This is a genomic window from Actinoplanes teichomyceticus ATCC 31121 (assembly GCF_003711105.1).
In the GTDB taxonomy this organism is placed as follows: domain Bacteria; phylum Actinomycetota; class Actinomycetes; order Mycobacteriales; family Micromonosporaceae; genus Actinoplanes; species Actinoplanes teichomyceticus.
Map to the genome: position 1 here is coordinate 6,670,344 of NZ_CP023865.1, position 230,686 is coordinate 6,901,029.

General features: G+C 72.7%; 184 protein-coding genes, 6 tRNA genes, 5 pseudogenes and 1 riboswitch (2 of these 196 only partly in view). Of the genes and pseudogenes, 80 read left to right on the forward strand and 115 right to left on the reverse strand.

Annotated features, from left to right (window positions below):
- The 7 genes from ACTEI_RS29215 to ACTEI_RS37490 form a co-directional block, all read right to left on the reverse strand.
- Nucleotides 1-464, reverse strand: the beginning of a protein-coding gene (locus tag ACTEI_RS29215; protein WP_122980593.1) for a lipopolysaccharide biosynthesis protein. Its footprint begins 799 nt before the window's first position; the window shows 464 of its 1,263 coding nt (coding positions 1-464); the start codon lies at nucleotides 462-464; its stop codon lies off the left edge, out of view.
- Complete coding sequence (locus ACTEI_RS29220; RefSeq protein ID WP_122980594.1) at nucleotides 458-1,309, reverse strand: hypothetical protein; 852 nt, start codon at nucleotides 1,307-1,309, stop codon at nucleotides 458-460. Before ACTEI_RS29220 ends, ACTEI_RS29215 begins: the two co-directional genes overlap by 7 nt.
- Complete coding sequence (locus ACTEI_RS38710; RefSeq protein WP_239082075.1) at nucleotides 1,306-3,456, reverse strand: hypothetical protein; 2,151 nt, start codon at nucleotides 3,454-3,456, stop codon at nucleotides 1,306-1,308. The genes ACTEI_RS29220 and ACTEI_RS38710 overlap by 4 nt, the downstream gene beginning before the upstream one ends.
- Nucleotides 3,453-3,839, reverse strand: a complete 387-nt coding sequence (locus tag ACTEI_RS38715; RefSeq protein ID WP_244940652.1) for a glycosyltransferase — start codon at nucleotides 3,837-3,839, stop codon at nucleotides 3,453-3,455. The genes ACTEI_RS38710 and ACTEI_RS38715 overlap by 4 nt, the downstream gene beginning before the upstream one ends.
- The gene (locus ACTEI_RS29235; protein WP_244940653.1) at nucleotides 3,740-4,561 is read right to left on the reverse strand and encodes a glycosyltransferase family 4 protein; all 822 of its coding nucleotides are present in this window, start codon (nucleotides 4,559-4,561) and stop codon (nucleotides 3,740-3,742) included. The genes ACTEI_RS38715 and ACTEI_RS29235 overlap by 100 nt, the downstream gene beginning before the upstream one ends.
- A complete protein-coding gene (locus ACTEI_RS29240; RefSeq protein ID WP_122980595.1) occupies nucleotides 4,558-5,391 on the reverse strand; it encodes a glycosyltransferase family 2 protein in 834 nt (277 codons plus the stop codon). Before ACTEI_RS29240 ends, ACTEI_RS29235 begins: the two co-directional genes overlap by 4 nt.
- A gap of 133 nt (nucleotides 5,392-5,524) precedes the next feature.
- Nucleotides 5,525-5,959: a hypothetical protein gene (locus ACTEI_RS37490; protein WP_164466173.1), complete on the reverse strand. Its 435-nt coding sequence runs from the start codon at nucleotides 5,957-5,959 to the stop codon at nucleotides 5,525-5,527.
- Nucleotides 5,960-6,986: 1,027 nt separating this feature from the next.
- On the opposite strand from ACTEI_RS37490, the pseudogene ACTEI_RS38720 reads away from it, so the two are divergent.
- The 3 genes and pseudogenes from ACTEI_RS38720 to ACTEI_RS29260 form a co-directional block, all read left to right on the forward strand.
- Nucleotides 6,987-7,526, forward strand: a pseudogene (locus ACTEI_RS38720) (hypothetical protein); the annotation flags it as partial.
- 1,095 nt (nucleotides 7,527-8,621) lie between these two features.
- A complete protein-coding gene (locus ACTEI_RS29255) occupies nucleotides 8,622-9,464 on the forward strand; it encodes a siderophore-interacting protein (protein ID WP_122980598.1) in 843 nt (280 codons plus the stop codon).
- 123 nt (nucleotides 9,465-9,587) lie between these two features.
- Nucleotides 9,588-10,799 carry a CynX/NimT family MFS transporter gene (locus ACTEI_RS29260; RefSeq protein WP_164466312.1) on the forward strand — a complete coding sequence of 404 codons (1,212 nt, stop codon included), beginning with the start codon at nucleotides 9,588-9,590 and terminating at the stop codon, nucleotides 10,797-10,799.
- 7 nt (nucleotides 10,800-10,806) lie between these two features.
- Here ACTEI_RS29260 and ACTEI_RS29265 read toward each other — a convergent pair whose 3' ends face one another.
- Nucleotides 10,807-11,463: a 4'-phosphopantetheinyl transferase family protein gene (locus ACTEI_RS29265; protein ID WP_239082076.1), complete on the reverse strand. Its 657-nt coding sequence runs from the start codon at nucleotides 11,461-11,463 to the stop codon at nucleotides 10,807-10,809.
- A 367-nt stretch (nucleotides 11,464-11,830) separates the two neighbouring features.
- Here ACTEI_RS29265 and ACTEI_RS29270 point away from each other — a divergent pair, with 367 nt between their 5' ends.
- From ACTEI_RS29270 to ACTEI_RS29300, 7 genes are all read left to right on the forward strand, one after another.
- Complete coding sequence (locus ACTEI_RS29270; protein ID WP_122980599.1) at nucleotides 11,831-14,269, forward strand: glycogen/starch/alpha-glucan phosphorylase; 2,439 nt, start codon at nucleotides 11,831-11,833, stop codon at nucleotides 14,267-14,269.
- A 597-nt stretch (nucleotides 14,270-14,866) separates the two neighbouring features.
- Nucleotides 14,867-15,334: a hypothetical protein gene (locus tag ACTEI_RS29275; protein ID WP_122980600.1), complete on the forward strand. Its 468-nt coding sequence runs from the start codon at nucleotides 14,867-14,869 to the stop codon at nucleotides 15,332-15,334.
- A gap of 104 nt (nucleotides 15,335-15,438) precedes the next feature.
- Nucleotides 15,439-16,158, forward strand: coding sequence for an ATP-binding cassette domain-containing protein (locus ACTEI_RS29280; RefSeq protein ID WP_239082077.1), 720 nt, complete (start codon nucleotides 15,439-15,441; stop codon nucleotides 16,156-16,158).
- A complete protein-coding gene (locus tag ACTEI_RS29285; RefSeq protein ID WP_239082078.1) occupies nucleotides 16,148-17,368 on the forward strand; it encodes a hypothetical protein in 1,221 nt (406 codons plus the stop codon). The genes ACTEI_RS29280 and ACTEI_RS29285 overlap by 11 nt, the downstream gene beginning before the upstream one ends.
- Nucleotides 17,359-17,973: a hypothetical protein gene (locus tag ACTEI_RS29290; protein ID WP_239082079.1), complete on the forward strand. Its 615-nt coding sequence runs from the start codon at nucleotides 17,359-17,361 to the stop codon at nucleotides 17,971-17,973. Before ACTEI_RS29285 ends, ACTEI_RS29290 begins: the two co-directional genes overlap by 10 nt.
- 112 nt (nucleotides 17,974-18,085) lie before the next feature.
- Nucleotides 18,086-18,958, forward strand: coding sequence for an ABC transporter ATP-binding protein (locus ACTEI_RS29295; protein WP_122980602.1), 873 nt, complete (start codon nucleotides 18,086-18,088; stop codon nucleotides 18,956-18,958).
- Nucleotides 18,955-19,557, forward strand: coding sequence for a hypothetical protein (locus ACTEI_RS29300; RefSeq protein WP_122980603.1), 603 nt, complete (start codon nucleotides 18,955-18,957; stop codon nucleotides 19,555-19,557). The genes ACTEI_RS29295 and ACTEI_RS29300 overlap by 4 nt, the downstream gene beginning before the upstream one ends.
- Before the next feature lie 72 nt (nucleotides 19,558-19,629).
- On the opposite strand, the gene ACTEI_RS29305 is transcribed toward ACTEI_RS29300, so the two are convergent.
- Both ACTEI_RS29305 and ACTEI_RS29310 read right to left on the reverse strand, forming a co-directional pair.
- Nucleotides 19,630-20,598, reverse strand: coding sequence for an NAD-dependent epimerase/dehydratase family protein (locus ACTEI_RS29305; protein WP_122980604.1), 969 nt, complete (start codon nucleotides 20,596-20,598; stop codon nucleotides 19,630-19,632).
- Between the two features lie 68 nt (nucleotides 20,599-20,666).
- Nucleotides 20,667-21,926: a nucleotide sugar dehydrogenase gene (locus ACTEI_RS29310; protein WP_122980605.1), complete on the reverse strand. Its 1,260-nt coding sequence runs from the start codon at nucleotides 21,924-21,926 to the stop codon at nucleotides 20,667-20,669.
- Between the two features lie 315 nt (nucleotides 21,927-22,241).
- Between ACTEI_RS29310 and ACTEI_RS29315 the strand changes: the two genes are divergently transcribed.
- From ACTEI_RS29315 to ACTEI_RS29345, 7 genes are all read left to right on the forward strand, one after another.
- Nucleotides 22,242-22,919 carry an ElyC/SanA/YdcF family protein gene (locus ACTEI_RS29315; protein WP_164466174.1) on the forward strand — a complete coding sequence of 226 codons (678 nt, stop codon included), beginning with the start codon at nucleotides 22,242-22,244 and terminating at the stop codon, nucleotides 22,917-22,919.
- A gap of 249 nt (nucleotides 22,920-23,168) precedes the next feature.
- Nucleotides 23,169-24,743: an AMP-binding protein gene (locus tag ACTEI_RS29320; RefSeq protein ID WP_122980606.1), complete on the forward strand. Its 1,575-nt coding sequence runs from the start codon at nucleotides 23,169-23,171 to the stop codon at nucleotides 24,741-24,743.
- Nucleotides 24,724-25,002, forward strand: a complete 279-nt coding sequence (locus ACTEI_RS29325; protein ID WP_122980607.1) for a phosphopantetheine-binding protein — start codon at nucleotides 24,724-24,726, stop codon at nucleotides 25,000-25,002. The genes ACTEI_RS29320 and ACTEI_RS29325 overlap by 20 nt, the downstream gene beginning before the upstream one ends.
- Nucleotides 24,992-25,813, forward strand: coding sequence for a class I SAM-dependent methyltransferase (locus ACTEI_RS29330; RefSeq protein WP_122980608.1), 822 nt, complete (start codon nucleotides 24,992-24,994; stop codon nucleotides 25,811-25,813). Before ACTEI_RS29325 ends, ACTEI_RS29330 begins: the two co-directional genes overlap by 11 nt.
- Before the next feature lie 11 nt (nucleotides 25,814-25,824).
- A complete protein-coding gene (locus ACTEI_RS37495) occupies nucleotides 25,825-26,835 on the forward strand; it encodes a hypothetical protein (protein WP_164466175.1) in 1,011 nt (336 codons plus the stop codon).
- A 180-nt stretch (nucleotides 26,836-27,015) separates the two neighbouring features.
- Nucleotides 27,016-27,645 carry an ATP-binding cassette domain-containing protein gene (locus tag ACTEI_RS29340; protein WP_239082080.1) on the forward strand — a complete coding sequence of 210 codons (630 nt, stop codon included), beginning with the start codon at nucleotides 27,016-27,018 and terminating at the stop codon, nucleotides 27,643-27,645.
- Nucleotides 27,642-28,349, forward strand: a complete 708-nt coding sequence (locus tag ACTEI_RS29345) for an ABC transporter permease (RefSeq protein ID WP_122980610.1) — start codon at nucleotides 27,642-27,644, stop codon at nucleotides 28,347-28,349. Before ACTEI_RS29340 ends, ACTEI_RS29345 begins: the two co-directional genes overlap by 4 nt.
- 56 nt (nucleotides 28,350-28,405) lie before the next feature.
- Here ACTEI_RS29345 and ACTEI_RS29350 read toward each other — a convergent pair whose 3' ends face one another.
- From ACTEI_RS29350 to ACTEI_RS29415, 14 genes are read right to left on the reverse strand one after another with little or no spacing between them, the layout of a single operon-like run.
- On the reverse strand, nucleotides 28,406-29,494 hold the full coding sequence (locus ACTEI_RS29350; RefSeq protein WP_145830994.1) for a polyprenyl synthetase family protein: 1,089 nt from the start codon (nucleotides 29,492-29,494) through the stop codon (nucleotides 28,406-28,408).
- A 53-nt stretch (nucleotides 29,495-29,547) separates the two neighbouring features.
- Nucleotides 29,548-30,909 carry a glycosyltransferase family 2 protein gene (locus tag ACTEI_RS29355; RefSeq protein ID WP_122980612.1) on the reverse strand — a complete coding sequence of 454 codons (1,362 nt, stop codon included), beginning with the start codon at nucleotides 30,907-30,909 and terminating at the stop codon, nucleotides 29,548-29,550.
- Nucleotides 30,909-31,688 (reverse strand): glycosyltransferase family 2 protein, encoded by a 780-nt coding sequence (locus ACTEI_RS29360; RefSeq protein WP_203723533.1) that lies wholly within the window; start codon nucleotides 31,686-31,688, stop codon nucleotides 30,909-30,911. Before ACTEI_RS29360 ends, ACTEI_RS29355 begins: the two co-directional genes overlap by 1 nt.
- A complete protein-coding gene (asnB, locus tag ACTEI_RS29365; RefSeq protein ID WP_122980614.1) occupies nucleotides 31,676-33,595 on the reverse strand; it encodes an asparagine synthase (glutamine-hydrolyzing) in 1,920 nt (639 codons plus the stop codon). The genes ACTEI_RS29360 and asnB (ACTEI_RS29365) overlap by 13 nt, the downstream gene beginning before the upstream one ends.
- Nucleotides 33,595-34,470 carry a Moenomycin biosynthesis protein MoeN5 gene (locus ACTEI_RS29370; RefSeq protein ID WP_122980615.1) on the reverse strand — a complete coding sequence of 292 codons (876 nt, stop codon included), beginning with the start codon at nucleotides 34,468-34,470 and terminating at the stop codon, nucleotides 33,595-33,597. Before ACTEI_RS29370 ends, asnB (ACTEI_RS29365) begins: the two co-directional genes overlap by 1 nt.
- Complete coding sequence (locus ACTEI_RS29375) at nucleotides 34,467-36,056, reverse strand: carbamoyltransferase C-terminal domain-containing protein (RefSeq protein WP_122980616.1); 1,590 nt, start codon at nucleotides 36,054-36,056, stop codon at nucleotides 34,467-34,469. Before ACTEI_RS29375 ends, ACTEI_RS29370 begins: the two co-directional genes overlap by 4 nt.
- Nucleotides 36,053-37,231, reverse strand: coding sequence for a glycosyltransferase family 2 protein (locus ACTEI_RS29380; protein WP_122980617.1), 1,179 nt, complete (start codon nucleotides 37,229-37,231; stop codon nucleotides 36,053-36,055). Before ACTEI_RS29380 ends, ACTEI_RS29375 begins: the two co-directional genes overlap by 4 nt.
- Entirely contained in the window at nucleotides 37,218-38,405 is a 1,188-nt protein-coding gene (locus ACTEI_RS29385) for a hypothetical protein (RefSeq protein ID WP_203723534.1), read from the reverse strand. The genes ACTEI_RS29380 and ACTEI_RS29385 overlap by 14 nt, the downstream gene beginning before the upstream one ends.
- Nucleotides 38,395-39,912: a B12-binding domain-containing radical SAM protein gene (locus ACTEI_RS29390; protein WP_122980618.1), complete on the reverse strand. Its 1,518-nt coding sequence runs from the start codon at nucleotides 39,910-39,912 to the stop codon at nucleotides 38,395-38,397. The genes ACTEI_RS29385 and ACTEI_RS29390 overlap by 11 nt, the downstream gene beginning before the upstream one ends.
- Before the next feature lie 10 nt (nucleotides 39,913-39,922).
- A complete protein-coding gene (locus ACTEI_RS29395; protein WP_122982483.1) occupies nucleotides 39,923-40,729 on the reverse strand; it encodes a geranylgeranylglyceryl/heptaprenylglyceryl phosphate synthase in 807 nt (268 codons plus the stop codon).
- Between the two features lie 17 nt (nucleotides 40,730-40,746).
- On the reverse strand, nucleotides 40,747-41,787 hold the full coding sequence (locus tag ACTEI_RS29400) for a prenyltransferase/squalene oxidase repeat-containing protein (protein WP_122980619.1): 1,041 nt from the start codon (nucleotides 41,785-41,787) through the stop codon (nucleotides 40,747-40,749).
- Entirely contained in the window at nucleotides 41,784-43,034 is a 1,251-nt protein-coding gene (locus ACTEI_RS29405) for a glycosyltransferase family protein (RefSeq protein WP_122980620.1), read from the reverse strand. The genes ACTEI_RS29400 and ACTEI_RS29405 overlap by 4 nt, the downstream gene beginning before the upstream one ends.
- Nucleotides 43,031-44,959, reverse strand: a complete 1,929-nt coding sequence (gene asnB / locus ACTEI_RS29410; RefSeq protein ID WP_122980621.1) for an asparagine synthase (glutamine-hydrolyzing) — start codon at nucleotides 44,957-44,959, stop codon at nucleotides 43,031-43,033. The genes ACTEI_RS29405 and asnB (ACTEI_RS29410) overlap by 4 nt, the downstream gene beginning before the upstream one ends.
- 22 nt (nucleotides 44,960-44,981) lie before the next feature.
- On the reverse strand, nucleotides 44,982-45,896 hold the full coding sequence (locus tag ACTEI_RS29415) for an NAD-dependent epimerase/dehydratase family protein (protein ID WP_239082081.1): 915 nt from the start codon (nucleotides 45,894-45,896) through the stop codon (nucleotides 44,982-44,984).
- A gap of 718 nt (nucleotides 45,897-46,614) precedes the next feature.
- Here ACTEI_RS29415 and ACTEI_RS29420 point away from each other — a divergent pair.
- Complete coding sequence (locus tag ACTEI_RS29420) at nucleotides 46,615-48,273, forward strand: ABC transporter ATP-binding protein (RefSeq protein ID WP_164466176.1); 1,659 nt, start codon at nucleotides 46,615-46,617, stop codon at nucleotides 48,271-48,273.
- The gene (locus ACTEI_RS29425; protein WP_122980624.1) at nucleotides 48,270-50,015 is read left to right on the forward strand and encodes an ABC transporter ATP-binding protein; all 1,746 of its coding nucleotides are present in this window, start codon (nucleotides 48,270-48,272) and stop codon (nucleotides 50,013-50,015) included. Before ACTEI_RS29420 ends, ACTEI_RS29425 begins: the two co-directional genes overlap by 4 nt.
- Here ACTEI_RS29425 and ACTEI_RS29430 read toward each other — a convergent pair.
- Nucleotides 49,994-50,731 carry a polysaccharide deacetylase family protein gene (locus tag ACTEI_RS29430; RefSeq protein ID WP_122980625.1) on the reverse strand — a complete coding sequence of 246 codons (738 nt, stop codon included), beginning with the start codon at nucleotides 50,729-50,731 and terminating at the stop codon, nucleotides 49,994-49,996. The two genes, ACTEI_RS29425 and ACTEI_RS29430, sit on opposite strands and share 22 nt — an antisense overlap.
- Before the next feature lie 330 nt (nucleotides 50,732-51,061).
- Here ACTEI_RS29430 and ACTEI_RS29435 point away from each other — a divergent pair, with 330 nt between their 5' ends.
- From ACTEI_RS29435 to ACTEI_RS29455, 5 genes are all read left to right on the forward strand, one after another.
- A complete protein-coding gene (locus ACTEI_RS29435) occupies nucleotides 51,062-51,388 on the forward strand; it encodes a hypothetical protein (RefSeq protein ID WP_145830995.1) in 327 nt (108 codons plus the stop codon).
- A 255-nt stretch (nucleotides 51,389-51,643) separates the two neighbouring features.
- Nucleotides 51,644-52,207: a hypothetical protein gene (locus tag ACTEI_RS29440; protein ID WP_122980627.1), complete on the forward strand. Its 564-nt coding sequence runs from the start codon at nucleotides 51,644-51,646 to the stop codon at nucleotides 52,205-52,207.
- 62 nt (nucleotides 52,208-52,269) lie between these two features.
- A complete protein-coding gene (locus ACTEI_RS29445) occupies nucleotides 52,270-53,349 on the forward strand; it encodes an efflux RND transporter periplasmic adaptor subunit (protein WP_122980628.1) in 1,080 nt (359 codons plus the stop codon).
- The gene (locus tag ACTEI_RS29450) at nucleotides 53,340-53,936 is read left to right on the forward strand and encodes an ATP-binding cassette domain-containing protein (RefSeq protein ID WP_122980629.1); all 597 of its coding nucleotides are present in this window, start codon (nucleotides 53,340-53,342) and stop codon (nucleotides 53,934-53,936) included. Before ACTEI_RS29445 ends, ACTEI_RS29450 begins: the two co-directional genes overlap by 10 nt.
- Complete coding sequence (locus ACTEI_RS29455) at nucleotides 53,933-55,006, forward strand: hypothetical protein (RefSeq protein WP_145830996.1); 1,074 nt, start codon at nucleotides 53,933-53,935, stop codon at nucleotides 55,004-55,006. Before ACTEI_RS29450 ends, ACTEI_RS29455 begins: the two co-directional genes overlap by 4 nt.
- An 87-nt stretch (nucleotides 55,007-55,093) precedes the next feature.
- On the opposite strand, the gene ACTEI_RS29460 is transcribed toward ACTEI_RS29455, so the two are convergent.
- From ACTEI_RS29460 to ACTEI_RS29470, 3 genes are all read right to left on the reverse strand, one after another.
- On the reverse strand, nucleotides 55,094-55,960 hold the full coding sequence (locus ACTEI_RS29460) for a hypothetical protein (RefSeq protein WP_122980631.1): 867 nt from the start codon (nucleotides 55,958-55,960) through the stop codon (nucleotides 55,094-55,096).
- Entirely contained in the window at nucleotides 55,957-56,463 is a 507-nt protein-coding gene (locus ACTEI_RS29465; protein ID WP_122982484.1) for a SigE family RNA polymerase sigma factor, read from the reverse strand. The genes ACTEI_RS29460 and ACTEI_RS29465 overlap by 4 nt, the downstream gene beginning before the upstream one ends.
- A 448-nt stretch (nucleotides 56,464-56,911) precedes the next feature.
- Nucleotides 56,912-59,281, reverse strand: a complete 2,370-nt coding sequence (locus ACTEI_RS29470; protein ID WP_122980632.1) for an ATP-binding cassette domain-containing protein — start codon at nucleotides 59,279-59,281, stop codon at nucleotides 56,912-56,914.
- A gap of 247 nt (nucleotides 59,282-59,528) precedes the next feature.
- Between ACTEI_RS29470 and ACTEI_RS29475 the strand changes: the two genes are divergently transcribed.
- The 7 genes from ACTEI_RS29475 (at nucleotide 59,529) to ACTEI_RS29505 (ending at nucleotide 71,002) form a co-directional block, all read left to right on the forward strand.
- Nucleotides 59,529-61,199, forward strand: a complete 1,671-nt coding sequence (locus ACTEI_RS29475) for an Ig domain-containing protein (RefSeq protein WP_164466178.1) — start codon at nucleotides 59,529-59,531, stop codon at nucleotides 61,197-61,199.
- On the forward strand, nucleotides 61,196-61,834 hold the full coding sequence (locus ACTEI_RS37500) for a PulJ/GspJ family protein (protein WP_164466180.1): 639 nt from the start codon (nucleotides 61,196-61,198) through the stop codon (nucleotides 61,832-61,834). The genes ACTEI_RS29475 and ACTEI_RS37500 overlap by 4 nt, the downstream gene beginning before the upstream one ends.
- The gene (locus tag ACTEI_RS29485) at nucleotides 61,831-63,330 is read left to right on the forward strand and encodes a ricin-type beta-trefoil lectin domain protein (protein WP_122980634.1); all 1,500 of its coding nucleotides are present in this window, start codon (nucleotides 61,831-61,833) and stop codon (nucleotides 63,328-63,330) included. Before ACTEI_RS37500 ends, ACTEI_RS29485 begins: the two co-directional genes overlap by 4 nt.
- Before the next feature lie 43 nt (nucleotides 63,331-63,373).
- Nucleotides 63,374-64,540 (forward strand): acyl-CoA dehydrogenase family protein, encoded by a 1,167-nt coding sequence (locus ACTEI_RS29490; RefSeq protein ID WP_122980635.1) that lies wholly within the window; start codon nucleotides 63,374-63,376, stop codon nucleotides 64,538-64,540.
- Between the two features lie 118 nt (nucleotides 64,541-64,658).
- Entirely contained in the window at nucleotides 64,659-67,322 is a 2,664-nt protein-coding gene (locus ACTEI_RS29495; protein WP_122980636.1) for a helix-turn-helix transcriptional regulator, read from the forward strand.
- A 103-nt stretch (nucleotides 67,323-67,425) separates the two neighbouring features.
- Nucleotides 67,426-70,041, forward strand: coding sequence for a helix-turn-helix transcriptional regulator (locus ACTEI_RS29500; RefSeq protein ID WP_122980637.1), 2,616 nt, complete (start codon nucleotides 67,426-67,428; stop codon nucleotides 70,039-70,041).
- 4 nt (nucleotides 70,042-70,045) lie between these two features.
- Nucleotides 70,046-71,002, forward strand: a complete 957-nt coding sequence (locus ACTEI_RS29505; RefSeq protein ID WP_122980638.1) for an alpha/beta hydrolase — start codon at nucleotides 70,046-70,048, stop codon at nucleotides 71,000-71,002.
- Between the two features lie 27 nt (nucleotides 71,003-71,029).
- On the opposite strand, the gene ACTEI_RS29510 is transcribed toward ACTEI_RS29505, so the two are convergent.
- Nucleotides 71,030-71,947 carry a methyl-accepting chemotaxis protein gene (locus ACTEI_RS29510; protein ID WP_122980639.1) on the reverse strand — a complete coding sequence of 306 codons (918 nt, stop codon included), beginning with the start codon at nucleotides 71,945-71,947 and terminating at the stop codon, nucleotides 71,030-71,032.
- The gene (locus ACTEI_RS29515; protein WP_122980640.1) at nucleotides 71,944-72,495 is read right to left on the reverse strand and encodes a PAS domain-containing protein; all 552 of its coding nucleotides are present in this window, start codon (nucleotides 72,493-72,495) and stop codon (nucleotides 71,944-71,946) included. Before ACTEI_RS29515 ends, ACTEI_RS29510 begins: the two co-directional genes overlap by 4 nt.
- 172 nt (nucleotides 72,496-72,667) lie before the next feature.
- On the opposite strand from ACTEI_RS29515, the gene ACTEI_RS29520 reads away from it, so the two are divergent.
- On the forward strand, nucleotides 72,668-73,189 hold the full coding sequence (locus ACTEI_RS29520) for a GAF domain-containing protein (protein ID WP_122980641.1): 522 nt from the start codon (nucleotides 72,668-72,670) through the stop codon (nucleotides 73,187-73,189).
- A gap of 6 nt (nucleotides 73,190-73,195) precedes the next feature.
- On the opposite strand, the gene ACTEI_RS29525 is transcribed toward ACTEI_RS29520, so the two are convergent.
- The 3 genes from ACTEI_RS29525 to ACTEI_RS29535 are packed head-to-tail and all read right to left on the reverse strand — an operon-like array spanning nucleotide 73,196 to nucleotide 77,182.
- Nucleotides 73,196-74,065: a slipin family protein gene (locus ACTEI_RS29525; RefSeq protein WP_122982485.1), complete on the reverse strand. Its 870-nt coding sequence runs from the start codon at nucleotides 74,063-74,065 to the stop codon at nucleotides 73,196-73,198.
- 58 nt (nucleotides 74,066-74,123) lie between these two features.
- The gene (locus ACTEI_RS29530) at nucleotides 74,124-74,807 is read right to left on the reverse strand and encodes a hypothetical protein (protein WP_122980642.1); all 684 of its coding nucleotides are present in this window, start codon (nucleotides 74,805-74,807) and stop codon (nucleotides 74,124-74,126) included.
- A gap of 8 nt (nucleotides 74,808-74,815) precedes the next feature.
- Nucleotides 74,816-77,182: a nitric-oxide reductase large subunit gene (locus tag ACTEI_RS29535; RefSeq protein ID WP_203723535.1), complete on the reverse strand. Its 2,367-nt coding sequence runs from the start codon at nucleotides 77,180-77,182 to the stop codon at nucleotides 74,816-74,818.
- A gap of 226 nt (nucleotides 77,183-77,408) precedes the next feature.
- Here ACTEI_RS29535 and ACTEI_RS29540 point away from each other — a divergent pair, with 226 nt between their 5' ends.
- Nucleotides 77,409-79,736, forward strand: a complete 2,328-nt coding sequence (locus ACTEI_RS29540; RefSeq protein WP_122980644.1) for a putative bifunctional diguanylate cyclase/phosphodiesterase — start codon at nucleotides 77,409-77,411, stop codon at nucleotides 79,734-79,736.
- A gap of 154 nt (nucleotides 79,737-79,890) precedes the next feature.
- Here the strand turns inward: ACTEI_RS29540 and ACTEI_RS29545 are convergent, their stop codons facing one another.
- The 4 genes from ACTEI_RS29545 to ACTEI_RS29560 all read right to left on the reverse strand — a co-directional run bounded on the left by ACTEI_RS29545 (nucleotide 79,891) and on the right by ACTEI_RS29560 (nucleotide 83,604).
- Complete coding sequence (locus ACTEI_RS29545; protein ID WP_122980645.1) at nucleotides 79,891-81,228, reverse strand: helix-turn-helix domain-containing protein; 1,338 nt, start codon at nucleotides 81,226-81,228, stop codon at nucleotides 79,891-79,893.
- Complete coding sequence (locus tag ACTEI_RS29550) at nucleotides 81,225-81,473, reverse strand: hypothetical protein (protein WP_187645841.1); 249 nt, start codon at nucleotides 81,471-81,473, stop codon at nucleotides 81,225-81,227. The genes ACTEI_RS29545 and ACTEI_RS29550 overlap by 4 nt, the downstream gene beginning before the upstream one ends.
- A 254-nt stretch (nucleotides 81,474-81,727) precedes the next feature.
- Nucleotides 81,728-82,384, reverse strand: a complete 657-nt coding sequence (locus tag ACTEI_RS29555; RefSeq protein ID WP_122980646.1) for a response regulator transcription factor — start codon at nucleotides 82,382-82,384, stop codon at nucleotides 81,728-81,730.
- Complete coding sequence (locus ACTEI_RS29560; protein ID WP_122980647.1) at nucleotides 82,372-83,604, reverse strand: sensor histidine kinase; 1,233 nt, start codon at nucleotides 83,602-83,604, stop codon at nucleotides 82,372-82,374. The genes ACTEI_RS29555 and ACTEI_RS29560 overlap by 13 nt, the downstream gene beginning before the upstream one ends.
- Before the next feature lie 142 nt (nucleotides 83,605-83,746).
- Here ACTEI_RS29560 and ACTEI_RS29565 point away from each other — a divergent pair, with 142 nt between their 5' ends.
- Together ACTEI_RS29565 and ACTEI_RS29570 are read left to right on the forward strand one after the other, a co-directional pair.
- Entirely contained in the window at nucleotides 83,747-83,971 is a 225-nt protein-coding gene (locus ACTEI_RS29565) for a hypothetical protein (protein ID WP_122980648.1), read from the forward strand.
- A gap of 730 nt (nucleotides 83,972-84,701) precedes the next feature.
- Complete coding sequence (locus ACTEI_RS29570; RefSeq protein WP_122980649.1) at nucleotides 84,702-86,168, forward strand: GGDEF domain-containing protein; 1,467 nt, start codon at nucleotides 84,702-84,704, stop codon at nucleotides 86,166-86,168.
- An 895-nt stretch (nucleotides 86,169-87,063) separates the two neighbouring features.
- Here the strand turns inward: ACTEI_RS29570 and ACTEI_RS29575 are convergent.
- Both ACTEI_RS29575 and ACTEI_RS29580 read right to left on the reverse strand, forming a co-directional pair.
- Complete coding sequence (locus tag ACTEI_RS29575; protein WP_122980650.1) at nucleotides 87,064-88,644, reverse strand: methyl-accepting chemotaxis protein; 1,581 nt, start codon at nucleotides 88,642-88,644, stop codon at nucleotides 87,064-87,066.
- Nucleotides 88,645-89,064: 420 nt separating this feature from the next.
- The gene (locus ACTEI_RS29580) at nucleotides 89,065-90,492 is read right to left on the reverse strand and encodes an MFS transporter (RefSeq protein ID WP_122980651.1); all 1,428 of its coding nucleotides are present in this window, start codon (nucleotides 90,490-90,492) and stop codon (nucleotides 89,065-89,067) included.
- A 177-nt stretch (nucleotides 90,493-90,669) separates the two neighbouring features.
- Here ACTEI_RS29580 and ACTEI_RS29585 point away from each other — a divergent pair, with 177 nt between their 5' ends.
- Together ACTEI_RS29585 and ACTEI_RS39240 are read left to right on the forward strand one after the other, a co-directional pair.
- Nucleotides 90,670-90,954, forward strand: a complete 285-nt coding sequence (locus ACTEI_RS29585) for a metal-sensitive transcriptional regulator (protein ID WP_122980652.1) — start codon at nucleotides 90,670-90,672, stop codon at nucleotides 90,952-90,954.
- Between the two features lie 48 nt (nucleotides 90,955-91,002).
- Entirely contained in the window at nucleotides 91,003-91,278 is a 276-nt protein-coding gene (locus tag ACTEI_RS39240; protein ID WP_122980653.1) for a heavy-metal-associated domain-containing protein, read from the forward strand.
- 130 nt (nucleotides 91,279-91,408) lie between these two features.
- Here the strand turns inward: ACTEI_RS39240 and ACTEI_RS29595 are convergent, their stop codons facing one another.
- Nucleotides 91,409-92,122 (reverse strand): alpha/beta fold hydrolase, encoded by a 714-nt coding sequence (locus ACTEI_RS29595; RefSeq protein WP_164466182.1) that lies wholly within the window; start codon nucleotides 92,120-92,122, stop codon nucleotides 91,409-91,411.
- Nucleotides 92,123-92,357: 235 nt separating this feature from the next.
- On the reverse strand, nucleotides 92,358-92,738 hold the full coding sequence (locus tag ACTEI_RS29600; protein WP_122980655.1) for a hypothetical protein: 381 nt from the start codon (nucleotides 92,736-92,738) through the stop codon (nucleotides 92,358-92,360).
- A 120-nt stretch (nucleotides 92,739-92,858) separates the two neighbouring features.
- Here ACTEI_RS29600 and ACTEI_RS29605 point away from each other — a divergent pair, with 120 nt between their 5' ends.
- Complete coding sequence (locus ACTEI_RS29605) at nucleotides 92,859-93,158, forward strand: metal-sensitive transcriptional regulator (protein ID WP_122980656.1); 300 nt, start codon at nucleotides 92,859-92,861, stop codon at nucleotides 93,156-93,158.
- 73 nt (nucleotides 93,159-93,231) lie between these two features.
- On the opposite strand, the gene ACTEI_RS29610 is transcribed toward ACTEI_RS29605, so the two are convergent.
- Nucleotides 93,232-93,924 (reverse strand): flagellar M-ring protein FliF C-terminal domain-containing protein, encoded by a 693-nt coding sequence (locus ACTEI_RS29610; RefSeq protein ID WP_122980657.1) that lies wholly within the window; start codon nucleotides 93,922-93,924, stop codon nucleotides 93,232-93,234.
- Between the two features lie 561 nt (nucleotides 93,925-94,485).
- A riboswitch (cyclic di-AMP (ydaO/yuaA leader) is annotated at nucleotides 94,486-94,673 on the forward strand.
- Nucleotides 94,674-94,679: 6 nt separating this feature from the next.
- Between ACTEI_RS29610 and ACTEI_RS29615 the strand changes: the two genes are divergently transcribed.
- Complete coding sequence (locus ACTEI_RS29615) at nucleotides 94,680-95,264, forward strand: C40 family peptidase (RefSeq protein WP_187645842.1); 585 nt, start codon at nucleotides 94,680-94,682, stop codon at nucleotides 95,262-95,264.
- A 98-nt stretch (nucleotides 95,265-95,362) separates the two neighbouring features.
- On the opposite strand, the gene ACTEI_RS29620 is transcribed toward ACTEI_RS29615, so the two are convergent.
- The 5 genes from ACTEI_RS29620 to ACTEI_RS29645 all read right to left on the reverse strand — a co-directional run bounded on the left by ACTEI_RS29620 (nucleotide 95,363) and on the right by ACTEI_RS29645 (nucleotide 100,778).
- Nucleotides 95,363-97,627, reverse strand: a complete 2,265-nt coding sequence (locus tag ACTEI_RS29620) for a heavy metal translocating P-type ATPase (RefSeq protein WP_122980658.1) — start codon at nucleotides 97,625-97,627, stop codon at nucleotides 95,363-95,365.
- A gap of 12 nt (nucleotides 97,628-97,639) precedes the next feature.
- Nucleotides 97,640-98,611 (reverse strand): hypothetical protein, encoded by a 972-nt coding sequence (locus tag ACTEI_RS29625; RefSeq protein ID WP_122980659.1) that lies wholly within the window; start codon nucleotides 98,609-98,611, stop codon nucleotides 97,640-97,642.
- Between the two features lie 2 nt (nucleotides 98,612-98,613).
- Nucleotides 98,614-98,820 carry a heavy-metal-associated domain-containing protein gene (locus ACTEI_RS29630; RefSeq protein WP_122982487.1) on the reverse strand — a complete coding sequence of 69 codons (207 nt, stop codon included), beginning with the start codon at nucleotides 98,818-98,820 and terminating at the stop codon, nucleotides 98,614-98,616.
- Nucleotides 98,821-99,350: 530 nt separating this feature from the next.
- Nucleotides 99,351-99,956 (reverse strand): CueP family metal-binding protein, encoded by a 606-nt coding sequence (locus ACTEI_RS29635; RefSeq protein WP_187645843.1) that lies wholly within the window; start codon nucleotides 99,954-99,956, stop codon nucleotides 99,351-99,353.
- A gap of 498 nt (nucleotides 99,957-100,454) precedes the next feature.
- Nucleotides 100,455-100,778: a winged helix-turn-helix transcriptional regulator gene (locus tag ACTEI_RS29645; RefSeq protein ID WP_239082082.1), complete on the reverse strand. Its 324-nt coding sequence runs from the start codon at nucleotides 100,776-100,778 to the stop codon at nucleotides 100,455-100,457.
- 202 nt (nucleotides 100,779-100,980) lie between these two features.
- Here ACTEI_RS29645 and ACTEI_RS29650 point away from each other — a divergent pair, with 202 nt between their 5' ends.
- Nucleotides 100,981-101,835, forward strand: coding sequence for an SDR family oxidoreductase (locus ACTEI_RS29650; RefSeq protein ID WP_122980661.1), 855 nt, complete (start codon nucleotides 100,981-100,983; stop codon nucleotides 101,833-101,835).
- Between the two features lie 90 nt (nucleotides 101,836-101,925).
- On the opposite strand, the pseudogene ACTEI_RS29655 reads toward ACTEI_RS29650, so the two are convergent.
- Nucleotides 101,926-102,150: pseudogene (locus tag ACTEI_RS29655) on the reverse strand (transposase); the annotation flags it as partial.
- Between ACTEI_RS29655 and ACTEI_RS29660 the strand changes: the two are divergent.
- Nucleotides 102,092-102,304 (forward strand): hypothetical protein, encoded by a 213-nt coding sequence (locus tag ACTEI_RS29660; protein WP_145830750.1) that lies wholly within the window; start codon nucleotides 102,092-102,094, stop codon nucleotides 102,302-102,304. The pseudogene ACTEI_RS29655 and the gene ACTEI_RS29660 overlap by 59 nt on opposite strands.
- A 201-nt stretch (nucleotides 102,305-102,505) precedes the next feature.
- Here the strand turns inward: ACTEI_RS29660 and ACTEI_RS29665 are convergent.
- The 34 genes and pseudogenes from ACTEI_RS29665 to ACTEI_RS29825 form a co-directional block, all read right to left on the reverse strand.
- A tRNA-Val gene (locus ACTEI_RS29665) sits at nucleotides 102,506-102,580 on the reverse strand.
- A gap of 28 nt (nucleotides 102,581-102,608) precedes the next feature.
- A tRNA-Cys gene (locus ACTEI_RS29670) sits at nucleotides 102,609-102,679 on the reverse strand.
- A 41-nt stretch (nucleotides 102,680-102,720) separates the two neighbouring features.
- A tRNA-Gly gene (locus tag ACTEI_RS29675) sits at nucleotides 102,721-102,793 on the reverse strand.
- 429 nt (nucleotides 102,794-103,222) lie between these two features.
- Nucleotides 103,223-103,411 carry a hypothetical protein gene (locus ACTEI_RS29680; RefSeq protein ID WP_122982489.1) on the reverse strand — a complete coding sequence of 63 codons (189 nt, stop codon included), beginning with the start codon at nucleotides 103,409-103,411 and terminating at the stop codon, nucleotides 103,223-103,225.
- Between the two features lie 97 nt (nucleotides 103,412-103,508).
- On the reverse strand, nucleotides 103,509-104,702 hold the full coding sequence (locus tag ACTEI_RS29685) for a cytochrome P450 (RefSeq protein ID WP_122980663.1): 1,194 nt from the start codon (nucleotides 104,700-104,702) through the stop codon (nucleotides 103,509-103,511).
- Nucleotides 104,695-105,774 carry a VWA domain-containing protein gene (locus ACTEI_RS29690; RefSeq protein ID WP_122980664.1) on the reverse strand — a complete coding sequence of 360 codons (1,080 nt, stop codon included), beginning with the start codon at nucleotides 105,772-105,774 and terminating at the stop codon, nucleotides 104,695-104,697. Before ACTEI_RS29690 ends, ACTEI_RS29685 begins: the two co-directional genes overlap by 8 nt.
- Nucleotides 105,774-106,742 carry a vWA domain-containing protein gene (locus ACTEI_RS29695; protein WP_122980665.1) on the reverse strand — a complete coding sequence of 323 codons (969 nt, stop codon included), beginning with the start codon at nucleotides 106,740-106,742 and terminating at the stop codon, nucleotides 105,774-105,776. The genes ACTEI_RS29690 and ACTEI_RS29695 overlap by 1 nt, the downstream gene beginning before the upstream one ends.
- 100 nt (nucleotides 106,743-106,842) lie before the next feature.
- Nucleotides 106,843-107,754 (reverse strand): DUF58 domain-containing protein, encoded by a 912-nt coding sequence (locus ACTEI_RS29700; RefSeq protein WP_122980666.1) that lies wholly within the window; start codon nucleotides 107,752-107,754, stop codon nucleotides 106,843-106,845.
- Nucleotides 107,755-107,756: 2 nt separating this feature from the next.
- The gene (locus ACTEI_RS29705; RefSeq protein ID WP_122982490.1) at nucleotides 107,757-108,749 is read right to left on the reverse strand and encodes an AAA family ATPase; all 993 of its coding nucleotides are present in this window, start codon (nucleotides 108,747-108,749) and stop codon (nucleotides 107,757-107,759) included.
- 40 nt (nucleotides 108,750-108,789) lie between these two features.
- Nucleotides 108,790-109,656: a S1C family serine protease gene (locus tag ACTEI_RS29710; RefSeq protein ID WP_122980667.1), complete on the reverse strand. Its 867-nt coding sequence runs from the start codon at nucleotides 109,654-109,656 to the stop codon at nucleotides 108,790-108,792.
- Nucleotides 109,657-109,828: 172 nt separating this feature from the next.
- Nucleotides 109,829-111,082: a styrene monooxygenase/indole monooxygenase family protein gene (locus ACTEI_RS29715; protein ID WP_122980668.1), complete on the reverse strand. Its 1,254-nt coding sequence runs from the start codon at nucleotides 111,080-111,082 to the stop codon at nucleotides 109,829-109,831.
- Between the two features lie 21 nt (nucleotides 111,083-111,103).
- A complete protein-coding gene (locus ACTEI_RS29720; RefSeq protein ID WP_122982491.1) occupies nucleotides 111,104-111,691 on the reverse strand; it encodes a GTP-binding protein in 588 nt (195 codons plus the stop codon).
- A 100-nt stretch (nucleotides 111,692-111,791) separates the two neighbouring features.
- The gene (locus ACTEI_RS29725; protein WP_122980669.1) at nucleotides 111,792-112,142 is read right to left on the reverse strand and encodes a DUF742 domain-containing protein; all 351 of its coding nucleotides are present in this window, start codon (nucleotides 112,140-112,142) and stop codon (nucleotides 111,792-111,794) included.
- A gap of 13 nt (nucleotides 112,143-112,155) precedes the next feature.
- Complete coding sequence (locus ACTEI_RS29730; protein WP_122980670.1) at nucleotides 112,156-112,617, reverse strand: roadblock/LC7 domain-containing protein; 462 nt, start codon at nucleotides 112,615-112,617, stop codon at nucleotides 112,156-112,158.
- Nucleotides 112,614-113,738, reverse strand: coding sequence for a sensor histidine kinase (locus ACTEI_RS29735; RefSeq protein ID WP_122980671.1), 1,125 nt, complete (start codon nucleotides 113,736-113,738; stop codon nucleotides 112,614-112,616). Before ACTEI_RS29735 ends, ACTEI_RS29730 begins: the two co-directional genes overlap by 4 nt.
- A gap of 335 nt (nucleotides 113,739-114,073) precedes the next feature.
- Nucleotides 114,074-117,121, reverse strand: a complete 3,048-nt coding sequence (locus ACTEI_RS29740; RefSeq protein WP_122980672.1) for a glycoside hydrolase family 9 protein — start codon at nucleotides 117,119-117,121, stop codon at nucleotides 114,074-114,076.
- Between the two features lie 1,342 nt (nucleotides 117,122-118,463).
- Nucleotides 118,464-118,775: pseudogene (locus tag ACTEI_RS29745) on the reverse strand (IS5/IS1182 family transposase); the annotation flags it as partial.
- A 23-nt stretch (nucleotides 118,776-118,798) separates the two neighbouring features.
- On the reverse strand, nucleotides 118,799-119,809 hold the full coding sequence (locus ACTEI_RS29750; protein ID WP_122980673.1) for a sugar phosphate isomerase/epimerase family protein: 1,011 nt from the start codon (nucleotides 119,807-119,809) through the stop codon (nucleotides 118,799-118,801).
- Between the two features lie 286 nt (nucleotides 119,810-120,095).
- Nucleotides 120,096-122,198, reverse strand: coding sequence for a ThuA domain-containing protein (locus ACTEI_RS29755; protein WP_122982492.1), 2,103 nt, complete (start codon nucleotides 122,196-122,198; stop codon nucleotides 120,096-120,098).
- Nucleotides 122,199-122,271: 73 nt separating this feature from the next.
- On the reverse strand, nucleotides 122,272-125,100 hold the full coding sequence (locus ACTEI_RS29760) for a PQQ-dependent sugar dehydrogenase (RefSeq protein WP_122980674.1): 2,829 nt from the start codon (nucleotides 125,098-125,100) through the stop codon (nucleotides 122,272-122,274).
- A gap of 217 nt (nucleotides 125,101-125,317) precedes the next feature.
- Nucleotides 125,318-125,863: a polyprenyl synthetase family protein gene (locus tag ACTEI_RS29765; protein WP_239082083.1), complete on the reverse strand. Its 546-nt coding sequence runs from the start codon at nucleotides 125,861-125,863 to the stop codon at nucleotides 125,318-125,320.
- Nucleotides 125,864-126,103: 240 nt separating this feature from the next.
- The gene (locus ACTEI_RS29770; RefSeq protein WP_122980675.1) at nucleotides 126,104-127,489 is read right to left on the reverse strand and encodes an alkaline phosphatase family protein; all 1,386 of its coding nucleotides are present in this window, start codon (nucleotides 127,487-127,489) and stop codon (nucleotides 126,104-126,106) included.
- Nucleotides 127,486-128,649 carry a metabolite traffic protein EboE gene (gene eboE, locus ACTEI_RS29775; RefSeq protein WP_122980676.1) on the reverse strand — a complete coding sequence of 388 codons (1,164 nt, stop codon included), beginning with the start codon at nucleotides 128,647-128,649 and terminating at the stop codon, nucleotides 127,486-127,488. The genes ACTEI_RS29770 and eboE overlap by 4 nt, the downstream gene beginning before the upstream one ends.
- Nucleotides 128,649-129,500 carry a TatD family hydrolase gene (locus ACTEI_RS29780; protein WP_122980677.1) on the reverse strand — a complete coding sequence of 284 codons (852 nt, stop codon included), beginning with the start codon at nucleotides 129,498-129,500 and terminating at the stop codon, nucleotides 128,649-128,651. The genes eboE and ACTEI_RS29780 overlap by 1 nt, the downstream gene beginning before the upstream one ends.
- A complete protein-coding gene (locus ACTEI_RS29785; RefSeq protein ID WP_122980678.1) occupies nucleotides 129,470-130,108 on the reverse strand; it encodes an EboA domain-containing protein in 639 nt (212 codons plus the stop codon). Before ACTEI_RS29785 ends, ACTEI_RS29780 begins: the two co-directional genes overlap by 31 nt.
- A 55-nt stretch (nucleotides 130,109-130,163) precedes the next feature.
- Nucleotides 130,164-131,003, reverse strand: a complete 840-nt coding sequence (locus ACTEI_RS29790) for a sugar phosphate isomerase/epimerase family protein (protein WP_239082084.1) — start codon at nucleotides 131,001-131,003, stop codon at nucleotides 130,164-130,166.
- Nucleotides 131,000-131,365: a hypothetical protein gene (locus ACTEI_RS38735; RefSeq protein ID WP_239082093.1), complete on the reverse strand. Its 366-nt coding sequence runs from the start codon at nucleotides 131,363-131,365 to the stop codon at nucleotides 131,000-131,002. The genes ACTEI_RS29790 and ACTEI_RS38735 overlap by 4 nt, the downstream gene beginning before the upstream one ends.
- 137 nt (nucleotides 131,366-131,502) lie before the next feature.
- Nucleotides 131,503-131,877 (reverse strand): annotated as a pseudogene (locus tag ACTEI_RS38740) (UbiA family prenyltransferase); the annotation flags it as partial.
- Complete coding sequence (locus tag ACTEI_RS29800) at nucleotides 131,874-133,022, reverse strand: inositol-3-phosphate synthase (protein ID WP_122980679.1); 1,149 nt, start codon at nucleotides 133,020-133,022, stop codon at nucleotides 131,874-131,876. The pseudogene ACTEI_RS38740 and the gene ACTEI_RS29800, both read right to left, overlap by 4 nt.
- 452 nt (nucleotides 133,023-133,474) lie before the next feature.
- Nucleotides 133,475-134,662 (reverse strand): Gfo/Idh/MocA family protein, encoded by a 1,188-nt coding sequence (locus tag ACTEI_RS29805; protein ID WP_187645873.1) that lies wholly within the window; start codon nucleotides 134,660-134,662, stop codon nucleotides 133,475-133,477.
- Nucleotides 134,663-134,716: 54 nt separating this feature from the next.
- On the reverse strand, nucleotides 134,717-135,769 hold the full coding sequence (locus ACTEI_RS29810; protein WP_122980681.1) for a substrate-binding domain-containing protein: 1,053 nt from the start codon (nucleotides 135,767-135,769) through the stop codon (nucleotides 134,717-134,719).
- A 102-nt stretch (nucleotides 135,770-135,871) separates the two neighbouring features.
- Nucleotides 135,872-136,987: an ABC transporter permease gene (locus ACTEI_RS29815; RefSeq protein WP_122980682.1), complete on the reverse strand. Its 1,116-nt coding sequence runs from the start codon at nucleotides 136,985-136,987 to the stop codon at nucleotides 135,872-135,874.
- Entirely contained in the window at nucleotides 136,984-138,540 is a 1,557-nt protein-coding gene (locus tag ACTEI_RS29820) for a sugar ABC transporter ATP-binding protein (RefSeq protein WP_122980683.1), read from the reverse strand. Before ACTEI_RS29820 ends, ACTEI_RS29815 begins: the two co-directional genes overlap by 4 nt.
- Complete coding sequence (locus tag ACTEI_RS29825; protein WP_122980684.1) at nucleotides 138,537-139,712, reverse strand: ROK family transcriptional regulator; 1,176 nt, start codon at nucleotides 139,710-139,712, stop codon at nucleotides 138,537-138,539. Before ACTEI_RS29825 ends, ACTEI_RS29820 begins: the two co-directional genes overlap by 4 nt.
- A gap of 530 nt (nucleotides 139,713-140,242) precedes the next feature.
- Here ACTEI_RS29825 and ACTEI_RS29830 point away from each other — a divergent pair.
- Together ACTEI_RS29830 and ACTEI_RS39455 are read left to right on the forward strand one after the other, a co-directional pair.
- Nucleotides 140,243-142,624 (forward strand): ricin-type beta-trefoil lectin domain protein, encoded by a 2,382-nt coding sequence (locus tag ACTEI_RS29830; RefSeq protein WP_122980685.1) that lies wholly within the window; start codon nucleotides 140,243-140,245, stop codon nucleotides 142,622-142,624.
- A 55-nt stretch (nucleotides 142,625-142,679) separates the two neighbouring features.
- Nucleotides 142,680-142,812: pseudogene (locus ACTEI_RS39455) on the forward strand (IS982 family transposase); the annotation flags it as partial.
- Between the two features lie 178 nt (nucleotides 142,813-142,990).
- Here ACTEI_RS39455 and ACTEI_RS29835 read toward each other — a convergent pair.
- The 3 genes from ACTEI_RS29835 to ACTEI_RS29845 all read right to left on the reverse strand — a co-directional run bounded on the left by ACTEI_RS29835 (nucleotide 142,991) and on the right by ACTEI_RS29845 (nucleotide 143,275).
- Nucleotides 142,991-143,065 (reverse strand) — tRNA-Val (locus ACTEI_RS29835).
- A gap of 28 nt (nucleotides 143,066-143,093) precedes the next feature.
- Nucleotides 143,094-143,164, reverse strand: a tRNA-Cys gene (locus ACTEI_RS29840).
- 38 nt (nucleotides 143,165-143,202) lie between these two features.
- A tRNA-Gly gene (locus ACTEI_RS29845) sits at nucleotides 143,203-143,275 on the reverse strand.
- A gap of 165 nt (nucleotides 143,276-143,440) precedes the next feature.
- Between ACTEI_RS29845 and ACTEI_RS29850 the strand changes: the two genes are divergently transcribed.
- A complete protein-coding gene (locus tag ACTEI_RS29850; RefSeq protein ID WP_122982494.1) occupies nucleotides 143,441-144,619 on the forward strand; it encodes a GNAT family N-acetyltransferase in 1,179 nt (392 codons plus the stop codon).
- A gap of 236 nt (nucleotides 144,620-144,855) precedes the next feature.
- On the opposite strand, the gene ACTEI_RS29855 is transcribed toward ACTEI_RS29850, so the two are convergent.
- From ACTEI_RS29855 to ACTEI_RS29865, 3 genes are read right to left on the reverse strand one after another with little or no spacing between them, the layout of a single operon-like run.
- The gene (locus ACTEI_RS29855; RefSeq protein ID WP_122980686.1) at nucleotides 144,856-145,584 is read right to left on the reverse strand and encodes an FAD:protein FMN transferase; all 729 of its coding nucleotides are present in this window, start codon (nucleotides 145,582-145,584) and stop codon (nucleotides 144,856-144,858) included.
- Nucleotides 145,585-145,634: 50 nt separating this feature from the next.
- The gene (locus ACTEI_RS29860) at nucleotides 145,635-146,156 is read right to left on the reverse strand and encodes an FMN-binding protein (protein WP_122980687.1); all 522 of its coding nucleotides are present in this window, start codon (nucleotides 146,154-146,156) and stop codon (nucleotides 145,635-145,637) included.
- A gap of 32 nt (nucleotides 146,157-146,188) precedes the next feature.
- The gene (locus ACTEI_RS29865; protein WP_239082085.1) at nucleotides 146,189-148,024 is read right to left on the reverse strand and encodes a ferredoxin reductase family protein; all 1,836 of its coding nucleotides are present in this window, start codon (nucleotides 148,022-148,024) and stop codon (nucleotides 146,189-146,191) included.
- Between the two features lie 165 nt (nucleotides 148,025-148,189).
- Between ACTEI_RS29865 and cbiE the strand changes: the two genes are divergently transcribed.
- Genes cbiE through ACTEI_RS29890 form a run of 4 tightly spaced genes read left to right on the forward strand, consistent with a single transcriptional unit; the run spans nucleotide 148,190 to nucleotide 151,231 of the window.
- Complete coding sequence (cbiE, locus tag ACTEI_RS29875; RefSeq protein WP_122980688.1) at nucleotides 148,190-149,401, forward strand: precorrin-6y C5,15-methyltransferase (decarboxylating) subunit CbiE; 1,212 nt, start codon at nucleotides 148,190-148,192, stop codon at nucleotides 149,399-149,401.
- The gene (gene cobM, locus ACTEI_RS29880) at nucleotides 149,398-150,141 is read left to right on the forward strand and encodes a precorrin-4 C(11)-methyltransferase (protein WP_122980689.1); all 744 of its coding nucleotides are present in this window, start codon (nucleotides 149,398-149,400) and stop codon (nucleotides 150,139-150,141) included. Before cbiE ends, cobM begins: the two co-directional genes overlap by 4 nt.
- On the forward strand, nucleotides 150,138-150,866 hold the full coding sequence (locus ACTEI_RS29885) for a cobalt-precorrin-6A reductase (protein ID WP_122980690.1): 729 nt from the start codon (nucleotides 150,138-150,140) through the stop codon (nucleotides 150,864-150,866). The genes cobM and ACTEI_RS29885 overlap by 4 nt, the downstream gene beginning before the upstream one ends.
- Nucleotides 150,863-151,231, forward strand: a complete 369-nt coding sequence (locus ACTEI_RS29890) for a hypothetical protein (RefSeq protein ID WP_122982496.1) — start codon at nucleotides 150,863-150,865, stop codon at nucleotides 151,229-151,231. Before ACTEI_RS29885 ends, ACTEI_RS29890 begins: the two co-directional genes overlap by 4 nt.
- Nucleotides 151,232-151,270: 39 nt before the next feature.
- Here the strand turns inward: ACTEI_RS29890 and ACTEI_RS29895 are convergent, their stop codons facing one another.
- Nucleotides 151,271-152,221: a GlxA family transcriptional regulator gene (locus tag ACTEI_RS29895; RefSeq protein WP_122980691.1), complete on the reverse strand. Its 951-nt coding sequence runs from the start codon at nucleotides 152,219-152,221 to the stop codon at nucleotides 151,271-151,273.
- Nucleotides 152,222-152,313: 92 nt separating this feature from the next.
- Here ACTEI_RS29895 and ACTEI_RS39085 point away from each other — a divergent pair, with 92 nt between their 5' ends.
- Nucleotides 152,314-152,436 (forward strand): hypothetical protein, encoded by a 123-nt coding sequence (locus ACTEI_RS39085; protein WP_262384540.1) that lies wholly within the window; start codon nucleotides 152,314-152,316, stop codon nucleotides 152,434-152,436.
- Between the two features lie 163 nt (nucleotides 152,437-152,599).
- Here ACTEI_RS39085 and ACTEI_RS29900 read toward each other — a convergent pair whose 3' ends face one another.
- Both ACTEI_RS29900 and ACTEI_RS29905 read right to left on the reverse strand, forming a co-directional pair.
- On the reverse strand, nucleotides 152,600-154,333 hold the full coding sequence (locus ACTEI_RS29900) for an alpha/beta hydrolase (RefSeq protein ID WP_122980692.1): 1,734 nt from the start codon (nucleotides 154,331-154,333) through the stop codon (nucleotides 152,600-152,602).
- 122 nt (nucleotides 154,334-154,455) lie between these two features.
- Nucleotides 154,456-155,157, reverse strand: a complete 702-nt coding sequence (locus ACTEI_RS29905) for a SemiSWEET transporter (protein WP_122980693.1) — start codon at nucleotides 155,155-155,157, stop codon at nucleotides 154,456-154,458.
- Between the two features lie 160 nt (nucleotides 155,158-155,317).
- Here ACTEI_RS29905 and ACTEI_RS29910 point away from each other — a divergent pair, with 160 nt between their 5' ends.
- Nucleotides 155,318-156,493 (forward strand): hypothetical protein, encoded by a 1,176-nt coding sequence (locus ACTEI_RS29910; protein WP_122980694.1) that lies wholly within the window; start codon nucleotides 155,318-155,320, stop codon nucleotides 156,491-156,493.
- Between the two features lie 9 nt (nucleotides 156,494-156,502).
- Here the strand turns inward: ACTEI_RS29910 and ACTEI_RS29915 are convergent, their stop codons facing one another.
- The 10 genes from ACTEI_RS29915 to ACTEI_RS29960 all read right to left on the reverse strand — a co-directional run bounded on the left by ACTEI_RS29915 (nucleotide 156,503) and on the right by ACTEI_RS29960 (nucleotide 170,529).
- The gene (locus ACTEI_RS29915) at nucleotides 156,503-157,063 is read right to left on the reverse strand and encodes a GNAT family N-acetyltransferase (RefSeq protein ID WP_122980695.1); all 561 of its coding nucleotides are present in this window, start codon (nucleotides 157,061-157,063) and stop codon (nucleotides 156,503-156,505) included.
- Complete coding sequence (locus ACTEI_RS29920) at nucleotides 157,060-158,874, reverse strand: penicillin acylase family protein (RefSeq protein ID WP_122980696.1); 1,815 nt, start codon at nucleotides 158,872-158,874, stop codon at nucleotides 157,060-157,062. The genes ACTEI_RS29915 and ACTEI_RS29920 overlap by 4 nt, the downstream gene beginning before the upstream one ends.
- Nucleotides 158,871-161,078, reverse strand: coding sequence for a GNAT family N-acetyltransferase (locus ACTEI_RS29925; RefSeq protein WP_122980697.1), 2,208 nt, complete (start codon nucleotides 161,076-161,078; stop codon nucleotides 158,871-158,873). Before ACTEI_RS29925 ends, ACTEI_RS29920 begins: the two co-directional genes overlap by 4 nt.
- Nucleotides 161,075-162,361 (reverse strand): lysine N(6)-hydroxylase/L-ornithine N(5)-oxygenase family protein, encoded by a 1,287-nt coding sequence (locus tag ACTEI_RS29930; protein ID WP_122980698.1) that lies wholly within the window; start codon nucleotides 162,359-162,361, stop codon nucleotides 161,075-161,077. The genes ACTEI_RS29925 and ACTEI_RS29930 overlap by 4 nt, the downstream gene beginning before the upstream one ends.
- The gene (locus tag ACTEI_RS29935) at nucleotides 162,361-163,809 is read right to left on the reverse strand and encodes a pyridoxal phosphate-dependent decarboxylase family protein (RefSeq protein WP_122980699.1); all 1,449 of its coding nucleotides are present in this window, start codon (nucleotides 163,807-163,809) and stop codon (nucleotides 162,361-162,363) included. Before ACTEI_RS29935 ends, ACTEI_RS29930 begins: the two co-directional genes overlap by 1 nt.
- Before the next feature lie 231 nt (nucleotides 163,810-164,040).
- Nucleotides 164,041-165,678, reverse strand: a complete 1,638-nt coding sequence (locus ACTEI_RS29940; RefSeq protein WP_239082086.1) for a beta-1,3-glucanase family protein — start codon at nucleotides 165,676-165,678, stop codon at nucleotides 164,041-164,043.
- A gap of 229 nt (nucleotides 165,679-165,907) precedes the next feature.
- A complete protein-coding gene (gene arfA / locus ACTEI_RS29945; protein WP_122980701.1) occupies nucleotides 165,908-167,434 on the reverse strand; it encodes an arabinosylfuranosidase ArfA in 1,527 nt (508 codons plus the stop codon).
- 40 nt (nucleotides 167,435-167,474) lie between these two features.
- Nucleotides 167,475-168,320, reverse strand: coding sequence for a carbohydrate ABC transporter permease (locus ACTEI_RS29950; RefSeq protein WP_122980702.1), 846 nt, complete (start codon nucleotides 168,318-168,320; stop codon nucleotides 167,475-167,477).
- Nucleotides 168,317-169,264 (reverse strand): carbohydrate ABC transporter permease, encoded by a 948-nt coding sequence (locus tag ACTEI_RS29955; protein WP_122980703.1) that lies wholly within the window; start codon nucleotides 169,262-169,264, stop codon nucleotides 168,317-168,319. Before ACTEI_RS29955 ends, ACTEI_RS29950 begins: the two co-directional genes overlap by 4 nt.
- Nucleotides 169,264-170,529 carry an ABC transporter substrate-binding protein gene (locus tag ACTEI_RS29960; RefSeq protein ID WP_122980704.1) on the reverse strand — a complete coding sequence of 422 codons (1,266 nt, stop codon included), beginning with the start codon at nucleotides 170,527-170,529 and terminating at the stop codon, nucleotides 169,264-169,266. Before ACTEI_RS29960 ends, ACTEI_RS29955 begins: the two co-directional genes overlap by 1 nt.
- Before the next feature lie 392 nt (nucleotides 170,530-170,921).
- On the opposite strand from ACTEI_RS29960, the gene ACTEI_RS29965 reads away from it, so the two are divergent.
- A complete protein-coding gene (locus ACTEI_RS29965) occupies nucleotides 170,922-171,980 on the forward strand; it encodes a LacI family DNA-binding transcriptional regulator (RefSeq protein ID WP_122980705.1) in 1,059 nt (352 codons plus the stop codon).
- 285 nt (nucleotides 171,981-172,265) lie between these two features.
- On the opposite strand, the gene ligD is transcribed toward ACTEI_RS29965, so the two are convergent.
- The 3 genes from ligD to ACTEI_RS29980 are packed head-to-tail and all read right to left on the reverse strand — an operon-like array spanning nucleotide 172,266 to nucleotide 176,763.
- Nucleotides 172,266-173,222 (reverse strand): non-homologous end-joining DNA ligase, encoded by a 957-nt coding sequence (ligD, locus tag ACTEI_RS29970; RefSeq protein ID WP_122980706.1) that lies wholly within the window; start codon nucleotides 173,220-173,222, stop codon nucleotides 172,266-172,268.
- Nucleotides 173,223-173,231: 9 nt separating this feature from the next.
- Nucleotides 173,232-174,947: an acyl-CoA dehydrogenase gene (locus ACTEI_RS29975; RefSeq protein ID WP_122980707.1), complete on the reverse strand. Its 1,716-nt coding sequence runs from the start codon at nucleotides 174,945-174,947 to the stop codon at nucleotides 173,232-173,234.
- 19 nt (nucleotides 174,948-174,966) lie between these two features.
- Nucleotides 174,967-176,763, reverse strand: a complete 1,797-nt coding sequence (locus ACTEI_RS29980; RefSeq protein ID WP_122980708.1) for a sensor domain-containing diguanylate cyclase — start codon at nucleotides 176,761-176,763, stop codon at nucleotides 174,967-174,969.
- A gap of 180 nt (nucleotides 176,764-176,943) precedes the next feature.
- On the opposite strand from ACTEI_RS29980, the gene ACTEI_RS29985 reads away from it, so the two are divergent.
- Nucleotides 176,944-178,665, forward strand: coding sequence for an alpha/beta hydrolase (locus ACTEI_RS29985; protein WP_122980709.1), 1,722 nt, complete (start codon nucleotides 176,944-176,946; stop codon nucleotides 178,663-178,665).
- A gap of 392 nt (nucleotides 178,666-179,057) precedes the next feature.
- Here the strand turns inward: ACTEI_RS29985 and ACTEI_RS29990 are convergent, their stop codons facing one another.
- Nucleotides 179,058-179,618, reverse strand: coding sequence for an antibiotic biosynthesis monooxygenase (locus ACTEI_RS29990; RefSeq protein ID WP_122982497.1), 561 nt, complete (start codon nucleotides 179,616-179,618; stop codon nucleotides 179,058-179,060).
- A 95-nt stretch (nucleotides 179,619-179,713) separates the two neighbouring features.
- Between ACTEI_RS29990 and ACTEI_RS29995 the strand changes: the two genes are divergently transcribed.
- Nucleotides 179,714-180,757 carry a WD40/YVTN/BNR-like repeat-containing protein gene (locus ACTEI_RS29995; protein WP_122980710.1) on the forward strand — a complete coding sequence of 348 codons (1,044 nt, stop codon included), beginning with the start codon at nucleotides 179,714-179,716 and terminating at the stop codon, nucleotides 180,755-180,757.
- A 2,749-nt stretch (nucleotides 180,758-183,506) separates the two neighbouring features.
- Here ACTEI_RS29995 and ACTEI_RS30000 read toward each other — a convergent pair.
- Nucleotides 183,507-184,145, reverse strand: a complete 639-nt coding sequence (locus tag ACTEI_RS30000; protein ID WP_122980711.1) for a response regulator transcription factor — start codon at nucleotides 184,143-184,145, stop codon at nucleotides 183,507-183,509.
- A complete protein-coding gene (locus ACTEI_RS30005; RefSeq protein ID WP_122980712.1) occupies nucleotides 184,097-185,383 on the reverse strand; it encodes a sensor histidine kinase in 1,287 nt (428 codons plus the stop codon). Before ACTEI_RS30005 ends, ACTEI_RS30000 begins: the two co-directional genes overlap by 49 nt.
- Nucleotides 185,384-185,514: 131 nt before the next feature.
- Between ACTEI_RS30005 and ACTEI_RS30010 the strand changes: the two genes are divergently transcribed.
- The gene (locus tag ACTEI_RS30010) at nucleotides 185,515-186,519 is read left to right on the forward strand and encodes a fatty acid desaturase family protein (protein WP_122980713.1); all 1,005 of its coding nucleotides are present in this window, start codon (nucleotides 185,515-185,517) and stop codon (nucleotides 186,517-186,519) included.
- Between the two features lie 70 nt (nucleotides 186,520-186,589).
- Here the strand turns inward: ACTEI_RS30010 and ACTEI_RS30015 are convergent, their stop codons facing one another.
- Nucleotides 186,590-187,009 (reverse strand): hypothetical protein, encoded by a 420-nt coding sequence (locus ACTEI_RS30015; protein ID WP_122980714.1) that lies wholly within the window; start codon nucleotides 187,007-187,009, stop codon nucleotides 186,590-186,592.
- A gap of 409 nt (nucleotides 187,010-187,418) precedes the next feature.
- Here ACTEI_RS30015 and ACTEI_RS30020 point away from each other — a divergent pair, with 409 nt between their 5' ends.
- The 9 genes from ACTEI_RS30020 to ACTEI_RS30065 all read left to right on the forward strand — a co-directional run bounded on the left by ACTEI_RS30020 (nucleotide 187,419) and on the right by ACTEI_RS30065 (nucleotide 204,176).
- Entirely contained in the window at nucleotides 187,419-191,993 is a 4,575-nt protein-coding gene (locus tag ACTEI_RS30020) for a type I polyketide synthase (RefSeq protein WP_239082087.1), read from the forward strand.
- Nucleotides 191,994-192,009: 16 nt separating this feature from the next.
- The gene (locus tag ACTEI_RS30025; protein ID WP_122980716.1) at nucleotides 192,010-194,256 is read left to right on the forward strand and encodes an MMPL family transporter; all 2,247 of its coding nucleotides are present in this window, start codon (nucleotides 192,010-192,012) and stop codon (nucleotides 194,254-194,256) included.
- A 247-nt stretch (nucleotides 194,257-194,503) separates the two neighbouring features.
- Nucleotides 194,504-195,388 carry a CDP-alcohol phosphatidyltransferase family protein gene (locus tag ACTEI_RS30030; protein WP_122980717.1) on the forward strand — a complete coding sequence of 295 codons (885 nt, stop codon included), beginning with the start codon at nucleotides 194,504-194,506 and terminating at the stop codon, nucleotides 195,386-195,388.
- A gap of 74 nt (nucleotides 195,389-195,462) precedes the next feature.
- A complete protein-coding gene (locus tag ACTEI_RS30035; protein WP_122980718.1) occupies nucleotides 195,463-197,142 on the forward strand; it encodes an AMP-binding protein in 1,680 nt (559 codons plus the stop codon).
- A gap of 21 nt (nucleotides 197,143-197,163) precedes the next feature.
- Nucleotides 197,164-198,996, forward strand: coding sequence for a phospholipid carrier-dependent glycosyltransferase (locus ACTEI_RS38750; protein ID WP_244940654.1), 1,833 nt, complete (start codon nucleotides 197,164-197,166; stop codon nucleotides 198,994-198,996).
- Between the two features lie 44 nt (nucleotides 198,997-199,040).
- On the forward strand, nucleotides 199,041-200,672 hold the full coding sequence (locus ACTEI_RS30050) for an FAD-dependent oxidoreductase (protein WP_122980719.1): 1,632 nt from the start codon (nucleotides 199,041-199,043) through the stop codon (nucleotides 200,670-200,672).
- 204 nt (nucleotides 200,673-200,876) lie between these two features.
- Nucleotides 200,877-201,596 carry an SDR family oxidoreductase gene (locus tag ACTEI_RS30055; RefSeq protein ID WP_122980720.1) on the forward strand — a complete coding sequence of 240 codons (720 nt, stop codon included), beginning with the start codon at nucleotides 200,877-200,879 and terminating at the stop codon, nucleotides 201,594-201,596.
- 593 nt (nucleotides 201,597-202,189) lie between these two features.
- Nucleotides 202,190-202,537: a histone-like nucleoid-structuring protein Lsr2 gene (locus ACTEI_RS30060; protein WP_122980721.1), complete on the forward strand. Its 348-nt coding sequence runs from the start codon at nucleotides 202,190-202,192 to the stop codon at nucleotides 202,535-202,537.
- A gap of 559 nt (nucleotides 202,538-203,096) precedes the next feature.
- Entirely contained in the window at nucleotides 203,097-204,176 is a 1,080-nt protein-coding gene (locus ACTEI_RS30065) for an NAD-dependent epimerase/dehydratase family protein (protein ID WP_122980722.1), read from the forward strand.
- A 12-nt stretch (nucleotides 204,177-204,188) separates the two neighbouring features.
- Here ACTEI_RS30065 and ACTEI_RS30070 read toward each other — a convergent pair whose 3' ends face one another.
- Nucleotides 204,189-207,218 (reverse strand): EAL domain-containing protein, encoded by a 3,030-nt coding sequence (locus ACTEI_RS30070; RefSeq protein ID WP_122980723.1) that lies wholly within the window; start codon nucleotides 207,216-207,218, stop codon nucleotides 204,189-204,191.
- 83 nt (nucleotides 207,219-207,301) lie between these two features.
- Between ACTEI_RS30070 and ACTEI_RS30075 the strand changes: the two genes are divergently transcribed.
- Entirely contained in the window at nucleotides 207,302-207,928 is a 627-nt protein-coding gene (locus ACTEI_RS30075; protein WP_122980724.1) for a class I SAM-dependent methyltransferase, read from the forward strand.
- Nucleotides 207,929-207,952: 24 nt separating this feature from the next.
- Here ACTEI_RS30075 and ACTEI_RS30080 read toward each other — a convergent pair whose 3' ends face one another.
- The 3 genes from ACTEI_RS30080 to ACTEI_RS30090 form a co-directional block, all read right to left on the reverse strand.
- A complete protein-coding gene (locus tag ACTEI_RS30080) occupies nucleotides 207,953-208,747 on the reverse strand; it encodes an ROK family protein (protein WP_122982498.1) in 795 nt (264 codons plus the stop codon).
- A gap of 88 nt (nucleotides 208,748-208,835) precedes the next feature.
- Nucleotides 208,836-209,543, reverse strand: coding sequence for a dethiobiotin synthase (gene bioD / locus ACTEI_RS30085; RefSeq protein WP_122982499.1), 708 nt, complete (start codon nucleotides 209,541-209,543; stop codon nucleotides 208,836-208,838).
- A gap of 413 nt (nucleotides 209,544-209,956) precedes the next feature.
- Nucleotides 209,957-211,093 carry an 8-amino-7-oxononanoate synthase gene (locus ACTEI_RS30090; RefSeq protein WP_122980725.1) on the reverse strand — a complete coding sequence of 379 codons (1,137 nt, stop codon included), beginning with the start codon at nucleotides 211,091-211,093 and terminating at the stop codon, nucleotides 209,957-209,959.
- 85 nt (nucleotides 211,094-211,178) lie between these two features.
- On the opposite strand from ACTEI_RS30090, the gene bioB reads away from it, so the two are divergent.
- Both bioB and bsaP read left to right on the forward strand, forming a co-directional pair.
- Entirely contained in the window at nucleotides 211,179-212,174 is a 996-nt protein-coding gene (gene bioB / locus ACTEI_RS30095) for a biotin synthase BioB (RefSeq protein WP_122980726.1), read from the forward strand.
- Complete coding sequence (gene bsaP, locus ACTEI_RS39530) at nucleotides 212,174-212,350, forward strand: biotin synthase auxiliary protein BsaP (protein WP_443592671.1); 177 nt, start codon at nucleotides 212,174-212,176, stop codon at nucleotides 212,348-212,350. The genes bioB and bsaP overlap by 1 nt, the downstream gene beginning before the upstream one ends.
- Before the next feature lie 120 nt (nucleotides 212,351-212,470).
- On the opposite strand, the gene ACTEI_RS30100 is transcribed toward bsaP, so the two are convergent.
- Both ACTEI_RS30100 and ACTEI_RS30105 read right to left on the reverse strand, forming a co-directional pair.
- The gene (locus ACTEI_RS30100) at nucleotides 212,471-213,517 is read right to left on the reverse strand and encodes a GNAT family N-acetyltransferase (protein ID WP_122980727.1); all 1,047 of its coding nucleotides are present in this window, start codon (nucleotides 213,515-213,517) and stop codon (nucleotides 212,471-212,473) included.
- Nucleotides 213,518-213,604: 87 nt separating this feature from the next.
- On the reverse strand, nucleotides 213,605-214,315 hold the full coding sequence (locus tag ACTEI_RS30105; protein ID WP_122980728.1) for an ACT domain-containing protein: 711 nt from the start codon (nucleotides 214,313-214,315) through the stop codon (nucleotides 213,605-213,607).
- A 380-nt stretch (nucleotides 214,316-214,695) separates the two neighbouring features.
- Here ACTEI_RS30105 and ACTEI_RS30110 point away from each other — a divergent pair, with 380 nt between their 5' ends.
- From ACTEI_RS30110 to ACTEI_RS30175, 14 genes are all read left to right on the forward strand, one after another.
- Nucleotides 214,696-215,406, forward strand: coding sequence for a pyrimidine reductase family protein (locus ACTEI_RS30110; RefSeq protein ID WP_122980729.1), 711 nt, complete (start codon nucleotides 214,696-214,698; stop codon nucleotides 215,404-215,406).
- A 182-nt stretch (nucleotides 215,407-215,588) separates the two neighbouring features.
- The gene (locus ACTEI_RS30115; protein WP_122980730.1) at nucleotides 215,589-217,337 is read left to right on the forward strand and encodes an ATP-binding protein; all 1,749 of its coding nucleotides are present in this window, start codon (nucleotides 215,589-215,591) and stop codon (nucleotides 217,335-217,337) included.
- Between the two features lie 20 nt (nucleotides 217,338-217,357).
- Nucleotides 217,358-218,509: an exonuclease SbcCD subunit D gene (locus ACTEI_RS30120; RefSeq protein ID WP_122980731.1), complete on the forward strand. Its 1,152-nt coding sequence runs from the start codon at nucleotides 217,358-217,360 to the stop codon at nucleotides 218,507-218,509.
- Nucleotides 218,506-221,004, forward strand: a complete 2,499-nt coding sequence (locus ACTEI_RS30125) for an AAA family ATPase (RefSeq protein ID WP_122980732.1) — start codon at nucleotides 218,506-218,508, stop codon at nucleotides 221,002-221,004. The genes ACTEI_RS30120 and ACTEI_RS30125 overlap by 4 nt, the downstream gene beginning before the upstream one ends.
- 2 nt (nucleotides 221,005-221,006) lie before the next feature.
- Nucleotides 221,007-221,966: a hypothetical protein gene (locus ACTEI_RS30130; protein ID WP_122980733.1), complete on the forward strand. Its 960-nt coding sequence runs from the start codon at nucleotides 221,007-221,009 to the stop codon at nucleotides 221,964-221,966.
- Between the two features lie 830 nt (nucleotides 221,967-222,796).
- Nucleotides 222,797-223,474, forward strand: coding sequence for a sigma-70 family RNA polymerase sigma factor (locus tag ACTEI_RS30135; protein WP_122980734.1), 678 nt, complete (start codon nucleotides 222,797-222,799; stop codon nucleotides 223,472-223,474).
- A complete protein-coding gene (locus tag ACTEI_RS30140) occupies nucleotides 223,471-224,250 on the forward strand; it encodes an anti-sigma factor family protein (RefSeq protein ID WP_122980735.1) in 780 nt (259 codons plus the stop codon). Before ACTEI_RS30135 ends, ACTEI_RS30140 begins: the two co-directional genes overlap by 4 nt.
- A gap of 200 nt (nucleotides 224,251-224,450) precedes the next feature.
- The gene (locus tag ACTEI_RS30145; protein ID WP_122980736.1) at nucleotides 224,451-225,164 is read left to right on the forward strand and encodes a COG4315 family predicted lipoprotein; all 714 of its coding nucleotides are present in this window, start codon (nucleotides 224,451-224,453) and stop codon (nucleotides 225,162-225,164) included.
- Between the two features lie 35 nt (nucleotides 225,165-225,199).
- The gene (locus ACTEI_RS30150; protein ID WP_122980737.1) at nucleotides 225,200-225,970 is read left to right on the forward strand and encodes a DUF4142 domain-containing protein; all 771 of its coding nucleotides are present in this window, start codon (nucleotides 225,200-225,202) and stop codon (nucleotides 225,968-225,970) included.
- A gap of 44 nt (nucleotides 225,971-226,014) precedes the next feature.
- Complete coding sequence (locus ACTEI_RS37920; RefSeq protein WP_122980738.1) at nucleotides 226,015-227,319, forward strand: Pecanex-like protein 1; 1,305 nt, start codon at nucleotides 226,015-226,017, stop codon at nucleotides 227,317-227,319.
- 299 nt (nucleotides 227,320-227,618) lie between these two features.
- The gene (locus tag ACTEI_RS30160; RefSeq protein ID WP_122982500.1) at nucleotides 227,619-228,527 is read left to right on the forward strand and encodes a DNA-3-methyladenine glycosylase family protein; all 909 of its coding nucleotides are present in this window, start codon (nucleotides 227,619-227,621) and stop codon (nucleotides 228,525-228,527) included.
- Between the two features lie 84 nt (nucleotides 228,528-228,611).
- Nucleotides 228,612-229,178, forward strand: a complete 567-nt coding sequence (locus ACTEI_RS30165) for a GAF domain-containing protein (protein WP_122980739.1) — start codon at nucleotides 228,612-228,614, stop codon at nucleotides 229,176-229,178.
- A gap of 26 nt (nucleotides 229,179-229,204) precedes the next feature.
- The gene (locus ACTEI_RS30170) at nucleotides 229,205-229,408 is read left to right on the forward strand and encodes a hypothetical protein (protein WP_122980740.1); all 204 of its coding nucleotides are present in this window, start codon (nucleotides 229,205-229,207) and stop codon (nucleotides 229,406-229,408) included.
- A 129-nt stretch (nucleotides 229,409-229,537) separates the two neighbouring features.
- Nucleotides 229,538-230,425 carry a diacylglycerol/lipid kinase family protein gene (locus tag ACTEI_RS30175; protein WP_122980741.1) on the forward strand — a complete coding sequence of 296 codons (888 nt, stop codon included), beginning with the start codon at nucleotides 229,538-229,540 and terminating at the stop codon, nucleotides 230,423-230,425.
- Between the two features lie 131 nt (nucleotides 230,426-230,556).
- Here ACTEI_RS30175 and ACTEI_RS30180 read toward each other — a convergent pair whose 3' ends face one another.
- Nucleotides 230,557-230,686, reverse strand: partial view of an MBL fold metallo-hydrolase gene (locus tag ACTEI_RS30180; protein ID WP_122980742.1) — the 3' portion only. The gene runs 971 nt beyond the window's last position; 130 of the gene's 1,101 nt are visible here — the last part of the coding sequence; the start codon falls outside the window, past its right edge; it ends in the stop codon at nucleotides 230,557-230,559.

Consider the following 230,686-nt stretch of genomic DNA (forward strand, 5'->3'; position numbering starts at 1 on the left):
CCGTGGCCGGCCCGGTGCGCCACGTAGACGTTGTCGAGCAGGGTGGTCGCGGTGATCGCGGTCGCCGTGCAGATCAGGGCGGCCGCGCCGGCCGGGGCGGCCAGGAAGCCGAAGTTGGCCGCGGCCAGCGGGACCAGCAGCGCCCCGGCGGTGGCGGCCGCCGCGGTGACCGCGCAGCCGGCGGCCAGCCCGCCGCTGACGATCCGGGACCAGGCGTCCGGGGCGCTGCCCGGCAGCCGCTGGATGAACATGTGCCCGGCACCGAGGTTGGCGGCCATGCTGATCGCGGTGGCCGCCGAGATCAGCGCGGTGGCCGTGCCGATCTGCGGCGGCGGCACCGTGCGGGCGGCCAGCATCCAGTACAGGTAGCCGAAGCCGCCGTTGACCACCGTGGTCGCCATGATCAGCAGGCTGTTCCGGGCCAGCGAGTCGTGCAGCACCCGCCGGGTCGCGTGGATCAGCACGCGGTCCGCCCCCGGACCACCGCGGATCTGGCGTAGAAGACGGTGCCGGTGGGCCCGACGCTGATCCCGACGGCGCGCAGGCAACCGTCCGGGGGCAGGGCCGGGACGCGGACGATGAGCGCGTAGACCTGGTCCGGCAGCACGGTCACCCGGCGGTGGGCGACGACCGTGCCGGCCACCCGCAGGCGCAGCCAGTGGGTGGTGGCCGGCAGGCCGGAACTGGCCACCCGGATCGGGACGGTCGCGCCGCGGGCCGGAACGGCGAGCGGGTGGCTGAGCCCGGCCGCCCAGCCGTGCAGCGACACGGTGAGGTAGCCGGGCGGGGCCGGGCGCGGCGCGCGCTCGACGGCACGGACCGCGATCGTGCCGCCGGCCAGCGCCAGCAGGACCGGCAGCAGCACCGCGGCGGCGGTGCGGGCGCCGGCGGCCGGGTCCTCGACCGGCGACTCCGCCCAGCCGGCGCGCGGCACCCCGTCCGGGTCGCCGACGCACCCGTCGCGGCCGGTGAGGTGCAGCCGCAGCAGGCCGGCCGCGCCCAGCACGGCGGCCAGCACGGCGGCCGCGACGATCAGCGGCAGCGGCCTGACCCGGACGTCCAGCGCATGCAGCAGCAGGGCCAGCGCCGGCAGGGTGAGCAGCCCGGTCAGCACGGCCAGGCCGGCCCGCACGGCCGGGATGCCGGTCTCGGCGGGCCGGCCGGCGAGGGCGCGCAGCCACAGCTCGCCGATCGCGAGCAGGGCCAGCAGGCAGGCCGGCGCCAGCACCGGCCAGGGCAGGCCGGCGGCCGGCAGCAGGATCGCCAGGCCCGCGTACGCCACCACGAGCGGCCGCAGGATGTGTTTCATCGGGTCTCCTCCCGGACCGGCCGGCGGGGGCTGCCGTGGCGCACCGGCCGGCCGGAGCTCGGGCCGCGGGCGGTGTGGCCACGGCCTCCGGCGGCGGCCGGCTGGGCGGGGCCGCCGGTGCGCACCGACCGGCCCAGGCTGGTGAAGTCGAAGCGGTAGATCGCCAGGTGCGGGCCGTCGTAGATCTTGATCAGCCACGGCATGGTGTCGAACTTGGTGAGCTGGGCCCGGTCGAAGGCGGGCACCCCGTCGTGGCGCAGCGGCTCGTTGGTCTCGAAGTAGATGTTGATGTCCGGCACCTGCTCGGCCATCCGCCGGTCGACCACGAGGAACTGGAAGCGCCACGCGCGCAGCTGGCCCAGCAGGCCGGGCGGGATCGGCCGGCCCGGCCGGGCGCGGTACAGGTCGTACGCCGGGAAGCTGGCCGAGCCGGTGTTCGGCTGCTGCTCGCCGTAGGAGCCGAGGACCAGGCCGGAGTAGCGGTCGGCGACCAGGCGGATCCCGCGCCCCTGGGTGTCGCGCAGCCAGTGCGCGGCGGTGAGCAACTCCGGGGTGGCGGCCCGGGTGTCCGAGCCGTAGACCGGCGGGCCGGGGAACCGGTAGGACGGGTTCATCCCGGCCGCGTTGTTGCCGATCAGCATCAGCGCGCAGACGGCGAGCAGGCAGCCGCCGGTGAGGGCCGGGACCGCCCCGGCCACACGCGCGGTCACCGGCGGACCGGCGACGGCCGGCGGGAACCGCCCCGCCACCGGCCACTCCCGGCCGCTGTCCGGCCCGGCCGCGGCGAGCCGGAACGCCAGCCGCCGCGCCCGGTCCAGCAGCGCCACCACCACCGGCGCGACCGCGATCGCCAGGCCCAGGTAGCTGAACGCCCAGGAGCGGCGCGCGCCCTCGGCCCCGGCCGGGGTGAGGATCAGCAGGACGGCCGGGAAGTACAGCGCGCCGAGCAGCAGCATCGCGCTGGTGCCGGCCCGGGTGAGCGGCTCGTCGGTGTACCGGCGACGCCACCACAGCACGACCGCGGCGACCAGCGCGACCAGCGCGACGCCCGGGGCGGCGTACGCCGTGGTCTGCTCCCACCAGGGCAGCACCGATTTGCTGAACAGCTCCCGGCCGCCCTCCTCGCCGCCGGCCATCCCGCTGATCTGGTCCAGCGCGCGAGCGAGGTACGGGTCGAGGTAGTTGCCGGTGCGCGGGGCCACCACGCCCAGCCAGCCGGCCACGATCAGCGCGGTGCCCGAGGTGAGCGCCCAGGCCACCCGGGCCGGCGTGATCAGCTCGCGGGCGTGGACCGAGTGCGCCGTGCAGGCCAGCGCGAGCAGCCCGAGCGTCCCGGTCAGCCAGAGCGCGGTGAGGTGGTGGGTGGCGGTGATCGCGCCGGCCAGCAGCAGGGTGAGCGCGGCCCAGCCGAGCCGGGCCGGCACCGTGCCGGCCCGCAGCGCGCGCAGCGCCCCGGCCAGCGTCCAGACCAGGATGCCGATGCTCAGCGACTCGTAGCCGAACTGGGTGTCGAAGAACAGGAACGAACTGTTCAGGCTGTACCCGATGGCGGCCGCGGCGGCGACCCGGGGGTCCGGGCGCAGCTGCCCGGCGAGCACCGCCACGCCCACGGTGGCCAGCACGTGTGCCGTGGTCAGCACGATCAGCGCGGCCTTCCAGACGCTCAGGCCGGTGAGCGCGGCCAGGGCCGCGACGCAGGCGTGCAGGCCGGGGTAGTCGCCGATCACCCGGACGATCGGGTTCTGCTCGAAGAGGCGGCCGTCGAGCAGGATGCCGTGACTCTGGCCCCAGTGGGCGTACTCGTCGTGGTAGAGCGGGCCGCTCGGGTGGCGCAGCAGCTTCGGCAGGTAGGTGAACGCGCCGTAACCGATCAGCACGGCCAGCCGCAGCCGGGCGGAGGTGGACCGGCGTATCGCCCACCCGGCGGCCGGGAGGGTGAACAGCAGCATCCCGGCCCAGAACCAGCCGAACTGCCCACCCTCGCCCCACTCGGCGCGCCGGTAGGCGATCACGATGGCCGCGGCCCCGGCCGCCCCGGCCACGGTGAGAACGGCTGCGCACCAGGCGGCCTCGGTCCGGCCCGGCCGGGGGCCGCCGGGCCGCGGTGCGGTGAGTCCCGGCAGCGGCCGGGTGGTGGCCGCGCTCACCGGCCTCCCGCTCCCACGCCGGTGGGCGGCACCGGCATCCCGGTGACCGCCGAATACACCTCCCGGGTCGCCGCGACCACGTCGTCCCAGGTGGGCAGCGGCGCGGCGGTGGCCGACCGGCCGGCGGCCGCGGCGGCGCGCACCGCGGTCACCAGGGCGGCCTCGTCCTCCGGGTCGACCAGCCGCAGCCAGGCCGAACTGCCGGCCAGCGCGGCCAGCTCGCGGTGCGCCGGGATCGCCGAGGCGACGGTGGGGATGCCGGCGGCGAGGGCGTCCGCGACGGTCATCCCGAACGCCTCGTGCGCCGAGGCGGAGACCACCACCGCCGCCCGGGCCAGGCAGCCGGCGAGCGCGGCGTCGTCGACCCGGCCGTGGAAGACCACCCGGCCGGCACCCCGAGGCGGGCGGCGAGGTGCCGCAGCACGGGCCGGGCCGGGCCGTCGCCGACCACGTCCAGCCGGTACGCCGGGCCGAGCGCCGCCATCGCCCGGATCACCCGGTCCACCCGCTTGTAGTGCTCCAGCCGGCCGGAGCAGAGGATGCCGCGCACCCCACCCGGCCGGCCGGGCACCAGCGGGCGCGGGTCGGTCCCGTTCGGGATCACCACCACCCGGCCGGCCACCTCCGGGAAGTCCCGCAGGACCAGGTCACGTTCGGCGCCGGTGACGCAGACGACGCGGCCGGCCCGGTTCATGATCCGCCGCCCGAGCGGTCGGTAGATCGGGTGTAATATGGCTCGCATCCGGGTATGTCCGGTTCCGTGATAGTGCGGGGTGAAAACCAGCGGGGTACGGTGCCGGCCCAGCGTGGCGCCCAGCGACGCCAGCGCGTGATAGCTGTGCGCGTGCAGGACGTCGTACTCCTGGGCACTGTCCCGCAGCCACCGCCAGAGCGGCAGCGACACCCGGTAGTCGCGGGCCGCGACGGTCAGCGGGAACGCCCGGACCAGCACGCCGTCCACGGTGCGGGTGGACCGGTCGAGACGCTGGGTGAGCACCTCGACCTCGTCGCCGGTCGCGGCCAGCCCGGCGCAGAGACGCCGCACGTGCGTTTCCACCCCGCCGATGTCGGGGTGGTAGGCGTTCGAGACGACGCCGATCCTCATCGCGCCGCCCGCTCGGCGACCGGCCGGGACATGTCCCGGCGGCGGCGCGGCCACTCCCGGGCGATGGTGCGCAGCACCCGGATGCCGTCGGTCAACGCGTTCAGGTTGCTCACCCCGTGGATCCGGTTGTGCTCGAAGCTCGGCACCTCCTCGATGGCCAGCCGGGCACGGGCGGCCCGCAGGTTGAGCAGCGTCTCGATCTCGAAGCCGTCACCCCAGAGCCGCCCGTCGGCGCCCTCCGGCGCGGGCGAGGTGCTGTCCAGGCCGAACACGTCGAGGTGGCACGCCCAGAACGCGTTGTAGCCGTAGCAGAGGTCGCTGTAGGACGTACCGAAAAGGACGTTGACCAGGACGCTGAGAGCCTTGTTCCCGGCCCGGCGCAACCGGGTGATGTCGGCGCTGCCGCCGCCGGGCTGGAAGCGCGAGCCCTTGGCGAAGTCGGCGCCGGCGCGCAGCGCCTCGACGAAGCTGGGGATCTCCCCGGGGTCGGTCGACCCGTCGGCGTCGATCATCACGATGATGTCGCCGGTACACGCAGCGAACCCGCAGGCCAGGGCGTTGCCCTTGCCCCGGCGGTTCTGGGTGACCACCCGGATGTCCGGGCGCAGCCGCCGGGCGACCGCCACGGTGTCGTCGGTGGAGCCCCCGTCGACCAGGATCACCTCGTCCACCCGGGGCAGCCGGGCGAAGACGTGCGGCAGGTTCTGGGCCTCGTTGAGCGCCGGCACCACGACGCTGACGATCGGCTCGGGGTCGGGTCGGGCCGGCGGCTCGACGGCGGTCTGTTCGGTGCCGGTCTCGGCCTGGAGCACACGGTCGACCGTGGGCATGGTTGTCTCCGATCGGGCAGGGTGGAGGCGGCCTCGGCGGGCCGGGCGCATGGATGTGGACTGCGATGACGGGCGGCTGCGGCGCCGTCCCGGAGGGGGCGGCCGGCGCCGCGGGCGCGGCTCCGGCGGGTCGTCACGCCTGCGGCGCGCCGACCGTCCAGTCGTGGACGTGCTGGCGCGGGATGCGGTGACCGGTCACGCCGTGGCACCGGGCCCGGCGGGCCGGGATCGCGGGGCCACCCGTACCGGGCCGGGCGCGGCGCCGGCACGCCCGGGCCGGGATCGCGGGCGTGGCGGGCGGGCCGGGACGCTCGGCGAACCGGGCCGGCCCGCGTCCCTGCTGGCCGCGGGCGGGCACGGCGACCCGTGTCCCGGCGGCGGCCCGGGGGATGGCTCGAGCGACCATCCGGGTGATCGTCGCGGCGGCGGCGCGGGGGAACCGGGCGGCGCCGGCCTCGGTGATCGGCGCGGCGGCGCGGTCGAGCTCCCGGCCGTCCCCGATCGGGTGAGCGCCGGTCACCGTGGCGGAGGCGCCGGCCGGCGGCGCGGGGTCGGCGGTCGACGGCACGGCGGAGACCGGCGGGCCATTCCACGCCGGTCTCGGTTGGGACCTACGCACGACATGCTCCATTTCAGTCGATTTGCCCGACTTAGACCTGGCCTAAGGTAGGGCAGACTTGGGAGTCGTGTGAGCTAGTCGTCGTTATTTACCCAAGACGGTTATCCCGGGCTGGGCGTCACGGTCGCGCGGCGACCTCCGGAGGCAGGTGGCCACGGCGGTAGCGGCACCGGAAGCAGGGGCAACGGCCGGCGGCACCGCCTGGATCGGGTGACAACGGCCGGCGGCGCCACGTGGATCGGGTGACAACGGCCGGCGGCGCCACCGAGACCGGGTGGCAACGGCCGGCGGATCCGCCGGGGCGCCGCTCGCCGGGCCGGCGATCAAGTGACGGCCTCCGCCGCGCGGGTCTCCGTGGCAACCGTGCGGATTCCGGGCCCCACCGGCCCGGCGACCGAACCCGCCGCACGAATTCTCCGAATGCGTTCATCGATCTGCTCCGAAGCGCCCGGGTGGGCGATCGGCGATCTCGCAGGAATGCACGGCCTGCCCGGCGCGGGCCTGAACGCGATCATGACCGCTCGCCCCGAGGTGTGGCGTGACGTTTACTCTGCGCGTGGGCTGTGGTTGAGTTAGAGCAGGTCAGCAAAATTTGCAGCGATCCTGTTGAACTCCGGGCATCCTCCGTTCGGAGGATGCCGAGGGTTCACGAGGCGAGACATTTTTCTTCTTTAAGTTTCGGTCGCGAAAACCTTAAATGTCGTTCCGGAATTGATTTCTGTGAGCCCTGCTCCTAACGTCTGGGCGTCGGCGCCACACAATGGCGAACGCCACACCGGAGGGGCACGTCATGGGAAGCTCGGGTCACCGTCGAACCGGCCTCGCGGCCGTCGGGTCGGGCCGCACCCGGTTGCTGGCCGCCGGAGCCGTGGTCGTCGCCGTCGGCGGCGTCGTCGGCTTCACCCAGCTGTCGCACGCCGACGAGACCCCGTCCACCAAGGCCGCCGGCGAGAGCGGGGCCGGCAAGGTGGTGAACGGGCAGAAGATCCTCACCGACACCTGCATCGACAGCAACCTGACCGCCCACGACGGCTTCCAGAAGGGCGACCGCTGCGTCTCCACCGAGTTCGGCGAGGTCGCCTCGGCGGCGAACAACGCGGCGCTGCTGATCACCGAGGCCCCGGCGCGGGTTGCGCCGAACACGCCGTTCACGCTCAAGGTCAGCACCCGCAACCTGATCCGCGACCGGTTCCTGGCAGCCGGCCAGGGCGGTTACTACGTGGAGTCCAGCGTCCTGCAGAACGGCATCGTGCGCGGGCACTTCCACACCGCGTGCCGGATGCTGGCGTCCACCCGGGAGGCGCCGGACCCGGCGCCGGTGCCGGCGTTCTTCGTCGCCACCGAGGACCGCAAGGGCGGGCGGGCGCCGGACACGGTGACCATCCAGGTGCCGGGGCTGCCGGCGGAGGGCACCGCGCAGTGCGCGTCATGGGCCGGCGACGGTTCGCACCGGACGCCGATGATGGAGCGCGCCAACCAGACGCCCGCGATCGACGCCGTCCGGATCACGGTGAGCGCCGGCGGCGGCGACCAGGACGGCGGCGACCAGGACGGCGGGAACAACAACGGCGGGAACCAGGACGGCGGGAACAACAACGGCGGGAACCAGGACGGCGACACCGGCGGCGGTGATCAAGGCGGCAACCAGGGCGGCGACACCGGCGGCGGGAACCAGGGCGACAACACCGGCGGGGGGAACACCGGCGGGGACCAGGACAACGGCGGGAACCAGGACAACGGCGGGAACAACGCGGGCGGGGGCGCCACCGCCACCGCCACGCCCCGCGCGACGGTGAAGACCACCGTCGCCCCGAACCCGACGCGGACCACCGGCACCGGCACCGGCTCGGCCGCCGGCAACGACTCCGGCGACGAGACGGCCGCGCCCACGAGGACCACCACCCGGCCGGCGGCCAAGCCGACCCGCTCCAGCACGACCACCACGTCCGACGACTCCGGCGCCTCCGGCAACGCGGACACCTCGGACACGCGCTCCTCCGGTTCCGGGTCGTCCGCCTCGGACGACACCGAGGACACCGCTGCGGCCCCCACGAAGAAGGCGAAGCCGCAGGTCACCGACAGCGAGGCGGCGCCCGCCGCGGACTACGGGGTGGACGGTGGCGAGCCCGACCAGGCCGCTCCGGCCAGCACCTCCGGGGAGCAACTCGCCGAGCCGCCCGCCGGGAAGGACACCGAGGGCGGACCGCTCACCCTGCTGAGCGAGCACCCGGCGTGGTTCGGTGGCGGCGCGGTGCTGGCGCTGCTGGCCGTGATCGGCTTCGCGTTCGCCCGCTCCCGCCCGCGACGGTACTGAGAGCCGGCGGCGCCGAGCGTCCGTGGCGCTACCGAGGTCCGCGGCGGCACTGGGAGCCGTGGCGCTACCGAGGTCCGCGGCGGCGCCCAGCGTCCGCGGCTCGCTGGGAGCGGCGCCGCGCCGTACCGAAATTGATCACTGTGGTGGGGCCTGCCGGGACTTTTCGGCGGGCCCCACGTCCGTCTCGCCCCGGCGAGGGGTCGCCGCGAAGGTGACCAATGCGTACGCGGGCCGGTGGATCGGCCAGAATAAGGGTAGCCTTACCAACCGGACATCCCCCGGCAGTGAGGTGCAGACATGGCGAACAGACCGGCGCGGCCCGCCCACGAAGGCGTGGTCACGCGGGTGGAGCAGCTCACCGCGCACATGGTGCGGGTGGTGGTCGGTGGCGAGGCCATCGCCCGGATCGACGCGGACCGTTTCACCGACCACTACATCAAGGTGCTCTTCCCGCAGGCCGGCGTCGACTACCCGGAGCCGTTCGACATGGGCACGATCCGGGAGACCATGCCCCGCGACACCTGGCCGGTGGTGCGGACGTACACGGTGCGCAAGTGGCTGCCCGAGGTCCCGGAGATGTGGGTCGACTTCGTGGTGCACGGTGACGCGGGCGTCGCCGGGCCGTGGGCGGCGCGGGCGAAGCCGGGTGACGTGTTCCGGTTCATGGGTCCGGGCGGGGGATACTCCCCCAGTCCCGAGGCGGACTGGCATCTGCTGGCCGGGGACGAGAGCGCGCTTCCCGGGATCGGCGCCGCGCTGGCCGGGATGCCGCCGGGCGCGCCGGTGCGGGCGTTCATCGAGGTGGACGGCCCGGACGACGAGCAGAAGCTGGACGGTCCGGGCGACGCGGAGATCGTCTGGCTGCACCGGGGCTCCCGGCCGGTGGGCGAGGCGCTGGTCGAGGCGGTCCGCGGGATGCGGTTCCCGGCCGGCCGGGTGCACGCGTTCGTGCACGGTGAGGCCGGGTTCGTCCGCGACCTGCGCGGTCACCTGCGGCTGGAGCGCGGGCTCGGCACGGAGCAGCTGTCGATCTCCGGGTACTGGCGCCGCGGGATGAACGAGGACGGCTGGCAGTCCAGCAAGCGGGAGTGGAACGAGCGGGTCGAGCGGGAGCAGGAGGCCGCCGCCGCGACCGCCTGAGCGTCCGCGCCGGTAACGACCGAACGCCGGAGCGGGCATATGCCCGATCCGGCCTTCCCGCAGGCCGGGGCGATGGTGAGGCTCAGCACGCCGGATCGCGGATCGGACCCACGCGCGGCCATGATGGGTGCCGTGGCGGTACGCGAGGAACAGCTCGGGAAGCAAGCGGTCGAGGCGCGGCGGGGACGGGTCTTCACCCTTGTCGCGCTGGTGCTGGCGGCGGTCAATCTGCGGCTCGCGGTGACCAGTGTGGGACCGGTGCTGACCGAGATCCGCGACGGGCTCGGCATGAGCGGGACCGTGGCCGGGCTGCTCACCTCCGTACCGGTGGTGTGTTTCGCCTCGGTCGGCCTGCTGGCGCCGCGCCTGGCCCGCCGGTTCGGCGCCGGTCCGGTGATCGCCGGCGGTCTGGCGCTGCTCGCCGTCGGGCTTGCGGCCCGCCCCTTCGCGCCCGGCTCCGGCCTGTTCCTGCTGCTCAGCGCGGTGGCACTGGCCGGCATCGCGCTGGTCAACGTGCTACTGCCCTCGATCGTCAAGGATCACTTCCCGACCCAGGTCGGCACGATCACCGGGCTCTACACGGTGGCGCTGAACGTGGGCGCCACCACGGCGGCCGCGGCGACGGTCCCGCTGACCGGCGGGTTCGGCGACTGGCGGCTCGGGCTGGCCTGCTGGGCGCTCGCCGCGCTGGTCGCGCTGCCGCCGTGGTTGCTGATCGCCGGGGAGCGCACCGCCGCCCGCGCGGCGCAGGTCACCGGCGCGCCGCCGGTCCGGGTCGCCCGGCAGCCGATCGCCTGGGCGCTCGCGGTCTACTTCGGCATGCAGTCCACCTCGGCGTACGTGATCATCGGCTGGCTCCCGCAGATCTACCGGGACGCCGGGCTCTCCGCGGAGCTGGCCGGGGTGCTGTTCGCGACCACGTCGCTGCTCGGCGTGCCGCTGGGCATGGGGCTTTCCGCGCTCGCCGGCCGGGTCCGCTCGCAGAGCACGATCGCGGTGGGGCTCGGGCTCTTCGGGATCGCCGGTTATCTGGGCCTGTGGGTGGACCCGGCCACCACACCGTGGCTGTGGGCCGTCCTGCTCGGCATCGTCAACACGGCGTTTCCGCTCGTCCTGACCATGATCGCGCTGCGCGGGCGGACCCCGGCGACGGTGGTCGCGCTGTCCGCCTTCGCCCAGGGGGTTGGCTACCTGATCGCCATCCCGGGACCGATCCTGATCGGTGCGCTGCACGACGCCACCCACGGCTGGCGGGCTCCGCTCGCGGTCATGGTCGGCCTGATGGTCCCGCAGATCGTCGCCGGCTTCTTCGCCGGCCGCGACCGGCAGGTCTAGCGGCCCGTCACCGTCCGGCGGTGCCGGGCTGATCGACCCGCACGGCGGTCAGGATCAGTCCCCGGTCCACCAGGTGCCGGCCGTGCAGCCGGGTGAGCGGGCCGTCGACCGCCAGGTGGCCGGTGAACGTGCCGGCGTCCGGGTCGATGTCCAGCCGCGCGTGCTCGAAGCCCAGCCAGCGGCCGGTCAGCGGATACCACGCCTTGTAGATCGACTCCTTGGCGCTGAACAGCAGCCGGTCCCAGCACACGCCGGGGTGCGTCACGGCGAGCCGGGCCAGCAGGTCCCGGTCGGCCGGGGTGCTCACCGCGCCCAGCACCCGGGGCGGCAGCGGCGCGTGCGGCTCGGCGTCGATACCGATGCTCGCCACGTCACGGGTGTGCGCCACGGCGGCCGCCCGGAAGCCGGCGCAGTGCGTGATGCTGCCGGTGACCCCGGCCGGCCAGAGCGGCTCGCGGCGGGGTCCGCGGAGGATGGCGGCCGGGGCGTGGCCGAGCGCGACCAGGGCCGCACGGGCGCAGCGCCGGGCGGTCAGCACCTCCCGGCGGCGGCCCGGCGCGGCGGTCGCCACCAGCTGCTCCTCGCCCGGGAAGGACGCCTCGTCGGGCGCGTCGGCGTAGGCCTCGGCCGAGCGCACCGGGTACGGCAGCAACCGATTCAGCACGTGCGGGAGTCTCCCACCTCCCGTGGGCGGCGCGGGAGAGGGGACACCGGTCGGGGTCCGGTCGGGCCCTGCCCACCACTCCACCGCCCTGGCGTCCTGAGTGACCTGCGCCATACCGAACATCACCCGACGTCACCTTTGTCGTTATCTCGACAGCCACCGTGATCGACAGCAATCGTTGCCGAAGATTTCCACCGGCACGCCCGGCGCGCCGTCGTCGCTGGCAATCCGGGATCCGCCGGCTCCCGGGCACCGCCCGACCGGTGAGCGCGTCCGGCGACCGGCCGCGGCCGGCCCGGCACAAACGTCCTCGCGCGGAACGCCGAACGTCAGCCGCCGGAAACGTCGTAGCGGCAGAATGGGCCGTATGGATCTTCGCCAAGGCATCGGTCTGCGACGACTGGGCAGCACCGCGGACGATTTCCAACAGGATCTGCTCAGCAGCCTCTACTACCGCAAAGGGACCACGGTCGAGTCGGCCAGCGCACGGGACGCGTACGAGGCGCTCGCGCTGACCGTCCGCGACCGCCTGGCCGACCGGCGGGCCCGCACCGCGGCCGCGCAGTTCGCCCACAACCCTCGCTGGGTGTACTACCTGTCCGCGGAGTATCTGCTCGGCGCCCAACTCGAGCAGAACCTGCTCTACTCCGGCACGGGGGACCTGGCCGCCCAGGCGCTCAAGCCGCTCGGCCGCTCGCTGGAGGAGATCGAGGACCTGGACGTCGAGCCGGGCCTCGGCAACGGTGGCCTGGGCCGGCTCGCCGCCTGCCTGATCGACTCGATGGCCACCCGGGACATCCCCGCCGTCGGGTACGGCATCCGCTACGACTTCGGCATTTTCAAGCAGTCCCTGGAGGACGGCGGTCAGGCCGAACGCGCCGACGACTGGGCCTTCCACGGCAACCCGTGGGAGTTCCCGGCTCCCGACGACCGGCAGACCGTCGGCTTCTACGGCCACACCGAGCCGGTCCCCGGCTCCCCGGTCCGCAAACGCTGGGTGCCCGGGGAGACCGTCCTCGGCGAGCCCAGCCACATGCTGGTCCCCGGCTACAACACCGAGACGGTGAACATCGTCCGGCTGTGGCGGGCCCGGGGCAGCGAGGCCTCGTTCGACCTGAGCCGCTTCTCCGCCGGCCAGTACGCCGAGGCCGTCCAGGAGGCGGTCCGCGCGGAGAACATCAGCAAGGTGCTCTACCCGGACGACAGCACCGAGCTGGGCCGGGAGCTGCGGCTCAAGCAGCAGTACTTCCTCTGCTCCTGCTCGCTGCGCGACATCATCCGGCGGTTCCGGCTGCGCAACGAGAACTGGGACGACTTCGCCGACAAGACGATCATCCAGCTCAACGACACGCACCCGACGGTGGCCATCCCGGAGCTGATGCGGCTGCTGGTCGACGAGTACGAGCTGGACTGGGACCGCGCCTGGTCGATCACCCGGCGCACGTTCGCGTACACCTGTCACACCCTGCTGCCGGAGGCCCTGGAGACCTGGCCGGTGCACATGTTCGAGCGGCTGCTCCCCCGCCACCTGGAGATCATCTACTTGATCAACATGCACTTCCTGCGGGAGGTGGAGGCACACTTCCCGGGCGACGCCGACCGGATCAGGCGGATGTCGATCATCGGGGAGAACGGCGAGCGCCGGGTCCGGATGGCGCACCTGGCGGTGGTCGGCACCGAGGCCGTCAACGGCGTCGCCGAGCTGCACTCCAAACTGCTGCGCGAGACCGTGCTGCAGGATTTCGCCGACCTGTGGCCGGCCAAGTTCCAGAACGTCACCAACGGCATCTCGCCGCGCCGGTTCATCCGGCTGGCCAACCCGCGCCTGTCCGAGGTGATCAGCGACGGGCTCGGCGGCGACGGCTGGCTCAACGATTTGGACCGCCTCGCCGAGCTGGAGTCGCTCGCCGACGACCCGGCGTTCCGGGAGCGCTGGCGGTCGGTGAAGCGGGCGAACAAGGTGGATCTCGCGGCCGGCGACCCGGACTCGCTCACCGACGTGATGATCAAGCGGTTCCACGAGTACAAGCGGCAGCAGCTCAAGCTGCTCCACGTGATCACGATGTACCACCGGATCCGGGAGAACCCGAACGGCGACTGGATACCGCGGACCGTGCTGTTCGCCGGCAAGGCCGCCCCGGCCTATCACGCGGCCAAGCACATCATCCGGCTGATCAACGCGGTGGCGGCGACCATCGCGGCGGATCCGGTGGTGGCCCCGCACCTGAGGGTGGTCTTCGCGGAGAACTACAACGTGACCCTGGCCGAGCGGATCATCCCGGCCGCCGACCTGAGCGAGCAGATCTCGCTGGCCGGCAAGGAGGCCAGCGGCACCGGCAACATGAAGCTGGCGCTCAACGGCGCGCTCACCATCGGCACCCTCGACGGCGCGAACATCGAGATCCGGGCGCACGTCGGCGAGGAGAACTTCTTCCTGTTCGGGCTGGACGCGTTCCAGGCCGCCGAGGCGCGGATCAACGGGTACCACCCGCGGGAGCACTACGAGCGCGACGCCGAGCTCAGGGCCGCACTGGACGCGATCAACGCGGGCGCCTTCGGCGGCGTCGGGCGCGAGGTGGCCGAATCCCTGCTGGGCTGGGACGAATACCTGACCCTGGCCGACTACCGGTCGTACCTGGACTGCCAGGAGGAGGTCGAGCGGGCCTGGCGCGACCGGGACCGCTGGACCCGGATGTCGATCCTGAACACCGCGCGCTGCGGGTTCTTCTCGGCGGACCGCACGGTCGCCGACTACGCGGCCCGCATCTGGCGGGTCGCCCCGGTTCCGGTTCCCCGCGAGGACTGACCGCGGCCGGTCCGGGAGCCGGGCGCTCCCGGACCGGCGCCCGGCTTGCGGACCCTTCCCGGTACGCCCTCGTGGCCCCGTCCGCAGGCCGTCGGCCGAGCCCCCCGGCACACCCGCGCGGCGCCGGCCACTTACCGGACCGCGACGCGACGCCCGCGTCCGACCCCCACCGGGTGATGCCACCCGCCGCGCACGAGGCCCGGTGAGCGAGTCACCGGTCCCGCTCCCCGACCGGCGCCGAAGGGTCCGCCCCGAGACCGCGCTTCTCGACGTTCCGGCTGTTCAACGCGTCGGCCGGGGATCCTCGGGGGAGGCCTGTCACCGTTCGCGGCCAGCTTCACCCGCGTTCATCAACCATCCACCTTCGATGTGACCTATGTCACTCAAAATTCTACGTGTCCCACTTCACATCCTCATTACGACTGGTCAGCGGGGCTCATGCCGCTTCCATAGTGGATCAAGGCGGGAATGTCAACAGGGTTGAGACACAACGACGCCTGTGAAATCGTTCCGTCGTCGCCTGGTGCTGTATTCAACGAGGGGAAGGCCGATAGGCGACAGGCCGCTTCGCGCGCCTGGCCACCAATAGGAGGACCCATGAATTTCGCACTGAACGACCGACCCGACCGCAGCGAAAAGCGTGCCGGTTCCGGCATGCCGCGAATCGCCTCCCGCCTGGGGGTGGCCGCGGTCGCATTCACGGCGGTCCTCTCCGGGGGTGTTCCGGCGTTCGCCGAGGGTTCGTGGAGCAGCTACCTCAGCGGCGTCCGCAGCGGCTTCATCTCGCGCGAGTGGACGGACAACAACAGCGACAGCGTGGTCACCAAGACCACGCTCAGGGGCTGCTCGCGCGACGACGGCGCCAACTTCTCGCTGAAGGTGGACCTGCGCCGCAAGCGGTCGCTGTCGCCGGACGTGTCCTACGGGCAGAAGGACGTCTCGGCGTGCGCGGGCGGAACCGGCACCGGCACGTGGGGCGACCAGACCTCGGGCACCTACTTCCTGCAGTTCTGGCACTACGATTTCGGTACCGTTTCGGCAAGCAGCGTGGCGACGGTTTACTGACCGTTTCCTGATACGGAGACCGTGAATGACTGCAAAACCATTCACGGTCTCCGTGCATGAGTGCGGTACAGTCAGCGCAGCACTGGACTGCCAGACGTACAGAGGTGTTTTCCATCGCTACCACCGATAGTTTCGGCATTCGCGCCGACCGGATTTCCTTCCGTTATCCGCGGCGCGGGTCGCAGGACGTCATCAGTGGACTCACCGTCGCACTGGACCGGCGGCCCACCATCCTGATCGGGCCGAACGGCGCGGGTAAGTCGACGTTCATGCGCCTGCTCACCGGCCAGATCCGCCCGTCCGGTGGCACGGTCACCCGCGAAGCGCGGCTGGGCTGGAGCGCCCAGCACACCGTCGCCCTGCCCGGCTTCACCGTCGTCGAGCAGGTGCGGTACGCGAGCTGGCTGGCCGGCCTGAGCCGCGCCGAGGCGGTCACCGCGGCGGCCGCCGGGCTGTCCCGGACGAACCTGACCGAGCTCGCCGACCGGCCGGCCACCGAACTCAGCGGCGGCGAGCTGTCCCGGCTGGGCATCGCCTGCGCGCTGGCCAGCTCGCCGGACTACCTCGTGCTCGACGAGCCCACCGCGTCACTGGACCCGATCGCCCGGCGCTCGGTGACCGCGGTCCTCGAGGCGCTGGCGCAGCAGGGCACCGGCATCCTGGTCTCCTCGCACACCGCGACGGACGTCGGGTCGCCGTTCAGCCGGCTGCTCGTGCTCGACCGCGGCCGCCTGGAGTTCGACGGCTCGCTCGACGAGTTCTTCACCCGCCGGCACGCCAGCGGCGTGGTGGCCGACCTCGCGCAGGCGCTTCGTGGCCGCTGACCACGTCGCCCCGGTGCGCTTCCCCGGCCGGCGGGCCGACCGTTCCCTGCTGCGCACCCCGGCGGTCCTGCTGGCGGTGCCCGGCGCGGTGCTCGCCTACCTGTTCCTCTCCGGCAACCCCGGCCTGTCCGCCTACCCGCTGGCCCAGGGCTCCGCGGCCACCGGCGCGATGGCGGTGATCGGGCCGGTCCTCGCGCTGGCCGCGGCCTGGGAGACGTTCACCCTGCGGTCGCTCTGGGGCCGGATCACCATCCGCCGCTCGTGGCTGCGGGTGCTGGCCGAGCGCCTGCGGCCGGTGCTCGCCGCCGGCCTGCTGATGCAGGGCGCCTGCCACGTCTACGCGCAGGCCCAGTCGGCGAACCCCGGCTGGCCGGGCTGGCAGCTGGTCCTGCTGACGGTGCTCGGCGTGTTCGCCTGGACCGCCTTCGGCGCCGCCCTGGCACTGACCCTGGGCCGGCTGCTGGCGCTGACCGCCGCCCTGCTCGTGCCCTACCTGGCGCTGACCCTGCCGGCCGGCTGGGAGCCGCTGTGGCTGCGCCACCTCAACGGCAACCCGGTCGACTGCTGCTCGACCAGCCAGGTGCTCGACGGCCGGGTGGTGGCCGCCTCGGCCGCGCTGCTCGGCGCGATCCTGGTCCTCTCGCTGTGCGTGGTCCGGGTCCGGTTGGCGCCCAGCGGCAACCGGCCGGTGATCGCCGCGGCGGTCGCGGTGGCGGCGGTGGCCGCGGCCGGGTTCGGCATCGCGCCGGTGACCGCGCTCGGCGCCTCCCCCGCCGCGCCCCGCCCGGCCGGGTCGCTGGAGTGCCGGCGCGACATCTGCCTGTGGCCGGAGGACGCCGGCGCGTACGCCGCCAACGAGGCCGCCTGGACCGCGGTCCGTGCCGCCTGGGCCGACCTGCGGCTGCCGATCCCGCCGGACGCCCGGATCGGCCCGGTCGCCGCGGGCGGCCTGCTGCCCATCACCACCTCGGCCACCGACCCGACCAGCGCCGAGGTGGCGATGGCCCAGCTGCTGCCCCGCTCGCTGGCCAACTGCGTCACGGACTTCACCGACCCGGGACGCGACGACCGCCTGGACCGGCTGACCGTGCTGCTGCAACAGCGGCTCGACCTGCGCGGCGCCGGCCTGCCGCTGGTCACCGTCAGCGATCCGCAGCCGGTGCCCGCCGACGCCGAGCGGCTGTGGCGTGAGGCGGGTCGATGCCCGTGATCCGGCTCTTCCTGCGCGGGCACCACGCCGCCACCCTGGCCGGCGCGGCGTCGGCCCTGCTGCTCGTCGCGTGGTGGCTGGCCGGCACGGTGCTGCCGGTACCGCAGCTGCTGCAGGGCCGCAACAGCCCGATCGCCCTGGAGATGGCGCTGCCGGTGCTGTTCGCGCCGCTGTTCGCGTACGGGTTCGGCGGGGTGGTGCTCCGGGTCGAGCACGGCAGCCGCCGGAGCCTGCTCGTCCCGGACCTGGTGCTGTTCCTGCTCGCCTGCGCCCCGATCGCGATCGTGGCCGGGCTCGCCGCGCTGACCGGCGACGGCGACTTCGCCGCGGTGGTGGCGCGCAACGCCGCCGTCTGCGCCGGGGCGTCGCTGCTGCTGCTGACCTGGTTCGGGCAGAGCGCGGCGGTCACCGGGCCGATCCTGTACTTCTTCGTGGTCAGCCTGGTCGGGGGCAACCCGGACGGGTCCGCTCAGTGGTGGGCGCTGCTGCGGGCGCCGGGGACACCGCAGACCGCGGCAGCCGGTCTCGTGCTGCTGGCGGCCGGGCTGGTGGCGTACCACCGGCGGGCCCGAGCGGCGGCGGCGATGCGCGCCGCCGGGGACTGACCGGCGCCGGGACGGCACGGCGCGAGAGGCGACATGGAGGAAGTGACCCACCGGTGCGAATCCGCCGACCGACCCGGACATCTCCCGGTGTCCACCGCGATAATGCACATCGATGATCGAGACCCGGAATCTGACGAAGGCCTACGGCCGGGTGGACGCGATCCGTGACGTCACGTTCGCCTGCGCCCCGGGCCGGGTGACCGGCCTGCTCGGGCTCAACGGCGCCGGCAAGACGACCACGCTGCGGATCCTGCTCGGGTTGAGCCGGGCCACCGGCGGAGTTGCGTTGATCAACGGGGTGCCCTACCGCGAGCTGACGCATCCGCTGCGGCACGTGGGCGCGGTGCTGGAGCAGGGGCTGAGCAATCCCGGCCAGACCGGCTACCGGCATCTGGTCACCCAGGCGCTGCTGAGCGGCGCCTCCCGCAGCCGCGTGGACCAGCTCATCGAGGGCGTCGGGCTGGCCGCGGCGGCCGGCAAGCGCACCGGCGACTACTCACTCGGGATGCGCCAGCGGCTGGCGGTGGCGACCGCCCTGCTCGGCGATCCGCCGGTGCTGGTCCTCGACGAGCCGGCCAACGGCCTGGATCCCTCCGGCATGGCGTGGCTGCGGACGCTGCTGCGCCAGCACGCCGCCGCCGGGGGCACCGTGCTGATCTCCAGTCACCTGCTCACCGAGCTGCAACTGCTGATCGACGACGTGGTGATCATCGGGAACGGGCGGATCCGCCTGGCCGCGCCGCTCGCCGAGCTGTCCGGGGGCGCGCGGCTGCGGGTGCGCGGCGGCGATCACGCCCGGCTGTGGGACGGGTACGCACGACACGGCGCCCGGGTGACCACGGACGGGCGTGTCCTGTTCGTCTCCGGCCTGAGCCCCGAGGCGGCCGGCGAGATCGCCCTGCGCCTGCAGGTGCCGGTGTACGAACTGACGCCGGAGCGGCGTCAACTCGAAGAGATCTTCCTGAGCGTGGCGGGTGGCCGGTGATCGGTGTCCTGCGCAGCGAGATCCATCGCAGCCTGACGGTACGGTCGTCCTGGGCGTCGCTGACCGGCCTGGCCCTGCTGAGCGCCGCGGTCGGGCTGTTGAGCGAGGACTTCTGGTCGCTGTTCGCCTGTCTGGGCACGTTCGGCGCCGCGGTGCTGATCACCGCTCAGCACTATCAGCACCGCACCGCCGTGCTGGTGTTCCTCGGCGAGCCGAACCGGCTCCGGGTGCTGGTGGCGCAGTGCCTGGTGGCGGCCCTGTTCGGCGTCGTGCTCGCGGCGGCGAGCGGCGTCGTGGTGGCCCTGCAGGGCGAGACCCGCCAGTACTGGGCGACCCTGTCCGCGGTGCCGCTGACCGCGGTGTTCGGGGTGGCGAACGCGACCGTCGTGCGCCGCCCGCTCTGGCTGCTCGCCGGCTACGCGGGCTGGGTGCTGTTCGTCGAGGGCCTGCTCGGCAAGCTGGAGGGCCCGCTGCCCATCTCCGGCGCGCTGATGGCGACCTCCGGCGATCCCCGGGGGCTGCCCATCCTGCTCGCCTGGACGGTGCCCGCGCTGGCGGCGGCCGGCTGGGTCATCCGCCGCGACCTGGCCGGCGACTGAGACGCTGGCCGCCGGCCGGCCCGGTGCCGCCGACCGGTGGCGACCAGCCGGACCGGCGGCCCGCCGGCGTCATCACGCCGGCCGCGCCCGCCGCCTCAACTGGTGGTCGATGAGCGTCTTGATGATGTCGTCCAGCCGGTACCGCGGCCGGTACCCGATCAGCCGGGCGGCCAGGGACAGGTCCGGGATCCGCCGGCGCATGTCCTCGAAGCCGGGGTCGTAGGCCTCGTGGTAGGGCACGAACCGGATCTCGCTGGCCGAGCCGGTGATCTCGCGTACCCGGTGGGCGAGCCCCTCGATGGAGATCTCCTCGCGGCTGCCGATGTTGACCGCGCGACCGTACGCCTCGCTCGTGTCGAGCAGCCTGGTCATCGCCGGCACGGCGTCGTGCACGGAGCCGAAGCAGCGGCGCTGGCTGCCGTCGCCGTGCACGGTGATCGGCTCACCGGCGAGCGCCTGGGCGACGAATCGGGGCAGCACCATCCCGTACCGGCCGGTCTGCCGGGCACCGACGATGTTGAACAGTCGCAGGACGACGCACGGCACGCCGCTGGCCCGGCTGGTCTCGACGGCGACGAGCTCGTCGATCCCCTTGGCCGCGGCGTACGACCACCGGCTCTTCAGCGCCGACCCGAGGATGCGGTCGGAATCCTCGTGCAGGCCGTCCGCGTCGTTCTTGCCGTAGATCTCGCTGCTGGAGGCGACGGCGTACCGGACGCCGTGGCGGGCCGCCGCCTCGACGACGTTCTCGGTGCCGTGCAGGTTCACCCGCAGCGACTTCAGCGGCTCGGCCAGGATGGTGTGCACGCCGACCGCGGCGGCCAGGTGGAACACCATGCCGGCGCCGCGGACGCACTCGTCCACCAGCGCGCGGTCCAGGATCGAACCGTGCACGAACCGGACCGACGGCAGGTGTTCCAGGTTCGCCGGGGAGCCGGTCGAGAGGTCGTCGAGGACCACCACCTCGTGGCCGAGGGACACGAGATGATCGCAGAGATGCGAACCGATGAACCCGGCTCCGCCGGTTACCAGCGCCTTCACCAACAGTCTTCCCTCCGATGTCGTCGGCGCCGGGACGGCGCCGGCACTGCCGCCGGCCGCGGTGGCGGCTACAGCCGAATGACGTTGTCCTGCCGCTCGATCACCCCGCGCGTGTCGAGCACCAGCCGGGCCTCCCGGGCGATCATGTCCAGGTCGAAGGCCCGGTGATCCTGCAGGAGCACGACCAGGTCGGCGTCGCGCACCGCGGCTTGCAGGCACTGTTCGCCGGCGAGCAGGCGCTGGTCCACGGACCACTGCCGGACGAACGGGTCACCGAATCGGACCTCGGCCCCCAGCCGGTGCAGGGACCGCGCCAGCGGCAGAGCCGGGGTGCCCCGCGCGTCGGCGATGTCGGGCTTGTAGGTGACGCCGAGCAGCAGGATCCGCGCCCCGCTGACCGGCTTGCCGACCCCGTTGAGCGCGCGCTGGACGCGCGAGAGCACCCAGGCCGGCATCGCGTCGTTGATCTCCTGAGCCAGTTCGGCCATCCGGAACGGGTGCCCTAGCCGCCGCGCCGCGTGCACCAGGTAGGCCGGGTCCACCGGGATGCAGTGCCCGCCCACGCCCGGGCCGGGCAGGAACTTCTGGAAGCCGAACGGTTTGGTGGCGGCGGCGGCTATCGCGTCCCAGATGTCGACGCCCAGCTCCTCGCAGAACGTGGCCATCTCGTTGACCAGCGCGATGTTCACGGCCCGGTACGTGTTCTCGATCAGCTTGGCCATCTCGGCCTCGCGCAGCCCCCGGGTCGCCGCGACCTGCGGGATGAACTTGCCGTAGAAGGCGGTGGCGCGATCCCGGCACGCCGGGGTGAGCCCGCCGACCACCTTCGGGGTGTTGCCCAGGCCGTACACCTCGTTGCCGGGATCGATGCGCTCCGGCGAGTACGCGAGGTGGAAGTCCACCCCGGCGCGCAGTCCGGAGGTCTCCAGCAGGGGACGGATCACCGTCTCGGTGGTTCCCGGCCAGGTCGTCGACTCCAGGACGACCAGCGTGCCCGGTCGCAGGTGCCGCGCGACATCGGTGGTGGCCTGGACGACCGCGGTGAGGTCCGGCTGGTACGCCTCGCCCAGCGGGGTGGGCACACAGACCACGATGGTCTCGCAGCCGGCCAGTTCCGCCGGATCGCTGCCGGCCCGGAAACCCTCGGCGAGCATCTCCTCCAGCTCGCCGTCGGACAGGTCGTCGACATGCGACCGGCCGTCGTTGAGCGATGCCACCCGGCGCCGGTCGGAGTCCAGGCCCAGCACCTTGAGACCCCGGACCGTTGCCTCTCTGGCCAGCGGCATGCCCACGTACCCCAGGCCGACTACCGCGAGGTCATACGACACATGCCCTCCATGCAGGTTGCGTTCGAGCGAGCAAGCCTCTCCAGGCTCGGCGGCGCCAGCGCAGATCTGATCGAAGCGCCAAGGGATCGACAGGGACGAGTCTCCGGGTTGGACATCGACCGGACAAGATCCTATCCCGGATGACAGTCCGTCGCCGCCCCGTCACGATGCCGCCCGGCGGCCGCCGGGCGGGCCCACGCGGCGCGAGCTCCCCGCCGCGCGGGTGCTACGGTGTCGTGCTTTGTCGCAAACGTACGGAAAGTGCCGAGGGAACCGTGCCGCCACCGGGACGAACGAACGCGCAGGGGAGTCGGCATGCCGACCCCTAGGATCGTGCGCAGCGGCGCCTTCGCCGGGGTGGCGACCGCCGACCTGCTCGACCTCATGACCACCGTGGTCGCCATCCTCACCGTGCCGCCCGCGACCGGCCGGCACCTCGACGCCGTCGTCGTGCCGACCGGCCAGGGCGAGGAGGCACGGCTGCGCCACGCCATCGCCCTGTGGGAATCCGAGCCCGGCATCCGTTTTCTCCTGGTGCCGAACGGCAACCCGGCGGAGCGGACCTACGTCACGATCACGCTGGACTATCTGCGCTCCCTGGGCCTGCGCCGGCTCGACGGCGTGCACATCCAGCGGGCACCCGCGCCGAACACCGCGTTGCAGGCGGCATGGATCGCCGACGAGGTGGGCAAGCGGGACATCCGCAGTTGTGTGCTGACGGTGTCCCCGTACCACCTGCCCAGAGCGTTCCTCACCGTAATCAAGGCGCTCGCCGTCCGCAAGGTTCGTATTCCGGTAATCCCCGCCGCGGTTCCCGTTCCGCCGCACGCACGGGTGCCGGAGACCGGCGCGAACGCATATGACCTGCTGCCCGGAGAATTCCGGCGGATCCTCACATACGCCAATGACGGATGGATTGCAACCCCGGACGAGTCGCGGGAGTACCTCGCCTGGCTGTGGGCGAACCACCGGTCGCTGTTCACGCCGTCGTGAGCGGTCCGCGCCGGGGCACCCACAGCCCCGGTGAACAGCGCGGACGCCGCTGGCGGGACGGTCCGCCGGCCGACCGGAATCGGTCGCTCGCGAGAATCGGCCGACGGGCTTCGACCGGCGCGCTATTGTGCGGAAATCCACGTGCGGACCGGATACGTTTCGACTTCCGACTATACCGATCGGGGCCTTACGTACGCTCCGATGTGGAGTACCATGCGGTGTCATGCCCGACGTCCATGACCCGGCGCCATGACCTCATTGTTGAATCGCGTTCTCGCCAGCGCGCAGCGTTTCCCCGATCGACCGGCCATCCATGACGGTCAGCCGACGTCGTACCGGGGCCTGCTCACCCGGACCCGCCGGATCGCCGCGGCGCTGCCACCGGCCGGATCCGGACCGGCGCTGGGCGCGCTGCTGGTCCGCCGGGACGCGACGGGCTACGCGGCGCTGCTGGCGACGGCCTGGTCCGGACGCGCCTACGTGCCGCTGAACCCGGGATACCCGCTCCGGCGCACCATCGCGATGCTGCGGGCGTCCGGCGCCGACACCCTGATCGTCGACGGGGCCGCGGGCGCGGACCTCGACCGGCTTCTCGGCGCGCTGCCGGACCCGCTGACCGTGGTGCTGGTGGGCGCCGGGGAGCGGACCCCTGAGGCGGCACGGCACCGCGTGGTCCGGGTGGACCCGGACTCCGGCGACCTGACCCGCCGCGATCCCGCCGACCAGGCCGCCGGCCTGGCCTACCTGCTGTTCACCTCGGGCACGACCGGCACCCCCAGCGGGGTCCCGGTGCACGGCGCGAGCGTCTCGGCCTACCTGGACGCGGTGGCGGCCCGGCACGACCTCGGCCCGCACGACCGCGCCTCGCAGACCTTCGAGCTGACCTTCGACCTGAGCGTGCACGACATGTTCGCCACCTGGCAGGCCGGCGCCTGCCTGTACCCGCTCCCGCAACGGGCCCTGCTGCAGCCGCTCACCTTCATCCGGCGCCACGAGCTGTCCGCCTGGTTCAGCGTGCCGTCCGTCGCCGCGCGGGCCGACGCCCTGGGCGTCCTCGGCGCCGGTGTGCTGCCGTCGCTGCGGTGGAGCCTGTTCTGCGGCGAGCCGCTGACCCGCCGCCTGGCCACGGCGTGGCAGTCCGCGGCTCCGGCGGCCACGCTGGACAACCTCTACGGCCCGACCGAGGCGACCATCGCGATCACCGGCTTCCAGCCGGCCACCGACACCGGCGCCGCCCCGGACACCAACGGCGTGCTGCCGATCGGCCGGCCGTTCGCCGGCCAGCGGGCCGCCGTGATGGCCGGTGGCGAGCCCGTCCCGCCCGGCGCGGTCGGCGAGCTGTGGCTGTCCGGCTCGCAGGTCACCACGGGGTACTGGGCGGATCCGGAACGCACCGCCGCGCGCTTCGCCACCCGGCCGGACGGACACTGGTTCCGCACCGGCGACCTGGTCCGGCAGGACCCGTCCGGGTGCCTGCACTATCACGGCCGGACCGACGACCAACTCAAGATCAACGGCTTCCGCGTCGAGCTGCTCGAGGTCGATCACGTGCTGCGGACCGCCTGCGACGCACCGGACGCCCTGGTGGTCCCCTGGCCCGGCGCGGCCGCCCCGCAGTACCTGGTGGCCGTGGTGGCGCGCGGCGGCGACCGGAGCCCCAAGCAGATCATCGAGGCCTGCGCCGAGTCGCTGCCTTCCTACATGGTTCCGCGTCGCGTGACCGTGGTCGACGACATCCCTCGCAACCCGAACGGCAAGCTCGACCGCAAGGCGGCTGCCGCACTCCTGGAAGAGGAAGGCTCGCATGAAACCGTCTCCGGCTGACAGCCTCCTGGTGGACGCCCTGCACTGGGTGCAGCGGCATCGCGTCGACCGGGAGACCGCGGACACGCCGGTCACCGCCGACACCGACCTGCTCGCCCTCGGGGTCCTGGACTCGCTGGGTTTCGTGCAGCTGATGACCTTCCTGGCCGAGCGGTCCGGGCGGACCGTCGACCTACTCGACCTGGACCTCGACGACCTGGCCACGCTGACCACGCTGTGCCGGGTCTACGCCACCGCGGAGCCGGCCGATGCCCGCTGACCCGATCGTCGAGACCTACTCGCGCCGGGCGAGCGAGTACTCCGGCGCGGAGAACCAGGGCTCCTGCTGGGGACTGGCGACCCGGGAGCTGTGGGCTTCGCTGGACCCACGTCCCGGCGACCGGACGATCGCCGACGTCGGCTGCGGCGACGGCGCCGCGCTCCGCGAGATTCACGAGCGCGCGCCGGGGGCCCGGCTGCTCGGCGTGGAACCGGCCGAGGGACTACGGGCCATCGCCGCGGACCGGGTCCGGGGCGCCGGATCCGCCGAGATCGTCGACGGCCGGTTCGAGGACCTGCGCCTGCCGTCCGGCACCGTCGACTACCTCTACAGCCTCATGGCGTTCCACTGGGTCACCGACCCGGCGGCCGGCGCGGCCGAGATCGGCCGGGTGCTGGCCCCGGCCGGGCGGGCCGACCTCTTCTTCATCGGCCGCTACAGCGGCCGGGAGTTCATCAAGGCGACGACGCCGATCTTCCTGCGCCACTTCGGACCGGCCCGGGTGTTCGGGGCGGCCCAGCTGCGCTGCCAGCTCACCCGCGACGACGCCGAGGGCGTGTTCAGCTCCGCGATGCCGGACCGGCGGGTCACCGTCCGGGAGTGGTACGACACCCGGTACGACACGGTGGCCGGGCACCTGGCCTGGTGGGTGCGGATCGAGGGGCAACTGCTGGAGATCGGCGGACCGGCCCGCGAGCAGTGCGAGAGCGAGATCCGGGCCGCGCTCGGCGCGCTGGAGACCCCGGCCGGGGTTCCGTACACGCTGCACCTGCTGCACGTCCGGATCGAGCCGGGGACCGAGGCCCCTTGACGGTCCGGGTGGTGGCACACGAGGAGCGCTGGCGGCCCGCCGTACGGGCCTTCAACGCCCGGATGGCCGCCGCCGGCCACAGCGGCTTCTTCGAGAGTCCGACGCCGGACTGGCTGGCGCCGGCGCCCGGCTCCCCGACGTACCGCGAACTGTTCGTCGCGCTGGACGGGGAGCGGGCGCACGGCGGCTACGTGCTGCGCCACGAACGGGCGCTGATCGCCGGCGCCGAGCGGGACGTCGCCTCGGTGCAGGGGCCGTACTCCGAGGGCGCGGCCGACAGCCGGCACGCCCGGACCTCGTTCGCCCTGATCCAGGACATGATGCGCCGCCGCCCCCGGTTGTACGGCTGGGGGCTGGAGAACCGCCCGGACATGCGCGAGCTGTTCGGCATGTTCCGCTGGCGGTCGTGGGCCAGCCCGACCCTGGTCTGGTGGGGCGTCCCGGTGCTGCGCTCGCGGCATCGCCCACCGGCCGGTGTCCAGGTCACGGTGGAACCGGCCTTCGGTGACTGGGCCGACGATCTCTGGCGCGACGCCGCGCCCGCATACTCCTTCGTGACCGGACGGGACGCCGCGACGCTCCGGGCCGTCTACCCGCCGGGCGACGGGGACTTCCACCGCCTGGCGGTACGCCGCGACGGCGAGCTGATCGGCTGGGCGGTCACCGGGCTGCGCCGGTTCCGCCGCCACCCGCGGTTCCGGTCGCTGCGTGTCGGGGCGATCTGGGACGCCTTCGCCGCGCCGCGGCACGCCGGCACCGTGCTCGCCGCGGCGCACAGCCGGCTGGCCCGGGCCGGCGCCATGGTCGTGCTGGCCTCCTTCGCCGATCCGCGGTGGAGCGATCAGTTGCGGCGGGCCGGCTTCCGGCCGCGCGGCAGGGATCGCCACTTCCTGATGTCGCCGGCCCTCGTGGCGGAACTCGGCGAGGCCGGCGCCGAACGGGTCTTCCTCACCTTCGGCGATGCCGAGGGCCATCGGGGCACGCTGGGACAGGCACTCTTCGCTGTCGACCAGAATGTATAGAATGTTCCTTTCCTAGCCGCGCGTACGAGATCAACTGATTCTCCAGCCGTGCTCCGGACGGCTGAAACCCGCTGCACCGCAGCGAAGGGAGCCCTGAGCCAGCAGATGTGGACCAGTCAGCAACCAGGCGAAGCACCGGATCGACGCCCCCCGGGCACCGCATCGTGGGCGGGCGGGAACGTGGCAGCGCCCGCACCGCCCGTCCGGCTGCGCGCCACGGGCATCACCAAGAAGTTCGGCCGCCGCGAGGTGCTGTCCAACGTCAACTTCGAGGTGCGTGCCGGCGAGGTCGCGGCGGTGATCGGCTCCAACGGCGCCGGCAAGTCCACCTTCCTCAAGATCTGCGCCGGCCTGATCTCCCCCACCAGCGGCCGGGTCGAGGTGAACGGCTCCATCGGCTACTGCCCGCAGGCCGGCGGCACCTTCGACTTCCTGCGGCCGAGTGAGCACTTCGTCCTCTTCGGCCGCGGCGACGGGCTCAACCGCGACACCGCTCTGACCCGCGGGCGGGAGATGGCCGCCATGCTCGGCTGGGAGCCGGAACCCAAGGTCCAGGCGCGGCACCTCTCCGGCGGCACCCGGCAGAAGCTCAACGTCATCCTGTCCACCCTGGGCGGCCACGACATCCTGCTGCTCGACGAGCCCTACCAGGGCTTCGACCGCGGCACGTACACCGACTTCTGGGAGGTGATCTGGCGGCTGCGCGACACCGGGCGCACGATCGTCGTGATCACCCACATGCTCAACACCATGGACCGGGTCGACCAGGTCCTGGACCTGACCCCGACGGGAAGCGAGCGCAACCGATGACCAGCGTACTGACCGTGGCCGAGATGGTGCTGCGTGATCTGGCCCGGCGCCGGACCGTGCTCGGCCTGCTCTTCCTGCTCCCGCTCGGCTTCTACGCCGCCCGGCACGACCAGACCGGGCAGGCCATCCGGTTCGCCAGCCTGGGCCTGGGCTGGGGCGCCAGCACCGCCGGGCTGTTCTCCAGCAACTCCGCGAAGTCCGTCGAGCCCCGGCTCCGGCTGGTCGGCTACTCCTGGCCGGCGCTACTGGTCGGCCGGCTGGCCGCGCTGCTGCTGATCTCCTGGGTCATCGCCGGCGCGTACTTCCTGCTGATCTACTTCGACCAGGACATCCAGCGGCCCGGCGCGCTCGCGCTGATGCTGGCGCTCACCGCGCTGATCGCGGTTCCGCTGGGCATGCTGATCGGCGCCGTGGTGCCGCGCGACCTGGAGGGCACCCTGGTGCTCATCGCGTTCGTCGGCATCCAGATGGCCATCGACCCGGCCAAGGACTCGGCGAAGTACCTGCCGTTCTGGTCGTCCCGGGAGATCGGGACCTACATCGTCGACCCGGTCGGCGACGACTACCTGCAGCGGGGCCTGCAGCACGGCATCGGCGTGTCGGTCGGGCTGATCGTGCTCACCGCCGTGCTCACCGCGGTCCGGCTCCGCCGCCGCAAGCACGTGCACCTGGTACGCCAGCCGGCCGCCGCCGGGATGCGCTGACGGCGCCCGGGGACGAAGAGGAGGTGGGGCCCCAGCCTCCCCCACCTCCTTGGCCGTCAGCTGGTCCGGCTGCCGAGCAGGTGCGCCATCGCGATCAGCCCGCGCCGCGCCTCGCCGGGCAGGTCGCCGCCCGCCAGCGCCGCCACCGCCTCCTCGGTACGCTCGGCGATCACCTGTTCCACCTGGCGCAGGCTGCCGGTCTCCACGATCACCTGGCGCAGCGCGGCGACACTCTCGCCGTCCAGATCCGGGTTGCCGTACCAGCGATCGAGCACCTTCCGCTGGGCCGGCGACGCCGCCTCCCGGGTCATCGCGATCAGCACCGTGGACTTGCCGTCCCGCAGGTCCGTCGTCGCCGACTTGCCGGTCTCCGCGTCGTCGCCGAACGCCCCCAGGATGTCGTCACGCAGCTGGAACGCCACGCCCAGCGCCACCCCGTACCGGGACAGCACCTCCAGCGTGGACTCGTCGGCGCCGGCCAGCGCCGCGCCGATCTGCAACGGCCGCTCGACCGTGTAGCGGGCGCTCTTGAGCAGCAGGATCCGGTAGCACATGGCCGGGTCGGCGGCGGTGGCCGTGCCCCGGATGTCGAGGTACTGTCCCAGCAGCACCTCGGAGCGCATCTGCCGGAACAGCTCGACGGCCCGCCGCATCCGCTCCGGCGGCAGGTCGGCGCCGTGGAACAACTCGTCGGCCCAGGTCAGGCACAGATCCCCCCAGAGGATCGCGGCGCTGCGCCCGAAGTCGGCCGGCTGCCCCCGCCAGCCCAGCTCCTCGTGCCGCCGGGTCAGGCTCACGTGCAGGGTGGGCTGGCCGCGCCGGGTCTCGCTGTTGTCCATGACGTCGTCGTGGATCAGCGCGAAGGCGTGGAACATCTCCAGGGCGGCCGCCACCTGGACGATCCCGGGCGCATCCGGGCCGCCGCCGCTGCGCCAGCCCAGATGGCAGAACATCGGGCGGACCCGCTTGCCGGAACCGAACAGGAACGACTCCACCCGGCTCAGGCCGTACTGCCAGCCCTCCTCGTCGCACTTGCGGTGGACCTGCTCCAGGAACCGGACGACGACGTCGTCCACCCCGTGCCGGGCGACCTGGCGGCTGGTCTCCAACGGATCCGTGGCGATCGCCTCGTTCATGCTGGTCATCTCCACTCCCTCTGCTGTCGTTGTCGTGCCGCGGCCCGGGCGCCGTGCGGCGGTCAGAAGTAGGCCGTACGGTGGCGCACGCTGCCGGCCGCGAACCCGGCCAGCCGGGCCGCGTAGCGGATCCAGCGCCGTCGCGGGGTGCCCGGCCGGCCCACATCCGGCAGGTGCCGGACCATCCAGAACCAGCTGAAGAGCACCTCACGCCACGGCCTGCGCCGGTAGCCGGCGTTGCGGTAGGTCCGGTACAGCAGCGCACCGGTCAGCCCGTAGGCCCACTTCTGCCGGGCCACCCCGAGCAGCGTGGGCCGCAGGCGGTAACCCATCCGGGCGTGCGGGGCGTAGCCGAGCCGGTATCCGGCCAGCTGCACCCGCCAGGACAGTTCGACGTCCTCCCCGGCGCCGCCCGGGAAATGCTCGGCCCAACCCCCGACCGCGGCGAGCACCTCCCGCCGGACCGCGCAGTTGGCGCTGCGGGCGAACGACAGGGGCTCGCCCTGCGCCGGCAACGGCACCGGTTGCTCGTCCATGAAGGCCGGGCTCAGCGTGGAGCAGTCCAGCGCGCCACCGACCAGATCGGCGTCCGCGAGCGCGCCGACCATGGCCGAGATCCAGCCCGGGTCGGCGACGTCGTCGGCGTCGCAGAACAGCAGCAGATCACCGGCGGCCACCCGGACCCCGGCGTTGCGGGCCACGCCGGCGCTGCGCGCGGTGGGGGCGGAGATCGTACGCAGGGCCGGCAACCGCGGCCGCGCCTCCTCGGCCAGCGCCATGCTCCGATCGGCCGAGCCGTTGTCGACCACCACCAGCTCCCACCGCCCGGGGTAGTCCTGCCGCGCCAGGGCGGCCAGCTGCGCGCCGAGGGTGGCGGCCGCGTTGCGCACCGGGAGCACCACACTGACCACGGGCCGGTCCCCGCCGCTCGGCGGCGCCGCCGGGGCCGGGGCGCCGCGGCGGGTGACCAGCAGCCGGGCGATCCCGGCGGCCCGCGTGCCGGGGCGGATCCGGCCGTCCGCGGTCAGCGCCGTACGCCGCAGCGCGATCCCGGCCCGCGGACGGCCGGTGACCGCGCCGCTGCCCGGCGGGATCACCACGTCGCGGACGATGCCGTCGGCGCCCACGGTCAGCACGCCCCAGCGGACCGCGTCCGCGCCGGAGGCGGCGGCGTCGGCCACCCCGGCCAGCCAGGCCGGGCCCGGATGGTCCCGCTCGTCGAGGACGGCGACATAGTCGGCGCGCGCGGTGGCGACACCCCGTCCCGGTGCGACGACGACCACGTCCGCCGGGAGGTCGCCGCCCGGCTCGGCGGACTCCACGATGACCCGGGCCGGTGCGCACGTCTGGTCCCGCAGGCGCCGCACCACCGCCCGCCAGTCCCCCCGGGCGGCGACGACCACGTCCACGCGGATCGCGCCCATCAGACCGGCTCGAGGTCGAAGGTCACGTCGTTGGCCGGCGCCACCAGCAGGTCGAGCAGCTCGGCCCGGCTGCGGGCGCGTTTGCGCCGCTCCTCCATGGCGACCATCCGGGCCAGGTACGCCTGCCGGGCCGGCGAGCCGAACCCGGTCTCCGGCGCGGACGTCAGCGACTGCGGCCAGACCCGGTAGCGGTACAGCGTGCGGCGGGTGTTGCGGATCCGGTACAGGCGGGCCAGCCGCAGGTGGAAGTCGGTGTCCGCACCGAACTCCGCGGTGCCGTCGAAGCCGCCCAGCCGCTCGAACACCGAGCGGCGCACCACCGTGGTGGGGTGCAGCGCGACCGTGGACCGGCCCAGCCGCATCCACAGGTTGCCGTACCGCGGGAAGCGGCGTACGCCCTGCGGCCGTCCCTGCGCGTCGATCTGCACGTAACCGCACCCCACCAGGTCGGCGCGGCCCCGTTCGAGCATCGCCACCTGCACGGCGAACCGCTCCGGCTCGCTCTCGTCGTCGGCGTCCTGGAACCCGATGTAGCGGCTGGTCACCATGGGCAGCACGGCGTTCTTGAGCCGGAGATGGCCGACGTTGCGGGAGGCCCGCAGCACGGTCAGCCGCGGGTCGCCGCGGAACGGTGCCAGGGCGGCCAGCCAGTCGTCCTCGGGCGAACAGTCGTCCAGCACGATCAGGCGCAGCTCCCGGAGCGACTGACCGAGCACCGACCGGACCGCCGAGGGCAGGTAGGTGGAGCAGCGATAGTGCGGAAGGATCACGGTGAGCACCGCTGACCTCCAAGGTCGGTTCCGGGTACGGACAGCGCCGGCGGGCGGTCGGCGAACCGGCGATACCACGACTCCAGCTGCACCATGGCCCAGATCCGGCGGCCGTGGCGCTGGCCGTCGTCGAGTTCGGCGAGGAGCCGGCGCACCTGCTGCGGGCGGAAGACGCCACGCTGCCGCGCGGTCCGGTCGGTGAGCAGGTCCCAGGCCAGCGGGCGCAGCCGCCCGCGCAGCCAGTCGTCCATCGGCACCCCGAAGCCGGCTTTCGGCCGGTCGATCAGCTCGGCCGGCAGCCAGTCCCGCATGGCGTGTTTGAGCAGGCGTTTCCCGCTGCCCCCGGCGACCTTGTAGCCGGCCGGCAGCCTGGCCGCCCAGGCCATCAGGTCCTGGTCGAGGAAGGGCGAGCGGGCCTCCACGCCGTGCGCCATCGTGGCCAGGTCCATCTTCGGCAGCAGGTCACCGGCCAGGTAGGTGCGCTGGTCCACGGTCAGCATCCGGTCGATCAGCGACTGCCCGGCGGCCTGTGCCCACGCCTCGCGCAGGTGCCGCACCGGGTCCGCGGCGCCCACCAGGCGCGCGAACTCCGCGGTGTAGAGGCGGGCCAGCCGGGCCGGTTCGAAGACCGACATCAGCGCCGCGTACCGGTCGGCCGGGGGCCGGCCGGCCAGCTCCAGCAGTCGCCCGGCGCGCCGCAGCCGGGCCCCGCCCGCCGACCGTGCCAGCGCGCCGCCCAGCCGCACCGCCAGGGCCCCGGCCGGTCCGGGCAGCGTGACACGTGAGCCGCCGACCATCGCGCCGTAGCGGTCGTAGCCGCCGAAGCACTCGTCGCCGCCGTCGCCGTTGAGCACCACGGTCACGTGCCGCGCGGCCATCCGGGCCAGGTAGAAGGTGGCGATCGCGGAGGAGTCGGCGAACGGCTCGTCGAACTGCCGGCCCAGGTCGTCGAGCAGGTCCACGACGTCCGGGCCGAGCACCCACTCGTGATGGTCGGCGCCGTAGTGCCGGGCCGCCGCCCGGGCGAAGCGCCGCTCGTCGGTGGCGGCGTCCTCGAAGCCGATGGTGAACGTGGGCACCGGCCCGGCGTGCTGGCGGGCCACGGCCGCCAGCACCGCGGAGGAGTCCAGGCCACCGGAGAGCAGCACCCCGATCGGCCGCTCCCCGATCAGCCGGAGCCGGGTGGCCTCGGTCAGGCGCTCGCGCAGCTCGGCGGCCGCCTCGTCGAAGCCGGCCACGGCGACCGGGGCGAGCGGCGGGGTGTGGTAGCGGTGGCCGCGGATCGCGCCGGCCTGCCAGCTGAGCACGGTGCCCGGCTCCACCCGGCGTACGTCTCGCCAGATGCTGCCCGGCCCCGGGACGTAGGCGCAGGTGAGGAACCCGTCGACCGCCGCCGGGTCGACCGCGCGCGGGAACCGCGGATCGGCCAGGAAGGCCTTGAGCTCGGAAGCGAACTGCACACCACCGGCTGCCGGCCGCCAGAACAGCGGCTTCTTCCCGACCCGGTCGCGGCCGAGCAGCAGCCGCCGGGCCGGCGCGTCCCAGATCGCGAAGGCGAACATCCCGTGCAGGTGCCGCACGAGATCGTCACCGTGCTCCTCGTACAGGTGCACCAGGCACTCGCTGTCGCTGCCGCTGGCCAGCCGGTGACCGCGGGCCAGGAGATCCGCCCGGAGGCGTCCGTGGTTGTAGATCTCCCCGTTGAGCACCGCGACGACCGTGCCGTCCTCGCTGAAGACCGGCTGTGCGCCACCCGCGACGTCGACGATCGCCAGCCGGCGCATTCCCAGCGCGATCCCGGCGCCCACGTGCCGGCCCTCGCCGTCCGGCCCGCGGTGTGCCAGCGCCGCCAGCATCGCCGCCACCACCTCCGGGTCCGGGTCGTCCGGGGTGGCCCAGCCCGCTATGCCACACATCAGTGGTGTCCACCGGCGGGCGGCGGCCTGTCGTCGGGCAGTGCCAGCAGCACCGGCAGGCCGCGCTCCAGCACGTCGTCCGCGTACCGGTCGATGATCGGGCGCAGGTCGTGGGCGCACCAGACGTCCGCGGGCGGGGTAGCCCGCCGGCGCGCCTCCTCGAGCAGCCCGCGCAGCTCCGCCTCGGTGACCCGGCCGGTACGCAGCAGATGTCCGAGATTGCCGGTCCGCTCGCCGTGCCGCTCGTAGTCACGCAGGTCGTCGGCGATCGTGACGATCATGCCGAAGCCCCAGCCGAAGTCGGTCGCCGCGGCGCAGGCCTGCGGCCGGCGGCCGGCCAGCGCCGCGAGCGTGCCGTACAGGCTGAGGAAGCAGCCGCCGTAGGTCTCCGCGTGCGCGCGCCAGGAGGCCAGGTCGACGGCCGGCACCTGTTTGGTGCGCAGCTGGCCCAGGCCCACCGTGACGAAGTTGTCCTCGACGGTCCGCAGCACCGCGCGCGGGTCGTCGGCGCGGCCCGCCAGCCGCGACACCGCGCGCTGCTCCAGCAGCAGACACAGCGCCAGCTCGAACCGGTCGAAGCCGCTGTCGTCGTCGAGCAGGTCGTCGAACAGCTTCATCGCCGCGATGTGCATGGCGATCTCGCCGGCCACCTCCCGCCGCAGCCGCTCCTCCGGCAGCCACATCGTGAGCAGGCACGCGGCGCGCAGATAGAGCCGCAGATCACCGACGTAGCGCACCAGCTCGGGCGAGGCCCGGAACTCTTCCATGGTGTCCATCAGCAGGCCGCTGACGTACCGGTGGGCGTCGTCGAGCTCGGCGGCCAGGTCCCGCGGCACGCCGTCGGGGACCAGGTACGCCGCCGGGGCGCTGCTCATCGCACACCGGCCCGGTACGCCATCACGTCACCGGCGACGAACAGGTCCACGTCCTGGCCGCCGAAGTCGTCGATCATGTCCCGGCTGGACTGCGCGATGGCGCGCCCCGGGCCGTTCAGCGACGTGTTGATCAACGCGGCGGTGCCGGTGAGCTGCTCGAACTCGCCCAGCAGGTCGAAGAGCCGAGGGTGCGCCGCACGGGTGAGCGTCTGCAACCGGCTGGTGCCGTCGACGTGCCGTGCCTGCGCGAACAGTCCCTCCCGGACGTCGTAGTTGAACAGCATGTACGGCGACACCGGCTGGCCGGGGAACAGCTCGGCGAACCGGTCCTCGCGGATCACCGCGCCCAGCGGCCGGAACCACTCCCGGCGTTTCAACTCCTCGCTGAGGCGCTTGCGCATCCCCTCGGCGCTCGGGTCGCCGAGCAGCGACCGGTGGCCCAGCGCCCGTGGGCCGACCTCGGCCGCCCCCTCCAGGAAGGCCACCACGCCGCCGCCGGCCAGCACCTGGGCGGCGGCGCCGCCGTCGTAGGCGACCGGGCGCAGCCCCGCGGAGGTCAGCGCCGCGGCCGAGTCGCCGGCCGCCTCGGCGCGGCCGTTGACGTACACGTCGAACGGCTCCACCCGCTGCCCGAGCACGTAGTGCATCGCGTAGACGCCGGCGCCGATGGAGTGCCCGCTGTCGCCGCACGCCGGTGGGATCGCGATGTCCCGGCCCAGCCGCGAGCGCAGCTCCGCGTTGGCGACGATGTTCAGCGCGCACCCGCCGCCGAGCGCCACGTCCACCCCGGCCGGTACCCCGGTGTGGCGCGCGAGCAGCTGGTAGACCTGCTCGGTGAACAGCGTCTGGAACGTCGCGATCGCGTCGGCCATGGTCTGGAAGTCCCGGGCGAACTGCGGCCGCCCGCTCAGGTCGTCGTACGTCGCCTCGGCCGCGGCCGGGTCGGCCATCACGTCCGGGCGGACCCCGAGCAGCAGGTCCCGCACGTCGGCCCGGGGCTGGCCGTATCCACCCAGCGCCATCACCTTGCCGGCCACGCTGGGGCTCTTGCCGAACCCGAACAGGTAGCCCAGCGCGCTCCAGCCGAATCCGTTGCCGTACCAGGGCAGCGGGTCCTTCTCCAGCCACCGCAGCATGCCCTGCTCGATGCGGAACAGCGAGCTGCGGGTGATCTGGCCGCGTCCCTCGTTGACCAGCACGACGCAGCCCTCGCTGTGCCCGGCGTAGTGCGCGGCCAGCGCGGCGTGCGACACCTCGTGGGTGACGATCACGCAGTCGACCGGGCGGCCGAGCAGGGTGGAGGTGGTCCGGTGGTGCAGGGCGCCGGAGTTGATCGCCGCCAGCGCGGCGTCCAGGTCCGGCAGGCCCAGCAGCGCGTGCGAGAACGGCGTGCTCACCGCGATCAGGTCGACCTCGTCCGGGTTGACCGGCGCGGCCCGCAGCACGTGCTGCAGGGCGTCGTCGACGCGGCCGTCGTGCTTGACGCGGCTGAGCCGTTCCGCCTCGATCGAGAAGCGCAGGACCCCGTCCTCGAAGTACGAGACTCCGGCGTCGTGGCCGAGCGAGTGCAGGGAGAGAACCTTCATGCGGACGCCTCCGTCAGGGGGTGTGGCCCGGATCGGTCTGGCGAGCCGGGAGCGACGTACTCGGCCCAGCGCACTTCCCGCAGCGGCCGTCGGACGAGCCCGCGCAGGTAGAGTTCCGCGGCCGTGCGGGCGAACCAGCCGAAGTAGACCCAGGTGATCGCCGACTTCGCCACGCCGTGCGACCGCCCGGCCGAGGCGTCGAAGCCGGTGAGCGGCCACATGCCGGGGAACAGGATGTCGCGGAAGTAGTACCGGGCCACCGGATAGGACCAGTCGGCCAGGTAGATGACGTGGTTGAGCAGCAGCCGGCGGATCCGCCGGCCGGACTGGCCGGCCGGACCGGCCACCTCGTAGTGGCACCGCGCGTCCGGGACCAGGCGCAGCCGGTGCAGGGGGTCGGCGGCGTCCGGGTCGAGCAGCCGGAAGCAGACGTAGCCGTCGTCGCACACGTACCGGTCCGGGATGCCGCCGCTGACCACCGGCAGCTCCACCAGCAGGCAGCAGCCGTGCGGGTAGTTCGTGGCGGTGGCGGTGATCGCCTTCAGCCGGTGCAGCAGGCGCGACGTGGCGTACGGCCGCGCGTGCGGCACCTTGGTGGCGCCCACCGCGCCCCGGCAGCCGTGGCCGGCGAAGTCCCGGACCAGGTTCGCCAGGCAGCCCGGCTCCAGCCGGATGTCGTCGTCGAGCCAGCCGACCGCGGTCAGCCCCTGCGCCTCGGCGACCGCGATCCCGGCGTTGAGCGTGCTCACCTTGCCGGGGCCGGGCAGCGACAACCCGACGAAGTGCACCGCGCTCTGCTGCCCGGCCACCCCGGCCAGCAGCCGCAGCCGGGCGACCGCCTCGTCCCGGTCCTCGCGCCGCATCCACTGCATGCCGACCAGGACGGTGATCCGGGCGCCCGGGACGGCCTCGGCCGCCTCGGCGAGCTGCGCCAGCAACTCGCGCAGCCACGCCTGATGCCGGCTCGCCGAGTACCGGCGCAGGTGGGTCGGGAGCACGAAGGCGAGGCTCGGGACCCCGGCGGGCGGCTGGGGCGGCCAGGTGGCGAGCCGGGCGGCGACCGAGCCGTCGGCGTGCACGTACTCGACCGGGCGGCGCCAGGCGGTGCCCGGCTGGTAGCCACGGGAGATCCAGCGGCGCAGGTGGCGCAGCGGCGCCGGCTCACGCGGCGTCATCGCGTCCTCCGGTCGTGGAGTCCAGCGCCGTGCGGAAGTCGCCGTCGGCGCCCCAGGTGACGCCGCGGACCGGGTGGCCGGCGAGACCGCGCACGGCCAGCGAGGCGGCCACGGCGCCGAACCAGGTGAAGTGGACCGCCTTGATCGACCAGCGCACGAGCCCGCGGGCGGGTCCCCGGCGGCCGTCCCACGGGGCCAGCGGCCACAGCCCGTAGAACAGGTACTGCTGGAAGTAGCGCCGGGCGGTCCGGGACGGGTAGTCGGCCATCGACACCACGTGGCTGTACATCGAGCGGCGCAGCCGGACCAGCGTGTCCGAGGCGCGCCCGATGCGGCAGAAGCCGCAGCGGGCCTCGGGCACCACCTCGAAGTCGGCCGCCGCGCCGTCCGGCGCCCGGGTGAGCAGCTCGAAGACCACGAACCCGTCGTCGGTGAGCCGGCGCGGCGAGATGCCCCCGGCCACGACGTCGGCGGCCACCAGCATGCAGCCGGCTGCCGGGTAGGCGTACGGCGGCATGGTGTGCTCGGAGACGGTGTCCATCATCCGGGCCGACGGGGTGGTGCTGATCTGCGCGGTCTCGCAGGCGCCCACCGCGCCGGTGCCGCCCCGTTCGAGGAAGCGGGTGACGAGCCGCTGCAGGCAGTCCGGGGCCAGCTCGACGTCGTCGTCGACCCACAGCCAGCCGGTGTAGCGCAGCGCCGCGGTGACGCGCAGCACCGCGTTGGTGGTGAGCAGTTTGCCCCGCCCGGCCAGCGCCGCGCCCACCACGACCAGCCCGGCGGGCACCCGCAGGTGGCCCAGTACAGCCGTGACCCGTTCGATCGCCGCGGCGTCCCCGCCGTCGGCCTGGATGCCGATCCACACCGTGACCGGCAGCCCGGGGTGCGCTTCGCGGACCGGGACCAGCCGGTCGAGCACGTGCTGCACGGCCTGCACCTGCTCGGGCACGCCGCAGCGGGCCACGTAGGTGGGCAGCAGGACGCCCAGGCCGCCCCGCGGCAGCGCGTCCAGATGCGCCTCCGGTGGCGAGTCCGGCGCGATCGTGGTCACCGTGGCGCCGTGCACCACGGTGACCGTCGCGGGCGCCGGGTGGGCCGCGGTGTAGCCGCGGGCCACCAGGCGCTGCACCGCGGTACGCCGGTGCCGGCGGCCGGCGTCGACCTCAGAAGTCACGGTCGGTGTTGTTGTTGGACTTGGCGAGGCTGATCACGCCGGAGGCGGTGTTGCGCCACTGCCCGGTCGTGACCGCGTGGCCGAGCAGCGGCTTGGCCATCTGCCAGCGCAGGAAGAACGACCGGTACGCGTACCGCGCCCGCGCCTCCGCGTCCGGGACCAGGTGGTTGAGGCGCTCGGAGAACTCGCCGCGGACGAACCGGTCCCAGTAGTCGGCCGGGATGGCGCCGGCCTCCACGCACTCGGTGTGCAGCGGCGTGCCGGGCAGCGGGGTGGCCGTGTAGAAGCTGGCGTAGTCCAGCGGCAGCCGGCAGGCGAGGTCCACGGTGGCCTGCAACTGCTGGCGGGTCTCCCCGAGCCATCCGACGATGAAGTAGCCGAACCCCTTGATCCCGGCCTCGAAGGCGGAGGTGACCGCCTTCTCGATCTTCCCGACGTTGCTCTCCTTGTTCATCCGCTGCAGGATCTCGCTGTCGCCGTGCTCGATCCCGAAGCGCAGCCGCTTGCACCCGGCGCCGGCCATCGCGTTCAGCAGTTTGTCCGGGACCAGGTCGACCCGGGTCGGCGCCTCCCAGCGGACCTTGAGCCCGGTCGACCGGATCAGCTCGCAGATCTCGTAGACCCGGCCGCGGTGCAGGGTGAACACGTCGTCGTAGAACATGATCTCGCGGGTGCCGTAGCGGTCGCGCAGGAGCGTCATCTCCCCCACCACGTCCTCCGGGCTGCGGTACATCGACTTCTTGTCCACCGCCTGCTTGAAGCAGAAGCTGCACTTGAACGGGCAGCCCCGGCTGGAGATCATGGTGGCGAACGGGCGGGGCGCCATGATCGAGTAGTAGCGGTCCATCGGCAGGCCCTCGCGTTCCGGCCAGCCGACGTCCTCCAGGTTCACCATCGGGGCCGCGCCGCCGTCGAAGGTGCGGGAGACCAGCCCGCGGATGCCGTCCGGGTCCTCGCCCTGCTCCAGCGCCTCGGCGAGATCGACCATGATGGTGATGCCCTCGCCGACCCCGACGTAGTCGATGGAGTCGTGGTAGAGGTTCTCCGCGGCGTACACCTCGGTGTGCGGGCCGCCGAGGATCACCTTGGCGCCGGTGCTCTTGGCCGCCGCGGCCGCCTCCAGCGCGCCGGGCAGGCCGGGGGTCGTGGTGCTCACGCCGACCAGGTCCGGCTGGAAGTCGGCGAGCAGCTTGCGCAGCCCCTCACCGTCCAGGCCCAGGGCCGGGGTGTCCACCTGGATGACGTTGTGGAAGCCGGCGCTCTTGAGCGCGGTGTGGATGTAGCCGAGCCCCAGGTGCGGCAGCACGCCCGCCCGGCGCTGGATCTGGCTGATCTGCCGGGTGTTCAGGCAGAGATCGTGGTGGCGGACCAGCGCGATGCGCAGATTGCGCTTACGCCAGCGGGGCGTTCGGGCGCGATCCGGGCCGGCCGCAGTCGCACCCGTACCCGTGCCGCAGGAGGCGCCGGTCGCCTTCGGGTTGTTCAGGACCACGAGTTGTTTGGGCATGCCAATCCGATCAGGTGAGGGAGAGAGCACGGCGCTGGAGCTGGCCGGCCGAGCAGAGACGGTCGAGCGCCGCCCGCCAGTCCGGGGTTTCGAGTGCGCCGGCGAAGATCACGTAGTCGGCGCCGGCTTGCAGATAGGCGTCCACCTGCTCCGGGGTACGGACGCCACCGCTGGCGAACAGCAGCTGCTCCGGCGCCAGCACCTCGCGGAAGAGCTCACAGGTCCGGGTGGTCACCTGCTCGTTGCGCGAGTAGAGGTACACCATGTCGAAGCCGAACTGCCGGGCACGTTGCGCGTACGCCAGCACCGACTGCTCGTCCTGGGCGACCGGCCGGGTGCCCATCCGGGCGTACGACCGGTCGTCCCGGCCGAAGGTGAGCGCCGCGGACAGCAGCGGCTGCGGCGCCGGTGGCACGCCGTTGCCCAGCGCGTACGTCTCCAGCAGGCTCTTCCACACGTAGTAGGGGTCGTCGGAGCCGAGCAGCGCGGGCAGCATCATGCTCTCCGCCTCCGGCACCACCGGGAAGCCGCGCCCGGGGATCGGCGGGAAGTGCAGGATCGTCGGGATGTCGGTCGCCGCGCGCACCGCGTTGAGGTACGCCGGCATGTGCGTCTCGAAGTCCTCGTAGTCGGTGCTGGCCAGCAGCAGGGCGGGCATCCCGGCCGCGGTGACCGCGCGGGCCTTCTGCACGGCCTCGGCGACCTCGACCTTGAACGGGTCGACGACGTGGATGACGTGCCCGCGGTGTGCCCGCAGGTGCGCCAGCACATCGCGCCGTTTTGCGCCGGGGCCGTCGTGCTCAGCGGTTGCTTCCATGCTCGCCTCTCCGGTGGTCATGCGCCGGTCCTGGTGGCGGCGGTCCGCAGCGCCTGCAGGACGGTCGCCGTGGTGTGCAGCCCGAAGGTGTCGCGGGCGATGGTCCCGAGGCAGGCCCGCCCGACCCCGTCGAACGTCCAGTCCTCGTAGCTGTCCGGGTCGGTCTCCCAGGGCAGCACCATGCGCAGCCGCGCCGACGGCGTCCAGGAGCCGTCCGGGCGCTGGTGCCGGGTCAGCCATCCGGCCGCGGCCCGGATCTGCGCGTCGCCGAAGCCCGGCTCGCCCTGGGCGACGGCGCGCAGGGCCAGCGCGGTGGCGAACGGCGACCCCTCGGGATGCAGGTGGGTGGTGACCGCGCCGTCGGCGCCGATCCGGCCGGCCGCCCACCGGGCCGCGGCGGCCCGGGCCGGCTCGGTGCCCGGCACCGTGGCCAGCGACTCGACCGCGAGGGCGGTGCTCAGCTCCGGGTCGATCCACCAGTACGCCGGCCACTCGCCGGTCGGCCGCTGGGCGCGCAGCAGCCCGTTCACCACGTGCTCGCGGCGCGGCAGACCGGCCAGCCCGGCGACCGCGGCGGTCACGCACACGTGCCCGCCGCACCAGCCGTCCCAGGACGGCACGACCGGGTAGCGGTCGAACGCCGCCTTCGCCAGGTCCGGGACGTACGTCGAGACCAGCCCGTCGTCGTGCACGTGCCGGGCGAGGAACTCCCATCCCGGCCGTGCCCACGGCTCGCCGGACCGGCCGAGCAGCTCGGCCAGGCGCAGCACCCATCCGGTGCTGTCGGCGTCCTCCGGGGCCACCTCGCTGTAGTTCCACCCGCCGTTGTCGTGCTGCTCCGGGACGAGCAGGTCCATCGCCGCGCGCCCGGCGCGCCCGGCCGCCTCGTGCGGCAGCTGGACCAGGACACCGGCCACGTACGCGGTGATCCAGTCGTCGCTCGGCCCGAGCAGGTCGTAGTCCACCCAGCGCCCGTCCGCCTCCCGGCGGTCGAGCAGGAAGTCGACGCCGCGCCGGACGGCGCTCGCCTCGTCCACATGGACCATGGCCTCGGTCACGGTTGGCTCCTCTCCGGTTCGCCGGCGCTCGCGGTGACCGATCGCCGGTCCAGCAGCTGCCGCAGTGCGTTCTCGATGCGCCCGGCTGCGGCCCGCTGGTCCAGCACGGTCGTGGCGAAGGTCTGACAGGCTCGTTTCCCGGCGGCGATCCGGGAGCGGTCGCCGAGCCACTCGTCCAGGTCGGTGAGCAGTTCGTCGGCGGTGTTGCGGCAGCGGCCCAGCCCGTGCTCGTGGATCAGCCCGCCGACCCAGTCCTCCATGGGCAGGCCCGATCGGAGCATCAGCACCGGGATGCCGAAGTGCGCCGCCTCCAGCGTGGTGTTGGGACCGGCCTTCGAGATCAGGAAGGCGTGCTCGGCGGTCGCCGCCCCGTCGATGTACGCGAAGTACTCCTGCTGGGTCAGCCTGGTGTGGAAGCGCCACCGGCTCGGGTCGATCTCCCCGGTGACCCGGGCGATCAGCGCGGGGTCGTTGTAGCCGACGAAGACCACGTCGGTGTCCGGGTGCCTGGCGGCCAGGTGGCGCAGGATCCGGACGTAGTCGTCACCGCCGCGGTTGCTGAACACGATGATCCGGGGGCGGGGCGAGCCGTCCGGCTGGTCCGGCCAGCCCGGCCGGTGCGCCGAGTCCGCCTCGGCGCTGACGAACGATCCGAGGTCGTGCCGGGCCACCAGCGGTCCGACCACGTGCACGGTGTCCGGGTCGGTTCCGGCCAGCGCGCACAGCCGCTGCTTGGCCCAGTCGAACGGGACCAGCACGGCGTCGAGGTCGGCGCTGCGGTGGATCGGCAGCTCCAGCAGGCCCGGATTGGTCACGTAGCTGACCACCGGGGTGTCCGGCGCCCGGCCGAGCAACGCGGCCCGGCAGAGACGCGCGACGAAGCCCTTCGTACCGATGACCAGATCCGGCCGGGCCTGCTCCAGGGCGGCCCGCAAGCCGGCCACCCGCGGCTGGACCGCGCTGCCGGGATCGGTCTCGAACCCCCGGGGGTGGGCCCGCTCGATCTCCGCCATCAGGGCGAGGTACCGCCCGGTGCGGGTCGCGGCGTCCGGCGAGCCGGCGGTGATCTCGGCGATCCGGGCGCCGTACTCGCCGATCCAGGGCAGCGTCGCCTCGGCCTCCCAGACCTCGACCTCGTGACCGGGCAGCCGGTCGCGCAGCACTCCGGCGAGCCGCGTCGCGGCCAGGAAGTTGCCGAACTGGCCCCAGGTGCGCGGCGACACGACGACGATCCGCGGATCGCTCATGAGAGTCCCTCCGTGACGGTGACATGCATGCCGTGCCGGCTGCCGGTCGCCGGCCGTGGCGTGGCGTCCTGCCAGATCTGGAAGCAGAGCAGCGCCCACAACTTGCGCGCGTGGTCGGCGTGGCCGGCGAGGTGCTCGCTGACCAGCCGCTGGACCGCCGCCGGGCGGAACAGCCCGTGCCGGTCGAGCCGCGGCCGGCTGAGCGTGTCGAGCAGCATCGGGCGCAGCTCGTTGATCAGCAGGCTGCCGATCGGCGCCCGGAAACCGGTCTTGACCCCGTACGCCGTCGCGGCCGGCAGCATCCCGGCGGCGACCCGGCGCAGCAGGTGCTTGCCGGTGAACCGGCGCAGTTTGCGATCGACCGGGAGGCTGGCGCAGAACTGGACGACGGCCTCGTCCAGAAACGGCGAACGCGCTTCGATGGAGGCCAGCATCGAGGCCCGGTCCACCTTGGTGAGGATCACGTCGCCGAGGAAGTGCGTGATGATGCCGAGCTGGCTGCGCTCCAGCGAGCCGAGGCCGGGGTGCGCCGCCACCGCCGCGTCGACCCGGGCGAACGGCCGGGCCTCCCCCGCGACGGCCAGGATCCCGGCCACCTGTGCGGGCTGGAACGGCGCCCCGGCCAGCAGGAACCGCCGCTGCGGGGGGCAGCCCAGGGCGTGGCCGAGCCGCCGGGCCACGGTCGTCGCCGGCAGGTTGCCGTGCCGTACGGGCAGGCGTTGCAGCACGGCGGTGAGCCGGGCGAGCGCCGGCCGGGGCACGGCGCCGAGCCAGCCCAGCAGCCGTTCCGCCTGGAAGTAGCGGTAGCCGAGCAGCATCTCGTCGGCGCCGTCACCGGTCAGCACACCGCGTACGTGGCGCCCCGCCATCCGGCAGACCAGCATGGTGGGCAGCAGCGAGGAGTCGGCCAGCGGCTCGTCGACGCGTGCGTACCCGGCGTGCAGGCCCTCGACCAGGTCGTCCGGGCTCAGCCGCCAGTGGTGGTGCTCGGTGCCCAGGTGCCGGGCCACGGCCGCGGCCGCGTCGGTCTCGTCGAACGCCGGATCGGTGAAGCCGACCGAGAACGTGGCCGGCGCCCGGCCGGTCTCCTGTTTGGCCAGCGCGGCCACGACGGCCGAGTCGAGCCCCCCGCTGAGCAGCACGCCCAGCGGGGACCGGGTCCCGTGGACGCGCTGGGCGACCGCCGCGCGCAGGACCCGCTCAAGATCGCGCTGCACCACCGGGACCGGCCGCCGGTCGCGCTCGGCGGGCAGTTCCGGCCGCCAGTGCACGACGGTGCGGGCCGTGCCGGCGTGCCACTCCAGATAGGCCCCGGGCGGGACCTTGCGGACGCCGGCGAGCACCGTGCCGGGCGCCGGGAAGGCCTGCAGCACCAGGTAGTCGGCGACCGCCCCGGGGTCCGCTTCGGACGGGCAGCGCGGATGGCAGCGCAGCGCGCCGAGCTCGGAGGCGAAGATCAGGCCGGCGCCGTCGTGGAAGTAGTAGAGCGGTTTCTTGCCGAGCGGGTCGCGGGCCAGAACGGTCCGGCCGGTGCGCCGGTCGTGCATGGCGAAGGCGTACATCCCGCGGATCCGTCGCAACGCCTCGACGCCCTCGCGTTCCAGCAGCTCGGCGAGCACCTCGGTGTCGGAGCCGGTACGCAGCACGGCCCCGCCGGCGAGCAGCTCCCGGCGCAGCTCGGCGAAGTTGTAGATCTCCCCGTTGAAGACCAGCGCGACGTGGCCCGAGGCGGTGACCAGCGGTTGCCGGCCGCCGGCCGGATCGGTGAACGGCAGGGCGCAGTGGCCGAGCATCAGCTCGCCGTGCCGGCCGATCGCCGCGCCGTCGGGCCCCCGGTGCCGGAGCGCGGCCAGCATCCCCAGCGCGAGGTCCTGGCTCTCCCGCACGCCCAGCCCGGCGCGGCTGAATCCTGCGAAACCACACATGACGAGTCCCCGGCCCGAGCGGTCAGGCCCCGACCGCGACCATCTGCGAGCGACGGTCCTCGATGCTGCGGCGCAGCCCCTCGGCGAGGTCGGTGGACGCCCGGAAGCCGAGCACCTCGGCGGTGCGCGACACGTCGGCCAGGGTGACGCCGACGTCACCGGGCTGCCGGTCCCGGTGGACCACCACCGGCGACCGCTCGGCCAGCGCGGAGGCCTGGGCGATCAGCTCGGCGACCGAGACGTTGCGGCCGGTCCCGACGTTGAAGACGCCGCTGCCGACGCCGGTGTCCATGGCCCGGCCGATGGCGCGGACGACGTCGTCGACGAAGACGAAGTCCCGGCGCGCGCTGCCGTCCCCGTAGATGCTGATCTCGGTGCCGTTGAGGGCCGCGTCGATCAGCCGGGAGATCAGCATGTCCGGCCGCTGACCGGGCCCGTAGACGGTGAAGAAACGCAACGCGACCGCGGACAACCGGCTGCCCGGCCGCTGGGCGTAGGCCAGCGCGAGCTGCTCGGCGGCCAGCTTGGTCACGGCGTACGGCGAGGCCGGCGCGGGCGCCTGGCTCTCCGACATGCGCTCGTGCGCGCTGTCGCCGTAGACCGACGACGAGGAGGCGACCACGATCCGCGGCAGGCCGGTCGCCCGGCACGCTTCGAGCAGGCGCCGGGTGGCGAGCACGTTGCACTCGACGTAGCTGTCGAACTCCTGCCAGGACGGGCGTACCCCGGGGATGGCGGCCAGGTGGACGACCGCGGAGATCCCGTCGAGCAGCGGCTCCAGGTCGAGGGTCCGCAGGTCGCCGACGACGTGCCGGACCCGCGCGCCGGACGCCGCGCCCGCCGCGGCCGGACGCCGGTCGACGCCGACCACGTGCCGGCCGGAGGCGGCCAGGTGACGCATCAGATGGCTGCCGATGAAACCAGCGGATCCCGTCACCAGGACTCCCTCAGCGACCTGCGGAGTCAGCATCGCACGGTTCCCCTTCCGTTCTCACTGCGCATCGCGCGGTCATGACCATCGTGGATTCCGCCTCGCACCGCGCCCTACTTCATGTAACGCAGCAGTAAGCCCAGGCCCCCGATCCGGTGCCGGAAAAATGCTGAAGAGCGACTGAGTGACGCGGGAACACCCTCGCACACCACGGAGATGATCTATGCCATGTCTACAGTAGAGAAGGCGGACGCGTCTACCCCCTTCCCGGTTCCGGAGTTCACGATTAAATGATCAAGTTAACTGCCCCCACAACCCGCCCCGGAGCCGGTATCATCCCTCTCACGCAGGCATCGGCAGGGGCAGCCGCATCGATGGCGACCGTGCTAACGTGCCAGCGGCGAGCCTAGATTTCCACCATGTAACACCAGGTCAGAGCGCACACGTCGACTCCCCGTCGGCGACGGCGCGAGACACCGGGCACCACCTTCGGCATCGACGCCACAGCGACCCGGCGAACCGGCGCATCATCCACGCCGCCGCTCGCTGTCAACGCATTTCCGCAAGCTGGCACATTGACGCGCCCACGGGGATACGAGGAGCTCGCAAACGCCATATGGATAATCCGGACGGCCACGAGACATTCGGAAACAATGCGGACAGCCATGCTTGGCTACCATTCTTCCGCAACCATTTCCGGATCAATCGCGGACGAATAGCACTGTTGGCGCTCCTGCTGCCGCTCGACGTCGCACGCCAGTTGCTGACCCCGGAGATCCTGCGCCGGTTCATCGACGCGGCGACCGGCCACGTCCCGCAGTCGGCGGGCCGTCTGGTGGCGGTCTACTTCGCCCTGGTGGCGGCCGGGCTGGGCACGGCCACCCTGCTGACCAACGTCAGCGCCAAGCTGGCCTGGACGTCCACCAACGCCCTGCGGGACCGGATCGTGCGCAACATCCTGCACCAGCGGGCGTCCTTCTTCCACGACGCCGCGCCCGGCGAGCTGGTCGACCGGATCGACAACGACACCACCCGGCTGGGCTCGATCATGTCGAACCTGCTGCTCGACCTGGCCGCGCAGACCCTTCTCGCGGTCGGCATCGTGGCGGCCCTGTTCCATCTGGACTGGCGGTTCGGCGCCCTCTTCCTGCCGTTCGCCGCGACGATGCTGGCCCTGCTGCGACGGCAGGCCGGGCGGGCGCTGCCGCACATCGAGGCGCAGCGCCGGACCGAGGCCCGCATCCTGGGCGCCGTCGACGAGTGGACCACCGGCGCCGAGGACCTGCGTACCGGCGGGGCCGTCACGCACGTGCGCCGCGCCCTGTGGGACCTGGCCCGGCTGGAGTACCGCACCGGGCGGGCCGCGGCCGCCGCCGGGGTCCGGTGGCCGGCCACCGTGCAGGCCCTGTCGGTGGTGAGCATCCTGCTCGCGCTCGCGCTCGGCATCTGGTTGCACCATCGCGGTTCCGCGACGGTGGGGACCGTGTTCGCCGCGCTCAGCTATGCCACGCTGATCCGCTTCCCGCTCACCCAGATCGCCAGCCGGATCCAGGAGGCGCAGGCCGCGGTGGTCAGCCTGCGCCGGGTACGCGCGCTGCTGGAGAACCCGCCCGACCACCGCGGTGGCGCCGAGCTGGCCGGGACCGGCCCCTACGACCTCGTCTTCGAGCACGTGACCTTCGCCTACGGCGACGGCCCCCGGGTTCTGGACGACGTCTCGTTCCGGCTGCCACCGGGAAAGACGCTCGGCGTCGTCGGGCGCACCGGCAGCGGCAAGTCGACACTGATCAAGCTGGCCTTCCACCACGTCGCCCCGACGGCGGGACAGATCCGGATCGGCGGGCAGGACCTGCACGCGCTCGACCGGCGGGCACTGCGCCGGGCGGTGGCCTACGTCCCGCAGGGCATCACCCTGTTCACCGGAACCCTGCGCGACAACCTCACCCTCTTCGCCCCGGGGCACGACGACGCCGTCCTGGTCGCGGCGCTGCGGGAGGCGGGGCTGGGCCCGCTGCTGGAGTCCCTGCCCGACGGTCTCGACTCGCACCTCGACGCCGGGCGCAACGGCCTGTCGGTCGGCGAGGGCCAGATGCTCAACCTCGCGCGCGCCTTCCTCACCGAACCGGCCGTCGTGCTGCTGGACGAGCCGTCCGCCCAGATCGACCCGCACACCGAGCAGACCCTGCGCGAAGCGCTGCACCGGTTCGCCCGGGGCCGGACCGCGATCATCGTCTCGCACCGCCTGGCGGCGTTGCACCACGTCGACCGGATCCTGGTGCTGGAGAACGGCCGGGCGGTCGAGTACGGCGAGCCCGCGCGACTGCTCGCCGACGCGGACTCGGTCTTCGCCGGCCTGGTCGCCCAAGGACAGCCCCCGGCATGATCACCCTGCGACGGTTCATCCGGCTCCTGCGCGGGCAGCACCGCGCCTACCTGTCGCTGGTCGGCGCGTGGACGCTGCTGCGGATCGGCACGCTCGCGGTCGGCCTGCTGCTGCAGCGCGTCTTCGACGTCATCTCCGGCGAGGGCCGCGCCGGCCTCAATCCGTGGAGCGTGATCGCGGCCATCGGCGGGATCGAGGCGGCCCGCCAGACCATCCAGTTCACCGCGGTCATCTCCCGGCTGGAACCCGGCATCGTCTTCCGCACCAAGGCGCTGCTCCGCGACCAGCTGCTGACCGCCCGGCTGCGCGCCCCGGCCGGCCACGCCGACGACGGTCAGGTGCTCACCACCATGGGCAACGACGTGGAGGAGGTGAGCACGTTCGCCGCGTGGTCACCCGCGAACATCGCCCGGTGGCTGTTCGCGGTGGCGGCCATCGTCATCCTGATCACCGTCGACGTCGTCCTGGGCTCGGCGGTGCTGCTGCTCCTGCTGCTGCTGGCCGTGGTCGTCCGGTTGCTGCACGGGCGGTACCGCACCTACCGGCACGCCGGCGTGGCGGCGACCGCGCGGGTGCGCGGCGGCCTCCGCGACGCCGTCGCCGGCGTGGCCGTCATCCAGGCGGCGCACGCCGAGGAGCATGTCCGTGCCCACCTCTTCCGCCTCGGCCAGGCCCGGCGCCAGGCGGCCGTGGTGGAGGAGACCTACGGGTCCCTGCAGCAGAACATCGTCGCCAACGTCGCGCCGCTGGGCACCGGGCTGGTCCTGCTGGTGGCGGCCCAGGGCCTGCGCGACGGCACGCTGACCGTGGGCGACATCGCGCTCTTCGGCTACTACCTGCAGATGCTCACCGAAGCGCTCGCCTCGCTGGGCATGCTGGTGGTCCGCCTCCAGCGCCTCGGCATCTCCCTGGACCGGATGTATCGCAGCAGCCCGGACGGGCTGGTCGGCCGGCGGGTCGATCTGGCGGCCGAGCAGCCGTCCGGCCCGCCGCCCGGCGCCGATCCGCCGCCGGCCGGGGAACTGCGCGAACTCACCGTACGGTCGCTGTCCTACCGGGCCGGCGAGGGCGGCCCCCAGGTGACGGGCGTGTCGTTCACCGTGACCCCCGGTTCGTTGACCGTCGTCACCGGACGGGTGGGCGCGGGCAAGACGACCCTGCTCCGCGCCCTTCTCGGGCTGGTCGGCCCGGTCGAGGGCGAGATCCTCTGGAACGGCCGGGCGATCCCCCCGGACGCCCTGGCGCCGCCGCGGTGCGCTTACGTGCCGCAGGTCCCCCGCCTGTTCACCGGCACCCTGCGGGACAACATCCTGCTCGGCGTGAGCGGCACCGGGGCGGACCTGGCACGGGTGGTCCGGCTGGCCCGGCTGGAGGCCGACCTGGAGACGATGCCCCAGGGGCTGGGCACCTCGATCGGGCCCGGCGGGCTGCGCCTGTCCGGTGGGCAGTTGCAGCGGGTCGCCATCGCCCGGGCGCTGGTCCGCCGGCCCGCGATCGTCGTGCTCGACGACGGGTCCAGCGCACTCGACGGTCGTACCGAAGGGGAGCTCTTCGACGAGTTGCGGCGCGACGGCGCGACCGTGGTGGCGGTGTCCCACCGCCGGCGGCTGCTGGAGTCGGCGGACCGGATCGTCCTGCTCGAGCAGGGCGCCATGACCGGGTCGGGAAGCCTGGCGCAGCTGCTCGCCGGCAGCCCGGTGATGCGGTCGCTGTGGGCCGGTCACGCCGAGCCGCGCGCCTGAGCCCGGCCCGCCTCAGCGATCAGCTCCGAGACGGTGACCAGATCGAAGCCCTGTTCCAGCAGGCCGTCGACGATGCCGGGCAGCGCGGCCCGGGTGGCGGCGTTGGCCTGGTCCATCGGGTGCAGCAGGATCAGCGATCCGGGCCGTACGCCGGCCAGGGTCCGGGCGACGATGACGCCGGCGTCCGCCGCGGGACCCGGCGCGGTCTCCGGCTCGACATCCCAGGTGACCATGGGGCGGCCGGTGCGGTGCAGGTGGCGCGGCAGTCCCAGCAGCTTCGCGCAGTTGGGCGGCCGGAACAGGATCGGACCGGTCTGCCCGGCGCGGCGCAGCGCGTCATCGGTGCGCCGGATCTCCGTGGCGATGGTGTCCGCTCGCATGAACAGCATCCGGCGGTGGGAGTAGCTGTGGTTGGCCAGCTCGTGACCGTCGGCCCGGATCGCGGCGACGAGTTCCGGGTGCGCCTCGACGTCCCGGCCGACCAGGAAGAAGGTGGCCCGTACCCGCCGCCGGCGCAGCACGTCGAGGATCTCGTGGCAGTGCTCCGGATACGGCCCGTCGTCCAGGGTCAGGGCGGCCACCCGGCGCCCGGCCGGCACCCGGCGCAGGGCGCGACCGTAGAGATGCCAGCGACGCGATTTGACGAGCGCCCGGAAGCCCGCGGCGCCGGCCGCGACCCCGGCGGCCACCACCGCGACTGCTGTCCCCCGAGCCATCGTCGGACGATATTCCAGATCGGACAGCCCGGCCACCCCACGTCCGGTGGCGCTCGGCCGGCCCGACCTGGGTCGCCGGAAATGTTACATCTATGTACCTCGATCCCGCACGGTGGCCGCGCGCCCGCATCGCGACCGGAGGCACCATCCGGCCAGCTCACGGCCCCGCCCGGAGGGACACCGCGGGACATGGCGGCCCGCAGGGGCCAGAATCGCTCACCACGAGAGAGATCTTCGTCACATTGATCTTATCGATGGTGATACATAGTTTTCACTCGCGGCAACGGCCTGGTTGCTGCCCGCATGCACCACCAGTCACGGGAGGTCCACATGGTCAAGAAGATGCTCGCCGTCGGAACGGCAGTCACGGCAGGACTGATGGGGGCCGCGGTCGTGGCGGTGCAGCCCGCCTCCGCCGCCACCTGCATCATGAACCCCACCTGGGCCTCCACGTGGACCCGGTCGAAGACCGGCACCGGCTGCAGCGGTGTCACCACGCAGGCCCGGATCGACCGGTACGCCAGCAGCACCGTCCACACCTACACCGGCGGCTGGTCGACCAACTCGTACGTCTCGGCCAGCAACGGCACCAACGCCGGCAACGCGTGGCGGACCACCTCCACGGACGGGACCGTCTCCGCCTGGCACTGGCTGTAAGCAGATAGGCCGGCTCCTTCGGCGGCGTGGCTGGACAAGCGGCCACGCCGCCGGTTCGTACCCGGCTCACCGCACGCCACACCGGCCGACCGAAGACGACCGGGCCGGGTGTGCGGATCGGGGGCCGGGAATTCCGCCGTACAGGTAGACGGCTTGCTATCCTTCCCCGGCTCGCCCGGTCGCGCGTCGGTCCGTACGCGCGAATCCCGTGCAGGTCGAGGCGCGCCCCAATGTGGTTACTGGGAGTTGACTCGCATGAAAGCCCGTTCCATAACCCTCTTCGGCGGCACGCTGGTCGCGCTCCTCGCCGCCACTTCCGGGTGCGGCGGCTCCGATGAGAAGGTGTCCTCCAAGGACCCCTATGCCGCCGAGGTCCGGCAGGCGCAGCAGCAGGCGAAGACCGATTTTGAACGCCAAGTGCTCGCCGACGGCGCCGTCACGAAGGCGGAGTTCGACGAGGCGGTGCAGCGGTATGTCAAGTGCGCCAAGGACCGTGGCGTGGAGATCGAGCCGATCGCGGTGGGCGGCTACTACAACTACCGGACCGTCAAGTCGGACGAGTCGGAGGCGGTCAGCACGGAATGCGGCACCGGGACCACCCGGCTGATCGAGCCGCTGTATGTGGACCGGCTGATGAATCCGGAGAAGAAGGATATGGACGAGTTGACGCTCGCCTGCCTGCGAAAGAATGGCGTGGTGCCGGACGGCTACACGGTCGAGCAGTTCAAGAAAGCCGCGGAGCAGGGATTCTCCGGCGCGCCTTTCGATCCGGACGGCGCGAAGTTCCAGGCCTGCATGGCCAACCCCAGTCTGGGATAGCGTCAGCCGGCTACGGCGGCCGTTCGTACACATCGGTTCCACTCTTTCGTGAACGGGAAAGCATGAGCGACTCGGGCAAGCACGGAAACCGGCGGCGCGGCACGATGCCGCTGTTGTCCTGGGGCGCTCTGGGCGTACTGGGCGTCACCCTGTCGGCCGCGGCGGCCCTCGGCGCCTTCGCCCTCACCCAGCGGTCCGCGACGCCGGCCGCGCTCGCGGAGAGCGGCGACGACGCCGTGCTCCGGTCCACCCCGACCCGGGTCGACGACCGGCGTCGGATCGAGCTGGTTCCCGACCTGCGCCCCGCGGTGGCCGGCAGAGCGCCGCGTGCCGGCACGCTGACCACCTTCACGTGCACGCCGGGCCGCACCGTCCGGACCGGGTCGGTGCTCGCCTCCGTCGACGGCAAGGACCTCCTGGCGATCTCCACGAGCGTGCCCCTCTGGCGGGATCTGAGCCCCGGGGTCAGCGGCGCCGACGTCACCGCGCTGCAGAAGGCGCTCCGGAAACTGCGTCCGGAACTCGTGGTGACCCGGCGCTACGACACGCAGACCCGCAGAGCGCTCGGCGAGATCTACGCGAAGGCCGGACTGGACCGCGCTCAGACGACGCTGCGGCGGGACTCGGTCATCTGGCTAGCGCCCGGCGCCACCCGGATCGCGTCCTGCAACGCCGGCCTGGGCCAGCAGGTCAACGCCGGGCAGGAGCTGTTCGTCATGGAACGGACCGTCCGATCGTTCCGGGTCAAGACCGTCCCCGACGACCTGGTCGCCGGGGCGCGGCGGCTCACCCTCGAAAAGGCGAAGGTGAACCTGAAAGGGCTGGGCGCGATAGCCGAGCCCGCCGACGTCGCCAGGCTGGCCCGGACCGCGGCGTTCCGTTCCTGGCTGGACTCCGGCGGCAAGACGCCGATCACCGCCGACCTCGCGTTGACCCGGGAGATCCTGGCCCTTCCGGTGCCGGCGACCGCGGTCGTCAGCCCGCCGGGTGGCGGCACCTGCCTGACTCTCACCGACGGCAACAAGCTGGGCGTCACCATCGTCACCTCGTCCATGGGCCGCAGCCTGGTCACCTGGGACCGGATCACGGCCGCGCCGGTGTCGGTGGTCACCTCGGTCGAAGCCGACGAGACATGCGACTAGAAGCCGAGAAGCTCGGCCACAGCTTCGGCGATGTGGTGATCTTCCAGGACGTCAGCTTCGCGATCGACTCCGGCGAGATGGTCGCGCTGCGCGGCCCCTCCGGCTCGGGCAAGAGCACGCTGCTGAGCATCCTGTCCGGTTCGGTGACGCCCACCCGGGGACGGGTGATCCGGGCCGGCGACTGTCGCGTCGGCTGGGTCTTCCAGAATCCGCACGGGGTCTCCCGCCGTACCGTGCTCGACCATGTGGTCCTGCCGTTGCTGGCCCGAGGCGCGCGGCGCGCCGAGGCCGAGCGCACCGCGCGGGGCGTGCTCGCGGAGTTCCGCCTCGGCGAGCTCACCGACAGCCCGTTCCGGTCGCTGTCCGGCGGCGAGGCGCAGCGCCTGATGCTCGCCCGGGCCCTGACCTCGTCGCCGGACCTGCTCCTCGTCGACGAGCCGACCGCCCAGCTCGACCCGGTCAGCGCCGCCACCGTCGTGCAGGTGCTCGGCAGCCTCCGGGACAGGGGCGTGATGGTCCTCGTGGCGACCCACGACGACCGGGTCGGCGAAGCCTGCACCAGAAGCATTCACATGGGGAACCGATGAGGGCGCGGGCGATACTTTCAGAGGCTTTCCGGAACCTGCTCTCCGGCGCCGGCCGGCCGGCCCTCATGATCGCGGTCTACGTCGTCCTCTGCGCCACGATCGGCGCCACCGAGGTGATGGCGATCAGCGGGATCATCCGCGACGGCGACAATTTCCGGGCGGCGGGCGCCTCGACCTTCATGCTCTCCGCCCCGGCCGGCGTCGACGGGATCCGGTGCGAGAGCCTCGGGAACTCCCCGAACGTGACAGCCGCCGGAGCCATGCGCGAGGCCCGGGGAAACCGGCTGACCGCGTTGCCCGTCTCGGGAGTCACCCTGCGGGAGGTGACCACCGGCTTCCTGAACGCCATCGCGCCCGCCACCGGACGGCATCCGGCCCCGCGCGACGGCGTCGCCGTCCCGGAGAGCCTGGCGAAGTCGCTCGACATCCGGCCGGGCGAGTATCTGGCCAGCTCGGGCGGGCCGCTGCGGATCGGCGGACTGCTCACCTACGCCGACGACGGCCGCGACCAGGTGCTCGACAACTCGATCCTCGGAGTGGTGCCCGGCGACGGGCTGTTCGACGAGTGCTGGATCAGCCTGTCCACCTACGACCGCGCCTCCCTGCACCTGCTCTCGACCAGCATCGTCGCGGCCTACGACCCGGACGGCGACGTCACCGTACGGCAACTCAACTCGTCCCTCGGCGAGCGTTTCGACGGGGCCACCCGCTTCGCCGAGCGCCCCACCCGCCACGCCCCCTACCTCGCGTTCGGGGCCACCGCCCTGCTCGCCCTGGCGGGCGTGTGGTCGCGCCGGCTGGCGCTGGCCTCGGACCGCCATGCCGGCGTGCGCCGGTTCGATCAGCTCGCCATGTTGACGACCGAAGCGGTGGCGTGGGGCCTGGCCGGGCTGCTGGTCGTCCTTGCCCTGACCCGGACCTGGCTGGAGCTCACCGGCTACTCGGCGTTCACCTTCGACCAGGTCGTGCGGATCGGCGCCGCGGGCTTCTTCGGCGTTCTGGCCGGGACCCTGGTGGGGTGGTCGCTGGTCCGGGAGAAGCGCCTGTTCGCGTACTTCAAGCATCGCTGAGCCATCGCCCGGCCCGGCCGCGCCGAGGCGCCGCACCGGCCCGGCGTGGCCCGGGCGCGCCGGTGCACCACACCGGCCCGGCGCGGCCTAGCTCGGATAGAAGTTGCCGTAGACGTCCAGGCTCCGGCCGCCGGCGGTGGTGGCCACCGCTTCGTACGTGTCACCGCCCGCGTTCCGGCCACCCGCGTCATAGGCGTACTTCGCGGTGAACGTGTACGTCCCGGGCGCGATCTCGTCCGCCGGGGCCAGCGTGAACGTGTAGAGCAGCGCATCGGCCCGCTCGGTGACGCCGACGCTCACGCTGGCGCCGGGCACCGACTTGGTCCCGCCGCGCGAGGTCAGTCCGGGCGTGCGCGCCACCCGGACGGTCACGGTCAACGCGGTCAGCTTCTCGGTGGTCTTCAGCGTGATCACGCCGCCGCCCCGGGTGTCGCCGCTGTCCGGGTCGATCGACCCGTCGGACCACAGCGGCCCCTGCTCGACCCGGGTGTTGCCGGGCGCGCCCTTGGCCGGCGCCGGTACGGCCGGGGCCGTCGTCGGGGCCGAGGCGGTGGCCGCAGTGGTGCCGGGCGTGCGCGTGGCGGGCCTCGTGGTCGCCGGCGCCGTGGGCCGCGACCCGGTGGCCGAGGGGGCGGTGGACGGCCCGGCGGTGGACGGGCTGGGCGCCACCGTGGAGATCGTCGGGGTGGGTGCCGGGGCGGTCTCGTCGCCGCGCTGGTCGCCGGCCAGCGCCCACTGCGCCGCGAACCCGCCGCCGCCGAAGAGCGCGACCAGCGCGCCGACGGCCGCCAGCCGCAGCCGGGGACCGCCGCGCCGCCGCGCCGACCGGCTCGCCGCGGCCGGTCCGGTCATCGCGCCTGCGGTGATCCGGGCCAGCATGGCCTCGCGGTCCGGCCGGTGGGCGGCGGCCTCCGCGCGCAGGGCGGCCCGCAGTTGCTCGTCCGAGAGCCTCATCGGGCCGCCTCCCAGCCGTCGATCCGGGTGACCGCCCCGCCCAGCAGGTCGGCCAGCTGTTTCGCGCCCCGAGAGGTGGCGCTCTTCACCGCCCCGACGGAGATGCCCAGCGTCGCGGCGACCTCGCGCTCGGACAGGTCGAACGCGTACCGCAAGACTACGCAGGCGCGCCGGCGGTGCGGGAGCTTGCGCAGGGCGCTGCGGACGTCCAGGACGGCGGGCACGTCACCGCCGGCCGCCGTACGGCCGGACAAGCCGAAGGTGAGCAGGCGCTCCCGGCCGCGGCGGCGCACCCACTGGCGGGCCAGGTTCATCAGGATGCCGTGGCCGTACGCGGCCGGGTCGTCCGCCGCCTGCACCCGGTCCCAGTGCCGCCACACCTCGGTGAGCGCGTCCGCGGCCAGGTCGTCGGCGACGCCCGCCTCCCCGGTCATGAGATAGGCCAGCCGCGACAGCGACGCATGGTGCCGCTCGAAATACGCGCGGAACGCGTCGTCGCGCATCGGCGCCCCCAGGTTCACTGGCCGGATTGTTTCCTGAACTTTTCCCGGACCGGACGACGTTAGAGATCAACTAGCCGCCCTCGCAAGATCCGACCGGCCGGTGAGACGCGGTCGTCACTCCGGTCGCCCGGGCCGTCCGGACAGCGCTTTCCCACCGGTCGTGGACCGGTGTCGAGGCTGCCTGGCCACCCTGCCGAAAAGGGACGGCCATGTCAATGCAGCGCTGCAAAACCGTCCCGGCCGCGCCGGACAGGCCGACCGGCCGAGAAAGGCGAGCCCGGCAGGCAGACCGGACCCGGCAGGCAGACCGGACCCGGCAGGCAGACCGCGCCCGGCAGGCGGGCCGAGCCCGGCAGGCAGACCGAGCCCGGCAGGCAGGCCGGGCCCGGCAGGCAGACCGAGCCCGGCAGGTGAGCGTTCGCTCCGCGGGGAAGATCCGCGCCGCGGATCAGGCTCCGACGTACGCGGCCAGATGTTCCCCGGTCAGCGTCGACCGGTCGGCGACCAGGTCGGCCGGGGTGCCCTCGAACACGACACGGCCGCCGTCGTGGCCGGCGCCCGGCCCCAGGTCGATGATCCAGTCGGCGTGCGCCATCACGGCCTGGTGGTGCTCGATGACGATGACCGAGCGCCCGGCGTCGACCAGCCGGTCCAGCAGGCCGAGCAGTTGCGCCACATCGGCCAGGTGCAGCCCGGTGGTCGGCTCGTCGAGGACGAAGACGCCGCCCTCCTCGCCCATGTGCACGGCCAGCTTGACCCGCTGCCGTTCGCCGCCGGAGAGGGTGGACAGGGGCTGGCCCAGGGTGAGGTAGCCGAGGCCGACGTCGGCGAGCCGCTGAAGGATCCGGTGCGCGGCCGGGTTGCGGGCCTCCCCCGCGGCGAAGAACTCCACCGCCTCGGTGACCGGCATCGCCAGCACCTCGCTGATGTCCCGGCCACCGACCCGGTACTCCAGCACGGACGCGTCGAACCGCCGCCCCTCGCACACCTCGCAGGTGGTGGCCACCCCGGCCATCATCGCGAGATCGGTGTAGATCACCCCGGCGCCGTTGCAGTTCGGGCAGGCGCCCTCGGAGTTGGCGCTGAACAGCGCCGGCTTCACCCCGTTGGCCTTGGCGAACTGTTTGCGGATCGGTTCCAGCAGGCCGGTGTACGTCGCCGGGTTGCTGCGCCGCGATCCCCGGATCGCGCCCTGATCGACCGCCACCACGCCGTCACGCCCGGCCACCGAGCCGTGGATCAGGGAGCTCTTGCCGGACCCGGCCACACCGGTGACCACGACGAGCACGCCGAGCGGAATGTCCACGTCGACGTCGCGCAGATTGTGGGTGGCGGCGCCGCGCACGGGGAGGAAGCCGGCCGGCTTGCGTACGTCGGGTTTGAGCGCCGCCCGGTCGTCCATGTGCCGCCCGGTCAGCGTGCCGCTCGCCCGCAGCCCCGCCAGGCTGCCCTGGTAGACGATCTCGCCGCCGTTCGCGCCGGCGCCCGGGCCGAGGTCGACGACGTGGTCGGCGATCGCGATCGCCTCCGGCTTGTGTTCCACCACCAGCACCGTGTTGCCCTTGTCCCGCAGCTGCCGCAGCAGCTGGTTCATCCGCTGGATGTCGTGCGGGTGCAGCCCGATGGTGGGTTCGTCGAAGACGTAGGTGACGTCGGTCAGCGACGAGCCGAGGTGCCGGATCATCTTGGTGCGCTGTGCCTCGCCGCCGGAGAGGGTGCCCGCCGGGCGGTCCAGGGACAGGTAGCCCAGTCCGATCTCGATGAACGAGTCCAGGGTGTGCTGGAGTTTCGCCAGCAGCGGGGCGACCGAGGGCTCGTCGAGGGCGCGCACCCACTCGGCCAGGTCACTGATCTGCATCCGGCAGACGTCGGCGATGTTGACGCCCTTGATCTTCGACGAGCGGGCGCCCTCGTTGAGCCGGGTGCCGTCGCAGTCCGGGCAGGTGGTGAACGTGATGGCCCGGTCGACGAAGGCGCGGATGTGCGGCTGCATCGCCTCCCGGTCCTTGGCCAGGAAGGACTTCTGGATCGACGGGATCAGGCCGGCGTACGTCAGGTTGATGCCGTCGACCTTGATCTTGGCCGGCTCCCGGTGCAGCAGGTCGTGCAGCTCCCGCTCGGTGTACTCGCGGATCGGCTTGTCCGGATCGAAGAAGCCGCTGCCCCGGAAGATCCGGCCGTACCAGCCGTCCATGCTGTACCCGGGGATGGTGAGCGCGCCCTCGTTGAGCGACTTCCGCTCGTCGTACAGCGCGGTCAGGTCGAAGTCGGTGACCGCGCCGCGGCCCTCGCACCGCGGGCACATGCCGCCGGTGATGCGGAAACTGCGCCGTTCCCGGGTGGTGACCCCGCCCTTGTCGAGGGTGACCGCGCCGGCGCCGGAGATCGAGGCGACGTTGAACGAGTACGCCTGCGGCGAGCCGATGTGCGGCCGGGCGAGCCGGCTGAACAGGATCCGCAGCATGGCGTTGGCGTCGGTGGCGGTGCCGACCGTGGAGCGCGGGTCGGCGCCCATCCGCTCCTGGTCCACCACGATCGCCGTGGTCAGGCCCTCCAGCACGTCCACCTCGGGCCGGGCCAGGGCGGGCATGAAGCCCTGCACGAACGCGCTGTACGTCTCGTTGATCATCCGCTGCGACTCGGCGGCGATGGTGCCGAAGACCAGCGAGCTCTTGCCGGAGCCGGAGACGCCGGTGAAGGCGGTCAGCCGGCGCTTGGGAATCTCGACGCTGACGTCCTTGAGGTTGTTCACCCGCGCGCCGTGCACGCGGATCAGATCGTGGCTGTCGGCGGCGTGCCGCACCGGCGTCTCATCCATGGCGGCAAGGCTAGTGGCGGCGCGCAGCGCGGTGCTTCTCGTTTCCTGACCGATTCGCGGGCGTCGCCCCCGCGCCGAACCTCGCTTCTCGTCTCCTGACCGGTTCGCGGGCGTCGCCCCGGGGCCGAACCTCTAAACGGGCCCGGCCGCCTGCCGATCTACAGCACGTCACATCGAGACGCCGCCGACGGTGTCTCGCCGTGCCGGACCGGCTCGACGAACGGCAAGCATGCGGGAGAACGCGGTGGTGAGCGAAGCACGGCCGGAGACCGGCGACGAGGGCTACAGCGTCTTCGAGATGGTCCTCGCGGTCGCGATCGTGAGCACCATCATGATTGCCAGCAGCCCGTTCTTCCTGAGCAGTCTGGTGAGCGTCAACAAGCAGCGCACCAAGCAGGCCGCGGTGCAGCTGGCCGACACCGCCATGGAGCAGGTGCGCGGCCTCAAGGGCAGCTCGCTGCTGAGCGGCCGCAGCAAGACCGCCACCCAGCGGCAGTTCGACGAGGCGCCCGCCGTGGTCCGGCCGTTCCTGGCGGCCATGGAGGTCGCCGGCGACCCGATGATCACCGACGCCGCCGCCACCGCGGGCGTGGACGCGCCGATCTCCACGAACGCGCAGCGGGTCACCGTGGAGGGGACCACCTACACGCAGAACATCTACGTCGGCAAGTGCGAGGTCTACCTGACCGGCACCAGTGAGTGCGTCTACCCCAAGGGCTCGGGCGCGCCCGCCGACACCACCCAGATCCTGCGGTTCTTCCGCGTCGTGGTGCTCGAGACCTGGCCCGACCACAGCTGCTCCGGCGGCACCTGCGACTACGTCGCCACCACCCTGGTGTCGAACGCCTCCGAGCCGACCTTCGACTTCAACCGTCCGGCCCCGCAGGTGATGAACAACGACCAGACCTGGTACGTCAACGAGGCCGTGACGTACCAGATGCAGGCGCGCGGCGGCCAGCTGCCGAACTCCTGGACCGTCGGCGCGCTCCCGGCCGGTCTCGGGATGACCCCGGCCGGCGTGATCACCGGAACCCCGACCGTCGCCGGCGTCACCTCGACCACCGCCACCGTCACCGACCGCGCGAACCGCAACAACACCGGGTCGGTCAGGTTCACCGTGCTGCGCCTGCCCACCGTGACCGTGCCGGCGAGCGCCGCCGGCCACGTCGGCGAGGCGGTCACCCTGGCCGTCACCGGCGCCAACGGGGCGACCCCGTACACCTTCGCCGCGGAGGGGCTGCCGGACGGGCTGACCCTGAACGCCACCACCGGGGCGATCACCGGCGCCGCCACCACCGCCGGCGTCTACTCCGTGAAGGTCACCGTGACCGACGTCAACCGGCGCACCGGCACGGCCTCCTACACCCACACCGTGCACCCCGCGCTCACCCTGGGCACGCTGGCCGACCGGACGATCGACCTGAAGGCGAGGATCGACCTGACCGCGGCCGGCTCCGGCGGCGACGGGAGCTACACCTACAGCGCCACCGGCCTGCCGCCCGGCCTCTCGGTCAACGCCCGGACCGGCGTCGTCTCGGGCCGGCCCACCGCGTCCGGCCGGTTCCTGCCCACGATCACCGTCACCGACGGCGCGGGTGGCACCGCCGGCCAGCAGTTCGTGATGATCCTGACCACCACCGACTCGCTGATCTTCACCGCGCCGTCGCTGACCGCACCGGATCAGACGACCGCCCGGGGCACGGCGAGGTCCCTGACGCTGGCCACGAACGGGACCCTGCTCAACCTGTCGCCGTCGCTGTCGGTCACCGGCCTGCCGCCGGGCCTGAGCCTCAACGCGCTGACCGGGGTGATCTCCGGGACGCCGACCACGGCCGGCACCTGGACCGTCACCGCGACGGCCACCACCCTGACCCCGCCGAGCAGCAGCATCCTCACCTTCGTCTGGAAGATCACATGAGCGACGACCGGGAGACCCCGCCGCCCGCGCCGGCCACCGACGATCAGGGTTTCTCGCTGATCGACCTGATCGTCGCCACGTCGCTGATGTCGATGATCCTGATGCTGGTCACCGGCGCGGTCCTGGAGGTGTACTCCACCGTCAACCGCACCGAGACGCTGAGCATCGCCCGGGACGAGGTCGGCAACAGCTTCCGCCGGCTGGACAAGGAGCTGCGCTACGCCACCTGGGTGTCCACCCCCGCCCAGGTGGGCTCCGCCTGGTACCTGGAGTACGCCACCGCCACCGGCTGCCAGCAGCTCGTCTTCCGGGACGGCACGCTCACCCGGGCCGCCTGGACGCTGCCCGGCACCACGCCGGGCAGCGCGATCCCGCTCGCCTCGGACCTGGCGCAGACCGGGACCGTCGCCCCGTTCACCGTCTACGCGCCCGGCGACGAGCCGTACGCCTCGGCGAGCCCGGACACCAGCGGTGTCGGCAGCGAGTACGAACCCGAGCACGCCCAGATCCGGCTGCGGTTCACCGGCCGGGCCGGCAACACCAGCCTGCCCGTGGACGTGCTCTTCACCGCCCAGAACACCAGCCGCAACACTCCGGCGCTCAACGAGTGCAGCAAGGGAAGGCCGGCCGCATGAGGCTCTCGCTCCGCCCCGGCGACGACCGGGGGTCGATGCCGATGGCGATGCTCGTCGTCACCGTCGTGCTGTCGCTGTCCACCACGATGGTGCCGATCGTGGTCCGCCAGATCATGAACAGCCAGAACTACGCGCAGCGCGCCTCCGCGCTCGATGCCGCCCAGGCCGGCATGGACGTGATGATGGCGCGCGTCCGGGCCGCCTCGGACGAGAGCCTGAACGGTTTCCTGGAGGACGTGCCGCCCTGTCAGATGACCGGCGTGGTGGGCGTCGCCGACGGCAACGTGAAGTCGTCGTACTCGGTGTCGGTGACCTACCGCGACCGGGACGGCGACGTGATGGCCGGATGCGCCGTCAACGAGGTGCCCACCACGGCGATCGTCGAGTCGGCCGGCATCAGCGGGTCGGTCACCCGCACCCTGGTCGCCACCTACGTCTTCTCCACCAGCAACACCAACATCCCGGGCGGCCAGATCAAGGTCGCCGACTACAACCTGTGCTTCGACGCCGGGGCGGCGAAGAGCCCGGCGGCCGGCACCGCGGTCGGGGTCAGGACCTGCGACGGCAGCAGCCGGCAGCAGTTCGGCTACACGCCCGACCTGTACCTCAAGCTGATCTACTCGGAGTCGTCCACGGCGCAGGCCGGCATGTGCCTGTCCTCGGGCCCCTCGCCGCACCGGAACGGCACCACCATCGTCTTCCAGCCCTGCCCGACGGTCCGCGACTACCGGTTCCAGTGGGGCCTGGACGGCAGCAGCATGTTCCACGCGTCCTACATGAAGACCACCTCGGCCGGCGCGACGGTCGCGGCCCAGGACAGCTACTGCATCACCCGGGTCGCCACGCCCGCGTCGATCGCCCTGGGCAGCTGCTCCGCGAACGGCGGCACCACCGTGTGGCGCTCCGACCCCGGGGTGGGCGCCGGGATGGCCGGTGACAGCACCAACCAGCTGGTCAACTACAAGCAGTTCAGCCGCTGCCTGGACGTGACGAACAAGGACGTCAACCAGAGGTACATGATCGCCTGGTACTGCAAGCAGGACCCGTCCGGCAACGTCGAGCTCAACCAGCAGTGGACGCATCCGGTCCCGGTCCTGCCGGCCATCTCGGCCACCGGGCCGATCGTCGTCAACAACCCGAACAGCACGGTCAAGGACGTCCCGAACAAGGACTACTGCCTGCGGTCGCCGGGCAGCGCGGCCAGCACCGTCTACGTGACCGTGGAGTCCTGCCCGACCGCGTCCGCCAAGTTGAGGACGGAGTACCAGTGGACCGTCTACCACGACACCGGTGACTACGGGACCAGCTACCGGATCATGGACTACAAGGGTTTCTGCCTGACCCCCACCGACCTCACCGTCGCCAGCCCGGACTGGCACGGCGACCACACCGCCAAGGTCAAGGTAGCCGTGTGCAACACGTCCGACCTGCAGAAGTGGAACGCGCCGTCGAACATCCAGCGGCCCACGCCGCTGACCAACCTGACCGAGAAGTGATCGGGGCTACCGCGCCGGGCCCGGCAGGCCGCAGACTCCTGGGATGACGATGACCGATCCGCTCGAACTGCTCGACATCGCCGGGCTGCTCAACGACGAGGAACGGCAGATCCAGGAGACGGTGGCCCGGTTCGTGGCCGACCGGGTCCGGCCGTACGTCGCGGAGTGGTTCGAGGCCGGCACGTTCCCCCGCGAGCTCGCCCCGGAACTGGGCAAGCTCGGCGTGCTCGGCATGCACCTGGACGGGTACGGCTGCGCCGGCACCAGCGCCGTCGCCTACGGCCTGGCCTGCCTGGAGCTGGAGGCCGGCGACTCCGGCCTGCGCAGTTTCGTGTCGGTGCAGGGCTCGCTGGCGATGTTCTCGATCTTCAAGTACGGCTCGGAGGAGCAGAAACTCCAGTGGCTGCCCCGGATGGCGGCCGGCGAGGCGATCGGCTGCTTCGGGCTGACCGAGCCGGACTTCGGCAGCGACCCGGCCAACATGCGCACCCGGGCGGTCCGCGACGGCGACGACTGGATCCTCACCGGCACCAAGATGTGGATCACCAACGGCAGCATCGCCGACGTCGCCACCGTCTGGGCGCGGACCGAGGACGGCATCCGCGGCTTCCTGGTCCCCCGGGGCACCCCCGGGTTCACCACCCGCACCATCAAGCAGAAGCTGTCCCTGCGCGCGTCGATCACCGGTGAGCTGATCCTGGACGGGGTGCGCCTGCCCGACTCCGCCCGGCTCCCCGGCGCGCACAGCCTCGGCGCCCCGCTGAGCTGCCTGAACGAGGCCCGTTTCGGCATCATCTTCGGCGCGGTCGGCGCCGGCCGCGACTGCCTGCGCACCGCGATCGACTACGCGAACACCCGCGTCCAGTTCGACCGCCCGATCGCCGCGTTCCAGCTCACCCAGCAGAAGCTGGCGGACATGGCGGTGGACCTGAACACCTCCGCGCTGCTCGCCCTGCACCTGGGCCGGCTCAAGGACGCCGGCACGATCAAGCCGCACCAGGTCAGCGTCGGCAAGCTGAACAACGTCCGCAAAGCGCTGTCGATCGCCCGCACGTGCCGCACCGTCCTCGGCGGCAGCGGCATCACCCTGGAGTACTCCCCGCTGCGCCACGCGAACAACCTGGAGTCGGTCCTCACCTACGAGGGGACCTCGGAGATCCACACCCTGGTCATCGGCCAGGCGCTGACCGGGCACGCCGCCTACCGGTGACGGCGGCGTCCCGGGGCGGCCCGGCGCCCCCGGCGATGCCGGTCACTGCGGCTTGGGCCGCGCCCGCGGTCCGGGCAGACTGGGCGGGGATCGACGGCACGCCTGGGGGAGCCACCGGATGGATCTCGACCTGGACGCGCCCGGCCTGATCGGCCGGGCCGGGGTGTGGGCCGAGCTGGTCGCGCTGCTGGGCCCGGAGCGGTCCGACGGCGCCGGGGCGCTGCTGGTCGGCCCGGCCGGCATCGGGAAGACCACGCTGGTCGACCGCTTCGCCGAGCACGCCCGCCAGCGGGGTCTGCCGGTGCTGCGGGCCACCGGCGAGTCCGGCGCGGAGGCGTACTCGGTGCTGCGCGCCCTGTTCGGCGGCGCCCGCCTGGACGATCTGCCCGGCGGGCAGCACCGCGCGCTGCATGCCGCCCTGACCGGCGCGAGCGCCGGTCCCGACCTGCTGGCGCTGCGGGCGGCGGTGTGCGCGGCCGCCTCGCTGCTGGCCGGCGACCGGACGCTGGTGCTGGCGGTCGACGACGTGGACCGCACCGATCCGCCCTCGCTGGACCTGCTGCTCACCCTGACCTCGGTGCTCAGCTGGCGGCAGCTGCCGGTGGTCGCGCTGTTCGCCGCCCGCACCGAGCGGGCGCCGGTCGAGCTGGCCGAGCTGGTACGCCAGATCCCGGTGCCGCCGCTGACCGACCGGGAGGCCGAACGCCTGCTCGACCGGCTCGGGGCGCCGGCCGGCGCGACCCGGCTGGAGGTGCTGCGCCGGGCCGCCGGCAATCCGCTGGCCCTGCACGAATACGGCGCCGGGCCCGGCACGCCGGCGGAGGCCGGGGTGGCGGAGATGTTCGCCCGTCGCGTACGGGACCTGCCGGAGGTCTCCCGGCACGCGCTGACCCTGGCCGCGGCCGGCGAGCGAAGCGTCACCGCGCTGGCCCGGGCCGAGCCGGCGGTGACCCTGGCCGCCTGGCAGCCCGCCGAGGAGGCCGGCCTGGTCACGGTGACCGACGCGGTGGTCCGATTCCGGCATCCGCTGGTGGAGTTCGCCGTGTTCGACACGGCCGGCGTCGACGCCCGGCGTCGGGCGCACCGGATCCTGGCCCGGGCCAGCGCCGATCCGCGCCGCGCGCTGTGGCACCGGGCCGAGGCCGCCGACGGCGTCGACCCGCAGCTGGCCGCCGAGCTGATCGCCGCCGCCCGGACACTCGACGGCGCCGCCGCGGTCACCGCGATCGGCCTGCTGGAGCAGGCCGGTGACCGGTTGCCGGCCGCCGGGCGGGCGCCGGTGCTGCTGGAGGCCGCCGCCCGCGCGGCCGCGGTCGGCCGGATCCGCTGGGCCGCCGACATCGCCGCCCGGGCCCGGGCGGCGCTCACCCCGGACGCGGACCCGGCCATGCGGGCCGGCCTGGACGCGCTCGCCTCGTGGGTGCTGACCATGCGCGGCCGGGTGGCCGACGCCGCGGCGCTGCTCACCGGTGCCCTCACCGGCTCGGACCCGGCCGCGCCGCCGGCGACGCTGATCGACACCGCCGCGCTGCCGGCCTTCCTGCTCGGGTCCGGCCCGCTGCACGAGGCGCTGGGCGCCGCCCTGCTCGCCGCGGGCGGCGGCAACCCGCTGGCGCTGGCGCTGGTCCGGCCGGACGAGCGGGTCCGGGCGGCGATCCGGGACGTGCCCGATCCGGTGACGGCCGCGCAGCTCGGGCCGGCCGCGGTGGCCGGTGCCGCGGCGATGCTGCTCGACGAGCCGGAAGAGGCGCTGCGGCTGCTCACGCCGGGGGTGCGGGCCGCGGTCGGCGGGACGGCGGCCAGCGTGATCCTGACCGCGCCCGGCGCCGCCTGCTGGGCGCTGATCGACACCGGCCGCTGGGTGGAGGCCGAGCGGTGGCTGGTGCCGCTGCTGGCCTCGCCGGTGACGGCCGAGGCGACCATGGTTCGGGCCGGCGCCCAGGTCCAGCTCGCGGTGATCGGAGCCGGTCGCGGCCGTGCCGAGCCGGAGCTCGCCGAACCGGCCGAACCGGCGCTGCGGCTGCGCCTGGGCTGGGCCCGGGGGGTCGCCGCGGCGGCAGCCGGGGAGCACCGGGAGGCGTACCGGCGGCTGCGCGCGGCGGTGGAGATCCCGCATCCGTGGCAGCCGCTGCTGCTTCCGGATCTGATCGTGGCGGCGGGGCACGCCGGTCGTACGGCGCAGGCGCGGGCGATCCACGAGCGGTTGCGGGAGGCGTACCGCGGATCGTGGCTGACCGCCCGCACGCGGTCGCGCCTCGCCGCGGCCGACGCCCTGCTGGTCCCGGACCCGGCCCACGGCGCGCGGCGGCTGTCCGCGGTGCTCGACGCGCCGGGCGCGGACCGCTGGCCGTTCGAGCGGGCGGTGCTCGCGGTCGAGCTCGCCGACCGGCTGCGCCGCGCCCAGCAGCCGGCCCGGGCCCGCGACGTGCTGGTCGGCGCGCTGGACACGTTCGAGCGCCTGCGCGCCGCGGCGTGGACCGCCCGGGTCCACACCGATCTGCGCATCGCCACCGCGCCCACCGAGGGCGACCGGTTCGCCGGGCTGAGCGCCCAGCAGGAGCAGATCGTCCGGCTCGCCGCGCGGGGTCTGACCAACCGGGAGATCGGCGAGCGCCTGTTCCTCTCCCCGCGCACCGTCGGCTCCCACCTGTACCGGCTCTTCCCGCAGCTCGGCGTCACCAACCGCACCCAGCTCGGCGACCTGGTCGCCGCCCTGGACCGGCGCGCGCCGCGGGATCCGCGCCGGGCCGCCGACGGCCCGGCCCCGAAGGGGCAGCCATGACCGCTCCGGACCATGCCGCGCGCCGGCCGGCGGAGCGCGCCCGGTCCCCGATCGGGCAGGTCACCGGCCGGCTGCGGGCCACCCTCGGCGAGGCGGCGCGACCGTGACGCTGATCGGGCGTGCGGCCCAGCTGGATCAGATCGCCGCGGCGCTGCGCGACGGGCACTCGGTGCGGGTGGCCGGCGCGCGGGGCACCGGCCGCTCCGCCGTGCTCGCCGCGGCCGCCGCCCGGCACGCCGCCACCGGGGTGGCCGTGCTCGCGGTCCGCGCGCTGCCCGGCGACCGGTCGCTGCCCGGCGCCGGCCTGCAACGGCTGCTCACCCCGGTGCAGCACGAGACGCGCGCGCTGCCGCCGGCCGCCGTGGCCGCGTTCGCCCGGCTCTTCGGCGCGGACGCCCCGGACGTGCCGCCGGCCCCGCTGCCCGAGGCGGTGTCGCTGCTCGCCGAGCATCTGGCCGGCCGGGGACGCCGCCTCTGGTGCGCCGACGACCTGGACCGGCTGGACGCGCTGTCGCGTACCGTGATCGTCACCCAGCCGCACATCCCGGTCCTGGCCGCGACGCTCGCGCCATCCACCGCCCACCCGGCGCCCGCCCCACCGGGCGCAGGCCTCGAAGCGGCCGTCACCGTGGACCTCGGGCGGCTCAGCCGCGCCGAGGCGGAGCGGCTGCTGGCCGGCCTGCCCGGCGTGCGCGCGCACCCGGCGGCCCGGCTGCTGACCGCGCAGGCCGCCGGGAACCCGCTCGCCCTCACCGAGCTGGCCCGGCACCTGCCCCCGGCCGCCGAGATCCCGCCGACCGCCACCGAACTCCCGGTCCCGTCCCGGCTGCGCCGCGCCCTGGCCCCGGCCGTCGACACCCTCGACCCGGTCCACCTGCGCGCCGCGGTGCTGGCCGCGGTCGCCGCCGAGACCCCGGGCCGGCGCGTCGCGGCGGCGCTCGCCGGGGCCGCCGAACCGGCCGTCTGGGCCGGTCTGGCCGGCGCAGGGGTGCTGCGCCCCGGACGCCGGTTCCGCCACCCGGTGATCCGGGCGGCGGTGCTGGAGCGGGCCGGTTCGGCGCGGCGCCGGGCGGCCCGGCGCGAGCTCGCCGCCCGGCTCCCGGCCGGCGACCCGGCCCGCGCCTGGCACCTGGCGCGCGCCGACCCGGCCCCCGACGAATCCCGCGCCGCGGTGCTGGAACGGGCCGGCGCGCACCTGAACCGGGCCGGCCGGGTGCACGCCGCGACGTACGCCCTGGCCATGGCCGCCGCGGTCAGCCCGGACCCGGAGCACGCCCGGATCCGGGCCCGGCTGGCCGCGCACCACGCCCGGCTGGCCGGCGAGCCGGCCTGGGAACGCCAGCTCGCCCCGGCCGGCCCGCGCGAGCCCCGGGGTCTCGGGCACCTGCTGCGGACCGCGTGGCTGCGCGGCGACGACCGGATCCGCGCCGAGGTCCGCTCCGCGCTGGCGGCCACCGGGCCGTCCCCGGCGCACCCGGACGCCGCGGAGACCGCGGACCTGCTCACCGCCTGGGCGCACGCCGTGGTCGACGACCTCGACCCCACCGGCCGGGTGCACCAGCTGATCAACGAGTACGACCGGCCCGGCCCGGCCGGCCGGATGAGCCCGGCCGAGCGGGCCGTCGCGCTCGGGACGATGGCCCAGGCCCGGCACGAGACCGGGGCGGCCCGCCGGCACCTGGCCCGGGTGGTCACCCTGGACCCGCCGGGCGGGCTGCTGCGCCCGATCGCGCTCGGCGCGCTGGCCTGGGCCGACTACGACGCCGCCGACCTGGACGGGGCGCTCGCGCACGCCCGGGAGGCGCTGCGGGTCACCGACGCCGACCGGCACGCCCTGATCACCACGGACACCCGGGCCGGTGCCCTGGCCACGCTGGCCGCGGTCGCGGTGCTGCGCGAGCAGCCGGATGCCGCCGACCGCCTCGGCGCCGCCCGCGACGCCCTCCAGCCGGGCCGTCACGCGCTGCACGACCTGCGGCTGGACCGGGCGCAGGGCCTGATCGCCGGGATCCGGGGCGAGCACGAGCTGGCGTTCCACCGGTTGCGGCGGCACTACGACCGGGCCGGCCGCCCGGTCCACCACCGGGTGGCCGCCCTGTGCCTGGCGGACCTGGCGCTGGTCGCGGTGGCCGTGGACCGTACCGGCGAGGCGGCCGCCGTGGTGACGGCGGCCGAGCCCGGGGTGCGGGCCCTGCGCTCGGCGCGGCTGTCCGCGATCTGGCACCGGGCCCGGGCGCTGCTGGCCGGGCCGGATCCGGCCGCCGAGACGTTCTTCCGGCTGGCGCTGGCCGACCCGGCCACCGACCAGTGGCCGTTCGAGCGGGCCCTGGCCCGGATGGACTACGCGCAGTGGCTGCGCCGCCGGCAGCGGCCGGCCGAGTCCCGCCCGCTGCTGCGCGCCGCCCGGGACGTGTTCGCGGCGGCCGGGCTGCCCGCCTGGCGGGAGCGGGCGGAGGCGGAGCTGGCGGCGGCCGCCGCGCCGCCGCGGCCGGGCGGCGCCCCGGGGGGCGGGCTCACCCCGCAGCAGCGCCAGGTGGTGGCGCTGGCCGCGCAGGGGCTGACCAACGCGCGGATCGCGGCCCGCCTGGGCCTGTCCGCGCGCACCGTCGGAACCCACCTGAGCAGGGCGTACTCGATCCTCGGGGTGAAGCGCCGGGCGCAACTGCCGTCGGTGCAGTCATTCGACGGACGACGCGCCGCCGGCGGTCCTTCACGCTGAGGCCATGAGCTACCCGAAGCCCGTCCTGGAGCCCGCGGCCGAGCGGTTCGTGCGGGACGCCGCGCTGCCGCCGTACCTGCACGAGCTCGGGGTCGAGCAGGGCCGCAAGACGGTCGCCGCGGCGCAGTCCGGCGACGGGGTGCCGCTGCCCGCCGCGCAGATCGAGGACGTCGAGATCACCGGGGGCCCGTCCGGCCGGGTGCGGATCCGGCTGGTCCGGCCGCCCGGCCCGGCCGGCGTGCTGCCGGCGACCCTGTACGCCCACGGCGGCGGCTGGGTTTTCGGCGACCCCGGCACCCATGAGCGGCTGGTCCGCGAGCTGGCCGTACGTTCCGGCTCGGCGCTGGTGTTCGTCGACTACAGCCGGTCACCGGAGGCCCGCTACCCGATCGCGATCGAGGAGATCTACACGGCGCTGGAGTGGGTGGCGGTGCACGGCGCCGGGCACCGCCTGGACCCGTGCCGGATCGCCGTCGCCGGGGACGGCGCGGGCGGCAACCTGGCCGCCGCGGTGAGCATCATGGTCAAGCAGCGCTCCGGCCCGACGCTGGCCGGGCAGGTGCTGTTTTACCCGGTCACCGACGCGACCTTCGACACCGACTCGTACCACCAGTTCGCCGAGGGGCACGGGCTGCGGCGCGACACCATGCCGTGGTTCTGGGACCAGTACGCCCCGGACGTCCCGGCCCGGGCCGAGATCACCGCGTCCCCGCTGCGGGCGACCACGGAACAGCTCGCCGGGCTGCCACCGGCGCTGGTCATCGTCGCGGAGGCGGACGTGCTGCGCGACGAGGGCGAGGCGTACGCGGCCCGGCTGCGCGCCGCCGGCGTCCCGGTCACCGCGGTGCGCTACCAGGGCGCCGTCCACGACTTCGTGACGCTGGACGCGCTGCGCGACACGTACGCGGCACGGGCCGCCACCGCGCAGGCCGCCGCCTTCCTGCGCGACGCCCTGCGCTGAGCCGCGGGGGCCTGAGGCCCCCGCGGCTCAGCTGTCGGCGAGCTTCGCTATCTCACCGCGCAGCGTCTCGGCCATCTGGGAGAGCCCGGCCTCGCCGGCCGTCCCGCCGTTGGCGGCCGCGGCGACGCCGGCCACCTGCTGCTCCATCTCGGCGATCACGTTGGCGATGGTGTGGATCACCTCGGCGGCGTTGTGCGCCGAGCCCTGCGCCGTGGCCACCTGCGAGGCGATGTCGTCGGAGGACCGGTTGACCTCGTCGGCCAGCGCCTTCACCTCGCTGGCCACCACGGCGAAGCCGCGACCGGCATCCGCGGCCCGGGCCGCCTCGATGGTGGCGTTGAGGGCGAGCAGGCGGGTCTGCGCGGCGATGTGCTTGATCAGCACCACCGCCTTGTGGATCTCCGCGGACGAGGCTTCCAGGCTCTGGACGGTCCGGACCGCCCCCTCCACCCGGTCGACCGCCTGCCGCGCCGACGTCGAGAGGGTGTCCGAGGACGCGCCCAGCTCGGTCGAGGCGGCGGCCACCTGTTCGGCCACCTCCTGCACCCGGTCGGCGAGCTCCAGGCGCTTGCGGGTGCCGCGCGCGACCGCGGCCGCGGTCTCGCTCATGTGCTCCCGGGCGGCGTTGATGCTGTCGGCGGCCTCGCCGTAGGCGCCGGGCAGGCCGCGCGACAGGAACCGCCGGTAGTACTCGCCGTGGCTGGCGGCGGTCAGCGAGGCGACCGCCTCCCGGATGAAGGCGTCGTTGACGTCGATGACATCGTTGAACGCGTCCCGCAGGCGCTGCACCGGCTCCGGCCCGCGCAGCGCCGGCACCCGCGCCTCCAGGTCGCCCTGCTGCAGCCGGAGCAGCACCGACAGCACCTCCTCGACGGCCTGCCGGTACTCCTGCAGTTCGGTGTCCGTGCCGGCGGCGGCCGGGCGGCGCTCGGCGAGCCGCTTCATCGGACCGTTCCCGCGGGCGCGCCGGCGAGCTCCCACACGAACTCGTCGTAGTCCTGGCCGCGCTGCGCCAGGTACGCGTCGAGCATCCCGGTGGACGCCTCGATGGCGTCGGCCGGACGGGTGTGCCGCCGCTCCGTCGCGCTCAGGTCGGCGTAGAGCTGTTCGATCCGCTGCACCGCCGGGCGGCCGGGCGCGCGCCGGTTCGAGTGGTAGCCGGTCACCGCGCCACCGCGGTCGAAGGTCGGCGTCACGTGCGCCAGCACCCAGTAGTGGCTGCCGTCACCGGCGAGGTTCACCACGTACGCGAAGATCTCCCGGCCCGCGGCCAGCCGGTCCCACAGCAGCCGGAAGACGCAGCGCGGCATGTCCGGGTGCCGGATCACGTTGTGCGGCTGGCCGACGATGTCCTCCTCCCGGTAGGCCGAGACCTCGAGGAACAGCGCGTTGACGTACCGGATGATCCCTTTCCGGTCGGTCTTCGACACGATCAGGCGGCCCTCGTCGAACGTGCGCTCGACCCCTGTGGCCCGTACCGGTCCCCGTCTCATCCGTCTCCGTCCGTAGCGACCCGTTGCCGGATGAATCGGCTCGGCGCCGGCTCAGGTGAGGCATACGACGCCCGGGGCGGCGGAATGGCTCAACCGCGGGCCGGGCCGGTCGATCGGTCTGACGTACCGACGGTCAGCGCCGGCCGGCCGGCGCAGCTTCGAAAGGCCCGCCATGCCGCACCCGCCCATCGCGCTCGACGACCAGGCACGGTTGGCGACGATCGCCACGTTCGACCTGTTCCGGCCGGAACTGCGCCGACGGCTCGACGAGATCTGCAGGGACACCGCGGGCACGCTCGGCTGGCCCGTGGGCGCCGTCACCATCGTCCTCGACTACGCCCAGTACCTCGCCGGGCTGCACGACGAGCGCCGCCCGGACGAGCCGGACCGCGCCGTGCACGTGGACTGGTCGTTCTGCGCGAGCACGGTGCGCGGCGCGGACGCCTACACCGTGGCCGACGCCGCACGGTCGGCGGACGACCAGCACCGGTCGATCTTCGCCGACACCGGGATCCGCAGCTACGCCGGCGTGCCGCTGGTCGCCGCGGACGGCGCGGTCATCGGCGCGCACTGCGTCAGCGACGTGCAGCCCCGCGACATCGGCGGCGCCGAGCTGCGGGCCCTGCGGGAGGCGGCGGACCGGGTGCTCGCCGTGCTGGAGGAGTTCCGCGTCGGCGGCCGATCGGGCCGGTGACCGGTCCTACGGCGACCTGGTCGTCGTGGCGGATCCGTTGCCGGCGGCCGGTTCGGCGCCGCCGGGTGTGCGCGCCGGCGGCGGCACCGCCGGGACCGGTGGTGCGACGTCCGGTGCCCGCGGGGCCGGCGGGTGCTGCAGGAACGGGGCGATCAGGTCGATCGGTAACGGGAAGACCACCGTCGTCCGCTGGTCACCGCCCAGCTCCAGCAGGGTCTGCAGGTAGCGCAGCTGCAGCGCGGACGGGCTGCCGGCCAGGATGTGCGCGGCGTCGGCCAACGCCTGCGCGGCCTCGTGCTCCCCGGCGGCGTTGATGATCTTGGCGCGGCGCTCCCGCTCGGCCTCCGCCTGCCGGGCCATGGCGCGCTGCATGGCCTCCGGGATCTCGACGTCCTTGATCTCGACAGTGGTGACCTTGACGCCCCAGGGCCCGGTCTGCTCGTCGATGATCGCCCGGAGGTTCTCGTTGAGCTCTTCCCGCTCCGCCAGCAGGGTGTCCAGGTCGGCGTGGCCGAGCACGCTGCGCAGCGTGGTCTGCGCGATCTGCGAGGTGGCGACCGGATACGCCTCCACCTCCACGATGGCCCGGACCGGGTCGACGACGCGGAAGTAGGCGACCGCGTTGACCCGGGCCGGCACGTTGTCACGGGTGATGATCTCCTGCGGCGGGATGGTCAGGGTGATGGTGCGCAGCGGCACCCGTTCCATCCGGTCCAGCAACGGCAGCAGCAGCACCGGGCCCGGGCCGCGGGCGCCGCGCAGGCGGCCGAGGCGGAAGACGACCGCGCGTTCGTACTCCCGCAGCACCCGCAGGGAGCCGGCGGCGACCAGGGCCGCCGCGACGATCAGGGCGGAGCCGATCCCCAGGCCGATCACGGCCGGTCCTGCGCGCCGCGGTTCCGCGCTGCCGGCGCCGGCCCGGCCCACCGGCCGGTCACGGCCGGTCCTTCCGGTCGCGTGCCCGCGCGGCCCGCACCGAGCGGTAGCCGCTGCCGGAGCGGTGCCGGTCGAAGCCCCACGCCCGGCCGGGACGCTGACGCGTCGGCGCCGCCGGATCCGGGCCGTGCGGCGCGGTCGTCCGCCGGTCGTGACGCACCGTGGCGACCTCCGGAAACCCCGACGGGGTACGCCGCAGATCGCCCGCCCAGCGCCACAGCAGCCAGCCGGCCAGCGCGGCGGCCGGGCCGAGCACCGCCAGGTCGCCGGGCCGGTGGTAGGCGGCGGTGGCGGTCAGCGGGAAGGCCGCCGCGACCGCGCTCAGGGTGACCGACACGCCGCGATGGAACCGGCCGGCCTCGGAGTGCGGCCACGGGTCGATCGGCCGTACCACCTCCCGGCCGGCGTGCGAGGTGGTGCAGTCGGCCTTGACCGGGCAGGCGTTGCAGACGCCGGGCCGGCCCCGGTAGCGGATCAGCCGGTGCCGCCGGTCCACCTCGGCCGGCCACAGTGGCTCGTCGCGCGGGCACATCCACAGGTCGTGCCGGGGGTGGTAGGTGAAGCCGGCGGTGCGGTACCGCTCGGACCGGGCCGCGGTGTGCCGGGCCAGCCGCTCCAGGGCGCCGGCCGCGGCCAGGATCAGCCCGGCGTAACCGGCGACGAGCCAGACCTGCGCGTGCACGGCCGGGCTCAGCTCTGCTCGCCGCTGGTCGCGGCCGCCGCGGACGCCTCCCGCTGGCGGCCGTCCGAGGCCGGCACGGTGATGTCGGTGAACAGCATGTCGTCCGGCTCCTCCAGGGTGGCGCGCAGTCCGCGCCGCAGGCTGTGCCGCACCCCCAGCCAGCAGATCCAGAGGAAGGGCAGCGCGCCGCCGGCGATGAACACGATGTCGCCGGGCATCCGCAGCCACTCGACGAAGCTGTTGGTGGGGTTGGTGACGTACTCCAGGGTCCGGGCCGCGTGGTAGCCGGCGTCGACGGACTTGTACAGCTGCAGCACGCCCAGCGGCAGCAGGGTGGCGAAACACATCCACAGCAGCCCGATGTTCGCCGACCAGAACGAGATCGTCGCCAGGCGCTCCGGCCAGTACCGCTCCGGGATCAGGTAGCGCAGGCAGAACAGGGCCAGGCCGATGGCCAGCATGCCGTAGACACCCATCATCGCGGCGTGGCCGTGGTTGGCGGTCAGCGCCGTGCCGATCTCGTAGTAGGACACGATCGGCAGGTTGATCAGGAACCCGAAGATGCCGGCGCCGACGAAGTTCCAGAAGCCGACGGCGACCAGGAACATCACCGCCCACCGGTGCGGGAACGGCGTGGCCGTCCGGGCCTCCTGCCGCGAGCCGAGTTGCAGGAAGCTCCACGCCTCGACGGTCAGGAAGGTCAGCGGGATGACCTCGGCGGCGGAGAAGAACGCGCCCAGCGCCATGTGTTCGGCCGGCTCGCCGGAGAAGTACAGGTGGTGCATCGTGCCGATCACACCGCCGGCGGAGTACAGCACCACGTCGAGGTAGATGACGGTCATCGCGACGCGCTCGCGGATCACGCCGAGCATCACGAAGATGTACGCCACCATCACCGTGGTGAACAGCTCGAGGAAGTCCTCCACCCACAGGTGGACCACCCAGAAGCGCCAGAAGTCGGCGTGGGTGAAGTTGTCGCCGCTGTCGACCAGCAGGCCGACCGCGTAGAACGCCGGGATCGCGCACGCGGCCAGGAAGAACAGCCACGGCATGTTGCCCATGTGGTCGCGGGCCAGCCGTACCCGTACGCCGCGGAACAGGATCGCCGCCCAGACGAACAGCCCCAGCGTCAGCAGCACCTGCCACACCTTGGCCAGGTCCAGGTACTCGAAGCCCTGGCTGGCGAAGAACGAGCCGGGCTCGGAGAACACGCCGTGGATGCTCATCGCCTCACCGGCGAGGCTGCCGAACACGACCACGGCCACCGCGCCCAGCAGCACGTAGGCCAGCACGTTCTGCCGTTTCGGCTCCCGCCCGGCGATGATCGGGGCCAGGAAGATCCCGGCGGCCAGGAACGCCGCCGACACCCAGAACAGCGCCAGCTGCAGGTGCCAGGTGCGCACCAGGTTGTACGGCAACAGCCGGGCCAGGTCGATGCCGAAGAAGCTGGTGACGTCCGCCCGGTAGTGCTCGCTGGCCGCGCCCAGCAGCGTCTGCGCCAGGAACAGGACGCCGGTCACCAGGAAGAACCAGGCGGTGGCCCGCTGCGCCGGGGTCAGGGTGACCGCGTCCGGCCGGCGGAACGAGATGGTGTCGGCCTGCCGGCCCCGCCAGCCGAGCCGGTCCCCCCAGCGCCCGAAGACCGCGAACAGCGCGCCGATCCCGGCCAGCAACGCCACCAGCGACAGCACGCTCCACACCACCACGTTCGCCGTCGGCTGGTTGCCGACCAGCGGCTCCGGCGGCCAGTTGTTGGTGTACGAGTAGTTCTTGCCCGGCCGCTGCGCCGACGCCGCCCAGGCGCTCCACGAGAAGAACGCGGTCAGCTGCCGGGTCTCGGTCGGATCGGTGATCGCCTTCGGGCGCAGGCCGCGCCTGGTGTCGTTCGCGCCGAAGAACGCGGTGTTGTGGGCGACGTTCTCCTCGAACGCCACGGCCTGCTCACCGGTGAACGTGAGCGTCCCGGTCGCCGGGTCGTACCGGTTGGCCTGGAAGTCCCGGACGACCTGCCGGGCCACCGCGTCGGAGCCGCCGCCGAGCTGGCGGGTCACCGACTCCGCCGCCCGGTGCAGGTAGTCGTCGGTGAAGTCGGGGCCCAGGTAGGCGCCGTGCCCGAAGACCGACCCGTACTCCATCAGCCCGTTGTGCAGGAACACCTGCTGGCCGCGACTGACGTCCGGACCGGTGTAGAGCACCCGGCCGTCGGTGGCGACCACCCGGTCCGGGATCGGCGGCTCCGCGGTGTAGGTGCGGTAGGCGAGCAGCCCCATCACCGCGAAACCGCACAGCAGCACCAGGGCGACGGCCTGGATCCACCCCTTGCCGACCAGCAACGGACGCCGCGCCGGGCTCTCCGACCGGTCTGTCGCAGCCACCGGACACCCCATCTCGTGACGGAAAGTCAAGATTCGAACACGATGAGGTAATGACAACACAGACACCGAGCCAAGATCCGGCGAAACCTGCTTCCGGCGACAACCGGCGCGGCTCCGGACGCTCCACCCGGCACGGGCCGGCCGGACCGGGCGAAGCGTCACGTTGTCTCATCCCGCCGCCGCGCCGACCGATCAAAGCCGACATGTCCGGCGGTGGGAGGCAGCGATGAGCGGCGCGGCGACGACCCGGGACCGGCGGCGCCGGATCCGGCCACTGAGCCGTGCGGTCACCGGCTCGCTGGCCATCGCCGTGGTCGCCGTCGTGGTGTTCGCCTGGAACGTGCCCACCCCGCGGGAGCCGCTGTTCCTGCTGTGGGTGGCCCCGTGCACCTCGGTGATCATTCCGTTCGTGGTGTCCCGGCAGGTCGCCCGGATGCCGGACCTGCCGCCCGCCACCCGCCGCTTCTGGCGCACCGTGGCGACCTGCCTGCTGATGGCCGGGGCCGGCGTGCTCGCGCACGGCTACGATTCGCTCAGCGCCGGAGCAGCCGGCCGGCACATGTCCATCGTCACGGTCTCGCTGTACGGCGCCACGATGGGCCTGCTGCTGTGGAGCCTGATCCGGCTGCCGATGGGCGCCTCCGGCCGCGGCGACGTGCTGCGCATCGCGCTGGACGCCGGCACGGTGCTCATCGCCGGCGCCGCGTTCCTCTGGCACTACGAGGCCCGCCCGGCCCTGGAGACCGCCGGCTACCGGCCCGCCACCCTGCTCGCCATGACCGTCACCCTGCTGCTGGAACTCGTCACGGTGTTCGCGCTGATCAAGGTGGCCCTGGCCGGACAGGCACACGTCGCCCGCGGGGCCCTGCGCCTGCTCGCGGCCGCCCTGCTGGTCGGGGCGCTGAGCAGCCTCCTGCAGGGGCTGGTGCAGAGTCGCCCGCACCTGGACATGGTCCAGCTCACGCTCCCCGCCATCGTGGTCTGCGTGACGGCCGCCGCACAGTGGCAACGGACCGAGGTGACCCGCAGGACGCCGGGCGGGAAGGCCACCGGGCGCCCCTTCAGCCGGCTGGCCTACCTGGCCGTCGCCGCCATCGACGTACTTCTGCTGATCTCGACCTGGTCGGGCTCGGACACGGTGGCGACGGCGATCGCCGTGGTGGCGCTGACCGCGCTGGTGATGTGGCGGCAGATGACCGCCTTCCGGGAGAACACCGATCTGCTCGCCCGGCTCGACCACAGCGCCACCCACGACCCGCTCACCCAGCTGCCCAACCGGGCGCTGTTCACCGCGCGGCTCACCACGGCCCTGGCCGGCCACCCCGCCGGCCGGGGCATCGGGGTGGCCCTCATCGACCTGGACGACTTCAAAGTCGTCAACGACACGCTGGGGCACCGGGCCGGCGACGTGTTGCTGGTCGCCGTCGCGCAGCGGCTGCTCGCCTGCGTCCGGCCGGGCGACACGGCGGCCCGGCTCGGTGGGGACGAATTCGTCGTCCTGCTCGAGGACGTCACCCCGGACGAGGCGGACCAGGTGACCCGCCGGATGCTCGACGTGCTCACCGAGCCGGTCGTCGCGGAGGGGCACCACCTGCTGGTCCGGGCCAGCATCGGCCTCGCCGACGGCCACGCCGGCGACGAGGCCGGCGAGTTGCTGCGCCGCGCCGACATCGCGATGTACGCCGGCAAGCACGGTGGCGGCAGCCGGGTGCAGCGTTACCGGCCCGGCATGAGCGGCACGGTGGCGGGCTCCGCGGCACTGGGCGCCGAGCTGCAGCAGGCCATCGCCGGGCAGCAGATGTTCCTGGAGTACCAGCCGATCGTGTCGCTCGCCGACGGCCGGACGGCCGGCGTGGAGGCGTTGATCCGGTGGTCGCACCCGGCCCGCGGGACCGTCTCGCCCGCCGAGTTCATCCCGGTGGCCGAGCGCACCGGCCTGATCGTCGCGCTCGGCGGCTGGGCCCTGCACGAGGCGTGCCGCCAGTTCGCCGCCTGGTGGCAGGAGCACGGCGCCGCCGCGCCCGCCGAGCTCAACGTCAACGTCTCGCCCCGCCAGCTCTCCGACGCCGGCTTCGTCGACCAGGTGGCCGCCGCTCTGGCCGACACCGGGGTGCCGGCGCACCGGCTGACCCTGGAGATCACCGAGAGCGCCGCGGTGGACGTGGCCGAGGCCGCGGCCCAGCTGCGGGCGCTGCGCGGGCTCGGCGTGCGCATCGCCCTCGACGACTTCGGGACCGGGCAGTCGTCGCTGACCCTGCTCCACGAGCTCCCGGTCGACCAGCTCAAGCTCGACCGGTCCTTCCTGCGCCCGGGCGGGGCCGGCGCGGAGGTCTCGATGCCGGCGGCCGTGCTGGCCCTGGCCCACGCCGCCCACCTGGAGATCGTCGCCGAAGGGGTGGAGACCGCGGAACAGGCGGCGGCCCTGGCCCGATGCGGTTACCGGTGGGCGCAGGGCTTCCACTTCGCCCGGCCGGCGCCGGCGGACGAGTTCGGCCGGCGCCTGGCGCGCCCGGCCCCCGGTGAGCCGGCGGTCACCGCCCGCGTTCCCCGGTAGCCGCGGCGGCCACCGGCCGCCGGGTGTGGTGATCGCTCCTGGGACGTGGAGCGCGCCTTGACGTGGTCGTGGCCGACGGCGGCGTCGGACATGACCGCCCCGCCGTAGGAGTGACCGGCGGCAGAAGCACCTCCGCACCCGGGCCGCGGAGGCTTCAGCCGGCGAGCGCCCGGCGTCGTGGCAGCCGGCCGGCCGGGCGCCGCTGCGCCGTATCGCGCGCGGCGGCCGGGCGCCGCTGCGCCGTGTCGTGCGCGGCGGCCGGTTCCTCCTCGGCCAGCCGCTGCCGGGCGAACAGCCGGATGAGGTTGTGGAGGCGGTACCGGCCGTTCGTCTCGGCCTGCAGCAGGCTCAGCTCGACGAGTTCCTCGAGGGCGTCCTCGGTGTCGTCCGGGCCGGCCGGTCCGAACACGGCCGCCAGCCGCGCGTCGAACTCCGGCCAGGGCAGCAGCGACAGGCGGCGGAACAGGCACCGGGCCGACGGGGACAGCTGGTCGTAGGACAGGTTGAACGCGGCGGCGAGCCGCAGGTCCCCGGCGGTGAGCTGATCGAGTCGCCGGCGCTCGTCGGCCAGCCGGTCGGCCAGGTGCCGCACGCTCCATTGCGGCCGGCTCGTCAGCCGGTTGCCGGCGATACGCAACGCGAGGGGCAGCCGGCCGCACAGCTCGACCACCTCGCGGACCGCGTCCGCCTGCCGCTGCGGGCCGACACCGACGATGCTCCGCAGCAGCGCGGCCGCGTCCTCGGCGCTCAGGTGCCCGAGACTGAGCCGGTGCACGCCGTCCAGGCCGGCCAGCAACCGGCGACTGGTGACGATGGTCAGGGACGGCCCGGGACCCGGCAGCATCGGCCGGACCTGCGCCTCGTCCGCGGCGTTGTCCAGCACCACCAGGGCTGGCCGGCCGCGCAGCAGGTCCCGGTACAGGCCGGCACGGTCCGCATCGTGCACCGGGGTCTCGCCCTCCGGGACGCCCAGCGCGGCGAGCAGCCGGGCGAGCGCTTCCCCGGGACCGGTCGGACGGGCGTGCATCCCCCGCAGGTCGAGGAAGAACGTGCCGCCGGGGAAGCGCTCGCCCAGCGCATGGGCCGCCTGCACCGCCAACGCCGTCTTGCCCACCCCGGCCACCCCGGACACCGTCGCCACCGGCGCGGCGGCCGGCGCCGGTCGGGCCAGCGCCGCGACCCGGCCCAGCCGGTCGAGTTCGCCACCGCGGCCGGTGAAATCAGCGATCGGGCGCGGCAGCGCGCAGCGACTGGCCGGCCGCGCCGGAGCGGCCCGGGTCCGCCCGGCCAGGAACGTCGAGCGGTCCGCCTCGGACAGCGCGAGCGCCCCAGCCAGCGCTTGGACGGTACGCCGCTGCGGGGCGACGCTGCGCCCGCGCTCCATGTCGCTGATCGCGCGGGCGCTGACCCCGGACGCCTCGGCCAGCTGTTCCATCGTCAGCCCGGCCGCGTGCCGATGTGCGCGCAGCCGGGCACCGAAGGTGCTCCTCACCGTTGCGGCATCTCGCCGAGCACCTCGGTGGACCACGCGTGGCGCAGCGCCACCTCGCGCGCTACGCCATCGCGGTAGCCGCCGCACAGGTCGACCACCTTCCGGCCGCCCCGGTACACCGCCCGCGCGCTCCCGATCTCACGTTTCTCCGCGAAGTTGCGCCGGACCGCATCGACCACGGGGCCGTAGCCCTCGTCCGCGCCACCATGGAGCATGGTGGACGGCACGTCCACTGTGAGCACCAACTCGAAACCTTTCTGCTGTGCGGGACATCGAACGGTGGCATGGCGCGGCTCGCCGTACCAGGGACGGACAGTCCCTGGTACGGCCGGCTCGAACCCGGTCGGCGACCGAGCCGGTCGCGGCGTCGCCCGGGGTCCGGCCGCCATGCCCGGTGCCCCTGCCCTGCGTGGTGACTGCGGTGCGCGCACGGGAAACGCTAGGGAAAACGACGGCCGGCACCCATCCCGCCGGCTGCCCAGCCGGGGTACAGCAGGCACTACCGCCGAGCCGTGTCCTCCAGGTAGCGCAGCACGGCGACGACCCGCCGGTCGGCCCGATCGGTCGGGGTGAGATCCAGCTTGGCGAAGATGCTGCGGATGTTCTTGTGTACGGCGCCCTCGGTCACGAACAGGCGCTCCGCGATGGCGGTGTTGCCCAGCCCCTCGGCCATCAGCGACAGCACCTCCCGCTCACGCGGGCTGAGCCGGCTCAGCGCGGTGTCCGGGCGGCTGCGTGCCAGCAACTGCCCGACCACCTCCGGATCCACCGCGGTGCCGCCCCCGGCCACCCGGTGCAGCGCGGCGAGGAACTCCTCCACCCGTCCCACCCGTTCCTTGAGCAGGTAGCCCAGCCGCCCGGCGCCGCCGGCCAGCAGTTCGGTGGCGAAGGCCTGCTCCACGTACGCGGAGAGCACCAGCACGGCCAGACCGGGACGCCGCCGGCGCGCCTCCCCGGCCGCGACGATGCCCTCGTCGGTGTGCGTGGGCGGCATCCGCACGTCCACGATCGCGACGTCCGGCTCGTGCTCGCCGACCGCGGCGAGGAACTCGGCGGGCGTGCCGGCGGTGGCCACCACGTCGAGCCCTTCCGCCCTCAGCAGCAGGGCCAGCCCCTCGCGCAGCAGGGCGTCGTCCTCGGCGATCACGATCCGCACGGCAGCTCCAGGTCCATCGTCGTCGGCCCACCCGGTGGGCTGGTCAGGGCGAACCGCCCGTCGGACGCCTCGACCCGGCGGCGGATGCCGGCCAGCCCGGACCCGGCCGTCTCGTCGGCGCCGCCCCGGCCGTCGTCGGCGACGCTGAGCCGCAGCCGGTCGCCGTCGAGGCGGACCGAGACGGACACGGCCGTGGCGCCGCTGTGCTTGACCGCGTTGGTCAACGCCTCGGCCACCACGAAGTACGCGGTGGCCTCGACCGACGCGGCACACCGGACGGGCAGGTCGACGTCGAGGCGGCAGGGCAGCGCGCATCCCGCGACGAGACCGTCGAGCGCGCCGGCCAGCCCCCGGTCGTCGAGCACCGGCGGAAGGATGCCCCGCACCACCGTACGCAGCTCGGCGAGCGCCTGCTCGGCGGCGTGCTGCGCCCGGTCGAGGAGCTGCACGGCCGCCGCCACGTCCCGGTCGATCGCACGCCGGGACGCGCCGAGCAGCACGGTCACCGCGACCAGGCGGTTCTGCGTACCGTCATGCAGGGAACGCTCGATGCGGCGCAGCTCGGCGGCATGCGCGTCGAGCGCCGCGGCCCGGGTCGCGGTCAGCTCGGCGACCCGCAGCGTGAGGTCGGTGCCGGGAGCCGGCGCCAGCAGACGGCGGCCCGGCCAGGCCTGCGCCCGGGCCAGCCACTGTCCCGCTCCGAGCAGGACAGCCAGCCAGCCCACCCCGGTCAGGGCCACGCCGACCGCGTCGGCCAGGCCGTCCACGTGCCAGTACGCCACGCCGGGCCCGCCCTCGTCGGGCGGCACCAGGGTGTACCAGAGCGGGAACGTCAGGCTCTGCACCCCGGTGAGCGGCAGGCTCAGGCCGAACAGGCCCACCCCGAACCCGAACGAGGCGTGCAACGGCAGCCAGGCCAGCTCACGACGCACCGCGGGATCGCGCAGGGCGGCCGGCGCGTGCTCCGGCACGGGCGGCGGGCCGAGGACCTGCGGGCCCCAGCGGGACAGGCGGGCCCGCTCGCGGTCGGCGACCGACCGCAGGATCCGCAGCGCGCCGGGGATCAGCGGCAGCCCGACACCGACCACGCTGACGGCGAGCACGATCAGCAGCCCGACCAGAGTCGCGATGGCCAGCACCGATGTACCGAGCCCACCGACGAGATGTTCCAGCGCGTCGACCGCGGCCAGCACCCGGTCGTTGACGTACCGCCGCCGCATGCCCACCACCGCAGTGACGATAGGCGACCGGTGGTGGCCCGGCAGTACAGCAGGCTGTACCACCGATCGTCGCGGTGGCGGGATCGTCGCCGGCCTCGGGTTTGCCTAGCGTGGGCGACACCCCACTGTCGAGGGAGGACCCATGACCGACCGTTTCCGCGTCGACGGCACGCCCGAGCCGTCGTCCGCCCCGCCGCCCATCGGACGCCTGCGCCCGGCGCTGTGGCTGCTGCTGATCGTCAGCCTCACGGTCAACGCCGTCGCCTCGGCGATCGGGGCAACGCTCGCCGGCATCGCATTCGGGCTGGTCACCCTGGCATGTGCCGGCTGGCTGGTGGTCGACCACTACCGGCGCCGCAACCAATGACACCGCGGCTGTCGGGGCTCGGCGGCCGGACCGACGCGCGGGCGAGCCGGCGTCGAATGCCCGCCCGCGACGCGGCCAGGCTCGCAGGCCTGGTCGCGCAGCTTGAGGCCGACGGCGTGACGGCGGCCGCGCCCGCAAGGGCGTCTACCTCGGCACCTTGACCATCGCGACGCAGCTCGCGGAGGGCGCCGGAGAGGGCGATCCGCCACCGTCGCCGCACGTTACCGGGACATGTACCAGAAGCACGACCGGGCCGAGGAGACCGTCGGCGACGTCGAAGCCTGCAAGACGACGGTGGCCTCGATCACCGAACGCCGCGAGCAGGCCGCCTGACGGTGAGGGGTTCCCTCCCCGCTACGTGGTCATGATCGCCCCGAATCAACGTCGCCGTCACCAGCCCACAAGCGGCAGCGACCTGGTCGCCCTCAGCGCAGGCGGGCTCCGCCGTCTCCTGGCCCACGTGATCCACGGCGTCACCGTCTCCTTCGACCGCATCACCGCCGCGCGCGACGCGGGTCGGGGCATGGACCCCTCATCGGCGCGCGCTGTCCGGAACCGAGCCGCGACCTGGCGGAAAGCGGTTGCTCGTGCGTGCACCGCCTCCGAGAGATCGGGCCTGAACGCCTTCGCCACAGCGGGACCGTGGTACCCACAGCCTCAGGTGCGCGTCTGTCCCGCCGACTGACACAGGGGAAGCGTCGGGCATCCGGGACGGGAGAAAGCGGCACAGATGCTGAAGCGTCCTCCGGCATGGGTAGGTTTCCTGATCTTCGGCATGCTCTTCGTCGCCGTCTACCTGCGGCTCCCGGACAACGTGTGGGGAATGCTCGCGTGGGACGGCGTGGCGGTGGCCGGCGCCGCGGCGATCGTGGTCGGCATCCGGCGCAACCGTCCCGGCGGGGCGGCGGCCTGGTGGCTGCTCATGGCCGGCCAGCTGGCCAACGTCGCCGGCGACGTCATCTACTTCTTCGGCCCGGAGAGCGACGACCCGGTTCATCCGTACGACGTCCCGTACCTGCTGGGCTATGTCGTGCAGGTGGCCGGGCTGCTGATCCTGCTGCGGCGGCGAAGTGCCGGGCGGGACTGGGCCACGCTCGTCGACTCCCTGATCATCACGAGTGCCTTCGCGCTGCTGAGCTGGGTGTTCCTGATGAAGCCGGTGGCCGAGGACGCGTCGCTCGGGCTAGTCGGCCAGATCATGGCGGTCTCGTACCCGGCACTCGATCTCCTGCTGCTCGCCATGGTCGCCTGGCTGCTGACCGCCGACGGGTCCCGCAACGTCGCGTTCTTCCTGGTCGCCGCGAACATGGTGGTCTTCCTCGTCGGCGACTACTTCTGGTCCTTCGCCAATCAGACCCACTACGACCCCGGCACACTCGGCGGCCGGCTCATCGACTGCGCGTACCTGACCGGCTACGTGGCCTTCGGCGCGGGCGCGCTGCACCCCGGCATGGTCGAGATCGGCCGGCCGGCCGGTTCGGAGCGGGTCCGGCCGATGACGCTGCGACGCCTGTTGCTGCTCACCGCCGCCGCGCTGATCGCGCCGGCGTTGCTGGCCTGGCAGGCGTACCACGACGGCGGGCGGGTGCTCGACGCGTACGCGATCGTGGCCGGCTCGGTGACCGTGTTCCTGCTGGTCATCGCCCGCATGACCATGCTCGTCCGGCAGGTCCAGGCGCAGGCCGTCGTGCTGGAGAAGCACGCCGACCTGTTCCGCGAGGCGGCCCAGCTGGACCCGCTCACCAATCTGCCCAACCGCCGGGCCTGGAACGCCGCGCTGCCGTCGGCGCTGCAGTACGCCGCCCGCCACGGCGCCCCGCTGGCCCTGGCGGTGCTCGACCTCGACCACTTCAAGGCGTTCAACGACACGCACGGCCACCAGGCGGGCGACCGGCTGCTCACCGCGGCGTCGGCCGCGTGGTCGGCGAACCTGCGCTCGGTGGACGTGCTCGCCCGCTACGGCGGCGAGGAGTTCGCGGTGCTGCTGCCCGGCGCCACCACCGCCGAGGTCACCGGCCTGTTCGAGCGCCTCCGCGCGGTCACACCGATGGGCTGCACCTTCTCGGCCGGCGTCGCGACGTGGGACGGCGTCGAGAGCGGCGACGAGCTTCTCGCCCGCGCCGACCGGGCGCTGTACCGGGCCAAGGACGCGGGCCGCGATCGGGTGGTGAGCGACGACGTCCTGCCCGCGGCGTGACATACGGGCGATCACCGGCCGCCGTACCCGCCCGGCCTGGGCGTGGATGAGGGTGGGGGACGTTGATCTGCCGCGGCTACCCGCTGCTTCCGGCCGAGGGCGTGGTCGCCCGCTGCTTCCGGCCGAGGGCGTGGTCGCCCGCTGCTGTACCACGTGGTCGGTCTCGTCGCGTTCGTGGCCATCCTCGCCGGGGTGCGCCGGAAACAGCCGGCCCGCCCCGTACGCGGGTACGTGTTCGCCGCCGGTGTCCCCACGTTCGCGGCCGGTGACGTCGTCCCCAGGGCCGGCGGCCGTGTTGCCGGGCGAGCACCCGTACCCGCACTGGACCGACGCGCTCCACCTCGTCGCGTACCCCTTGCTCTGATCCGGCCTGCTCCCGGCCGCCGGCATCCCGGCCCGGCGCGATGCGCACGGCATGGCCGCGGTCAGCCCGGCGAAGGTGATATCAAGGACGCCGCCTGCCGAACGTCGAGCCGGGCGGCAACGCGGTGACGCGGCCGAAGACTTTCGCACGCACCTGCCAGCGGCAACCCGATCGGGTGACGGATGGAACGACCGCTACGGCAAGCTACGCGAATGGCGCGAGGAGGATGGCGCAGCGGTCGCTGATCAGCTGTTCGGGCCTTGTCAGCGCACCGGCGGACGCCCCGGGGATCCAGGCCGATCCAGGACGGGCCGGCGCAGACGCCGTGACCGCGACGTGCAATGCGGCTAGTGCTCCGGTAGCGGAGCGTCTGCTCCGGTAGCGGAGCCGTCGGCGTAGGCGCCGGTCCGGTCGCGGCGGATGACATCTCTCGGAGGTGGTTCGTTTGAGCCAGGTGGCGAGGCAGCCGGCGGTGCGGTCGTCGAGTGCGTCGATCCCCTGGTGGGTGGCCATGGTCCGGCGTCCGGGGCCTCAACCCTCGCGTACGGTGAACCGTCCCGCCACCTCGCGCAGCCCCGTCGCTGTGGCGGTCAGCTGCTGCACCTGGTCCGCGGCCGTCAAGGTGGCGGACGCCATCCGCTCGGTGGAACCCTTGTTAGCCCCAGCGAACGAGCCCACGGCGTCCAGCGCGGAGTGCAGCTCGGCAGTGCCCCCGGCGATCCGCTCGAACGCGCCACGCGCTTGGTCGTCGACCACGGTGACCGCTTCCGCGCTGGTCTTCTGGATCTCGGACACCAGCGCGGCGATGGTCTGGGCCGCCTCCGCGCTCTCCTCGGCCAGGTTGCGCACCTCACCGGCGACCACGGCGAATCCCGCGCCTTGCGTACCGGCCCGAGCCGCCTCGATCGACGCGTTGAGCGCCAAGAGGTTCGTCTGCCCGGCGATCCGGGTGATCGCCTCAACGATCCCCCCGATCCTGGCGGCCTTGTCGTCCAGGTCGCGCATGACCCGGGTCAGGTTGCCTACCGTGCCCACACCCTCGTCAACATAACCAGAGGTCTCCCGGGCCGCCTGCTGCGCCACGGAGATCAGCTCCACCTGCCGCTCGGCGTTGTCGACCACCTCCGCGGCGGCGGAGCGGATCTCGTGGGACACGCCGTCCAGCTCGGCCGAGGCGCCATCGAGGTCGGCGACTGAGCGGTGCACCTGGCGCACCGAGTCGTTCAGGTTCTCGATCATTGCGGTGAAGGCGGTGCCGAGCCGGTCGCCGGTGGACGCGGCCGGGGCGGACACGGCCAGGTCCCCGGTGGCCATCCGCTGCGAGATCTCCGCCTTGGCGGTCAGATACGCGACCATGTCGTCGAAAGCGGCCGCCACCTGGGCTACTTCGTCTTCCGCCTCGACGTGCACCCGCTGGTCCAGCTCTCCACGGGCGATGCCGCGGGCCGCGGTGGCCAGCTGGCCCAGACCGTCAGTGATGCGGCTGGTGAGGATCCGACGTACCACCAGGGCGACGGTCACGGCGGCGGCCAGCAGCACCAGCAGAGCGCCGAACGCGATGATCGCCTGGCGGTCGGCTGACCTGCTGGTCGCGTTCGACTCGGCGGTGTGCTGCTCGCCCAGCGCGGCCAGGCTCTCCTTGAGGCCGTCCCACTGCTCGTCGCCGGCCCCGGCGTCGAACGTCTCCCGGGCCGCGGTCGCCTTGCCCGCGTCCGCGAGCGCGATCTCCGAGGCGGTAGCCGTGACGTAGCTGTCCCAGTGCTCCTCGAAACGGGCAAGGATGGCGCGGGTCTCCGCGCTGGTCGCCAGGGCCCGGTAGTCGCCGAACAGGGCCCGCATGTCGGCGTCCTCCTCGGCCATCCCGTCGACGGTGTCCTTACGGGTTTCCTTGTCGTGCAACGGCAGTGCGATGTACTCCCACTGTTCCTTGCGGTATTTGTTCATCAGACCGCTGATGTCGCCGGCCACCTGCATCGCGGGCACGCCGGTCTTGGCCAGGTCGCCGACCTGGCGAGTGGCTCGCTGCAGGAAAAACGCCGCGAGCCCGGCCGAGATCAGCAGCAAGGCGATGACCATCGTGAACGCGGCGCGCAGGGCGCGGCTGATCGGCATACGCTTCAGCGGAGCGGACAACTTCGTGAGGGACACGTCCTGCTATCGGCGCGAGATCACCTGACCGAAGACCGAAGCCGCCGAGTGACAAGTTTCACCGCGCTGCGCAGCGAGGTGACCGCCCGCACCGCCGGCTTCACGCGGCCTGCCCGAACCCCACACCCGGATCCACCGGGGCCGGAGCACCAGCACCGCAACGGTGATCCCGCGCTCTCATTCTGCTCCCCGAGTGAGCACCACAACAGCAGCGGCTCGTTACCGGACATCCGGTGACGAGCCGTGGCGTGGGTGAGATGGGTGCTGGTGTCGGTCAGGAGCGTGTGCATCTCGGTCGCCTCTTTCGTCGCGGGTAAGCGGGTGGGCCCGGTGCTCCGCCGGAGCCGGTGAGCTCCGGCGGAGCGCTGGGACAGCACCCGGGTGTCATCGGGTGGCCGATGTGTTCTCGGCTTGCGGGGCGGCGGGCGCGCCGTCGCGGCCCTTGAGGGTGACCGCCGCGAGGACCGCTGCCCCGGCGGCGATGCCGGCGGCGCCGAGCAGCGCTGCCGAGTAGCCGTTGGTAAGTGAGGCCGGGTCGCCGAGTTCCTCGGCACCGTGGGCGGCGGCCAGCGCGGTCATGGCGGCCAGGCCGAGGGCGGAGCCGATCTGGTAGCTGGTGTTGACGATGCCGGAGGCGAGGCCGCCCTCCTCGGGGAGGGCGCTGGACAGGGCGGTGCCCAGCGACGGGATGAACGCCAGGGCCATACCGAGGGCGGCGACCAGTGACGCGGGCAGCACGTCGGCCAGGTAGCTGCCGGTGGGGCGGATCAGGGCGAGCCAGCCGAGGCCGGCGGCCAGCACCGCGAGCCCGACGACCACAGTGTTCTTGGTGCCGAACCGTGCGATGACCCGCGGGGCGAGCACGATCATGCCGGCCATGATCAGCACGGTCATCGGCAGCAGCGCCGCGCCGCTGGGGAACGCGCTGAAGCCGAGGACCTGCTGCAGGTAGAGGTTGAGGTAGAACCACATCGGGATCCACGCCGCGCCGAGCAGGAGCTGGGCGAGGTTCGCCGCGGACAGGTTGCGGCTGGCGAAGATGCCCAGCCGCATCAGCGGCTGTCGGCGACGTGCCTGGATGGTCAGGAACGCGGCGAGCAGCGCCGCGGATCCGGTGAGGGTGAGCCATGTCTGCGTCGAGGTCCAACCGGTCTCCGGGGCGCGGACGATGGCGTAGACGGCGGCGGCCAGGCCGCCGGTGACGGTGAGAGCGCCGGCCAGGTCGAGGCTGCCGGGCCGGTTGCCGCCGGCGGGCATGAGCGCCGGGGTGGCGATCAGGGCCAGGACGGCGATCGGGATGTTGAGGTAGAACACCCACGGCCAGCTGACGTATTCGGTGATGACGCCGCCGAGGAACACGCCGGCGGTGCCGCCTGCCGGTGCGGCCGCCCCGTACAGGGCGAGGGCCTTGGTGAGTTCCGTGGGCCGGTTGCCGAACAGCATCATCAGCAGGGTCAGCGCGGACGGGGCGATGAGGGCGGAGCCAGCGCCCTGCACGGCGCGGGCGGCGAGTTCGACTTCGACGGTGCTGGCCAGCCCGGCGGCGGCGGAACCGGCGAGCAGGACGGCCCAGCCGGTGGCGAAGATCCGGCGGGCGCCGTACAGGTCGGAGAGGCGGCCGCCGAGCAGCAGCAGGCCGCCGAAGGCGACGACGTAGGCGTTGAAGACCCAGGACAGATTGCTCGGGGTGAACCCGAGGTCGTTCTGCATCTTCGGCAAGGCAACGCCGATGATCGAGGTGTCCATAATGACCATGAACTGGGCGAGGGCGATGAGCGCGAGAGCCCACCACCGGTGCGGACTGCGGGACATGACCGAACCTCCTTAGTACCCCCAGGGGGTATATGCGTTCGGCGCCATTGTTACCCCCCGGGGGTATTCGGGGTCAAGGCTGCCCACCGATTGACTTTCGAGTCACATCCCTCGACGTGCCGCTTTACCGCGATACCCTAGGGGGGTACGGTAAAAGCGGCTGGAGGGGTCCGGGTCATGGCTCACGGCTACATCAGCGACAAGGACGACTACCTGAAGCGGCTGCGCCGCATCGAGGGCCAGATCCGTGGCCTGCAGCGCATGGTCGACGACGAGGCGTACTGCATCGACATCCTCACGCAGGTGCCGGCGGCGACCAAGGCGCTGCAGACCGTGGCACTCGGGCTGCTCGACGACCACTTGGCGCACTGCGTCGCCGACGCGGCCCGTGACGGCGGACCAGACGCCGACGCGAAGCTGAAGGAGGCCTCCGACGCCATCGCACGGCTCGTGCGGGCGTGATCCGTTCCTCCAGCTCAGCACCGTCAACACGACAGCAAGGAGAAGCCGATGTGCGGCAGCGACACCGCCTGCACCTGCGCCAGCAGCCCCACCACCGAGCCGGCCACCTCGCCGGACGGCACGCGAACGGTGTATCAGATCGCCGGGATGACCTGCGGCGGCTGCGCGGGCCGAGTCAGTAGGCAACTGACCGACCTTCCCGGCGTCCGTGACGTCAGCGTCGACGTCGCCTCCGGTGCCGTCACCGTGACCAGCACCGAGAGGCTCGACGACGACAGCGTCGCCGCAGCCGTCACCGCGGCCGGCTACCAGCTGGTGCGCTGACCGGTCCTGGCACAACGGTCATCGGTGTTCCTGGCGCAAGGGCTCGTGCCGCTCCTGCGCCAGGCCACACCGGTGTGCCGCGCCTCTTACGAGGATGCCGGGCGGGGCCGGCCCGTGACGGCACCGGCGCTCACAGCATTGTTCGCAGGTCAGTGATGAACCGGCGGACGGCGGCCAGGGGCGCGAACCGGCCGGGAACGCCGTAGATCTCGTGCCGCCACGTGCCGGTGGCCTGCGGGTCCGTTTCGGGTCCGGACGGTGGCCGGCTGTGTACGGCGAGCCGCGCCGGGTCGACGCCGATGGTGGTGGCTGGGCGGCGGTGCCGCAGGCCGGTCGCGTAGGCGGCGAGCAGGCGCGGATCGTGGGTGGCCTGCATCAGGCTGCGGTACTGCTCGGGCGTGTCGGCGAGCTGCCGGCTGCGCAGGTAGGCGTCGACACCGGCGCACAGAACCTCTGCGGGCGCGGGGTCGACGGCTACCACGGCGTGGGTCACATAGCGGGTGGCGAACAGGGCCGCCAGCGTCGCCGACGGGCCGTGCCCGACGATCACCGGGGCGCGCCTGAGTTGCAGGCTGTCGATGAGCATGGCCAGATCGTCGACGAGCTCGTCGAGTTCGTAACGCTCCCGGCCGGCGGAGTCCCCGTGCCCGGGCAGGTCGACGGCCACGACGGTGGCATACGGGCGAAGGTCGGCAGCGGTCGGCCACCAGCAGGTCCGGTCGAACAGCACCGCGGGGATGAGGACGAGCGGCCGACCGGATCCGGCCCACAGATCGAAACACCACTGTCCGCCAGCGGCGTCGAACACGTGAGTGGTACGCAGCGGCGGGAGGATCTCGGTCACCGCGGCACCCTCCCGGCCGGCAGGCAACAGGTGTCGGTCGAGCGGTGCGGGTGGCGCTGTCCCGCGGTGAGGGCGGCGGGCGGTAGGGCGTAAAGGTTCACGAAGGTTCCGTTTTCCGCGCAAGGGAACACAGGGACACCACCGCCGGGCGGGGGTGTGACGGCCACGGCTGCCGTGGCCGGGCGGGCATGAGCACGTATCCCCGATATCGGGGCAAGCACTCAGGACCGGTGCCCTATATGCGGCTTATACCGATTTGCGTCAAGGTGACAGTGGGCGTCCGCAAGGCGGTCAGCGTCACCACGGTGGCCGGGGTACTGCTGCCGGCGCAGGCGGTCACCGCCGGGAGGGTGACGGTACCGGTACGTACGCCCGGCTCGGCGACAGGGGCGTTCACCTCGCAGTGCCCGGCTGCGGTGTCCGTCGTCCGGGTTGCCGCGGCGTGCTGCCCGGCCGCGGGGCCATCGTGATGATGGCCGGCGGCAGCCGCGTGGTGTGCGGCGGCTGGCCCGTCGGCGCAATGGGCGCTGTGCACGTGACCGACACCGGCAAGGGTGATCACGACCAGCAGCCAGCGCAGCAGCCACGTCGCTGGCAGCTGCTGGGGTCGGGTCACCGGGCCAGGTTACGACATCGCGGGCGCCTCGGGCGTCGTGTCCCTTCGGCGGGCACGGCGCCGCCGGGACGGGTTCGCAGCCGGCGCCGGTTCATACCGGTGCCGGGTATCTTGCACGGCATGAGTGAGGCGAAACCGGCCGGGCCACATGGGTATTCGGCGGAGAAACAAGCGCTGATGGCCCGGCTGAAGCGGGTCGAGGGGCAGATCCGCGGGTTGCAGCGGATGGTCGACGAGGACACCTACTGCATCGACATCCTGACCCAGATCTCGGCCGCCAAGAGCGCCTTGCACGCGGTGGCGGTCGGCCTGCTCGAGGATCACCTGCGGCATTGTGTGGTGCACGCCGCCGCCGAAGGCGACGTGGACGCGAAGATCAAGGAGGCGAGCGCGGCGATCGCCCGGCTCGTGAAGTCCTGACCGCGGTGCAACCCGCGGGATGTCCCGGCTGTATGTCCGTGAGGCGGGACATGCCTCGGGTCGGCTGTCCGGTTCACCGGCCGGGTCCGATCCAGCCTCGTAGCTGCTGCGCGGCTCCCGCGGGGTCTACCGACGCGATCGCGCGTTGCTGCTTCAGGCCGCGATCGGATGCGGCGGTGACCGCCGAGGCCGGTGGGTGCGGGTCATCCGGCCGGACACGGAGCGGAGCCCGCCGGTGCGCTGCCGCCGCTGTCCGGGTCCGCTGTTGCCGGACGGCCAGCAGCACGCCGCCGATCAGCACGATCAGGGCCGCGGCGACGATAGCCGCCCGTAGTGGGGCACGGGTGTCGATGCCGGACGCGGCAACGGCGGGGGCGGCCGTTCCGGTGTGCATCGGCATGGCGGCGACCGCCAGCCGGTCACCGCGGCCGGCGTCGATACCGGCGGCGGCACCGATCAATTCCCGCAGTCGATCCAGATCGATGGTCGCCGCGGCGACGTCGTCGACGAGGACGGCGACGCCGAGCCGGACGATGTTGCCGGGCACCGCCCAGGGGAGGTTGATGCCGGCGACCGGTGCAGCGGCGTAGCCGCTCACGATCGCCTGCCGCGACGTCGCCGCGGCTGCCGCGTGCGCGGGCACGGCGGCGAGACTCGCGCCCCCGTCAAGAGCCAGCGCCACGACAACAGCAGCCGGCCTGCCGGCACGCCCCGCGCGGCACCCGGTGCCCGCGTTCGCCGCCGACACGGCGAGCCCGTCGTTCATCAGCGTGCCTCCTCACCGGCTGTCGGGACCCGCCGGTGGACCGCCGCCCGTCGTACGGGCCCGGCGGCGTGTCGGCCCGGCCTGCCCCATCGTTCGACGGCACGGCCGGTCCAGACGCCCGGTGGGTGCGGCTCGGTTGCACTGCGGCCGCGGCCACCTCCGGTCGCGTCATCGGATGTAGCCGCCGCAACGCACGTCACCGACGGCCGGCGCAGGAGGCAGCACAGTCGCCCGATCGGTCACGTTCGACGAGCCGCTCGTCGCGCCGGAACGGCGGTGCGGGGGAACACCGACGGGGCCACGCAGAGCAACGGCTCAGCTTTCGTCGTGTTCCCTTTCACAGATCAAGATCACCTCAGTGTCACCAACCCTAAGCACCGCGTGCCGACAAACCTCGCACCGCCCTTCCGAACGGACACGGCCCGATGTGAACGTGACTGTCGGTGAGCGATGGGTCCGGTGGAGGCCGTCGCGGGCTGGGCTATCAAGGAGGGGCGGCGAGCACCTGTTCGCCGGTCGTGCCGATCCGGACCACGCCGAGCCCTGCCCCGGTCCGGCGGCACGAGAGACATGACGAGTCATGAGGCAGTCGGGGGCAGGGACGGGGGAACCACTATCGGTCCTCGACCGGCACGCCGTCCGCGGCAGCCCGGGCGCAGGGCCTTGGGGTGAAGCCGCCACCGCGCGGCCGGGCAATCCTTCGCGCCCGAATCCGACAGCTAACCTCGCAGGCGTGCCGGAGGGATTCCTTCACCGTGCGCGTAAGCACTCTGAGCCGGCCCGCCCGTACCCTGGGGACCGGCACTCTCGCCCTGTCCGTGGGTCTCGGTCTGCTGACCGGCGGGTTCGGCACACCGCAGCCCGCCTCTGCCGCGACGCCGTCCTCGGCGGTCGTCACCACGCCGGTGTTCTCGCAGACCAGCGTGGCGTTGAGTCAGACCGGCATCACCGTCAAGACGGCGGCGTCCCAGGCCGCCAAGTCCAAGGCGGCGGCAAACCGGGTCCTGTCCGAAGCGGCGAAGCACAAGGGCAAGAAGTACAAGTTCGGTGCGGCCGGGCCCAAACGGTTCGACTGCTCGGGCTACACGATGTACGTCTACAAGAAGGCGGCGGGCAAGAAGCTGCCGCACAAGGCCCACCTGCAGCAGCGGTACGGCAAGGCTGTCGCCAAGTCCAACGCCCGCCCCGGTGACCTGATCATCATCCGCAAGGGCGCGCGCGGCACGCACGCCGGCATCTACGCCGGCGGCGGCAAGATGTGGGCGTCGCCGCGGACCGGTAAGACGGTCACCAAGCAGAAGATCTGGAGCAAGAGCTACGTGGTCCGGCGTCTGGTCTGACGACGATGCGACACGCCCGTCCGTGGTTCACGCTCGGGCGTCGCCCAGCGCCGCCCGCACCCGTCCTTGGCGGGGTGCAGGCGGCGCTGTCGTACGACTTACTTGGTGATGCTGGTGAAGCGGCGCAGTCGCAGGCTGTTGGCGACGACGAACACTGAGCTGAACGCCATCGCCGCGCCGGCGATCATCGGGGTGAGCAGCCCGGCCGCGGCCAGCGGCAGGGCGGCCACGTTGTAGGCGAACGCCCAGAACAGGTTGCTCTTGATGATGCGCAGGGTGCGCCGGGACAGGCGGATCGCGTCGGCCGCGGCCATCAGGTCACCGCGGACCAGGGTCAGGTCGGAGGCTTCGATCGCGACATCCGTGCCGGTGCCCATGGCCAGCCCCAGGTCGGCCTGGGCCAGGGCGGCGGCGTCGTTCACGCCGTCACCGACCATCGCCACGACCTTGCCCTGTCCCTGCAGCCGCTTGACCACGTCGACCTTGTCGGCCGGCAGCACCTCCGCGATCACCTCGCCGATACCGACCTGCGCGGCCACGGCCCGGGCGACGGTGTCGTTGTCCCCGGTGAGCAGCACCGGCGACAGGCCGAGCGCCCGCAGTTGGGCGACGGCGTCGCGGCTGGTCGGCTTGACCGTGTCGGCCACAGCCAGCACGCCGCGAGCCTGACCGTCCCAACCGGCGACCACCGCGGTCTGCCCGGCCGCATGGGCGGCGGCGACGGCCCGCTCGACATCGGCGGGCACGCTCAGCCCGGCCTCGTGCAGCAGCGCGGGCCGGCCGACGTGCACGGTGTGGCCGTCGACGGTACCGGCCACGCCGAGGCCTTCGGTACTGGCGAACCCGGTGACCTGCGGCAGCGACGCCGTCTCGGCGGCCGCGGCGGCGATCGCCTGGGCGATCGGGTGCTCGGAGGCCGCCTCGACCGCTCCGGCCAGGCGCAGCAGCTGCTCGCGGTCGACGCCGTCGGCCGGAACCACGTCGACCAGGCTCATCCGGCCGGTGGTGACGGTGCCGGTCTTGTCGAGCACGACGGTGTCCACGGTCCGGGTCGACTCGAGAACCTCAGGGCCTTTGATCAGGATCCCGAGCTGCGCGCCGCGGCCGGTGCCGACCAGCAACGCCGTCGGCGTCGCAAGCCCGAGCGCGCAGGGGCAGGCGATGATCAGCACCGCGACGGCGGCGGTGAACGCGGCCGTCCAGCCCGAGCCGGTGCCCACCCACCAGCCGAGCGTGCCGACGGCAAGGGCGATCACGATCGGCACGAACACCCCGGAGATCCGGTCGGCGAGCCGCTGGACGGCGGCCTTGCCGGTCTGGGCCTGCTCGACCAGCTTCGCCATCTGCGCGAGCTGGGTGTCGGCGCCGATCCGGGTGGCACGCACCATCAGCCGGCCACCGGCGTTGACGGTCGCGCCGACCACCGTGTCGCCGGGGGCGACCTCGACCGGCACGGATTCGCCGGTGAGCATACTTGCGTCCACCGCCGACGTGCCGTCCTCGATGACGCCGTCGGTGGCGATCTTCTCGCCCGGCCGGACCACGAACCGGTCCCCCACCACCAGCTCGGTGACCGGCATCCGGCGCTCGGTGCCGTCGCGCAGGACCGCAACGTCCTTGGCCCCGAGCTCCAGCAGAGCGCGCAGAGCAGCGCCGGCACGGCGCTTGGACCGGGCCTCGAAGTAGCGGCCGGCGAGGATGAACGTGGTGACCCCGGCGGCGGCTTCCAGGTAGATGGTGCCGGCGCCGTCGGTGGCGCCGATGTCCAGGCTGAACGGGTGCGTCATCCCCGGGACGCCGGCGGTGCCGAAGAACAGCGCCCACAACGACCACCCGAACGCCGCGATCGTACCCATCGAGATGAGGGTGTCCATGGTCGCGGCGCCGTGGCGCAGGTTGGTCCAGGCGGCCCGGTGGAACGGCAGCCCGCCCCAGATCACGACCGGCGCGGCCAGGGTCAGCGACAACCACTGCCAGTAGGTGAACTGCCAGGCCGGTACCATCGCCAGCAGCACCACCGGCACGCTGAGCGCGATCGACGTGAACAGCCGGGCCCGCAGCGTACGCAGTTCGTCGACCGGTTGCGCCTGCTCCGCCGGATCCTCACCCGACTGTCGCGGTGGTGGCGGCAGGGTGGCGGTGTAGCCGGTCTTCTCGACGGTGGCGATCAGATCCTCGGCGGTCACGCTGTCGGGGAAGGCGACGCTGGCCTTCTCGGTGGCATAGTTGACGGTCGCGCTCACGCCGTCCATGCGGTTGAGTTTCTTCTCGATCCGCGCGGCGCAGGAGGCGCAAGTCATGCCGCCGATCGCCAGCTCGATCTGGTTCGGGGCCACGGGCAGCGGCCCGGCGACGGTTGCCATGACGCTCTCCTCCTAGTCGTGGGTGTGGCCGTCGGCGCCGTGCCGGGCCGGGCTCGGCGTGGTGGACGCGGCGGCCGTGGCCGGCGTGCCGCTCATCGGGGCGGCGGTGGAGCCGGCGACGGCGGTGAACTCGGCGGTGCGGACCTTCCCGCCGTGCTGGAAGTCCAGGTACAGCCGGTAGGCGCCGGCGGACGGGACTTCCGCGTGGAAGGCGATCGCGGGGCCGGCCGTGGTGCGGCCGTCGCCGGGGGTGCCGTCGGGGTGCACGTGCAGGTAGGCCAGATCGCCGTCGCGCAGTGCGACCAGATGGCCGTAGGCGCCGAGGTAGGGCTGCAGGTCGGTGACCGGCCGGCCGTCCTTGCTGACCGACAGGGTCACCGTCGAGGAGGCGCCGGGTGCGAGGTCGCCGGTGAGGGTGACCGTGTAGCCGTCGACCGTCGCGGTCCGCGCGGTCGCGGGCAGCGGGGTGGGCCGGTAGTCGCCGACGGCGGGTACGTCGGCGCCGAGGGTGAGTCCGTCGTTGCCGGCGGGCTGGAAGTCGGCGAAGACCCGGTACTGCCCGGCGGCGGGCACCGCCAGGGGGATCGACCAGGTGCCGTCGCGGCCGAGCTCGGGGTGCACGTGCTGGAACCCGGACAGGTCACGGCGGACCACGATCAGGTGCAGGTCCTTGTCGTGGCTGGTCGTGTAGGCGGTGACCGGCCGGGAGTCAGGGCCGGTGATCTGGAACCGGAACGGCTGCGGCGTTCCCGTCGACAGGCTGCCGTTGAGCAGGGTGAGCCGGTAGCCGTCCTGGCTGATCTGCAGCCCGGCCGGCAGCGCCGCTGCCGGGGTGTTCTGCTCGGCTGGTGTGCCGGTGTGGCCGCCGTGCGCGGCCGGGGTGGCGGGTGCGGATGCGGGGAAGAGGCTGCCGAGGCCGAGGGCGGCCGTGAACACGGCCGCCAGCCCGATCCCGAAGCCGCCCAGCTTGATGGCGGTGTTCATGACTACCTCGCGAGTTCGTAGCCGGCCCCGTCGACGGCCGCGGCCACCGCGGTCTCGTCGACGGGCTGGTCGCTGGTGACGGTCACCGTGCCGGAGGCCAGGTCGACCTGGACGTCGGTGACACCGGGGATCGCGCCGGCTTCGGCGCTGACGGAGTTGACGCAGTGCGAGCAGGTCATGCCGGTCACGGTGTAGGTCTGGGTAGCCATCACGATCTCCTTGCCGTCGGACGTCAGCGGCGCGACGTCGCCGCCCACCAACAACCATACCCATACCCCCCAGGGGTATCAAGGACCGAGGGGGACGCGTCGCACGCCTTCGGCGGCAGCACCCACGGCGGTGCCCGCCCTGACGATTCCCGCCTGCATGACCGCCAACCGGCGATGCCTCGATGCGCTCCACCGTTGTCGGTGTGACGGTCAGCCGTGCCCGTCGCCGTCGGCCGGTCACGTGGCCACGGCGGGGCAGCCAGGCAGGTCGATCACACGGACGGCGCCGTCGTGGATGTCGGGGTCTGTGCCTGACGGCCGGACTCCGACGGGCACGCGGTGGCGAGCGTATCCGATCGTGATCGCCTCGCCTGGCGTCATGCCCGGGGCCGATCGCGGTGCGGGCCGGCCCCGATGGACGGGCCCGGCCGACGTCAGCGCTGGACGGTCAGTCCTCGGCGCCGGCGACGAGCTCGCCGGGAAGGGAAGTCTGCCGGACCGACGCCGGGCGATGCCATCGGCCGCCGTGGTCAGACGAGTCGTAGCGTGGTCAGACAGGTCGGGGCGTCATCGCCGGTGCTGATCTTCGACTCGGCGGTCTTGCCGTCGGAGGTGATCTGCAGGGTGCCGGTGATGTTGCGCGGCAGCCACAACCCGACGAAGCCGTTGGCGAAGGTGGTACGCGACTCGTCCGCCAGGACTGTGCCGTCGGCGGCGTTCACGATTTTGACCTGTACCTGTTTGCCGGCCAGTTCACCCTTGCAGCCGGTGGGTGCATGGAAAAAGCAGTCGTGGGTCTGCTGCAGGTACGGGGCGACCGACAGGTAGAACCGGTCGGCGGGGATGGGCAGGCTGTGCTCCTGTCCGCCGTCGGAGATCAGCAGTTCACCGGCCCGCACGGACGCCTTCAGTTCGGCTGGGCGCTGCTGCAGGTCCAACCGGTCGAGCTGGTCGATGACCTCGACCGTGCTCTTGCCCGCCAGGCCGTAGCGGGCCAGCAGCGGCTGCGCCTCGGCCGACGCCGCCGCGGTCGCGGTCGCGCGGGCCGGTCCCGCGACGGGCGCCGCATCGCCGGCGCCGGCGCAACCTGCCATCGCCAGGACCGACACCGCACCAACAAGGAGAAGCCGTCTCATACTCACGATTCTCCATCCGCAGTCGGTCACACGGTCGATCAGGCGCGCGGGTCAGGACCAGGACAGGCCTTCTTTCCGCTCTGTGACCGCTTCCCGGCAGGCAGGCACCGGAGTCCTGGCCCTTGCCGGGTGGCTCAGGGCATCGATGCGCTGGCGATCATCAGCGGCCACGGGGGCAACTGGAGCAGGGCATGCTGATCGCCGCGCAGATCGGCGCCAAGGTCGCCAAGAGCGAGATGAGCTGGGGCTGAACCATGACCGGCTTCACCACCTCGACCGCACCCGCTGACGTGGTCCGCCGCCAGTACCTGGCCTCGGCAGCCGGGGACCTCGACGCGCAGCGTGCCACCCTGGCCCCCGACGTCGAATGGACCGAGATGGCCGGCTTCCCGCTCGCCGGCACGTACCGCACCCCCGAAGGTGTGACCGGCGAAAGGCACGGCCCGGCTGGGGTGGCCGGGTCCCGGCGAGGTCACCTCGCTTCTCCGGAGGCGCCCGCTATTTTGTGGTGCGTTCGTCGTACTTCTTGCGGGCGTCGACAACTTCCTCGATGTGCTGCGTTGACCACTCGGTGAGCGCCTTCAGGGGCCCGCGCAGGGTCTGGCCGAGCGGCGTCACCTCGTACTCCACACGGATCGGCGCCTCCGGATACACCGTCCGCAGGATCAGCCCGTCGCGTTCGAGCGTGCGCAGCGTCTGGGTGAGCATCTTCTCGCTGATCCCCCCGAGCTGCTGCCGCAGCTGCGTGAACCGACGCGCCCCATGCCTGCCGAGCTCGCCCATCACCAGGACAGCCCATTTGCTGCCGATCTGGTCGAGCACGTCACGCGACGGGCAGCCCCGCGTATACGGGTCCCACGATGGTGTGGACTCGCTCACTTCCCGGATCGTCGCCACAAACCTCACCTGGATTCTTTCGCCCGGGTGGGCACCTTACCCGAAAGTTCGCCCTTACCGAAGGAGAGCGACCAGGTCATCGTGGGTTCACGTCGCGGAAGGCCTGCGGCAGAAAGGTGTAACCGCCATGTCGATCGTTGTCACTGCAGCCTCCGGAAATCTGGGCCGGCTCACCGTCGAAGCGCTGCTGAGCCGTGGGGTGCCGGCCTCCGAGATCGTCGCGACCAGCCGTGACATCAGCAGGATTAAGGACTTCGCCGACCGCGGTGTCGAGGTCCGCCGAGCCGACTTCGCGGAGTCCGACAGCCTCCCCGCAGCCTTCGAGGGCGTGGACAAGCTTCTGCTGATCTCCACCACGACCCCGAGCGAGCGCGTCGCCAACCACCGCCGCGCCATCGACGCCGCGGTGGTGGCGGGCGCGTCGCTGGTCGCGTTCACGAGCATGCTGCACGCGGACACGTCCACCACCAGTCTTTCTCCCACCCACCGGGCCACGGAGGAGTACTTGCGCGAGCGCCTCCCCAGCGTGATGCTGCGCAACGGCTGGTACCTGGAGAACTACACCGACCAGCTCCCTCAGGTACTGCAGGGCGGAGCGCTCGTCGGGGCCGTCGGCCAGGGCAGGATCAGCGCTGCGACCCGAGCTGACTACGCCGATGCCGCCGCGGTCGTGCTGACTACCGAAGGCCACGACGGCAAGGCGTACGAGCTGGGCGGCGATGAGGCCTTCACCCTGACGCAGCTGGCCGCGGCGATCTCGGCCGCGACGGGCAAGCGGATCGGCTACACCGATCTGCCGGTCGACGAGTTCGCCCAGGTGCTGGTCGACGCGGGCGTGCCCGCCGAGCTGGCGCAGGTCCTTGCGGACGCCGACCGCGCCATGAGCCACGACGAAATGTTCACCGACTCCGGCGACTTGCGGCGCCTGATCGGACGGCCGACGACGACCCCGGCGGAAGCCATCGCCGCCGCCCTCCGCTGACCGGGCGGCGCTGCGCCGTCCCGCCTGATTGTGACAGCGAGAACCGGGTTCCGTCCCTCCTTGCGTGATTGATCCTGCCTTTACGCTCGGGAGGACGCGTTTTCGGAGGAGGTCGAAGTTGGCTCGGCCGTACATCTGCCGTTTGAGCATTTTGATGCGGTTGACGTTGCCTTCGACGGGGCCGGAGCTGAAGGGCAGGCGGAGGCCAGCAGTGACCGCGGCCAGGTCGGACTTCACGCCGTTGATGAATCGGTTGATGCCGGGCAGGTCCGCTTCTTCCGCGGTGCTGATCGGAGTCAGTGAGGCGACGACCATGCTGGCGGGTCATGATCTCGCCGAAGGAGCGGACGAGTTCTGCCGCGGTGCGTACTCCGGGGGCGCGACCGAGGACGGCATGCAGTCGGCTGGTGTCGTGCTCGGTGACGTTGTCGGGATGTCGGCATATCCAGCCGGTGACCTGCCGCGGTGACAGCAGGCGCCCACACCGCCGCCAGCCGCCACCGACGGCTTCACGCGGCCTGACCGCACCACCCTCCCGGATCCCCGGGGCCTGGAGCACCACCACCGCAGAGGTGATCTTGCGCTCCCATTCTGCTCCCACAGTAAGCGCCAAAACAGCAACGGCTCGTTACCGGAAATCCGGTAACGAGCCGTTGACCTGCACAAGCTCTGGTGGGCGATACTGGGATCGAACCAGTGACCTCTTCCGTGTCAAGGAAGCGCGCTCCCGCTGCGCCAATCGCCCCAGCTCCGGCTTCCTGGGAAGCCTCGCGAGGTGGAGACGGGATTTGAACCCGTGTACACGGCTTTGCAGGCCGTTGCCTCGCCTCTCGGCCACTCCACCGAGCAGGCCGGTGCCCAATGGAACCGGCAACAGCCTCTCCGAGCGGACGACGGGATTCGAACCCGCGACCCTCACCTTGGCAAGGTGATGCGCTACCAGCTGCGCTACGTCCGCGTTGCCGCCCGGTTTCCCTGGCGACGGATGAAACCTTAGCCGAGCCGTCGGCCGGATGCCAAAGCGGGTCCCCTCCATCGGGTCCGCCGGCTGCTCGACCACCCGCCCAGAACCACCATTTTCCCTGGTCAGAGGGCACAATGCGGGGGAATCGGAGCACTGGCCGACCTGACCGGCGACCGCGCCGCCCCGCGCCGGGGGCGCGACCGGCGGGCCGCCACGGGCCCGGACACCCGGCCCGGCCGACCGGGCACGGCCGCTCGCCGGCCCCGGACACCCGCCCCCGCCAACCGGGCACGGCCGCTCGCCGATCCCGGACACCCGCCCCCGCGAACCGGGCACGGCCGCTCGCCGGCCCCGGCACGCGGCCCGCGCTCCTGGCCCGGCCGGGGTCCGGGGCACGCGGCGGCCCGCCGGTCCGGCACCGGCTCAGTGCGCGTCCCCGAGCAGCCGGCGCACCTCGGCGATCAGTTCCGCCTGGAACGCCGCCACACTCCCGTCCACCACGCCGATCCGGTAGTCCGGCCCGGTCTCCGGGTGGTCGGCCAGGGCCGCGTCACGGCGGCCGGCCGAGCCGTCGGCGTGGCCGGCGGCGTACGCCTGAATTGCTTCCTCCATCGGGGCCTCCTCGAACACGCGCGCCAATCTCGCACGCCCGGGGGGCCGGGCGGGCCATCCGTTCGACCGATCCGGCCGGGGAAACGTCGGACCGGGGTCAGGCCGCCAGGCGGATCTCGGTGAAGGCGCGCAGCACGAAGGTCGGGCGCCGCGGCGGCTCGGCGGCCAGGGTGAGTTCCGGCGTCCGCTGCAGCAGGGCGGCCAGCGCGGCCCGCAGCTCCAGGCGGGCGAGCGGGGCGCCGAGGCAGAAGTGCAGACCGGCGCCGAAGCCGAGGTGCGGGTTCGGGTCCCGGCCGACGTCGAAGGTGTCCGGGTGCGCGAAGACCGCCGGGTCGCGGTTGGCCGCGCCGAGCAGGGCGGCCACCCGGTCACCGGCGGGCACCGCGACGCCGCCGACGACCACGTCGGTGGCGGCGGTGCGGACGAACATCTGCAGCGGCGGGTCGTACCGGAGGAACTCCTCGACCGCGGTCCGGACCAGACCGCGGTCGGCGAGCAGCCGGTCCCACTGCTCGCGGTGGCGCATCAGCGCCACCACCCCGCTGCCGAGGGCGTTCACCGACGCCTCGTGCCCGGCGTTGAGCAGCAGGATCGCCGAGGCGACGAGTTCCGGCCCGGTGAGCCGGTGCGCGGCGTCGCCGGCCGCGACAAGGTGGGAGATCAGGTCGTCGCGCGGCCGCGCGCGGCGGGCCTCGGCCAGGTCGGCGAGGTAGTCGGCGAACTCCCGGCAGGCGGTGAGCGCGGCCCGCTCGTCCGCCCGGGTACGGGACATCTCGTACATCCGCACGATCGCCGCCGACCACGGGCGCAGCCGGTGCCGATCGGCCTCCGGCACCCCGAGCAGTTCCGCGATGACCGTCACCGCGAGGGGTTCGGCCAGGTCCGCGAGCAGGTCGAAGTCGCGGCCGGCCCGGTCCAGCAGGGTGTCCGCCTCGGCGGCGATCGCCGGGCCGAGCCGGTCCACGTGGCCGCGCCCGAAGGCCTGGGCGACCAGCGACCGCAGCCGGGTGTGCACGGGCGGCTCGTTCTCCATCATCTGGTTGCGGTGCAGCGTGTTGAACGGCTCCCAGACGTCGGCCGGCCGGCGGTCGGTCCAGAACCGGCCGAGCCCGCGGTTCCGCAGCACCGCGCCGGCCTCGGCGTGCCCGGCGGCGAGCCACTGGCCGGTCGGTTCGTGCCGGCTCAGCGGGGCCCGCGCCCGCAGCCGGGCCAGCGCCGGGTACGGGTCGTCCAGGAACCCCGGGTCGGCGAAGTCGAGCGCGGCTCGCGGGCCCCGGCCGGGCTCACCCACGGCGTCGCACCGGCGGCGGCGCCGGTCCGGGCGCGCGGTGCGACCGGAGCGAGAGCCCCGTGCCGGCGATCACCAGCAGCGTCCCGGCCAGCACGAACCAGAAGCTGATCTCGACGTCCGCCTGCTGCAGGCCGATCTCCCGGGGCAGGTCGCCGAGCACCCCGTCGAGCTCGTCGGCGTCCTGGGCCTTGAAGTAGCGGCCGCCGGTCAGGTCGGCCACCCGGGTCAGCGCGTCCTCGTCGATCTCCTGCACCCGGCCCGGGCCGGCGCCGAACCCGCCGCGGAAGCCGCCGGTGAACGCGTCCACGCCGGCCTGGTCGGGGGTGCAGACCATCGGGGACGGCTCGGTGGTGCCGAACCCGATGGTGAAGACCCGGACCCGGCGGGCCGCCGCCTGCTCGGCCGCGGTGACCGGGTCGACGCCGGTGGTGTTCGAGCCGTCGGTGAGCACCACGATGGTGTCCGGCTCGAAGTCGCCGGCCGGGTCCGGCGTGGCGGCGCCGAGGTCCACCCCGGTCGCCGCCACGTCCGGGTTCATCTCCGCGATGGCGTCGATCGAGGTGAGGATGGCCTGCCCGATCGCGGTGCCCCGGGCGGTCCGCAGGGCGCCGATCGCGTCGAGCAGCTGGTCCCGGTCGGTGGTCGGGGCGACCAGCAGGCCGGCGATCCCGGCGAACGCGACGAGGCCGATCTTCGTGCCGCCGTCCTGCGACCCGACGAAGTCGCGGGCCGCCTCGACCGCCGCGGACAGCCGGTTGGGTGGCACGTCGGTGCTGCACATCGAGCCGGAGACGTCGATGGCCAGCAGGATCGAGGTGCGCTCGGCCGGCACCGTGAGCCGGGCCTGCGGCCGCGCCACGGCCCCGGCCAGGGCCGCCAGACCGGCCAGGAACAGGTATGTCGGAAGGCGGCGGTGCCAGGCGGACCGCCCGGGCAGCGCGGCCCGGATCAGCGCGACGCTGGAGACGGTGACCGCGGTGCGCCTGCGGCGCCGGTTCAGCCACCACCGGGCGAGCGGCAGCAACGGTACGACCACCAGGGCCGCCAGCGCCCACGGCCAGTGGAACGACATCACACGATCCTCCCCTGCCAGCGCGCGCCGAGCAGCCCGCCGAGCGCCAGCAGCAGCAGGGCGGCCCCGGCGAACGGCGCGGTCAGCTCCAGCGGCTCCCGCTTCGTGGTCAGGCGCAGGTCGACGGACCGGGTGGCGTCGGCCAGCGTGTCCGCGTCCCCGGCCGGGCGGTACGCCCCGCCGGTGGTCTGCGCGACCGTGGTCAGCAGGCTCTCGTCCAGTGCGGTGCTCAGCTGGTAGCCGTCCACCTGGACGGTCGCGCCCCGGGCGGTGCCCACGCCGACGGTCTGGATCCGCACCCCGGCCGCGGCGGCCAGCTCGGCGGCGGCCACGGCGTCCGGGCCGCCGGTGTCCTCACCGTCGGAGAAGAGCACGATGGTCGCCGACGGCCAGTAGCCGAGCGCGCCGGGCTCCGGGGCGGCGCCGTTCTCCGGCAGGCTGACCGGTTGGCCGGTGATGGCCCCCAGCCCGACCAGGATGGCCTGGCCGAGCGAGGTGCCACCGCTCGCCCTGATCCGGGCGATCGCGGCGGCCGCGGCGCGGTGGTCGCCGGTCGGCGCCTGGGTGAGCAGCGCCTGGTCGCCGAAGACCAGCACGCCGACGTCGACGGTGCCCGGCTGCTCCTCGACGAATCCGGTGGCGGCGGCCTGGGCGGCGGCCAGCCGGGTCGGGGTGACGTCGGTGGCGGCCATGCTGTTGGAGATGTCGAAGGCCAGTAGAACGGTGCCGGCCACCCTGGGCACGCCCACCTGGGCCTGCGGGCGGGCCAGGGCGACCAGCAGGACGGGCAGGGCGGCGAGCAGCAGAGCGTACGGCAGATGGCGCCGCAGGCGCCCGCCGCCCGGTGTGCCGAGACCGGCCCGCCGCAGCGCGGCGCGGCGGCGCCGCTGCCACCTCGCGTAGCCGGCGACCGCGCCGCCGGGGACCAGCACCGCGAGCACCAGCACGGCGGGATGCAGGAAGCTCATCGGCGCCTCCGCCCGGCCGGCCGGCCCGCCCCGGCGACGCCGCCCGGGAGATCCACGACATCGTCGCGCACTCCCTCACCGTCGTCCGCGGGCCGCCGGCTCATCGGCGCCCCCGGCCGGCGGCGCGGACCATCTGGACCAGGGCGGCCATCAGGTCCTGGTCGGTGGTGATCCGGTGAGCGGCGACCCCGGCCCGGCGCAGGGCGCCGGTCAGTTCCGCCTCGCGGGCGTCGGCCTGGCCGGCGAGCCGGCCGCGCAGCAGCGGGTCGCCGGTGTCGACCAGCAGCTGCTCACCGGTCTCGGCGTCCTCGACGACGATCACGCCGAGGTCGGGAAGGTCCAGCTCGGCCGGATCCACCACGCGGATCGCCACCACCTCGTGGCGGTGGGTGAGCATACCGAGCGGGCGCTCCCAGCCGGGCTCGCCGATGAAGTCGGACATCACGAAGATCAGGCTGCGCCGCCGTGCCGTGGTGGCCGCCGCGAGGCGGAACATCGCGGCCAGGTCGGTGGTCGCCCGGGCGGGCTTGCGGCCCCGGATCCGCCGCTTCGCCGCCACCGGCGCGGGCGCCAGCAGCTCGTGGGCGATGCGGAGGATCTGGTCCCGTCCGGTACGCGGCGCAAGCACCCGCTGCGCGGCGTTGTCGAACAGGATCGCGCCGACCCGGTTGCCGCCGCGGGACACCAGCCTCGCCAGGCTGACCGCCAGCTCGGTGGCGACCGAGTCCTTCCCGGGGCCGCCGAACCGCATCGAGGCCGACCGGTCGACCACCAGCCAGGCGGTGAGCTCGCGGTCCTCGGTGTACTGCCGGACGAACGGCTCGTCGAGCCGGGCGGTGACGTTCCAGTCGATGTGCCGGACGTCGTCCTCGCCGGTGTAGGCGCGCAGGTCGGTGAAGTCGAGGCCGGCGCCGTGCCGAACCGTGCGGTACGCGCCCCGCAGCCGCCCGTCGAGGCGGCGGCCGAGTCGCCACTCCAGGCGCCGCAGCAGCCGGTCGGGAGGGGTGGCCACGGTCAGCGGCCCCGGCCGGCCGGGTCCGGGACCGGCAGGTTCGCCAGGATCTTGGACAGGATCAGGTCGGCGGTGACGTCGTCGGAGAGCGCCTCGTAGGAGAGCACCATCCGGTGCCGGAGCACGTCCAGGGCCAGGCCGGTGAGATCCTCCGGGACGACGTACTCCCGGCCGCGGAGGTACGCCAGGGCGCGGGCGGCCAGCACCAGGCTGATCGAGGCGCGCGGGCTGGCGCCGAAGGTGACGTACCGCGCGAGGTCGGCCAGGCCGGCCCGGGCCGGGTCGCGGGAGGCGTTGGCCAGCTGGACGGCGAACTCGATCAGGGACGGGTCGACGTACACCCGGTCGACGGCCTGCTGGAGCCCGACCAGGGTGGCCGGGTCGATGATCCGCTGCAGCACGGCGGCCGGGGCGAGCGCCCGCTCCACCACCACGAACTCCTCGGTGGGGCTCGGGTAGCCGATCACCACCTTCATCATGAACCGGTCGACCTGGGCCTCGGGCAGCGGATAGACGCCCTCGTTCTCGATCGGGTTCTGGGTGGCCATGACCAGGAACGCCTCGGGCAGCCGGTGGCTCTGGCGGCCGATGGTGACCTGCCGTTCCTGCATGGTCTCCAGCAGCGCGCTCTGCACCTTGGCGGGCGCCCGGTTGATCTCGTCGGCCAGCAGCAGGTTGGTGAAGACCGGGCCGAGCTGCACCTGGAACTCGCCGGTCGGCTGGTGGTAGACCCGGGTGCCGACGATGTCGGCGGGCACCAGGTCCGGGGTGAACTGGACCCGGTGGAAGTCGCCGCCGATCGCCGCGGCCAGCGATTTCACCGCCAGGGTCTTGGCCAGCCCGGGGACTCCCTCGACCAGGATGTGGCCGCGGGCGAGCAGCGCCACCACCAGACGTTCGAGCAGGACGTCCTGGCCCACGACGGCCTTCTTGACCTCGTAGAGCACCTTCTCGATCGGTCCGGCGCCGGCCGCCGGCGCATCGGTCCAGCTCATGTGTCCCGCCCCTCGGTTGCGTCTGGCCTGCTGTCGGTTCTCACCGCGGCGGCGCCCGGCCGTCGCCGTCCGGCCCGCCACCGATGGCCGCGCCGATCGGCACGGCGAAGCCGATGCCGATGAAGGTGCCCGCGTCGGTCGGGTTGGCCAGGGCCACCACGATGCCGACCACCTGACCCCGGTCGTTGATCAGCGGTCCGCCCGAGTTGCCGGGGTTGACCGCCGCGTCGAACTGGATCAGCCCGGCGAGGTCGTCCTGCTTCTCCCGGTTCAGCCGGCGGTCCAGCCCGGAGACGACGCCGCTGCTGGTGGAGTCGACCAGACCCAGCGGGTTGCCCATCGCCACCACCGCGTCGCCGACCCGCACGCCGCCGCCGAGCACCGCCGGGACCAGTGTCTCCGGCAGCGTCGCCGGGGTCAGCGTGGCGATGTCCCGCTCCGGGTCGCCGACGGCGACCCGGGCGGCCGACGTGGTCCCGTCCGCGTACGTCAGCTTGATCGTCTCGGCCCCGTCGACCACGTGGAACGCGGTCAGCACGGCCCCGTCCGCGTTCGCGATCACGCCGGTGCCGGTCGCCGACTCCAGCGCTTGGCGCGCGTCGTGGCCGGTGGTCCGGATCAGCACCACCGACGGCCGCACCGCCCGGTAGACCTCGGGGACGCCCAGCGGCCCCGCGGGGCCCGACGGGGACGGTTGCGGCGCGGCGGCCGGCAGCGTCCGGTCGCCGCCACCGCGGACCAGGACCACCACGGTCAAAGCGACGGCCCAGAGCACGGCCACCGCGATCAGCGCGCGACGGCGGAGCCGCGGGGTGTTCCAGCCGCCGAGCGCGCTCAGCCGGCTCGGGGCCGGCTGCGGCGCGGCGGGCTCCGGGGGCTCCGAGCCGTCCGGCCGCAGCACGGTCATCACGGCACGACCGCCACACTCAGCATTTCTCGACCCTAGAAGCGATTCCTCGGAAATCGCCGTGAACCCGCCAATGGTTTCCGGTACGCGAGATCGCCCATTTGCCCTGACAACCGGCATCTCGCCGCGGCCCGCGCCGGCCCCGGGCGGGACCGGCGCGTACCGGAGGAGATCACCCGGCGTCGCTGACCTCCGCCAGGTAGGCCGCGGCCTTCTCCGGGTCGACGAACCAGTTGAGGAAGTCGTTCGGGTCGGCGAAGCCGGCCGCGAAGCGGCGGGCGATCCGCTCGTTGTGCGCGGCGGCGCCGAGCACCTGCTGCACGTGCGGCGGCAGCGGTTGCAGCATGGCGTTGGTCCAGCCGGTGACGGCCTGGCCGTGCGCGGTCCAGAAGCTCTCGAACGTCTCGGTCATCCACCGCTCGTCGAACGGCTGCTCGCCGCGCGCCAGGATGGCCTGCAGGTAGTGGTGCGCGGCCTTGGCCGCGGTGTTGCTGCCCTGCCCGGTGATCGGATCGTTGGCGATCACCACGTCGGCCAGGCCGAGCACCCGGCCGCCGCCGGGCAGGGCGGCGACCGGGCGGCGGACCGTGGGCGTGTACCGGCCGTGCAGGGTGGCCTTGCCGTCGGTGAGCCGCACGTCGCCGGCGCGCTCGTGCACCCAGGGCAGGTACTCGCGGATCAGGTCGAGGGTGATCGCCAGGTGCTGCTCGGGGGCCATCCGGCCGGTGTGCCCCGCCCAACGGTCCAGCGGCCCGCCCGGGACCGCCTCCCAGAAGAGGATGTCGCACGGGCCGGTGTGGGTCAGGCCCGGGATCACGAACAGCTCACCCAGACCGGGTACGGCGTGGAAGCCGACGTGCGGCACCGGCCACGTCGGATCCGGCTCCAGCCCGTGCACGTACGCGACGGCCAGCCCGCGCTGCGGCTGCGCGTACGGCGAGCGGCTCGGGTCCCGGTCGAACATCGCGACCAAGTCGCCCTTGCCGGCCGCGACCACGGTCAGGTCGTACCGCCCGAGCTGGGTGATCGCGTCCAGGTCCTGGGTGGTGACCGCGTTGTAGATGACGTCGACGCCGCGCTCCTGCGCGTCCTCCAGCCAGCGGGCCATCTTGATCCGCTGGTCGGTGGACTGGCCCGGCCGGTCCAGTGGCGCGGTGATCTGCAGGGCCAGCTGCCCGGGCGGGGCGGAGAGCGCGACCCGCAGGCCGTTGATCGGTGGGGCCACGCTCTCCCAGTGGTTCAGCCCGTAGGCCCGCTCGGTGCTCAACGAGAGGTCGAACATCGCCTGCGTCGAGGTGATCCAGCCGGTACGGATCTCCTCCGGGGTGCGCGCCGACATGAGGGTGACCTCGTAGCCCTCGGCGCGCAGGCTGAGGGCGAGCTGGAGACCGGCCTGACCGGCCCCCACGATGAGGATCTTGCGCAACTCACTGCCTCCTGTAGAGCTCTATCCGATGCCGGAGATGGCGTAGGGGCCGGCCGGCACCCCGGCCGCGGTGGCCCGCTCGGTCGCGTGGTTCACCACGGACAGCAGGGCGTGGGCGACGTTGCGCGGGTCGCGGACGTCCGCGGCGATCAGCGGCACGTACGGGGGCAGGGTGAGCGCCTCCCGTACCTCGGCGAGGTCGTGGGTCTGCACGCCGTGGAACAGGTTCACGCAGACCACCCACGGCACGTTCGCGTCGTTCTCGAAGTAGTTGACCGCGGGGAACGAGCTCTCCAGATGATTGGTGTCCACCAGGATCAGGGCCCCGACCGCGCCGCGCACCAGGTCGTCCCACATCGGCCAGAACCGTGGCTGGCCGGGCGTGCCGAACAGGTACAGCACCAGCGCCTCGTCGATGGTGACCCGGCCGAAGTCCATCGCCACGGTGGTGGTGACCTTGTCGATGCCCGGGTCCAGCCGGTCGATCTGGGCGGCCGCCGCGGTCATCCAGCTCTCCGTGCGGATCGCCGGGATCTCCGAGATGGCCGAGACCGCGGTGGTCTTGCCGACGCCGAAGCCGCCCGCGATGACGATCTTCGCGGACGTCATCGCGGGCGGCGGGTCCGTGTCCGGTACCGGCCGCGCGGCGGTGTCCGCTGAGGTCATCGGCTGCGCGGCGGCGTCGGGTGCGGTCATCGGCTGCGCGGCGTCAGGTGAGTCGCAGGAGGCCGGCACGGAGTCTCTCCAGGAGCGCTAGATCTTGCGAGGGGCGGGCGTCGTGGACCACCAGCTGACCGATCTTGAGCAGGTCACTGATCAGCAGCCGGGTCAGGCCGAGCGGCAGCCCGGAGCTGGCCGACAGCTCGGCCACCGAGCACATCCGCCGAGCCTGCTCGTAGAGCGTCCGCGAGGCCGGGGCCAGGCTCGCGGCGAGGACCGGGTCGTACCGGTTGCCGGTGGACACCAGGGTGTGGATCAGCAGCGGGCTGCGGCTGGCGGTGCGCCCCCGCGCGGTCATGTACGGGCGCACCTTCCAGTGCAGCCCCGGCCTTCGGGCCATGCCGGGCCTCCGATCAGCGAACCGGTGCGGGCAGGGTGCGCTGGTGCAGCGCGTGACGGGTCTCCGGGGTCAGCGCGTGACCGACGGCCTGGCTGAACGTGGTCATGGCGTAGCCGAGGTGGCCGATCTGGGTCTGCGGCTTGGCCGCCACCAGCAGCGCCGCGACGAACTCGCCGGACGGGTCGTCGATGCGCAGGAACGCCAGGTGGCCGTGCGGGTAGCGGATGCTCAGGTTCTCCGGGGCGCCGAGCTGCAGCAGGCCGCCGAGCTGGCCGGTGATGCCGAGGAAGCCGGCGGCGAGCGCCGCGACGCTCTCCGCGTGCTCCCGGCTCAGGTGGCCGGACGAGGCGAGTTGCAGTCCGTCGGCGGACACCAGGACGACCGCGGTGATCGTCGGCACCTCGCGGACGAGTTGGCCGATCAGCCAGGAGACATCCGGTTGGCCGCCGTCGGCGGTGGGGCGGTAGTCGGTCATTGCGGTCCTTCGGCTTTCGGGGGGACGCTCGGTGCTGGGGTCCTGGCCTCGGCGGCTTCCGGCTGGGGAGCCTTGGCGCGCGCGGCGTCGACACCGGCGTTGAAGTCGGCGGCGTCGTCGTGCCAGGCGGTCTGGTGGACCCGGGTGGTGACCGGGGGCGGCGGTGGCTCGGCGCCGCGCACGCTGGCCGGCACCCGGCGCGGCATCGGCGCCGGGCTGGGCCGGTGCACCGGCAGCTGCATGGTGATCTCGTCGGCCCGGGGCGGCGGGACCGGCGCCGGGGCCGGCTCCGGCTCGGCCGGCGGGACCGGGCTGCGCGGCGCCTCGCAGAGCAGGTCCGCGCCGATCAGCAGCATCGCCACGGTCCCCCGCGGCTGGCGCGGCACCAGCCGCACCCGCAGCGACCGGTGCCGGCGGGTGAGTTCGGCGGCGACGGCCAGGCCCAGGTGCGCCGGCTGCAGCTCGCCGGCGGCCGGGCCGTCCGGGTTCTCCAGCAGGCGCTCGATCCACGGCAGGTGCGCCGGGTTGAGGCCGATCCCGTTGTCCTCCACCCGGATCACCACGTCGCCGTCGCCGGTCAGGTGCGCGGCGATGGTGACCGGCTCGGTCGGCGGCGAGTACCGGTCGGCGTTGTCGATCAGCTCGGTCAGGATGCGGATCACGTCGTCGGCGGCGACCGCGGCCACCGCCAGGTCGGCCATCGGCCCGAAGTGCAGGCGCTCGTAGTGCTCGACGGCGGCGCCGGCCGCGTGCGCGACGTCCTGCAGCGAGGTGATCTGCTGGTCCGGGTCGTCGAGCGGCTCGCCGGTGAGCACCCGCAGGTTCTCGGCGAGGCGGCGGACCCGGGTGACCGAGTGGTCGATCCGGAACAGGATCTTGCGCCGTTCGGCGTCCTGCTCGCGGAACTCGGCCTCCCCGATGTGGTGAACCGCCTCCCACGTAAGGGTGAGCAGCCGGAGCGCGAACTCCCCGGCGACCGGGCGCCACGGGTCCGCCGGGTCCGGCGCGCTCTGCGGCTGCGCCGGCGGCGGCGCCGGGTCCTGGTCCGGCTCGCCGAGGGGTACGGCCTGCTCGACCCGCCGCCGACGCCACCAGCTCATCCAGCGGCTCGCCTCGGGCATCGATTGCTCCCTAATCAGCCTTCCGTCCTACCTAAACGGAAGAAGATCACCGGGTACGGAATCTGTACCGTACCCGCCTGATTGTCGGGATGGCTATCGGGTGAGTCAGGCTTTCGGCGCACGGAGGCCGACAATCGCACCCGGTGTCCGAAGGACCGCGGGTCAGCGCGCCGGGACGGTCCATCATGGACGGGACGGGTTCCGGATACGCGGTTGAGGCTGTCCAAAACCCGGGACACGCCCGGCCGGCCGGGCCGGACACACCCGACCGTCCCGGCACCGGGGACACACAGCATCGGTCCGGCCGACTGACGCCGGCCGGACCGATGACACCTTCAGCCGCAGACCGATCCGTTGAGCGTGATCAGCTCCGGCGCCGGGTTGGGACCGCCGGGGGTGGTGGCGTTGAAGCCGAAGTAGACCGTCTGCCCCGGCTGGATCCGCCGGTTGGTGGTGCTGTTCGTGACGGTCACCGTCGCGCCGTCCTGCGTCGCCGCCGCCGACCACGCCTCACGCAACCGCTGGCCGCCGAGGAACGCGAACCGTGTGGTCCACCCGTCGATCACCGCGGTGCCGGTGTTGGTCACGGTGACCTGGGCGGTGAAGCCGCCGTTGCCCTGCCAGGGACCGTAGTCGGTGTACGTCGCGTCGCAGGACACCTTGCCGGCCGGTTGACCGTTGCCCTGGTCGGCGAGGAACGAGGACACCCAGGCGAGTGCCGAGTTCCAGTTGATCGCCACCTCGTTCGTCGCGTACGACTCGATGTGGTCGACGTAGCAGAACATCGGCTTGCAGCCTGTCAACAGGTCCTTGGCGAAGGGATCGTCGAGGTTCGCGTTGGCGCCGCCGGCGAGCGAGCCCGCCGGCGGGTGCGGCGTACCGGCGTCCGCCTGGTGGGCGAAGATCCGGCTGTGCTGGTTCTGCGAGAACTTCTCGCCCCAGCCGGTGACGTACGACTGGTTCAGCGCGTTGCGGCCGAAGATGTAGTCGACGCCCTGCAGCGCCCCGTCCCGGTACTTCGCGTCACCGGTCAGGTCGAACGCGGTGGCCAGCACCTGGACGTTGTTGAGGACGTTGCTGTTCGCGCCCCAGAAGTAGCTGCTCGCGGTGCCCGGCATGGGCAGCCCGTACGCCTGCGTCCTCAGGGTCGCCAGGTACCTGTCGGCGGCGTCCGCGACCGACTGCCGGACGCGCTGCCGGTCGGCTTGCGGGAGCAGGTTCGGCACCGTGGCCAGATCGAGGCGGCCGAGAGCGGCGGTGCTGCCCCAGCCGAAGCCGGTGGCGGCGAAGACGTCGCCGGTGTGGTGCCTGCTGGCCGTCAGGTCGGTCAGGTACGCCTGCTCGGCGGTGCTCAGGTACAGCTCGGCGGCGGCCCAGTAGAACTCGTCGCTGACGTCGCCGTCACCGTACCCACCGCCACCGCCACCGAGGTCCTGCGCCGGCTTGGCCGGGTTCGCCTTCGCCGCGGCGTACGCCGTACGCGCCACGCTCAGGCACCGGCCGGCGAAGGCCGCGTCGTACGGAGCGAACAGCCGCGCGCACTGGGCCGCGGTCGCCGCCAGGTTGAGCGTGGCGGCCGTCGACACCGGGTGCAGTTCCCGCTGCTCCGGGTCGTCCTCGGGCGACATCGGGATGCCGGTCCAGTTGGCGTCGTGGATCTTGTGGTGCGCCATCCCGGCGAACGGCTTGCCGGCCGGCACCTGCATCCGCATCAGGAACTCCAGCTCCCAGCGGGCCTCGTCGAGGATGTCCGGTACCCTGTTGCCACGCTCCGGCACCCGCAGCGTGCTGTCCGCCAGCGCGGCGCCGTGCCCGGCCGTGGGCGCGGTCTTGGTGCGCTCGAACGTGCTCATCAGCTGCTGCACGGCGATACCACCGTTGACCACGTACTTGCCGTGGTCGCCCGCGTCGTACCAGCCACCGCGGACGTCCAGCCGGTAGTCGCAGGTATCGGCACGGCACGGCACGTCGACGTCGCCGCGGTTCGGCGCGATGCCGACATGTCCGGCGGGGCGGGCGTACTCCGCACCGACCAGGTCACCCTCGATCTCGATGCCACTGCGCTGGATGTAGAAGAACTGCAGCGCATCGGAACGCAGCTGCCGGTAGACGGTGCCGGAGATGTCGAACGGGTGGCTGGTCTGCCCGTCGGCGACCAGCCGGTATCCGGTTCCGGCAGCGCGGAAGGAGCTGAAGTCGATGCTGTGCACGTTCTGCCCGGACGCCGCGTCCACTCCGCGCGGCGTGCTGCTGCCGCTGGCGACCACGTCGCCCTCGGAGTTCTTCAGCTGCCAGCCGAGGGCGTCGGTGGCGTCGGTGACCACCGTCGCGTTCTTGGGCCCGGCGGGCAGGTAGCCGACCTGGTTGACCCGGACCCGCGGTCCGGTCTCCGGCACGTAGGGCGGCTCCTCCTCCCCACCGACCAGGGAGACATTGTCCAGACAGAACGTGTGCCCGGCCGCGTTTCCACCCAGCTGGAAGGCGACCTGGCCGGCGGTGGTGTCGGTGGAGGCGGTGAAGGTGTACTCGAAGTGCTGCGGGCTCGCGGTCAGCGCGACGTCACGAGACAGGAACGAGGTGTACGGCTCGGCGCCGAGCTGCACGTTCGCGCGGACCGTGGCCCCCGGCGTGGTGGAGGCGTCGAACGCGAACGTGTAGGACGAGCCCGCCACCAGCGAGATCCCGTTCTGCCCGAGGCCGGCGTCCCAGGGGTTGGCCAGCCCGGCCGGCACCGCCGAGCACAGCCGCCCGTCGTCCACCCCGGTGGACGTGGTGCCGTACGAGTACCAGCCCGACGTCCCCTCGGCGAAGTCCCCGTTCTCGATCTGTTCCGGGCCGTCCGGCGGCGGCACGGCGTCGTCGCTGGTCAGGCTGACGTCGTCCAGGCAGAAGGTGAAGTCGTCGGCGCTGCCGCCGAGCTGGAAGGTCAGCGTGCCGTTGGGCGAGTCCAGCCCGGCCGTGAACTCGTACTCGAAGGTCTGCGCCTCGGCGGTGAGCGCGACGGCACGCGACAGCGCCGGGGTGTAGGGCGCCTCGTTGAGCTGGACGTTGGCGCGGACGCTGACCTCTTCGCTGGCCGACGCACGGAAGCTCAGAGCGTACTCGGCCCCGTCGATCAGCGGGACGTCGTTGTGGCCCAGACTGACGTCCCAGGCGTTGGTGGTCCCGCCGGGGATCTGAGCGCAGAGCTGCCCGTCGACGATCGATATCGGTGCGTTGTCGGTGGACCACCACCCGGTGGTGCCAGAGCTGAAGGCGCCGTTGGGGATGTGCTGGACCGGCTCGGCGGAAGCGGGCGCAGCTGTCAGAAAAGTCAGCGCGAAGGTGGTCGCGGCCCCTGCCGCGAGCGAGGCGGTGACCTGTCGCCGTCGATGTGGATTCACAGACGTCCTTCCAGTGGCATCACCATTCTGGGAGCGCTCCCAGACAGGGCTGATTGTTGCCAGCGAATTAACGCCTGTCAATCGAGACGAGTCGATCAGGCCGGGCCGGCGGGGTCACCGGTCGACACCGTCATGCGGTCAACGATCTGCCGGTGGCCGATTCGCCATGCGGTACAGCTTCCGGGCCCGGGCGATGTCAAGCGACATGCCGTCGTTCACGGGCAGGACCCACGGGTCGGTCGCCGGCGGATAGCCACGGATTGTCATGGGCCGCCGCAATGGTGCGCTCATGCCCGAAGAGTAGCGACGAGCCGGCCAGCGGCCAGACAACGAGCACCCTGAGTAACAGGGTGGCATCGACGGTTTCTCGGTGCCGGCCGCGCTGGGTCGCTTCCTGTTCGCGGCGGCAGGTGGCGTTGCCGTGGGCGTGCTGATCGCCTTCGCGGTGCGCCTCCTCTCCCGGCCGCTGAGTGGCGATCCGGTGATGGCCGAGTTGGCCCAGTCGCTACCCGGCTCGTGGCACACCTGGCTCGACCACGAGGAGCGATTGCTGCCCGACCGACCGGCCCGCCGGTGAGCTGCCCGCACCGTGCGGGGCGGCCGGGCCGGTGCGGCCCAGGCGCAGCAGCAGGTACGGGTTGCCGACACTTGCGATCATCGCCCGCATCGCTTGCCGGCTCGCGATGACCTCGATCGGCGCACTGTACGGCACCACGCCGATACCGCGGCCGGTAGCGGTGAGCCAACCGGCGGACAAGGCCTCGCCGGCACGCAACCAGTCGACCGGGTCGTCGCTGCGGCCGAAGAGCACGACGAATACCGCCCCGGTGTCATGTCCGGCGCGGACCGATGATGCCCCACGACGGCCCGAGTCGGGGCTCGACGCCAGGGCGGGCGTTGCCCGTTCGGGGACGCCGGAGCCGGACGGGCGGGTGCCTCCCGCCCAGGCAGCCAGTTCCACCTGCCAGGCGGGGGCCGCCGCTCCGATGCGCTGCGCGTGGTAGACCGCCGAGGCCAGTTCCAGGATCTGATCGGCTCGCAGGGTGTGCAGCTCTGTCTCCTGGGCACGCATCGCCGCGACGACGGCAGCCAGGTCCACCGGGTCGATCGGCGTGCCGATGATCGGACGTCGGTCCGTGTGCCGCAACAAGATGAGTCGGAGGAAGTCCAGCGACGCCGGGTCGGCCGGCTCCCGTCCGCTGACTCGGACCCGGGCGAGCACATCCGCGATCGCGCGCACCATGCTTGCGGGCTCCGGACAACTTCCTCCGAGCAACGACCGCGATGGACGGCACGATGGCGGGCGGCATGATCGGGGCGCCCGGTTGACCGCCCTCTGCCCACGTCCGGTCACGTCGGCGATGACCTGAACGTTGACGCCGTGACGGCGGTGCTTGCCGGAGTGGTACGGCCTGTGGTCGGCGACCCGGTCGGTCGGGATCAGCGTGCCGTCCAGGATCGCGTACGCCAGCTGCCGGATGCGCCGCATCGCGCTGTCGAGGTCGTCGGCAGCCGCTCTGAGCAGGACGATCGCGTCCTGGACGTAGCGCCAGGCGGCCGCTATCGCGATCTCGAAGCCGGTTTGTCGCGTGGGAGGTAAAGCGGCAGCCGGAGATCGGCGGCGCACGTGCGCGGCCGGACTGATCGCGCCGCGCGGACGACTCCCGGTGACCGGGACTACGCCTTGGCGGACGAGAACGCCGTGTCGAAGGCCGCCGCCGGCGCGTCGAACGCCAGCCGCCGGACGAAACTCAACGCCTCCGGCGCGCCGACCAGCCGGTCCATCCCGGCGTCCTCCCATTCGATGGAGAGCGGGCCGGCGTAACCGATGGCGTTGAGCGCCCGGAAACAGTCCTCCCACGGCACGTCGCCGTGGCCGGTGGAGACGAAGTCCCACCCACGCCGCAGGTCGGCCCAGGGCAGGTGGGAGCTGAGCCGGCCGCGGCGCCCGTCGCCGGTGCGTACCTTCGCGTCCTTGCAGTCGACGTGGTAGATCCGGTCCGCGAAGTCGAGGATGAAGTTGACCGGGTCGAGATCCTGCCAGACGAAGTGCGACGGGTCCCAGTTGAGACCGAACTCCGGCCGGTTGCCGATCGCCTCCAGCGTTCGCCTGGTCGTCCAGTAGTCGTAGGCGATCTCGCTCGGGTGAACCTCGTGGGCGAAACGGACACCCACCTCCGCGAAGACGTCGAGGATGGGGTTCCACCGCGCGGCGAAATCGGCATATCCCCGTTCGATCATCTCGGCCGGCACCGGCGGGAACATGGCGACGGTGTGCCAGATCGACGATCCGGTGAAGCCGACGACGATGTTCACGCCCAGCTTGGCAGCGGCCCGGGCGGTGTCCTTCATCTCCTCGGCGGCGCGCCGCCGCACCGCCTCGGGCTCGCCGTCACCCCAGATCCGGGCGGGGAGGATGTCGCGGTGCCGCTCGTCGATCGGGTGGTCGCAGACCGCCTGCCCGACCAGGTGGTTGGAGATGGCGAACACCTGCAGGTTGTGCTTGGCCAGCAGCTCGCGCTTGCGCTCGACGTAGCCGTCGTCGGCGAGCGCCTTGTCGACCTCGAAGTGGTCGCCCCAGCAGGCGATCTCCAGGCCGTCGTAGCCCCATTCCGAGGCCAGCCGGCACATCTCGTCGAACGGCAGGTCGGCCCACTGGCCGGTGAAGAGGGTGATCGGTCGCGCCATGTTCTCACTTCCTCGCGGGTGTCCCGGGACTGTGTGCGGGATTCCGGTGCCGTCGAGCGGCGGGGCGGCACGAGGGACCACCCGAAGATGACGACGCGGCAGCGAGACGACGCGAGCATGCCGAGTGGGCTTGCGCCTCCCACCCGGGCGCCGCTGCGCGTCCGCGATCGTTGACCATCACTCTAGGCGGCCCGCGGTGCCGGCGGTAGATCAGCCGCGGTACGGGGTTGCGCCGCGTACCCGATGCCCGGGGGCACCCGGGTACGCGGCCTCATCGGTGGTCACGTCAGGGCAGGGTCCACAGCTGGTTGGCGCCGGCGTGGCAGTCCCAGAGGTGGATCTGCTGACCGTCGGTGGACTTGGCCTCGGAGACGTCCAGGCACTTGTTCGACTGCGGGTTCTTCACCGTCTTGTCCGGCTGGGCCACCCAGTTCTGCGCGGCGGAGCCGTTGCACGTCCACAACTGCGCCTTGGTGCCGTTCGCGGTAGCCCCGCCGGCGACGTCCAGGCACTTGTTGGACTGCGGGTTGCGCCACACCTGACCGTCGACGGTCCAGGTCTGCGCGCCCGTGCCGTTGCACGTCCACAACTGGATCCTCGTGCCGTCGGCACTGCCGCCGGCGTCGACGTCCAGGCACTTGCCGGCGAAGCCGGCCACCGGCCCGGTAGCGGTGCCGCCGCCGGACGCGTCCAGGGTGAAGTCGTCCACGTCGAAGAGCCCGCTACCGGATCCGGTGTAGGTCAGGTACAGGGTGCGGGTGCCGGACGGCACGGCGGACAGGGTGGTGGTGACGTCGGCGAAGGTTCCCCAGCTGCCGGTGTTGGGCACCGTCACCGAGCCCAGCACGGTGCCCGTGGCGGATCCGGTGCGCACCTGGATGGTGCCCCCGGCACCGCCGGAGACGACTCGCGCCGTGAAGGTGGTGATCCCGGTCAGGTCGACGCCGCTGTAGGAGCTCCAGTCACCCGGGTCGATGTAGCCCAGCGTCTGGCCGTTGTGGGCGCCGCTCTTGGTGAACGGCTGCACCCCGCTGGCGGAGGTGTACGCCTCGGCCTCGAGGGTCCGGGCGCCACCCCCGCCGCCGTTCAGCTCCTTGAGCCGAACATTGCGGAACGACACCTCGTCGCCGGTGCCGTGGTTCTGCAGGCCGATGTAACCGTCCAGGTTGCGCGCCGGGTTGGTGTTGGTGAAGTCGTTGATCTTCACGCCGTTGAGGAAAATCTGGAGTCGCTGGCCCTCCACGAGCAACTCGAAGGTGTTCCACTCGCCCGGCGGATTCAGCGCGGCGTCACGAGCGGCGGTGTTCGCGCCCTGGAAGCTGTAGACCGCGCCGGTGGTGCGGTCGGCGCTGTCGGTGGCGTCGATCTGGATCTCGTAGCCGTTGTCCACTGCCGACCACGGGTCGCTCGACGCCGGGAAGCCGATGAAGACGCCCGAGTTGTCGTCGCCGGACATCCGCCAGTCGAGCTTCAGGGAGTAGTTCGTGTACGCCTTCGCGGAGTACCACAGCATCCCGAGGCCGCCGACCGAGGTCAACGTGGCATCACTGTTCGTGAAGCTTCCCGGCCCGGCCTGGGACCAGCCGGATGTCGAGCCGTTGTAGAGCGGCGTGTAGCCGGTCTCCGGCCGGCAGTCGGCCTGGGCGCGCCCGGCCGTGTAGCGGATCCCACCGAGCAGGTGCCGGCGGAACCCCGGGTCCGCGTACGACGCGATGGTGTGCCCACCGCCGGTGTAGAAGGAGCGGCCCGAGTCGAGGGTCTTGCACCAGGCGTGCGGGTGGTCGCCGCCCATGCCGCCGCCGGAATACGACGTCTCGTCAAGGGACGCGAGCACGTGGGCGGTGCTGCGGGCATTGGTCTTGTAGTTGTACCACTCGTCGGTACGGGTCCAGGTCTGCGGCAGGTGCGCGGTGGCCGCGTGCGCCCGGTCCTCGACCTTGATGTCGGCCTGCTGGATCGACGGGTGGGAGGCGAACCAGGCGCCGACGAGTTGACCGTAGAAGGGCCAGTTGTACTCGGTGTCGGCGGCGGCGTGTACGCCGGCGAACCCGCCGCCGCCTCGGATGTACGACTCGAAGGCGGTCCGCTGGGTCGCGTCGAACACGTCACCGGTGGTGTTCAGGAACACCACCGTCTCGTACCCGGCGAGGTCGGACGTGGTGAAGGTGGCGGCGTCCTCGGTGGCGGTGACGGTGAAGTTGTTCGCGGCACCCAGGTCCTTGATCGCCTGCACGCCGGCGCCGATGGAATCGTGGCGGAAACCGGCGGTCTTGGAGAAGACCAGCACGTCGTAGGCGGGATCGGCGGCGGAGGCGGGGGTGACGGTACATGCCAGAGTGGTCAACGCGGCGGTGGCCACGCCGAGTAGAGAGCGGAAAGGTTTGCGCACGGCGATCCCCTCGGCTGAGCGGTTATGCGGCGGATGGGCCGGTCCCGGCCGCACGCCGGGACCGGTGGTCACGTCAGGGCAGGGTCCACAGCTGGTTGGCGCCGGCGTGGCAGTCCCAGAGGTAGATCTGCTGACCGTCGGTGGACTTGGCCTCGGAGACGTCCAGGCACTTGTTCGACTGCGGGTTCTTCACCGTCTTGTCCGGCTGGGCCACCCAGTTCTGCGCGGCGGAGCCGTTGCACGTCCACAACTGCGCCTTGGTGCCGTTCGCGGTAGCCCCGCCGGCGACGTCCAGGCACTTGTTGGACTGCGGGTTGCGCCACACCTGACCGTCGACGGTCCAGGTCTGCGCACCCGTGCCGTTGCACGTCCACAACTGGATCCTCGTGCCGTCGGCACTGCCGCCGGCGTCGACGTCCAGGCACTTGCCGGCGAAGCCGGCCACCGGCCCGGTGCGGGCGGCACTGCCGGTGGTGAAGGTGAACGCGTCGACGTCGAAGAGTGCCCCGCTACCGCCCGCGAAGGTCAGAAGGAGGGTGGTGGTGCCGGCCGGAGGGCTGGCGATCGTACCGGAGACCGTGGTGAAGGTCTCCCAGCTGCCGGTGACCGGCACCGTGGCGGAGCCGAGCACCGGGCCGGTGGCCGAGCCGGCGCGCAGTTGCAGGGTGCCGCCGGCCCCGCCGGAGGAGACCCGGGCGGAGAACGACGTCGCGTTGCTCAGCTGGTACGGCTCGAAGGAGATCCAGTCGCCGTTGCTGATGTCGCCGACCGTCTTACCGCCCTCGGCCGCGACCTTGCCGTAGACGGTGACGCCCGAGGCGTTCTTGTAGTGCTCGGCCTGGCGGTGCCTGGGCTGCAAGGTGTGCTGCGTGTGCGTGGCCAGGCCGCCGGCGTCGGTGTATTCGGCGTCGAACACCGCGAAGATGTTCGCGGCCGCGTCGTGTTCACCGTCGACCGGGATGGTCACCGAGCCGGAGCAGCCGGTGGTGGAGGAGATCTGGTGGCCGTGCTGGTCGTGACCGAGCACGTAGGTCATCTTGACCTTGGAGCAGTCGATGGCCGACTCCTCCGGGTCGGTGACGGTCACCGTGTACGGGATCGTGTCACCGAAGTCGAAGAGCCGCCCGTTGCCGGGGGTGGAGATGGTCACCGTGGGCGCGGTGTTGCCCACGCCGATCTGCACGCCGGCGCTGCCGGTGGCGCCCTGGGCGTCGGTGACGGTGAGCGTGACGTTGTAGGTGCCGTTGCTGGTGAACGTCTTGGCCGGGTTGGCGGACGTGGAGGTGGTGCCGTCGCCGAAGTTCCAGGAGTAGGTCAGAGCCGAACCCTCGGGGTCGCTGGAGCCGGCCGAGGAGAACGTGACGGTCAGTGGCGCCTGGCCGGAGACCTTGTCGGCCGTGACGTTGGCGGTCGGGCTCTTGTTGCCGCTACCGACGTAGTCGTACCGGTACAGCGCCGAGTTCTCGTCGCCGTTGAAGTAGCCGGTGCCGTAGTCAAGCACGTAGAGCGAGCCGTCCGGGCCGAAGGCCATGTCCATGACCTGCTTGCCGTTCCACGGGAAGGTGGCGATCTCCCCCACCGAGCCGTCGCTGCCGACGTGGACCGGTTTGATCCAGCCGCGCCCGAACTCGCCGGCGAAGAAGTGCCCCTCGAACGACTGCGGGAACTTGGTGGTCGACGTCGAGGAGGCGTTGTAGCGGTAGACCGGCCCGGCCATCGGAGATTCGGAGCCGCCACCGAACTCCGGCGGGCTGCCGGCGTCGCCGGCGTAGCGGATCCAGGCGGCCTTCGCCGGGGGCAGGGTACTGCGTCCGGTGTTGCGGAACGAGTTGTTGGCCGGCCCACCGGTGCAGTCGTACTTGGCGCCGGCCGTACCGGCGTCGAAATCCCACTCGGCGTACGTCTCGGTGGCGGTGTTGGTGCCGGTGCAGTACGGCCAGCCGTAGTTGCCGGGCCCGGTGACCCGGTTGAACTCGACCTGTCCGCTCGGGCCCCGGCTGGAGGTGGAGCCGGCGTCCGGCCCGTAATCACCGACGTACACCACTCCGGTGGCCTTGTCCACGCTCATCCGGAACGGGTTGCGGAAGCCCATCGCGTAGATCTCCGGCCGGGTCCTCGCGGTGCCCTGCGGGAACAGGTTGCCCGCCGGGATCGAGTACGAGCCATCCGCGTTCACCTTGATCCGCAGGATCTTGCCCCGCAGGTCGTTGGTGTTGCCGGCGGTGCGCTGGGCGTCGAAGGCCGGGTTGCGGTTGGCGCGCTCGTCGAGCGGGGAGTAGCCGTTCGACTGGAACGGGTTGCTGTCGTCGCCGGTGGACAGATAGAGGTTGCCCGCGGCGTCGAAGTCGATGTCACCGCCGACGTGGCAGCAGATGCCCCGGTCGGCCGGGACATCGAGGATCTTGGTCTCGGCGGAGAGCTTCCAGTCGCTGGTGAGGGTGAAGCGCGAGAGCCGGTTGACACCCTGCCAGGCGGACCAGTCGGTGCCGGTGCTCGGCGCATCCCCGCCCGGGGTGCTCAGCGGCGGGGCGTAGTACAGGTAGATGTGCCGGTTGGTCGAGAAGTACGGGTCGACGCCGACGCCCTGCAGCCCTTCCTCGTCGTGGCTGTAGACCGCCAGGGTGCCGACGACGGCGGTGTTGCCGTTGCTGTCGGTGCGCCTCAGGGTGCCGTTGCGCGCGGTGTGCAGGACCGAGCGATCCGGCAGCACCGCCAGCGTCAGCGGCTCGCCGACCTCCGGCTCTCCCTTGGCGAGGGTGATCTGCGCAAAGTCGGTGGCGTCGATGGGGTGGGCCTGCACCGCGGTGGCCGAGCCTACGACGGTCACCGCTGCTACGAGCAGGGAACTCGCTGCAGCGGCGCACCAGCGGAACCGGGACGAACGACCTCGGAGGGATTGCATGGGACAACCTCTTCCTGAGCGGGACAAAACGCTAAGCGAGGCGCGCGCCGTCGCGCCCGATGGCCTAGCCGGAGTGAAGAGACCGCCAAGGGAAACCGCGCCGCCGGTCCACTTCGACGTAACACCGAAGGTGTTGTGTCAGAAACATTAAGGAGTCGATTGACCACTGTCTATACTTTTGCAGAGCCAATATGGACTTTCGCTTTTCCTGGCGAAACTACTGCCGGTGCGGGCGGTTCGTCGCCTCCTCGGCCAAGGCCGTCAAGGCAGCGGCCACCTGCGCCGGCACGGGCGCGGCGCCGATCTGCAACGGGCGGGTCACCGTGTACCGCGCCGTCTTCATGCGGATCACGGTCAGGGCGCTGGCCGCCGAGCCGTCGCCGACGCTGGACACCAGGTCGAGATACTGACCGGCGATGATCTCGGTGCGCATACCGGCGAAGACGGCGTAGCCGCGGTACACCTGCTCGCGAGTCAGCCCACACCCCTGGAACATCTCGTCCGCCCAGGCCGCACACAGGTCGCCGCAGAGCAGGGCGGTGTTGCGCCCGTACCGCGCCGCGTCGCCGCGCCACGAGGAGCGGGTGTGCGGATCGGCGAAGAGCTGGTGCACCGACGGCTCCCCGCGCCGCCGCTCACTGCCGTCCATGATGTCGTCGTGGATGAGCGCGAACGCGTGGAAGAGCTCCAGCGCCGCGGCCGCGGTGACGATCGGGGCGCATTCCTCGCCGCCGGCACTGCGCCGGCCCCAGTAGCAGAACATCGGGCGCAGCCGCTTGCGCCTGCGAGCACGAAACGGTGCAGCGCGGTCAAGAGCCCGCGGGGGGCGCCGTCCGGCCACCCGGGTCCCTGTCGATGCAGGAACGCGGCCAGCTCGGCGTCGAAGCGGGCCCGCAGCTTCGCGTTGTCGCATCCGCGCGTGACCAGCTGAGTCATGGCCTGCCCCGCACCGGCGAGACACGGCCGCGCCACAGTGCGGGCGGCGGGTCGGGGACGCTCGGCATCACTCCCCCTCCAGACCGGCCAACTCCAGCAGCACGCCCTTGACGTCGGTGGCGGCGAGCCGGGTGCGAGCGGCGGACGCGTCCGAACACAGCAGGACCGGGGCGTCGGCCGGGTCGCCCGGCAGCCGCCCGTGCGAGCCGCGCACCGCCTGTGCGCCCGCATCCAGCCCCACCACGTTCATCAGATACCGCATCCCGAGCTTCCTGCGCGCCAGCGCCAGCACCGCGCGCCGCTTCGCCGCGCCCGGGGCGGCCGGATCGAAGAACAGTTCGGCGGGGTCGTATCCGGGCTTGCGGTGAATCTCCACCAGGCGCGCGAAGTCGGGCGCCCGGGCGGTGTCGAGCCAGTAGTAATAGGTGAACCAGGCGTCCGGCTCGGCCACCAGCACCAGCTCCCCGGCTCGCGCGTGATCCAGCCCCTGCCGGCGCTTGCCCTCGGCATTCAGCACGTCGGCCACCCCGGGCAGGCCGGTGAGCAGTTCGGTCACGTACGGCAGGTCGGCCGGCTGCCGGACGTAGACGTGCGCCACCTGGTGGTCGGCCACCGCGAACGCCCGCGAGGTCCACGGATCCAGGTACTCCATGCCGTCCTGACGGTGCACCCGCAACAGGCCTCCGGCCCGCAGCGCACGGTTGACGTGCACCGGGCGTTGCACGGGCGTGATGCCGTACTCCGACAGCGCCACCACCGTCGCTCCGCGCGCGACTGCCGCCCGCAGCAGCGGCCCGAGCACGGCGTCCAGTGCGGCGGCGGCCGCCGCGGCCCGCGGATCCGCCGGGCCGTAGCGTTGCAGGTCGTAGTCCAGATGCGGGACGTAGACCAGCGTCAGGTCCGGGTCGTGCGCCGCCATCACCTGCTCGGCGGCCCGGCAGATCCAGTGCGAGGACGCCAGGCCCGCGCCCGGCCCCCAGTAGCTGAACAGCGGGAAGGCGCCGAGCCTCGCGGTCAGCTCGTCGTGCAGCTCGGGTGGATCGGTGTAACAGTCCGGGTCCTTGCGGCCATCCGCCCGATAGATCGGACGTGGCGTGACGGTCCAGTCCACGTCGGCACCCATCGCGTACCACCAGCAGATGTTCGCCACGGTGAACCCGGGCCGGCGCCGGCGTGCGGTGTGCCACAGCTTCTCCCCGCCGACCAGGGCGTTGTGCTGGCGCCACAGCAGAACCTCCCCGAGATCCCGGAAGTACCATCCGTTGCCGACGACCCCGTGCCCGGCCGGCCGCTCGCCGGTCAGGAACGTGGCCTGCACCGAGCAGGTGACCGCCGGCAACACGGGATCGAGCCGGGCCGAGAATCCTCCGTCGGCGACCGCCCGCAGGCGGGGCATGTGTGCCAGCAGCCGCGGCGTGAGCCCCACCACGTCGAGGACGACAAGCTTGCTCATCGGTTCGCCTCCACCGGGCCGGCCGGCCTCAGGCCGAGGTCACCGAGCAGGTCACGGGTGTACGCCAGCTCACCGGCGATGCCGTCGGCCAGCTCGGCGGCGGTACCGGGTCGCCGGTCGGGCGGCAGCACGTCCCACGTGTAGGTCTCGACATCGAGGTGGTCGCACCAGGGCTCGGCAGCGGTCATGAGCTCCCGCAGCCCGGCCTCCAGCACCGGGGTGGTGCTCGCCAGCGGCACGGCCGGCGCCGCATGCAGCGGAACGTGGAAATGCACCCGCCACGGTCCGGGCAGATCCTCGGCAAGGGCGAGGTCCAGGTCGTCCGTGCCCGCGCCCCCGGCCGAGCGGGTCTGGTGCAGGAACCGGGGCTCCGCATAGGGCCCGATCACCTGCCGGGCCGCCACCGGGTCGGTGACTTCCAGAGCCGCACTGACCTGTACCTTCACCACGGGCAGGCCGGCCGCCGCCAAGCGGTCGAGGGCCGCGGCCGGCTCCTCCCAGGCGCACGCCAGGTGGGCCAGGTCGAGGCAGACACCCAGCCGGTCGCGGTCGACCGCCGAGAACAGCCGCGCCGCCTGCGCGGTGGTCTCCACCACACAGCCGGGCTCGGGTTCGAAGCCGACCCGCACCTCACGGCCGCTGTCCCGGCCGATCTCGGCGAGGCCACCGGCCAACCGGTCCAGCATCGCCAGCGCCGCCTCGTGCTGGTCCGGGCGCCACGGCTTTCGCCACGCCAGCGGCAGGGTGGAGATGGATCCGCGACGTACGTCGCCGGGCAGCAGGTCGACCAGCACCCGGGCGAGGTCGAGGGTGTAGTCCAGGCGCTCGGCGGTCGTCCAGTCCGGATGGTAGACGGCGTGCTTCACCACCGGGGCATGGAACGCTCGGTAGGGAAAGCCGTTCAGGGTCACCACCTCCAGCCCGCGGGCGTCGAGTTCGGCTCGCAGGCGCCGCCGCGACCCGGCGTCGCGGGCGAGAGCGGCGGCAACCGGAGCCGCCAGCCACAGGCCCAGGCCCAGCACGCCGACGTCGAGGCGTTGGCGCACCGGTACCGCGTACGCGTCCAGCTGCCGCACGATGCCGGGCAGATCCTCGGCCGGATGCACGTTGGTGCAGTAACTCACATGCACCGTCCCGCCGCTGACGTGTCGCAGTCTCATCAGCTGCCACCCCGCAGGATCGAGCTGCCCTGGAAGCTTGCCGGGCCGGGCGCCGTCGCGGTCAGGTGCGGCCGTCCGGACTGCCCGTAGAACTCCACCGGATTACGCCACAGGACCTGGTCGACGTCGTCGTCGGTGAACCCGGCGGCGAGCATGGCCTCACCGGTGCGGCGGGTCAGCAGCGGGTCGGAGCGACCCCAGTCGGCGGCGGAGTTGACCAGCATCCGGTGCAGGCCGTGGCCGCGCAGGATCTCCACCATGCGCGACGGCGACATCTTCGTGTCGGGGTAGATGGAGAAGCCCATCCAGCAACCGGAGTCGTGCACCGCGCCGACCGTCACCTCGTTGAGGTGGTCGACGACGACCAGGCCGGGCTCGATGCCGGATTCCCGCACCACGTCGAGGGTGCGGCTCACCCCCCGCGCCTTGTCCCGGTGGGGGGTGTGCACCAGCGCGGGCAGGGCGTACTCGACGGCCAGCCGCAGCTGAACGGCGAAGACCTCGTCCTCCTCCGGCGTCATCGCGTCGTAGCCGATCTCACCGACCGCCACCACCGAATCCTTGTCCAGGTAGCGGGGCACCAGCGAAAGCGCCTCCCGGCAGTGTGGGTCGTTGGCCTCCTTGGGGTTGAGGGCGATGGTGGCGTGGTGCCGGATCCCGAACTGAGCCGCCCGGAACGGTTCCCAGCCCACCAGCGAATCGAAGTAGTCGGCGAACGAGCCGGCGTTGGTGCGTGGCTGGCCCACCCAGAACGCGGGCTCCACCACGGCCTGAACTCCGGCCGCGGCCATCCGCTCGTAGTCGTCGGTGGTGCGTGAGGTCATGTGGATATGCGGGTCGAAGATGCGCATCGAACCTCCAGAACCGGTCGGGTGAACTGGCGCACCAGCGCGAGGGCGTCAGCAGGGAGGTGGCGTCCGGCGGCTTCGCGCTCCTCGCGCAGGCCGGCCATCATCGCCACCAGTTCGCGGTCGGCCCGCCGCGTCAGGTCGTGCACCCGCGACAGCGGAACGCCCAGGAAGACGCACTTCAGGACCGCTTGCCGCCAGGCGCGCTGGTCCAGGTGCCGGGCGTACGGGCCGAGGGCGGCGCTGAGCAGGCGGGTGTCGTTCGTGCGGATGGCGTCGTGCAGCAACGGCACGGCCTCGGCACCGATCGGCACCAGCGCCAGGGCCCGCAGAACGGCGTGCTTCTCGACCGCGTCGCCGTAGCGGTACAGCTCGTCGAGGTATCGCGGCAGGTCGGTGCGCGGCAGGGCGAGCAGCAGCAGGGCACGGGCCGCCTCGTCGGCGGTCCAGTCCGACGCCTCCGGCAACCGGGAGCGGCCGCACCGGCGGCCGGCGGCCGGGAACAACCGGGTGATGCTCGGCGGGTCGGCGCTGACTCGCGCCACCCCCGCGGCGAGCCAGGCGCCGCCGCAACAGTCGTGCAGTGCCGTACGCAGTGTGTCGGGGTCCATGACGTCTCCCTCTGTCGGGCATCAGGCGTGTGCCGGCCGGGCAGCCGGGTGCCGGTCACCCCCTCCGGGCTGCGGCCTTGAGGAACTGGATGGATCGGGCGGCCACCGCGGGGGCGGCGTGGGAATGCCGGGGCAGCTCGACCGCGACCAGACCCCGGTAGCCTGCCGCGTGCAGCGCGGCCAGCACCGGCGGGAAATCGATCTCGCCGGTGCCGAAGGGCAGGTGTTCGTGCACGCCGCGGCGCATGTCGTCGATCTGCACGTTGACCAGGTGGTCGGCCACCGCGGCGACACAGTCCGGCACCGGCTCCGGTTCCCGGCACCGGCAGTGGCCGATGTCGAGCGTGATCCCGAAGCGGGCGGGCGATCCGAGCGCGTCGTGGAGTCGCCGCCAGCCGGCGATGTCCTCGACCAGCATCCCGGGTTCGGGCTCGAAGCCGAGCACCACCGCGTGCTCCTCGGCGGCGGCCACGACGTCGGCGCAGCCGCCGACCAGCCGTTGCCAAGCCGTGCGCTCGTCCACGCCGGGCGGCCGCACCCCGGCCCAGAACGACACCGCCTCGGCGCCGAGGTCGGCGCCCACGGCCACCGCCCGGCGCAGGAAGTCGATCCGCAGCTCCCGCTCGTCGTGCAACAAGGTGGGTGCGTGCTTCTCCCAGGGGTCGAGAAGGTACCGGGCACCGGTTTCGATGACCAGCGACAACCCGAGGCGGGCCAGATCGGCGGCGACCGCGTCGACCCGGCGGGCCAGTCCGGGCGCGAAGGGATCGAGGTGACCGTGGTCCAGGGTGAGCGCCACGCCGTGGTAGCCGAGGTCGGCGAGAATGGTCAGGGTGTCGGTGAGCCGATGGTTGGCGAAGCCGTTGGTGCCGTACCCGAAGCGCAGACCGGTCACGTCGGGCTCACCGCCCTGGCCAGCCGCGCGGCGAGCTCCGCGACGCAGGCGGTGGCCGCACCGGCAGCCACCGCACCCTGGCGCGCCGTCAATGCACCCTGCAAGACCGGCAAGGTGGTGATGCCGGCCCCGACCGCGGCCCGGACGCGCGCCGCGCTGGGGTCACCGATCACGGCGGCTTGGACCGCCCCGTAGCGGGCCGCGTACCAGCCGGCCAGCGCGGCCGGTACGAGCGTGCGCCGCAGCCGGGTGCCGGGCCCGGGCCGGGTGGACCCGGCCAGCCCGGCAACCGCGGCCGTCGCGGCGAGCGTACGCACCGGCAGTGATGCTTTCGCGCCGTGGACCTCGGCACGCGAGAGCATCGTGACCGTGTGGTGTGCGCGGCAACCGTCAACGTGGTGGCCAGGACCGCGCGTGGCCGGGCCCGCCACTGGCCGTCCGCGCCGAGCAGCACGTCGAGGCCTCGGCAGGCGGCCATCACGGCCGGTCCGGCCATCGTGTTCTTCGCTCCCAGGTCGTACGCCCAGATGGCGCCGGCCAGAGCGAGCGCCACCGGAAGCCGCCGGCGCCCGCCGGCCAGTCCGGCCACCGCCATCCCGGCGGCGGTCAGGCCGACCGCCAGTCCCACCGCTGTGGTCGCGGGCACCCGACCGGACGGGATCGGCCGGTCGGGGCGCTCGACCGCGTCGAGGTGGCGGTCGGCCCAGTCGTTGGCCGCCATTCCCGCCCAGTAAAGGCAGACCGAGGCGCCGGCCAGTGCCAGGGTGCGTGGCCGCAGGGTGCCCGCCGCGGCGGCACCGGCGACCGCGTCACCGGGCACGGAGAGGGCGGCCGGGGCGCGGGTGAGTTCGATGAGATCCCGCCAGCCGGTCATGCCGGCGACTCCGCCCCGAGCCCGGCGGCGAACGCGGTCAGCGCCTGCCACTGCTCGGCGAAACCATGCGCCACGTCGCCGAGCGGATCCTTGAAGAAGAAGGCAAGTTCGTGCAGCGGGCCGACACGCCCGGCGGCGTGCGCCGCGCCGGTGAGCCGGGCCAGGTCCAGCACCAAGGGCGCGGCCAGCGCCGAGTCACAGCCGTGCCAGGTGAATTCCAGGCGCATGCCGGTGCCCAGGAAGCCGGAGAAGGTGACCAGGTCCCAGGCCGTCTTGAAGTCACCGATGTCCTCGACGTACTCGATTCGCACCGCACCCTGCGGCTGATAGCCGAGCGTCTCCTTGAGGACGCGCTGCTTGCTGGCGCTCTTGGCCGCGTTGGCGCCCGGGTCGGCCAGGGTGGCCCCGTCGCCTCCGCCGAGCAGGTTGACGCCGGACCAACTGCGCACGTGCAGGTGACGGCGGGCGAACATCGGCGCGAGCACCGACTTCAGCAGCGTCTCGCCGGTCTTGCCGTCGTTCCCGGCGTAGGGCAGCCCGCGTCGCCGGGCGATTTCGGCCAGTGCGGGCAGGCGCGCCCCGGTCGAGGGGGTGAAGTCGACATACGAGCATCCGGCGGAGAAGGCGGCATAGGCGTAGAGCGCGCTCGGTGGAAGCACCGCCTCGCCGCGGCGCAACGCCACGTTCAGGTCCGCTGCCGTGGCATGGGCCGGATGAGCGGCCGCAAGGGGCTCGGTGGAGGAGACGTTGACCACGACCACCCGGTCCAGGCCGTACCGATCCCGGAAGTCGCGCAGGTCCGCCTGCAGCGTGGCGGCGGTCTCCGCCTGGCTCTCGCCCGCCGGGGCCAGCCGGATGTCGGCGTCGGCCCGGACGAGGTCGTCGTGCACCGCGCGCACCAGGGCGGCGGGCAGCACACCTGAGGCGGCCAGCTCCCCGGCACGCTTGGTCAACGGCGTGGACACCCGGTCATGGCCCCCGAAGACCAGATCGCCGAAGCCGGCGAGGCCGGCGGCCCGGAATTCAGGGAGTTCGGTGACGCACCCGGTACCGGGCACCAGGCCGGCACGCAGGGCTGAAGCTCCGACAATGCTGGTCACCGCGACGCTACCGCGCCCGCCGACCAACCAGACACCCACAGTCATGGATCCTCCGAAAGCGCAGCTGCGGCGATGGTGGAGAGGGGCCCCGCCCGCACGCCGCCCGGTCACCTGTCGCGGCACGGAAGTCGGCGGTATCAGCACCGCCACGAGTGCGGCGGCGTACGGGCAGGGCTGGCAGGCCGAGCCGGGTGGCGGCCCGGCCGGCCCGCCGTCGACACCGAGCCCGGCCGTCTCGGCTGGGCCGGTCGGTGATGGTGGAGAACAGGGTTGGCCGGCAACGGCGTACCGAGCCGTCCCGGTGGTCGCCCGGTGCGGACCGGGAATCCCGTCCGAGCCGCATCGCGGGTGAACCACCCGGCCGCCGACCGTCCGGACGGCCGGGGCGCAACCGGGTCCGGACCCTCGTGGAACGACGGCCGAGAAGGATGAAGGGAATCGCTGATTGTCGTCGCCGCCGGCACGAACGCGGCGGCTTGCCGGCCGCGAGGGGCCGGTCAGGCGATGGCCTCGGTCGGGGCCGACTTCACCTCCAACCATGTCGAGCCCAGCTGCGCGGAGCGTACGACGGCATCGAGGACGAGCTGCACCTGCAGGGCGTCGGCGAACGAAGGCGCCACGTCCGCCCCGGTGGCGATCGCCTCGATCAGGTCGCGTGCCTGGTGGGTGAAGGAGTGCTCGTAGCCGATGAGGTGGCCGGGAGGCCACCATCCGGACATGTACGGATGGGTGGGTTCGGTGACGAGGATGCGGGTGAAGCCCTGCTCCGCGGCGGGGAGGGTGGCGTCGTAGAACTCGAGCTCGTTCATGCGCTCGAAGTCGAAGACGAGGGACCCCCGCGAACCGTTGATCTCCACTCGCAGCCCGTTCTTACGGCCGGTGGCGAATCGGGTCGCCTCGTAGGTGGCGATCGCCCCGCCGTCCAGCCGGGCCAGGAACAGCGCGGCGTCATCGACGGTGACCTCGCCCCGGCCTGCCGGTCCGCCCCCGGAGCCATCGCTCGCCGCGGCGCTCAGGCCGCTCGACGCTCCCGGCAGCGGCCGGTGCTTGACGAACGTCTCGGTCAGCGCGCTGACTCCGGCGATGCGCTGACCGACGACGTACTGGGTGAGGTCGATGATGTGCGCACCGATGTCACCCAGGGCGCCGGAGCCCGCCTTGTCCTTCTGCAGCCGCCAGACCAGCGGGAACTCCGGATCGGTGATCCAGTCCTGGAGGTACACCGCGCGAACGTGCCGGATCTCGCCGAGCCGCCCCTCGGCGATCATGCGGCGCATCAGGCTGACGGCGGGCACCCGTCGGTAGTTGAAGCCACACATCGACCGCACGCCGAGCGCGGCGGCCCGGGCCGCCGCGGCGGCCATGGCCTGGGCCTCGTCGAGCGTGTTGGCCAACGGTTTCTCGCACAGTACGTGCTTGCCAGCGTCCAGGGCTGCGATCGCGATCTCGGCGTGGCTGTCACCGGGCGTGCAGATGTCGATGAGGTCGACGTCGTCACGGGCGACGAGCGCTCGCCAGTCACTCGTGTGCTCCTGCCAGCCGAGCTGGGCCGCCGCCTCGGCGACCTTCGCCTCGCCCCGGCCGCAGACGACAGCCATCCGGGCCTGCATCGGCAGGTCGAAGACACGGTTCACGGTGCGCCACGCCTGTGAGTGCGCGGTTCCCATGAACGCGTAGCCGATCATGCCGACCCGCAGATCCGTGGTGTGCGTGGACAAGATGGGTCTCCCCCCGTGCGATCAGAACCCGAACTTGAGGTACTTGCTCGCGTTCTCTTTGGTGATGGTTTCGGAGGCGAGGACAAGTTCCTTCGGCACCTGAAGCTCCACGAGGTCCGCCATGCCCTTGTTCTGGCCGATCAGTCGGGCCAGCGAGATGGCCGAGGACGCCATCGACGGGCTGTAGGTGACCGTCGCCTTGAGCGGCGTGTTGTCGGTCTGGATGTCCCCCATGGCCTTCTTCGAGCCCGCGCCGCCGACCATGATGAACTCCTTGCGGCCGGCCTGGTTGGCCGCCGCAAGCACGCCGATACCCTGGTCGTCGTCGTGATTCCAGAGCGCGTCCAGCTTGGGCAGTGCTTGCAGCAGCTGGCTCGCCGCCCGCTGCCCGGTGTCGGCCGTGAACTCCGCGGGCACCCGGCGCTGCACCTTGAAACCCGCCGCGTTCAGGGTGTCCGCGAAGCCCTTCGACCGCTCCTGGGTCAGCTCCAGCGAGTCGATGCCGGGGATCTCGCCGATGACCGGGCTGCTGACGCCCCTGGCCTTCATCTGGGCGATGATGTAGGCCGCCGCGGCCACGCCCATGCCGTAGTTGTCGCCCTTGATCTGGGTGCGGTAGGCACGGGCATCGGGGAACGCCCGGTCGAGGTTGACCACGGGTATGCCGGCCGCCATCGCTTCGAGGCCGAAAGCGTTGAGCTCCTTGCCGTCGTGCGGCAGCAGGACGATCACCTGGGGCTTCTGCGCGATCAGCGTGGACAGGGCCGCACGCTGGGCCGCGGCGTCAGCTCCGGCCTCGACGGACTTGAATTCCACATCGGTGTACGTTGCGGCCTGCGCCTTGGCGTTGTTGGTGATCGCCGCGATCCAGCCGTGGTCGGCCGCCGGAGCGGAGAAGCCGATGACCACCTTCTCGCCCGGTGCGGCGTTACCGCCGGCCGCGACGTCCTTGGTCTGCGCCTGAGTGGGCTGGGCTTCGTTGCTGGTGCATGCGGTGAGGAACGTACCGGCGCCCAGAGCCGCGCCGCCGAGCAACAGTCGGCGCCGCGACAGGTCGCGACTGTGCTGTGACATGACTTCTCCTGAATCAAATCGGTGTGCGAAAAGGACAGATGCGGGGTGTGCGGGACCCGGCGACCGTCCGGCCGGACGGTCACCAGGAAGTTCGCGCGGTGCTCAGGTGGTGCGGGTCAGCTTGTTGCGGGCGAGGAACCGGGTGATCGCCTTGAAGCGGAACTGCTGCACCAGGACCGCGGCGATGATGATGCCGCCCTTGACCATGTTCTGCGCCTCGGTGGACAGGCCGTTGATGGCGAACAGGTTGGTGATCGTGGCGAAGATGATCACGCCGAGCAGTGATCCGACGATCGTTCCGCGACCTCCACTCAGCAGCGTTCCGCCGATGATCGCGGCGGCGATCGCGTCCAGTTCGTACAGGTTGGCCATGGCGGCCTGGGCCGAGGTCCCCTGGGAGGTCAGCATGATCGCGGCAATGCCACAGCACAGCCCCGACAGCGCGTACAGCAGTACGGTGTGCCGCTTGACGTTGATGCCGGCGAGCCGCGCCGCCTCGACATTGCCGCCGACCGCCACCGTGCGCCGGCCGAACGTCGTGCGGTTGAGCAGCACCCAGCCGGCCGTGACGACCGCCGCCAGGATGTAGACCAGCAGCGGGATGCCCAGTACCTTGCTGCTTGCGATGTCGTTGATGACGGCGTTCGTGGACACCTGGGTCTGCTTGTTGGAGATCTGGGCGGCCAGGCCCCGCGCGGCCACCAGCATCGCGAGGGTGGCGATGAAGGGCACCAGCCTGCCGTACGAGATCAGCAGGCCGTTGATGAGACCGACCACCACCGCGACGACGATCGCGGTGAAGATCATGCCGGCGGCGCCGTAACTCTGCGTGGCCACCGTCGTGGCCCACACTCCGGCCAGGGCCACGATCGCCCCGACCGACAGGTCGATGCCACCGCCGATGATGACGAAGGTCATCCCGACCGTGACGACGCCGATCACCGAGGCGAGCTGGAGGATCGACAGGAAGTTGTTCCACACCCACGTCGAGTCGCTGTAGAGCTCGGCTTGGGTGATGGCGCCGATCGCGACCAGCGCTATCAGCACCGCGACGAGGACGAGGTTGCGCTTGGCCGACTCGCCGCCGTCACCGCCCAGCCACCCCCTGCGGCTGCTGGCACCGCCCGGTGCCGCGGCCGCGGCACCCGCCCGGTCCACCGGGGGCGACTGCGCCGGAGGTCCCGGCGCGGCGGTTCCCGTGCCATCGCTGATGGTCATACCGGCGTACCTTCCATGAGCGACCCCGCCATGACGAGGCCGAGCACCGTGTCTTCATCCAGGTCGGTGGCGGGCGCCGCGCGGATCACGCGGCCCTCCCGCATCACCAGCACGCGGTCTGCCAGGCCGAGGACCTCCGGTACCTCGCTGGAGACCAGCAGCACGCCGACGCCGTCGTCGGCCAGGCGGCGGATCACCCGGTAGAGCTCCGCGCGCGCGCCCACATCGACACCCCGGGTCGGCTCGTCCAGCAGCAGCACCCGGGTGTCCCCGAGCAGCCACCGGCCGACGACCACCTTCTGCTGGTTGCCGCCGGACAGCGTGCCCGCAGGACGGCCGACGTCACGCGGGCGCAGGTCCAGTGACCGCGCCACACGGTCGGACTCGTCACGTTCACGCTTGGCGTTGGTGAACCCGGCCCGCGCGAGCTGCGAGAAGGTGGCCAGGGTCATGTTGCGGTAGATGGGCTCACGCAGCAGCAGCGCCTGGCTCTTGCGTTCCTCGGGCGCCATTCCCATCCCGGCGCGTACCGCCGCCCGGACGTTTCCCGCAGCCAGTTGCCGGCCGGCCAGTTCCACGGTCCCCGCGTCGGCCCGCCGGGCCCCGTAGATCGTCTCCAGCAGTTCGGAACGGCCGGACCCGACGAGTCCGGCGATCCCCACGATCTCCCCCGCGCCCACGGTCAGCGAGACATCGGTGAACTCACCGGCGCGGCCGAGGCCCTTCACCCGCAGCAACATGTCGCGCTCCGGCGTGGCGACGGCCCGCGGCGGGAAGACGTACTCGATGGTGCGCCCGGTCATCCGGCTCACCAGTTCGCTGGTCGGGGTGTCGGCGGCCGGAAGGTTGGCCGCCGTCGTCCGGCCGTCCTTGAGGACGGTCACCCGGTCGCCGATGGCCCGGATCTCCTCGAGCCGGTGCGAGATGTACACCACGGCGATGCCTTGGGCGGTCAGCTCCCGGATGATGCGGAAGAGGTTGTCGACCTCGTCGTGGGCCAGGACCGCACTGGGCTCGTCCATGACGAGCAGGCGCGCGTCGTGCGAGAGCGCCCGGGCCATGCTGACGATCTGCTTGCCGGCGGCCTGCAACGCGTGCACCATGCGGCGGGGGCGGATCTCGCCGTGCCCCAGTCTGCCGAGGATGTCGCTGGTACGGGCGGTCATGCTCCGGCGCCGGACGAATCCGGCCCGGCGCGGTTCGTGCCCGAGGAAGACGTTCTCGGCGACGGAGAGGTCCTCCACCAGGTCGAGTTCCTGGTAGATGGTGGCGATGCCGGCGTTCATCGCGGCCTGCGGGTTGGCGAACGTGACCGGCTGCCCGAGCCATTCGACCGTGCCCGAGTCCGGGCGGTGTACCCCGGAGAGCACCTTGATCAGGGTTGACTTGCCGGCCCCGTTCTGGCCGAGCAAACAGTGCACCTCGCCGGCCCGGACTTCCAACTGCACGCTGTCGAGTGCACGGACGCCGGGGAAGGTCTTGACTACGTCCGTCAGCCGTAGGACGACGTCCTGCCCGTTCGCGCCGGATGTGGCGGCGTCGGGGGCGTTCACGACGCCTGCTCGAACGCGGCGTGGCTGGCCAGCACGGCGGCGCCGGTGACACCCGCGCGAGCACCGAGCTCGGACAGGACGACCGGGAGATTGCCGGTGGCCAGTGGTAATGAGCGCCGGTAGACCGCGCTGCGGATCTCCGCCAGCAGGATGTGGCCCAACTGAGCGAGTCCTCCTCCTATGACGATCATCGACGGGTTGGTGAAACTGACCAGTGCGGCGAGCACGGACCCGATCCGATGCCCGCCGTCTCGGATGAGCTTGATGCACGCCACGTCTCCCTCGGCCGCGCCGTCGGCGACGTCGCGGGCGGTGAGCGGGTTGCCGGCGGCGAGCCGCTCGGCGAGCGCGGGAGAGGCGCCGGAACGCGCGGCGGTCATGGCGTCACGGGCCAGCGCGGCGCCGCTGAACACCGCCTCCAGGCAGCCGACGTTGCCGCACGAGCACATGGGACCCTGCTGATCGACCTGGATGTGGCCGATGTCGCCGGCACAGCCGTCGGTGCCCCGGTAGACGTCACCGGACAGGTGGATGCCGCACCCTATTCCGGTGCCGATCTTGACGAACAGGAAGTCGTCGACGCTGTGCGCCACTCCCCCGTGCCGCTCGCCGATCGCCATGATGTTGACGTCGTTGTCCACCACGGTGGGGCAGCCGTGCTCGCGAGTCATCAACTCACGCACCGGGAAGCGATCCCAGCCCGGCATGATCGGCGGAGAGACGGGAACGCCGTCGCGGAAGCTGACCGGTCCGGGCACGCCGACGCCGATGGCATCGAGTCGTTCATAGGCGCCGTCCGCCCGGGCCTTGGCCAACAGCTCGCTGACGCGGTGCAGGATCGCCTTGGGCCCCGATCGGATGTCGGCCGCCTCGGTGTAGGCCGCGACCGGCTCGAGGCGGCCGTTGGTGACCTCGACGTCGATCGAGCTGGCCCCCAGGTCCACCGCGGCGAAATGCAGCCGCGGATGCAGCTCGACCAGGGTGGAGCGTCGCCCGCCGCGGGAGGCGGCCATACCGGCCTCGGCCAGATACTCCGCCGCGACCAGGCGTTCGACTTCGGTGAGCAGCCGCGGCCGAGTCACTTCCAGGCGGTCGGCCAGCTCGGCCCGGGAGAGCGGCCCCTCGTCGCGCAGCAGCTGGAGCAGCCGCAGGTAGGGGGGTTCGACCGTCATGCGCACGCGCAACCTCCGGATCCGCACGCCGCCGGCGTGGTGTCTCACTGGTGGTGACATCGAGGTCGTCGATGTGTTACTTGCGACACACAGTAGAAGTCATCGAAGGCCGTGTCTATATCTTCTACAAGATCCGCATGAAACTTTTGCCTAGAAATGCAAAAGGCTGAGCTCACACCGACAAGAAGTCGCCCCTTGACCGCCGAAGTCGTCCGCAACACGACAGCGGGCGGACGCGACGACCCATCGAGACCGCCAGACGTCCGCCCGCCAAAACCCTCAACGCTGTACATCACGGCCATCGATGTCAAGGACAGGCCGACACAAAGTCCTGAAGCGACCTAACTTTTAGCTGACATGGAAAAAGTTGAGCAACATATAGATGAACTTGTAGACGTCGTAATCGAAGTTCCCTACCGTTTCCGGCGAAACACGGTCTGTGTCGCGGGCACGCCAAGCCACCTCCCGAGCACGCCGATCGCGGCGCTGCCCCCGCGTGCCCGAAAGCTGCCGAACCATAGGAGAACTTGATGGCCCAGTTGCATCAACGCTTGTTGCGCCTGCCCGTCATCAGCCTGGGCGCAGTGGTCCTCACGTCCGGCCTGACGGCGGGCACCGCGCACGCCGACCCACCGCCGCAGGAGCCCGGGGTGACCCTCAGGGTGTTCGACGTCCAGACGCCACTGGACAGGATCTGCACGTTGAAGCCCGCACAGACGCCCAACATCGACAAACTGATGCCGATGATCAACTGGTCCGGGGCGGATTTCGGCATCGAGAACTACTTCATGGCGCAGGCTCTGACCAACATCACGATCCCGGCCGACGGCTCGTACACCTTCCGCCTCAGCAGCGACGACGGGTCCCGTCTCACCATCGACGACGGCCTGGTCGTCAACCACGACGGCCTGCACGGCGTCACGTCCAAGGACGGCACTGCACAGCTCGACGCCGGCGTACATCCGCTGCGCATCGACTACTTCGAGCGGGACGGCGGACAGCAGCTGACCCTCGAGTGGAAACGGCCAGGCGCCAGCGCGTTCGAGGTCGTACCCGGCTCCGTGCTCAGCACCGAGGCCGGCGTGGTACGAGTGACCGCGCCAGGCCGCAAGGAGTGCGAGGGGTCCGGCGACACACCCGGCGACGGGCTCCCCCTGACCGGGGTCCACCCCAACTACACCCTCACCAACCTGCGCCCCAACGGCTTCGAGCCGAAGGTCACCGGAATGGACTGGTTCCCGGACGGGCGCCTGGCGGTACTGACCTGGGGCGGCACCGACGATTCGGGAACCTCGGCCGCCGGCGAGGTCTATCTGCTCGACAAGGTGACCGGCAACACCGGCACCGGCACCGTCGCGCTGAAGAAGGTCGCCGGCGGGCTCAAGGAGCCGATGGGACTCAAGATCGTTGACGGCACGATCTACGTCTCCGAGAAGGCTCGGCTGACCCGCCTCGTGGACTCCACCGGTGACGACGTCGCGGACAAGCTGGAGACGGTCGCGACCTGGCCCTACGGCGGAAACTTCCACGAGTTCGCGTTCGGGCTGCTCTACGACGCGCCGAACTTCTACCTGAATCTGTCGGTGGCGATCAACTACGGCGGCAACACCACCAATCCCCAGCCTGCCCCGAACCGAGGCACCACCATCAGGGTCAACAAGGACACCGGCGCGGTCTCGTACGTCGCCGGCGGCCTGCGCACACCGCACGGCATCGGGTGGGGACCGGAGCACGGCCTCTTCGTCACCGACAACCAGGGAGGCTGGCTGCCGTCGTCGAAGCTGCTGCACGTCAAGCAGGATCGTTTCTTCAACCACTACATGACTCCGGCCGGACCCTTCGACTCCAAGCCGGTGACGCCGCCGGTCCTGTGGATGCCGCAGAACGAGATCGCCAATTCGCCCAGCACGCCGGTTCTGGTCGAGGAAGGCGTGTTCGCCGGCCAGATGCTGATCGGCGACGTCACCTACGGTGGTATCCAGCGCGCCTACCTCGAGAAGATCAACGGTGAGTACCAGGGCGCCCTGTTCCGGCTCACTCAGGGCCTGGAGGCCGGCGTCGCCGAGCTCAGCCTGGGACCGGACGGGGCCATTTACGCCGGTGGTCTCGGTGCCGGCGGCAACTGGGGCCAGACCGGCAAGCTGAAGTACGGGCTGCAGAAACTCAGCCCGAACGGGAAGAACAGCTTCGACATGCTGGCGATGCGGGCGAAGCCGGGCGGATTCGAGATCGAGTACACCCAGCCCCTGTCGACCGAGACGGCCAACGCGCTGGCGGCCCGGTACACGCTCAGACAATGGCGGTACCAGCCCACCGCCGGCTACGGCGGTCCCAAGATCGACGAGCAGACGTTGACCGTGACATCGGCGAGCCTGTCGGCCGACCGCAAGAAGGTCACTCTCGCTATCAGCGGCCTCGAGCTTGGTCATGTCGTCCACCTGCGCTCACCGCGTCCGTTCTCCTCGACCACGGGTGAAACGCTGTGGAGCACCGAAGCCTGGTACACGCTGAACGCCGTGCCGGGTGGTGCCGGCACGATCACCGGCATCGGCGGGAAATGCCTGGACGTTGACAACTCCGGAACCACGGACGGCACCAAGATCCAGCTGTGGACCTGCAACGGCACCGGCGCCCAGAGATGGGCCCGGGTGGGAAGCACGTTTCAGGCGCTGGGCAAGTGCCTGGACGTCTCCAACGGCGGCACCACGAACGGGACCACGGTCCAGCTGTGGACCTGCAACGGCAGCGCGGCGCAGGTCTGGCAGCCCCGGTCCAACGGCTCGATAGTGAATCCGCAGTCCGGCAAGGTGCTCGACGCGGCCGGAGTGAGCTCGGCCGACGGCACCCCGATCCACCTCTGGGAATACGTCGGCGGCGACAACCAGCACTGGGTGATCACCGGCACGAACTAGTGTCGCGATGGCCCATCGCCGGCGGTGGAGATGAGGAACGTACGCCGTACCGCAACCGGACCCCGGCGAGCACCTGCTCGAACCCGTCCGTCAGCTGATCGAGTCGGTCAACGACCCGCCGAAAGGCCAACGCGATCGTTGAACTGCACGACGGCCGCGGCATCGAAGGCGTCGGCGCCCACACCGCCGCCGGCCGCCACCGCCGGCTTCACTCGGCCTGAGCGCACCACACGCCCGATCCATCGGAGCTGGAGCCCATCACCGCAAAGGTGATCTTGCGCTCCCATTCTGCTCCCCGAGTAAGCACCACAACAGCAGCGGCTCGTTACCGGATTCCGGTAACGAGCCGCTGACCTGCACAAACTCTGGTGGGCGATACTGGGATCGAACCAGTGACCTCTTCCGTGTCAAGGAAGCGCGCTCCCGCTGCGCCAATCGCCCTGGCTTAAGCTTCCTGAGAAGCTCTGCGAGGTGGAGACGGGATTTGAACCCGTGTACACGGCTTTGCAGGCCGTTGCCTCGCCTCTCGGCCACTCCACCGAGTCGGCCCCGCACGGTTACCTGTGAAGGCCTCTCCGAGCGGACGACGGGATTCGAACCCGCGACCCTCACCTTGGCAAGGTGATGCGCTACCAGCTGCGCTACGTCCGCGTTGCCGCCGGGCTTCCCTGGCGACGGAGAAAACCATAGCCGGTCACCTGCGACTCCGCCAAACCGGGGTCCCCCGGCGTGTCGTGAGCAGGGCGGATGCCCCGGTTGTCCACAGGCACCGAACGGGGCGGGCACGGCCGGCCCGAGTCCGGTTGGATGGGCGGCATGGAGATCCGGCAGATCACCGCCGAGGAGCGCCCGGCGACGATGTTCCCGCTGCAGGCCTATGCGTTCATGCCGTCGCCGTGGCCGGCCGAGCTCACCGAGAAACACCGGCAGCGCATGCGGTATTTCACGACCACGACCTGCCTGATCGCCGAGGAGGGCGGGGAGACACTGGCCGGGGTGGCCGCCCTGCCGATGCGGCAGAACGTGCGCGGCCTGGTGCACGACATGGCCGGCGTGGCGGCGGTGTCGTCACATCCCTCGGCGCGGCGTCGCGGCCTGGTGCGGGAGCTGCTGACCCGGCTGCTGCGGCAGACCCGTGACCAGGGCTGCGCGGTGAGCGCCCTCTATCCGTTCCGCCCCAGTTTCTATGCCCGGTTCGGTTTCGTGGGGATCCCCCGGGTCCGGGTGGCCCGGTTCGCCCCCGAGGGGCTGTCCGAGCTGGTGCGACGCGATCTGCCCGGCTCGGTGCAGCGTCTGCCGATGCGGGACGCGTTCCCGGCGTATGAGGACCTGCTGCGCCGTCTGCAGGCCGAGCGACACGGGTTCGCGACCTTCGACGAGGTGCGCTCCGCGGAGTTCCGGGAGGATCCGCTCTGGGTCGCGCTGGCTCGGGCCGGCGACGAGGTGGTCGGCGCGGTCCGCTACCGCATCGACGAGCACGGCGGTGACCTGCTCGGGTCGAACCTGTTCAGCACCGGGCCGCTGGGCCGCGCGCTGCTGCTGCAGTTCTTCGCCCGGCACGTCGACCAGGTCGCCCGGATCGAGCTGCACCTGGGTGCCGACGAGCTGCCGGAGCTGTGGGGCACCGACCTGTCCGTGACCACCACCGGCACAGTGGACTACCCGCGGCGGAACGCGCCGATGGCCCGCGTGCTCGACGTGCCCGCGCTGGCCGGCAGCCGGGTCGGCAGTGGGTCGATCACCGTGGAGATCGCCGACGACACCCTGATCGGCGGCGTCTGGCGGCTCGGCGCCGACGACGGGCAGCTGACGGTCGCGCCGGGCGGCACCCCGTCGGCGACGCTCACCGCCGCCGGGTTCAGCGCGCTGGCCTACGGTGTGCTCGACCCGGTCGAGGTCTTCACCCGTGGCCTGGCCGACCTGGACGCCGACGCCATGACCCGCCTGGGTGCGCTGTTCCCCCGCCGGACGCCCTACATGTTCGCCGACTTCTGACGCCGGACGCCCTACATGCCCGCCGACTTCTGGCCGGACCGGAAGCGTGGTCCCACGCGGGCGAGCCGGTAGACCGGCACGACGGATCCGCGATCGCCCACGGACCCCGGCTCCCGCACCGACGAGCCGGAACACCCGCACAGCGGCTCCACGACCACCCCGACCCCGGACGACCGAGCCGGAGAACCCGCACAGCGCATCCACGCCCCCGGACCCCCGGCTCCCGCGCGGACGGGTCAGGGGGCCACCGGGAGGCCCGGGGAGGTGAAGGCGCGGCCGTCGTCGGTTATGGCGGCCGACTCGTAACCCTCGGCGACGCGCTTGGCGAGCCAGGCCAGGCCGGGTTCGCCCATGGCGAGGGCGGCGGTGGCGTAGGCGTCGGCCACCGCGAGGTCGGGACCGGTGACGGTGACCGAGCGCAGGCCCGAGGCGGGCCGGCCGGTGCGGGGGTTCCGGACGTGGGCGCCGCGTTCGTACGTTCCGGAGGTGGCCACGGCGCCCTCCCGGACGGACAGCACCCAGGCCAGCTTGTCGGCCTCCCACGGGTGGCGGACGCCGACCCGCCAGGGGCGGCCGTCCGGGGCGGTGCCCCGCATCCGGATGTCGCCGCCGGCGTTGATGTGGTGCCGGGTCGAGCCGGCGGCGGCGAGCCGGGCCGACGCCACCTCGACGGACCAGCCTTTGACATAGCCGGACGGGTCCAGCGCCCCGGCGGCGTACGCGTCGAAGTAGCCGTCGGTCTCCCGCCACAGGCCGGCGCAGCGCTCCAGGACCAGGCGCAGGTCGGCCGAGCAGTCCTCGACCCGCAGCGCGCCGCTGCGCAGGCGGGACACCTCGCTGTCGTCCCGGTACGTGCTGAACCGCGCGTCGACCTCGTGCAGCCACGCGCACGTCGATCCGACCAGCTCCCGCAGCCGCGACGGCGGCAGGTCGTCGGCGATGTCGATGCTGACGACCGTACCCATGACCTGTTCGACGTGGCGCACGACCTGGACCCTACGCGTCCCCGGCCGGCCTACGCGCCCGCGGCGTCCAGGGCGGCCTGCAGCGACTTGGCGTAGGACTGACTGGTGTAGGTGGCCCCGGAGACCGCGTCGACGTCGGCGCTCTGCGCCTTGAGGGTCTGCTGGCTGAGCTTGGCGACCGCGTTCGGGTTGATCGTGCCGCTGAAGCCGTTCTTCGGGTAGGTCGCGTTCGCGCTGGTGATCCTGCCGCCGCTGACCTTGATGGCGACCTGGACCGTGCCGTACGGATTCTGCACGGCCGTGCCCTGGTAGCTGCCGTTCTTCAGGCCGCCCTCGGCCTCCGCGGTGGGCTCGGCGGCCTCCCTCTTCTTCTTCCTCGATGCGCTCGGCGACGGGTCGGCGGCCGGCTTCCCGGCCGGGTCGGCGGTCCGCTCGGCCGCGGGCTCGTCGGCCACCTCCTGGGCGGCCGGCGCGGCGGCCAGCGGCGCCGCGGGCGTCACGCTCAGGCGGACCCCGAGGATCAGGGCCGCACCGGTGAGGGTGCCGACGGCTGCTGCGGTACTACGGCGCATGGCGTAACTCCGGAGGTCGAGGGGGGACGGGATCAGAATTCGAAGGGGTCCAGGTGCAGTTGGCTGTCCGGCACGCCGAGCTGCCTGAGCGTGCCGACCGCGGCCTCCACCAGCCCGGGCGGGCCGCACAGGTAGACGTCGCGGCGGTTCACGTCCGGCACCAGGCCACGCATGCCGTCCGGGGTGAACAGCCGCCGCGGGCCGGGGTCCTGGCGGGACCCGACGATGTAACGCACCCAGGCGTCCCGCTGCTCGGCCAGCTCCTCCAGCTCGGCGCGGAAGACCAGCTCGTCCGGGCGGCCGGCCCGGTAGATCACGATGGTGTCCGGCGGCATGTCCTCCAGCAGCGCGCGGATCGGCGCGATGCCGCTGCCACCGGCGATCAGCAGGGCTCGCCGCCGGGTCCGGCGCTGGGCGGTGAACGTGCCGAACGGGCCCTCCGCCCACACCGGCGTGCCCGGCCGCATCTCGGCCAGCTTGGCGGTGTGCCTGCCGGCGACCGTGACGGTCAGCCGTAGCCACTCCCGGTTCGGGGCGGCGGAGAGCGAGAACGGGTGTGACTGCCACCAGCCGTTGGCGTTCAGGAACCGCCAGCGCATGAACTGGCCGGCCTGCGCGGGCAGCCGGTCCAGCCGCTGCCCGGCGATGTAGATCGAGAACGTGTTGGCGCCCTCGCTGACCACCTCGGCGACGGTGAACCGGTGCCGCGCGTTCAGCCAGACCGGCTCGACGATGCGGCCCCAGACCAGCGCGGAGATCACCAGGGCGCCGAGGCCGGGCCAGAAGTACGACGCGAACCGCCCGCTCAGATCCGCGCCGGTGGCCACCTGGTGGCCGTAGCCGAGCAGCAGGACCAGGTAGCCGGTGAGGTGGATCAGGTGCCAGAGCTCGTACGGCAGCCGGTTGCGCAGGAACCGGATGGAGAGCAGCGACAGGAGCACCAGCAGACCGGTGGCGACCGTCGCGCTGATCATGTCGGGGAAGGTGGTGATCACGTTCCACGCCTGGTCGGCCACGCCGGTCTGGGCGAGCAGGGCGTAGCCGTACACGATGGTGACGATGTGCGCGATCACCGCGACCAGCAGGGACGTGCCCAGCCAGCGGTGCCAGCGGAGCAGGTCGCGGGAGCCGACCCACTCCTCCAGCCAGGACACCCGGCTCATCATCAGCAGCTGGATGAAGAGCAGGTAGCCGCCGATCAGGCCGGTGACCCGGCCGGTGGCCAGCATCAGACCGGCGGTGTCGTCGAGCGCGCCGGGCCGGGTGTCGAAGAGCCACAGCGACACGCTGGTGGCCAGTCCGGAGAGGAACAGCAGCACGGTGAAGAGCCGGTTGCCGGAGGTGGCCTCGGCCGGCGGCCGGTCGTCCGGCACCGGGACCCCGGCGCCGGCCTTCCAGCCGGTCGGCGAGGTGTTCGACTCGACCACGATGTCGCCGCGCCGGTAGGGGTCGGCCGGCTGCGCCGGTGCGCCGGGCTCCGGATCCGGCCAGGCCGGCAGCGACGGCGAGTCCCACGACGGCCGCGCGGCGGCACCGGACGAGGCGTCCCACGACGGCCGCGCGGCGGCACCGGACGAGGCGTCCCACGACGGCCGCCCGGCGGCACCCGACGAGGCGTCCCACGACGGCCGCCCGGCCGCGCCCGACGGCGCGTCCCACGACGGCCGCCCGGCGAAACCGGACGGCACGCCCCGCGACGGCCGGTCGTCGGAGTAGCGGGACGAGGAGGACCGGGACGGTCGGTCCTCCTCGTGGCCGCCGGCCGGCCGGCGGTCCCGCGCGTCCGAGGGATCGGCACGCAGGCTGGAGAAGTAGCCGTCATCGTCGTCCGGCAGCTCACGCTGGTCCTGGAAGGCCGGAATGGCCATCGTCCTCACCTGCTCACCAGTCGTCTAGCGGCGCCCGCCACCCCTGCGGCCGACGTGACGGCCCGGTCGCCGCCGGCCCGTCAGTTATGCGTACGCACGTCGCCGCCGGATGGCTCAACCGCGTACCGGAAAATTCTCTGATCCGGGAAGGGATAGGTTCTGCGGGTGCGTTCCGACAACCCCGCGGTGGTCACCGTCATCGGTCTCGGCGCCGGCGGCTGGCCGGACCTTTCCGGTACGGCCCAGGCCCTGCTGACCGACGCCGAGGTGGTCTTCGGCGGCCCCCGGCAGCTGGCCCTGCTCCCGGACGCCACGACCGCGCGGCGGGTCCCCTGGCCCTCCCCCATGCTGCCGGCGCTGCCCGGCCTGTTCGAGTCCGAGCGCGACCGCCGGGTCTGCGTGCTGGCCAGCGGCGACCCGATGTTCCACGGCATCGGCGCCACGCTGGCCCGGATCCTCGGCCCGCGGCGGCTGCGCGTCCTGCCGCACCCGTCCTCGGTCTCGCTGGCCGCCGCCCGCCTCGGCTGGGATCTGGCCCGCACCGACGTGGTCAGCCTGGTGACCGACCCGGTCCCGGCGATCGGCCGGGCGCTGAACCCGGGCCGCCGGATCCTGGTCCTGTCCGCCGGCGCCGAGACCCCGGCCGCCGTCGCCGGCTACCTGACCTCCCGGGGCTACCCCGGGGCCCGGCTCACCGTGCTGGAGCAGCTCGGCGGCCCGGGCGAGCGGCTGCTCAGCGGCACGGCCGGCGACTGGGCGATGCCGCCCGGCGACCCGCTCAACGTGATCGCGGTCGAGTGCGGCGACGGCCCGCCGCTCGCGGTGGCCCCCGGGTTGCCGGACGCGGCGTACGAGACGGACGGCCAGCTCACCAAGCGCGAGGTCCGCGCCGTCACCCTGGCCGCTCTCGGCCCGGCCCCGGGCCGGCTGCTCTGGGACGTCGGCGCCGGCTCCGGCAGCATCGGGATCGAATGGCTGCGCAGCCACCCGGCCTGCCGCGCGGTGGCGATCGAGTCCTCCGCCGGCCGGGTCGCCACGATCACCGCGAACGCCGCCGCCCTCGGCGTGCCCGGCCTGCGGGTGGTGCACGGCCGTGCCCCGCAGGCGCTGGACGGCCTGCCCGACCCGGACACCGTCTTCATCGGTGGCGGGGTGACCCGGGACGGCGTCCTGGACCGCTGCCTGGCCGCGCTGCGCCCGGGCGGGCGGCTGGTGGCGAACGCGGTGACGGTGGAGTCGGAGGCGGTGCTGGCCGCCTGGTACGCGAAACTGGGCGGCGAGCTGACCCGCCTGACGGTGCAGCGCGGCTCGCCGGTGGGTGGCTTCACCGGCTGGCGTTCCCTCATGCCGGTGACGATCTGGACACTGAATCGATGACCGTACATTTCATCGGCGCCGGGCCCGGCGCCGCCGACCTCATCACCCTGCGTGGCCATCGGCTGCTCAGCGAGTCGCCGGTCTGCCTGTACGCCGGCAGCCTGGTGCCCGCCGAGCTGCTCGCCGCCTGCCCGGGCGGCGCCCGCCTGGTGGACACCGCGAACCTGACCCTCGACGAGATCGTCGCCGAGATGGTCGCGGCGCACGAGGCCGGCCGGGACGTGGCCCGGCTGCACTCCGGCGACCCGTCGGTGTTCAGCGCGGTCGCCGAGCAGATGCGCCGGCTGGACGCGGCCGGCGTGCCGTACGACGTCACCCCGGGCGTTCCGGCGTTCGCCGCGGCGGCGGCCACCCTGGGGCGCGAGTTCACCGTGCCCGAGGTGGCGCAGACGGTGATCCTGACCCGCACCGCGGAACGGGCCACCGCCATGCCGCCCGGCGAGGACCTGGCCACGCTCGGCGCGAGCCGGGCCACGATGGTGCTGCACCTGGCCGTGCAGCGGATCGACGCGGTGGTCGCCGAGCTGGTCGGCAACTACGGCACGGACTGCCCGGTCGCCGTGGTGGCCCGGGCCAGCCGGCCGGACGAGCTGATCGTGCGTGGCACACTCGCCGACATCGCGGACCGCGTCCGGGCGGCCGGGATCCGGCGGACCGCGGTGATCGTGGTGGGCGCCGCGCTGACCGCCGGCCAGTTCCCGGACAGCCACCTGTACTCGGCGGACCGCTGCCGCTCGTGAGGATCCTGATCCTGGGCGGCACCACCGAGGCCCGTGAGCTGGCCGGGCTGGTCGCCGGCGAGCACCGGGTGGTCACCTCGCTGGCCGGGCGCACGAGCGCGCCGCGGCTGCCCGCGGGGGAGGTCCGGGTGGGTGGTTTCGGCGGCGTGGCCGGGCTCGCCGGGTACCTGCGGGACGAGCGGATCGAGCTGCTGGTGGACGCGACGCACCCGTTCGCGGCGACCATGAGCGGGCACGCGGTCGCGGCGGGGGCGGTCACCGGCGTACCGGTGCTTTCCCTGCGCCGGCCCGGCTGGACCGCGGCGCCGGGCGACGTCTGGCACCGCGTCGCGTCCCTGGGCGAGGCGGCGGCCGTCCTGCCCGGGCTGGGCCGGCGGGTCTTCCTGACCACCGGACGGCAGGGCCTGGCCGCCTTCGCCGGCCTGGACGAGTGCTGGTTCCTGGCCCGGTCGGTGGAGCCGCCGGCGCCGCCCGCGCCACGGCGTCTGCGGGTGCTGCTGGACCGCGGGCCGTTCACCGTCACGAGCGAACGCGGGCTGCTCGCCGAGCACCGGATCGACGTGCTGGTCACCAAGGACAGCGGCGGCTCGGACGCGAAGCTGGTGGCGGCGCGGGAGCTGGGCGTGCCGGTGCTGATGATCGACCGGCCACCGGCGAGCGCCGCACCGGCCGTGCCGACCGCGCCGGCCGCCGCGGAGTGGATCGGGCGGCTGGCCCGGCGGTGACCGCTTCCGGCGGCACCGGCCAGGCCGGATCGCCGCTGGTCGGTCAGCTGCGGGCGCGGGGCTCGCGGCGGCCCGGCCGACCGGGGTGGACGTGGTCGGCGGCGCGGGCTGGACTCGGCGCCGGCCGGGCGGACGTGGTCGTCGACGTGCTGAACACGCGGGAGCGGGAGGAGACGGCGGCCACCGCGTCCTTCCGGGAGTCGGCGCGGAACGTGGCGCGCTCGGCCGGGGTCCGCGCGAAGATCACTTCGGACGGGCGGCCGTTCCTCGGCGCGGACATCCCGGTGGACGCGCCGGTCGCCGGACCGGGCGCCCGGCTCGGCACGGTCACCCTGGCCGCCTGGCGGGAGCGCGGCGGGAGCTGACCGCTCCGGGCCGGCCGCGGGCCGCGGCCGGGCCGGCCTTCAGACCTTGGCCTTGAAGGTGCTCCGGTACGCCTGCGGGGTCGTGCTGAGCCGCTGGGTGAAGTGGTGCCGCAGGGTCTGCGCGCTGCCGAACCCGGCCCGGCCCGCGATCGCCTCGACGCTCAGGTCGGTCTCCTCCAGCAGCCGGCGGGCGAGCAGCACCCGCTGACCGGTCAGCCAGTCGTGCGGGGTCGCGCCGGTCTCGGCCCGGAACCGGCGGGCGAACGTCCGCGCGGCCATGTGCACGGCGTCGGCCATGGTCTCCACGGTGTGCTCCCGGTCGAGCGTCTCCAGCAGGTGGGCGAGCAGCGGCTGCAACGTCGCGCAGGACGCCATCGTGGGGATCGGCGTCTCGATGAACTGGGCCTGCCCGCCGTCGCGGTGCGGCGGGACCACCATCCGCCGGGCGATCTGCGCGGCCACCGCCGAGCCCTGCTCCTCGCGGATCAGGTGCAGGCCGCAGTCGATCGCGGCGGCGGTGCCGGCGCTGGTCAGCACGGTGCCGTCGACCACGTAGAGCACGCCGGGATCGACTTTGGCCCGGGGGAAGCGGGCGGCCAGCGAGTCGGTGTACCGCCAGTGGGTGGTGCAGCGCCGGTCGTCGAGCAGGCCGGCCTCGCCGAGCGTGAACGCGCCGGTGCAGACGCTCATCACCCAGGCGCCTCGGTCGTGGGCGTGGCGCAGCACGTCGAGCACCTCGGCGGGCGCCTGGCGGACGTCGTTGGGCACCACGGCCACGAGGTCGGCGGTCCAGGCCGGGGCGAGGTCGTGGCTCGGGGTGATGGTGAAGCCGGAGTGCGACGGCACCGGTCCACCGTCGACGCCGCACACCGCGAAGTCGTAGCCCGGCAGCCCCTCGGCGGTGCGGTCGTAGCCGAACAGTTCACAGAGGACACCCAGCTCGAAGACCGCCACCTCGGGCATGGCGATCACGGCGACGCTGCGCAACATGCGCCCACCGTAGCGCAGGGTTGGCAGTTTCTTGAAGATGTATGGCATTCCTGCCACTGGCCGGGAGGAGTCCGTGGGGCGAGGCTGGATGTATGGAAATCGCGGTTCTTGTCTTCTTCGTCCTACTATTGATCGCTTCGATGGCGGGCCTGACCCGCGACTCCCGGGACAGCGCCGACTGGAAGCCCAGCGTCGACGGGCGCCGCGCCACATGAGGCCGCCCGGGGGAAAGCCGCCGGACCGGCAGCCGCGAGAGGGAGGGCCGCCCCGGCAACCGCGCGAGGGAGGGCCGCCGCACCGGCAGCCACGCACGGAAAAGCCGCCGGACCGGCGCCCACGCGCACCGGCCCGGCGGCCTCCCTCCGGCTCAGCCCGCGATCATCGACCGCCGGTGAGGATGGAGACCGGTCGCGGCGCGGCCACCGGCGGCAGCCGCTTGCCGGGCGTCGCGCTCATCGTGGTCGCGGTCGCCGGCTCGCCGCCGGTCTCGATCGGCTCGGTGAACGGCTGGTGCTCCGCCGCGCACGTGGTGCCCTTGGCCGGCAGCGCCACCTTCAACAGGTAGTTGTCGATCGCGGCGGTGGCGCAGGCGCCCGTCCCGTACGCGGTGTGCCCCCAGTTGTCGCTGGTCAGCAGCCGCGAGTTGGGCAGCACCCGGCTCATCGCCACGGACGCGTCGTAGTTGGTCGCCGGGTCCCAGTAGTTGCCGATCAGCAGCACCGGAGCGGACGTCCGCTTGTTGAACGGTCCCCGGTACGCGTCCTCGTCGCGCACCGTCCAGGTGCTCCGGGCGCACGGGGCGTCGATGTAACCCCAGGCCCGCCCGAAGTACGGCGCCTGCCGGTCCCGGACCGCGGTCGCCGCCGGCCAGCTGGCGGCGTTCTTCGGGTGGGTGCCGTCGGTGCAGACCACGCCCATGGTGGTCTCGAAGCTGTTGTCGTACGGGAAGTCGTACCCGGTCGCGCGGGCGGTCCGGATCCGGTCCAGCACCGAGGTCCGTGCCGCCGCCACCGCCGGCGAGGAACCGCCCTTGATCAGCGCCGCGATGTCCGCCGCCAGCTGCATGGTGTTCTCCCCCGCGTACGGCGAGTAGAGCGCGCTGAGCTCGGCGGAGACGAAGTCGGCGTAGGTGATCGTGAAGGTGCCCTCCTCGTCGGTGACGACGACGGGCTTGGCCTTGAGGCTGCGGGTGATCGCCGCGAAGTTCGCCTCCGGGTTGCCGGCCGCGAACGCGCAGTACTTCTCGCCGGCCCGGTCGCAGCGCTTGAAGATCTCCTTCAGCGCCCGGTACGCGCCGTCCGCCGAGTGCAGCCGGGCGTCCAGGATGCGGTCACCGGCCGAGCCGGCGCCGACCCAGGCCCGCGGGTCGAGGTTGCCGTCGATGGCCAGCGCCCGCACCCGGTCCGGGAACATGTTGGCGTAGTACTCGCCGAGCACGGTGCCGTAGCTGAAGCCCAGGTAGGTCAGCTTCTTGTCACCGACCGCCCGCCGGATGACGTCCATGTCCCGCGCGACCTCGGCGGTGGACATCGCGCCGGAGAGCGGCTTGCCGGTGGTCGAGCAGGCCTTGCCGAACGCCTTGGCCCCCGCGGTGTAGGTGGCCTCCTGTTTCGCGCCGACCGGGAAGGCGATGTTCAGCTTCGCCATGACGGCGGACTGCGCCTTGACGGAGGTGAAGCACTTGATGTTCGCGCTGGCGCCGATCCCCCGCGGGTCGACCCCGACGATGTCGAACTTCTGCAGCAGCGATTCGCTCAGGAAGTACGGCGCGTTGAGCGCGATGTCGGTGCCCGAGCCACCCGGTCCGCCCGGGTTGAGGAACAGGCTGCCGATCTTGTGCTTCTGATCCTTGGCCTTGACCCGCAGAACCGCGATCTCGGTCTTCGCGCCCTTCGGCTTGTCGTAGTCGAGTGGCAACTTCACCGTCGCGCACTCGGCGATCTCGTAGCACTTGTACCAGCCGAGCTTCGGTGTCGGCACCGAGTCGACCCGCTTGCTCTCGATCTTGCTGGTGCGGGCCGGCGACGCCGCTTCGGCCGCCACCGACGATCCGGCGACCAGAGCGATGCCGGCGATTCCGGCGACCACCAGCCGCGATCTTGAGAGGTGCATGCAGAGCCCCTTTCTCCACGAGGCTCGCATCGTAGGACGCCGATGCACGCGCACCGCCCGATGTGGACCGTCCGCGGCGGCGGCCCGGGTCGCCGGAGCAGTTTCCGCGCCCGGGTGCCGGGTCAGATCCCGGTGACGGCGAGGCTGCGGGTGACCACCGACGCACGCCACTGCGGCGGCGCGATCTCCGGGTACGCCGCCGCAGGTCGGCGGGCCGCCAGGGCGAGGCAGACGGTCAGCGCGCTGACCAGGCTCACCAGCGCCGAGGCGCCGACGGCGGCCTGTCCGGTGGCGATGCCGTAGAGCAACCAGGACGTGGCGGACGCCACAGCCAGCCGGAACCGGGCCGGCGACAGCCCGGAGACGTCGCACGCGCGGTCGCGCAGAAGCGCCAGCGGCTGCGGGAGCGCCGACATCAGCGAGCCGACCGGCAGGACGGCGCCCAGCATCGCGCCCGCGTGCGCCGCGGTCACCTGCGGCAGCGCCGCCGCGGTCGCGGCCGCGCAGACGGCGAGCAGCACCGCGCCGGCCACCCCGGCCCCGGCGCGCAGCACCCGCAGCGAGCGCACCGCCGCCTGGGTGACCAGCAGCGCGGCCAGCACGGCCAGGCCGGCGGTCACGTTGAGAACGGCGGACACCACCTGGATCCGGTCCCCGATCAGCAGCCCGTACGTCAGCCAGCCGGCCGGCATCGCCACCGCGAGCAGGCACGCGGCCGGGGACAGGCCCCCGGTCCGGCGGCGCACGCAGGAGAGATACACCTGAGGCCAGGCGATGGACATGGACAGGGCGGCTCCGAGGAGGCCGAAGGCGTGCGCAGACATGATCCGTTTCCGCTCGGTGACGTCAGGTCACCGATCGATTCGGCGCGGGCGGCCCGACGCTGATCGTCAGCACCCGGACCGCAACCACCCGCTACCCGCACGCAACCGGCCCGGGACCCGTGGGTGACGCGAACCCGGCCGCATTTGGCACAGTGGACCCATGCTGACCGACGTGGACCTCCCCGCGCCCGGACTGCTCTGGACCCGCTGGGCGGCGTTGAGCGCCGTGCTCAGCGGCGCCGGCCGTGGACAGCGGTGGTCCATCGACGAGAACGGCGCCCGGCGCGACGACCCGGACACCGGCTGGGCCCGGTTCGCGCTGCTGGACGGTCGCCGCGCGGTGTTGTACGGCACACATCGGGAGCACCACGCCCGCGTCTCGGCCGACCCGGCGGCCGACCCGCTCACCGGTGCGCCGGACTGGCTGCCGTGGGCCGACCTGGCGCCGCTGGCCGAGACCGACCGGCTGGGTTTCGTGATCTGGCACGAGAACGGGCGCTGGTCGCGGGTGCGCTACCGGCACCCGGTCGACGACGGGATGGCCGAGCTCGTCGCGCCGTTGCTGACCGAGGAGCACACGGTGAACGCGCTGCACGCCGTGGTGGCCCCGGCGCAGCGGCGGGACCTGCGCGAGACCGCCGCCGACCTGCTGCACGCGGCGGTCCGCGGCGAGGTGGACGCCGGCCGGCTCGCCGCGCTGCTCGGCGACCGGGCACACCTGGCGGCGGCGCTGGTCGTCGCCCGGGTGGGCGGGATCACCCCGGGCACCCGGCCGCCACGGATCGAGCCGGGACAGCGCCCGCCGATGCGCCGCGTGCGCCGGCTCAGTCAAGGCGAGCACGACCGGCTGGTCTGGGCCGCCATGCACGAGGCGACCGAGCTGCGCCGACCCGCCCCGCCGGACACCGACGAACTGGGCGCCCTGGTCAGCTGGTTGCAGGAGCGCGCGGACGGCGGGGACGGGCGGTGCTCGCTGCTGGCGTACGCGGACGCGACCAGCTTCAGCTCGCAGTCCGGCGAGCATCCGCCGGCCGACCGGCCCGGGGAGCAGCGGTACGCCGCCTTCCGCCGGCTCACCGAGCTGGTCCGCGCGCTGCGCCGAGCGGAGTCCGACCCCCGCTACGGCCGCTGGCTGTTCCTGCGGGTGGAGACCAGCGCCACCGACGTCCGGATCGAGCGCCGTTACGACTCGTGGCCGGTCTGGTGGCACGACGACGGCGTGTCCGGGCCGTGGCGCACCAACCTGCAGGAGGAGATGGAGGCCCGGCACCCGAGGTGGCGGCCGTCGTGGACCCGGCTGCTCGACCCGGAGGTGGCGTACCGGCCGACGTCCTGATTTCGCCGGTCAGGACGCCGCCAGCGCCTCCCAGCGCGCGCGGGTGAGGAACGCGAGCCGCGCCCGCTTGTACCCCAGATCGATCTCCGGGCCGAGCTCGAAGCCCTGCCGCCGCATCCGGGCGACGGCCTTCTCGTTGCGGATGTCCGGCTCGACGATCAGGCGGCGGGTGCCCGGGTCGCGGAACGAGAACTCCAGCAGGGCCGGCATCGCCCGGCTGGTCAGGTGCGGCAGGTGCCGGTCGCCCGCGGAGAACAGCAGGTGCACCCCGAAGTCGCCGGGAAGCACGTCGTAGCACTCGCCGACCGGGTCGTGCTCCGGCTGGTACGTCTGGAAGATGCCGACCGGCTGGGCGTCGATCCGGATCAGGTACGCGTGGTGGCTGTCCAGGCTGTCGACGAACGCGTAGATGTCGCGCACCTGCTCGACGGTGTGATCCAGCATCCCCCAGAACCGGTTGCGGGGCTGGACCACCCAGGAGTGCACCAGCTCGGCGTGCCCGACCGGGTCGAGCGGGATCAGGCTGAACTCGCCGAGATCGGTCAGCTTGCGGGTGAAGACGGCGGTCATCGTGGCTCCTGGCAGAGAACGGGATCCGGGGCGAGCCGGTCCCAGTCGGTGATCAGCGGGACCAGCTCGCCGTTCGCCCAGAGCGGCAGCTGGTCGGTGAAGTGCGGCGACTCCGGGTCGTCGGCCGCGCCGAACGGCACGACCCAGCGGCTGCGCTGCCGGTCGGTGAGGTCCCAGACGTAGCGGGCCACCGGGCCGCGCCAGCAGAGGTCGCTGACCCCGGGGATGCTGGACGTGTTGAGCACGCAGCCGGCGGAGCCGCCGAGCTCGACTCGGGGCGGCGCGCAGTCCAGCCCGGGCAGGACGAGCGGGTGCAGCAGGTGACGGGCGCCCCAGGTGCCGGCGGGCGGGTCATCGGCCAGATCCGAAACGGTCAGGCCGAGTCCGGCGAGGACCCCGTCCAGGGCGTGCCCGATCCGGGCTCGCGGGTCGGTCCACGGTGCGAAGAGCGGGTCGTACCCGGGCTCGGCGAACAGCGGCCGCAGCGCCGGGTGCTCGTGCAGGCGCCGGGCCGCCGCGGAGCGCCGGGCGGCGAGCCGGCCCGCGTCGAGCGAGCCGGCCGGCATCGAGGTGTCCATGTGGATCTGTTCGTGCGCGGCGCCGGCGTCCAGCAGCTCCCGGATCCGCCGGGCCCGGCCCGGCGGGGCGAAGTCCACCCCGTACGGCGCGGTGTCCGGCCGCCGGTCGTTGGCGTTCACCGCGCCGGTCACCGCGGCCCGGTAGGGCGCGGCCCACCCCGGCTGCCACGCGTGCCGCGGCTCCCAGGCGGGGACCGGGAGCAGCCGGTTGCGATCGTCACGCACCGGCACCCGGCCGGCGGTGAGCTGCAACAGCCGGCCCGTGCGGTCCGCCACCAGGACGCTGTTGACCGGTTCCACCCAACCGGCGAGCGCGTCGGCCACCTCGTCGGCCGTGGTGGCCCGCAGCAGCGGGAGCAGGGTGTCGAAGCCGAGGTCCGCAGCGACCCGTGCCGGGGTGCGCAGGCTCAGGTCACCGTCGATCACCGGGCCCCGCGCGGTCTCCACGACGTCGACGACGACCGGGTCACCGTCGCGTACCGTGATGGTCTCCCGGTGCCGGTGGACCGGCTCCCAGCCGGCCGGGCCGCGGGCCTGCAGGCCGTCCGGCGTCTCGCGGAACCGCTCCCGGTAGAGGTCCTGGTAATCGGCCATCGCGTTGGTGATCGCCCAGGCCACGCTGCCGGCGTGACCGAAGTGCTGGACGCCGGGCACGCCCGGGAAGGTCAGCCCGGCCACGTCGAACTCCGGGCAGGCCAGTCGGATCTGCTGGTAGACGCCGGGCAGTTCGAGCAGCCGGTGCGGGTCGCCGGCGATCGTGCCGGGCACCGCCCAGGCGTTGCTGCCGGCGCCGCCCGGGCCCTCGACCGCGAACCAGGACAGCGCGTCGGCGCCCAGCGTCGCGGCGACGTGCGCCCGCCACATCTTGTTCGGGAAGGTGCCGAACAGGATGTGCTGCACCTGGAAGACGCCGAGCGACGACCACGGGTGCCAGGCGACGCCGCCGGCCCGGACGCCGTCGGCGTAGGCGGTCAGCCACCGCCGGGTCGGCTCCGACAGCGCGTCGAAGCACCGGCGGGCGGTGTCGTCGAGCCGGGCCCGCCGGGCGAACCGGTCCCAGCCCACCTCCGCGGCGCCGGCCACCGACGCCAGCCGGCCCTCCGCGCGCAGCCGCTCCACGGTGATCTGCCGGCCACGATCGTTCGCGGTCACCCGCCCCTGCAGAAACGCCAGTTCGTCGACCGAGCCGGCGCGCAGGTGCGGGATCCCGTAGGCGTCGCGGTACACCCTCATCCGAACACGGCGATCGGGTTCTCCAGCTCACCGGCGAAGATCAGCGAGCCGGCCTGGTCGGTCAGGTCGACCATCTGCAGCGTGTTGCGCAGCTGCAGCCGGTTGAGGCAGGAGTGCTTGAAGGTCGGCCGCAGCAGGTCCAGACGCCCGGTGAGCTCCGGGTGGTCCTTGGCGTGCGCACGCACGCAGTCGCCGGCCAGCGCCCAGAACTCGCGCTCGGGCAGCACCCCGTCGGAGGCCAGGATCCCGGCCAGGTGCCGCAGGAAGCCGTCGAACACATCGGTGAACAGCGCGAGTTCCTTGATCTCGTCGGTGACGTCGATCCGGATCCGCTCCACCTCGGCGGGCAGCGGCTGGTCGTTCATCACCGCCACCTCCTCGCCGATGTCCTTCATGAACACCCGGCGCGGCACGTGGTTCTCCAGCACCAGGATCAGGTTCTCGCCGTGCGGCATGAAGGCCAGGTCGTGCCGGAGCAGGCAGTGCACGATCGGCCGCAGGTAGGCCCGGAAGTACGCGGCGACCCACTCCGCGGCGCTGCGTCCGGAGGCCGCGATCAGCGCGGACACCAGGGCGTTGCCGTCCCGGTCGCGGTGCAGGAGGCTGGCCATGGTGGCCAGCCGCTCACCCGCGGCGAGCCGCGGCACCGGGCTCTCACGCCAGAGGGCGGCGAGCATTTTCGTGTACGCGCCGGGCGTCCCGGTCCGGTGGTACGCGTCCCCGGTGTAGCCGATCGAGGCCAGCTCCCGCAGCACCCCGAAGCCGCAGGCGCGCAGCTCCTCGTCGCCGTCCACCAGCTGCCGCACCCACTCGTTGATCGGCGGGGTGGCCTGCATGTACTTCGGCGACAGCCCACGCAGGAAGCCCATGTTCTGCACCGCGATCGCGGTCTTCACGTAGTGCCGTTCGGGCCGGTCGACGTTGAAGAACGTGCGGATCGACTGCTGGGCGCGGTACCGGTCGGGGCCCTCGTCGAGCGGCACGATCGAGCGGCGGGCCACGTCCGGGGCGAACGTCACGGTGACCTTGTGCTCCCACTGCCACGGGTGGACCGGCAGGTAGCGGTAGTCGTCCGGGTCCAGCCCGTGCCCGCGCAGCTGCCGCTCGTACCGCGCGAGGGTCGGCTCGCCGAGCTCGGCGAGGTAGTGCTCGCGCTCGTCGCCGGCGGTGACGAACAGGCTCTCGTCCTTGCGCACCGCGACCCAGCGCAGCCGGACCGGCCGCCCCGCCTCCGGGGCGAAGGCCTCGTGGTCCTGCAGACCGAAACCGATCCGCCCGTTGTTGGCCACGAAGCCGGGATGGCCCTCGGTCATCGCCGCCTCGATGGTCTGGAAGTCCGCATGGACCAGCTCCGCGGCGCTCTCCCGGCGGTGGGTGACCTTCCAGGCGGTGCCAGCCAGGGTCGCGGAGATCTCCTCCAGGTACGTCCCGAGCAGCTTCTCCGGGATGCCGAGCGTCTCGCGCAGCCCGGCGATGAAGTCCAGCGCGTCGAGCGGCCCGGTCAGCGAGTCGGCGTCCACCACCCAGTGGTTGAGCGCGTACCGCCGCGCGGTGAAGGCGAGATCGCCGACGCGGTACCGGCCGGTGCCCTCGGCGATCGGCTCGATCAGCCGCTCGTGACTGAATTCGGCGATCGCCTTCGCGATCAGCCGGCGGTGCGCGTAGGCGATCGCGGCGGGCTGCAGGTGCGGCGCGCTCATCGCGTACGCGGTCCGGGTGCAGAAGCTCAGCCGGGCCACCTTGTCCCGCAGCGTGACGTGCCGCTCCTCGACGAAGCCCACCTCGGCGTTCTTCCGGGCGATCGCCTCGTTGCGCACGTCCGGCTCGACGACGACCCGGTCGACGCCGGGCTGGGCGAAGCAGAAGTCCATCACCGCGCGCATCACCGCGGAGGTGACCCCGGAGCGCTGCCGGGTCGGCGGGGCGACCAGCACGTGCATACCGAGGTCGCCGGGGCGCACCGGGTAGTGCTCGGCCAGCTCGCTGTGCGCCGGGTCGTAGGTCTCGGCCAGGAACAGCGGGGTGCCGTCGTCGTCCAGGCCGAGCCACGCGTGGTGGTGCGGGTCGGCGGCGATCCGTTCGTACTCGGCGCGGACCCGCTGCGGGTCGGCGCCCTGCAGGCCCCAGAAGTGCGACCGGGGGTGGGTCACCCACGCGTGCAGCAGCTCCAGGTCGCGGTCGAGGTCCAGGGGTACGAGGTTCATGAGGTCACCAGTTGCCGGGGAAGGTCGGCGGTCGGCGCGCCGAACTGCTGGAAGGCGATCCGCTCCTCGATCGGGTAGATCTCGTGCCCGGTCAGGCCCTTGAGGATCACCGAGTTCCGGTACGGGCCCATGCCCAGGTCCGGGGCGGTGAGGCTGTGCGTGTGCTCCTCGGCGTTCTGCACGAAGATCTCGTCGCCGTGGACGTCGACCGAGTAGTCGACGGCCACGTCGAAGCGGCCGCGGGCGTCCCACCGGATGCGGTCGCGCACCGGGTCCAGGAAGGACGGGACGCGGGCGGCGTACCCGGTGGCCAGCACCAGGCCCTGGGTGCTCGCGGTGAACGAGCGGCCCTGCTCGGAGTGGCTGAGGGTGAGCGTGTACCGGCCCTCGGCCTCGTCCCAGATCACCCCGTCCAGCTCGGCGCCGCTGAGCAGGGTGGTCGGGACCGGGCCGGCCAGGCTCTTGGCGTAGAGCGTCTCGTAGATCGCGTTGATCAGGTCGCCGCTGATGCCCTTGTAGAGGTTGCGCTGCTCGCGGGCGAGCCGGTCGCGTGCCGGCATCGGCAGCCCGTGGTGGTAGCGGATGTAGTCCGGAGAGGTCATCTCCAGGGTCAGCTTGGTGTACTCCATCGGGAAGAACCGTGGCGACCGGGTGATCCAGCTCAGGTGGTAGCCGTACGTGTCGATGTCGGCGAGCAGGTCGTGGTAGATCTCGGCGGCGCTCTGCCCGCTGCCGACCACGGTGATCGAGTCGAGCTGTTGCAGCTTCGCCTTGGTCGGCAGGTAGTCGGCGCTGTGCACGTACGGCCCCTGGTCGACGACGGCCGGGACGCGCGGCGCGGTGCCGACGCCCAGCACCAGCTTGCGCGCCCGGAACGTCTCCCCCGCGGCGTGCACCAGGTACGCCTCGCCGTCGTGGGTGACCGAGTCCACCCGGGTGTTCCAGCGGATCGCGCTCATCTGCGCCGCCACCCACTTGCAGTACGCGTTGTACTCCGCGCGCAGCGGGAAGAAGCTCTCCCGGATGTAGAACGGGTACAGCCGGCCAACCTGCTTGAGGTAGTTCAGGAAGCTGAACCGGGAGGTCGGGTCGGCCATGGTGACCAGGTCGGCCAGGAACGGGACCTGGATCGTGACACCCTCGATCATCAGGCCGGGGTGCCAGTCGAACCCGGCCCGCTGCTCCAGGAAGATCCCGTCCAGCTCGGGCCGGTCCTCGGTGAGCGCGGCCAGGCCCAGGTTGAACGGGCCGACGCCGATCGCCGCGAAGTCGTAGGTCCGCATCACACCATCACCGCCGCGTCGCTCGTGGTGGCCAGCAGGTCGCGGCCGGTGAGCCGGATCAGGTTCAGCACGTTGCTCAGGTGCTCCATCGTCGTGTTCGGGTTGAGCAGGGTGAACTTCAGCCAGTAGTGGCCGCCGATGGTGGTGCCGGCGACGATCGCCTGCCCGCCGTAGAACAGCCGCTGGCGCAGCCGGGGCATCAGCTCGTCGCACTCGGCGACGCCGACCCCCTCGGGCCGGTAGCGGAACAGCACGGTGCTCAGCGTCGGCTCGGCCACCGCCTCGAAGTCCGGGTCCGCCTGGATCGCCTGGTACACCTCGTACGCCCGGTCGACCACGGTGTCGAACATGTCGCCGATCTCGTCGGAGCCCATGGTGCGCAGGGTCATCCAGAGCTTGAGCGCGTCGAACCGCCGGGTGGTCTGCAGGCTCTTGTCGACCTGGTTGGGAACGGTGGCGGTGCGCGGGTTCAGGTAGTCGGCGTGCACCGCGATCCGGCGCAGCGTCTCGCCCCGGCGCACCACGATCGCGCTGGAGCTGACCGGCTGGAAGAAGCTCTTGTGGAAGTCGACGGTCACCGAGTCGGCGCGCTCGATGCCGTCCAGCAGGTGCCGGCGGCGGGTGGAGACCAGCAGGCCGCAGCCGTACGCGGCGTCCACGTGGAACCAGACGCCCTGCTCGGCGCAGATCGTGCCGATGGCCTCGACCGGGTCGATGCGGCCCAGGTCGGTGGTGCCGGCGGTGGCGACCACGGCCATCGGGACACCGCCGTCGCGGCGTACGTCCTCGATCGCCGCGGCCAGCGCGACCGGGTCCATCCGGCCGGTGCCGTCGGTGGCCACGCCGACCACCGCGTCCGCGGCCATGCCCAGGATCGCGGCCGACTTGCTCACGCTGAAGTGGCTCTCGGTGGTGGCGAAGATCCGCAGCCGCGGAATGTCCCGCTCCGGCCGGCCGGCCAGGGCCTCCTCCCGGGCGAGCAGCAGGGCCTGCAGGTTGGACTGGGTGCCGCCGCTGGTGAACACGCCGTCCGCGCCGGGCCCGAAGCCGATCCGCCCGGCGGTCCAGTCGATCAGCCGGCGCTCGATCAGGGTGCCGGTGGCGCTCTGGTCCCAGGTGTCGACCGAGGAGTTGATCGCGGAGATCAGCACCTCGGCGCTGAGCGCGGGGATGGCGACCGGGCAGTTCAGGTGGGCGACGTAGGTCGGCTCGTGGAACCAGACGGCGTTGTCCACGTAGAGCCGGGCGACCTCGTGCAGGGCCGCGCCGGTGTCGCCGAGCGGCCGGTCCAGGTCGACGGCGTCGACCTGCTCCTGGAGATCGGCGACGGTGGCGCCGGAGTACGGCTGCCGCACCGCCTTCACCCGGTCGGCCAGCAGTGCCGACGCGTGCCACACCCCGGACGTGTAAGCGTCCAGCGTGGACCCGGAGAAGAGATGCGGGGACACGGACCCCTCCAACGCAGCCTCCTAAGGTAACCCTTACCTAACTTGAGTGGAGGCTAACCGGCCTGACATGAATAGGAAACTTGCCCCTGGCGTCGCCGATCCTCATCGACAAGGGGGATGAGCAGCGGATCCTTGCTTCCCGGAGGGCCATGATCAGACATCAGTGATTAGACCCACAACACGATGGAGCCCGCCGCTCTTGCGGCAGGCTCCATCGATGTGCAGTACGGATCAGAACGGCGTGAACGTGATCCCGGCGGCGCGCGGGTCCCCGTCGTGGACCAGGGACTCCTGGTTGAGCACGTCGTCGAAGGCGAACGCGTACGCCTTGCCGTCGACCATGTTGGCGTGGATCACGCGGGCGTACAGGTTGGCCGGGTTGCCCTGGTAGAAGTCGGCGGCCGTGCCGCTCGGCTGGACGTCCAGCCGGCCCAGCGTGGTGCGCTGCAGGGCGGCGCAGAGAGTCCGCGCGATCGGGCCGACGACCTGGTCGTTCGGGGCGCCGAGCGCGCCGTCGCAGCCCCAGACGTTGGCGGTGGACGGCTTGGTGAACGACGCCACCGTCTTGCCCGAGGCGTCGGTGAAGCTCATGACGTCACCCGAGGTACGGCCGGTGTACTTCACGTTCGGCTGATCGGTGAACGGCGTGACGGTCAGCGACTTGCCGGCGTACGCGCTCCAGGCGGAGGCGATGTACGAGTCCAGGTAGGTCGGGCTCATCAGGCCGGCGTCGGCCGCCTTGCCCGGGGCGAGCACCCGCAGCACGGTGCCGTCCGCGCCGGTGACCACGCTCTTCGCGAAGTCCGGGTTCGCCTTGATCGCGTCGATCACCTTCTGCCGCCCGCCGGGCTTCACCTCGCCGGTCTCGCTGGTCACGCCGTTGCCGCCGGTCACGCTGACCACGTGCGGCACCGCGAACATGTCCACCTGGGAACTGTTGAGCCACAGGCCGGAGGAGTTGACGGTGAACTCGCTCCAGTCGAACAGGATGTCGTGGTTCGGGTCGCCGGACGCCCACGGCGCGGGCTGCACCAGGCCGTCGTTGGTCACCCGGAAGTCCAGCTTGCGGCCGAACGAGAAGTAGAGCCGGCCGGAGAGGTTGCGGGGCACCCGGATCGTGGTGCTCGCGCCGGTGGCCGGGCCGTCGATCGAGACGTCCGGGGCCGGGACCGGGACGGCGCCGCCTCCGGTCCACGGGGTGAACGCGCCGGACCTGTTGACGTAGCCGAGCTTGCCGGTGTCCAGGTTGACGCCGAGGACGTACAGGTGGACGGCGTCGCCGCGACCGGTCTTGTTGGTCACCGTGAGCGGGAGCGTGTCCTCCCGCGGCGGGACGCTCGCCGCCGGCTGGGCCGCGGTGCGGGTGGCCGTGGCGGTCGCGGCCGGCGCCGTGGTGGCCGGGGCCGCGGTGCGGGTGGCGGTCGCGGTCACCACCGGCGCGGCGGTCTTCGTGGTCGGCGCCGGAGCGGCCGGGCCGTCGCCCCCGCAGGGCTGACCGTTCAGCTTGCAGTTGATCGGCTGGCCACCGGCGCCGACGAATCCGAACGTCACCTTTCCGCCGACCGGAATCGCGCCGTTCCAGCTACTGTTGGTGAATGTCCGGTGACTGCCGCTGACCGCCATCTGGGTGTCCCAGAAACTGCCGATCGTCGCGCCGGCGGGCAGGTCGAATTCCACTTTCCAGGAGGTCATCGCGGACGTTCCGGTGTTGCTCACGACGACCTCGTCCTGCCAGCCGCTGCCCCAGTCGGACACCGTACGCAGGGTTGCCGTGGCCGCGGCGGCCGAGGCGGGCAGCGCGAACCAGGCGGTGCCGACCGCGGCCACGGTCGCCAACGAGGTGAGCAACAGCGTTCTTTTCCGGCGCATCAGTAATCGCCTCCGGGGAGTATGGATCGGGGGGATCACCATTATGGGTAGTCTGCGCGGAAAACGACCGGGTGTTTAAGGTTCCTTTAACGTGACGACTTTTCCGGAGGCCGATAACACTTTCGGCGAAGAAATCTTCCGGGCCGGGCGAGCCGGCCCGCAACGACGGTGAGCACCAGCCCGGACAGCGGCTGGTGCTCACCGTGCGACCCACGTTCCCGGCCGGACCCTAGTCCCGGACCAGGCGCAGCGCGGTCCAGGAGATCCGCGGCAGCGACAGGGTGACCTCGGCGCCGGAGCCGGTGACCGCGCCGGTGGGGATGTCGGCGGTCGGCCGCAGCATGACGCGGTCCGGCTCCTGGAGGGTGTTGACGGCGCGGACGTCGTCGTCGGTGAGCGTCCACGACTCGGCGACCGACAGGCCGGCGCCGAAGGCGGACAGGTCCACCGTCAGCTCCACCGGGTTCTCCAGGTCGCGGTTGACCACGAAGAGCGTCACGTCGCCGGTCGCGGGGTCGTGCGTGGCGACCGCGTCGACCAGGGCCGCCTCGCCGTAGCGGGCGGTCTCGTACGTCGGGCTGTCCACGCGGGTCTCCAGCACGTCACCCTTGGCCAGGGCGGCCGTGCGGGCGAACGGGTGGAAGACGGTCTGCCGCCAGGCCGGCCCGCCCGGCTCGGTCATGATCGGGGCGATCACGTTGACCAGCTGCGCCTGGCAGGCGGCGGTGACCCGGTCGCTGTGCCGCAGCAGCGAGATCAGCAGATTGCCGACCACCACGGCGTCCGCGACGTTGTACCGGTCCTCGATGATCCGCGGCGCGACCTCCCACTCGCTCGGCGGCGGCGCGCTCTGGAACCGGGAGAGGTACCAGACGTTCCACTCGTCGAACGAGAGGTTGATCTTCTTCTTGCTCTTCAGGCGGGCGCCGACCGCGTCCACGGTGGCCACGATGCTGTTCACGAAGTGGTCCATGTCCACCGCGCTGGCCAGGAAGGAGCCCAGGTCGCCGTCGTGCTCCTCGTAGTACGCGTGGCAGGAGACGTACTCCACCACGTCGTACGCGTGCTCCAGCACCGTCGACTCCCACGAGCCGAAGGTCGGCATCTGCGAACTGGAGCTGCCGCAGGCGACCAGTTCCAGATCCGGCTCGGCGGACTTGAGCGCCCGCGCGGTCGACGCCGCGAGCAGGCCGTACTCCTCGGCCGTCTTGTGCCCGGTCTGCCAGGGACCGTCCAGCTCGTTGCCCAGGCACCAGATCTTGATGCCGTGCGGCTTCTCCGCCCCGTTCGCCCGCCGGCGGTCGGAGAGCTCGGTGCCCTCCGGGTGGTTGATGTACTCGTGCACGTCGAGCGCCTCCTGGACGCCCCGGGTGCCGAGGTTCACCGCGTACATGATCTCGACGTCCGCCTTGGCCGCCCACCTGGCGAACTCGTCGATGCCGACCTCGTTCGTCTCGATGCTGCGCCAGGCCAGGTCACGCCGGCGTGGACGCTTCTCGACCGGGCCGGTGCCGTCCTCCCAGCGGTAGCCGGAGACGAAGTTGCCGCCCGGGTAGCGGACCATGGTGACGCCCAGCTCGCGGGCCAGCGCCAGCACGTCGGTACGGAAGCCGTCCTCGTCGGCGCTCGGGTGGCCGGGCTCGTAGATGCCGGTGTAGACGCAGCGGCCCATGTGCTCGACGAACGAGCCGAAGGTGCGGCGGTTGACCGGCGCGACCACGGCGGCCGGATTCAATGCGACACGCGCACGGTGCATTTCGGTTCCTTGGAGAGAGAAGGAGCGGGGACGTTGCGGGTCACTTCACGGCACCGATGGTCAGGCCACCACGCCAGTACCGCTGCAACATCAGGAACGCGGCGATCAACGGGATGATGGCCACCAGCGCCCCGGTCACGATCACGTTGAAGGTCGCGGCGCCGCCGTTACCCATGATCGCGGACATGTACCAGGTGCGCAGCCCGACGGTGAGCGGGTAGAGCCGGTCGTCGCTGAGCATGACCAGCGGCAGGAAGAAGTTGTTCCAGGACGCGACCATGCTGAACAGCAGCACGGTGACCAGGGCTGGCCGCATGGCCGGCAGCGCCACACTGCGGAACACGCGCAGCTCGCCCGCGCCGTCGATCCGGGCCGCCTCCAGCATCTCGTCCGGGATGGAGTCGTGCACGTAGACCCGCAGCAGGTAGACGCCGAACGGGTTGAGCAGCGACGGCAGGATCACCGCCCAGATCGAGTCCACCATGTTCGCCTGCGACATCAGCAGGTAGGTGGGCAGCACCAGCGCCGTCGCCGGCACCATGATCAGGCCGAGGAGCAGCGCGAAGAGCCCGTTGCGGCCGGGGAAGCGCAGCTTGGCGAAGGCGTATCCGGCCAGCGCCGAGATGACCGTCGAGCCGACGCCGCTGACCACCGCGTAGAACGCCGAGTTGCGCAGCCAGGTCAGGTAGACCCCGTTGTCCTGGTGGAACAGCAGCTTGAGGTTCTCGATCAGGTGGAAGTCGGAGAACCACAGGGACGCCGACTGGAACAGCCCGTCGTTGTTCTTGGTCGCGGCCACCAGCAGCCACCAGAACGGGAGCAGGAAGTAGACGGCCAGCAGGCCCATCACCACGTGGGCGGCAGCGCTGCCTTTCCGGGAACTCATCGCAGCGCGCTCCGTTTCCGGGTGGCGAAGAGGAAGATGTACGACCCGACGAAGACCACCGCGCCGAGCAGGAACGAGATCGCGGCCGAGTAGTTGTACTGCTGGAACGAGAACGCCTGGTTGTAGGCGTACACGTTGGGCGTGTAGTGCTGGGTGATCGCGCCCGGGTTGAGCGGTTGCAGGATCAGCGGCTCGGTGAAGAACTGCAGGGTTCCCATGATGGTGAACAGCGTCGCCAGGATCAGCGCCGAGGAGATCATCGGCGTCTTGATCCGCAGCGCGATCTGCACCTGGCCCGCACCGTCGATCTTCGCGGACTCGTAGACCTCCCTGGGCAGGCCCTGCAACGCCGCGTACAGGACGATCATGTTGTAGCCGGCCCACTGCCAGGTGGTGATGTTGCCGAGCGACGCCAGCACGGTGTCACCGGAGACGAAGTTGACGCCGGTCCAGGACAGCGGCCCGATGCTCTTGCTGTAGAGGAAACCCCACATCAGGGTGCCGATCACCACCGGCACCGCGTAGGGAACGAAGGCGGCGAGCCGGAAGAACCGGGAGAACCGTGAGGTCGCCGCGTCGATCAGCAGGGCCGCGAGCAGGGCGATGCCGATCATCACCGGCGTCTGGATCAGCCCGAAGATCAGCACCCGGACCACGCCCTGGCGGACCAGCGGATCGTCGATCGCCTGCCGGTAGTTGTCCAGGAAGGCGAAGACCTCGCCCTCGATCAGGGTGGAGCGGTAGAGGCTGATCTTGAACGCGTACGCCATCGGCAGCAGCAGGAAGGCGACCAGCAGGACGGCGAACGGCAGGACGAAGAGCCAGCCGATCGCGGACTGCTTGGCGCTCGCCAGCCGCCGGCCCGGCGCCTTCGCGCCCGTGCGGGGCGGGGGGCCCGCGACCGCCGGAGCGGCGGCCGCGGACTCGGTACGAACCTCGGACATTACTGGACCTTGAAGCCCTGCTGGGTGGCGTAGGTCCTGATGTTCGCCTGCGCGGTGTCCAGCGCCGCGGTCCAGGAGGTCTTCTTCTCGATCGCCTGGTTCAGGCCGGTGGTCAGCTGACTGAAGTTGTAGCTGTTGAACGGACTCCAGGAGAACGGACCGATCGCCTTGTAGGCCGGCACGAACACCTCGTTCACCTTCTGGCCGCCGAAGAAGTCGTACTCCTTCTTCATGAAGGCGTCCGACTCCAGGACCGGCGTGGCGGTCGGGAACAGGAACGCCTTGTCGATACCGATCTTCCAGGCCTCGGTGTTCTTGGCGCCGAAGATCTCCATGGCGGCCTTGGCCGCGACGTCCGGGTACTTCGCCTGGTCGGTCACCGCGAAGGAGGAGCCACCCCAGTCACCCTGCGCGTTGGCGCCGGCGGTCCACTGCGGCAGCGGGGCGACCTTCCACTTGCCGGACGACTTCGCGGCGTTCGCCTGGATGTAGCCCGGGCCCCAGCCGGCCGCGAGGTAGGTGGCGTACTTCTCGGTGCCGAGACCGTTGTAGAAGTCGGTGGTGTGGAACGCCGTGGTGTCGGCGAGACCCGCGCCGGTCATGCCCTCCCAGTACTCGATGACCTTCTTGGCCTCGGCGCTGTTGACGTTCACACCGATGTTCGACGGGTTGGCGACGTCGTAGGTGTAGGGCTGGGCGCCGGCCTGCCACATCAGGCCGGTCATGAAGCCGCCGTCGTTGGCGCCGAAGTCGGTGATGAACGACTTGCCACCGGACGCGGTCTTCAGCTTCTCCGCCTGCTGCCTGTACTCGTCCCAGGTCTTCGGCACGGTCAGGCCGTATTTGGCGAAGATGTCCGCGCGGTACATCATCGCCATCGGGCCGGCGTCGACCGGGATGGCGTAGACGTGGTCACCGGTGCTGACCTGCTTCCACGCCCAGTCGACGTAGTCGTCCTTGACGTCGTTCGCGCCGTACCTGCCCAGGTCGACCAGGTGCTTGGTGAGCTGGAAGGTGGGGATCTCCTGCAGCTCCAGCTGCACCACGTCGGGCGCGCCCTTACCGGCCTTGAGCGCGGTCTGCAGCTTGGTGTACTGGTCCTGGCCGGTGCCCGCGTTCGTCCACTCGATCTTGATGTCGGTGTGGGTCCTGTTGAACAGGTCGACGACGCTCTGGAACTCCGGGTACCACGCCCAGACCTTGACGGTGACCGGACCGCTGGGCTTCTCCGGGGCCGCACCGGAGTCGCTGCTGCACGCGACCATCGTCACGGCGCTGAAAGCAGCGACCGCCGTCACGACTGATCGCCGCAGGCTTCGCTTTAGACTAAAGTTTCTGACGTTCACTGGGTCCTCACAGGGGGGGGCTGGTTTCTCGCAGAAGCCGGTTCTCACCGCGCTCCGGGTTCACGTACCGGCGCTCTACGTACTCAGTTCGGACATGTCGGTTATCGCCGGCCCGCGGTGCTGGCACACCGAGGGCCGGCCACTGTCTATCAGGGCTGGCCAACGCGCCGCAAAGCCTTCCCACCAGCAGTTATGAGGCTCATGGGCGAGTGTTGCTAGGATTTTGCAGCGCTGCAAAACAGCATGCACGGACGTCCAATCGACGGCAAGGGGTAACCTGCCGGAAACTTGGCGCGGGCGGAGGGGGCACATTGCGTCGAGAAGTCACGCTACGTGACGTGGCGGAGCTGGCTGGCGTATCCAGCCGAACCGTCTCCAACGTGGTGAACGGGTACGCCAACGTCACCGAACGGACCCGGGTCCGGGTGCAGCGCGCCGTGGAGGAGCTCGGCTACCGGCCGAACGTGCTGGCCCGCAACCTGGCACAGGGCCGCTCCGGGCAGATCGCGCTGGTGGTGCCGTACCTGGACACGCCGTACTTCTCGGAGCTGCTGCAGAGCGTGATCCGGGTAGCCCGGGCACGCGGCTACAACGTGTTGATCGACCAGACCGACGGCGACGCCGAACACGAACGCGCGTTCATCGCGCACGGCTCGCGCCGGCTGCTCTTCGACGGGGTCATCTTCAGCCCGCTCGGCCTCGACCAGCAGGCCCTGGCCGACCGCGACCCGAACCTGCCGCTGGTGGTGCTCGGCGAGCGCAGCAGCGACGGCACGTTCGACCACGTCGGCATCGACGACGTGGCCGCGTCCCGGCAGGCCACCGAGCACCTGCTCGACCTGGGCCGGCGCCGGCTGGCCGCGATCGGCGACCAGCCGTACGCCACCGGCGAGGCGGCCCAGCTGCGCACCCGCGGCTTCCGCGAGGCCCACGAGGCGCGCGGCCTGACCGCCCGGGAAGACCTGATCATCAGTACGCCCCGGTTCAACCGCAGGGACGGCGCGCAGGCGATGGCCCGTCTGCTCGACCGCGAGGATCCGCCGGACGCCGTCTTCTGCTACTCCGACCTGGTCGCCCTCGGCGCGATCCACACCCTGATCAGCCGGGGCCTGCGGGTGCCCGAGGACGTGGCGGTGATCGGCTACGACGACATCGAGGACGGGGCGTACTCCAACCCGACCGTCACCACCATCTCCCCGGACAAGGAGATGATCGCGACCACCGCGGTCGAACGGCTGCTGCTGCGGATCGGCAGCCCCCTCCCGCCGCCGGGGGTCGAGCTGCGCGCCCCGCACCGGCTCATCGTCCGCGAGAGCACGGCCGGGCGGGCCGCGAGCGCCGTCCACCGAGGAACGCCGCCGATGTGGTGAGCGCTCCATGCGTGCCGGAGCGAGCACCAGCCGCGGCGAGCGTGCCCGACGCGACACCCCGCCCGCCCTGACCGGCACCGGCTTCGATCCAGCCCCCGCCCACCACGGATGTCACCGAGATGACCGCCCGGGTTGCCGCGTGGAGCCTGCGCACGGCACGCCTGTTCACCAGTTGGCGACCGCACGGCTGACCGAGCATGGCCTGCTTGCCGACCGACGCCCGGGCCTGGTCGCCGCGCCGGGTGCGGGACGCCCGGCGACGTCGCGCACCCCGCCTGAGCCGCCTCAGGTCCTCGGCTCCTCCGGGGTCTCCAGGCCGGCCCGCTCGTCCCGGTCCGCCCACTCCAGCAGGGTGTCCAGCGAGTGGTGCACGTCGTCGATGGCGGCGTGCAGGTCGCCGAGCCGGGCGAAACGCGCCGGCACCGTGCCGATGGTGAGCTCCTGCGGCTCCACGTCGGCGACCTCGTCCCAGGTGATCGGGGTGGAGACGGTCGCCCGGGGCACGCCACGCACCGAGTACGCGCTGGCGACGGTGTGGTCACGGGCGTTCTGGTTGTAGTCGATGAACAGCGCCCGGGGATCCCGGTCCCGGCGCCACCAGGTGGTGGTGACGTCGTCCGGGACGCGGCGCTCCACCTCGCGGGCGAAGGCGAGCGCCGCCCGGCGTACCTCGGAGAAGCCCCACCGCGGCTCGATCCGCACGTAGACGTGCAGGCCACGGCCGCCTGAGGTCTTCGGGAAACCGGTGATGCCCAGCTCGCCGAGCACCTCCCGGACCACCGGGGCGACCCGGCGCACGGTCGGGAACGGGCAGTCCGGCATCGGATCGAGGTCGATCCGCCACTCGTCCGGGCGCTCGGTGTCGGCCCGCCGGGAGTTCCACGGATGAAACTCCACGGTGGACATCTGGACCGCCCAGATCACGTCGGCCGGCTTGGTCACGCACAGCTCGTCGGCGTGCCGGTGATGGCGCGGGAACTCCACCCGGACCGTCTCCAGCCAGGGTGGCGCGCCGTTGGGCACCCGCTTCTGATGCACCTTCCCCCCGGCCAGGCCGTCCGGGAAGCGGTGCAGCATGCACGGGCGCTCGCGCAGCGCGCGGACGATCCCGTCGCTCACCGCCAGGTAGTACTCGACCAGGTCGAGCTTGGTGGCGCCGAGCTCCGGGAAGTAGACCCGGTCCGGGTTGGAGACCCGCACGTCGTGGTCGCCGACTTCGATGACGGTGGCTTTACCGGCCATCTGATCAACCTAACCCAGCCAGGCGTCCTCCAGGTCGAGAAGCAGGGTGTCACCGGAATCCAGCAGGTCCAGCAGCGGGCCGATGCGGGGCAGCTCGTGGGTGACGAAGTAGCGGGCGGCGAGCCGTTTGCCGGCGTAGAAGTCGCCGTCCTTCCCGTCCGCCACGAGCAGCTGCTCCAGCCACATCCAGGCGATCACCAGGTGGCCCGCCGCGTCGAGGTAGGCGGTGGCGTTGGCCAGCGCCGCCGCCGGGTCGCCGGCCGCCCAGAGCGTGGCCGTGGTCGCCGCCAGCCGGTCGCAGGCGGCCAGCACCGGGGCGCCCAGGGCGTCCGGGGCCCGGCCGGCGGTCGCCCGGATCCGCTCCAGCAGCAGGGCCAGCCCGGCCCCGCCGCGCATGACCACCTTGCGGCCGAGCAGGTCCAGCGCCTGGATGCCGTCGGTGCCCTCGTGGATCGAGTTCAGCCGGTTGTCCCGGTAGAACTGCTCGACCGGGTACTCCCGGGTGTAGCCGTAGCCGCCGTGGATCTGGATGGCATGGTCGTCGGCGAGCCGGCACCACTGCGCCGGCCACGCCTTGACGATCGGCGTGAGCACGTCGAGGAGCAGGTCGTTCTCCGGCGACGGCTCGTCCAGCAGCTTCGCGCACCACAGCACCAGGGCCAGACCGCCTTCGACGTACGACTTGCTGGCCAGCAGCATCCGGCGTACGTCGGGGTGCTCGACGATCGGCACCGGGGGCGCCGCCGGGTCCTTGCCGGCGACCGGGCGGCCCTGCTGCCGCTCCCGGGCGTACGCCAGGGCGTGCAGGTAGCCGGTGTAGCCGAGCGCGACCGCGCCGGCGCCGACACCGATCCGCGCCTCGTTCATCATGTGGAACATGTACTGCAGCCCGCGGCCCGGTTCACCGACCAGATAGCCGGTGGCGTCCTCGAACGCCAGCACCGTGTTCGTGGTGCCGCGGTAACCCATCTTGTGGTTGAGCCCGGCCAGCGTGACGCCGTTGCGCTCGCCCGACTCCAGCAGCAGCTTCGGGACGATGAACAGCGACAGGCCCTTGACCCCGGGCGGCGCCCCGGCCACCCGGGCCAGCACCAAATGGATGATGTTCTCGCTCAGCTCGTGGTCGCCGCCGGAGATCCACATCTTGCCGCCGGTGATCCGGTAGGTGCCGTCCCCGGCGGGCACGGCCCGCGTCGTCACGTCGCTCAGCGACGACCCGGCCTGCGGCTCGGACAGGCACATCGTGCCGGTGAACCGGCCCTCGATCATCGGTCGGACGAACCGCTCGATCTGCTCCTCGGAGCCGTGGGCGAGCAGCAGGCGCGCGTTCCCGCCGGTGAGCATCGCGTACGCCGAGGTGGCCGTGTTGGCCGCCTGGAACCAGAGGAAGCAGGCCCGCTGCACCACGTGCGGCAGTTGCAGCCCGCCGCGCTCGGCGTCCATGGTCGCGCCGAGCAGGCCGGACTCGGCGAACACCCGCAGCGCGTGCGACACCTCCGGGATGATCTCCACGCGGTCGCCGTCGAAGGTCGGCTCGTGCAGGTCGCTCGTGCGGTTGTGCGGCGCGAAGTCGCGCTCGGCGATCTGCTGGGACACGTCCAGGAACGCGTCGAACGTCTCCCGGGAGTGCTCGGCGAACCGCTTCCGAGCGGTGAGCGCCTCGACGTCGAGCCATTCGTAGAGCAGGAAGTCGAGATCGCGCCGGGACAGCACCTTGGAATTCATGCACCCAGTGTGCACTAACTTAGTCCAGCGCGCGGTGCCTGCCGACCCGCTCCGTCCCGGGGCGCAGCGCTCGGCTGCCACCGGCACGCTTGATCTCGTACATCGCATGGTCCGCGGCGCGCAGCGCGGCGTCCGGATCCTCGGCCGGGGTGGCCAGGTGCACGCCGACGCTCGCGCCGATGGTGACGTGCCGGCCGGCGATCCGGAACGGCATCTCCACCACCTGCCGCACCCGCTGCGACGTCGCCGCCACGTCGTCCGGGCTCACCACCCCCGGCATCAGCACCACGAACTCGTCGCCGCCCACCCGGGCCAGCACGTCGCCGGCCCGGATGCAGCCGCTGAGCCGCTCGGCCACCTGGCGCAGCAACTCGTCCCCCGCCTCGTGCCCGTACGCGTCGTTGATCGGCTTGAATCCGTCCAGGTCGACGAAGAGCACGGCCACCGGATCGCAGCGCAGCGAGGAGCCGAGCGCGTCCTGCATCCGGCGCCGGTTCGGCAGGCCGGTCAGCGGGTCGTGCTGCGCCTCGTGCGCCAGCCGCTCCTGGAACGCCCGGTTCTCCGAGATGTCCCGGGCGTTGATCACCACGCCGGTCAGCGCCGGATTGGCCATCTGGTTGGACGCGGTGAAGTCGAACCAGCGGTAGTGCCCGCTCGCCGACCGCACCCGGCACTGCAGGCGGTGCACCCCGGCCGGATCGGTCAGCAGCGCCTCCAGGTGCTCCCGCATCTGCTCCCGGTCGTCCGGGTGCACCAGGTCGAAGACGCTGTGCCCGTTCATCTGGCCCGGCTCGAACCCGAGGATCGCCTCCGAACTGGGGCTCGTGAAGATCATCCGACTGTCCCGGTCGATCACCGTGACCACGTCCGGGGCGTGCTGGAACAGCGCGTGGAACCGCTCGTCGGCGCGACGCCGCTGGATCTGGGTGCGGTAGCCGAGGACCGAGATGCCGACCACGCCGATCAGCAGCATGGCGATCAGCGTGATGTTCACCGTCTGGCTGCGGCTGTGCACCGCGCCGTCGAACGACGATTTCGTCTCGGCGCGCACGTAGGAGTAGCCGCTGGGCAGGCCGCCGACCACGATCGCGATCATCGCGGCGCCGCCCGAACGGTACTCGACGAACCGGGTGTCGCGCCCGCCCAGCGCGGCCACGATCGCCGCGTCGACCCGGCCGCCGATCCGGCCCGGCTCGCTGCTGGCGGCGACCACGCCGGCGCCGTCCACCACGTCGGTGCGGTGGTCGGCACTGGACAGCTGGACCGTGTAGTTCTGCAGCGAGGTGGTGGCCACCTGGTTGAGTCCGATCAGGAAGCCCACCGGAGCACTGCTGACCAGGACCGGGACGGCCACCGCGGCGAGCGGGACGCCGTCCACCGTCATCACCGAGGAGAACGCGACCCCGGCGCCGCCGGTGAGCTGCGCGCGCATCGGCGCCCAGCCGGCGTCGTCGGCGGGCGGCACCCCGGTGGCCCGGCTGCTGGTCAGGACCTTGCCGCTCAGGTCGGTCAGCAGCATCCCGTACTGGAAGGTGAGACTCTTCGCGGCGGCGTTGACGAGCACGGCCCGGTCGTGCTCACCGCCCGGCGCCAGCGCCAGCGTGTGCTCGGCCAGCACCTCGACCAGCTCCTGCGCGGAGAGCAGCTGCAACTGCCCGGTCAGGGTGGCGTTGTTGGTGGCCAGTTCGGTGCTGTCGGAACGGTGCACCGCGTCGGCGGCGCTCAGCGCGCGCCGGTTGACCACGATGGCGATCCCGCCGGCCGCCGCCAGCAGCAGCACGCTGACCACCACGGCGATCCAGTTCCGTACCCGCATCACACCTCCTCGTCACCGCAAGTCATCGGCAGCGTGAAGCCCGGCTGAATGAACCGCGGGAACAAAACCCTCGAATACGGGGCGGCGCGCGGACCCATCGACCCCCGATGATGGAGGGGTAGCCGGACCCGTACGCCGAGCGATGTGACCGACGAGCCGCGTCGACGATCGGAGCACCGCATGCGCAAAGAGGTGGTCGCGCCGCCTCCGGACAGGTTCGCGCCGCTGCGCGCCCGGATCCCCCGGCCCCGGCGCCCGCCCGAGGAGCCGGGCGCGGCCGAACGGAACCGGCCCCGGATCATGCGGGCCGCCCTCAGCCTCACCGGCGCCGGGCTGGCCGCCGCCTTCTACTGCCTCGCCTTCACCCCCTCGCTGCTGCCGCGTACCGGGATCCTGCAGGGCGTGGTCGCCGGGATCACCGCCGCGATGGGGTACGCCCTGGGCACCGCGATCGGCGCGCTGATCCGCATCGGGGTCCGCTTCTCGCCCCGGGCCGTCCGGATCTGGTGGCGGGTCCTCGGCGTGCTGCTGCCCCCGATGATCGCCACCTGCCTGTGGCTGGGCACGCGCTGGCAGCGGGAGCTGCGGCTGCGGCTGGGCATGACGCCCGCCCAGGAGTACGACACCGTCCGTACCGTCGGGGCCAGCCTGCTCACCTTCGCGGCGATCCTGCTGATCGCGCGCGCCCTGCGACTCGCGACGCACGGCTGCGCCCAGGTGTTCCGGCTGGTCGTGCCGGACCGGGCGGCATACTGCGCGGGCACCGTGGTGGTCGCCGTGCTCAGCTACACCGCGTTCGACGGCCTGCTCGTCGCGCACCTGTTCGCGGTCGCCGACCGGTCGGCCGCCGTGATCAACAGCGGGACCGGGAACGGCGTCCGGGTGCCGGCCTCCCCACTGCGCTCCGGCGGCCCGCAGTCGCTGGTCGGCTGGGACACGCTGGGCCGGCAGGGGCGGGCCTTCGTGGCGAGCGCCCCGTCGGTGGAGCAGCTGTCCGGGTTCGCCGGCCACCCGGCCGCCGAGCCGATCCGGCTGTACGCCGGGCTGGCCTCCGCGGACACCATGCGGGAACGGGCCGACCTGGTGGTCCGCGAGATGGACCGGACCGGCGCGTTCGGGCGCCGGGTGGTGGCGGTGTTCACCCCGACCGGCACCGGGTGGGTGGACAACCGGGTGACCCAGTCGCTGGAGTACATGTACGCCGGGGACACCGCCCTGGTCTCCATGCAGTACTCGTACCTGCCCAGCTGGATCGCCTTCCTCGGGGACCGCTCCGAGGTGGTGGACGCGGCGTCCGCGCTGATCACCGCGGTGCGGCAGCGCTGGGCGGCGCTGCCGGACGGCCACCGGCCCAAGCTGTTGCTGTTCGGCGAGAGTCTGGGAACGTACGGGATGGAGGCCACCTTCGGCACCGCCGGCGACCTGGTCGCCGGGGCGGACGGGGTGCTGATGGAGGGGCCGACCTTCGCCAACCCGATCCACCAGCGGCTCACCCGCGACCGGGCGGCCGGGTCGCCGGTCTGGGACCCGTTGTATCCCGGCCTGCCGATCGCGTTCGCCGACCGGGCGGCGGAGCTGCGCGACCGTCCCGGCGCCCAGCCCCGCGTGGTCTACCTGCAGAACTCGTCGGACCCGATCGTCTGGTGGAACTGGGACCTGCTGTGGAAACGGCCACCGTGGCTGCGCGGGGAGCGCGGGCCGGACGTGATGCCGGCCATGCGCTGGTTCCCGTGGGTCACGTTCTGGCAGACCACCTGCGACCTGGTCTTCGCGAACAAGGCGCCGACCGGGCACGGCCACGTCTACAAGTCGGCGACGGTGGACGGGTGGGCGGCGGTGGCGCCGCCGCCCGGCTGGACGGTGCGGGACACCGTCCGGCTGCGCGAGAAACTCGGCAACTGAGGTCGATGACCTTCATGCCGACCAGAACCCCGGCGGGAACCTTCGCCGCGGTCGTGCCCCTGCCGGGAGCGTTTCGCCGCGGTCCGCGACCGTGACCGTGTCCTTTGCTGCGGCCGTAACCCTGTGCCCGCGGCCGTCGGCGCGACCCCCGCGGTCTCTGCCGCGACCGTAACCCCGCCTGCGACCTCCGCTTCGGCCGTAACCCCGCCTACGACCTCCGCTTCGGCCGTAACCCCGCCTACGACCTCCGCTTCGGCCGTAACCCCGCCTGCGACCTTCGCCGCGACCCCGCTCGCGGCCCTCGCCGCGACCGCGACCTTGGCCGCGATCGCGATCCCGCCCGCCCACCGCGGTCCCTGGCGGCCACCGCGGCCTCCGGGCGGGAGCCGGCCCTAACGCTGCAGCCAGGGTTGCAGGACGCGGGTGACCCGGGGCAGCACCAGATACGTCATGATCGGCGTCAGGACGAGCGTGCTGATCAGCGTGCGTAACACCAGGTTCAGGCTGGTCAAATGCGGGGCGAGCAGCCAGGCGGAGAGCAGGCTCACCGGGAAGAAGCCGAGCCAGATGGTGACCGCCTGCTTCCAGCGGCGCGGGGCCCTCGGCGCCTGGTGGTCGATCTTCAGCTCGCGGGGCGGGTCGAACCAACCCTCGATGCCGGTACGCCTCTCCACCCGGGTGTGCTCGACGAAGCCCTGGGCCGAGGAGAGCCACCACTGCCGCTGCGGCGACTCCTCCCAGGCGTGCAGCGCGGCGGCGTCGGCGAAGCGGTAGAGCATGTGCCACTCGGCCGAGCCGGGCTCCGGGCGCACCCAGCCGGTGCCGAGGAAACCCGGGAAGGTCTCGGCGAGCGAGGCGCCGGCCCGGACCCAGGCGGCCATCTCCGCGGTACGCGAGGGATCGGCCCGCCGGGTGATGGCGACGGTCACGGCGAGCTGCGGCGGGGATTCCATGTCCCACATTGTGGTAAGTCGTTGTTTCGGCCGCGTGGCATCTCGCCGATCAGTGCCGTGCCACACACCCGGCGAGCCGGGTAAGTTCTGCGAGCATGACGATCAAACGAAGGTTGTCGATAGCTGTGCTCGCCGTCACGACGCTCGTCGCCACCAGCGGCTTCACCAACGGATCACCCCAGCCGTCCTGGCGGCCCGCGGACACCGGCACCACCGCGCGCTTCCGCGGCCTGGCCCCGGTCAGCGCGTCGGTGGCCTGGGTCGCCGGCAGCGCCGGAACCGTCCTGCGCACCGTCGACGGCGGCCGCACCTGGTCCTCGGTCGGCCCGCCGGACGCCGCTGAGCTGCAGTTCCGCGACATCGATGCGTTCGACGCGCGGCACGCGGTCGCGCTCACCATCGGCTCCGGCGCGGAATCCCGGATCTACACCACCGCCGACGGCGGGCGCAGCTGGACCCGCGCCTTCCAGAACGAGGACGCCGCCGCCTTCTACGACTGCATGACCTTCCTCGACCGGCGGCACGGCCTGGCGCTGTCCGACCCGGTCGACGGCCGGTTCCGGATCCTCGCCACGCGCGACGGCGGCCGCTCCTGGTCGGTGCTGCCGGACGCCGGGATGCCGCCCGCCCTGGATGGCGAGTTCGCCTTCGCCGCCAGCGGCACCTGCCTCACCGCCGCCGGCGGCCAGGCGTTCTTCGCCACCGGCGGCGCGGCGACCGCCCGAGTCTTCAGCTCCCGCGACCTGGGCCGCACCTGGCGGGTCACCGACACCGCCGTGCCGAGCGGCCCCAGCGCCGGAATCTACGGTCTCGACTTCCGCGACCCCCGCCACGGCCTCGCGGTCGGCGGCGACTACACCGTCCCCGCCGCGGCCCCGGCCGGCGCCGCCGTCACCCGCGACGGCCGCACCTGGTCGGTCGCGACCACCCCGCCCGGCGAGTACCGTTCCGGCGTCGCCTGGGCGTCCCACCGCAGCGCCATCGCGGTCGGCCCCACCGGCAGCGACCTGTCCACCGACGGCGGAACCACCTGGCACCGGTTCGACACCGGAAGCTTCGACGCGGTGGCCTGCGCCGCCCACGCCTGCTGGGCCTCCGGCGAACAGGGCCGCGTAGCCCGCCTCAGCTGGCACCACTGACCACCCAGCGCCGGCGTACGGGATCGAGCGGCAGGCCCCGTACGCCGGCCCGGGTCCGGCGAGCCGCAAGGGCACGCCAACCGAAGCCACATCGCTTCCCCCACCACACACACCAACGCGCCTTCCCTCCGCACCGACGAGTCTTCCTCCGACACCGAGGCTCCTTCCCCCACACCGACGCGCTGCCCCTCCGCACCGACGCGCCTTCCTCCCCACACCGACGCGCCTTCCCCCACACCGACGCGTCCTCCTCCCCACACCGACGCGCCTTCCCCACACCGACGCGTCCTCCTCCCGACACCGACGCGCCTTCCCCCCACACCGACGCGTCCTCCTCCCCACACCGACGCCCGGAACCGCGCGGGCCAGATGAGAGCCGCACGATCAACGCGACCAACGGTCAGGAAGGCGACAGGACGGATGCCCGGCGCCCGCGCCCGACCTGGCCGCAGCCCCGGAGCACGGAAACAAGCGCCCCTTCGCACCACATCCGTTCGACGACTGCCCGACTTCGGCAAATCACGCACCCGATCCGCATCGCCGACCGGACGACAGGTAACCCGGAAGACACCGGGAACCGGCGAGAAAAATGCCACCCGGAAATACTCAAGAATCCCGTTTTTCATGACCTCGACCACCGCCCGGTGACCACCACGGACCCGGCCGAATCCAATATCGCTCAGTGTCACCCGGGCCACCATTCCACAGCGACCCACCCTATTCGGGAAAACCCCTCCCCCAGCCCAGCCGCCAGCCACCGGCACACCAGAGACCGGGCACGGCTCCACCAATGGAACCGCAACACCCGCCACCGCCGGCCGAGCATGTGGCCGGAAAGGTCGCGGCGCGCGCCGCCGACCGTGGGCCGCCGCTGGCGAAGCCGACGCCGGACCGGAAGTCACCGGATCCGCGCCCGGCTGCGGGGCCGGCGAGAAGACCGAGTCCGCTGATCTCGAGGCGGGATCCGCCGGCTGCGAAACTGAACCCGCCTGACGCGAGACAGAAACCGGATCCACCGCCAGCACGGCCGGACGTGCTCCGGGCGAAGCCCGGGTCATCGGACGGGTAGGGCCACCCCTGCCGACAGGCCCGATCAGCGACGCAGCGCCACCGCGCCCCAACCTTTGAGACGCAGCCAGCGGCCCGGCACCACCGCGCGTCAACCTCTCAACCGGCACAGCCGGCGACCCGGCACCACGACCCGACTTCTGAACAACAGCCCCACCCAACGACCCGGCACCACCACGCCGCAACTTCTCGGCATGCCGGCGCCGCAACCCCCAGAAACGCCGCCGCTCATGCTCACGACGAAACTCGTCACGAGCGGGCGAGTAATGGCGCGAGCCGGTCCGATCCCGCATTCCCGCGATTTGCGCCCTGCTGAACAGCGACAACTGCCCCATGCCCTTATTATCGCGACCCCAGCCCGCCCCAAGTCAGTATTTGATCATGCCAATACTAATTTCTCGGATCGCGTCGCTCTCCAGATGTTCCGGGACGGCGGAAATGTCAGAGAAAGGTGACAATGACGAACCGGACTGATGGGCTCGTCGCCTTGCGAGTCCCGGACGACTCTGGTAGCGGGTCTGCCGCGATCCGGCCGCGGCCGGCCCAGGAAATGACAATGCTCCGGCGGGCGCCACGGGCATCACGCCGGCGAGAGCCACGGGCATCACGCAGGCGAGAGCCACGGGCATCACACCGGCGAGAGCCATCGAGCCGGAGCACCAAGCGGCGCGCATCTCCTCACGAGAGCACCTGCCTCCGCCCCGGAGGTCCACCCCGAAACATGCAGAAATGGCGCAGAAGTACGGCCCGGTGAACCGGTGCCCTCGGCCCGGCCCACGGTCCGCCCACCGAACCCAACCCGACCCGGCCCGGCCCGGCCCGGCCCGGCAACCGACCCGACCCGGCCCGGCAACCAACGCGACCGGCCCGGCCAGCCCACCGACCCGATCCGGCCACCGGCCTCACCTGGCCGGGCACGGCCTGGCCCGGCTTGACCTGGCCTAACCTGGCTGGCCTGGCCTACGGCTATGCCACCCGAATGGCGCGGTGGCTCGCGCGGCAAACCTGCCTGGCCTGACCTAGCTGGCCTGACCCTGGCCTGACCCTGGCCTGACCCTGGCCTAACCTGGCCTGGCCTAACCTGGCCTGGCCTGGCCACCGATCGGGCCCGGCATCGCCACCGATCGCAACGACCCACACCCCACTCTGCCCTGCCACAGTCCCCTTCCGCGCACACCCCCACCGACGGCCGGGCACCCATGGCCGGTGGTGACGGGGGCGGGCTCTTGCGGAGCAGGTCGAGGCCCGTGCAGCGGCGGCCTTCGACCCAATCGCCGGTTAGCTCGGCGAGGGCGCGCCGACGGGGCGGATGATCGCGGACCGGTTCGGGGAAGGTCCCGGCGACGTCGCCGCGGCGGCGGGCCAGCCCTTCAACAGGCCGGACGTTCCGACAGGTCAGGCCTCCAACAGGCCGGGCTCCAACGGGCCAGGCCTTCAGACAGGCCGGGCTCCAACAGGCCAGGCCTTCAGACAGATCAACCCTTTCAGACGGACCAGGCCTTCAGACAAGCCAGGCGTTCAGACGGACCAGGCCTTCAGACGAGCCTGCCCCTCAGACAGACCGACCCCTCAGACAGACCGACCCCTCAGACAGACCAGCCCCTCAGACGAGCCAGGCGTTCAGACGGACCAGGCCCCTCAAACAGACCGGGCCTTCGGACAGACCGGGGCTTCAGACGGGTCAGGCGTTCAGGTAGGTCAGGACGGCCAGGACTCGGCGGTTGTCGTCGTCGGACGGGGGCAGACCGAGCTTGGTGAAGATGCTGTTGATGTGCTTGCTGACCGCCTTCTCGCCGATGAAGAGCTTGCCGGCGATCGCCCCGTTGGAGCGCCCCTCGGCCATCTGCGCGAGAACTTCCTGCTCACGGGCGGTCAGCGCGGAGAGCGGGGACTGGCGGCGCGCCAAAAGCTGATAGACCACCTCGGGGTCCATCGCGGTGCCGCCGGAGGCGACCCGCCGGACCGCGTCGACGAACTGGGCGACGTGCGAGACGCGGTCCTTGAGCAGATAGCCGACCCCGCCGGTGCGGTCGGACAGCAGCTCGCGAGCGTACAGCGGTTCGACGTGCTGGCTGAGGACGAGCACCGGCATGCCGGGGACCTCGGCGCGTGCGGCGATCACGGCCTGCAGGCCCTCGTCGGTGAAGGTCGGCGGCAGCCGGACGTCGACCACGGCCACGTCCGGGCGATGCTCGACCAGGGCCGGAAGCAGCGACGGTCCGTTGTCGACGGCCATCACCACTTCGCACCCGTGCGCGGTCAGCAGGCGGGTCAGGCCGTCCCGGAGGAGGGCATGATCTTCGGCGAGGACGACGCGCAAGGCAACTCCATGGTCACGATGGTCGGTCCGCCCGGCGGGCTGGACAGGCTCATCGTGCCATCGAAAGCGGCGAGACGGCGTTCGATACCGCGCAGGCCGGTGCCGCCGGCCGGGTCGGCGCCGCCCAGGCCGTCGTCGCAGACCCGCATGACCAGCGCCGACCCGGTGTGCCGGAGCTCGACCGCGGCGTTGCGGGCGAAACTGTGCCGGGTGGTGTTGGCCAGCGCTTCGGCGACCGCGAAGTACGCCGCGGACTCGACCGGGGTGTCGAGGCGGCCGGGCAGCGCGGTCTGCACGGCGGTCGGGATCGGCAGCGCCATGGCCAGCGCCCGGACCGCGCCGTCCAGGCCGCGCTCGGCGAGCACCGGCGGGTGGATGCCGCGGACCAGGTGGCGCAGGTCGGCCAGCGCGGCCGTGCTGGTCTCCCGGGCCTCGGCGAGCAGTTTGCGGGCGCCGGCCGGGTCGGCCTCCACCATCTCCTCGGCCAGGCCGATGGTCATGCCCAGCGACACCAGCCGGACCTGGGCGCCGTCGTGCAGGTCGCGCTCGATCCGGCGCAGCTCGGCGGCCTGCGCGTCGACCGTGTCGGCCCGGGTGACGGTCAGCTGGCTGACCCGCAGGCGCAGCTCGGCGTTGCGGGTGGGACCGAGGAGCAGGCGGGCGGAACGGGCGTCGAACCGGCGCAGGTGTGGCGCGACGGCCACCCCGACGGCGAGGATCAGGGCGCCCTGGGGCAGCGACAGGAACGCGTCGCCGACGGTCTCGAACGGCCAGATCGCGCCGTAGCCGTACCACCCGGTGCCGAGCCAGATCCACAGTGGCACGAGCAGGACGCCCTCCAGGCCGTAGGCCGGAACGGCGAGGGTGAGCGCGCCGAGCACGATGCCGGCCGCCGCGCCGGGCACGAGCCAGGCGAGGTCACGCCAGGTGGCCGGGTCGGTCATGATCCATTTGTAGTACCGCCAGCCGCCGGGGACGGCGCGCTCGGGGGCCGGGCGGTAGGGCCGGGCGATCGGCACGCCGGAGTGCCCGGCGATTTTGCGGGCCAGGTCGGCACGTGCCCGGATCAGGAGGGTGACCAGCGGAAACAGCAACATGCCCAGGACCGGCACCAGGCTCAGCGCCAGCGCCGCCACGGCGAGCGCGAACAGCGGGAGGTTCAGCGCCGCCAGCGGGATGGCGAGCAGCCCGCCCAGCACGGCCCGGAGTCCGTCGCGTATCCAGTCACGCGAATTCATGCCCCCATCCTGCTCGCCCCACGCTCGCCTGTCGGTAGTGCCAGCACTACCCCACGGCGGGGGTGTACCCGTCCCCCGGTCCGTGGGTCAGCACTGCTGACCGGCGCGCCTGCCGGCGGTTGGCTGAGCCCATGACGACGACGACGGAGCGGCCGCGCGCCGCCGGAAGTGATTTCGCGGAGCTGAGCCGGCGGGTCAACGCCGCCGGCCTGATGCGTCGGCGGCCCGGCTACTACACCGTGCGGCTGAGCCTGACCGCGCTCGCCCTGATCGGCGGCTGGACGGCGTTCGTGCTGGTCGGCGCGTCCTGGTGGACGCTGGCCGTGGCGGTCCTGCTGGCCGCGGTGAACGCGCAGGTCGCGCTGGTCGCGCACGATCTCGCGCACCGCCAGGTGTTCCGCACCAACCGGCCCAGCGCCCGGGCCGGCCTGATCGCCGGCAACCTGGCGATCGGGATGTCCTACGGGTACTGGATGGACAAGCACACCAGGCACCACGCCAACCCGAACCACGACGACCTCGATCCGGACGTCGGGCCGGGCGTGCTGGTCTGGTCCCGGGCGGCGGCCCGCGGCCGCGGGTTCCTGACCAGGTACCAGGCCTGGTTCTTCTTCCCGCTGCTCACCCTGCTCGCGATCTCGCTGAGGCGGGACAGCGTCCGGGCGCTGCGCGCCGGCGTGGTGAAGCGGCCGGGTCCGGAGTGGACGCTGCTCGGCGTGCACCTGGCCGGTTACGCCGCGGCCCTGCTGCTGGTGCTCACCCCCGGGCAGGCGCTGGCCTTCCTGGTGGCGCACCAGGCGCTGTTCGGGGTCTACCTGGGGTTGACGTTCGCCCCCAACCACAAGGGCATGCCGCACCCGGGCGGGACCGAGGACTTCCTCCGCAAGCAGGTGCTGACCTCGCGCAACGTGCGCGGCGGGCGGTTCGTGGACGCGGCGCTGGGCGGGCTGAACTACCAGATCGAGCACCACCTGTTCCCGGCGATGCCGACGCCCAACCTGCGCCGGGCCCAGCCGATCGTGCGCGACTACTGCGCGGAGATCGGGGTGCCCTACGAGATGACCGGGTTGCTCGATTCGTACCGGCAGGCGCTTCGCCACCTGCACCGGGTGGGCGCGGACCTGCGGGCGCGGTGACGGTCCGGGCGGTCCAGGGCGCGCTGTCGCGCGCCCTGCAACCACGGACCCGGATCCCTCGGGTACGGCCTCAGCCGATACCGATGTTGTTGTGCGCGCTCACCGGAGCGAACCTGCGGTTGCCCAGCCAGACCGCGTCGTAGCCGTTGACCAGCAGGTTCGCCAGCGAGACGGGCGGCGGCACCGGCCCGTTCTTGCACTCGGCCCAGCCACCGAAGTCGGTGGTCGCCTCACAGAGCGGGAAGCGCTCACCGGTGGTGGTGAACTGGATCGGCAGGCCGGCCACCGGGTGGCCGTCCCAGGTGGTGAAGTGGGCCCGCAGACCGAGGGTCTCGCGGGCGATGACGTCGAGCGTGCCGTAGTAGGCCGTCGCGTTCATCCGGATGGGGGCGGGTCCAGGTTCGGACGGGGCCGCTTGGGCGGGGCTGCCGGCGGCGATGCCGGCCAGCGCCACGGCTGCGGCGAGCCATCGCATGGTCGTGTGCTTCATGGGGCACAAAAGTAGGCGAACCGTGCTTTTTTCCCAAACCGACACGCTTACGGGTGACCCGCATCCGCCTCCACCTGCGCCGGTACAACGCGCCGACCGCCCGTCCGCGACACCCGGGTCAGCCGTTGGAGTGACAGAAAAAAAATGATCAGATCCTTTTTCCGGTCGTGCACTATCTTTGCAGCAGATGCCGCGTTAGGTGACGTGGAAACGCCGTCGGCCTTCCGTGGCAAAGCTCCGGCATACGCTAGCCTTCAGCCTCAAAGCGCATATGCCGACGCTCCGCCATCGGCGTGTTCCGCGCTATTCTGGCCGCTCTCCGGGCGGACCTTCGAGCACGCGAGCATGGGGAACATCATTGGACATTGCCATCGTCGGCCTATCCTGCCGTTTTCCGGGGGCGCGCGACGTGGTCGAGTTCTGGTCGAACTCGCTGGCCGCCGCCCATCAATTCCGCCCCGTACCGTCGGCGCGCTGGAATCACGAGACATTCTATTCCACGAATTTCCGCGACACCCATTCCACGTACACCGACCGGGTGGCCTTTCTCGACGAGGTCGAGAGGTTCGCCGCCCTGCACCACCGCATCCCGCCGCGGCGTGCCAAGGCCATGGACCCGCAGCACCGGCTCCTGGTCGACCTGGCCCGTGAGGCGGTCCAGGACGCGGGCTGGGAGCGGCGGCCGTTCGACCGCGCCACCACCGGCGTGTTCGTCGGGCTCAGCACCGCCGACTACAAGGACATGACCGGGGCCCGGCTGACCGCGAGCATGCTGGCCGACGGATCGCTGTCGCCGAACGCCGACGACCCGGAGCTGCTGGCCGCGCTGGCCCGGGCGGCCGCCGTGGCGATCGACCCGCCGCAGTCGTTCTCGATGGCCGGCTCGCTGCTCAACATGGCTCCGTGCACGGTCAGCGAGTTGCTGGACCTGGGCGGCCCGTCGTTCGCCGTCGACGCCGCCTGCTCCTCGGCGCTGGTGGCCATGCACGAGGCGGTCAACCACCTGCGCACCGGGTCGTGCAGCGCGGCCCTGGTCGGCGGGGTGTTCCTCAACCTGACCCCGAACGCGCTGGTCGGCTTCTCCCGGGTGGGCGCGCTGTCGCCGGCCGGGGTGTGCCGGCCGTTCGACGCGCGGGCCGACGGCTTCGTGCTCGGCGAGGGCGGCGCGCTCGCCGTGCTGCGGCCGCTGGACGACGCCCTGGAGGCCGGCGACCGGATCTACGCGGTGCTCAACGGCATCGGCACGGCCAACGACGGCAAGGGCGCCGGCCCGATGACCCCGCGCGCGGAGGGCCAGGAGGCCGCGATGCGCGCCGCCTACCGGGACGCGCGGCTGGAGCCGGGCGCCATCGACTTCCTGGAGGCGCACGGCACCGGGACCACGGTCGGCGACCGGGTGGAGGTCGAGGCGATCCGCCGGCTGCGGGTCAAGTCGGCCGACCGCGGCTGCTACCTCTCCTCGGGCAAGGCGATCATCGGGCACACCCTGCCCGCCGCCGGCGCCGCGGGAGTGCTGCGCACCGCGCTCGCCCTGCACCACCGCGTCGTCCCGCCGCAGCCGGCCCTGGACACGCACCCCGAGCTGCCGCTGGCCGAGGCGGGTCTGGAGATCACCACCGAGCCGCGGGCGTGGCAGCAACCGGTCGGCGACCAGCGACGGGCCGGGGTCAACTCGTTCGGGTTCGGAGGCACCAACGTGCACGCGGTGTTCAGCGAGGCGCCCGCGCCGCGGCTGGACGGCGACGACGCGGACACCGACCGGCCCTGGATGGTGCTGCTGTCGGCGGACAACGGCGAGCTGCTCGCGTCGTACGCGCAGAGGTTGTCCGGTCTGGTGGCCGCCGACCCGGCGCTGACCCCGGCGGCGGTGGCCCGCACCATGGCCACCCGCGCGCTGCTCCCGGCGCGCCTGGCGGTGATGTGCCGGTCCCGGGCCGAGCTGGCCGACCGGCTCGCCACCGCGGCCCGGGAGCTGGCCGCCGGCGCGACCGGCCGGCTGGCCGCCGGCCTGTACGCGAGCACCGCCCCGCTGCCCCCGGAGCAGCGCTCGATGGCCTTCCTCTACCCCGGCCAGGGCTCACTGCGCCCCGGGGTGCTGCGCGATCTGGTGGCCCGTTTCCCGGCGCTGGCCGAGCACGTCCGCCCACTCGCCGACCGGGTGGACGAGCGCACCGGCGCGCCGGTCACCGACCTGCTCTGCGACACCCCGGCCCCGGGCGCCGACGAACAGGTCAGCGCCACCCGGATCTGCCAGCCGGGTCTGGGGGTGGCCGGGATCGGGATGACCCAGCTGCTCGCCGATCTCGGGGTGACCCCGCAGGTGACCCTCGGCCACAGCGTCGGCGAGCTGGCCGCGGCGGTCGCGGCCGGGGCGCTGACCCCGGACGACGGCATCGAGTTCCTGATCGAGCGGGGCGCCGCGGTCACCTCCGGCGAGGAGCCGCCGCCGGGCACGATGGCCGCGGTCCGGATCGACGCGGCCGGGTTCGAGCAGCTGCGCACCGGCATCCAGGGGGTCTGGGCGGGCTGCTACAACCATCCCACCCAGATCGTCGCCAGCGGGCACCGGGACGCGGTGGGCCGGCTGGTGGAGCGCTGCCGGGACCGCGACGTGCCGGTGGTGCCGTTGCGCGTCTCGCACGCCTTCCACTCGCCGCTGATGTCCGAGGTCGACACCCGGGTCGCCGAGCACCTGGCCGGTCTGCCGGTGCGCAAGCCGATCCGGACGCTGATCTCCAGCGTGGACCCGGCGGCCCCGGCCGACCCGGAGACCCTGCGGGCGCTGTGGAGCCGGCAGGGCTCGGCGCCGGTGCTGTTCCGCGACGCGGTGGACGCGGCGGTCCAGGCCGGAGCGAAGATCCTGGTCCAGGTCTCGGCCGGGGACGCGCTGCTGGGCATGGCCGCGCAGACCCCGTCGGCGCGCGGGCTGGACTCCATCGCGCTGATGCCGTCCGAGCCGGACGACGGGTACGCCCTGCTGGAGGGTCTGGGCCGGCTCGCCGTGGCCGGTGTGCCGGTGGACCTGACGCCGCTGTTCGAGGGGCTGGGCGTGCCGCTGGCCACACTGCCGCCGTCGCCGCTGGCCACCCAGCACTACTCGATCCGGCGCACCGAGAAACGGGCCGAACCGGCCCGGTTCATCCGCAAAGACCTGTCCCCCCCGGTACGCGAAGCGCGGCCGGCTCCCGTAACCCGAAACGGAGATCCGAACCCCGTGAACGACGTCATCTCGCTGATGCGGGAGCAACTCGCGGTTCTGCGCGGCATCGGCGCCGAGCCCAGCACGTCACCGCACGTCCCCGCGACCGCCACGCCCCCCGCCCCGGCCGACCCCGCCGGCGAGCCCGCGTCCGCGCCGCCGGTGGTGGCCAGCGCCCCGCCGGCCCCGCCGCTCATCCCGCTGCCGGCCCGCAAGCGCGTCGAGGACCGGCAGGTCTTCACCGAGGTCGCGGCGATGGTCGGCAAGATCAGCGCCTATCCGGCCGACATGGTGCGCCCGGACCAGTCGTTCAGCGGCGACCTGGGCTTCGACTCGATCATGACGGCCGAGCTGATCGCCGCGGCCAAGCGCCGCTGGCCGGAGCTGGACCTGGCGCCCGAGCAGGTGTTCGGCATCGCCACGGTGGGCGAGATGGCCCAGCTGCTGGCGCAGTCGCTGAGCGGCGGCGCCCCGGCGGTGCCGCCGATCCCGGCGCCCGCCCCGGAGCCGGCGCAGGAGATCGTCCCGCGCGCGGAGCAGGCCGGGCGGGCCGACGTACGCCGCCCCGAGGTGGCCGACGTGACCAGGCTGCCCGAGGTGGTCCAGTTCGAGGCGCGGGGCGACATCCTGCAGCGGGTCAAGGTCGACAACCCGTACTACATCGTGCACGACAGCGTGATCAACAGCCGGACCTCGGTGCAGGGCCGCCAGATCATCTCCTTCTCCAGCTACAACTACCTGGGCCTGTCCGGGCACCCAATGGTCAACTACGCGGTGAAGGAGGCGGTGGAGCGGTACGGCTCGTCGGTCTCCGCCGCCCGGATCCTCTCCGGCAACCGCGCCCTGCACGACGAGCTGGACCGGGGCCTGGCCGCCCTGGTCGGCGCCCAGGACGCGATCTCGCTGCTGGGCGGGCACTCGACCAACGTCGGGATCATCGGGCACATGGTCGGGCCGGAGGACCTGATCGTGCACGACGCGCTCGCGCACGACAGCATCCTGCAGGGCTGCCGGCTCTCCGGGGCCAGCCGCCAGCCGTTCCCGCACCAGGACCTGGCCACCCTGGACGCGCTGCTGACCCGCACCCGCGACCGCTACCGGCGCGTGCTGATCATCGTCGAGGGCGTCTACAGCATGGACGGCGACATCTGCGACCTGCCGGCCCTGATCGCGCTGAAGAAGAAGCACGGCGCGCTGCTGATGGTCGACGAGGCGCACAGCATCGGCGTGCTCGGCGCCCGCGGCGGCGGCGTCGGCGAGCACTTCGGCGTGGACCGCACCGACGTCGACATCTGGATGGGCACCCTGTCCAAGTCGCTGGCCAGCTGCGGCGGGTACATCGCCGGCCGGCACGAGCTGATCGAGTACCTGCGGTACACCATGCCGGGCTTCATCTTCAGCGCCGGGATGAGCCCGCCGAACGCGGCCGCCGCGCTGGCCGCCCTGCACATCCTGCGCGAGGAGCCGCAGCGGCTGACCGTGCTGCACGACCGGGCGGCCACCTTCCTGCGGCTGGCCAAGGCGGCCGGGGTGGACGTGGGCACCAGCGCGGGCACCCCGGTGATCCCGTGCATCACCGGCGACTCGGTGCAGGCCCTGAGGCTGGCCGACACGCTGCTCAAGAACGGCGTCAGCGTGAACCCGATCATGTACCCGGCGGTGAAGGAGCGGCTGGCCCGGCTGCGGTTCTTCGTCACCGCGGAGCACACCACCGAGGACATCGAGACGACCGTGGACCTGCTGGCCCGGCACCTCGACCCGGCCCGAGTCCCGCAGCCGGCCTGAGAACGAGCTGCCCGACATGAGCTCTTCGACAACGGTGCGGCCCCGGGCCGGGGACGACCGGCCGGTCGTCCCCGGCCCGGGGCCCGGTCCCGTGGTACGCCTGGTCGCCTACCGGCCCCAGCTGGTGCTGGCCGTCACGCTGCTGCTGGCCGGGCTGGCGCTGATGTTCAGCGGCGACCTGGTCAGCGCGCTGAAGACCGGCGGCTTCGACGATCCGGACTCCGCTTCGGTACGCGGCCGGCAGGTGCTCGCCGAGCACTTCCGCTCCGCCGACCCGAACCTGGTGGTGCTGATCGCCAAGCCCGGCGGCAGCGTGGACGACCCGGACGCCCGCGCCGCCGCCCGGCGGGTCACCCAGCGGCTGGCCGGCGCCGACGGGGTGACGGTGGCCGCGTCGTACTGGGCCGGCCGCCGGCCGCAGCTGGCCAGCCGGACGCACGACACCGGCATGGTGCTGGTGCACGTGGACGGCGACGAGGACCGCAGCGCCGGCCGGGTCGCCGACCTGCACGACGAGCTCGCGGTCGACGAGGGCCCGGTGCGGGTGTCGTTCGGCGGCTTCACCCAGATCAACAACGACATCAACGAGCAGGTCACCGCGGACCTGGCCACCGCCGAGTCGATCGCCATCCCGATCACCCTGGTGCTGTTGCTGCTGGTCTTCGGCACGGTCGGGGCGGCCGGGGCGCCGCTGCTGATCGGCATCTTCTCGATCGTCAGCACGCTCGGCACGCTGCGCCTGCTCGCCGCGCTCACCGAGGTGTCGGTGTTCTCCATCAACATGGCGACGGCGCTGGGACTGGGCCTGGCGGTGGACTACAGCCTGCTGTTCGTCTCCCGGTACCGCGAGGAGCGGGCCGCCGACCCGGACGTCGTCACGGCGCTGGGCAACACCATGCGTACCGCCGGGCGGACCATCCTGTTCAGCGCCGCGACCGTGGCGGTCGCCCTGTGCAGCCTGCTGGTCTTCCCGCAGTACTTCCTGCGCTCCTTCGCCTACGCCGGGATCGCCGTGGTGTCCACCACGGTCGGCGCCGCGCTGCTGGTGCTGCCGGCCCTGCTGGCGATGCTCGGGCACCGGATCGACCGGTGGGCGCTGTGGCGGGTCCGCTCGGACGGCGGCCGGTCGGTCGCCTTCTGGGGGCGGTTCGCGGCGTTCGTGCTGCGCCGCCCGGTGCTCACCGCGGCGCCGGTGATCCTGATCCTGGCGGCCTTGGCGGTCCCGTTCGGTCACGTGCGTTTCGGCGTGGCCGACGACCGGGTGCTGCCGAAGGAGGCCGAGAGCCGGATCGTGGCGGACACCGTGCGCGCCCAGTTCGCCGACACCGGCAGCGGGGCCACCGTGGTCGTCGCCGAGCACTGGGGCACCGGGGCGGACGCCCGGGTCCGGGCCGCCGACTACGCCGCCCGGCTGTCCGGGGTGCCCGGCGTCACCCGGGTGGACAGCATGGCCGGGACCTACCGGCAGGGGCGGCGGGTGGTCGCCGCGCCCCGCGCCGATCCGCGTTTCGTCGCCGCCGACGCGACCTGGTTCTCCGTGCTCAGCGACGTGGAGCCGTTCTCCGGCGAGGGCGCCGACCTGGCCCGGGCGGTGCGCGCGGTGCCGGTGCCGAACCGGGTCCCGGTGCTGGTCACCGGCCCCGCCGCGCAGCTGGTGGACATCACCGGCTCGATCGGCGCCCGGCTGCCGATCGCCGCGGTGCTGATCGCGGTCAGCACGTTCGTGCTGCTCTTCCTGCTCACCGGGAGCGTGCTGCTGCCGGTGAAGGCGCTGCTGCTGAACATGCTGACGATGAGCTCGGTGTTCGGCGTGGCGGTCTGGGTCTTCCAGGACGGGCACCTGTCCACCGTGCTCGGGCAGACCGGGGCGCCGCTGGCGGTGGCCATCCCGGTGCTGCTGTTCTGTGTGGCGTTCGGGCTGTCCATGGACTACGAGGTGTTCGTGCTGTCCCGGGTGATCGAGCGGCACGAGCAGGGCGCCGACCTGCACACCGCGGTGGTCGAGGGGATGTCCCGCAGTGTGCGGGTGATCAGCGCGGCGGCCGGCATCCTGTCGGTGTCGTTCCTGGCCATGCTCTCCTCGGGGGTGTCGCTGATCCAGTTCTTCGGTCTCTGCGCCAGCCTGGCGATCATCCTGGACGCGCTGCTGGTGCGGCCGGTGCTGGTGCCGGCGTTCATGCGGCTGGCCGGCCGGTGGAACTGGTGGGCGCCGCGCCCGCTGCGCGCCGTGCACGCCCGGCTCGGGCTGCGGGAACACGGCTGAGGGCACGGCCGGCCCCGGCGGCGCGTGGACGGTCGCGCGCCGCCGGACGGTTTGTCGGATTCGCACCGATGTCAGTATTCTGTCGAGACCGTCGCCGGCTCGGCTCGCCCGGCGCGTCACCCCGTAGCCGGCGTTACCGGGGCAACCGGCGTCACCCCAGGTAGCCAGTGTCACCCCAGCCAGCGAGCCGGTTGCGCCGGCCGGGTCACATGGCGTTCGCAAAGGAACAAGGTTTAAAGTGCCGCGCGTGAAGGTGACCTTGCAGGAGATCCGGGAGCGCACCTACAAGCCGATCGACGCGTGGTGGACCGTGCTTCTGGTCGACCCGCTGGCGGCCCGGCTGGTGCGCCTCGTGGCCCCCTATCGGTGGATCACGCCGAACGTGCTGACCCTGGTCGCGACGGTCATCGGCGCCGGCGCCATGGTCAGCTTCGCGCAGGGCGACCGGCAGTGGCTGATCGTCGGCGCGCTGCTGTTCCACCTCAGCTTCGTGGTCGACTGCATGGACGGCAAGATCGCCCGGCTGAACGGGACCGGCACCGTCTTCGGCCAGTGGCTGGACTTCGTGCTCGACCGGGTCCGGGTCTTCTTCTGCGCGATCACCCTGTTCGGCGGGCAGTACGCGCAGCACCACGACGTCGCCTACCTCTGGCTGATGGCCGTCGCGATCTTCCTGGACCTGATCCGGTACCTGAACGGCAGCCAGGTCGCCAAGGTCCGCCGCGGCATGACCGACAAGCTCGACTCCCTCAAGCAGCCGCTGGAGCTGCACCCACAGCCGGCACAGGACATGTCCGAGCCGGGGGACGAGGCGGCGGACGAGAGCACCGACCCGCCGGCGGCGCCCCGGCCGAGGTCGCTCAAGAGCCGGGTCGGCGGCTACCTCAAGCGCAACCGGATCCGCACGCACCTGTTCAGCGGCATCGAGTACGAGATGTTCGTCTACATCATCGCGCCGCTGACCGGCCTGATCTTCCCGGTCACCGTCTTCGCCGGGGCGGCCATGCTCGCCTTCGAGTTCCTGCTGATCTACAAGCTGTACCGGGCGGCGAAGGCGTACCCGGCCAAGCTCGCGGCCGCACAGGAACGGTACGACGCGTACCACCAGGGTCCGGCCTCCACCCCGCGCTGATCCGGGCCGGACGCCCCCGGTGGTTTTCCCCAGGGGGCGTTCCGCCGTCCCGGGCCCCGGCGCAGAATGGCGTCATGGTCGAGAACGAGGGTCACATCGCATTCCGGCGCGCACGGGATTTCCTGCTCGACCATCGCGAGGACTATCCGGCGGCGTACGCCGGCTTCGCCTGGCCCCGGCTCGACCACTTCAACTGGGCGCTGGACTGGTTCGACGTGATCGCCGAGGACAACGACGCCCCGGCGCTGTGGATCGTCGAGGAGGACGGCAGCGAGCAGCGGCTCTCGTTCGCGCAGCTGTCGCAGCGTTCCAACCGGGTGGCGAACTGGCTGCGCGAGCAGGGCGTACGCCGAGGCGACCGGATCGTGGTGATGCTCGGCAACCAGGTGGAGCTGTGGGAGACCGTGCTCGCCGGGATCAAGCTGGGCGCCGTGCTGATCCCGGCCACCCCGCTGCTCGGCCCGGCCGACGCCGCCGCCCGGGTGGCCCGGGGCGGCGCCCGGCACGTGATCGCCGCGGCCGCCACGGCCGGCAAGTTCGACCGGGTGGACGCCACGGTCACCCGGATCGCGGCCGGCCCGGTCGAGGGCTGGCTCGACTTCCGCGACGCGTACCGGGCGAGCGACGCGTTCACCCCGGACGGCGTCACCCGGGCCGGCGACACCCTGCTGCTCTACTTCACCTCGGGCACCACGGCGCAGCCGAAACTGGTCGAGCACACGCACGCGTCGTACCCGGTGGGACACCTCTCGACGATGTACTGGATCGGCCTGCGCCCGGGCGACGTGCACCTGAACATCTCGTCGCCGGGCTGGGCGAAACACGCCTGGAGCAACGTCTTCGCCCCGTGGAACGCGCAGGCCTGCGTGTTCATCCACAACTACACCCGGTTCGACGCCGGCCGGCTGATGGCCGAGATGCAGCGCTGCGGGGTGACCAGCTTCTGCGCGCCGCCGACCGTGTGGCGGATGCTGATCCAGGCCGACCTGACCGAGCTGAAGACGCCGCCGCGGATCGCGGTGGGCGCCGGTGAGCCGCTCAACCCGGAGGTGATCGAGCAGGTCGCGGCGCAGTGGGGGGTGACCGTCCGGGACGGGTTCGGGCAGACCGAGACGTCCGTGCAGATCGCCAACCCGCCCGGTCAGCCGGTCAAGCCGGGCTCGATGGGGCGGCCGGCGCCGGGGTTCCGGATCGCCCTGATCGACCCGGTGACCGGGGCCGAGGCGGCCGAGGGCGAGATCTGCGTCGCGCTGGAGCCGCGCCCGGTCGGGTTGATGGCCGGCTATCACGGCGACCCCGAGCTGACCGCCGAGCGGATGGCCGGGGGCTACTACCACACCGGGGACGTGGCGTCCCGGGACTCCGACGGCTACATCACCTACGTCGGGCGCACCGACGACGTGTTCAAGGCCTCCGACTACCGGATCTCGCCGTTCGAGCTGGAGAGCGTGCTGATCGAGCACGAGGCGGTGGTGGAGGCCGCGGTGGTCCCGTCCCCCGATCCGGTGCGGCTGGCGGTGCCCAAGGCGTACGTGCTGCTCGCCGACGGCTGGGCGGCGGACGAGAGCACCGCGGCGGCGATCTTCGCGCACGCCCGGCAGCACATGCCGCCGTACGCCCGGATCCGCCGCCTGGAGTTCACCGACCTGCCCAAGACCATCTCCGGCAAGATCCGCCGGGTCGAGCTGCGCGAGGCCGAGCTGGAGAAGCACGCCGACCCGGCCGCCACCCCTCCGGGCGAGTTCATCGGCTGACCCGGCGGCTATCTTTGCCCGATGCCGCGACGACGCCTGCTGTACCTTCTCGCCGTCGTCGCGATGCTGGGGCAGATGGCGTTCGCCACGGTGACCACGGCGGTGCAGCAGACCCCGACCATCGACGAGCCGGTGTACGTGGCCACCGCCGAGGTCTACACCCAGCAGCACAGCCTGCGGTACAACCCGGAGCACCCGCCGCTCGGCAAGCTGATCATGGCGGCCGGGCTGGCGTTCGGGGGCGCGCGCGAGCTGGATCCGGCGTTCCCCGGCGACCAGACGGCGCTGGGGCGGCACCTGCTCTACGAGAGCGGGAACAACCCGTTCCGGCTGCTGCTCGCCGCACGGCTGCCGATCATCCTGCTCACCCTGGTGTTCGGGCTGGTGGTGCTGGCGTTCGGACGGGACGTGGCCGGGCCGGCCGGTGGGCTGATCGCGCTGGCGCTCTACACGTTCTCCCCGGACGTGATCGCGCACGGATCGCTGGCCACGCTCGACGTGCCGGCCGCGGGAATGCTGCTGACCGCGTTCTGGGCGGCGTGGCGGGGGCGGGAGCGGCCGTACCTGTACCTGCCGCTGGCCGGGTTGGCGCTCGGCGCGGCTCTGGCGACTCGGGCGAGCACGCTTCCGGCCGTACCGTTGCTGGTCCTGCTCGCGGCCTGGTCCATGTGGCACGCGCAACGCGCCCGCCCCGCCGCGCCCACCGACGACCCCGCGCCCGCCGGGAAATCCGCATTCGACGACCCCGCGCCCACCGGCAAGCCCGCACCCGGCGACCACCCCGCGCCCACCGACGACCCGCCGCCCAGCGACGACCCCGCGCCCACCGGCAAGCCCGCACCCGGCGACCACCCCGCGCCCACCGACGACCCGGCGCCCAGCGACGACCCCGCGCCCACCGGCGGGCCGGGCGTGCCGGGCGGCCGCAGGAGGCTGCTGGTGGCGGCCGGGGCGGCGGCCGCGACCGGGCTGATCGCGGTCGCCGTGGTCTGGGTCGCCTACCTGCTCGTCGACCCACGCCTGCGCTGGACCACCCCGCCGGGGCTGCCGCACCCGGGCGGGTTGACCGGCCTGGCCGTCGACTGGCTGCCGTTCCCCCGGGCCTACCGCGACGGGATGCTGATCCAGTTCGGGTTCGAGAGCCAGACCTTCAACGGTTTCCTGCTCGGCGAGGCCTACCGGGGCAGCCGCTGGTACTACCTGCCGGTCGCGCTGCTGATCAAGACACCGCTCGGGACGCTGGCGCTCTGGGTGGCCGGCGCGATCACCGTGCTGGCCGTCCCCCGCCTGCGGGCCGCCGCGGCCTACCTGCTGCCGGTCTCCGCGGTGCTGCTGCTGGTGGCGATGACCGGCGCCCGTGACTACGGCACCCGCTACGCGATCTTCCTGTCGTTCTTCCTCGCCGTCGCGGCCGGCTCCGTCGCCCTGCTCGGGGTCCGCTGGGCGCGGGTCACCGCCGCGGTGCTCACCCTCTTCGTGGCGGTCAGCTCGCTGCGCACCTTCCCGTACTACCTGCCCTACTCCAACGAGGCCTTCGGCGGCGCCGCGAACACCCACCGCAACCTGCACGACTCCAACGTCGACTGGGGGCAGGACCTGGCCCGGCTCGCGCAGAAGCTGCGCGAGGACCACCCGGGCCGGCCGGTCTGGCTGGTCTACAAGGGCAGCGGGGTGCCCGCGCACTACGGCATCGACGCGGCGGACCCGTATGCGGTTCCGGCGGACCGGGTGCACGGCATCCTCGTCGTCTCGGACTCGCGGGTGGCCCTGGCCGGCCCTCGGCTCCGGCGGCTTCTCGACACGAGCACCAAGATCGACCAGGTCGGATACTCCATGACGATCTACCAGCGGTGAAACTCGCTCTGGTGGTTACCAGCGAGTAATGCTTAGGTGAAGCGATGACGCATTACGACATCGTGATCGTGGGCAGCGGCTTCGGCGGCAGCGTCAGCGCACTGCGCCTGACGGAGAAGGGTTACCGGGTCGGCGTGCTGGAGGCCGGCCGCCGCTTCACCCCCGACACCCTGCCGAAGACGTCATGGGACCTGCGGAACTTCCTCTGGGCGCCCAGGCTCGGCATGCGCGGCATCCAGCGGATCACCCTGCTCAAGGACATCGTGGTGCTGTCCGCGGCCGGGGTCGGCGGCGGCTCGCTGGTCTACGCCAACACGCTCTACCGGCCACCGGCCCCGTTCTTCGCCGACCCGCACTGGTCCGGCATCACCGACTGGGCCGGTGAGCTGGCGTCGCACTACGACCAGGCGTCCCGGATGCTCGGCGTGACCGAGCAGCCCACCATGACCCCGTCCGACGTGGTGATCAAGCAGGTGGCCGAGGACATGGGGGTCGGGCACACGTTCCGCCGCACCCCGGTCGGCGTCTTCTTCGGCGAGCCGGGGCGGACCGTGCCGGACCCCTACTTCGGCGGCGCCGGGCCGGACCGGACCGGCTGCACCGAGTGCGGCAACTGCATGATCGGCTGCCGGGTCGGCGCGAAGAACCGCCTCGACGTCAACTACCTCTACCTCGCCGAGCGCAACGGCGCCACGGTGCACCCGGACACCGAGGTCACCGCGGTCCGGCCGGTCGCCGGCGGCTGGCGGGTGGAGACCCGCAACGGCACGTTCACCGCCGACCAGGTGATCCTCTCGGCCGGCGCGCTCGGCACCCAGCGGCTGCTGCACGCGATGCGGGACACCGGGGTGCTGCCCCGGCTCTCCCCGCGGCTGGGCATGCTGACCCGGACGAATTCGGAGGCGCTGCTCGGCGCGGAGACCAAACAGGTGCCCGCCGCGCCGTTCAGTCGCGGGGTGGCGATCACCTCGTCGTTCCACCCGGACCCGGACACCCACATCGAGCCGGTCCGCTACGGCCCCGGCAGCAACGCCATGGGCCTGCTGTCCACGCTGCTGGTGGACGGCGGCGGCCGGGTGCCACGCCCGCTGAAGTTCCTCTGGCAGTGCGTCCGGCACCCGATGGTGCTGGCCTACTCGATCTCGGTACGCCGGTGGAGCGAACGGACCATCATCGCGCTGGTCATGCAGACCCTGGACAACTCCCTGACGGTACGGCGGACCCGGCGCGGCCGGCTGACCACCCGCCCGGGGCACGGCGAGCCCAACCCGACCTGGATCCCGGTCGGACACGAGGCGGTTCGCCGGATCGCCGACCGGATCGACGGCTTCCCCGGCGGCACCGTCGGCGACATCGTCAACATCCCGATGACCGCGCACATCCTCGGCGGGGCGACCATCGGCGCGTCGGCGCAGAGCGGGGTGGTGGACGCGTACCACCGGGTCTTCGGCCATCCCGGCCTGCACGTGGTGGACGGCTCCGCGGTGCCGGCCAACCTCGGGGTGAACCCGTCGCTGACCATCACGGCGCTCGCCGAGCGGGCCATGTCGCTGTGGCCGAACCGGGGCGACACCGACCCCCGACCCCCGCTGGGCGCGGATTACCAGCGGGTCGAGCCGGTCACGCCGCGCTCCCCCGCGGTGCCACCGCACGCCCCGGCCGCCCTGCGCCGGTGAGCGACCCGCCCCCCGATGCCGCCGCACGCGCCAGCGGGCCCACGCCGGTGATCCCGCGGTGCCACCGCACGCCCCGGCCGCCCTGCGGCGGTGATCCGTCGCTCCCCCGCGGTGCCACCGCACCCCCGGCCGCCCTGCGCCGGTGATTCGCGCGAGCGCGGCGGCGCGAGACAGCCGGCCGTCGCCGTGACTAGCGTCCGCGGTATGACGCTCAACGGAAAGACAGCACTGGTCACCGGAGGCTCCCGGGGCATCGGGCGGGCGATCGTGCGCCGGCTGGCCGCGGACGGGGCCCGGGTGGTGTTCACCTATCACTCCGCCCGGGAGGAGGCCGACAGCCTGGTCGCCGAGCTCGGCGACGCCGTCGCGGTGCGGTGCGACCAGGCCGATCCGGACACCCTGCCGGCGATCCTCGAACCGGTCCGGGACGGGCTCGACATCCTGGTCAACAACGCGGGAGTCGCCGACCGGACGCCGATCGCCGAGGTCACCGCCGCGGAGTTCGACCGGGTGATGACGATCAACGCGAAGTTCCCGTTGCTGGCCATCCGGGCGGCCGGGCCGCTGCTGCGCGACGGTGGCCGGATCATCAACCTGTCCACGCTGAACACCGCGGTCAGCGGGCCCGGTCTGGTCCTCTACTGCGCCAGCAAGGCCGCGCTGGAGCAGGTCACCGCGGTGGCGGCGAGGGAGTTCGGGCCGCGCGGCATCACCGTGAACACCGTCTCGCCGGGCGCCACCGACACCGACATGCTGCGCGGCGCGAATCCGCCGGAGGCGATCGAGGCATTGACCGGGTTCACCGCGCTCGGCCGGCTCGGCCAGCCGGAGGACGTGGCGGCGGTGGTGGGCTTCCTGGCCGGCCCGGACTCCGGCTGGGTCACCGGCCAGAACATCCGCGCCACCGGCGGCCTGCTCCTCTGATCTCCGCCGCCCGGCGCCCCGGCGACGGCACAGCCGTGCCGGCCGGGCCCCGTGCTGCCGGTGGTGGAGGCGGGGCTCGTGGGGTGCGTCCGGGTCGGCCCGCAGGACGGTCCGGGAAACGGCGAACCGCCCCGGCACCGGAGAATCGGCGACGAGGCGGCTCGGGATCAGGGGCACCGCGCCAGCGGCGGTGCCGGTACCCTCAGCGGCGGGGCGGCGCCGGGGTGGTGTGCGGCCGTCGTGGGGGCGCGGTGGCCGCCGCGGTGGCGATGGCGAATGCCGGCGGGACGGCCGGGGCGGCCACCCGGACAGCACCTCCCATCGAGCCTCCTACGGGGCTGGGAGCGCTCCCACCTGCGACGTTACCGTACATTCACGAGTTCGAAAAGAGTCTCCGGCGACCCATTCGCCGCCACGGCGACCACCCTCCGCGCCCGGGCGGATGCGCAGCGGAATTGCGACATGCCAAGAGACGCAATTTGCACTGCCCGCCATGTGCGCGACACAATGAATGGGACGACGACTATTCGCGGCATCCCCTCGCTCGCGTGCAGCCGTCACCCGAATGACATCGCTGTAGGAGCGAACACAACATGGCCAAGCAGATAATTACCCTTCTGACCGACGACCTCGACGGCGGGGAGGCCGACCGCACCGTCGAATTCGGACTCGACGGCGTGAACTACACGATCGACCTGTCCGAGAAGAACGCCGGCAAGCTGCGTAAGGCCCTGGAACCGTTCCTCACCGCGGCCACCCGGCTGGGCCGTTCCGGCGGCACTCCGGCCGTTGCCCGGCGGACCGCCCCGGCCGCCTCCAGCCGGACCAGCCGCGACCAGAATCAGGCCATTCGCGAGTGGGCCAACAAGAACGGCTACTCCGTTTCCGAGCGCGGCCGCATCCCGAGCAACGTCGTCGAGGCGTACCACGCCAAGCGCTGATTGACCGCTGCCGCGAAAACGGCGCCGCCGGACGCCCCGGCGGCGCCGTTTCCTGCAAACGAGCAGGTCACAGCCGTGCCGGCGGCGGCTACGAACCCGACACCACGACCGCCGAAGCGTTGCCGGGCCGGCGGTCTCCGCCGTTCCGGCGATGACCGGGGTCAATCCGGCGCGGGACCCGAACGGGCCGGCGCGGCGCGGCGATGATCTCCGGAATCAGCCGCCCCGGCAGGGCCGACGCCACTATTCGACCGCTGCGTTCGGTACGCCCGGAATGATCGGCGAACCGGTCCGGCACGGCGGCCGGGGCAGCGGCTCGCCGTACCCCGGTTCCCCGGCGCCGGCCGGAATCGCCGGCGCGGCGGTAACGGGACACGCCGGGCGTACCGGAAAGCCGCCCGGGCCCGGAAAAGCGGGACGCCGGGTCGGTACCGGGTCGACCTTTCCTTCGCCGGAAACCGGCAGCCCACCGGCCGAAAACCGGCGCCGGAAACCGGCGGCCGGACGGAATGGTCCGGCGAATCAGATTCGATCGCGGCCGGGCGGGTACGCCTTCGACATGCGTGTCGTCATCGTGGGCGCGACCGGTAACGCCGGAACCGCGCTGCTGCGCCGCCTCCGTGCCGAACCCGACGTCGAGGCCATCGGAATCGCCCGGCGCACCCCCGAGGACAGCGGTCCCTACGCCGACATGGAGTGGCACCCGGTCGACGTCGGCCACCAGGACGCCCTGGACCGGCTGGTCCAGATCTTCCAGGGCGCCGACGCGGTGGTGAACCTGGCCTGGCAGATCCAGCCGAGCCACGACGCCCGGCGGCTGTACCAGACCAACGTGCTGGGCAGCCGCACGGTGTTCCGGGCGGCGCTGCGCGCCGGCGTCGCCACACTGGTGCACGCCTCCTCGGTCGGCGTCTACTCGCCGGGGCCGAAATGGGCGTTCGTGACGGAGGGCTGGCTGCGCAACGGCGTCCCGGAGTCGTCGTACAGCCGGCACAAGGCGCTGGTCGAACGGATGCTCGACGAGATCGAGTCGGACCATCCGACGCTGCGGGTGGTGCGGCTGCGTCCCGGGCTGATCTTCCAGCGGGACGCCGGGACGGAGATCGGGCGGTACTTCGCCGGGCCGCTGCTACCGGCCCGGCTGCTGCGGTTCGGGTGGATCCCGGCGCTGCCCGCGCACCCGGGATTGCGGATGCAGGCGGTGCACGCCGACGACGTGGCCGACGCCTACCTGCGGGTCCTGCGAGCCGACGTGCACGGCGCCTTCAACATCGCCGCCGGGCCGGTGCTGGACCCCCTGACGCTGGCCCGCACGTTCCGCGGCCTGCCGGTGCCGGTCCCCGGGTTCGCCCTGGAGGGCGCCGCCGCGCTGAGCTGGCGGCTGCGCCTGCAACCGGTCGACCGGGGCTGGGTCCGGCTGGCGCTCAAGGCGCCGCTGATGTCCTGTGACCGGGCCGCCGGGGAACTCGGCTGGCGGCCGGCCACGGACGCGCTCGACGCGCTGCGCGAGCTGGTGACCGGGCTGGCCGAGCGGGCCGGGCGTCCGGAGAGCCCGGCGCTGAACCCGGTCGCGAGTCAGCCCGGGCGGTTCGGCGGCCTGCTGCGCGGGCGGCTGCCGGGTACCGGCGATCCGTACTGAGCCCCGCCCGGGTCAGACCGCGACCGTGGCGACGGCGCGCATCCAGGCCAGCACCTCGGTCGGCCCGAGCGGGCTGGCGAACAGGTAGCCCTGGCCCAGCGGGCAGCCGAGCCGCACCAGCAGATCACGGTGCGCGTCGTCCTCGATCCCCTCGGCGACCACGCTCAGCTGCAGCGACCGGGCCAGGCTGACGATGCCGCTGACCAGGGCCAGCGGTTGCGGGCTGGTCACCATGTCGTCGATGAACGTCTTGTCGATCTTGACCACGTCGATCGGGCGCTGCCGGAGGTACCCCAGGGACGAGTAGCCGGTGCCGAAGTCGTCGATGGCGATCCGGATGCCCATCTCACGCAGTGTGCTCAGATCCGCCCAGATCCGCTGCTCGTCATCCTTCATCAGCAGCGTCTCGGTGATCTCCAGCATCAGCGACTCCGGCGGCACACCGGTGTGGTGCAGCGCGTTGCGCACCTGGTCGACGAACCCGGCCTCGCGGAACTGCCGGACCGAGACGTTCACGCTGACGTACGGCGCCGGCCCGGGCGCCAGGATCCGGCGCCAGTCGGCGACCGTGCGCAGCGCCTCCTCCAGCACCCAGCGGCCCATCGGCACGATCAGCCCGCTCTCCTCGGCCACCTCGATGAACTGGTCCGGGGTGATCACGCCGCGGGTCGGGTGGTGCCAGCGGACCAGCGCCTCGAAACCGACCGCCGCGCCGGTCGGCAGGTCCACGATCGGCTGGTAGTGCAGCAGGAAGTGGCCCTCGTTGACCGCGTGGTCCAGCGCCGAGCGCAGCTCCAGCCGCTCCACCATCTCGTCGTGCAGGTGCCGCTGGTAGCGCCGCCACTGGTTCTTGCCGGCGCCCTTGGCGACGTACAGCGCCAGGTCGGCCTGGCGCAGCAGCTCGTCGGAGTCGTTGCCCTCCAGGGTGGTGGTGATGCCGATGCTGGCCACCGCGTGGAGCGGCTTGGCGTCGGTCGGGACGGGCTCGGCGAGCGCGGTCAGGATCCGGGTCGCGGTCTCCTCCACCGCGCCCGGGTCGTTCACGTTCTCCACCAGCGCGGCGAACTCGTCGCCGCCGAGCCGGGCCGCGGTGTCGTCGGCGCGCAGCGAGCCGGCGATCCGGTGCGCCACCGCGATCAGCAGCTGGTCGCCGACCGCGTGGCCGAGCGTGTCGTTGACGATCTTGAAATCGTCCAGGTCGATGAAGAGCACGCCGACCACCGAGCCGTCCCGGGCGCTGCGGGCCAGGGCGTGCCTGAGCCGGTCGGCGAACAGCACCCGGTTGGCCAGGCCGGTCATCGCGTCGTGGAACGCCTGGTGGGTCAGTTCCCGTTCGAGCTGCCGCTGCTCGGTCACGTCCCGCATGGTGATCACCAGCCCGGACACGCTGGGGTCCGCGCGCAGGTCGCGGCAGCGCAGTTCGAGCAGCAGCTCGGTACCCCGCGCCCCGACCGCCCGGAAGTCCAGCTGCTGCGTGCCCGGGTCGCCGCCGCGGACCTCGGCGAGCAGCCCGGTGAGCCGGTCCCGGTCCTCCGGGTGGATCACGTCGGGCAGCCGCACCCCGGTCGGGTCGGCCCCGAAGACGCCGAGCGCGGACGGGCTGGCGTACCGGATCCGGTCGTCCTCGCCGACGATCGTGATCACGTCGGCGGTGTTCAGGATCAGGGTCCGGAAGTACGCCTCGCTGTTGCGCTGGTTCACCTCGTGGCTCAGCGCGATCCGCTCCAGGGCCAGCGCCACCTGCCCGGCCAGCACCTCCACCGAGCGTTGCAGCTCGCGCAGCGCCCAGCTGGGCGCGCCCACGTGCAGCACCCCGACCAGCGGGTCGCCGGTCGGCCGGTCCTGCAACACCATCGGGCAGCGCAGCGTGTCGGTGAACCGGGTGAGCCGGACCGCGACCGCCCAGTCCACGTCCCGGGTCTGCACCAGCCGGGCCGCGGTGCCGGTGGCCCGGTCCACCGCGGCCTGGGCGGCGGCCTCCGGCGACGGCGGCTCGGACTGCGCGATGCTGATCGCCAGCACCACCCCGTGCGGCACGTCGCCGGGCAGCAGCTGGGCCACCGTGGTACGGACCGCCAGCCCGACCGCCTCCGCGTCGGCCGCCGACACCAGCGCCGCCGACGCCTCGCGCAGCGCCCGCTCCCGGGCCATCGCCTGCCGGTGGCTGGTCATGATCCCGGACATCCGGGCCAGCACCAGCATCAGCATCAGCAGGCTCAGCACGGCCACCAGGAACAGCCCGGCCACCTGGCTCTCCTGGAACAGCTTGACCATCAGCACGGTCGGCGCGACCAGGGCGGCGACCGCGAGCAGGGCGAGCCGGCCCCGGCCGGTCTCGGTGGCCGGCGCGACCGACGGCCGGATCAGTTCGGCCATCGACGGGATCAGCGCGGCCATCCCGGCGGTGGCGTAGAGCGCGAGCTGGCCGTACGCCGGCACCCGGGCCACGTCGGCGACCAGCATCGCCCCGGTGCCCGCGCCCAGCCAGTAGCCCGAGGCGACCAGCCGGCCGGGAACCGTGGCCAGCCGGATCAGCAGGCCCAGGCAGAGCAGGTCGGCGACCGGCAGGGCCAGCTCCACGCCGCTGACCACCTCGCCGTCCAGCCGCGGGCCGACCACGAACGTCCAGATCAGCAGCGCCACCCCGGAGGTGACGATCATCGCGTCGAGCAGGCCCGGGGTGTCCCGGGACGCCCCGGTGCGGCGGGCCACGAAACCGGCCAGCGCGACCGCCAGCACCGGGTAGGAGAGCAGCAGCACAGCGGTGCCGGCCGGTTCCAGCCAGACCAGCCAGTCGGTGAGGAACGGCGGGGCAGCCGCGATCGCCCCGCCCAGCCCGGACAGCGCGGTCGCGGCGGCCAGCAGCCACCACGGCAGCCGGTGGTCCGGGGCGCTGCGGTAGGTGCCGAGCAGCACGGCGCCGGCCGCGGACAGGCCGCCGAGCAGGCGCAGCCAGCCGTACAGCGGCGGTTCCACCGCGTACCCCACGCCGAGCAGCAGGATCCAGGCGCCGAAGAGGGCCGCCGGCCACCGCGTCGGCATCCCACGCCCTCCCCGCCCTAGACCTGACGACCGACTGATCGGCCCGGCGATCACGGATCTGAGCGGAAGGGCACAATCGTCAGGTGCTTCTCGAGTTCGTGCGCGCCCACACCGTTTCGGCGCCGGTTCCGTTCGTCCCGGAGATAAAGCTGCGGCAGGCCGAGGAGCCGATCGCGCTCTGGGAGGCCACCGAGGCCGGCGGCGCCGAGCAGCCGCCGCCGTTCTGGGCGTTCGCCTGGGCCGGCGGGCAGGCACTGGCCCGGCACATCCTGGACGATCCGGAGCTGGTCGCCGGGCGCAGCGTCCTCGACCTGGCCACCGGCTCCGGCCTGGTGGCGGTCGCGGCGGCGAAGGCCGGGGCGCGGCCGGTCACCGCCAACGACATCGACCCGCTGTCGCTGGCCGCGGCCGCGGCCAACGCCGCGGACAACCGGGTCGAGGTCACCACCATCGAGGGCGACCTGCTGGACACCGACGACCGGTACGGCGTGGTCCTGGCCGGGGACGTCTTCTACAGCCGGGAGATGGCCGGGCGGGTGCTGCCGTACCTGCGCCGGGCGGCCGGCCGCGGCTCGCTGGTGCTGGTCGGCGACCCGGGCCGGGCCTACCTGCCGGAGGGGCTGGTCAGGCGGGCCACCTACGACGTGCCGGTCCCGCCGGCGCTGGAGAGCGTGGACGTACGCCGGACCACGGTCTGGCAGGTGGTGTAGGGCCGCGCCGGGTCGTCCGGCGGGTCAGCGCTGGCCCAGCGTCCAGGCCCGCACGCCGCCGACGATGCCGGCCGTGTTCGGCACCACCACCACGTCGTCACCCATCCGGGCGAGCTGGGTCGGGGTGATCAGCCGGGAGTTGCCGCCGCCCAGGTAGACCCGGTCCCAGAGGAAGACCGGCCGCAGCCCGTCGATCACGTTGCGCACCCGGCGGGACCAGAGCGCGTCCCCGAGCCGGCGGCGCTCGTGCTCACCGATGTACGTGTCGTAGGACATCCCCCAGCGCACCGGGGCCTGCGACATCTCCAGGTGCGGGGCCAGCTCGCCGCCGTCGAAGAGCGCGCAGCCCAGCCCGGTCCCGAGGGTCAGCACCAGTTCGCAGCCGGTGCCCGCGACCACCCCGGCGCCGTGCACCTCGGCGTCGTTGAGCACCAGGGTCGGCAGCCCGAACGCCTCGGCCAGCGCGGTCCGCGCGTCGAACCCGCGCCACGCCTCGACCAGCTCCGGATCCACCCGGGTGCGCGGCCCGCTGCGGGTCACGTAGTGCGGGGTGGCCACCACCACCCCGTGCCGGATCATGCCCGGCATCCCGACCGTCACCCGGTCCGCGGTGGGCAGCTGCTCGCCGAGGTTCACCAGCGTCTTGACGAACAGGTCGGGCGGCAGCGGGTACGGCGTCGGCACCCGGATCGGGTGCGCCCGCATGGTCCCGGCCTCGTCCAGCACCGAGCCCTTGATGCCGCCGCCGCCGCAGTCGATGGTCAGGGTGAACGCCCTGACCGCCGGGGCGAGTTCCGGCTCCCGGACGGCGCGGCCCAGCGGCGCGGAGGCCGGCGGGCCCGGGAACGACCTGGATTCGCTCGTCAATTCCGGACCTCTCGACGTCGGCGGGCTGCCGGGGGTGCGGTCAACCCGCCTCCTCGGCCCAGACCCGCCAATTATCCAGGACCCCGTGCAGGGCCGGGGTGAGCCAGCCCGGGGCGGACCGGCGGAAGACCCCGGGATCCATCGACCCGGCGCCGGCCGGGAGCGCGCCGACCAGGTGCGGGACCAGCTCGCCGAGGTTGGCCCAGTGCACCAGCTCGGGCTCGGCCGGCCAGGCGCCCAGAATCACCTTGGCGCGCACCCCGCGGCGGGTCAGCGCCTCCAGGGTGAGCGCGGTGTGGTTCAGCGTGCCCAGCCCGGCCCGGGCCACCACCAGCACGTTCGCGCCGAGCGTGGTGGCCAGGTCGGCGAACGTCCAGGGCTCGCCGGACGGGCGCACGCCCATCGGCACGAGCAGGCCACCGGCTCCCTCGACCAGCACCAGGTCGTGCTTCTCGGCCTCGGCCCGGATCGCGTCGACCACCTCGTACAGCTCCAGCGGCGGCAGTTCGGCGACCTTGGCGGCGGCCAGCGGGGCGAGCGGCTCCGGGTATTCCGCCAGGGTGCGCACGGTGTCCGGGCCGGCCAGGCGGGTGACCACCTCGGCGTCGGTCGGCGCGCCGGTGACGATGCCGGTCTGGCCGGGCTTGAGCACCGCGACACGCAGCCCCGCGGCCTGCGCCGCGGCGGCCACCGCGGCGGTGGCGACGGTCTTGCCGACCTCGGTGTCGGTGCCGGTGACCAGCACGATGCCGGCCCACTCGACCGGGTCCGCGGCCCGGCGGGTCGCGCCCGCCGCGGCGGCGCCGGGCTGCGGGCCGGTCTCCGGCGCGTCCTGCGGCCGCGGCTCCGGTTCGCCGCCGGATCCGGGCGCCTCGCCGGGCTCCGCCGGCGGCGTCGCCCGCGGGTCCGCGGTGGCCGGGCCCGGCTGTTCGGCGGCCGGTCCGGCGGGCGGCGCGGTCACCCCCGGCGACGGTACGTCCCCGGACCGCCCGGCGTCCCCGGCCGCGTGCCCGCCCCCGTGCGCGTGCAGCGGATCGGCCGGGTCCAGCACCCGGGTCGGCGGGGCGACGGGCAGCCCGTGCCCGCCGCTGCGCCAGCCGCGCGGCAGCGGGGTGACCGCGATGCCCGGGTAGGAGGGGAGAGCCGGGGGACGTTGGGCGTTCATGGTGCGCACTCCACGATCACGTTCAGGGCCCGGGCGAAGTCCGCCTCGGGCACACCCGCGTTCAGCGTCAGCCGCAGGCGCGAGCTGCCGTCCGGGGTCGACGGCGGCCGGAAACACCCGACCGCCACCCCACGATCCCGGCAGTCCGCGGCCCAGCCGAGCGCGGCCTCCGGACCCGGTGCCAGCACCGAGAGCACCCCGGCGGCCGGGTCGGCCACCGGGAAGCCGGCCGCACGCAGCCGCGCGGCGATCCGCCCGCCCCGCTCGGCCAGGGTCGCGCGCCGGTCGTCGGCCGAGCGGGCCAGCCCGATCGCCGCGTGCACGCCGGCCACCACCGCCGGGGGCGGGGCGGTGTCGTAGATGAAGGTGCGGCCGGTGTCGACCAGGTGGCGGATCACCGGCTCGGCGCCGGCGACCACCCCACCCGCGCCTCCCAACGATTTGGACAGTGTCGCGGTGACGAGCACGTCCGGCCGCCCGGCCAGGCCGGCCGCCCGGACGCCGCCGCTGCCGGACGGCCCGAGCAGGCCGAGCGCGTGCGCGTCGTCGACGATCAGCAGCGCGCCGCGGGCCGAGGTGACCGCGTACAGCTCGGCGAGCGGGGCGAGGTCGCCGTCGACCGAGAAGACCGACTCGGTGACCACCGCGGCGGTACGGCCGCGGTGCGCGTCCAGGATCGCGGCCACGCCGGCCGGATCGTTGTGCGGGGCGACCACCACCGGGCGACCGGACATCTTGCAGCCGTCGATCAGGGACGCGTGGTTGTACGCGTCGGACACCACCAGGTCGCAGACCGCGGCGGCGGCCCGGATCACCGCCAGGTTCGCCAGGTAGCCGGAGGAGAACACCAGGCTTGCGGCCGTGCCCAGCCAGGCGGCCAGCTCGCGCTCCAGGGCGGCGTGCGCGTCGGTGCTGCCACGGACCAGACGGGAACCGGTGGCGCCCAGGCCGTACGCGGCAAGCGCCTGCCGTGCCGCGCCGACCACCTCGGGGTGGCCGGCGAGCCCGAGATAGTCGTTGCCGGCCAGGTCGACGACCCGGTCGCCGGCCGGCCGCGGCAGCAGCTGACGGGTGAGCCCCGCCTTGGCCCGCTCGCGGGCCAGGCGATCCAGTGACTCCAACCAGTCCGCCAAGACGCCCCCAGAGATCACGAGAAACGGAAACTATCACCCACCACCGACCGTCCCTGCCGGGCCGGGAACTCTGTAGGGTACGGACATGCCTCAGATCCTCGACCGGGCCCGTGCCCGGGTCCTCGCCGACGGCGTCGGCCTCGACCAGGCCGAGATCCTGCAGATCCTGCGCCTTCCCGACGAGGACCTGCCCGAGCTCCTGCAGCTGGCCCACGACGTGCGGATGACCTGGTGCGGCCCGGAGGTCGAGGTCGAGGGGATCGTCTCGCTGAAGACCGGCGGCTGCCCGGAGGACTGCCACTTCTGCTCCCAGTCCGGGCTGTTCGCGTCCCCGGTGCGCGCCGTCTGGCTGGACATTCCGTCCCTGGTGGAGGCGGCCCGGCAGACCGCCGCGACCGGGGCGACCGAGTTCTGCATCGTGGCCGCCGTGCGGGGCCCGGACCGGCGGCTGATGGACCAGATGCGCGCCGGCGTCAAGGCGATCCGGGAGGCGGTCGACATCCAGGTCGCCGCCAGCCTCGGCATGCTCTCCCAGGAGCAGGTGGACGAGCTCGTCGAGATGGGCGTGCACCGGTACAACCACAACCTGGAGACCTGCCGCTCCTACTTCCCGAACGTGGTGACCACCCATTCGTGGGAGGAACGCTGGACCACGCTCAAGATGGTCCGTGAGTCCGGGATGGAGGTCTGCTGCGGCGGCATCCTCGGCCTGGGCGAGACGATCGAGCAGCGTGCCGAGTTCGCCGCGCAGCTGGCCGAGCTGGACCCGCACGAGGTCCCGCTGAACTTCCTCAATCCCCGGCCCGGCACCCCGCTCGGCGACCGCCCGGTGGTGGAGGGCAGGGACGCGCTGCGGGCGATCGCCGCGTTCCGGCTGGCGATGCCGAGGACCATCCTGCGGTACGCCGGTGGCCGCGAGATCACGCTGGACGACCTGGAGACGCGCGAGGGGCTGCTCGGCGGGATCAACGCGGTCATCGTCGGCAACTACCTGACCACGCTGGGCCGCCCGGCGACCGCCGACCTGGAGCTGCTGCGGGACCTGAAGATGCCGGTCAAGTCCCTGTCGGCGACGTTCTGATGTTCTGCGACCGGTGCGGCCGGCCCGCGTCCGAGGGAGATCACACGGGGTGCGCCGCGGCGCGGGAGCTGGAGCCGCCACGGTTCTGCCCGGACTGCCGCCGGCGGATGAAGGTGCAGGTGGTGCCGACCGGCTGGACGGCCACCTGTGTGGAGCACGGCACCCGTCGCGGTTGACGGCCGCACCGGACGGCCGCACGGGGTCGCGGCCTCCGGGAGCACCCGGTGGCCCGACCGCGGGTGGACCCTTGGGTGGCAGCGGACCCGAACCGGTGCCCGCCGCCACCCCTCTCACCGCTACCCGGAGGTAGCCGGAGTCTCGTCGCCCACCGGCTGGCCGGCCGCCGGCAGCGTCACGCTGACCAGCGTGCCGTCCCGCTCCACCGAGCCGTCCCCGAGCCGGCGCAGGGTACGCAGCATGGCCACGTTGTCCGCGCCGGTGTGCGCCACCAGCGCGGCGAAACCGGCCCGCTCGGCGTGCGCGCGCAGCCGCCGCACCAGTGCGGTGCCCAGGCCGCGGCGCTGCCAGGCGTCCTCGACCAGCACCGCGATCTCGCCCAGGTCGCCCTCGGCGAGCAGGGTGGCCACGCCCACCGCCCGGCCGTGCGGCCCGACCGCGAGCAGGGTCACCCCGCCGGCCGGCTGGAGCAGCCGGCGCAGCCGGGCCTCGGCGGGCCGCCCGCCGCTGAGGTAGCGCCGGCGCAGGGTGGCGGCCGAGCAGTGGTCGTGCAGCTCGCGGACCGCGGTCAGGTCGTCCGGACCGGCCGGGCGCACGGTCACCTCGGCGCCGTCCGGCAGCATCAGGGTCACGTTCTCCCGCTGGTGGCGGGCGACCGCGGCGGCCAGCTCGACCAGGGCCTGGGCCCGGGCGAACTCCGCCGGGGTGAAGGCGGGCAGGGCACGGAGCACCTCGTAGCCCCCGCCGGCCGGGTCGGTGAGGGTCATCCGGCCGCCGTGCACGCCGGGCTGCTCCGCGGACGGCCGCGGACGCCAGCGCACGTCGGTCGCGTCGAGCAGGCCGGCCAGCGCCTCACCCACCGCGTCCGGCGCGTGCACCAGGCGGCCGGCCAGGGCGAGCGCCCGGGTGGGCTGATCGGCCAGGCCCTGCGCCTCGGCGCGGGCGACGAACGCGTCGCGCCCGCGGCCCTTGGTCACCGCGGCCAGCAGGTCCGGCTCGGTCATCGTGTCCGGCGCGTCGACCAGGAAGTCGTCGACCGCGCCCGCCTCGGTGGTGTGCACCTGGACGGCAAGGATGTTGACCGACTTGAGGGCGAGACTGGCGGTCAGCACGGAGAGGTAGCCGGGGCGGTCGTCGACCGTGGCCCGGATCCGCCACAGCGCCATGCGGGCACTCCTTTCGCTCTCCCCCTACGGTGCCTCGGCGTTGTTGCGCGGATATTGCCGTCAGCTGCGTTCTCGTCGTTAAGACGATCACACCTGGGAGACCGTGGCGGGCGTCACGGCATCCAGCCGGCTGCCCAGGATGACCGCCGCGGCGCGGACCAGCTGGGCCACCCGGTCCACCTCGGTGACGTGGAAGGCGGCGGCCGGCAGGTCGTCCTCGTCGGTCCGGGCGACCAGCAGCACCAGCCCGCCACGGCCGAACGGGGCGACCGCGTACCGGGCGCCGCCGGGCTCGGCGAACGGGCGGGCCCGCAGCGGGGTGACCTCGGGCAGGTGCAGCGGGGACGGGGCGCGCCAGCTGGCGTACGCCACCCGGGGCTCGTTGCCGACGCCCTTGGCGCCGTTGCGCGCGGCCCAGTCGGCCGGGACCACCGCGGCGGCGGCCCAGTCCGCGGCGAGCAGGCCGGGCACCGCGTCGACCAGGGTGGCCAGCCCGTCCGCCGGGTTCGCCGCGACCTGGGCGAGCAGCTCCGCGTCGTGGCCGCCGTTGACCGGGGCGCCGATCGCCCGCCACACCCCGTCGACCTGCACCCCGGGGATCGCGGCCAGGCCGGCGAGGAGGCGTTCGACGCGCGCCGCGCCCGGCCACACGACGGTGAAGTCGTCGACCGCCCGGCCACCGAGCCGTTCCAGCACCACGACCTGGACGATGTCCGCGCCGGCGACGCCGAGGGTGCGCGCGACCTGGCCCAGGGCGCCGGGACGGTCCGGCAGGGTGACTCGAACCCGCAGCAACATGAAACTCCTCCCGTCGCGGACGGCCGGTGCCGCCGTCCCGGTCAACACCCTGCCCACCCGGCGTTTCCGACCCGTTGCACGGCCGTGTCCCGGCCATCAAGCCGGGCGGGGTATGCCAGATGTCACAACTCACCGTAAGTAGTCGGAGCTCCGGGTTCGCCGCCGGGTGTCGGTTGTCCGACACTTCGCCGGTTACGGCGTGTCGCGCGACCGGCCCGACGGTAGGCCGACATCCGGCACAAACCAGGCTCTAGAGTCGGAGGCATGATCTGCGAGCGCTGCCGGGAACGGCGGCACGAGGAGTGCCGGGGCGGATCCTGGTGTGACTGCCAGCACCGCGAACCGAAGCCGGTCCCGCCGGTCACCGGCCCGCCCGGCCCATGAGCACGCTGCCCGCCGCCCGGGAGCTTCTGGTCGCCCGCTATCCGCGGCAGGACCGGCCGATCCTGCGGGTGAACTTCATCGCCAGCGCCGACGGGGCGGTCACCGTCGACGGCCTCTCCGCGGGCCTTCAGGGCCCCGGCGACAAGGAGGTCTTCGACACCCTGCGGATGGTCTGCGACGCGCTGGTCGTGGCGGCCGGAACGGTGCGCGCCGAACGCTACGACGCGCTGCGGCTGACCGCCGAGGCCCGCGCCTGGCGGGTGGCGCACGGGCTCAGCGAGTTCCCGCTGATGGTGATCGTCTCCGGGGCGCTGGCCCTGGACCCGGCGCAGCCGATCTTCGCGGACGCGCCGGTCCCGCCGATCGTGCTCACCCACCACGCCGCCCCGGCCACCCCGATCGCCGAGGTGGCCGAGGTCATCCGGGTCGGTGACGAGCACGTCGACCTGGCCGCCGGGGTGCGGCTGCTGCACGAGCGCGGCGCCACCCAGCTGCTCTGCGAGGGCGGTCCCGGCCTGCTCGGTTCGCTGATCGCCGCCGACCTGGTCGACGAGCTCTGCCTGACCGTGGCCCCGCTGCTGGTCGGCGGCCGGGCCGGGCGGATCGCGACCGGGCCGCCGGCGCCGCCGCGGCGGATGTCGCTGCGGCACGCGCTGACCCGCGACGACATGCTCTTCCTCCGCTACGAACGGCTGCCGCACCCGTGACGGCTGGCCCGACCGGCCCCGGGCGCGCCGTCCGTCGATCTCTGCCAATCGATCCGGGCCGGGGCGCGCCTCCCCGCCACGATCAAGATCTTGTGCATAACTCTGTGGATGAGCCCCAGAAGTTGTGGAAAACACGAAAGGGTGGCCGCCCGACGGGCAATGTGTCGTACCCCTGAGGCACCATGATCGGCGTGTCTGACGAAACTTCCCCCGTCGGCCGGGTGCTCGGTACCGCCGATGCCACCCCGCTGCAGTTCTGGACGGCTGTCTCCCCGGGCAGCTACCTGCAGCTCGACGACGTCGTGGTGACCCGGCGCGACCTGCCGGACCGGGAGCCGGTGACGATCGCCGGGGTGGTCACCCAGGTCCGGGCCCGCCACGAGGGCGCCCAGTTCGACTCGGACGTGTTCGCCATCGCCGACGGCACGCTGCCGGCCATGGTCCAGGAGGCGGCGGAGATCACCACCACCCGGGTCGACCCGGAGCTGTACGTCCCGCCCGCCCCCGGCGCGATCGTGCACCGGGCCTCCGGCGAGGCCCGCGACGCCGCCCTGCACTTCGACCGGATGGAGCGGCGGGTCCCGATGGGCACCGGCCGCGACGGCGTCCCGGTCTTCCTGAACGCCGACTTCCTGGACGGCACCCGCGGCGCGCACGTCTCGATCTCCGGCATCTCCGGGGTGGCCACCAAGACCAGCTTCGCGACGTTCCTGCTCTACTCGGTGTTCCGGTCCGGGCAGCTGGGGGCCGACGGGGCCAACGCCCGTGCGCTGATCTTCAACGTCAAGGGCGAGGACCTGCTCTTCCTGGACCATCCGAACACCAAGCTCGACGACGACACCCGGGCGTACTACAAGCTGCTGGACCTGCCCGCCGCGCCCTTCGCCGACGTGCGCGTCTACGCCCCGCCGCGGGCCGGCGACTCGTCCGGCGCGCCCGACGTGAGCAGCCGGCTGACCGGGGTCGACGCGTTCTACTGGACGCTGGACGAGTTCTGCTCGGCGAAACTCCTGCCCTACGTGTTCGCCGACGCCGACGACGAGCGCCAGCAGTACACGATGGTGGTCCACTCGGTCACCGCCCACCTGCACCGGCACGCCGTCCCGGCCGAGGGCGGGATCAGCATCGACGGTCGCCGCATCGGGTCGTACGCGGATCTCGTCGATCACATCGTCGACCAGCTCACCGACGACGAGACCCGGTCGACCTGGGCGGGCAGCGCGGTCAACATGGGCACGGTCAACGCCTTCGCCCGCCGCCTGATCGGCAGCAAGCGCGACCTGTCCCGGCTGATCCGCGGCGACCTGGCCCAGCGCCGCCCGCACCGGATCAAGACCGCGGACAGCGCCCAGGTCACCGTGGTCGATCTGCACAACCTGCCGGACCGCGCGCAGCGGTTCGTGGTCGGCGTGACGCTCAAGAGCGAGTTCGAGGAGAAGGAGAAGTCCGGCACCGGGCGCCCGCTGCTGTTCGTGGTCCTCGACGAGCTGAACAAGTACGCCCCGCGCGAGGGCTCGTCCCCGATCAAGGAGGTGCTGCTGGACATCGCCGAGCGGGGCCGCTCGCTGGGCGTGATCCTGATCGGCGCGCAGCAGACCGCCAGCGAGGTCGAGCGCCGGATCGTCACCAACTCGGCGATCCGGGTGGTCGGCCGGCTCGACCCGGCCGAGGCCTCCCGCCCGGAGTACGGTTTCCTGCCGCCCGCCATGCGCCAGCGTGCCCTGCTGGCCCGCCCCGGCACGATGTTCGTCAACCAGCCGGACATCCCGGTCCCGCTCTGTGTGGAGTTCCCGTTCCCGGCCTGGGCGACCCGCAAGTCCGAGTCCGGTCCCCCGCCCGCCGAGACGCTCCGGTCGATCGTGCAGGGCGCCGACCCGTTCGCCGTGATCGGCGGCCGGGCCGGCGGCGCCGACGACGACATCCCCTTCTAGGCCGGGACTAGGGTTCAGCGATGCGCATCCTGCACACCTCCGACTGGCACGTCGGAAAGGTTCTCAAGGGCCGGAACCGCTTCGAGGAGCACACCCGGGTGCTCGCCCAGGTGATCGAGATCGCCCAGGCGGAGCGGCCCGACCTGGTCATCGTCGCCGGTGATCTGTACGACACCGCCGCGCCGACGGCCGAGTCCACCCGCCTGGTGACCCGGGCGCTGTCCGCGCTGCGCAAGACCGGCGCCCGGGTCGTCGCGATCGGCGGCAACCACGACAACGGCCAGGCGCTGGACGCGCTGCGGCCGTGGGCCGACGCGGCCGGCATCGAGCTGCGCGGCTCGGTCCGGGAGAACCTCGGCGACCTGCTGATCGAGGGGACCACCGCGGCCGGCGAGCGCTGGCGGCTGGTCGCGCTGCCGTTCCTCTCCCAGCGGTACGCGGTCCGCGCCGCCGAGATGTACGAGCTGACCGAGGCCGAGGCGAACCAGACGTACGCCGATCTGATGGCCCGGCTGATCGCCAAGCTCAGCGAGCCGTTCGCCGAGCCCGGCGTGGTGAACCTGGTCACCGCCCACCTGACCATGGTCGGGGCGAGCACCGGCGGCGGTGAGCGGGAGGCGCACACCATCATGGGTTACGCGGTGCCGGCCACGGTCTTCCCGCCGAACGCGCACTACGTCGCCCTCGGTCACCTGCACCGCGCGCAGCGGGTGATCGCCCCCTGCCCGACCCGGTACAGCGGGAGCCCGCTCGCCGTCGACTTCGGCGAGGAGGAGAACGTCTGCTCGGTGGCGGTCGTCGACGTCTCCACCGACCGGGCCGCCCAGGTGCGCGACGTGCCGGTGACCTCGGCGCTGACCCTGCGTACCGTCCGGGGCACCCTGGAGCAGCTCGCCACGGTGAACCTTCCGGACGCCTGGCTGCGTGTCCTGGTCCGCGAGGCGCCCCGCCCCGGCCTGCGCGAGGACGTGCAGGAGCTGCTGCCGAACGCCCTGGAGGTCCGCATCGACCCGGACATGCTGCCCGATCGCGCGGGCGCCCGGTCGGCGCAACGCGCCGGTCGCTCCCCGCGCGAGCTCTTCGGCGACTACCTGGACAGTCGCGGCAACGCCGAGGACGGCGTCCGCGAGCTCTTCGACGAGCTGTACGACGAGGTGAGCAGCAACCAATGAGGCCCATCAGGCTGGACATGTCCGGGTTCACGGTGTTCCGCGACCAGACCACCGTGGACTTCACCGACGCCGACTACTTCGCCCTGGTCGGGCCGACCGGCTCGGGCAAGTCGACGGTGCTGGACGCCATCTGCTTCGTCCTCTACGGCCAGGTGCCGCGCTGGGGCGGCGCCCGGGGCATCGGCAACGCGCTCGCCCCGTCCGCGGCCGAGGCCCGGGTCCGGCTGGTCTTCGAGTCGGCCGGCGACCGCTACGTCGCGACCCGGGTGGTCCGCCGCGACGGCCGCGGCAACGTCAAGACGTCCGGCGCCGGGCTGCAGCTGATGCCGCCCGGCTTCGACGTGACGAAACTGGACACCGGCATGGACCTGGCCGACCTCGGCGAGGTGCTGGCCGGTGTCCCCGCCGAGATGGACGAGGCGGTGCAGACCGCGGTCGGCCTGCCGTACGAACAGTTCACCAGCTGCGTGGTGCTGCCGCAGGGGCAGTTCGCCGACTTCCTGCACGCCAAGCCGGCCACCCGCCAGCAGATCCTGGTGAACCTGCTGGGCCTGCAGATGTACGAGAAGGTGCAGGTCCGGGCGGCCGAGCGGGGCAAGGCCGCGGACGCCAAGCTGACCGTGGTGGACCAGTCGCTGGCCGCGCTGGAGGACGCCACCGACGAGGCGGTCGAGGCCGCCGCCGCGCACCTGGAGCGGATGCGCGGGCTGACCGCCGCGGTGGAGGCGGCGGTGCCGGGACTGCGGACGGCCCGGGCGGCCGAGGAGACCGCCCGCGGCGCCCGCGACACCCTGGACGCGGAGCTGCGGCAGCTGGCGGCGGTGCGTACCCCGCCGGGGCTGGCCGAGGCCACCGGGGCGGTCACCGCGGCCCGCGACGCCGCCGCGCGCGCGGCGCAGGCCGTGCACGAGGCCGAGGAGGCCGAGGAGAAGGTCCGCGGTGAGCTGGTCGCGGCCGGCGACCCCGGATCGCTGCGCCTGGCCCTGGACCGGCACACCGAGCTGGCCCGGCTGACCGAGCAGGAGGGCTGGTTCGCCGGCAAGGTGTCGGTCGCCGAGGTGGAGTGCCGCGACGCCCGCGCCGCGGCCGATCTGGCCGAGTCCGAGCACCTCGGCGCCCAGCAGCTGCTCGAACAGGCCCGGCAGGACTACCGCGACGCACAGCAGCTGGACCGCGCCGCCGCGCTGCGCGGCCACCTGGTCGCCGGGCACCGGTGCCCGGTGTGCGAGCAGACCGTGACCGTGGTGCCGCGGGTGCCGCGCGAGTCGGCGGTGCGGCTGGCCGAGGCGGCCGGCGCCGCCGCCCGGGAGGCCGCCGAGCAGGCCGCCGCCCGCTGGCAGCAGCGCGACGCGGTGGCCCGCAACCTGGAGAGCGACCTGGAGCGCAAGCGTGGGCAGTACGAACACCATCTGACCCGGCTCGCCGAGGTCCGCAAGGCCGTGCAGGGGCTGCCCGGGGTGGCGGCGATCGAGGAGCGGCTCGCCGAGTTCGGCCGGTTGCAGCGCCGGCTGGAGGAGGCGGCCACCGCGGTGCGCGCCGCCCGGGACGGGTTGCGCTCGGCGCAGGCCGGCGTCCGGGCCGCCGAGGAGCAGCAGCGTGCCGCGTGGCGCACCTTCGATTCGGTACGCGACGGCCTGGCCCGTTTCGTGCCGCCACCGGCCGACCGGGACGACCTGGCCGGCGCGTGGCGGGCCCTGGTCGAGTGGGCCGGCGCCGAGCACGGCGCCCGCTCGGCGGCCCGGGACGAGGCGGAGGCCGCCGTGGTCGCCGCGCACGAGGCGACGGCCGGCGCGCACGCGGCGATCGTGGCGCTGTTCACCGAGGCCGGGGTGCAGGCCCCGGCCGCCTCGCCGGCCGACGCCGAGGCCACCCTGATCCGGGCCGCCGCGGTCGCCGCGGAACGCGCCGAGGCTGCCTGGCAGCGCCTGGCGGAGCGGCACGCGCAGGCCCGCGAGCAGCAGGAGCAGCGGATGCTGCTGCAGCGGGAGAGCCGGGTGGCGAAGGCGCTCGCCGGGCACCTGCGGGCGAACAACTTCGAGCGCTGGCTGCTGGAGGAGGCGCTGGACATGCTGGTCGACGGCGCGTCCCGGATCCTGCGGGAGCTCACCGGCGGGCAGTACGAGCTGATGCACGACAAGGGCGAGTTCTTCGTGATCGACCATCACGACGCCGGGCTGCGCCGGGGGGTGCGCACGCTTTCCGGCGGCGAGACGTTCCAGGCGTCGCTGGCCCTCGCCCTGGCCCTGTCCGAGCAGCTCGCCGGGATGAGCACCACGGCGGCGAGCCTGGAGTCGATCGTGCTGGACGAGGGCTTCGGCACGCTGGACGCGGCGACGCTGGACGTGGTCGCGGCGACGCTGGAGAACCTGGCCGCCCGCGGCGACCGGATGGTCGGGCTGGTCACCCACGTGCACGCGCTGGCCGAGCGGGTGCCGGTCCGGTTCGAGGTGCACAAGGACGCGCGGACCGCGCACGTCGAGAGGGTCGGCCTGTGAGGATGTACGTCGACGCGTGGGACCCGTCTTACGGGTCGTCGTTCGAGGGCGGGGACGGCGAGGGGCCGGCCTCGCCCAGCAGCGCGCAGGTGGACACCGATGTGGAGGTGCCGGCCGCCGAGTGGGCGCCGGTCGGGGCGCCGGTCGGCGCCCGCCCGCCGGACGTGGTGTTCCTGGTCGACGGCGTGCGGCGCAACGACGCCGGATTGTGGACGGCCGAGGAGGACGGCACGTCGTATCCCGGGCTGGCGGCGTCGTACGCGGCCGGGGTGGTCCGCTGCGACCTGGCCCGCGGAGTCGCCGAGCTGGTCGGCGCCCGGGTCGGCCGGGGCCTGTTCACCGCCAGCCCCACGGCCGGCGATCTGCAGGCGGGCACGGTCCGCTACGAGATCCACCGGATCAACGGCAGCGGCGAGGCGAGCAAGCTGCCGGCCGCCGTGCAGGGGCCGCTGACCGCGCTGGAGATCGAGATCTCCAGCGCGGCGCGGGACGGCGGCTCGGATGGCGCCGACCTGCTGATCGTGGACGGGCCGCTGCGCAACCGGCGGCAGCTGCCGCGCACGATCGGCTATGTCAAGACCCAGCAGAAGCAGTACCTTCCCGCCGCGCTCACCACCGTGGTCACCGCGTTGCGGCCGGGCCAGCGCACCCCGGTCTTCCATCTCGGCACGGTGTGGGGCGGCTGGTCGTGGTATCTGCGGCTGCCCGGGGCGACCGGGGCGCCGTGGTCCGGCATCGTCCGGGTGGAGTGCTCGCCGGAGCTCAGTGTCGACCAGGCGGTGGAGCTGGCCGGGTTGTCCAGCGCGACGCTGCCACGGTTCGCGTCGGCGTCGTACAAGGATCCGCGGGCCCCGCAGAATCTCGTGCCGATCGCGGGCCTGGAGCGGCGGCTGCGGGGAATGCTCGGCGACGCCCGAGTCCTGCACCGGGCCCTGACGCTGGCGACCGCCCGATCGCGCTGACCCGCGCCGGAAAACGCGCGGCGCCGCGGACGCCACCCTGCTCGCACTGACCCGGACCGGAAGCACGCGGCGCCGCGGCACCACCCGCCCGCGTCGACCCGCACCGCAAGCGCGCGGCGCCGCGGACGCCACCCTGCTCGCACTGACCCGGACCGGAAGCACGCGGCGCCGCGGCACCACCCGCCGGCGCTGAACCGCGCCGGGAGCGCGGCCCCGGCACCGCGTCCGCGTCCCACTTGCCGGGACGGGTGCCCGCATATCGGAACAGGCGGGGCACCTGGGCGATAGTGATCGAAGCGCTTTCGGTCACGGTGCGCCGAACCACCGGAATGGCCTCGTGACGGCGCCGCCCGGGGCCCGCCGAGTTGATCCGGTAAACATCCGCTCACCGGGGCGACGCACGCCCGAGCAGGACGATCAGAAATTGGGAGCGCTCCCGACCGGGTGTCGCCCGAAAGGGTACGAGAGATATCCGGGCATCCCCCGAACGGTTCGCCCACCCTGCCTTTCACCACACATTACTCCTCGGCGAACACCCAGCGAAATCGCGCGTTCACACAGCGAGATGACCCTCTGCCGCGGCGGGAAAATTATTTCCAGAGGCATGTCTAGGGCCCGATGTCACTGAGTATCATTCCGCCTTACCTGGCGTCCGAATCGGCGTAGATCAATCCCCCGTGATCCGCCGCCCGGCACGCCGTCACGATCGTCACCACCTGCGGAGGACCCTTGAGACCGAGTGTCCCGGAAAATCTCGCGCCGGCGTTGATCCCGGCCGGGCGCCCCAGCCGTATCTCAGGCGACGGGGAAAGGTCCGGGCGGAGGTATCGATGCATGCGGTGGCCGAGGATCGGCTCACGCCGGAGAGGGTGCGTGTGATGGCGCGACACTCCGGGAGTAGGTGGCAGGCTCTCGACGGAGGCCGTGGTGCTCAGGATGACGGTTCGGTGATCCCCCGCCAGTCGGCGCGCCACGAGGCGCCCAACACCAGCGCCACCCACGAGGACACCCTGGTCAAGCTGCTCTACGAGGAGCACGCCGGGCCGTTGCTGATGTTCGTGCTCCGGCTCACCGGCGGCGACCGGCAGCGGGCCGAGGACATCGTGCAGGAGACCCTGCTGCGGGCCTGGCGCAACGCGCACCGGCTCGGCGCGCAGGGCCAGCAGTCGCTGCGCCCGTGGCTGGTCACGGTCGCCCGCCGGATCGCGATCGACGAGCACCGCAGCGCCAACGCGCGCCCGGCGGAGACGTACGATCGGGAACTGGAGAGCTTCCCGAGCACCGCCGACGACACCGACCGCGTGCTGCAGTCCATGACGGTGTCGGACGCGCTCCGGCAGTTGAGCCACTCGCACCGGGAGATCCTGATCGAGACGTACTTCCGGGGCCGGACGGTGCCCGAGGCGGCCGAGGTGCTCAACCTTCCGTTGGGCACGGCCAAGTCCCGGGTGTATTACGCTCTGCGTGCGCTGCGTACCGCTCTGCAGCAGCGGGGGGTGACGGAATGACTCAGGAAGACCACTACGACGTCGCGTCGTACGCCCTGGGCGTGCTGGACGACCGCGACGCCGCGCGCTTCGAGGACCACCTCATCGAGTGCCCGCAGTGCGCCTACGAGCTGGAGTCCTTCGTCCAGGTGGCGGACGTGCTCGCCGACGTCGACGCGGAGGCGCTGCTGGCCGCGGAGAAGTCCGAGAAGGACGGCGTGCTCCTCAACAAGATGCTCCGCGAGGTGCGCACCGACCGGCGCCGGGCGAACAGCCGCCGGCTCTACTCGCTGGCCGCGGCGGTGGTGATCTTCGCGATGCTGTCCATCGGCGCGCTCTTCGCCGGCGCCCGCTGGCTCGGCCCGGACAACACCCCCGGCAACGGCGGCGTCGTCGCCCAGCGTGACAGCAGCCAGCTCGACCCGCTGCCGGACAGTGACGGCGTCGGCATCGGCGGCACCCCGCTGCCCGGCGACAACTACAACCGCACCGACTCGCGCACCGGCGTCAGCGCGGCCGTCGGCCTGGAGAAGAAGGACTGGGGCACCCAGATCTCCTTCGCGGTCTCCAACATCAAGGGCCCGAAGACCTGCGGGCTGGTCCTGGTGCGCACCGACGGCACCGCGGAGCGGGTGGCCTCGTGGACGATCGGCGAGAAGGGCTGGGGCACCGCCGCCAACCCGTCCCCGCTGATGCTGCAGGCGGTCACCGGGACGGCGCGCGAGGACATCGCCCACGTGCAGGTGCAGGAGCTGACCGCGAACGGGACCGGGGAGACGCTCATCAGCATTCCGTGACGGACCGAACACGATAAGGGCCCAGCCGTCGTCGGCTGGGCCCTTTTTCGCTGGTCGAGTCTTTCTGATACGTACGTGACCCGCGGAGGGTTCAAACAAAATTTCCCCAATTTGATCGAGCCGAATGTTCAACCGCCACCGCACAGGCCCCGTACTACTGCGCGGAAATGACTAGCGGCATCGATCAGCTGGAGGGGCCCGTGGTTCCGGAGAAGCGCAAGTTGATGGTCGTCAGCGCGGCGCTGGCGGCAGTCGTCGCACTGCCCGGCTGCGCTCCGGCCGGATACGACGCGGCCGACTACGGCAACGCCGCCGAGCCGGCCGCCGCCAACGTGGCCGCCACCCCGGGCGCCTCGGCGACCGAGGGCGCGGTCGACCCGAACGAGGCCGACCCGACCGCCGAGGCCACCGAACCGGCGGCTCCCGCCGATGCCGCCGAGGTCGGCGACGACCTGGTGACCAAGTCGCTCACCGGCACGTCGGTGGCCCGGATGGGCAAGGTGGTCGAGGACCAGGACGGGTTCGTGCTGTACCGGTTCGACGACGACGGCGACGACCCGGCCAAGTCCAACTGCAACGGCGACTGCGCCAAGGTGTGGCCGCCGGCGCTGACCAACGACGGCGAGCCGACGCTCAAGGGTGTCAGCGCCGACCTGGTCGGCACGGTCACCCGCGCCGACGGCACCAAGCAGCTGACCCTCAAGGGCTGGCCGCTCTACCGCTACGTCGGCGACAAGAAGCCGGGCCAGTGGAAGGGCCAGAACGTCAACGGCAAGTGGTTCGTGATCACGCCGACCGGCACCAAGAACCTCACCTGCCTGCCGAAGATCTCGAAGCCGGTCGCCCCGCCCGCGGACAGCGCCGGCAGTGATTCCAGCGACGCCGGTGACTCCGGCAGCGACTACAGCTACTGAGCCGTTCCCCGCGGCTTTCAGAGGTTGGAGGAAAGATGAAGTCCGCCCGCATCCCCCGCTGGCTGACGGGCGCCGCCGCCGTGATGTTGGCGTTCCTGCTGACGCCGGCCGGTGTCGCCCGTGCCGACGAGCCGGTGCCGGTGCCCCCGAACACGGGGCTCACCGACACCGCCAAGGGCACGGTCAGCGCCGCTGACCGAGACTTCGTGATCAAGGTACGGCTGGCGGGTCTGTGGGAGATCCCGGCCGGCAACATGGCCCAGGAGAAGTCGGACGACCCGAACGTCGTCAAGATCGGCAGATCGATCGCGCAGCAGCACGTCGCGCTCGACAACCTGGACCGGGCAGCGGCCAAGAAGCTCGGCATCGAGCTGCCCAACCAGCCCAACGGCGACCAGCTGGGCTGGCTGAACGAGATGGAGAACGCCGAGGGCGCGCAGTTCGACCAGATCTTCATCGACCGGCTCCGCGCCGCGCACGGGAAGATCTTCCCGGCCATCGGGACCATCCGGGCGACGACCCGCAACGACACCGTCCGGAAGCTGGCTCAGCAGGCGAACCAGTTCGTCATGACGCACATGACCCTGCTGGAGAGCAGCGGCATCGTCGATTACGCCGCGTTGCCGACCGCGGCCGCGCCGACCGCCGGCCAGAAGGGTCCGGTCCCGATCGACAACCAGATGATCGCCGCCGCGGCCAGTGGCGGTGGGGTGCCGGGTCTCAGCAACACCGTAATCCTGCTCGTCCTGGCCGCCGCGCTGGTGGTCGGTGTGATCACGACCATGCGCATCTTCCGCGCGCGGTAGCCCGAGAGAACTCGCCCCGACGGCGACGAAGAAAGGTGTCACCCATGCGAAGGTCCAAGTACCGGCGCGCCAGTAACTCTCCGTGGTTCAGCGGGCGTCGCCGCGTCATCGCCGTAGCGGCCACCCTGGCGGCGTTCGGCGGCATCGTGACGGTCACGCAGATCTCGAGCGCCAGCACCAACAAGGACAACACCAAGTCGGCGCTCGCCGCCTGCGACAACCTGCGGGCCGGCGGTCAGACCAGGCTGTCCACGCAGACCCGGCGCGGCACGTACACCACCAACAACGGCACGGTCACCCAGCACCCGGACGACGGCGCGGGTGACGTGGCGACCACCGAGCAGGTGCGGGCGCGGTGCCGGGAATGGGTGATGAACAACGTGTCGAACGCGGAGACCCTCCGCCGCCGTGACCGGGGCAACGGCGGCAACAACGGCGGCGGCAACAACAACGGGGGTAACAACGGCGGGAACAACGGCGGGGCCGCCAGCAGCGCGCCGGCCAGCGCCGCGGCGTCCACCGAACCGGCCGGGGACCAGAACGGCGACAACGGCGGGAACAACGGGGGCAACAACGGCGACGGCGGCAACAACGGCGGCGGCGACGGCAACAACAACGGCGGCGGCGGCAACAACGGCGGCGGCGACGGCGGCAACAACGGCGGTGGGAACAACGGCGGCGACGGCGGCAACAACGGCGGCGGCGACGGCAACAACGGCGGCGGCGACGGCGGCAACAACGGCGGTGGGAACAACGGCGGCAACAACAACGGGGGCGGCGCGCCCAGCACCGCTCCGCCCGGCGCCGGCCTCGGCATCCTGACGAACAGCTGCGCGAGCAGCAACCTGCCCGCGCACGACGGCTTCCAGAAGGGCGACCGCTGCGTCTCGACCGAGTTCGGCGAGGTCGGCTCGGCGGCCAACAACCCGTCACTGCTGATCACCCAGGCCCCCCGGCAGGTCAACCGCAACCAGCCGTTCACGCTGCAGGTCAGCACCCGCAACCTGATCCGCGACCGGTTCCTCGCGGCCGGCCAGGGCGGCTACTACGTGGAGTCCAGCGTCCTGCAGAACGGCCTGGTCCGCGGCCACTTCCACACCGCCTGCCGGATGCTGGCCAGCACCAACGAGGCACCCGCCCCCGAGCCGGTGCCGGCATTCTTCGTCGCCACCGAGGACAGCAACGGCGGCGCCACCCCGGACACCGTCACCATCCAGGTCCCCGGCCTGCCACAGTCCGGCACCGCCCAGTGCGCCTCCTGGGCCGGCGACGGCTCGCACCGCATCCCGATGATGGAACGCGCCAACCAGACCCCGGCCTTCGACGTGGTCCGCATCCGGGTCCGCTGACCCGGCTGCTCGCGGAGCACAGCCGCTCGGCGGGCCCGAACCGGAGCCGCACGTTCCCACCGTGCGTCTCCGGGACCCCCCTTCGGGCCCGCCGACCGTCCTTCCCCCTGCCGGACGTGAACCGCGGCTGCCCGGCCTCCACCCGGGGCAACCGCTCCGCACCTACGGTGATCGAGCCGCTGAAACCGGTCGATCACCATCCGATGGCCCTGCCCCCGCACCGGGGTCAGGGCCATCGGCCTGTGCGGCGCGGGCTGCGGCCGGTCGTCAAAGCCGCTCCGGCGTGGCACAGTTTCCCGGTGACCTCCGAGGTGAGACGCCGCCTGACGCCGCCCGAGCGGTATCGGCTGGGCGCCTCGGTGCGGCCGCTGCTGGTGCCCGGGCACGACCCCTGCGGCCGGTTCCGCGACGACGAGTTCTGGCTCGCCGTGCGTACCCCGGAGGGCGCCGCCGCCCTGTGCCTGGCCCGCTCCGGCGGGGAACTGCTGGCCACCGGCTTCGGGCCGGGGGCGGCGTGGGTCGCCGACCGCGCCGACGCGATCGCCGGGCTGCGCGACGACCTCACCGGGTTCCCCGCCCTGGCCCGCCGGCACCCCGTGGTCGCGCGGCTGGCCCGGACGTTCACCGGGGTGCGCATGCCGGCCACCGGCCGGGTCTTCCCCCGCCTGCTGCGGGCGATCCTGGAGCAGAAGGTCACCGGCAACGAGGCGCACCGGTCGTACCGGGCGATCTGCCGGCGGTTCGGTGAGCCGGCGCCCGGACCGGCCGGCCTGGTGCTGCCGCCCGACCCGGCCGCCGTGGCGGCCTGCGCCTACTGGGAGTTCCATCCGCTCGGCGTCGAGCAGCGCCGCGCCCAGGCCCTGCTGCGTGCCGCGCTGGTCGCCGACCGCCTGGAGCGGTGCGCCGACGCGGCCGAGGCGACCCGGCGGATGACCGCGCTGCCCGGGATCGGGCCGTGGACCGCGGCCGAGGTGGTCCGGACCGCCTTCGGCGACCCGGACGCGGTCAGCGTCGGCGATTTCCACATTCCCAACACCGTCGCGTACGCCCTGGCCGGCGAGCCGCGCGGCACCGACGAGCGGATGCTGGCCCTGCTGGAGCCGTTCCGCGGACACCGCGGCCGGGTCTGCGACCTGCTCGCCATGGGCGGCCTGATGGCTCCGCGCTACGGCCCCCGGATGCCGGTGCGGTCCTTCGCGAGGTTCTGAGCCGGCCGGGCCACGCCGCCACGGCCCGGTCGACTGACCCCTTGTGTGACGCGGGACACCAGGGGCCGCAATAGGCTCCGCCCCATGACAGTGGAGTCGAACGCCTACGAGTACCTCGACAACGTGGATCCGCACGAGCAGGCCCGGCTCGCCGCGGTACGCCGCTACCGGCTGGTGGACCAACCGGTGGAGCAGGCGTACGACCGGGTCGCCTTCGTGGCCGGCGCCATCTTCGACACTCCGATCGCGACCGTGTCCCTGGTCGAGCGCGACCGTGTCTGGCTGGCGGCCTGCCAGGGGCTCGACGGCGTACGCGAGCTCGGCAGGGAGCCCGGGCTGTGCGCCTCGGTGATCGCCCGGGACGGCGTCTACGTGATCAACGACGCCGCGGTCGACCCGCGCACCCTGCAGCATCCGCTGGTCCGGGGCGAGCTCGGGTTGCGCTTCTACGCCGCCGCGCCGATCCGCACCCACGACGGGTACCGCCTGGGCACCGTCAACGTGATCGACAACCGGCCGCGCGAGGCGACCGCGCGCCAGCTCACCGCGCTGGAGCACCTCGCCGCGCTGGTCGCCGACGAGCTGGAGCTGCGCCTCATGGTGATTCGCAGCGCGGCCGCCGAACAACGGATGCGGGAAACCGTGAACTGATCTCCGTTGGTGGGTACACGTCAGGCATGATCTGGACATTTCTGCGCCGCATGATTTTCACCGCCATCGTCGTGCCGCTCGGTGCGGCCGGCGCCCGCAAGCTCAGCGAGGCCATGGAGAAACGCCGCGGGCCGAGCCGGGCCACCCGCCTGCTGCGCCAGGGCGCCGACACGGTGCAGTCCACCTTCGGGCGCAAGAAGCCGCAGCGACGCCGCTTCAGCTTCCGCTGACCCGGCCCCGACGTACGGACGTCCCCGCGTCGCGGGGGCGTCCGTACGCTCGGTTGCCCCGCTCCGGTCACGTGACGCGGGGACGTTCCGACGTTTGGGCGGGTCCGGGCGCCGGGTAACGGCGGCGACATGCGAACCCCCCGCACGATCGCCGTCGTCGCCCATCAGCGCAAGACCCTCGGTGGCGGACTCGACGAGCTGCGCCGCCGGCTCACCGACCGGGACATCAAGAAGCTGCTCTGGTACGAGGTGCCGAAGAGCCGTAAGGCGCCGAAGGAGATCCGCAAGGCGCTGGCCAAGGATCCGGACCTGCTCGTGGTCTGGGGCGGTGACGGCATGGTGCAGCGCGCCCTGGACGTGGTCGCCGGCTCCCGGGTGCCGGTCGCGATCATGCCGGCCGGCACCGGCAACCTGCTCGCCGGCAACCTGGGCATCCCCACCGACCTGGCGAAGGCCGTGGAGATCGCGTTCACCGGCCCCCGGCGGCGCCTGGACCTGGGCCGGCTCAACGGCGAGCACTTCGCGGTGATGGCCGGGGTCGGCTTCGACGGCGCGATGATCAAAGACGCCGACGGCGACCTGAAGGACCGGCTGGGCAAGCTCGCCTACGTCTGGACCGGCATCCGCCACGTCGGCGGCGAGGCGCCGCGCACGAGGATCAAGGTGGACGGCACGACCTGGTTCGACGACGCGGCGAGCTGCGTGCTGATCGGGAACGTCGGCACGATCACCGGCGGGATCCGGGCGTTCGACGACGCCGTGCCCGACGACGGCTGGCTGGACGTCGGGGTGGCGACCGCGCAGGGCGCGCTGCAGTGGGCCCGGGCACTGGGCACGATGGCGGTGCGGCGGTCGGACAGCTCGCCGTTCGTGCGCACCACACGCGCGCGCAAGGTCGAGGTCAAACTGGAGTCGAAACTGGAGTACGAGCTGGACGGCGGCGCCCGGGCCCGCACCAAGCGCTTCACCGCCTCGGTGGTCCCGGGCGCGGTCGAGGTCTGCGTCCCCGCCGCCTGACCCGCGCGACGGACCGGCGGCGGCACGGTGCGCACCGGCGACCGGGGGCCGCCGCGCGTGCGCCGGTCGCCCCGCGCCGGGTCCGGACGGCCGCCGCGCGTGCGCCGGTCGCCCGCGCCGGGTCCGGACGATCAGACGACCTGCTGCCACCAGCCGTCGACCGGCGGCGGGTTGTCGACGTCCACACGCTCGCCCGGGCGCGGGATGGCCAGCCGCACACCGCGCGCCTTGGCCTCGCGCCAGGTGCGGTCGGCCGGTTCC

Coding starts and splice junctions, on each gene's coding strand:
- ACTEI_RS29395 (WP_122982483.1), bottom strand. CDS start 40,729: ATGGAAGCAACCGCTGAGCACGACGGCCCCGGCGCAAAACGGCGCGAT.
- ACTEI_RS29735 (WP_122980671.1), bottom strand. CDS start 113,738: ATGCCCGAGGCGAGCCGCTGGATGAGCTGGTGGCGTCGGCGGCGGGTC.
- ACTEI_RS29925 (WP_122980697.1), bottom strand. CDS start 161,078: ATGAACCTCGTACCCCTGGACCTCGACCGCGACCTGGAGCTGCTGCAC.
- ACTEI_RS29515 (WP_122980640.1), bottom strand. CDS start 72,495: ATGAGACGGGGACCGGTACGGGCCACAGGGGTCGAGCGCACGTTCGAC.
- ACTEI_RS29995 (WP_122980710.1), top strand. CDS start 179,714: ATGACGATCAAACGAAGGTTGTCGATAGCTGTGCTCGCCGTCACGACG.
- ACTEI_RS29985 (WP_122980709.1), top strand. CDS start 176,944: ATGCGCAAAGAGGTGGTCGCGCCGCCTCCGGACAGGTTCGCGCCGCTG.
- ACTEI_RS29680 (WP_122982489.1), bottom strand. CDS start 103,411: ATGGAGGAAGCAATTCAGGCGTACGCCGCCGGCCACGCCGACGGCTCG.
- ACTEI_RS29425 (WP_122980624.1), top strand. CDS start 48,270: ATGATCACCCTGCGACGGTTCATCCGGCTCCTGCGCGGGCAGCACCGC.
- ACTEI_RS29620 (WP_122980658.1), bottom strand. CDS start 97,627: ATGGCAACCGTCGCCGGGCCGCTGCCCGTGGCCCCGAACCAGATCGAG.
- ACTEI_RS29720 (WP_122982491.1), bottom strand. CDS start 111,691: ATGACGTCCGCGAAGATCGTCATCGCGGGCGGCTTCGGCGTCGGCAAG.
- ACTEI_RS29800 (WP_122980679.1), bottom strand. CDS start 133,022: ATGACTGTGGGTGTCTGGTTGGTCGGCGGGCGCGGTAGCGTCGCGGTG.
- ACTEI_RS29955 (WP_122980703.1), bottom strand. CDS start 169,264: ATGTCCGAGGTTCGTACCGAGTCCGCGGCCGCCGCTCCGGCGGTCGCG.
- ACTEI_RS29465 (WP_122982484.1), bottom strand. CDS start 56,463: ATGCGCGACGACGCGTTCCGCGCGTATTTCGAGCGGCACCATGCGTCG.
- ACTEI_RS38750 (WP_244940654.1), top strand. CDS start 197,164: ATGCCGCGACGACGCCTGCTGTACCTTCTCGCCGTCGTCGCGATGCTG.
- ACTEI_RS29290 (WP_239082079.1), top strand. CDS start 17,359: ATGCCCGTGATCCGGCTCTTCCTGCGCGGGCACCACGCCGCCACCCTG.
- ACTEI_RS29915 (WP_122980695.1), bottom strand. CDS start 157,063: ATGACCGCCGTCTTCACCCGCAAGCTGACCGATCTCGGCGAGTTCAGC.
- ACTEI_RS29235 (WP_244940653.1), bottom strand. CDS start 4,561: ATGAGGATCGGCGTCGTCTCGAACGCCTACCACCCCGACATCGGCGGG.
- ACTEI_RS29315 (WP_164466174.1), top strand. CDS start 22,242: ATGCCGACCCCTAGGATCGTGCGCAGCGGCGCCTTCGCCGGGGTGGCG.
- cobM (WP_122980689.1), top strand. CDS start 149,398: ATGACCGTACATTTCATCGGCGCCGGGCCCGGCGCCGCCGACCTCATC.
- ACTEI_RS29605 (WP_122980656.1), top strand. CDS start 92,859: ATGAGTGAGGCGAAACCGGCCGGGCCACATGGGTATTCGGCGGAGAAA.
- ACTEI_RS30035 (WP_122980718.1), top strand. CDS start 195,463: ATGGTCGAGAACGAGGGTCACATCGCATTCCGGCGCGCACGGGATTTC.
- ACTEI_RS29435 (WP_145830995.1), top strand. CDS start 51,062: ATGGTCAAGAAGATGCTCGCCGTCGGAACGGCAGTCACGGCAGGACTG.
- ACTEI_RS29930 (WP_122980698.1), bottom strand. CDS start 162,361: ATGCGGACCTACGACTTCGCGGCGATCGGCGTCGGCCCGTTCAACCTG.
- ACTEI_RS29380 (WP_122980617.1), bottom strand. CDS start 37,231: ATGACGCCGCGTGAGCCGGCGCCGCTGCGCCACCTGCGCCGCTGGATC.
- ACTEI_RS29805 (WP_187645873.1), bottom strand. CDS start 134,662: ATGATCGGCTACGCGTTCATGGGAACCGCGCACTCACAGGCGTGGCGC.
- ACTEI_RS29370 (WP_122980615.1), bottom strand. CDS start 34,470: ATGAGCAGCGCCCCGGCGGCGTACCTGGTCCCCGACGGCGTGCCGCGG.
- ACTEI_RS37500 (WP_164466180.1), top strand. CDS start 61,196: ATGAGCGACGACCGGGAGACCCCGCCGCCCGCGCCGGCCACCGACGAT.
- ACTEI_RS29540 (WP_122980644.1), top strand. CDS start 77,409: ATGAGCGGCGCGGCGACGACCCGGGACCGGCGGCGCCGGATCCGGCCA.
- ACTEI_RS29390 (WP_122980618.1), bottom strand. CDS start 39,912: ATGCCCAAACAACTCGTGGTCCTGAACAACCCGAAGGCGACCGGCGCC.
- ACTEI_RS29350 (WP_145830994.1), bottom strand. CDS start 29,494: ATGACCAGCATGAACGAGGCGATCGCCACGGATCCGTTGGAGACCAGC.
- ACTEI_RS29990 (WP_122982497.1), bottom strand. CDS start 179,618: ATGGAATCCCCGCCGCAGCTCGCCGTGACCGTCGCCATCACCCGGCGG.
- ACTEI_RS30120 (WP_122980731.1), top strand. CDS start 217,358: ATGCGCATCCTGCACACCTCCGACTGGCACGTCGGAAAGGTTCTCAAG.
- ACTEI_RS30140 (WP_122980735.1), top strand. CDS start 223,471: ATGACTCAGGAAGACCACTACGACGTCGCGTCGTACGCCCTGGGCGTG.
- ACTEI_RS30060 (WP_122980721.1), top strand. CDS start 202,190: ATGGCCAAGCAGATAATTACCCTTCTGACCGACGACCTCGACGGCGGG.
- ACTEI_RS30070 (WP_122980723.1), bottom strand. CDS start 207,218: ATGCCGACGCGGTGGCCGGCGGCCCTCTTCGGCGCCTGGATCCTGCTG.
- ACTEI_RS29585 (WP_122980652.1), top strand. CDS start 90,670: ATGGCTCACGGCTACATCAGCGACAAGGACGACTACCTGAAGCGGCTG.
- ACTEI_RS29710 (WP_122980667.1), bottom strand. CDS start 109,656: ATGACCGTGCTGCGGCCGGACGGCTCGGAGCCCCCGGAGCCCGCCGCG.
- ACTEI_RS39240 (WP_122980653.1), top strand. CDS start 91,003: ATGTGCGGCAGCGACACCGCCTGCACCTGCGCCAGCAGCCCCACCACC.
- ACTEI_RS29570 (WP_122980649.1), top strand. CDS start 84,702: ATGCTGAAGCGTCCTCCGGCATGGGTAGGTTTCCTGATCTTCGGCATG.
- ACTEI_RS29565 (WP_122980648.1), top strand. CDS start 83,747: ATGACCGACCGTTTCCGCGTCGACGGCACGCCCGAGCCGTCGTCCGCC.
- ACTEI_RS30125 (WP_122980732.1), top strand. CDS start 218,506: ATGAGGCCCATCAGGCTGGACATGTCCGGGTTCACGGTGTTCCGCGAC.
- ACTEI_RS30170 (WP_122980740.1), top strand. CDS start 229,205: ATGATCTGGACATTTCTGCGCCGCATGATTTTCACCGCCATCGTCGTG.
- ACTEI_RS30100 (WP_122980727.1), bottom strand. CDS start 213,517: ATGGCGCTGTGGCGGATCCGGGCCACGGTCGACGACCGCCCCGGCTAC.
- ACTEI_RS29900 (WP_122980692.1), bottom strand. CDS start 154,333: ATGCACCTCTCAAGATCGCGGCTGGTGGTCGCCGGAATCGCCGGCATC.
- ACTEI_RS29865 (WP_239082085.1), bottom strand. CDS start 148,024: ATGGCCATTCCGGCCTTCCAGGACCAGCGTGAGCTGCCGGACGACGAT.
- ACTEI_RS29765 (WP_239082083.1), bottom strand. CDS start 125,863: ATGTTCTGCTACTGGGGCCGGCGCAGTGCCGGCGGCGAGGAATGCGCC.
- ACTEI_RS30115 (WP_122980730.1), top strand. CDS start 215,589: ATGATCGGCGTGTCTGACGAAACTTCCCCCGTCGGCCGGGTGCTCGGT.
- ACTEI_RS29375 (WP_122980616.1), bottom strand. CDS start 36,056: ATGAAGGTTCTCTCCCTGCACTCGCTCGGCCACGACGCCGGAGTCTCG.
- ACTEI_RS29295 (WP_122980602.1), top strand. CDS start 18,086: ATGATCGAGACCCGGAATCTGACGAAGGCCTACGGCCGGGTGGACGCG.
- ACTEI_RS29850 (WP_122982494.1), top strand. CDS start 143,441: ATGGAGATCCGGCAGATCACCGCCGAGGAGCGCCCGGCGACGATGTTC.
- ACTEI_RS29240 (WP_122980595.1), bottom strand. CDS start 5,391: ATGCCCACGGTCGACCGTGTGCTCCAGGCCGAGACCGGCACCGAACAG.
- ACTEI_RS29270 (WP_122980599.1), top strand. CDS start 11,831: ATGGATCTTCGCCAAGGCATCGGTCTGCGACGACTGGGCAGCACCGCG.
- ACTEI_RS39085 (WP_262384540.1), top strand. CDS start 152,314: ATGGAAATCGCGGTTCTTGTCTTCTTCGTCCTACTATTGATCGCTTCG.
- ACTEI_RS29815 (WP_122980682.1), bottom strand. CDS start 136,987: ATGACCATCAGCGATGGCACGGGAACCGCCGCGCCGGGACCTCCGGCG.
- ACTEI_RS29485 (WP_122980634.1), top strand. CDS start 61,831: ATGAGGCTCTCGCTCCGCCCCGGCGACGACCGGGGGTCGATGCCGATG.
- ACTEI_RS29330 (WP_122980608.1), top strand. CDS start 24,992: ATGCCCGCTGACCCGATCGTCGAGACCTACTCGCGCCGGGCGAGCGAG.
- ACTEI_RS29910 (WP_122980694.1), top strand. CDS start 155,318: ATGCTGACCGACGTGGACCTCCCCGCGCCCGGACTGCTCTGGACCCGC.
- ACTEI_RS29920 (WP_122980696.1), bottom strand. CDS start 158,874: ATGAGGGTGTACCGCGACGCCTACGGGATCCCGCACCTGCGCGCCGGC.
- ACTEI_RS30065 (WP_122980722.1), top strand. CDS start 203,097: ATGCGTGTCGTCATCGTGGGCGCGACCGGTAACGCCGGAACCGCGCTG.
- ACTEI_RS38735 (WP_239082093.1), bottom strand. CDS start 131,365: ATGCTCTCGCGTGCCGAGGTCCACGGCGCGAAAGCATCACTGCCGGTG.
- ACTEI_RS29575 (WP_122980650.1), bottom strand. CDS start 88,644: ATGCCGATCAGCCGCGCCCTGCGCGCCGCGTTCACGATGGTCATCGCC.
- ACTEI_RS29450 (WP_122980629.1), top strand. CDS start 53,340: ATGCGACTAGAAGCCGAGAAGCTCGGCCACAGCTTCGGCGATGTGGTG.
- ACTEI_RS29455 (WP_145830996.1), top strand. CDS start 53,933: ATGAGGGCGCGGGCGATACTTTCAGAGGCTTTCCGGAACCTGCTCTCC.
- ACTEI_RS29730 (WP_122980670.1), bottom strand. CDS start 112,617: ATGACCGACTACCGCCCCACCGCCGACGGCGGCCAACCGGATGTCTCC.
- ACTEI_RS29855 (WP_122980686.1), bottom strand. CDS start 145,584: ATGGGTACGGTCGTCAGCATCGACATCGCCGACGACCTGCCGCCGTCG.
- ACTEI_RS30165 (WP_122980739.1), top strand. CDS start 228,612: ATGACAGTGGAGTCGAACGCCTACGAGTACCTCGACAACGTGGATCCG.
- ACTEI_RS29830 (WP_122980685.1), top strand. CDS start 140,243: ATGGCCCAGTTGCATCAACGCTTGTTGCGCCTGCCCGTCATCAGCCTG.
- ACTEI_RS29940 (WP_239082086.1), bottom strand. CDS start 165,678: ATGCGCCGGAAAAGAACGCTGTTGCTCACCTCGTTGGCGACCGTGGCC.
- ACTEI_RS29505 (WP_122980638.1), top strand. CDS start 70,046: ATGAGCTACCCGAAGCCCGTCCTGGAGCCCGCGGCCGAGCGGTTCGTG.
- ligD (WP_122980706.1), bottom strand. CDS start 173,222: ATGGCCGGTAAAGCCACCGTCATCGAAGTCGGCGACCACGACGTGCGG.
- ACTEI_RS29650 (WP_122980661.1), top strand. CDS start 100,981: ATGTCGATCGTTGTCACTGCAGCCTCCGGAAATCTGGGCCGGCTCACC.
- ACTEI_RS29345 (WP_122980610.1), top strand. CDS start 27,642: ATGACCAGCGTACTGACCGTGGCCGAGATGGTGCTGCGTGATCTGGCC.
- ACTEI_RS29275 (WP_122980600.1), top strand. CDS start 14,867: ATGAATTTCGCACTGAACGACCGACCCGACCGCAGCGAAAAGCGTGCC.
- ACTEI_RS29725 (WP_122980669.1), bottom strand. CDS start 112,142: ATGGCCCGAAGGCCGGGGCTGCACTGGAAGGTGCGCCCGTACATGACC.
- ACTEI_RS30010 (WP_122980713.1), top strand. CDS start 185,515: ATGACGACGACGACGGAGCGGCCGCGCGCCGCCGGAAGTGATTTCGCG.
- eboE (WP_122980676.1), bottom strand. CDS start 128,649: ATGAGACTGCGACACGTCAGCGGCGGGACGGTGCATGTGAGTTACTGC.
- ACTEI_RS29825 (WP_122980684.1), bottom strand. CDS start 139,712: ATGACGGTCGAACCCCCCTACCTGCGGCTGCTCCAGCTGCTGCGCGAC.
- ACTEI_RS29860 (WP_122980687.1), bottom strand. CDS start 146,156: ATGCGCCGTAGTACCGCAGCAGCCGTCGGCACCCTCACCGGTGCGGCC.
- ACTEI_RS29950 (WP_122980702.1), bottom strand. CDS start 168,320: ATGAGTTCCCGGAAAGGCAGCGCTGCCGCCCACGTGGTGATGGGCCTG.
- ACTEI_RS29440 (WP_122980627.1), top strand. CDS start 51,644: ATGAAAGCCCGTTCCATAACCCTCTTCGGCGGCACGCTGGTCGCGCTC.
- ACTEI_RS29660 (WP_145830750.1), top strand. CDS start 102,092: ATGCCGGGCAGGTCCGCTTCTTCCGCGGTGCTGATCGGAGTCAGTGAG.
- ACTEI_RS30105 (WP_122980728.1), bottom strand. CDS start 214,315: ATGTTGCTGCGGGTTCGAGTCACCCTGCCGGACCGTCCCGGCGCCCTG.
- ACTEI_RS30015 (WP_122980714.1), bottom strand. CDS start 187,009: ATGAAGCACACGACCATGCGATGGCTCGCCGCAGCCGTGGCGCTGGCC.
- ACTEI_RS29580 (WP_122980651.1), bottom strand. CDS start 90,492: ATGTCCCGCAGTCCGCACCGGTGGTGGGCTCTCGCGCTCATCGCCCTC.
- ACTEI_RS30130 (WP_122980733.1), top strand. CDS start 221,007: ATGTACGTCGACGCGTGGGACCCGTCTTACGGGTCGTCGTTCGAGGGC.
- ACTEI_RS29260 (WP_164466312.1), top strand. CDS start 9,588: ATGGGTGCCGTGGCGGTACGCGAGGAACAGCTCGGGAAGCAAGCGGTC.
- ACTEI_RS29490 (WP_122980635.1), top strand. CDS start 63,374: ATGACGATGACCGATCCGCTCGAACTGCTCGACATCGCCGGGCTGCTC.
- ACTEI_RS30175 (WP_122980741.1), top strand. CDS start 229,538: ATGCGAACCCCCCGCACGATCGCCGTCGTCGCCCATCAGCGCAAGACC.
- ACTEI_RS29695 (WP_122980665.1), bottom strand. CDS start 106,742: ATGAGCTTCCTGCATCCCGCCGTGCTGGTGCTCGCGGTGCTGGTCCCC.
- ACTEI_RS29895 (WP_122980691.1), bottom strand. CDS start 152,221: ATGTTGCGCAGCGTCGCCGTGATCGCCATGCCCGAGGTGGCGGTCTTC.
- ACTEI_RS29255 (WP_122980598.1), top strand. CDS start 8,622: ATGGCGAACAGACCGGCGCGGCCCGCCCACGAAGGCGTGGTCACGCGG.
- ACTEI_RS29785 (WP_122980678.1), bottom strand. CDS start 130,108: ATGGACCCCGACACACTGCGTACGGCACTGCACGACTGTTGCGGCGGC.
- bsaP (WP_443592671.1), top strand. CDS start 212,174: ATGTTCTGCGACCGGTGCGGCCGGCCCGCGTCCGAGGGAGATCACACG.
- ACTEI_RS29905 (WP_122980693.1), bottom strand. CDS start 155,157: ATGTCTGCGCACGCCTTCGGCCTCCTCGGAGCCGCCCTGTCCATGTCC.
- ACTEI_RS29975 (WP_122980707.1), bottom strand. CDS start 174,947: ATGAATTCCAAGGTGCTGTCCCGGCGCGATCTCGACTTCCTGCTCTAC.
- ACTEI_RS29630 (WP_122982487.1), bottom strand. CDS start 98,820: ATGGCTACCCAGACCTACACCGTGACCGGCATGACCTGCTCGCACTGC.
- ACTEI_RS29750 (WP_122980673.1), bottom strand. CDS start 119,809: ATGGCGCGACCGATCACCCTCTTCACCGGCCAGTGGGCCGACCTGCCG.
- ACTEI_RS29495 (WP_122980636.1), top strand. CDS start 64,659: ATGGATCTCGACCTGGACGCGCCCGGCCTGATCGGCCGGGCCGGGGTG.
- ACTEI_RS29520 (WP_122980641.1), top strand. CDS start 72,668: ATGCCGCACCCGCCCATCGCGCTCGACGACCAGGCACGGTTGGCGACG.
- ACTEI_RS29510 (WP_122980639.1), bottom strand. CDS start 71,947: ATGAAGCGGCTCGCCGAGCGCCGCCCGGCCGCCGCCGGCACGGACACC.
- ACTEI_RS30050 (WP_122980719.1), top strand. CDS start 199,041: ATGACGCATTACGACATCGTGATCGTGGGCAGCGGCTTCGGCGGCAGC.
- arfA (WP_122980701.1), bottom strand. CDS start 167,434: ATGCACCGTGCGCGTGTCGCATTGAATCCGGCCGCCGTGGTCGCGCCG.
- ACTEI_RS29405 (WP_122980620.1), bottom strand. CDS start 43,034: ATGAGCGATCCGCGGATCGTCGTCGTGTCGCCGCGCACCTGGGGCCAG.
- ACTEI_RS30110 (WP_122980729.1), top strand. CDS start 214,696: ATGAGCACGCTGCCCGCCGCCCGGGAGCTTCTGGTCGCCCGCTATCCG.
- ACTEI_RS29460 (WP_122980631.1), bottom strand. CDS start 55,960: ATGAGGCTCTCGGACGAGCAACTGCGGGCCGCCCTGCGCGCGGAGGCC.
- ACTEI_RS29220 (WP_122980594.1), bottom strand. CDS start 1,309: ATGAAACACATCCTGCGGCCGCTCGTGGTGGCGTACGCGGGCCTGGCG.
- ACTEI_RS29810 (WP_122980681.1), bottom strand. CDS start 135,769: ATGTCACAGCACAGTCGCGACCTGTCGCGGCGCCGACTGTTGCTCGGC.
- ACTEI_RS29960 (WP_122980704.1), bottom strand. CDS start 170,529: ATGGTCGCGTGCAGCAGCGACTCCGGTGCGGCCCCGGAGAAGCCCAGC.
- ACTEI_RS29470 (WP_122980632.1), bottom strand. CDS start 59,281: ATGGATGAGACGCCGGTGCGGCACGCCGCCGACAGCCACGATCTGATC.
- ACTEI_RS29320 (WP_122980606.1), top strand. CDS start 23,169: ATGACCTCATTGTTGAATCGCGTTCTCGCCAGCGCGCAGCGTTTCCCC.
- ACTEI_RS29625 (WP_122980659.1), bottom strand. CDS start 98,611: ATGAACACCGCCATCAAGCTGGGCGGCTTCGGGATCGGGCTGGCGGCC.
- asnB (WP_122980621.1), bottom strand. CDS start 44,959: ATGTGTGGTTTCGCAGGATTCAGCCGCGCCGGGCTGGGCGTGCGGGAG.
- ACTEI_RS30025 (WP_122980716.1), top strand. CDS start 192,010: ATGAGCTCTTCGACAACGGTGCGGCCCCGGGCCGGGGACGACCGGCCG.
- ACTEI_RS29325 (WP_122980607.1), top strand. CDS start 24,724: ATGAAACCGTCTCCGGCTGACAGCCTCCTGGTGGACGCCCTGCACTGG.
- ACTEI_RS30005 (WP_122980712.1), bottom strand. CDS start 185,383: ATGAATTCGCGTGACTGGATACGCGACGGACTCCGGGCCGTGCTGGGC.
- ACTEI_RS37920 (WP_122980738.1), top strand. CDS start 226,015: ATGCGAAGGTCCAAGTACCGGCGCGCCAGTAACTCTCCGTGGTTCAGC.
- ACTEI_RS29690 (WP_122980664.1), bottom strand. CDS start 105,774: ATGTCGTTCCACTGGCCGTGGGCGCTGGCGGCCCTGGTGGTCGTACCG.
- ACTEI_RS29610 (WP_122980657.1), bottom strand. CDS start 93,924: ATGAACGACGGGCTCGCCGTGTCGGCGGCGAACGCGGGCACCGGGTGC.
- ACTEI_RS29445 (WP_122980628.1), top strand. CDS start 52,270: ATGAGCGACTCGGGCAAGCACGGAAACCGGCGGCGCGGCACGATGCCG.
- asnB (WP_122980614.1), bottom strand. CDS start 33,595: ATGTGTGGCATAGCGGGCTGGGCCACCCCGGACGACCCGGACCCGGAG.
- ACTEI_RS29980 (WP_122980708.1), bottom strand. CDS start 176,763: ATGCGGGTACGGAACTGGATCGCCGTGGTGGTCAGCGTGCTGCTGCTG.
- ACTEI_RS29770 (WP_122980675.1), bottom strand. CDS start 127,489: ATGAGCAAGCTTGTCGTCCTCGACGTGGTGGGGCTCACGCCGCGGCTG.
- ACTEI_RS30150 (WP_122980737.1), top strand. CDS start 225,200: ATGAAGTCCGCCCGCATCCCCCGCTGGCTGACGGGCGCCGCCGCCGTG.
- ACTEI_RS29760 (WP_122980674.1), bottom strand. CDS start 125,100: ATGCAATCCCTCCGAGGTCGTTCGTCCCGGTTCCGCTGGTGCGCCGCT.
- ACTEI_RS29635 (WP_187645843.1), bottom strand. CDS start 99,956: ATGAGACGGCTTCTCCTTGTTGGTGCGGTGTCGGTCCTGGCGATGGCA.
- ACTEI_RS29355 (WP_122980612.1), bottom strand. CDS start 30,909: ATGGGCGCGATCCGCGTGGACGTGGTCGTCGCCGCCCGGGGGGACTGG.
- ACTEI_RS29705 (WP_122982490.1), bottom strand. CDS start 108,749: ATGAGCTGGACCGATGCGCCGGCGGCCGGCGCCGGACCGATCGAGAAG.
- bioB (WP_122980726.1), top strand. CDS start 211,179: ATGCCTCAGATCCTCGACCGGGCCCGTGCCCGGGTCCTCGCCGACGGC.
- ACTEI_RS30135 (WP_122980734.1), top strand. CDS start 222,797: ATGCATGCGGTGGCCGAGGATCGGCTCACGCCGGAGAGGGTGCGTGTG.
- ACTEI_RS29780 (WP_122980677.1), bottom strand. CDS start 129,500: ATGCGCATCTTCGACCCGCATATCCACATGACCTCACGCACCACCGAC.
- ACTEI_RS30055 (WP_122980720.1), top strand. CDS start 200,877: ATGACGCTCAACGGAAAGACAGCACTGGTCACCGGAGGCTCCCGGGGC.
- ACTEI_RS29430 (WP_122980625.1), bottom strand. CDS start 50,731: ATGGCTCGGGGGACAGCAGTCGCGGTGGTGGCCGCCGGGGTCGCGGCC.
- ACTEI_RS29560 (WP_122980647.1), bottom strand. CDS start 83,604: ATGCGGCGGCGGTACGTCAACGACCGGGTGCTGGCCGCGGTCGACGCG.